This window comes from Bacillus sp. BPN334, assembly GCF_008368885.1.
Lineage (GTDB): Bacteria > Bacillota > Bacilli > Bacillales > Bacillaceae_G > Bacillus_A > Bacillus_A wiedmannii.
Genome location: NZ_QOZW01000018.1, coordinates 1 through 213,267, shown reverse-complemented (window position 1 = coordinate 213,267; position 213,267 = coordinate 1). Strand labels below are relative to the sequence as shown.

General features: G+C 35.2%; 179 protein-coding genes, 16 tRNA genes, 2 rRNA genes and 3 pseudogenes. 54 read left to right on the top strand and 146 right to left on the bottom strand.

Annotated features, from left to right (window positions below; translation table 11 throughout):
• A 16S ribosomal RNA gene (locus tag DN393_RS25655) occupies window positions 1-112 on the bottom strand; the annotation flags it as partial.
• A gap of 737 nt (window positions 113-849) precedes the next feature.
• Between DN393_RS25655 and DN393_RS25650 the strand changes: the two genes are divergently transcribed.
• Window positions 850-3,894 (top strand): efflux RND transporter permease subunit, encoded by a 3,045-nt coding sequence (locus DN393_RS25650; protein ID WP_149174071.1) that lies wholly within the window; start codon window positions 850-852, stop codon window positions 3,892-3,894.
• A 44-nt stretch (window positions 3,895-3,938) separates the two neighbouring features.
• Here DN393_RS25650 and DN393_RS25645 read toward each other — a convergent pair whose 3' ends face one another.
• The 4 genes from DN393_RS25645 to DN393_RS25630 form a co-directional block, all read right to left on the bottom strand.
• On the bottom strand, window positions 3,939-4,463 hold the full coding sequence (locus DN393_RS25645) for a P-loop nucleotide/nucleoside kinase family protein (protein WP_000465765.1): 525 nt from the start codon (window positions 4,461-4,463) through the stop codon (window positions 3,939-3,941).
• 135 nt (window positions 4,464-4,598) lie between these two features.
• Window positions 4,599-5,519 (bottom strand): phosphate ABC transporter permease PstA, encoded by a 921-nt coding sequence (gene pstA, locus DN393_RS25640; protein ID WP_149174070.1) that lies wholly within the window; start codon window positions 5,517-5,519, stop codon window positions 4,599-4,601.
• Between the two features lie 2 nt (window positions 5,520-5,521).
• A complete protein-coding gene (gene pstC / locus DN393_RS25635) occupies window positions 5,522-6,412 on the bottom strand; it encodes a phosphate ABC transporter permease subunit PstC (RefSeq protein ID WP_000676675.1) in 891 nt (296 codons plus the stop codon).
• Between the two features lie 71 nt (window positions 6,413-6,483).
• Window positions 6,484-7,386, bottom strand: a complete 903-nt coding sequence (locus DN393_RS25630; protein ID WP_149174069.1) for a phosphate ABC transporter substrate-binding protein PstS family protein — start codon at window positions 7,384-7,386, stop codon at window positions 6,484-6,486.
• A 509-nt stretch (window positions 7,387-7,895) separates the two neighbouring features.
• Between DN393_RS25630 and DN393_RS25625 the strand changes: the two genes are divergently transcribed.
• Genes DN393_RS25625 through DN393_RS25615 form a run of 3 tightly spaced genes read left to right on the top strand, consistent with a single transcriptional unit; the run spans window position 7,896 to window position 10,250 of the window.
• Window positions 7,896-8,153 carry a FeoA family protein gene (locus tag DN393_RS25625; protein WP_000252989.1) on the top strand — a complete coding sequence of 86 codons (258 nt, stop codon included), beginning with the start codon at window positions 7,896-7,898 and terminating at the stop codon, window positions 8,151-8,153.
• Window positions 8,150-8,872 (top strand): FeoB small GTPase domain-containing protein, encoded by a 723-nt coding sequence (locus DN393_RS25620; protein ID WP_064477051.1) that lies wholly within the window; start codon window positions 8,150-8,152, stop codon window positions 8,870-8,872. Before DN393_RS25625 ends, DN393_RS25620 begins: the two co-directional genes overlap by 4 nt.
• Complete coding sequence (locus tag DN393_RS25615; protein WP_064477052.1) at window positions 8,850-10,250, top strand: nucleoside recognition domain-containing protein; 1,401 nt, start codon at window positions 8,850-8,852, stop codon at window positions 10,248-10,250. Before DN393_RS25620 ends, DN393_RS25615 begins: the two co-directional genes overlap by 23 nt.
• Window positions 10,251-10,461: 211 nt before the next feature.
• Here the strand turns inward: DN393_RS25615 and DN393_RS25610 are convergent, their stop codons facing one another.
• From DN393_RS25610 to DN393_RS25580, 7 genes are all read right to left on the bottom strand, one after another.
• Entirely contained in the window at window positions 10,462-11,628 is a 1,167-nt protein-coding gene (locus tag DN393_RS25610) for a Ger(x)C family spore germination protein (RefSeq protein WP_064477053.1), read from the bottom strand.
• Window positions 11,612-12,736 carry a spore germination protein GerLB gene (gene gerLB / locus DN393_RS25605; protein ID WP_064477054.1) on the bottom strand — a complete coding sequence of 375 codons (1,125 nt, stop codon included), beginning with the start codon at window positions 12,734-12,736 and terminating at the stop codon, window positions 11,612-11,614. The genes DN393_RS25610 and gerLB overlap by 17 nt, the downstream gene beginning before the upstream one ends.
• Window positions 12,737-14,215 carry a spore germination protein GerLA gene (gene gerLA, locus DN393_RS25600; protein ID WP_095205680.1) on the bottom strand — a complete coding sequence of 493 codons (1,479 nt, stop codon included), beginning with the start codon at window positions 14,213-14,215 and terminating at the stop codon, window positions 12,737-12,739.
• Between the two features lie 101 nt (window positions 14,216-14,316).
• The gene (locus tag DN393_RS25595) at window positions 14,317-15,789 is read right to left on the bottom strand and encodes a sodium:solute symporter family protein (protein WP_149174068.1); all 1,473 of its coding nucleotides are present in this window, start codon (window positions 15,787-15,789) and stop codon (window positions 14,317-14,319) included.
• Window positions 15,786-15,983 (bottom strand): DUF3311 domain-containing protein, encoded by a 198-nt coding sequence (locus DN393_RS25590; protein ID WP_000719861.1) that lies wholly within the window; start codon window positions 15,981-15,983, stop codon window positions 15,786-15,788. The genes DN393_RS25595 and DN393_RS25590 overlap by 4 nt, the downstream gene beginning before the upstream one ends.
• 1 nt (window position 15,984) lies before the next feature.
• Window positions 15,985-17,160, bottom strand: a complete 1,176-nt coding sequence (locus tag DN393_RS25585) for an amidohydrolase (protein WP_149174067.1) — start codon at window positions 17,158-17,160, stop codon at window positions 15,985-15,987.
• 131 nt (window positions 17,161-17,291) lie between these two features.
• Window positions 17,292-18,002 carry a C39 family peptidase gene (locus DN393_RS25580; protein WP_064477056.1) on the bottom strand — a complete coding sequence of 237 codons (711 nt, stop codon included), beginning with the start codon at window positions 18,000-18,002 and terminating at the stop codon, window positions 17,292-17,294.
• Window positions 18,003-18,403: 401 nt separating this feature from the next.
• On the opposite strand from DN393_RS25580, the pseudogene DN393_RS25575 reads away from it, so the two are divergent.
• The 8 genes and pseudogenes from DN393_RS25575 to DN393_RS25540 form a co-directional block, all read left to right on the top strand.
• Window positions 18,404-18,624: pseudogene (locus DN393_RS25575) on the top strand (amino acid permease); the annotation flags it as partial.
• A gap of 282 nt (window positions 18,625-18,906) precedes the next feature.
• The gene (locus DN393_RS25570; protein WP_001176181.1) at window positions 18,907-19,782 is read left to right on the top strand and encodes a cytochrome aa3 quinol oxidase subunit II; all 876 of its coding nucleotides are present in this window, start codon (window positions 18,907-18,909) and stop codon (window positions 19,780-19,782) included.
• A 33-nt stretch (window positions 19,783-19,815) separates the two neighbouring features.
• Window positions 19,816-21,750, top strand: coding sequence for a cytochrome aa3 quinol oxidase subunit I (gene qoxB / locus DN393_RS25565; RefSeq protein ID WP_048562936.1), 1,935 nt, complete (start codon window positions 19,816-19,818; stop codon window positions 21,748-21,750).
• Window positions 21,751-21,763: 13 nt separating this feature from the next.
• Complete coding sequence (qoxC, locus tag DN393_RS25560; RefSeq protein WP_048562935.1) at window positions 21,764-22,366, top strand: cytochrome aa3 quinol oxidase subunit III; 603 nt, start codon at window positions 21,764-21,766, stop codon at window positions 22,364-22,366.
• Window positions 22,367-22,678 (top strand): cytochrome aa3 quinol oxidase subunit IV, encoded by a 312-nt coding sequence (gene qoxD, locus DN393_RS25555; RefSeq protein ID WP_063263756.1) that lies wholly within the window; start codon window positions 22,367-22,369, stop codon window positions 22,676-22,678.
• A gap of 221 nt (window positions 22,679-22,899) precedes the next feature.
• Window positions 22,900-24,729, top strand: a complete 1,830-nt coding sequence (locus DN393_RS25550) for a monovalent cation:proton antiporter family protein (protein WP_137051869.1) — start codon at window positions 22,900-22,902, stop codon at window positions 24,727-24,729.
• A 53-nt stretch (window positions 24,730-24,782) separates the two neighbouring features.
• Window positions 24,783-25,040, top strand: a complete 258-nt coding sequence (locus DN393_RS25545; protein WP_000926994.1) for a DUF4022 family protein — start codon at window positions 24,783-24,785, stop codon at window positions 25,038-25,040.
• Window positions 25,041-25,054: 14 nt separating this feature from the next.
• Window positions 25,055-25,492 carry a GNAT family N-acetyltransferase gene (locus DN393_RS25540; RefSeq protein ID WP_149174066.1) on the top strand — a complete coding sequence of 146 codons (438 nt, stop codon included), beginning with the start codon at window positions 25,055-25,057 and terminating at the stop codon, window positions 25,490-25,492.
• A gap of 40 nt (window positions 25,493-25,532) precedes the next feature.
• Here DN393_RS25540 and DN393_RS25535 read toward each other — a convergent pair whose 3' ends face one another.
• From DN393_RS25535 to DN393_RS25525, 3 genes are all read right to left on the bottom strand, one after another.
• On the bottom strand, window positions 25,533-25,961 hold the full coding sequence (locus DN393_RS25535; RefSeq protein WP_064477059.1) for a hypothetical protein: 429 nt from the start codon (window positions 25,959-25,961) through the stop codon (window positions 25,533-25,535).
• 4 nt (window positions 25,962-25,965) lie between these two features.
• Entirely contained in the window at window positions 25,966-26,166 is a 201-nt protein-coding gene (locus DN393_RS25530; protein WP_000301181.1) for a helix-turn-helix transcriptional regulator, read from the bottom strand.
• 136 nt (window positions 26,167-26,302) lie between these two features.
• Window positions 26,303-27,595 (bottom strand): NCS2 family permease, encoded by a 1,293-nt coding sequence (locus DN393_RS25525; protein ID WP_149174065.1) that lies wholly within the window; start codon window positions 27,593-27,595, stop codon window positions 26,303-26,305.
• 280 nt (window positions 27,596-27,875) lie between these two features.
• Between DN393_RS25525 and DN393_RS25520 the strand changes: the two genes are divergently transcribed.
• Both DN393_RS25520 and DN393_RS25515 read left to right on the top strand, forming a co-directional pair.
• Entirely contained in the window at window positions 27,876-29,267 is a 1,392-nt protein-coding gene (locus DN393_RS25520) for an amino acid permease (RefSeq protein ID WP_149174064.1), read from the top strand.
• 181 nt (window positions 29,268-29,448) lie between these two features.
• Window positions 29,449-30,996, top strand: coding sequence for a DNA-binding protein (locus DN393_RS25515; protein ID WP_088046961.1), 1,548 nt, complete (start codon window positions 29,449-29,451; stop codon window positions 30,994-30,996).
• Between the two features lie 35 nt (window positions 30,997-31,031).
• Here DN393_RS25515 and DN393_RS25510 read toward each other — a convergent pair whose 3' ends face one another.
• On the bottom strand, window positions 31,032-32,753 hold the full coding sequence (locus DN393_RS25510) for a DUF2339 domain-containing protein (RefSeq protein WP_098110877.1): 1,722 nt from the start codon (window positions 32,751-32,753) through the stop codon (window positions 31,032-31,034).
• 132 nt (window positions 32,754-32,885) lie between these two features.
• Window positions 32,886-34,187 carry a branched-chain amino acid transport system II carrier protein BrnQ1 gene (gene brnQ1 / locus DN393_RS25505; protein WP_149174063.1) on the bottom strand — a complete coding sequence of 434 codons (1,302 nt, stop codon included), beginning with the start codon at window positions 34,185-34,187 and terminating at the stop codon, window positions 32,886-32,888.
• Between the two features lie 252 nt (window positions 34,188-34,439).
• On the opposite strand from brnQ1, the gene DN393_RS25500 reads away from it, so the two are divergent.
• The gene (locus DN393_RS25500; protein ID WP_088046963.1) at window positions 34,440-35,825 is read left to right on the top strand and encodes a peptide MFS transporter; all 1,386 of its coding nucleotides are present in this window, start codon (window positions 34,440-34,442) and stop codon (window positions 35,823-35,825) included.
• Between the two features lie 30 nt (window positions 35,826-35,855).
• Here DN393_RS25500 and DN393_RS25495 read toward each other — a convergent pair whose 3' ends face one another.
• The 4 genes from DN393_RS25495 to DN393_RS25480 form a co-directional block, all read right to left on the bottom strand.
• On the bottom strand, window positions 35,856-36,488 hold the full coding sequence (locus tag DN393_RS25495; protein WP_064477065.1) for a class A sortase: 633 nt from the start codon (window positions 36,486-36,488) through the stop codon (window positions 35,856-35,858).
• A 116-nt stretch (window positions 36,489-36,604) separates the two neighbouring features.
• Window positions 36,605-37,078 carry a hypothetical protein gene (locus tag DN393_RS25490; protein ID WP_061675087.1) on the bottom strand — a complete coding sequence of 158 codons (474 nt, stop codon included), beginning with the start codon at window positions 37,076-37,078 and terminating at the stop codon, window positions 36,605-36,607.
• The gene (locus DN393_RS25485; protein WP_000154014.1) at window positions 37,071-37,289 is read right to left on the bottom strand and encodes a helix-turn-helix transcriptional regulator; all 219 of its coding nucleotides are present in this window, start codon (window positions 37,287-37,289) and stop codon (window positions 37,071-37,073) included. The genes DN393_RS25490 and DN393_RS25485 overlap by 8 nt, the downstream gene beginning before the upstream one ends.
• A gap of 112 nt (window positions 37,290-37,401) precedes the next feature.
• Window positions 37,402-38,667 carry a 3D domain-containing protein gene (locus DN393_RS25480; RefSeq protein ID WP_064477067.1) on the bottom strand — a complete coding sequence of 422 codons (1,266 nt, stop codon included), beginning with the start codon at window positions 38,665-38,667 and terminating at the stop codon, window positions 37,402-37,404.
• 646 nt (window positions 38,668-39,313) lie between these two features.
• On the opposite strand from DN393_RS25480, the pseudogene DN393_RS32545 reads away from it, so the two are divergent.
• Together DN393_RS32545 and DN393_RS25470 are read left to right on the top strand one after the other, a co-directional pair.
• Window positions 39,314-39,832: pseudogene (locus DN393_RS32545) on the top strand (methyl-accepting chemotaxis protein); the annotation flags it as partial.
• A gap of 134 nt (window positions 39,833-39,966) precedes the next feature.
• On the top strand, window positions 39,967-40,779 hold the full coding sequence (locus DN393_RS25470; RefSeq protein ID WP_000434544.1) for an undecaprenyl-diphosphate phosphatase: 813 nt from the start codon (window positions 39,967-39,969) through the stop codon (window positions 40,777-40,779).
• 117 nt (window positions 40,780-40,896) lie between these two features.
• Here DN393_RS25470 and DN393_RS25465 read toward each other — a convergent pair whose 3' ends face one another.
• A complete protein-coding gene (locus DN393_RS25465) occupies window positions 40,897-41,100 on the bottom strand; it encodes a hypothetical protein (protein ID WP_001268332.1) in 204 nt (67 codons plus the stop codon).
• Between the two features lie 172 nt (window positions 41,101-41,272).
• On the opposite strand from DN393_RS25465, the gene DN393_RS25460 reads away from it, so the two are divergent.
• Window positions 41,273-42,424 carry a VanZ family protein gene (locus DN393_RS25460; RefSeq protein ID WP_149174061.1) on the top strand — a complete coding sequence of 384 codons (1,152 nt, stop codon included), beginning with the start codon at window positions 41,273-41,275 and terminating at the stop codon, window positions 42,422-42,424.
• 7 nt (window positions 42,425-42,431) lie between these two features.
• Here the strand turns inward: DN393_RS25460 and DN393_RS25455 are convergent, their stop codons facing one another.
• The 5 genes from DN393_RS25455 to DN393_RS25435 all read right to left on the bottom strand — a co-directional run bounded on the left by DN393_RS25455 (window position 42,432) and on the right by DN393_RS25435 (window position 47,553).
• Window positions 42,432-43,745, bottom strand: a complete 1,314-nt coding sequence (locus DN393_RS25455; RefSeq protein ID WP_064477070.1) for a D-arabinono-1,4-lactone oxidase — start codon at window positions 43,743-43,745, stop codon at window positions 42,432-42,434.
• A complete protein-coding gene (locus DN393_RS25450) occupies window positions 43,733-44,905 on the bottom strand; it encodes an amino acid deaminase/aldolase (RefSeq protein WP_064477071.1) in 1,173 nt (390 codons plus the stop codon). The genes DN393_RS25455 and DN393_RS25450 overlap by 13 nt, the downstream gene beginning before the upstream one ends.
• A gap of 111 nt (window positions 44,906-45,016) precedes the next feature.
• On the bottom strand, window positions 45,017-46,018 hold the full coding sequence (sph, locus tag DN393_RS25445) for a sphingomyelinase C (protein ID WP_064477072.1): 1,002 nt from the start codon (window positions 46,016-46,018) through the stop codon (window positions 45,017-45,019).
• Window positions 46,019-46,092: 74 nt separating this feature from the next.
• A complete protein-coding gene (gene cerA, locus DN393_RS25440) occupies window positions 46,093-46,944 on the bottom strand; it encodes a phospholipase CerA (protein WP_000731009.1) in 852 nt (283 codons plus the stop codon).
• Between the two features lie 264 nt (window positions 46,945-47,208).
• Window positions 47,209-47,553, bottom strand: a complete 345-nt coding sequence (locus tag DN393_RS25435) for a potassium channel family protein (protein WP_000948235.1) — start codon at window positions 47,551-47,553, stop codon at window positions 47,209-47,211.
• A gap of 269 nt (window positions 47,554-47,822) precedes the next feature.
• Between DN393_RS25435 and DN393_RS25430 the strand changes: the two genes are divergently transcribed.
• Window positions 47,823-48,701: a hypothetical protein gene (locus tag DN393_RS25430; protein WP_149174060.1), complete on the top strand. Its 879-nt coding sequence runs from the start codon at window positions 47,823-47,825 to the stop codon at window positions 48,699-48,701.
• Window positions 48,702-48,775: 74 nt separating this feature from the next.
• On the opposite strand, the gene DN393_RS25425 is transcribed toward DN393_RS25430, so the two are convergent.
• Together DN393_RS25425 and bdhA are read right to left on the bottom strand one after the other, a co-directional pair.
• Entirely contained in the window at window positions 48,776-49,120 is a 345-nt protein-coding gene (locus tag DN393_RS25425; RefSeq protein WP_000948235.1) for a potassium channel family protein, read from the bottom strand.
• A 118-nt stretch (window positions 49,121-49,238) separates the two neighbouring features.
• On the bottom strand, window positions 49,239-50,291 hold the full coding sequence (bdhA, locus tag DN393_RS25420; RefSeq protein ID WP_000645832.1) for a (R,R)-butanediol dehydrogenase: 1,053 nt from the start codon (window positions 50,289-50,291) through the stop codon (window positions 49,239-49,241).
• 226 nt (window positions 50,292-50,517) lie between these two features.
• On the opposite strand from bdhA, the gene DN393_RS25415 reads away from it, so the two are divergent.
• A complete protein-coding gene (locus DN393_RS25415) occupies window positions 50,518-51,696 on the top strand; it encodes an MFS transporter (RefSeq protein WP_064477073.1) in 1,179 nt (392 codons plus the stop codon).
• 283 nt (window positions 51,697-51,979) lie between these two features.
• Here DN393_RS25415 and inhA2 read toward each other — a convergent pair whose 3' ends face one another.
• The 10 genes from inhA2 to DN393_RS25365 form a co-directional block, all read right to left on the bottom strand.
• Window positions 51,980-54,379 carry a M6 family metalloprotease immune inhibitor InhA2 gene (gene inhA2 / locus DN393_RS25410; RefSeq protein WP_064477074.1) on the bottom strand — a complete coding sequence of 800 codons (2,400 nt, stop codon included), beginning with the start codon at window positions 54,377-54,379 and terminating at the stop codon, window positions 51,980-51,982.
• A gap of 317 nt (window positions 54,380-54,696) precedes the next feature.
• Window positions 54,697-55,344: a fructose-6-phosphate aldolase gene (fsa, locus tag DN393_RS25405; protein ID WP_000667669.1), complete on the bottom strand. Its 648-nt coding sequence runs from the start codon at window positions 55,342-55,344 to the stop codon at window positions 54,697-54,699.
• Between the two features lie 34 nt (window positions 55,345-55,378).
• Window positions 55,379-56,305, bottom strand: coding sequence for a ribose ABC transporter substrate-binding protein RbsB (gene rbsB / locus DN393_RS25400; RefSeq protein WP_064477075.1), 927 nt, complete (start codon window positions 56,303-56,305; stop codon window positions 55,379-55,381).
• Window positions 56,306-56,319: 14 nt separating this feature from the next.
• Window positions 56,320-57,255 (bottom strand): ABC transporter permease subunit, encoded by a 936-nt coding sequence (locus DN393_RS25395; RefSeq protein WP_001074641.1) that lies wholly within the window; start codon window positions 57,253-57,255, stop codon window positions 56,320-56,322.
• Window positions 57,256-57,257: 2 nt separating this feature from the next.
• Entirely contained in the window at window positions 57,258-58,742 is a 1,485-nt protein-coding gene (rbsA, locus tag DN393_RS25390) for a ribose ABC transporter ATP-binding protein RbsA (protein ID WP_064477164.1), read from the bottom strand.
• An 18-nt stretch (window positions 58,743-58,760) separates the two neighbouring features.
• Complete coding sequence (gene rbsD, locus DN393_RS25385) at window positions 58,761-59,156, bottom strand: D-ribose pyranase (RefSeq protein WP_098103201.1); 396 nt, start codon at window positions 59,154-59,156, stop codon at window positions 58,761-58,763.
• Complete coding sequence (gene rbsK, locus DN393_RS25380; RefSeq protein ID WP_064477077.1) at window positions 59,153-60,049, bottom strand: ribokinase; 897 nt, start codon at window positions 60,047-60,049, stop codon at window positions 59,153-59,155. The genes rbsD and rbsK overlap by 4 nt, the downstream gene beginning before the upstream one ends.
• 13 nt (window positions 60,050-60,062) lie before the next feature.
• Entirely contained in the window at window positions 60,063-61,034 is a 972-nt protein-coding gene (gene rbsR / locus DN393_RS25375; protein ID WP_000104028.1) for a ribose operon transcriptional repressor RbsR, read from the bottom strand.
• A gap of 137 nt (window positions 61,035-61,171) precedes the next feature.
• Complete coding sequence (locus DN393_RS25370; protein ID WP_064477078.1) at window positions 61,172-62,785, bottom strand: MDR family MFS transporter; 1,614 nt, start codon at window positions 62,783-62,785, stop codon at window positions 61,172-61,174.
• Window positions 62,786-62,804: 19 nt separating this feature from the next.
• Window positions 62,805-63,263 (bottom strand): MarR family winged helix-turn-helix transcriptional regulator, encoded by a 459-nt coding sequence (locus tag DN393_RS25365; protein ID WP_001132358.1) that lies wholly within the window; start codon window positions 63,261-63,263, stop codon window positions 62,805-62,807.
• Window positions 63,264-63,535: 272 nt separating this feature from the next.
• On the opposite strand from DN393_RS25365, the gene glpT reads away from it, so the two are divergent.
• The 6 genes from glpT to opp4A all read left to right on the top strand — a co-directional run bounded on the left by glpT (window position 63,536) and on the right by opp4A (window position 70,793).
• Entirely contained in the window at window positions 63,536-64,885 is a 1,350-nt protein-coding gene (gene glpT / locus DN393_RS25360; RefSeq protein ID WP_048562905.1) for a glycerol-3-phosphate transporter, read from the top strand.
• 284 nt (window positions 64,886-65,169) lie between these two features.
• Complete coding sequence (locus DN393_RS25355; protein ID WP_000795364.1) at window positions 65,170-66,189, top strand: ABC transporter ATP-binding protein; 1,020 nt, start codon at window positions 65,170-65,172, stop codon at window positions 66,187-66,189.
• Window positions 66,176-67,102, top strand: a complete 927-nt coding sequence (locus DN393_RS25350; RefSeq protein ID WP_001196372.1) for an ABC transporter ATP-binding protein — start codon at window positions 66,176-66,178, stop codon at window positions 67,100-67,102. Before DN393_RS25355 ends, DN393_RS25350 begins: the two co-directional genes overlap by 14 nt.
• A 14-nt stretch (window positions 67,103-67,116) precedes the next feature.
• A complete protein-coding gene (gene opp4B, locus DN393_RS25345; protein WP_033657692.1) occupies window positions 67,117-68,082 on the top strand; it encodes an oligopeptide ABC transporter permease in 966 nt (321 codons plus the stop codon).
• Window positions 68,083-68,099: 17 nt separating this feature from the next.
• Window positions 68,100-69,005 (top strand): ABC transporter permease, encoded by a 906-nt coding sequence (locus DN393_RS25340; protein WP_000880734.1) that lies wholly within the window; start codon window positions 68,100-68,102, stop codon window positions 69,003-69,005.
• A gap of 12 nt (window positions 69,006-69,017) precedes the next feature.
• Window positions 69,018-70,793, top strand: a complete 1,776-nt coding sequence (gene opp4A / locus DN393_RS25335) for an oligopeptide ABC transporter substrate-binding protein (protein ID WP_098275233.1) — start codon at window positions 69,018-69,020, stop codon at window positions 70,791-70,793.
• A 100-nt stretch (window positions 70,794-70,893) separates the two neighbouring features.
• Here the strand turns inward: opp4A and DN393_RS25330 are convergent, their stop codons facing one another.
• From DN393_RS25330 to DN393_RS25315, 4 genes are all read right to left on the bottom strand, one after another.
• Complete coding sequence (locus DN393_RS25330) at window positions 70,894-71,019, bottom strand: DUF4027 family protein (protein ID WP_000453509.1); 126 nt, start codon at window positions 71,017-71,019, stop codon at window positions 70,894-70,896.
• 208 nt (window positions 71,020-71,227) lie between these two features.
• Window positions 71,228-71,650 (bottom strand): universal stress protein, encoded by a 423-nt coding sequence (locus DN393_RS25325; protein ID WP_000277996.1) that lies wholly within the window; start codon window positions 71,648-71,650, stop codon window positions 71,228-71,230.
• A 65-nt stretch (window positions 71,651-71,715) separates the two neighbouring features.
• Window positions 71,716-73,167 (bottom strand): SulP family inorganic anion transporter, encoded by a 1,452-nt coding sequence (locus DN393_RS25320; protein WP_149174059.1) that lies wholly within the window; start codon window positions 73,165-73,167, stop codon window positions 71,716-71,718.
• A gap of 155 nt (window positions 73,168-73,322) precedes the next feature.
• Window positions 73,323-74,570 (bottom strand): cell wall-binding repeat-containing protein, encoded by a 1,248-nt coding sequence (locus DN393_RS25315; protein ID WP_098103199.1) that lies wholly within the window; start codon window positions 74,568-74,570, stop codon window positions 73,323-73,325.
• A 174-nt stretch (window positions 74,571-74,744) separates the two neighbouring features.
• On the opposite strand from DN393_RS25315, the gene DN393_RS25310 reads away from it, so the two are divergent.
• Together DN393_RS25310 and DN393_RS25305 are read left to right on the top strand one after the other, a co-directional pair.
• Entirely contained in the window at window positions 74,745-75,422 is a 678-nt protein-coding gene (locus tag DN393_RS25310; protein ID WP_064477080.1) for a response regulator transcription factor, read from the top strand.
• 11 nt (window positions 75,423-75,433) lie between these two features.
• A complete protein-coding gene (locus DN393_RS25305) occupies window positions 75,434-76,819 on the top strand; it encodes a sensor histidine kinase (protein ID WP_149174058.1) in 1,386 nt (461 codons plus the stop codon).
• A 19-nt stretch (window positions 76,820-76,838) separates the two neighbouring features.
• Here DN393_RS25305 and DN393_RS25300 read toward each other — a convergent pair whose 3' ends face one another.
• A complete protein-coding gene (locus tag DN393_RS25300) occupies window positions 76,839-77,360 on the bottom strand; it encodes a dihydrofolate reductase family protein (RefSeq protein ID WP_149174057.1) in 522 nt (173 codons plus the stop codon).
• Window positions 77,361-77,455: 95 nt separating this feature from the next.
• On the opposite strand from DN393_RS25300, the gene DN393_RS25295 reads away from it, so the two are divergent.
• Window positions 77,456-78,418 (top strand): helix-turn-helix transcriptional regulator, encoded by a 963-nt coding sequence (locus DN393_RS25295; protein ID WP_370458108.1) that lies wholly within the window; start codon window positions 77,456-77,458, stop codon window positions 78,416-78,418.
• Between the two features lie 41 nt (window positions 78,419-78,459).
• Here DN393_RS25295 and DN393_RS25290 read toward each other — a convergent pair whose 3' ends face one another.
• From DN393_RS25290 to DN393_RS25215, 16 genes are all read right to left on the bottom strand, one after another.
• Entirely contained in the window at window positions 78,460-79,878 is a 1,419-nt protein-coding gene (locus tag DN393_RS25290; protein ID WP_064477083.1) for a hypothetical protein, read from the bottom strand.
• A complete protein-coding gene (locus DN393_RS25285; protein ID WP_064477084.1) occupies window positions 79,844-80,401 on the bottom strand; it encodes an RNA polymerase sigma factor in 558 nt (185 codons plus the stop codon). The genes DN393_RS25290 and DN393_RS25285 overlap by 35 nt, the downstream gene beginning before the upstream one ends.
• 179 nt (window positions 80,402-80,580) lie before the next feature.
• The gene (locus DN393_RS25280; RefSeq protein ID WP_098110870.1) at window positions 80,581-81,066 is read right to left on the bottom strand and encodes an HIT family protein; all 486 of its coding nucleotides are present in this window, start codon (window positions 81,064-81,066) and stop codon (window positions 80,581-80,583) included.
• 11 nt (window positions 81,067-81,077) lie between these two features.
• Window positions 81,078-81,455: an OsmC family protein gene (locus DN393_RS25275; protein WP_064477086.1), complete on the bottom strand. Its 378-nt coding sequence runs from the start codon at window positions 81,453-81,455 to the stop codon at window positions 81,078-81,080.
• Complete coding sequence (locus tag DN393_RS25270; protein WP_064477087.1) at window positions 81,439-82,857, bottom strand: amino acid permease; 1,419 nt, start codon at window positions 82,855-82,857, stop codon at window positions 81,439-81,441. Before DN393_RS25270 ends, DN393_RS25275 begins: the two co-directional genes overlap by 17 nt.
• Before the next feature lie 204 nt (window positions 82,858-83,061).
• Window positions 83,062-83,706, bottom strand: coding sequence for an amino acid ABC transporter permease (locus tag DN393_RS25265; RefSeq protein ID WP_064477088.1), 645 nt, complete (start codon window positions 83,704-83,706; stop codon window positions 83,062-83,064).
• Window positions 83,707-84,363 carry an amino acid ABC transporter permease gene (locus DN393_RS25260; RefSeq protein ID WP_064477089.1) on the bottom strand — a complete coding sequence of 219 codons (657 nt, stop codon included), beginning with the start codon at window positions 84,361-84,363 and terminating at the stop codon, window positions 83,707-83,709.
• Between the two features lie 100 nt (window positions 84,364-84,463).
• Entirely contained in the window at window positions 84,464-85,291 is an 828-nt protein-coding gene (glnH, locus tag DN393_RS25255) for a glutamine ABC transporter substrate-binding protein GlnH (protein ID WP_064477090.1), read from the bottom strand.
• Window positions 85,292-85,303: 12 nt separating this feature from the next.
• Window positions 85,304-86,224: an amino acid ABC transporter ATP-binding protein gene (locus DN393_RS25250; RefSeq protein WP_142289314.1), complete on the bottom strand. Its 921-nt coding sequence runs from the start codon at window positions 86,222-86,224 to the stop codon at window positions 85,304-85,306.
• Entirely contained in the window at window positions 86,169-87,629 is a 1,461-nt protein-coding gene (locus DN393_RS25245; protein ID WP_098103386.1) for an alanine/glycine:cation symporter family protein, read from the bottom strand. Before DN393_RS25245 ends, DN393_RS25250 begins: the two co-directional genes overlap by 56 nt.
• A gap of 159 nt (window positions 87,630-87,788) precedes the next feature.
• On the bottom strand, window positions 87,789-88,760 hold the full coding sequence (locus DN393_RS25240; protein WP_088046975.1) for a phosphotransferase enzyme family protein: 972 nt from the start codon (window positions 88,758-88,760) through the stop codon (window positions 87,789-87,791).
• Between the two features lie 23 nt (window positions 88,761-88,783).
• On the bottom strand, window positions 88,784-89,470 hold the full coding sequence (locus DN393_RS25235; protein WP_088047004.1) for a CPBP family intramembrane glutamic endopeptidase: 687 nt from the start codon (window positions 89,468-89,470) through the stop codon (window positions 88,784-88,786).
• Window positions 89,471-89,672: 202 nt separating this feature from the next.
• On the bottom strand, window positions 89,673-90,272 hold the full coding sequence (locus DN393_RS25230) for a TasA family protein (RefSeq protein WP_088046976.1): 600 nt from the start codon (window positions 90,270-90,272) through the stop codon (window positions 89,673-89,675).
• Between the two features lie 258 nt (window positions 90,273-90,530).
• Window positions 90,531-94,772, bottom strand: a complete 4,242-nt coding sequence (locus DN393_RS25225) for a S8 family serine peptidase (RefSeq protein ID WP_149174056.1) — start codon at window positions 94,770-94,772, stop codon at window positions 90,531-90,533.
• 390 nt (window positions 94,773-95,162) lie between these two features.
• A complete protein-coding gene (locus tag DN393_RS25220; protein WP_000590680.1) occupies window positions 95,163-95,804 on the bottom strand; it encodes a response regulator in 642 nt (213 codons plus the stop codon).
• Window position 95,805: 1 nt separating this feature from the next.
• The gene (locus DN393_RS25215) at window positions 95,806-97,629 is read right to left on the bottom strand and encodes a GAF domain-containing sensor histidine kinase (protein ID WP_098110863.1); all 1,824 of its coding nucleotides are present in this window, start codon (window positions 97,627-97,629) and stop codon (window positions 95,806-95,808) included.
• A gap of 405 nt (window positions 97,630-98,034) precedes the next feature.
• Between DN393_RS25215 and gerKA the strand changes: the two genes are divergently transcribed.
• From gerKA to gerKC, 3 genes are read left to right on the top strand one after another with little or no spacing between them, the layout of a single operon-like run.
• Window positions 98,035-99,537, top strand: a complete 1,503-nt coding sequence (gerKA, locus tag DN393_RS25210) for a spore germination protein GerKA (protein WP_098110862.1) — start codon at window positions 98,035-98,037, stop codon at window positions 99,535-99,537.
• The gene (locus DN393_RS25205; protein WP_064477097.1) at window positions 99,518-100,624 is read left to right on the top strand and encodes a GerAB/ArcD/ProY family transporter; all 1,107 of its coding nucleotides are present in this window, start codon (window positions 99,518-99,520) and stop codon (window positions 100,622-100,624) included. Before gerKA ends, DN393_RS25205 begins: the two co-directional genes overlap by 20 nt.
• Window positions 100,605-101,729, top strand: a complete 1,125-nt coding sequence (gene gerKC, locus DN393_RS25200; RefSeq protein WP_064477098.1) for a spore germination protein GerKC — start codon at window positions 100,605-100,607, stop codon at window positions 101,727-101,729. Before DN393_RS25205 ends, gerKC begins: the two co-directional genes overlap by 20 nt.
• 32 nt (window positions 101,730-101,761) lie before the next feature.
• Here gerKC and treC read toward each other — a convergent pair whose 3' ends face one another.
• From treC to treR, 3 genes are all read right to left on the bottom strand, one after another.
• On the bottom strand, window positions 101,762-103,423 hold the full coding sequence (gene treC / locus DN393_RS25195; protein ID WP_098110860.1) for an alpha,alpha-phosphotrehalase: 1,662 nt from the start codon (window positions 103,421-103,423) through the stop codon (window positions 101,762-101,764).
• A 13-nt stretch (window positions 103,424-103,436) separates the two neighbouring features.
• Window positions 103,437-104,864: a PTS system trehalose-specific EIIBC component gene (gene treP, locus DN393_RS25190; protein WP_098110859.1), complete on the bottom strand. Its 1,428-nt coding sequence runs from the start codon at window positions 104,862-104,864 to the stop codon at window positions 103,437-103,439.
• A 245-nt stretch (window positions 104,865-105,109) separates the two neighbouring features.
• The gene (treR, locus tag DN393_RS25185) at window positions 105,110-105,820 is read right to left on the bottom strand and encodes a trehalose operon repressor (protein ID WP_088046983.1); all 711 of its coding nucleotides are present in this window, start codon (window positions 105,818-105,820) and stop codon (window positions 105,110-105,112) included.
• Window positions 105,821-106,269: 449 nt separating this feature from the next.
• On the opposite strand from treR, the gene DN393_RS25180 reads away from it, so the two are divergent.
• On the top strand, window positions 106,270-107,667 hold the full coding sequence (locus DN393_RS25180) for an amino acid permease (RefSeq protein WP_098110858.1): 1,398 nt from the start codon (window positions 106,270-106,272) through the stop codon (window positions 107,665-107,667).
• Window positions 107,668-107,695: 28 nt separating this feature from the next.
• Here the strand turns inward: DN393_RS25180 and DN393_RS25175 are convergent, their stop codons facing one another.
• Window positions 107,696-109,402, bottom strand: coding sequence for a putative bifunctional diguanylate cyclase/phosphodiesterase (locus DN393_RS25175; protein WP_064477103.1), 1,707 nt, complete (start codon window positions 109,400-109,402; stop codon window positions 107,696-107,698).
• A 493-nt stretch (window positions 109,403-109,895) separates the two neighbouring features.
• A complete protein-coding gene (locus tag DN393_RS25170; protein ID WP_064477104.1) occupies window positions 109,896-110,237 on the bottom strand; it encodes a hypothetical protein in 342 nt (113 codons plus the stop codon).
• 390 nt (window positions 110,238-110,627) lie between these two features.
• Here DN393_RS25170 and DN393_RS25165 point away from each other — a divergent pair, with 390 nt between their 5' ends.
• The 3 genes from DN393_RS25165 to DN393_RS25155 all read left to right on the top strand — a co-directional run bounded on the left by DN393_RS25165 (window position 110,628) and on the right by DN393_RS25155 (window position 115,065).
• On the top strand, window positions 110,628-112,157 hold the full coding sequence (locus DN393_RS25165) for a cardiolipin synthase (protein ID WP_149174055.1): 1,530 nt from the start codon (window positions 110,628-110,630) through the stop codon (window positions 112,155-112,157).
• 127 nt (window positions 112,158-112,284) lie between these two features.
• Window positions 112,285-113,178, top strand: a complete 894-nt coding sequence (locus tag DN393_RS25160) for an ATP-binding protein (protein WP_064477106.1) — start codon at window positions 112,285-112,287, stop codon at window positions 113,176-113,178.
• Between the two features lie 3 nt (window positions 113,179-113,181).
• Window positions 113,182-115,065 (top strand): vWA domain-containing protein, encoded by a 1,884-nt coding sequence (locus tag DN393_RS25155; RefSeq protein ID WP_149174054.1) that lies wholly within the window; start codon window positions 113,182-113,184, stop codon window positions 115,063-115,065.
• Between the two features lie 39 nt (window positions 115,066-115,104).
• Here the strand turns inward: DN393_RS25155 and DN393_RS25150 are convergent, their stop codons facing one another.
• The 4 genes from DN393_RS25150 to DN393_RS25135 all read right to left on the bottom strand — a co-directional run bounded on the left by DN393_RS25150 (window position 115,105) and on the right by DN393_RS25135 (window position 118,368).
• Complete coding sequence (locus DN393_RS25150) at window positions 115,105-115,527, bottom strand: NUDIX hydrolase (protein WP_149174053.1); 423 nt, start codon at window positions 115,525-115,527, stop codon at window positions 115,105-115,107.
• Window positions 115,514-116,056 carry an orotate phosphoribosyltransferase gene (gene pyrE / locus DN393_RS25145; RefSeq protein WP_142289315.1) on the bottom strand — a complete coding sequence of 181 codons (543 nt, stop codon included), beginning with the start codon at window positions 116,054-116,056 and terminating at the stop codon, window positions 115,514-115,516. Before pyrE ends, DN393_RS25150 begins: the two co-directional genes overlap by 14 nt.
• Before the next feature lie 111 nt (window positions 116,057-116,167).
• Complete coding sequence (locus DN393_RS25140; RefSeq protein WP_064477110.1) at window positions 116,168-117,133, bottom strand: L-threonine 3-dehydrogenase; 966 nt, start codon at window positions 117,131-117,133, stop codon at window positions 116,168-116,170.
• A gap of 44 nt (window positions 117,134-117,177) precedes the next feature.
• Window positions 117,178-118,368, bottom strand: a complete 1,191-nt coding sequence (locus DN393_RS25135) for a glycine C-acetyltransferase (RefSeq protein WP_000095903.1) — start codon at window positions 118,366-118,368, stop codon at window positions 117,178-117,180.
• Between the two features lie 212 nt (window positions 118,369-118,580).
• Here DN393_RS25135 and DN393_RS25130 point away from each other — a divergent pair, with 212 nt between their 5' ends.
• A complete protein-coding gene (locus DN393_RS25130; RefSeq protein ID WP_064477111.1) occupies window positions 118,581-119,312 on the top strand; it encodes a class I SAM-dependent methyltransferase in 732 nt (243 codons plus the stop codon).
• Between the two features lie 32 nt (window positions 119,313-119,344).
• Here DN393_RS25130 and DN393_RS25125 read toward each other — a convergent pair whose 3' ends face one another.
• From DN393_RS25125 to DN393_RS25115, 3 genes are read right to left on the bottom strand one after another with little or no spacing between them, the layout of a single operon-like run.
• Window positions 119,345-120,166: an ABC transporter ATP-binding protein gene (locus DN393_RS25125; protein ID WP_001167945.1), complete on the bottom strand. Its 822-nt coding sequence runs from the start codon at window positions 120,164-120,166 to the stop codon at window positions 119,345-119,347.
• Window positions 120,167-120,178: 12 nt separating this feature from the next.
• On the bottom strand, window positions 120,179-121,237 hold the full coding sequence (locus DN393_RS25120) for a FecCD family ABC transporter permease (RefSeq protein ID WP_000760065.1): 1,059 nt from the start codon (window positions 121,235-121,237) through the stop codon (window positions 120,179-120,181).
• A complete protein-coding gene (locus DN393_RS25115; RefSeq protein ID WP_149174052.1) occupies window positions 121,234-122,238 on the bottom strand; it encodes a FecCD family ABC transporter permease in 1,005 nt (334 codons plus the stop codon). The genes DN393_RS25120 and DN393_RS25115 overlap by 4 nt, the downstream gene beginning before the upstream one ends.
• 172 nt (window positions 122,239-122,410) lie before the next feature.
• On the opposite strand from DN393_RS25115, the gene DN393_RS25110 reads away from it, so the two are divergent.
• Entirely contained in the window at window positions 122,411-123,376 is a 966-nt protein-coding gene (locus DN393_RS25110; protein WP_000673897.1) for an ABC transporter substrate-binding protein, read from the top strand.
• 381 nt (window positions 123,377-123,757) lie between these two features.
• A complete protein-coding gene (locus DN393_RS25105) occupies window positions 123,758-125,107 on the top strand; it encodes a peptide MFS transporter (RefSeq protein WP_048562865.1) in 1,350 nt (449 codons plus the stop codon).
• Window positions 125,108-125,150: 43 nt separating this feature from the next.
• Here DN393_RS25105 and DN393_RS25100 read toward each other — a convergent pair whose 3' ends face one another.
• Together DN393_RS25100 and DN393_RS25095 are read right to left on the bottom strand one after the other, a co-directional pair.
• Window positions 125,151-125,330 (bottom strand): acid-soluble spore protein H, encoded by a 180-nt coding sequence (locus DN393_RS25100; RefSeq protein ID WP_000382688.1) that lies wholly within the window; start codon window positions 125,328-125,330, stop codon window positions 125,151-125,153.
• Window positions 125,331-125,521: 191 nt separating this feature from the next.
• Complete coding sequence (locus DN393_RS25095) at window positions 125,522-125,809, bottom strand: ArsR/SmtB family transcription factor (RefSeq protein WP_000081429.1); 288 nt, start codon at window positions 125,807-125,809, stop codon at window positions 125,522-125,524.
• 825 nt (window positions 125,810-126,634) lie between these two features.
• Here DN393_RS25095 and DN393_RS25090 point away from each other — a divergent pair.
• Window positions 126,635-128,254: an L-lactate permease gene (locus DN393_RS25090; RefSeq protein WP_000109124.1), complete on the top strand. Its 1,620-nt coding sequence runs from the start codon at window positions 126,635-126,637 to the stop codon at window positions 128,252-128,254.
• A 40-nt stretch (window positions 128,255-128,294) separates the two neighbouring features.
• Here the strand turns inward: DN393_RS25090 and aspA are convergent, their stop codons facing one another.
• The 3 genes from aspA to gloA2 all read right to left on the bottom strand — a co-directional run bounded on the left by aspA (window position 128,295) and on the right by gloA2 (window position 131,693).
• A complete protein-coding gene (gene aspA / locus DN393_RS25085) occupies window positions 128,295-129,728 on the bottom strand; it encodes an aspartate ammonia-lyase (RefSeq protein WP_064477112.1) in 1,434 nt (477 codons plus the stop codon).
• A gap of 172 nt (window positions 129,729-129,900) precedes the next feature.
• The gene (locus DN393_RS25080; RefSeq protein ID WP_064477113.1) at window positions 129,901-131,199 is read right to left on the bottom strand and encodes a hemolysin family protein; all 1,299 of its coding nucleotides are present in this window, start codon (window positions 131,197-131,199) and stop codon (window positions 129,901-129,903) included.
• Window positions 131,200-131,306: 107 nt separating this feature from the next.
• Window positions 131,307-131,693, bottom strand: coding sequence for an SMU1112c/YaeR family gloxylase I-like metalloprotein (gene gloA2, locus DN393_RS25075; protein WP_064477114.1), 387 nt, complete (start codon window positions 131,691-131,693; stop codon window positions 131,307-131,309).
• Window positions 131,694-131,784: 91 nt separating this feature from the next.
• Between gloA2 and DN393_RS25070 the strand changes: the two genes are divergently transcribed.
• From DN393_RS25070 to DN393_RS25060, 3 genes are all read left to right on the top strand, one after another.
• On the top strand, window positions 131,785-132,963 hold the full coding sequence (locus tag DN393_RS25070; protein WP_064477115.1) for a NupC/NupG family nucleoside CNT transporter: 1,179 nt from the start codon (window positions 131,785-131,787) through the stop codon (window positions 132,961-132,963).
• 185 nt (window positions 132,964-133,148) lie between these two features.
• Window positions 133,149-134,165 carry an LCP family protein gene (locus DN393_RS25065; RefSeq protein WP_304362739.1) on the top strand — a complete coding sequence of 339 codons (1,017 nt, stop codon included), beginning with the start codon at window positions 133,149-133,151 and terminating at the stop codon, window positions 134,163-134,165.
• A gap of 234 nt (window positions 134,166-134,399) precedes the next feature.
• Window positions 134,400-135,662 (top strand): VanW family protein, encoded by a 1,263-nt coding sequence (locus tag DN393_RS25060; RefSeq protein ID WP_098103379.1) that lies wholly within the window; start codon window positions 134,400-134,402, stop codon window positions 135,660-135,662.
• A 39-nt stretch (window positions 135,663-135,701) separates the two neighbouring features.
• Here DN393_RS25060 and DN393_RS25055 read toward each other — a convergent pair whose 3' ends face one another.
• The gene (locus tag DN393_RS25055; protein ID WP_000288799.1) at window positions 135,702-135,974 is read right to left on the bottom strand and encodes a hypothetical protein; all 273 of its coding nucleotides are present in this window, start codon (window positions 135,972-135,974) and stop codon (window positions 135,702-135,704) included.
• Between the two features lie 15 nt (window positions 135,975-135,989).
• On the bottom strand, window positions 135,990-136,508 hold the full coding sequence (locus tag DN393_RS25050) for an RNase A-like domain-containing lipoprotein (protein WP_064477118.1): 519 nt from the start codon (window positions 136,506-136,508) through the stop codon (window positions 135,990-135,992).
• Between the two features lie 399 nt (window positions 136,509-136,907).
• On the opposite strand from DN393_RS25050, the gene DN393_RS25045 reads away from it, so the two are divergent.
• Window positions 136,908-137,456, top strand: coding sequence for a TVP38/TMEM64 family protein (locus DN393_RS25045; RefSeq protein WP_088046990.1), 549 nt, complete (start codon window positions 136,908-136,910; stop codon window positions 137,454-137,456).
• Between the two features lie 63 nt (window positions 137,457-137,519).
• Here DN393_RS25045 and DN393_RS25040 read toward each other — a convergent pair whose 3' ends face one another.
• The 3 genes from DN393_RS25040 to DN393_RS25030 form a co-directional block, all read right to left on the bottom strand.
• Window positions 137,520-139,220: a M4 family metallopeptidase gene (locus DN393_RS25040; protein ID WP_064477120.1), complete on the bottom strand. Its 1,701-nt coding sequence runs from the start codon at window positions 139,218-139,220 to the stop codon at window positions 137,520-137,522.
• A 176-nt stretch (window positions 139,221-139,396) separates the two neighbouring features.
• Window positions 139,397-139,651, bottom strand: a complete 255-nt coding sequence (locus DN393_RS25035; protein ID WP_064477121.1) for a Phr family secreted Rap phosphatase inhibitor — start codon at window positions 139,649-139,651, stop codon at window positions 139,397-139,399.
• Complete coding sequence (locus tag DN393_RS25030) at window positions 139,648-140,922, bottom strand: helix-turn-helix domain-containing protein (protein WP_064477122.1); 1,275 nt, start codon at window positions 140,920-140,922, stop codon at window positions 139,648-139,650. The genes DN393_RS25035 and DN393_RS25030 overlap by 4 nt, the downstream gene beginning before the upstream one ends.
• A 198-nt stretch (window positions 140,923-141,120) precedes the next feature.
• On the opposite strand from DN393_RS25030, the gene DN393_RS25025 reads away from it, so the two are divergent.
• On the top strand, window positions 141,121-142,584 hold the full coding sequence (locus DN393_RS25025) for a nicotinate phosphoribosyltransferase (RefSeq protein WP_064477123.1): 1,464 nt from the start codon (window positions 141,121-141,123) through the stop codon (window positions 142,582-142,584).
• Between the two features lie 202 nt (window positions 142,585-142,786).
• Here the strand turns inward: DN393_RS25025 and DN393_RS25020 are convergent, their stop codons facing one another.
• The 8 genes from DN393_RS25020 to fdhF all read right to left on the bottom strand — a co-directional run bounded on the left by DN393_RS25020 (window position 142,787) and on the right by fdhF (window position 154,289).
• Window positions 142,787-145,153, bottom strand: a complete 2,367-nt coding sequence (locus DN393_RS25020) for a heavy metal translocating P-type ATPase (protein ID WP_088046992.1) — start codon at window positions 145,151-145,153, stop codon at window positions 142,787-142,789.
• A 23-nt stretch (window positions 145,154-145,176) separates the two neighbouring features.
• A complete protein-coding gene (locus DN393_RS25015) occupies window positions 145,177-145,554 on the bottom strand; it encodes an ArsR/SmtB family transcription factor (RefSeq protein ID WP_000918377.1) in 378 nt (125 codons plus the stop codon).
• A gap of 254 nt (window positions 145,555-145,808) precedes the next feature.
• Window positions 145,809-147,224 (bottom strand): amino acid permease, encoded by a 1,416-nt coding sequence (locus DN393_RS25010; RefSeq protein ID WP_064477125.1) that lies wholly within the window; start codon window positions 147,222-147,224, stop codon window positions 145,809-145,811.
• A 103-nt stretch (window positions 147,225-147,327) separates the two neighbouring features.
• The gene (gene ald / locus DN393_RS25005; protein WP_001219749.1) at window positions 147,328-148,461 is read right to left on the bottom strand and encodes an alanine dehydrogenase; all 1,134 of its coding nucleotides are present in this window, start codon (window positions 148,459-148,461) and stop codon (window positions 147,328-147,330) included.
• Window positions 148,462-148,830: 369 nt separating this feature from the next.
• Window positions 148,831-150,702 carry a glycerophosphoryl diester phosphodiesterase membrane domain-containing protein gene (locus DN393_RS25000; protein WP_078183469.1) on the bottom strand — a complete coding sequence of 624 codons (1,872 nt, stop codon included), beginning with the start codon at window positions 150,700-150,702 and terminating at the stop codon, window positions 148,831-148,833.
• A complete protein-coding gene (locus DN393_RS32220; protein ID WP_002029708.1) occupies window positions 150,689-150,811 on the bottom strand; it encodes a hypothetical protein in 123 nt (40 codons plus the stop codon). Before DN393_RS32220 ends, DN393_RS25000 begins: the two co-directional genes overlap by 14 nt.
• Before the next feature lie 46 nt (window positions 150,812-150,857).
• The gene (locus tag DN393_RS24995) at window positions 150,858-151,340 is read right to left on the bottom strand and encodes a helical membrane plugin domain-containing protein (RefSeq protein ID WP_001040525.1); all 483 of its coding nucleotides are present in this window, start codon (window positions 151,338-151,340) and stop codon (window positions 150,858-150,860) included.
• 12 nt (window positions 151,341-151,352) lie between these two features.
• A complete protein-coding gene (gene fdhF, locus DN393_RS24990) occupies window positions 151,353-154,289 on the bottom strand; it encodes a formate dehydrogenase subunit alpha (RefSeq protein ID WP_064477127.1) in 2,937 nt (978 codons plus the stop codon).
• Window positions 154,290-154,589: 300 nt separating this feature from the next.
• Here fdhF and fdhD point away from each other — a divergent pair, with 300 nt between their 5' ends.
• The gene (gene fdhD / locus DN393_RS24985) at window positions 154,590-155,396 is read left to right on the top strand and encodes a formate dehydrogenase accessory sulfurtransferase FdhD (RefSeq protein ID WP_064477128.1); all 807 of its coding nucleotides are present in this window, start codon (window positions 154,590-154,592) and stop codon (window positions 155,394-155,396) included.
• Window positions 155,397-155,626: 230 nt separating this feature from the next.
• The gene (locus tag DN393_RS24980) at window positions 155,627-156,133 is read left to right on the top strand and encodes a GNAT family N-acetyltransferase (RefSeq protein ID WP_000405878.1); all 507 of its coding nucleotides are present in this window, start codon (window positions 155,627-155,629) and stop codon (window positions 156,131-156,133) included.
• 355 nt (window positions 156,134-156,488) lie between these two features.
• Here the strand turns inward: DN393_RS24980 and DN393_RS32215 are convergent, their stop codons facing one another.
• Entirely contained in the window at window positions 156,489-156,611 is a 123-nt protein-coding gene (locus DN393_RS32215; RefSeq protein WP_001068388.1) for a hypothetical protein, read from the bottom strand.
• Window positions 156,612-156,940: 329 nt separating this feature from the next.
• On the opposite strand from DN393_RS32215, the gene DN393_RS24975 reads away from it, so the two are divergent.
• The 3 genes from DN393_RS24975 (at window position 156,941) to DN393_RS24965 (ending at window position 159,798) form a co-directional block, all read left to right on the top strand.
• On the top strand, window positions 156,941-157,612 hold the full coding sequence (locus DN393_RS24975) for a response regulator transcription factor (protein WP_064477129.1): 672 nt from the start codon (window positions 156,941-156,943) through the stop codon (window positions 157,610-157,612).
• 64 nt (window positions 157,613-157,676) lie between these two features.
• Window positions 157,677-159,140 carry a sensor histidine kinase gene (locus tag DN393_RS24970; protein WP_064477130.1) on the top strand — a complete coding sequence of 488 codons (1,464 nt, stop codon included), beginning with the start codon at window positions 157,677-157,679 and terminating at the stop codon, window positions 159,138-159,140.
• A 145-nt stretch (window positions 159,141-159,285) separates the two neighbouring features.
• Window positions 159,286-159,798, top strand: a complete 513-nt coding sequence (locus DN393_RS24965) for a GNAT family N-acetyltransferase (RefSeq protein ID WP_000351216.1) — start codon at window positions 159,286-159,288, stop codon at window positions 159,796-159,798.
• Between the two features lie 33 nt (window positions 159,799-159,831).
• On the opposite strand, the gene pdxR is transcribed toward DN393_RS24965, so the two are convergent.
• Window positions 159,832-161,232, bottom strand: a complete 1,401-nt coding sequence (gene pdxR / locus DN393_RS24960) for a MocR-like pyridoxine biosynthesis transcription factor PdxR (RefSeq protein WP_064477131.1) — start codon at window positions 161,230-161,232, stop codon at window positions 159,832-159,834.
• A 120-nt stretch (window positions 161,233-161,352) separates the two neighbouring features.
• Here pdxR and DN393_RS24955 point away from each other — a divergent pair, with 120 nt between their 5' ends.
• Window positions 161,353-162,279, top strand: coding sequence for a DMT family transporter (locus DN393_RS24955; protein ID WP_149174051.1), 927 nt, complete (start codon window positions 161,353-161,355; stop codon window positions 162,277-162,279).
• Between the two features lie 115 nt (window positions 162,280-162,394).
• Window positions 162,395-162,919 carry a DUF4871 domain-containing protein gene (locus tag DN393_RS24950; RefSeq protein ID WP_078183466.1) on the top strand — a complete coding sequence of 175 codons (525 nt, stop codon included), beginning with the start codon at window positions 162,395-162,397 and terminating at the stop codon, window positions 162,917-162,919.
• Window positions 162,920-163,209: 290 nt separating this feature from the next.
• On the opposite strand, the gene DN393_RS24945 is transcribed toward DN393_RS24950, so the two are convergent.
• The 19 genes from DN393_RS24945 to DN393_RS24855 form a co-directional block, all read right to left on the bottom strand.
• Window positions 163,210-164,409 carry an NAD(P)-dependent malic enzyme gene (locus DN393_RS24945; protein ID WP_098102959.1) on the bottom strand — a complete coding sequence of 400 codons (1,200 nt, stop codon included), beginning with the start codon at window positions 164,407-164,409 and terminating at the stop codon, window positions 163,210-163,212.
• Window positions 164,410-164,468: 59 nt separating this feature from the next.
• Window positions 164,469-165,815 carry a 2-hydroxycarboxylate transporter family protein gene (locus tag DN393_RS24940; protein ID WP_000512725.1) on the bottom strand — a complete coding sequence of 449 codons (1,347 nt, stop codon included), beginning with the start codon at window positions 165,813-165,815 and terminating at the stop codon, window positions 164,469-164,471.
• 122 nt (window positions 165,816-165,937) lie between these two features.
• On the bottom strand, window positions 165,938-166,645 hold the full coding sequence (locus DN393_RS24935) for a response regulator (protein WP_048541629.1): 708 nt from the start codon (window positions 166,643-166,645) through the stop codon (window positions 165,938-165,940).
• Between the two features lie 2 nt (window positions 166,646-166,647).
• Window positions 166,648-168,246: a sensor histidine kinase gene (locus tag DN393_RS24930; RefSeq protein ID WP_064477137.1), complete on the bottom strand. Its 1,599-nt coding sequence runs from the start codon at window positions 168,244-168,246 to the stop codon at window positions 166,648-166,650.
• A gap of 78 nt (window positions 168,247-168,324) precedes the next feature.
• A complete protein-coding gene (locus DN393_RS24925) occupies window positions 168,325-170,307 on the bottom strand; it encodes a methyl-accepting chemotaxis protein (protein ID WP_064477138.1) in 1,983 nt (660 codons plus the stop codon).
• A gap of 181 nt (window positions 170,308-170,488) precedes the next feature.
• Window positions 170,489-171,238 (bottom strand): C39 family peptidase, encoded by a 750-nt coding sequence (locus DN393_RS24920; RefSeq protein ID WP_142289316.1) that lies wholly within the window; start codon window positions 171,236-171,238, stop codon window positions 170,489-170,491.
• 13 nt (window positions 171,239-171,251) lie between these two features.
• Complete coding sequence (locus DN393_RS24915; RefSeq protein ID WP_078183464.1) at window positions 171,252-172,073, bottom strand: transporter; 822 nt, start codon at window positions 172,071-172,073, stop codon at window positions 171,252-171,254.
• Between the two features lie 206 nt (window positions 172,074-172,279).
• Window positions 172,280-173,530: a sensor histidine kinase gene (locus DN393_RS24910; RefSeq protein ID WP_078183463.1), complete on the bottom strand. Its 1,251-nt coding sequence runs from the start codon at window positions 173,528-173,530 to the stop codon at window positions 172,280-172,282.
• The gene (locus DN393_RS24905; RefSeq protein WP_001238626.1) at window positions 173,527-174,198 is read right to left on the bottom strand and encodes a response regulator transcription factor; all 672 of its coding nucleotides are present in this window, start codon (window positions 174,196-174,198) and stop codon (window positions 173,527-173,529) included. The genes DN393_RS24910 and DN393_RS24905 overlap by 4 nt, the downstream gene beginning before the upstream one ends.
• 150 nt (window positions 174,199-174,348) lie before the next feature.
• Window positions 174,349-175,053, bottom strand: a complete 705-nt coding sequence (locus tag DN393_RS24900) for a metallophosphoesterase family protein (RefSeq protein ID WP_078183462.1) — start codon at window positions 175,051-175,053, stop codon at window positions 174,349-174,351.
• 416 nt (window positions 175,054-175,469) lie between these two features.
• Window positions 175,470-176,846: an ABC transporter substrate-binding protein gene (locus DN393_RS24895; RefSeq protein WP_064477143.1), complete on the bottom strand. Its 1,377-nt coding sequence runs from the start codon at window positions 176,844-176,846 to the stop codon at window positions 175,470-175,472.
• A 21-nt stretch (window positions 176,847-176,867) separates the two neighbouring features.
• On the bottom strand, window positions 176,868-177,689 hold the full coding sequence (locus tag DN393_RS24890) for a carbohydrate ABC transporter permease (RefSeq protein ID WP_064477144.1): 822 nt from the start codon (window positions 177,687-177,689) through the stop codon (window positions 176,868-176,870).
• The gene (locus tag DN393_RS24885) at window positions 177,686-178,618 is read right to left on the bottom strand and encodes a carbohydrate ABC transporter permease (protein WP_064477145.1); all 933 of its coding nucleotides are present in this window, start codon (window positions 178,616-178,618) and stop codon (window positions 177,686-177,688) included. The genes DN393_RS24890 and DN393_RS24885 overlap by 4 nt, the downstream gene beginning before the upstream one ends.
• Window positions 178,618-179,715 carry an ABC transporter ATP-binding protein gene (locus DN393_RS24880; RefSeq protein WP_064477146.1) on the bottom strand — a complete coding sequence of 366 codons (1,098 nt, stop codon included), beginning with the start codon at window positions 179,713-179,715 and terminating at the stop codon, window positions 178,618-178,620. The genes DN393_RS24885 and DN393_RS24880 overlap by 1 nt, the downstream gene beginning before the upstream one ends.
• Entirely contained in the window at window positions 179,712-180,278 is a 567-nt protein-coding gene (locus DN393_RS24875; RefSeq protein ID WP_149174050.1) for a glycerol-3-phosphate responsive antiterminator, read from the bottom strand. The genes DN393_RS24880 and DN393_RS24875 overlap by 4 nt, the downstream gene beginning before the upstream one ends.
• Window positions 180,279-180,585: 307 nt before the next feature.
• The gene (locus tag DN393_RS24870) at window positions 180,586-181,266 is read right to left on the bottom strand and encodes a GNAT family N-acetyltransferase (protein ID WP_064477148.1); all 681 of its coding nucleotides are present in this window, start codon (window positions 181,264-181,266) and stop codon (window positions 180,586-180,588) included.
• Window positions 181,267-181,429: 163 nt separating this feature from the next.
• Window positions 181,430-182,302: an ankyrin repeat domain-containing protein gene (locus DN393_RS24865; protein WP_000287346.1), complete on the bottom strand. Its 873-nt coding sequence runs from the start codon at window positions 182,300-182,302 to the stop codon at window positions 181,430-181,432.
• A 291-nt stretch (window positions 182,303-182,593) separates the two neighbouring features.
• A complete protein-coding gene (locus DN393_RS24860; RefSeq protein WP_064477149.1) occupies window positions 182,594-183,097 on the bottom strand; it encodes a nitrous oxide reductase accessory protein NosL in 504 nt (167 codons plus the stop codon).
• A gap of 131 nt (window positions 183,098-183,228) precedes the next feature.
• On the bottom strand, window positions 183,229-183,483 hold the full coding sequence (locus tag DN393_RS24855; RefSeq protein ID WP_064477150.1) for a hypothetical protein: 255 nt from the start codon (window positions 183,481-183,483) through the stop codon (window positions 183,229-183,231).
• Window positions 183,484-183,736: 253 nt separating this feature from the next.
• Here DN393_RS24855 and DN393_RS24850 point away from each other — a divergent pair, with 253 nt between their 5' ends.
• Window positions 183,737-185,041, top strand: coding sequence for a CitMHS family transporter (locus DN393_RS24850; RefSeq protein ID WP_064477151.1), 1,305 nt, complete (start codon window positions 183,737-183,739; stop codon window positions 185,039-185,041).
• A gap of 47 nt (window positions 185,042-185,088) precedes the next feature.
• On the opposite strand, the gene DN393_RS24845 is transcribed toward DN393_RS24850, so the two are convergent.
• From DN393_RS24845 to DN393_RS24760, 19 genes and pseudogenes are all read right to left on the bottom strand, one after another.
• Window positions 185,089-185,781: a response regulator gene (locus DN393_RS24845; protein ID WP_048562839.1), complete on the bottom strand. Its 693-nt coding sequence runs from the start codon at window positions 185,779-185,781 to the stop codon at window positions 185,089-185,091.
• Window positions 185,781-187,391 carry an ATP-binding protein gene (locus tag DN393_RS24840; RefSeq protein ID WP_472926290.1) on the bottom strand — a complete coding sequence of 537 codons (1,611 nt, stop codon included), beginning with the start codon at window positions 187,389-187,391 and terminating at the stop codon, window positions 185,781-185,783. The genes DN393_RS24845 and DN393_RS24840 overlap by 1 nt, the downstream gene beginning before the upstream one ends.
• Before the next feature lie 153 nt (window positions 187,392-187,544).
• Entirely contained in the window at window positions 187,545-188,405 is an 861-nt protein-coding gene (locus tag DN393_RS32540; RefSeq protein WP_392388213.1) for a methyl-accepting chemotaxis protein, read from the bottom strand.
• A gap of 81 nt (window positions 188,406-188,486) precedes the next feature.
• Window positions 188,487-189,461 (bottom strand): annotated as a pseudogene (locus DN393_RS32535) (HAMP domain-containing protein); the annotation flags it as partial.
• Between the two features lie 307 nt (window positions 189,462-189,768).
• Complete coding sequence (locus tag DN393_RS24830) at window positions 189,769-191,343, bottom strand: flotillin family protein (protein ID WP_064477154.1); 1,575 nt, start codon at window positions 191,341-191,343, stop codon at window positions 189,769-189,771.
• Between the two features lie 12 nt (window positions 191,344-191,355).
• Complete coding sequence (locus DN393_RS24825) at window positions 191,356-191,904, bottom strand: NfeD family protein (RefSeq protein ID WP_001173143.1); 549 nt, start codon at window positions 191,902-191,904, stop codon at window positions 191,356-191,358.
• A 246-nt stretch (window positions 191,905-192,150) separates the two neighbouring features.
• A complete protein-coding gene (gene colA, locus DN393_RS24820) occupies window positions 192,151-195,048 on the bottom strand; it encodes a collagenase ColA (RefSeq protein ID WP_078183458.1) in 2,898 nt (965 codons plus the stop codon).
• Window positions 195,049-195,352: 304 nt separating this feature from the next.
• Window positions 195,353-198,178 carry a leucine-rich repeat domain-containing protein gene (locus DN393_RS24815; RefSeq protein ID WP_149174048.1) on the bottom strand — a complete coding sequence of 942 codons (2,826 nt, stop codon included), beginning with the start codon at window positions 198,176-198,178 and terminating at the stop codon, window positions 195,353-195,355.
• A 129-nt stretch (window positions 198,179-198,307) separates the two neighbouring features.
• The gene (gene yhbH / locus DN393_RS24810) at window positions 198,308-199,483 is read right to left on the bottom strand and encodes a sporulation protein YhbH (protein ID WP_064477157.1); all 1,176 of its coding nucleotides are present in this window, start codon (window positions 199,481-199,483) and stop codon (window positions 198,308-198,310) included.
• 446 nt (window positions 199,484-199,929) lie between these two features.
• Window positions 199,930-201,825 carry a PrkA family serine protein kinase gene (locus tag DN393_RS24805; protein ID WP_000353275.1) on the bottom strand — a complete coding sequence of 632 codons (1,896 nt, stop codon included), beginning with the start codon at window positions 201,823-201,825 and terminating at the stop codon, window positions 199,930-199,932.
• 392 nt (window positions 201,826-202,217) lie between these two features.
• Window positions 202,218-204,287 (bottom strand): sensor domain-containing protein, encoded by a 2,070-nt coding sequence (locus DN393_RS24800; protein WP_088047001.1) that lies wholly within the window; start codon window positions 204,285-204,287, stop codon window positions 202,218-202,220.
• Between the two features lie 127 nt (window positions 204,288-204,414).
• Window positions 204,415-204,903 carry a tRNA (uridine(34)/cytosine(34)/5-carboxymethylaminomethyluridine(34)-2'-O)-methyltransferase TrmL gene (gene trmL / locus DN393_RS24795; protein WP_000538149.1) on the bottom strand — a complete coding sequence of 163 codons (489 nt, stop codon included), beginning with the start codon at window positions 204,901-204,903 and terminating at the stop codon, window positions 204,415-204,417.
• 58 nt (window positions 204,904-204,961) lie between these two features.
• Window positions 204,962-205,849: an amidase domain-containing protein gene (locus DN393_RS24790; RefSeq protein ID WP_000260555.1), complete on the bottom strand. Its 888-nt coding sequence runs from the start codon at window positions 205,847-205,849 to the stop codon at window positions 204,962-204,964.
• A 44-nt stretch (window positions 205,850-205,893) separates the two neighbouring features.
• The gene (gene queG, locus DN393_RS24785) at window positions 205,894-207,036 is read right to left on the bottom strand and encodes a tRNA epoxyqueuosine(34) reductase QueG (RefSeq protein ID WP_064477160.1); all 1,143 of its coding nucleotides are present in this window, start codon (window positions 207,034-207,036) and stop codon (window positions 205,894-205,896) included.
• A gap of 199 nt (window positions 207,037-207,235) precedes the next feature.
• A tRNA-Gly gene (locus DN393_RS24780) sits at window positions 207,236-207,309 on the bottom strand.
• Window positions 207,310-207,423: 114 nt separating this feature from the next.
• The gene (locus tag DN393_RS24775) at window positions 207,424-208,074 is read right to left on the bottom strand and encodes a DsbA family protein (RefSeq protein WP_064477161.1); all 651 of its coding nucleotides are present in this window, start codon (window positions 208,072-208,074) and stop codon (window positions 207,424-207,426) included.
• Between the two features lie 188 nt (window positions 208,075-208,262).
• A complete protein-coding gene (locus DN393_RS24770; protein ID WP_000664702.1) occupies window positions 208,263-209,039 on the bottom strand; it encodes a transglycosylase domain-containing protein in 777 nt (258 codons plus the stop codon).
• A gap of 427 nt (window positions 209,040-209,466) precedes the next feature.
• Window positions 209,467-209,928, bottom strand: coding sequence for an NUDIX hydrolase (locus DN393_RS24765; protein ID WP_064477162.1), 462 nt, complete (start codon window positions 209,926-209,928; stop codon window positions 209,467-209,469).
• Window positions 209,929-210,074: 146 nt separating this feature from the next.
• Window positions 210,075-210,794 (bottom strand): YebC/PmpR family DNA-binding transcriptional regulator, encoded by a 720-nt coding sequence (locus DN393_RS24760; RefSeq protein ID WP_000532975.1) that lies wholly within the window; start codon window positions 210,792-210,794, stop codon window positions 210,075-210,077.
• A 348-nt stretch (window positions 210,795-211,142) separates the two neighbouring features.
• Here DN393_RS24760 and DN393_RS24755 point away from each other — a divergent pair, with 348 nt between their 5' ends.
• The gene (locus tag DN393_RS24755) at window positions 211,143-211,463 is read left to right on the top strand and encodes a DUF3884 family protein (protein ID WP_064477163.1); all 321 of its coding nucleotides are present in this window, start codon (window positions 211,143-211,145) and stop codon (window positions 211,461-211,463) included.
• A 212-nt stretch (window positions 211,464-211,675) separates the two neighbouring features.
• On the opposite strand, the gene DN393_RS24750 is transcribed toward DN393_RS24755, so the two are convergent.
• The 16 genes from DN393_RS24750 to rrf form a co-directional block, all read right to left on the bottom strand.
• A tRNA-Leu gene (locus DN393_RS24750) sits at window positions 211,676-211,757 on the bottom strand.
• A 9-nt stretch (window positions 211,758-211,766) separates the two neighbouring features.
• Window positions 211,767-211,837 (bottom strand) — tRNA-Cys (locus DN393_RS24745).
• A gap of 14 nt (window positions 211,838-211,851) precedes the next feature.
• Window positions 211,852-211,926 (bottom strand) — tRNA-Gly (locus DN393_RS24740).
• 5 nt (window positions 211,927-211,931) lie between these two features.
• Window positions 211,932-212,006 (bottom strand) — tRNA-Gln (locus DN393_RS24735).
• A gap of 63 nt (window positions 212,007-212,069) precedes the next feature.
• Window positions 212,070-212,145: transfer RNA gene (locus DN393_RS24730), tRNA-His, on the bottom strand.
• 19 nt (window positions 212,146-212,164) lie between these two features.
• A tRNA-Trp gene (locus DN393_RS24725) sits at window positions 212,165-212,238 on the bottom strand.
• A gap of 7 nt (window positions 212,239-212,245) precedes the next feature.
• Window positions 212,246-212,329 (bottom strand) — tRNA-Tyr (locus DN393_RS24720).
• Between the two features lie 10 nt (window positions 212,330-212,339).
• Window positions 212,340-212,415, bottom strand: a tRNA-Thr gene (locus tag DN393_RS24715).
• Window positions 212,416-212,433: 18 nt separating this feature from the next.
• Window positions 212,434-212,509 (bottom strand) — tRNA-Phe (locus DN393_RS24710).
• Window positions 212,510-212,518: 9 nt separating this feature from the next.
• Window positions 212,519-212,594, bottom strand: a tRNA-Asp gene (locus DN393_RS24705).
• A 3-nt stretch (window positions 212,595-212,597) separates the two neighbouring features.
• Window positions 212,598-212,674: transfer RNA gene (locus tag DN393_RS24700), tRNA-Met, on the bottom strand.
• Between the two features lie 24 nt (window positions 212,675-212,698).
• Window positions 212,699-212,774: transfer RNA gene (locus DN393_RS24695), tRNA-Val, on the bottom strand.
• Between the two features lie 5 nt (window positions 212,775-212,779).
• Window positions 212,780-212,854: transfer RNA gene (locus DN393_RS24690), tRNA-Glu, on the bottom strand.
• A 17-nt stretch (window positions 212,855-212,871) separates the two neighbouring features.
• Window positions 212,872-212,963: transfer RNA gene (locus DN393_RS24685), tRNA-Ser, on the bottom strand.
• 2 nt (window positions 212,964-212,965) lie between these two features.
• Window positions 212,966-213,040, bottom strand: a tRNA-Asn gene (locus DN393_RS24680).
• An 8-nt stretch (window positions 213,041-213,048) separates the two neighbouring features.
• Window positions 213,049-213,164 (bottom strand): 5S ribosomal RNA (rrf, locus tag DN393_RS24675).
• Between the last annotated feature and the right edge of the window lie 103 nt (window positions 213,165-213,267).

Here is a 213,267-nt window from a genome sequence, read left to right as displayed (position 1 = left end):
ACCCGTCCGCCGCTAACTTCTCGAGAGCAAGCTCTCAATCAATTCGCTCGACTTGCATGTATTAGGCACGCCGCCAGCGTTCATCCTGAGCCAGGATCAAACTCTCCAATAAAGTTAGTTTGTCTAGCATCTAAAAATAAAAATTGACGTTTCACGTTGTTTGTTTCGTTCAGTTTTCAAAGAACTTGTCCGTCGCTCCAGAAGCGACTTCATCATATTAACATCTTCGTTTTTTGATGTCAACTAAGTTTTAAAATTTCTTTTTTGTCGTTTTCTGCGTTTCCGCATCAGCGACGTTTATTAATATACCATCATGATTTTTAAATAACAAGTGTTTTTTTTAAAAAAACAAAAAAATATCCATCCTACTTTCTTCTATATAGAGACACCTCATCCCATCTATGGAAAACAGCTATTTAAATTGCATACCAATACACTCTAGTTAACCAAACTGTATTTCATAACCCCTTCCTAGCTTTTCATTCTCTTCTATATTAAAGCCTTGATCATTTACTTCTCTATAGACTAACAATATACAAAACAAATCAATCCAACCTTTTAAAAAATAGATTCACCACTTCCTACATAAAGCAAACATGCCGATTTTTAGTTTTGTTCCTCCACACAAACTATTAATTGAACGAATCGGTTGTTTACAGACAGCTCGATTAGGTAATAATCTTATCGCTCGGCGAATAGCGGAATAAATAACGAAATTCCAACAAAAACATTAACTTAAGATTATTGTTAGAATTTTTTTACATTTAATTAATGAAAGATATCCATTTTTTGTTATATAGTAAGAAAGGACGTACTCAACTATAAATAAACCAATGGAGGAATTACTTTATGGATAGGTTAACAAAGTTTTCATTAAAAAACCGCGCCGCTGTTATCATCATGGTTTTTCTCATTTCCGTACTTGGCGTTTATTCCGGATCTAAATTACCTATGGAATTTTTACCAAGCATCGATAATCCAGCAGTCACTGTCACAACCTTATCTCAAGGGCTCGATGCTGAAGCGATGACAAAAGAAGTAACTGATCCCCTCGAAAAACAATTTCGCAATTTAGAACACATCGACAGCATCACCTCTTCTACGCACGAGGGATTATCACGTATCGATATCGCGTATACATCCAAAGCAAACATGAAAGACGCGGCACGCGAGGTTGAAAAGGCCATTAACACAATTAAATTACCTAAAGATGCAACGAAACCCATAGTTAGCCAATTAAATACTTCTATGATTCCACTCGCTCAAATTGCTATCCAGAAGCAAAACGGATTTTCAAAAGCAGATGAAAAACAAATCGAAAAAGAAATCGTACCACAACTCGAAAACATTGATGGTGTTGCCAACGTTATGTTTTTCGGAAAATCAGCCTCTGAATTATCTATCATACTAGACCCAAACCAATTAAAAGATAAAAACGTAACAACAGAACAAATATTAAAAGTTTTACAAGGAAAAGAAACTTCCACTCCAGCTGGAGCAATTACCGTTAATAAAGAAGAATATAACCTTCGTGTCATTGGGGATATAAAAAATGTAGATGATATTAAAAACATAACCGTTGCACCTCAAGTAAAATTGCAAGATGTGGCTCAAATCGAACTTAAACAACACTACGATACAATCTCGCATATAAACGGAGAAGAAGGAACCGGATTGATCATCATGAAAGAGCCAAGTAAAAATGCAGTTACAATCGGAAAGGAAATCGATAAGAAAATCAAAGATATAAGTAAACAATATAAAGATCAGTTTTCTATTAAACTTTTAGCCTCAACTCATGAGCAAGTTGAAAATGCTGTTACTAGCATGGGCAAAGAAGTAATTCTTGGAGCAATTGCTGCAACTCTAATTATCTTAATCTTTTTGCGTAACTTCCGAACGACACTCATCGCCGTTGTCAGTATTCCATTATCTATTTTATTAACACTCTTTTTACTACACCAATCTAACATCACACTTAACACCTTAACGCTTGGTGGTTTAGCAGTTGCAGTTGGACGTCTCGTTGATGATAGTATCGTTGTCATCGAGAATATTTTCCGTCGTTTACAAAAAGAATCTTTCTCTAAAGATATTATTCTTGATGCAACGAAAGAGGTCGCCGTCGCAATTACTTCTTCTACTTTAACAACAGTCGCTGTTTTCTTACCTATTGGCCTCGTATCAGGAGTAATCGGAAAATTAATGTTACCTATGGTATTAGCAGTTGTATATTCTATACTATCATCCTTAATCGTTGCACTAACAGTTGTTCCACTTATGGCTTTTTTACTACTCAAAAAAACAAAGCACAAAAAGCCAAGTTCTTCACCACGATATGTCGCTACATTAAAGTGGGCTCTTTCGCATAAATTCATTATTCTACTTACTGCTTTTTTATTATTCGCAGGATCGATTGCAGCCTATGTATTACTACCGAAAGCGAACATAAAATCTGAAGACGACACAATGTTATCTATTAATATGACTTTCCCAGCTGATTACGCTCCTGAAACGCAAAAACAAAAAGCCTTCGATTTCGAAAAGAAATTACTTTCTAATTCGGATGTAACGGATGTTATTTTACGAATGGGATCTAGCGCAGAAGATGCACAATGGGGGCAAACGACAAAAAATAATCTTGCCAGTATATTTGTAGTCTTCAAGAAAGGCTCTGATATTGATCAATATATTAAAGAGTTAAAGAAAGAACATAAAGCTTTTGAGCCTGCTGAACTAGATTATATAAAAACGAGTTATTCAAGCTCTGGTGGTGGCAACAATTTGCAATTCAACGTAACAGCTACTAACGAAACGAATTTAAAAGAGGCTGCTACTATCGTCGAAACAAAACTAAAAGATATGACTGCTCTCTCTAAAGTAAAAACAAATTTAGAAGACTCTAAGAAAGAATGGCAAATCCATGTTGATCAAACAAAGGCCGAACAACTAGGCTTAACACCAGAATTAGCAGCACAACAAGTAGCACTCCTTATGAAGAAATCACCTATTGGTGAAGTTTCAATCAATAATGAAAAAACAACTATTATAATAGAACACAAAAAAGAAAACATTACTAAACAAGAAGACATTTTAAACACAAGCATACTATCACCTATCAATGGACCAATTCCTTTAAAAGACATTGCAACTATTTCAGAAAAGCAACTTCAAACAGAAGTCTTCCATAAAGACGGAAAAGAAACGATTCAAATTACTGCCGAGGCCTCAAATGAAGATTTAAGTAAAGTAAGTGCAGAAGTAAATGAAACGATAGCTAACTTAGATTTACCTAGCGGCGCAAAAGTAACTATTGCAGGTGCAACTGAATCTATGCAAGAGAACTTCACAGATTTATTCAAAATTATGGGGATTGCAATCGGGATTGTATATTTAATTATGGTTATCACCTTCGGACAGGCGCGCGCTCCTTTTGCAATTTTGTTCTCCTTGCCATTAGCTGTTGTTGGCGGTATTTTAGGGTTAATCATTTCAGGAACACCTGTTGATGTAAATTCCTTAATCGGCGCATTAATGTTAATCGGGATTGTCGTTACAAACGCTATTGTATTAATAGAAAGAGTGCAACAAAATCGGGAACACGGCATGGAAACAAGAGAAGCCTTACTAGAAGCGGGTTCCACTAGATTACGTCCAATTATTATGACAGCTATAACGACAATCGTCGCTATGCTTCCTCTCCTATTTGGTCAATCGCAAGCAGGAAGCATGGTATCAAAAAGTCTTGCCGTCGTTGTCATCGGTGGTTTAGCAGTCTCAACCGTTCTTACATTAGTAGTCGTTCCAGTTATGTATGAACTATTAGATAAAATCGGGAGAAAAAGACGCTCTCGTAGAAAAATAAGCACTTCTACAGAAACACCTGATATTTAAAGAAAAAGGCGTTATCTTCAAGAACGAAGATAACGCCTTTTTCTCTACTTACTGATATAATCCATCATTTTTTGAGCATATCGCTCTAGAGGTTTACCAGAATCTACAATAAGACATTCACTATTTAAAGGTCTTTTACTACCATCTAACCATTTTTTAAAAGCTACTTCCGAATCCACTTTTCCAATCTGACTAACCATACGTTTACGTGTTTGTAACCTATTATTAATCTCCTCCATATCATTAAGATAGCATTCAATATATTTATATTTCACACCATGTTTATTAGACAGTTTCATTCCTTTTTCAACCATCCCTTCATATAAACATGGACTATCCAATATAACACTATGCCCTTGTTCTAAATAAGAATCAATCAATGCCCATTCAACATCGTATGATACTCCTCCAACAATTGTCGATTCAACCCCTTTCATTTCTAATGATTGTAACAATGCCGATTTCAAAACGTCATGATTTACAATTACAGCACCTGTTAACTTCGCTATATACTTAGAAACTGTCGATTTTCCCGATCCAGGAAAACCTGACATTTGTAGAAAAAACAAATTAACTTCTCCTCTCATCTGTACCTATTCATCTATATAATCAATTACAAATTCAACAATCATTACATCCATTCCTTCTATATTAAAATACAAAAAGAACTCCCTACTTATAAATAGAGAGTTCCTCTTTATAATTTATGCCGCTTTTACTTTTTTCGTCGTTTTACTTTTTCTTTTCGTCCCTGTAAAACGTTTGTGCAATATAGATGCTACCAAACGTGAAATAACGTTGAATAGTAACACCATAATAATTAATACAGCTGCAGATTTTGTCGCGATCAACTTCGCATCCGGAATAACTCCTTCAGAATTTAACTTCCAAATGTGAACCGCTAACGTTTCAGCTGGTCTAAATGGATTTAAAGGATGCGCAGGACTTGAGAAGTCCGCTGCTGAATTTAAAATCGGGGATGTTAAACCCGCTGTGTAAATTAACGCTGCCGCTTCACCAAATATACGACCCGCCGCTAAAATAATACCTGTAATAATTTGCGGTAATGACGATGGAATAATAATACGAGCAATTGTTTGCCATTTCGTTGCACCTAATCCAAGACTCGCCTCTTTTACATTATGAGGCACTTCTGAAATCGCATTTTCACAAACACGTGTTAAACCTGGTAAGTTTAAAATTGTTAAAGCAAGAGCACCGCCCATTACTGTGTATCCCCAACCTGTCATGGTAACGAACACTAACAAACCGAATAAACCAACAACAATCGAAGGTAAAGACGCCATTGTCTCAATACATAAACGAACAAAATTTAAAAAGCGCCCTTGTTTTGCGTACTCTGCTAAATATATTCCAGCACCTAACCCAAGAGGAATAGATATAACAAGCGTTATAACAAGCATGTAGAAGGAATTGAATAACTGTGGACCAATCCCACCACCAGCTCTTGTATTACTTGGTTCTCCAAACAAGAAATTAGGATCCCAAAATCCCCATCCCTTTTGCAGAATTTCAAACACTAAGAATACTAGCAGAGCTACAACTAAAGCTGCAACTACATAAAAGATACCTGTCCAAACTTTATTTACCGTTCTTGCATTCATTATTATCGCTCACCTCTTTGCCCAATCGCTCGAATTACTAAAATAAACAGGAATGAAATAACAAGTAAAATCATCGCTAAAGTCCATAGCGCATTGTTCCAAGCAGTTCCGTTTAATGTATTTGTCATGTCCATTGTCAAAATACCAGTTAACGTCGCTGTCGGACTATATATTCCTTCTGGTAATTTAATTGTGTTCCCGATTACCATTTGAACTGCTAATGCTTCACCAAAAGCACGCGCTAAACCTAAAACAACACCTGTTAAAATCCCTTTTTTCGCAGCAGGAACAATCACTCGGCTAACCGCTTGCCATTTCGTTGATCCTAGACCATAAGAAGCTTCTAAATAATCAAATGGAACGGAGCGTATTGCATCAGAAGCGATACTAGCAATAGTAGGTAAAATCATAATACTTAATACAACAATACCCGCAATTAGACTAAAGCCCACTCCCCCGAACGAATCACGTAATAGCGGCACTAAAATCGTAACCCCTAATAATCCGTATACAACCGAAGGAATACCAACTAATAATTCTAAAACGGGCTTCAATACTTTATTTCCAAACTTCGGCGAAATTAAATTCATGAATATAGCAAGAGCTATAGCAATTGGCGCACTAATAATAACCGCACCTAACGAAACCACCGTTGAACCTACAATAAAAATCAAAGCCCCGAAGGTTCCTTCGTCAGCATTTGGATTCCATTTTGTCGATGTTAACATCTCAGTAAATGAGATACCGCTTTGTGTAAAAGATTGAATACCTTTACCGCAAATAAACGCAATAATAGCTAATGTAATTAAAACAATAAAAATACCACAAAACGTAACAAGCGATCTTCCTATATATTCACTTTTTACGTAATTAATTTGTTTTTTCCCCTTCATCACAGGTCAGACCCCACTTCATAGATTGAAATGAACAGGACTGGCCTTGCAGCCAGCCCCATAAAAATTTATTACTTATTTAATTTAGACATTGGGATGTAACCCATATCTTCTACTTGCTTTTCAAAGTCTTTGCCTTTTACATAATCAATGTAAGCTTTCGTTGCTTCTTTCGCTTCACCTTTTGTTACCATGTACTCGTAAGACCAGAATGGATATTTACCAGACGAAATGTTTTCAACTTTTGGTTCAGAACCATCAATTTTCACTGTTTGTAGCGCACCTTTTTTATCGCCAACCATGTAAGACATTGCTAAATAACTTACTGAACCTGGAGTAGAATTGATTGCTTGCTCTACTGCACCGTTAGAATCTTGTGTTGTACCAGTTCCATCATTAATTTTCGCTTCTTTCATAACTGTCTTTTCAAATGTAGCACGTGTACCAGATGAAGCTGGACGGTTAATTACGTTGATTTTTTCATCTTTCCCGCCTACCTCTTTCCAGTTTGTTACTTTCCCAGTGAAGATATCTTGTACTTGTTGCACTGTTAAGTTATCAACTTTTACATCTTTATTTACGACAAGCGCGAATGCAATACCCGCAACCTTGTTATCTACTAATTCTTTCTCTTTTTCAGCATCTTTTATTTTATCCCCTGATGGAACATCTGAATTACCAATTTGTACTGCACCCGATGCTACTTGGTTAATCCCAGTTCCACTACCGCCACCTTGCACTTGAATAGAAACTTTTGAATTTTTCTCCATGAATTTCTTTCCAGCTTCCTCCGCAAGAGGTAGAAGAGCTGTAGAACCAGCTGCTGCAATCGTACCTGATAATTCTTGTTTTGTATTATCGCTTCCTTTAGCAGTTTCTTTACTAGCTGTATCATCTGCTTTCCCACATCCAACTAACGCTCCTGCCACCACTAAAGCCGCTAAAGAAAATTTAATACCTTTTTTCATAACCATGTCTTGTACCCCCATTTGGATTATCACTTTTCGAATTCATTTTCTTTCGAACACAAATTCATTGTAGGACAACAATATTATGTGAGTGTTAAGCAATTTTTAATTTTAAGTAAATGACGATAATAACCCTTAAAAGCTAGGAATCCCAACATTTATAGTTAAAGAACCCAACAAAATCCACACGAATTAAGCTGTAATGTAAATTTATTCTTAACAATGTAAATTCAATGTAAATGTTTTTCACTCTTTTCCCCTTTTAATTAAAAATACATTTACAAATCCATTGTATTTTTTAATTTTTACACTCTTACTTTATTTACATTAAACAAAATTCCAGTAATATTTTTTAGTACAACTAAATAAATTGGAACAATTCTAAAAATAAATGAATATTTTTAAAGTACCAATTGACAGCATCATCCAATGTAGTCTACTATATTATTAGCAAAAAGTTTACCTAAGGAAACTTTTTAAACTTAAACAAACAATATAGAGATGAGGTAACTTTTATGGTATCGGCTAATACAAAACCACTTTCCGAATTTAAGACAGGAGAGTTTGTACAAATTGAGAAGATACAATTAGAAGGAACTATGAAACGACGTTTATTAGACTTAGGATTTATCCCTGGGGCAACAATTAAAGTATTACAGCGCAGTCCACTTGGAGATCCGGTCGCTTATCAAGTAAGCAATACAACTATCGCACTACGTAAGGAAGAAAGTTCCCTTATTTTCGGGGTATTAATAGGAGATGATTTCAGATGAGCAAACATCGTATTGCTTTAGCTGGCAACCCGAACACCGGGAAAAGTACATTATTTAATACTTTAACAGGCTTAAAACAACACACTGGAAACTGGACGGGAAAAACTGTTTTAAAAGCTGAAGGAGAATATGAACATAACGGAAGTAAATATACATTAATAGATTTACCTGGAACTTACTCACTATATTCAAATTCTACGGATGAAGAAGTAGCAAGAGATTATATTATATTTGAAAAACCAGAAGTAACTGTAGTTGTTATAGATGCAACTGCAATGGAAAGAAATTTAAATTTAGCCCTCCAAGTGATGGAAATGACAAGCAATGTAGTCATTTGTATTAATTTAATTGATGAAGCGGAGAAAAAAGGCATCGTTATTGATGAAAAGAAATTAGCAAAATCGCTCGGTGTACCTGTAGTTAAGATTTCTGCTCGTAACCGAGTAGGTATTGGGCATTTGCTAAGTGTTATCGCTAAAGTAGCAAATAAAAAATTAATTCCAACACCAATTAAAATTTCTTACAGTGAAAAAATCGAAAATATGATTCAGGAATTAGAACCACAAATTTATAAAGTGTTCGGTGATACGTATCCAGCACGTTGGATTGCGTTACGTATATTAGATGGAGATAAAAATTTCTTAACTACACTTCAAAAACACCATAATGAACCGCTTGTAAGGGAGGTCGTAATGAATGGAATCTCACTCAGCCAGTAAAGCTCTTCCATTAGACTATATTATTCAACATGCACAAACACTCTCAAAAGAAGATATACGAGATGATATTGTCGGAGATATTTATCGAACATCTGCAAGCATATGTAAAGAGTCTGTTCAATATACAAATACTGATAAATTGTATCGTTCTGAAAAACTAGATAAAATTTTCACATCTCCAATCTGGGGATTTCCAATTATGCTCGGTATTTTATCTATTATTTTTTATCTTACAATTGCAGGTGCTAACGTACCATCTGATATGATTGCTGAGTGTTTCGGATGGGCCGAAGGATATTTAACATCTTGGTTTCAGGCAGCACATGCACCCGAATGGCTACATGGCATTTTAATACTTGGTTTATTCCGTGGTATCGGTGCTGTTATTAGCGTTATGTTACCACCTATGGCAATCTTTTTCCCTATGTTCGCACTATTAGAAAACTACGGATATTTACCACGTGTCGCTTTTAATATGGATCGCTTATTCAAACGCTCCGGTGCACATGGTAAACAATCTTTAACAATGGCAATGGGCTTTGGTTGTAACGCAGCCGCTATTATGTCAACACGTATTATTGAATCACCACGTGAACGTATGCTTGCAATCTTAACAAACAACTTCGTTCCTTGTAACGGTCGCTGGCCTATGTTAATTTTAATGTCTTCATTATTTATGGCTGCTGGTTATACAGGTAGTATGCAAACATTAGTTACTGCTGGCGTTGTAGTTGGGATGGTTGTAATTGGTGTTATTATGACATTAACTGTTTCTTGGGTACTATCAAAAACAGCTTTAAAAGGTGTGCCAACTCACTACACACTTGAGTTACCGCCGTACCGTAAGCCAAAGGTTTGGAATACAATTGTGCGTGCGACACTCGACAAATCAGTCTATGTTTTAAAACGAGCTGTTGTTGTAGCTGCCCCTGCTGCTGCATTAACTTGGTTACTAGCTAATATTTTCATCGGTGACACAAGCTTACTTATGTATTTTGTAAACTTCCTAGATCCGTTCGCTAAAATGTTAGGACTTGATGGATTTATTTTAGCTGCATTCATTCTTGGACTACCAGCGAATGAAATTGTTATCCCTATTTTATTAATGTCTTATTTATCAACTGGAGCTTTAACTGAAATAGACGATTTTAATCAAATTAAAAATCTATTCTTAGAAAATGGTTGGACTTGGTTAACAGCGTTAAACACAATGTTGTTCTCACTTCTTCATTTCCCATGTGGAACAACACTGGTTAACATATATAAAGAAACAAAAAGTGCAAAATGGACATTCTTATCGTTTGCAATCCCTACCGTTATCGCCATTGTTGTGACATTCCTCTCTACACAGTTGGTACATTGGTTAGGGCTTGTATAAAAGCAAAGCATACATAGAAGGTATCCCCCTTCACATATGCTTTGTGCGAAAGAAACCTGAAATCATTCAGGTTTCTTTTTTTGTGCATCAGTATTCCAAGGCTGTGCCCCATACATTGTGAGTTTCTTATGAATAAAGTATATGGTCCCCGGAAGAATTGCCATTAATATTGTGCAACTAATTCCTAATCCAGTAAACACCTTCCATCACCTTATTTCACTCTTTTTGGTAAAGCTGAACCTGAATGCTCAATTGTCGGATGAACATGAACAGTAATCTCAGCATTACTAAAGTAATTTTCACCTTGATCCCAATTCTTATCTATCTTCTTCCATTCTTTATAATTATGCCGCTTATATACGTCCCCTAACTCTAATACATCTACCTTATATTTTTTTTGAACAAGCTTAATCGATTTTTGAATGCGCTTCTCCATTTCCTCCGTGATGTTTTTCTTTAATCGCTTTTCGTTCATAATTTGTTTATGATCACTAAAATGCAACTCAGCCAATGTTCCTTCCAAAAATAAGTGAATATCGAACTTCGGTTTTGTAGCATTTTCTGTAGATACTTTAATCTTTCGACGCATTTTATGAATTTCATATGTAATAAGCTGGTCTTTTTTACGAATGGTAAAGAATCCTCCAATTTTCTTACCTATTATATAATTTATTCCAAATGTTTCTTCTCCATTCAAACTACCTACACACTTATTATCCTTCCCGCGAAACAACGCTGCCCCGTTCATTTGTACCCCTTGCCTTGTTAATTCAAGAATAGGTAATACGAAGCTTCGGTTGGAAATCATCTTTTCCTGAACTTCACCAATTCTTGCAGCCTCAATCATTTGAGCATTTTTCGGAGGATGTTCAGCTAACATATCAATATACTGCGCCGGTAAATTTTCAGGCTTAGCGCTCTGCTTCAAAATAGCTTCTGCATTTTTCTTAGAAACGAACAAACGTATATTTCTTCTCATCTCATGATCACGAATATATACATCTAACGTATTTTGTAAAACATATGGATTCGATAATAAATCTTTAGAAAAAATTATCACTTGTATGTGCGGAAAGAATAGTGAGCGACTAATTTTTTTGGCAATAATTCGTATTTGCTCAAAGACACTATCTGCCTTCGCACTCACATTAATATAATTTTCGCTATCTCCACCACCTTGCCCACCTTGTTGCGACAATTTACTGGGGAGTACCATCTGATACGTCCCTTTCATAATTGGATTCGCTTTCTTTTTTTTCACAATATCATAGGCTGCACCTACTACAAATCCTCTTTCTTCTATTTCTTCTAACTCAGAGCACCCACTTATAGATCCAACTAAAACTATAAGCATTATGATTTTAAGAAGGTGTTTCATTTCTACCATTCCTTCTTTTTATTTTATATACAATAAAAACTAACAAAGGTGCTAACACAACAAAGCCCATATCTATCCAAGCTAAATAAGTTCCGTAATTTGACAAGTCATTCAAACTACTAGGTATCATATTCACCATAAAAATAATCGGGGCACTTACGAAAATAAAAATATGTTTCTTCACTTTCGGAAACATAGCACAAAACAATAAAGATGCGACGTCATAATACATTGCTGTAGTGTTATAAATAGTAATAATCCAAGTAGTAAAAAAAATCGCATCAAACCTTTCTAAAAACCCCCCACCAATTTCAATTTCTTTCCCTAGTTCAATTGTTGGATATGTCAATCCACGTGTTGTCATATATGTAAAAACACTAATACAAGTTACATAAATTAAAATGTATGACAACACGTTTACCATCACCGCTTTTGCAACTGCCATCGGTGCCTTTTTCACTGACTTATCGTTCAACATCACAGCATAAAACAGAGCTACCTCAAATCCGATAAATGTGAAAATAGAGTTTTTAACTCCTACAGCATATTGACTGACATCCGTTTGAAAAGCTGGTAGTAAATTATTTATTTCCATTAAATTTATATTCAATAAAGAAAGCAGCACTATCGCAATTAAAACTATAGGTAAAAACAAAACGTTTAGCCTTAATAAAGCCGCTCTCGATCCTGCTATTCCATAAATAACAACTAATAGGAAAAAGAAAGACAATAGTTGCACTGGTGTATCACTAAATAAATAGGTTTGTGAAATAATTGCAATCATTCGCGATTCATATGCTGTCAAAGCAGCAAACGTTAATACTAAAATGCTACTAATTGTGTATGCAACAGGCTTCGTCAAATGTGCACTCGTATATTGAACAAAGTTTTGTTTTGGGAATAAAATAGCTACCCTCGTTACAAACCACCCTAAAACCGCACAGACTAATCCACCCAAAAGCAAAATAATCCAACCGTCCGAAAATAAGGTTTGCGTAGCAATATCTCGCGGCATAGATAATGCACCTATACCGATAATTGTTGACGATACCGCAAAACCAAGTTCCCGAGATCCAATCTCTTCATCCCCATATTCAAATGGTTTCAATTACTCTCGCTCCTTTGGACGTATTGTAGAATCTTTCGTTTGTAAGTACTCTGGTCTTTCTTTCAACATTGATTTTGGCAAGCGGATCATTTCTTCTTCCCAATCTTTATAAAATGCAGGAGCAATAGGCGTTGTATATGGCACCCCAACACTCTTTAAATTCGTAATATGAATCGCAAGTGCAATAAGAGCTAAAATAATTCCATATAGTCCAAAAGCAGTCGCCGCTAAAACAAAGACAAAAAGTAAAATCCGAAACGTAATCGTAATGCTATATACAGGCAGTGAAAATGTAGCAATTGCAGTAACTGCAATAATAATTACTAAAAACGGATTTACAATCCCTGCGTTCACCGCAGCTTCTCCAATTACAAGACCACCTACAATCCCAATTGTTTGCCCCATCGGTTTTGGCAACCTAATTCCCGCTTCTCGTATTAACTCCATCGTTAATGCCATCATTAACGTTTCTATATATGCCGGAAATGGTACCCCTTCTCTCGCTCCCGCAATAGAATAAGCTAATTTAGAGGGAATAAGCCCTTGATGATACGAAACAAGCGCTACGTACGTGGCAGGTAGTAAAACAGCAGCAATACCTGATCCCATACGTAAAATTCTTAATAACGTACCAATTACCCAGCGCTCATAATGATCTTCTACAGATTGAAAAATATCAACAAACACTAGTGGAGCGATAAGAGCAAATGGTGATCCGTCCACTAAAATGGCCGCTTTTCCTTTCGCTAGCGCAGCCACTATATTATCAGGTCTTTCTGTATTCAAAAATTGCGGGAATGGTGATAAATTATTATCTTGAATTAATTGCTCAATCGTTCCTGTCTCAAGAATAACGTCTGCCACTATTGATTGAAGCCGTCGATCTAATTCGTCTACAATATAAGGGTTAATAATATCCTCTATATAGACTAAAGTTACTTCTTTTTGCGATCGCTTCCCCATAATATAGGATCGAAACCGTAACTTCGGATCACGTAAGCTGCGGCGAATTAACATCTTATTTACGTTAATATCTTCATTCAATCCAATTCTTGGTCCACGTATTAAATCTTCTGTTACTGGAGATTCTAGACTTCTTTTTTCCCATGCTCGGCTATTAATGACAATAGCGGTTTGAATATTATCAATTAATATAACTGTGTCTCCTGCTAAAATTGCATTTATAATGTCTGGAAACGTTGTCTTCATACCGACTTCTGCAATAGAAATAAAACGATCCAATAATGTTTGAACAACAGCTTCTTCTTTTTGTACTTCTTCATATTGAAGTGTACGAACTACATATTTATAAACATTATCCTTATCTGTTAACCCACATAAAAAAATAACCGCACAGCGTGTAAAACTACCCGCAAGGGCAACTTCCCTAATTGTTAAATCATTAGGCGAACCTAATTCATCCCTAATTTCTTTCATAACTTCAAATAAGTTACCTTTTAACTCTAACAATTCCCCCACCTAACTTCCTTTTCAACAAGTTTTTAGTTAGATTCCGCTAATAGAAGAAAATATATACAAAAAAGAGCTATCTCTTTTCAAAGATAGCTCTAGCACACGGATTACTTTTCTACTATTATACTGTCTGTCTTTATAGACACATTTCTCGTGAACCCGCTAACGATAAACATCACAATCATATTCATTAACAATGCGACTATACCTACATTTAAATCTTTTATATATTGAGGGAAACCTGGAAACATTGTAGCTATAGTTGAACCAGATAAAGTAATATATGCGACCACTAACAATCCAATCCCCATTCCTGCAATTGCCCCTTTCTTCGTAATAACTTGACGTGGAAACAAACTACATACAAGCGCAGGGAAAAGTTGTGTCACTATACTATATCCCATTAAAAGAAGAGCCCCTATCGTTTCTCCACCTTTAAAAGTGAACAAAACAGCTACAAGCGTTACTACAGGAACAAATAATTTTGCCGCTTTAGCAACTTGTCTATCTGAAGCAGATGGGACCATTGTTCGGTAAATATTTTTTGCTAATAAAGTAGATGCCGCCATAACAAGCATGGAACCCGGAACTAATGCTGTTAATACTCCTGCACTACCAATAATACCAATAAACCATGGATCAAATGTTTGAAGAGCGAGACGGAATAACGAAAGGTCTACATCCCCTCCCTTTAACCCTGGAACTTGCAGTATAGCTGCAAACCCTGCAAAGAACACGAAAAGTAAAACTAAAGAATACAATGGCATAATTGCCGCATTTTTACGAAATACTTTTTCATTTTTTGCAGAGAAAGCAGAAGCGAATGTATGGGGCCACATATAGAAACCGAGAGCTGTTAATACAATAGTAGAAACAAACCAAGAAATGCTCATTCCTTCATCAGGTAAAGATAGAAATCCTGGTTTTGCTGCTTCTACAGCTTCAAACATCGGCTGAAAACCTCCGTAATAATGATATGGTAAATATATACCTAAAAACATAACGATAAACAGTATCATAATATCCTTCAAAGCGGCTGTCCAAGCAGAGCCGTGTATGCCTGAAACCATTACATATATCGTTATAACAATCGCACCAATCCACACTGCAATAACTGGTGATACCCTGCCGTAAGATGCTTCCGAAACGATAATACCTAATCCTTTTAACTGTAAAACAAGGTATGGGATAATTGAAATAACCCCAATGACAGAAACGATAATGCCAAGCGTCTGACTCTTATATTTCTTCACAAAAAAATCTGGCTGCGAGACAAGATTATGCTCTTTCGCATACTTCCAAACTGGCGGCAATAAAAAGTAAGATAAAATATAAGCTAGTGCACCATAACCTAAAATATAGAAAGTAGGTGCTCCTTTACTATACGCCCATCCACTTCCGCCTAAAAATGTGAACGTCGTATAAATTTCACCTGCCATAAGAAGAAAAACAAAAATAGTGCCAAAGCCTCTTCCTCCAACTGACCATTGCTCTAAATTCATATCTTTTCCATGTTGTGCCCGAATTCCTAAAAATAGTGCGAGAAACAAAAATAAAATAATGATAAGTAAGGCGATCATTTTACATCCCCCTTATTAGCAGGATCAAATACGTACACAAGCCCCATACAAAGAGACGTAATGAGCACCGATAATAATACCCAAAATAATAAAAATGGCATCCCTAATACGTAAGGAGTAACTGAATTAGCAAATACAGGTCCAACAACTAAACAAAAAACTGGAATAAGCGCTAATACGTGTATTTTCTTCATCTCATTCTCCTTTACTTATAAAATTCATAATAGACGATACAAAGACTTCCACTCCAATCGGTAATGCATCTTCATCAATCGTAAAACGAGGATGATGGTGAGGATATATAATTCCTTTCTCTTTATTTCCTGCACCGATAAAAAAGAATGTCCCTGGCGCCTTTTGTAAAAACGCTGAAAAATCTTCCCCAGCCATCGTCGGTTGTAAACGAGTAACTCGTTCCCTTCCATAAAGCTGTAATGCAGTTTGCTCAATAATCTCTGTAACTTCATAATCATTTACTACTGGTCGATATCCATATTCATAAGAAAATGTATATTTCGCTCCGTAAGATTCCGTCACATGCTTCACAATCCGTTCAATCCTTTTCTCTGTTTCTTCTCGCAACTCATGTCTTAAACTCCGCACTGTCCCTTCAATCTCCGCTTGTTCTGGAATCACATTATGGGTTGTCCCAGCATGAAATTGCGTAACAGATACTACAAGAGAAACTAACGGATTCGTGAGGCGAGATACAATTTGCTGAAGTTGCGAAACAACTTGTGTACCGATTGCGATACTATCAACCGTTTCATGAGGGATTCCAGCATGTCCACCTTTTCCTTCTATCGTAATTTTAAAAACATCCGGGGCAGCCATTGCAGCACCATAAATTACACCTATTTTACCAACCTGTAACGATGCCCAAAGGTGAGCACCAATAATATAATCCACACCTTCCATTACACCCGCTGCAACCATTTCCTCTGCACCGCCAGGAAAGTTTTCTTCTGCATGTTGGAAGAGAAAGCGAATCTCTCCTTTAATCTTCTCTCTTTTTTCTACTAATTTATGTACGACCCCAAGTAATATCGCTATATGTCCATCATGGCCACATGCATGCATCACACCTGGATATGTAGAAATAAAATCAAACTCATTTTCTTCATGAATAGGAAGAGCATCCATGTCAGCACGAACCGCGATAGTTTTACCAGGTTGCTTACCAATTAACCTTGCCATTACACTATATTTAGTAGGTCTGGAAACTTCTAAATATGGGATTTTTCGAAGTATATCAAATACAAACTGTGACGTTTTTTCTTCTTGAAAAGATAGCTCTGGATACTTATGAAAATGCCTTCTCCACTCAATTAATTGATTTTTCGATAAAACCAGTTCCTTTGCAACATCCATTTTCCTTCGCCCCTTCTTCACCAAGTTAAATGTTATTATAACGTGAATTGTTTATTTTTGAAAGAATCTTCTGAATTTTCTATTATAGTAAATTAAAAATAAAAAGCCATCAAAAAGATGACTTTTCATTATTATAAAATAGTAATCGCTTGTTTCCCCATTTGCTCCCAAGCTTTCTCAAACTCTGCACGCGGAACAGCAAAACGTGGATTATTTTTAAGTGGATCATTTACATATATAAAGTTTTGATCATAGCCAACTATTACTACACTATGTTCATAATATGTAATTTTCACTTCGCCAGAGCTTGTATTCCATGTTTCAAAACTACTCTCGGCTAGTGGCTGAAACGTTGTATTAATAATGACCCATACTGGCGAACCGGAACTAACTACTTTATACATATCTTGCACGTCTCTACCTGTTAAATTAACTACTTTTTCAGGAGCATATTTTTCTGCTAAATTAAAAATGGGTTGATTATATACACCATATCCTGGCTTTGCCTTCGTATAAATATTTCCAACGAACCCCTCATAAGGATTTCCACGTAAACCATTTTGTTCAAATGGAACACGATGAATTTCGCTAGCAAGTTGCATCTTATCTACTTGTATACCTTTGTATTGTAGCAACATAGCCAAACTTGTAACTTCACATCCACGAGGTAATTCTGGTAACTGCTTTATAAATGGAACATTTTCAATCATAGTCGCTTCTTTCATTTCAGATAGAAACTCTAAACGGAACACTTGCGCCTTTTGTATAATTTTATCTTTCCCTATAAAAAACGCGGCAGCAAATATAATTCCAAAAACAAAAAGATATTTTAACTTTTTCATTTTAAACAAAACTCCATTAATTATTATTTTACAGACATACCTCTTATCATTGTACCTTTCTTCTTACTAGTTTGCTAGAAAGATTCTGTGAATTATTGTTCACACTTTAATTGTTATAAAAATCTAATTATTTTTAATAAAAAGAAAAAACAACATGATTTTCTGAATCGTTTTGCTGAAACCAAAATAATTAACATAATTAATATATCATACCATTAACAAAAAGCACACTTAGAGCATTTAGTCATAGTTCGCATTTTTACATACTCCATTCATTTCATAATAAATAAGCCGAATATGTGTCACATCCCCCACTAATGTTTAAAAACTCGGAATAAACATCAGTTCATACATACAAGAAAATAACGGGGGAGGGACATATGAATCAACAAGTAGAACAAAATGATTTAAATTATCGCCACCATTTTATCCAATAGTTCCAATCTTAGCATTTTCACTCAATTTCATTACATTTGTTAGTTTAGCTTTCATTCCAGATTAGAGAATTGCTCTTTATTGCGGTATTCCATTTATGATCATTTGTTGCATTTTATACCAATTAAAATATAAAAAAGTTGTCACATTTGAACAACAAATAAATCTAAAAAAAGAAGTAAAATGAATATACAAAATATTCAGCTACCTTTCTTATGATAGGATAGTTTTTTTCTATTTCTTGGATATCTTGGTATAACTTTATTTATCTTAAAATTTCCACAATCACGTTTTTTACTGGAAAATGGTTTACAATGTTATCAAGTTACAAATGATATTCACCTTAAAAAGTGTGCATTTGTGTCTATTTTTTAACAATATCACAAAAACTATTGCCATCTATAAATTAATAGGTTTATATTGTTTTATTGGCATAGTTTCAATCCAAGGAGAAAGGAGATTTTCAATCGTGCAACTAAAGAAAACGTTTTGGAAGCTGGCTTCGCTTCTTCCGTTATCATTACTTCTGTTCCTCGGTGGCTGTGATAAGAAACTCGCAGTATTAAATCCGCAAGGACCTGTTGCAAAAGCACAGTATGATTTAATTGTTTGGTCATTCTTGCTTATGTCATTAATTATCGCAATTGTATTCATCTTGTTTACAGTCATCTTGATTCGTTATCGTGAAAAACCAGAGAATATGGACTACGAGCCACCTGAACAACACGGTAACACATTATTAGAAATTATTTGGACGCTTGTTCCTGTTATTATCGTTATCGCATTATCGATTCCAACAGTAAAAGCAACTTATGCTTCGGAAGAGGTTCCGGAAGAATCCAAACATATTAAACCAGTTGAGATTTATGTTACATCTGCAAACTGGAAATGGTTATTCAGTTACCCAGAGGAAAAAATTGAAACCGTTAACTATTTAAACATCCCAGCTGGTGTACCAATTCAATTCAAACTGACTTCTGTCGGTCCAATGAATGCTTTCTGGGTACCAGAACTTGGTGGTATGAAGTACACTATGGATGGCATGATTATGGATCTTTATTTACAAGCTGATAAGCCTGGTTCTTACCTAGGCCGTAGTGCGAACTTCTCTGGTGAAGGATTCACACATATGGAGTTCGAAGTTGAAGCAAAAACTAAAGAGAAATATGACAAGTGGGTTAAAGAAGTACAACAAACTGCTCCTAAACTAACAGAAGATAAGTACAACGAAATTGTTAAACCTGGTGTAGTTGGTCGTATGACATTCTCTAGTCACCACTTAAGTTATGTAGATCCAAAATCACTTGAATATTGTGATTACAACTACTACAAAAACAAAAAATAATAGCTATTATTCCAACAGATTGGAGTGAACACAGTGAAGCTTGATGAATTCTTTGTCACAGGTGACCCGATTATTTACGGTGCAGACGCTTCTATCGTTCTTGTGACATTAGCAATCATTTTCGTACTAACAAAGTATAAAAAATGGAAATGGCTTTGGGACGAATGGTTAACAACTGTTGACCATAAAAAGATTGGGGCCATGTATATTATTTCTGCGGTTATCATGTTATTCCGTGGTGGTATGGACGGTTTAATGATCCGTGCACAGTTAACATTCCCAGAAACAACTTATTTAAATGCTGAACACTATAACGGAATCTTCACAACACATGGTACAGTTATGATTCTTTTCATGGCGATGCCATTCGTTATGGGATTAATGAACCTTGTAGTACCATTACAAATTGGTGCTCGTGACGTTGCATATCCGTTCTTAAATGCTTTAAGTTTCTGGTTATTCTTTGTCGGAGCAATGTTATTCAACATCGCTTTCGTAATCGGTGGTTCTCCAGACGCTGGGTGGACTTCTTACTTCCCAATGGCAGGTACAGAGTTTACTTCTGGTGTAGGAAATAACTACTACGCAATTGCATTACAGATTTCAGGTCTCGGTACGCTAATGACCGGTATTAACTTCCTTGTTACTATCTTAAAAATGCGTACACCTGGTATGACTTTAATGAGAATGCCCATGTTTACTTGGTCAATCTTAATTACAACAGTTATCATTATTTTCGCTTTCCCAGTATTAACAGTTGCTCTTGCATTAATGACATTTGACCGTCTATTCGATGCTCACTTCTTTACGATGGCGAGCGGCGGTATGCCAATGTTATGGGCCAACCTATTCTGGGTATGGGGTCACCCTGAAGTATATATCGTTATTTTACCGGCATTCGGTATTTTCTCTGAAATCATTAGTACATTCTCACGTAAACGTCTATTCGGTTACAGTGCGATGGTCTACTCAATGGTTGCAATTTCTTTACTAAGTTTCGTCGTATGGCTTCATCACTTCTTCACGATGGGTGCAGGTCCAGCGGTTAACTCATTCTTCTCGATTTCGACAATGGCGATTTCGATTCCAACCGGGGTTAAGATCTTTAACTGGTTGTTTACACTGTATAAAGGACGTATTCGTTTTACAGTTCCAATGCTTTGGTCATTGGCATTTATTCCAAACTTCGTAGTCGGTGGGGTTACAGGGGTTATGCTTGGTATGGCAGCAGCTGATTATCAGTACCATAACAGCTACTTCTTAATTGCTCATTTCCACTACGTATTAATCGCAGGTACAGTATTCGCTATGCTTGCTGGATTCACATTCTGGTATCCAAAAATGACTGGTCATATGTTAAACGAACGCCTAGGTAAATGGACATTCTGGATCTTTATGAGCGGATTCAACATCTGTTTCTTCCCAATGTACTTCTTAGGTTTAGACGGTATGACTCGTCGTATGTACACTTACTCTGAGAGTCTTGGATGGGGATGGCTAAACCAAATCGCATCTGTTGGTGCGGTAATGATGGGTATTGGTTTCCTAATTCTTTGTTACAACGTAATTTGGAGTGCTCGTCACGGTGAACGTGACACAACTGGAGATCCATGGGATGGCCGTACACTTGAATGGGCAACTCAATCTCCTGTACAACATTACAACTTCGCGAAACTTCCTGAAATCAAAGAAGCTGATGCTTTCTGGTACATGAAAAAACGCGGAGAAACAGTTACACCAGCAGCAGAAGATTTAAAACCAATTCACATGCCAAGTAACTCTGGCGTGCCTATTATTGCGTCTTTATTCTTCGGTCTTGCAGGTTTCGCATTAGTATTTAGCTGGTTCTGGCTTGCAGCAATCGGCGGCGTTGGTATTTTAGCTTGCTTAATCTATCGTTCATTCGATTATGATGATGGCTACTACGTAAGCGTTGATGAAATTAAAGAAACAGAACATATAGCATGAGAGGTGAAATGATATGGCGGCTTTAGATAAAAGCTTACCTTTGGAATATCAATCCGAGCAAAGTAGATTGAATATCCTAGGATTCTGGATTTTTCTTGGGGCTGAAATTATGCTGTTCGCAACACTTTTCGCCTCTTATCTAGTACTTGCTGGTCGTACGGCAGATGGCCCAACTCCAGCGCAACTGTTTGAACTTAAAACGCTTTTAATTCAAACATTACTACTTTTAACAAGTAGTTTCACATGTGGTATCGTAATTCACGAAATGCGTAAGAACAACCAAAAAGCAATGCTTGGATGGTTCATCCTTACATTACTTTTAGGTGCAGGTTTCCTATTCTTTGAAATTGAAGAATTCATTATGTACATTGGTGAAGGCGCAACGCTTCAAACAAGTGCTTTCCTATCTGCATTTTTCGTTCTTCTTGGAACACATGGTGCCCACGTAACAGGTGGTATCATTTGGGCAATTTGTGTTATTATCCAAATTTTAAAACGAGGTTTAACACCAGTTACAGCTCGTAAAGTATTTATTATCAGCTTATACTGGCATTTCCTCGATCTTGTTTGGGTCTTTATTTACACACTAGTTTACTTGAACGGGATGGTGGCGTAAATGAGTCAAAATAACAATCAAGCAAATGGGCATGCGCATAGCGGATTCCCATGGTCACACGTTTTCGGATTTATTTTATCGCTTGCACTAACGTTCCTAGCTTTATACGTGGCACTTTATACAAACTTGCCACTTTCAACGATATTAACGTCCATTATCGCCATGGCTGTTGCGCAAGCGTTGTTACAATTAATTATGTTCATGCATTTAAAAGAAGGAGAAGGAAGAGTTCAAGTCCTTACAATGATATACAGTTTCTTCGTTGCAACTGCAACAGTTGGTTTAACTGTATGGATCTTCTTCTCAATGTAATGTACATGAAAAAGACTGCTGAGATTCCTCGGCAGTCTTTTTTTTATCCCCTCCCCTATTACATCCACATTACGGAATTAACAACAGAATCATGAAAAATATACTTATTATGACAAATCTTAAGAAAACTCTTTCTTTATGAAATCGAATCCATATGCGTTGCTTTTCTACCTATTATATGGCTAAATAGGTACTATATTTATTTGAAGGGAGAGAACGCAATGGAACATCATACTTCTGTTCTATCACTTATGGTTGTCGTTGCAATCGCGTTTTTCGTTCCCCTTTTGTTACAACGCTTTAAATTAAAAGCACTTCCTGTCGTTGTTGCAGAAATCATCGCAGGAATCTTTGTAGGTAAAAGTGGGTTTAATATTATTGAGCCAGATATGTGGCTTCAAGTCTTATCGACACTAGGATTTATCTTCTTAATGTTCTTAAGCGGTTTAGAAATTGATTTTTCTATCTTTAAACAAAAAGGGAAAAAGAATACGACAAACGAACCAAACACATTCCAAGCAGCGAGCATTATCTTCTTATTTATTTTCATCTTATCTTATGCCCTATCATTACTGTTCGTATGGCTAGGATTCGTGGATAATGCAATGTTTATGACTTTAATTATTTCAACTATTTCTTTAGGTGTTGTCGTACCAACATTAAAAGAGAATAACTTAGGAAAAACGGCAATTGGACAAATCATTTTATTAGTCGCTGTTATTGCAGATTTAGTTACAATGATTTTACTCGCTGTATTCGTCGGATTAAATTCCGAAAGCGGCCAAAGCATGTGGCTCCTTCTTCTTCTATTCGGCGCTGGTATTGTTATTTACTTCGTTGCAAAACGCTTTAAAAACATTCCATACTTAGATAGCTTAAAAGCTGGTAGTGTACAAATTGATACACGAGCTGTTTTTGCACTCATCTTAATATTAGTTGGGTTATCTGAATCTGTTGGAGCTGAAAATATTTTAGGTGCCTTCTTAGCGGGTGTACTTGTATCGTTATTATCACCAAATGAAGATATGGTTGAAAAACTGGATTCCATCGGCTACGGTTTCTTCATCCCTATTTTCTTCGTAATGGTTGGTGTGAATCTAGAAGTTTGGTCTATTTTTAAAGAACCTTCTAGCATGCTAATGATCCCAATTTTAATTGTGGGACTCTTTATTTCAAAGCTGTTACCATCACTCGTCTTACGAAAATGGTATCCACGTAATATCGTACTAGGAAGTGCCATCTTATTAACATCGACACTTTCTTTAGTTATTGCAGCTGCACAAATTGGTGAAAAACTAGGAATCATCAGTCCAAGTTTATCTGCTTCCCTTATTTTAAGCGCAGTTATTACTTGTATTTTTGCACCTATATTATTTAAAAAAATGTTCCCAAAAGTAGAAACACCAAAACCAAAAGTTTCTATTATTGGCGCAAGCAGAATTACCCTTCCGTTATCACTTGATTTAAAACGAGAAGATTATGACGTAACACTTTATATGATGCGTCAAAATAAAATAAATGATGAGGAAGCAAAATCACATGACTTCCCTATCGTAAAATTAGATGACATCACGATCGCATCATTAACTGAACAAACAGCATTTAACGCAGATCGCGTTGTTGTTGCAACAAGCGATGATGAACAAAACTTATTATTAGCAGAACATGCAAAAGAACTAGGTGTTGAACATGTTATTGCAAGTGTAGAAGATCCACTTCTACAAGAAAAAGCAACGCAAGAACATATCGCCGTATTCTCAACAATTAACTCTACACGCATTCTATTACGTGCACTAATTGATAAACCGAGTCTCGTTCGCTTAATTACAACAGCAAACGAAACAGTCCGTGAAGTGGAACTACGGAGTAATAAATATAACGGCGTTGCACTTCGTCGCCTTCCATTTTTAGGCGATGTACTCGTCATTCAAATTTACCGCGGTAATAAAGCATTAATCCCACATGGTGATACAAGCCTACAACACGGCGATACATTACTTGTAACTGGCTCAAAAGAACATATCGATACACTAAAAAGCATATTAGAATAGAAAAATGCCCCTCACATAATTGAGGGGCATTTTTTTCCATTTTATATGGTAAAATGTTACTATCACATATTATGAGGATGGATCACATTATGTCTATTGTAACTTTAGCTCTTTTATTATTAGCAGAAATACTCGTTGCCATTATTCTCATCGGTGTTAGCATTGAAATTTGTAGCTACGGATGGAAAAAATCGAATGGAATAAAATACTCCTGCCTCTTACTTTCACTCCTTCTCGGAACTGCTAGCATACTCGGACTTTTCGCCGCACCTGCCTATTTCTTTATACAACTAACAGAAAACGCCTTATAAGAAAGGATGTTAATATGATTACCGTGAAAAATATTGAGGGATCTGAAACTTACGTATTACGTCAAAAAATTTTACGCCCGAATCAAACATTAGCAGATTGTAAATACTCTTCCGACTATGAAACGGACACCTTTCACTTAGGCGCATTTATAAACGATGAACTAATTAGTATCGCTTCCTTCTCAAAAGAGATATACCCTGACTTACTAGCAGGTATTCATTATCGTCTACGAGGAATGGCCACATTACCTGAATTTCGAAACAAACGTGCTGGAAGCTCCTTAATTCAGAAAGCGGAGCAAGTCTTGCAAGAACGCCAAGCAAATATATTATGGTGCAATGGCCGAATTACTGTAGCTGACTATTACAAGCACTTAGGCTTCCAGGAACATGGTGAAATCTTTGAAATTGAACCGATTGGTCTTCATAAATTACTGTATAAAAAAATATAAGAAAAGCTTTCCCCAATATGGGGAAAGCTTTTCTTATATTTCAATCTTCACTTTTTATTTTTTTCATATATATGTATATAAATAAACTAGGAACTAAAAAACAAGCAAACATAATAAGTCCTGTTATACTAATTTCTTTTATCGAAATACCCGGTGTTACAACGATACAAATAGCTAAAATCCCAATAACAATACCTACTGGAATGAATAATAGCTTCCTAAAATAACTACGAGATACTCCCCCTGTATGCTCATACACTTCCACCGAGTTTTTTAAGTTTAAAAAGTTAATAACTATTATCCCGACCATAAATACCATTAATAAATCTGAAACACTTTCATATCCTGCATCTTGCAAAACGTACCGATAAAAAACAACACCTAGTATGACGATATTTTGTAAGATGAAAACGAGTCTAATATGTTTGAGTCCCTCAATCATTAAACGTTCATCTTTCACGATCCTCATCCCCTCACTCCTCTTCCTCCCAAAATAAATCATTCAATGTTTTGTCTACCGCATAACAAATTTTCAAACATAAATCTAAAGACGGGTTGTATTTCCCCTTCTCAATTAAACTAATCGTTTGCCTTGTAACGCCTACTTTTTCTGCTAATTGTTGCTGCGTTAAATCTAACTGAACACGCGCGACTTTTATTTTACTTACAGCCATTCATGTTCCTCCTTCACCTATATTGCAACATATATATTCCATTAAGTAATTTATATTTTACTCCATTAATTTGATTTTCACCTTATTATACACAAAAAAGGAGCCTCTCATAAGAAGCCCCTTTCCTATATCTATATTATAAGAATAAATGGCATCCAAATAAAATTGTAAATAAGTATAGTAACGGATGTACTTCCATCGCTTTCCCTTTCACAATTTTTAAGACTGGATACACTAAAAATCCAATTGCAATTCCATTCGCAATGCTAGACGTTAACGGAATACCAACGAAAATTAAAAATGCTGGTAATGCATCTTCAAATTCATTCCAATTAATATCACGAAGACTTTGCGCCATTAAACTACCTACAATAATTAATGAAGGAGCTGTAATAGCGGCTACACTTGATAAAGAAGCAATCACAGGGCTGAAGAATGCCGTTATAATCGTTAGACAGACAACTACAATACCTGTTAATCCTGTTTTACCACCTGCAGCAATACCAGCTGATGATTCAATCGTCGCTGCTGTTGGGCTTGTTCCAAAAATAGAACCTGTAGTCCCACCAATTGCATCTGCAATAAACGCTTTACCAAAACGTTTCTCTGTATTATCTGTAATTAAACCCGCTTGTTTAATTAAACCGAGTAATGCACCTGTTGTATCAAATAACAGTACAAGTAAAAATGAAAATACAACACCATATAATCCGTATTCAATTACATCTGAAAAGGCATTGATTGGGTTTGAAACGATAATTCCCTCTGGTAAATGAGGCATCGCAACAATTTTATCCGTAAACTTCAGTTGCCCTGTAAAGAAGGCGATAACTCCTGTCACAATCATACTAATAAATAATGCACCGCTCACACGTAATACCATTAATACCGCCGCTAATATTAAACCAATTAAAGTTAAAATAACGGCTGGAGAATGAAAATCACCAATCGTAACTAAATTAGATGGATGATCAACAATAATTCCAGAAAGGCGTAATCCAATAAAAGCAATAAATAGTCCAATTCCCCCTGCAATTGCATGTTTTAAACTATCAGGAATTGCGACAATTAGCTTTTGCCTAAATGAAGTGAAAGATAATAAAAGAAAAATGATACCTGTTACAAATACTGCTGAAAACGCAATGACATATGTAATCCCCTCTGCCTGTTGAACAACAGAATAAGCAAAATACGCATTCATTCCCATAGCTGGAGCAATAACAATTGGATAGTTAGCTAAAAACGCCATACATAGCGTCCCTATAACAGTCGCAATAATAGTTGCTGTAAAAGCTTGATCAAATGGTACACCTGCATCAGATAATATTTTCGGATTGATGACAAGAATATACGCAAATGTAAAAAAAGTTGTGATGCCAGCTAAAAGCTCTTGCTTCACAGAAGTGTTATATTTTTGTAATTGAAACATGGTTATGTACCCTTCCTACATCTGAATTATTATCACATATTCTTTTCTTACTAGTATGTGAGAAAATATAATACTTAATCTTAACAATCAATAAAAAGAAGAGTCAATATATTCACTAATAGTTCGAATTTTAAGTTTAAGTCTGACAAGTACAGATGTAGTACAGTTAATCATGTTTATTTTTGTAGCATAACAGATAGAAATGTTTTATAATTTGAAATAGTTAAATATTTAGTAAACGCATTCAAATATCGTTCACTCTACAAGGGGGATTCTTCTTATGCAGCACACAAACAAATCTGAAAATTTAAACCGTGGTTTAAAAGAACGACATATTACTTTAATGTCGCTCGGCTCCGCTATTGGCGTTGGACTATTTTTAGGATCCGCTTCTGCTATTAAGCTAGCTGGCCCTTCTATTCTACTAGGTTATATGATCGCCGGACTCGTTATTTTTTTCATTATGCGAGCACTCGGAGAAATGGCAATTGAACAACCTGTTGCCGGTTCTTTTAGTAAATATGCTTCTGATTATCTTGGACCACTAGCTGGCTATATTACTGGCTGGAACTACTGGTTTTTATGGGTTGTTACTTGCATGGCTGAAATTACAGCGGCTGGCATTTACATGCAATACTGGTTCCCAGATATCCCGCGCTGGACTTGGGCGTTACTCGCTCTATTATTAATGAGTGCTTTCAACTTCTTATCCGTAAAAGTATTTGGAGAACTTGAATTTTGGTTTGCTCTCATCAAAATTGTCACAATTATCTGTATGATAATTATTGGAGCTGGTATTATTTTATTCGGATTCGGAAACGGTGGTATCGCTACTGGTATTTCAAACCTTTGGTCACATGGTGGCTGGTTCCCAAATGGTTTTTCTGGGTTACTACTCTCTTTACAAATGGTGTTATTCGCTTATTTAGGCGTTGAATTAATCGGTGTTACAGCGGGTGAAGCTCAAAATCCGAAAAAAACACTCGCAAAAGCAATCGATAACGTATTTTGGAGAATATTACTGTTCTACGTTGGGGCTCTATTCGTTATGATGGCAATTTATCCATGGAATGAACTTGGTGAGAAAGGAAGTCCATTCGTATTAACATTCCAGCAAATCGGTATCGCAAAAGCAGCAGGTATTATTAACTTTGTCGTATTAACAGCAGCTCTTTCTTCCTGTAATGGTGGTTTATTTAGTACAGGCCGTATGCTATATACACTAGCTCAGCAGAAGAAAGCTCCTGAAAGATTCGGTCGTTTAAATAAAAATGGCATTCCGAGTCAAGGAATTGTAGCAACAGCTATCGTTTTACTCGTTGGTGTTATATTAAACTATCTTGTGCCCGCAAAAGTATTTACATGGCTCACTAGTATTTCAACTTTCGGGGCAATTTGGACTTGGGGCATCATTTTAATCGCTCAAATTAAATTCCGTAAAGGATTGCAAACTGATAAAAAGGACAAGCTAACATATAAAATGCCTTTACATCCATTCAGTTCATATTTCTCACTCGCTTTCCTTGCACTAGTATTAGGTATAATGGCGTATTCAGAAGATACAAGAATTGCATTAATTGTTGGTCCTATTTGGCTTATTGGTTTAGCTATCGTATATTACATGAAAGGGTTCCATAAAATTGACGAAACACCTAATTCAAAAATTAGTTAAACAAAACATCCCTTCCTTATTAATTGGAAGGGATGTTTTTATATCTATATAAATATTTCTCAACAAAATTCACGGTATTTTTACAATTTTTTAATATTTTTTACGTTTTCTGTCTTTATTTTTTCAGAAAAATAAATTACATTATTAAAGCACATATATTTATTATTAGGGGGATTCTTCTATGAAGAATAAAAAATGGATTACATTTTCTTTAGCAACAGCAATTACACTAAGTATAGGGGCTTCGTTCATACCGTCTACTTATGCAGAAAGCTCTGTAGACCCAGCTCCTGAAATTGCTGCAAAAGTTGTAAATCAAAACAATGGGAAGAAAGTATTATTCGATAATACACACGGTCAAACTGCTGGGACGGCTGACTGGGTTATTGATGGTGGCTTTTCTGATTTCGGAAACGGCATTGCCCAAAACGGATATCATGTAAAAGAACTACGTAAATCAACACCGATTACATACGAAGATTTAAAAGACTACAATGTGTTTATCGTTCCAGAAGCAAATATTCCTTACAAAAAATCTGAACAAGATGCTATGTTACAATACGTGAAAAGTGGCGGCAGTATCTTCTTCATTGCCGATCATTATAATGCAGATCGTAATAAAAATCGCTGGGACTCTTCTGAAGTATTTAATGGATATAGACGCGGTGCATGGGATAATCCTGCAAAAGGAATGTCTAGTGAGGAAGTAAATTCACAAGCTATGCAAGGAATAGAAAGCTCTGATTGGCTATCTAACAACTTCGGTATTCGCTTCCGCTACAATGCAATCGGTGATGTTGCAGCTAAAAATATTGTGTCACCTGAACAATCATTCGGAATTACAAAAGGTGTTTCATCTGTAGCAATGCATGCTGGCTCTACTCTAGCCATTACAAACCCAAAACTAGCAAAAGGACTTGTTTATCTTCCAGAAAACCCGTCAAAATGGAATAATGCTGTTGATAGCGGTGTTTATAACGGCGGTGGTGTTGCAGAAGGCCCTTATGCTGCTATCGCAAAAGTAGGACTTGGAAAAGCTGCCTTTATCGGTGACTCTTCTCCGGTAGAAGATGCGACGCCAAAATACGTTCGTGAAGATTCTGGCCAAACAAAGAAAACTTACGATGGTTATAAAGAAGAAAACGATGCTATCTTACTAGAAAATATCGTAAATTGGCTATCGAATAAAGAAACATTTACAAGTTTAGATCAAGTAAATGGTTTACAACTTGATTTACCTACCACTTTACAAACATTTGAACAACCAAGCTTATCAACTGAGCCACAACCTGAACCTTGGAGTGCACCAAATGCAGGTTATCAATGGTTTAATACAAATACTTTCAAACCAGGTTCATACGGTTATAACGGTGCTATAACAGCAAACGACTACGTAGTTACACACCCTAGCACTCTACCAAACAATGAAGTGTTCCAAATCAAAATTCAAGTAAATAACTTATTACCAAACACAACATACACTAATTACTCTTTAGGTATATTCACTACTGGCGGTACACAAGTAGCAAAAGTTCAAAATACAAATGGTACTTGGCCATCTACTTTCGGATACAGTAGTGCGTTCTCTTTCACAACAAACAGCTTAGGTTCTGCTGAGAGAATTGTGAACGTACAAATCGATTCAAATACAGCTGGACAAGCAACGCTTCGTCTACGCCAAAATACAACAGCGAAATACAATGAAGCTGTAATAATTGATAAGAAATAATGAAAAAGGCAATCCGCATACGGATTGTCTTCTTTTTACTTCTCTTCTTTTGAGAAAAACATCCTTGAAATAACGATACCTATACTACCTACAATTAAGAATAACACTGCCCTGATCATCATCGATACTTCTGGTAAGTCCAGAAGGAATAGCTTCCCTATCGTTACGACTAACACGACTAAGCCGGCATACAATATTTCATTCATATTTTTATTCCGTCCAAGCCAAACTGCAAATAATGCATATACCATCCATAATAACGATACAGATACGCTTATTATACTTCCATCTGTAGAAAGCACTTCACCGACTCTAGTAATTGCAATAAATACGATAACCATAAACCAATAGAGTGCTATAGAATAAACATATTTTCCAAAGCTCATTAACACATCTTTCGCTTGTTTCATGCAGTAATAAAATGTACCTATTAAAATAATATGAGCAACAAACCCAGCTGAAATGAAATGATCAAACGGACTAAAAATAGTTTGTATCATTCCAATCGCGTAAATCGTCGCACTAACATACAATTTCACCTGTTGTTTTACTTTAATAGCAGTCATCATACCGAGGAAACCTTGTAATAATAATACAATCGCTGCATTCACTAAACTATACTCATATAAAATCGCTAAACTAAATGCACCCATTGCGAAACCAAATAAAAGATTTGTAAATGTAGAATGTCTATTCTTCCTATATTCAAACACGAACATAGTAGCGTGCACGAGTGCACTAATCATTAATCCCCATGTTGTAAATTCAGGTATTTTTGAAATGGCTAATATAAAGAGAACTGCATTCGCACTAAATATCGCCAAGCGTGGCTCTAATATAAAGCTTCTCTCCGTAAACATATGCCAAAATAATAGTAAGTGAATCAAACCATAAACAACCGTTAACTGTATTTGCAAATCCTCCACTAACATTGACATAATAGCAAAGAAAACAAAAAGGACAATAGCAGCAACAGCATAAGAAATCATATATAAATACTGATAACGATTTTTCAACGCATACCATAATAAGCTAAGTGTTAGTATCGTCTCATATCCAAAGAAAATATATGGATTAGGAGTCGTACTATTTAATAAGAATGGCACGAAGAAAGCTCCTACGGCTACGAATATAGTAAGATATTCCGATTGATACCTCTTCGCTACATAAATACCTAAAATGACCCATGCAATGTTACATACAAACGCAACACTTGCTGGAATAAATCCATATAAATAATGCGCCGCAAATGTCGTTAAAACTATACCCGTAATACTTCCTCCTGCTAATACTAAACCCAACGCTTGCCGCTCTCGTTTAATTTGAATATCACCTATATAATAAAAACCGATTGATAGGACAATACCAAACACAATTCGTATTACAGGTGTTAATAATCCAGCATCTACCCCTGCTTTAAATAACCAGATTACTCCAAGTAACATAATGCCGACAAATATACGTGGCAACCAAGTTTGGCAAAAATTAATAATATTAAATGGTTCTGGTTTAAATGCAGATATATCTACTTGTTTTACCTCACGTTCTTGCACGGGCTCCTTTATTGTAACTACTTCTTCTTTTTGCTTTTCCTCCATTACCGTTTCAATATATTCTTTCTTTTCTTTACTAACATGTTGCTGAGCATTTTCTACTTCTATTTCTCTTTGTTTTGCTTTCAATTCAAAAAGCGCTTCTTGAATCGTTTCAATTGCCGTTTCGAGCGCTTCTATTTTCTTATTTAAATCCTCCTTCATACGCTCCCCCCTCATCATCTATTCAAAATCTATATATTACCAATTACCTTTATCATACTCTTAGTCTATTCATTTTCAATACTATTTTTCCAAAAAAAAGGTGTTTTCCGAAATAGGAAAACACCTTTTTACTCATTTATTCTTATTTAGAACAACACTAACGATGACACCAATACAAGCACCTACAATAGCTGGAACAATCCACCCAACACCTTCTGTATAAAACGGAATGTATTTCAATATTGACGTCCACTGATTCATCATTACATTTTTATTAAAAATATCGATTGCACTAAATACCGCTACAATCCCAACAGTTACTGCATATACGTATGCATACTTTCCAATATATTTATGGAATAACCCTAGAATAATGAGTGTTAATGCAACTGGATAAATAAATCCAAGAATCGGTACTGATACTTTTAAAATTTGTGTTAATCCTAAATTAGCTAAAATCATACTAACAAAACTTAATATAAATGCCCAAACTTTATAAGTTACTTTCGGAAATGCACTTGCGAAAAATTGACTACAAGATGTAACAAGTCCAATTGAAACACATAAGCACGCGATTGTAAAAATAAGACCTAATAAAACGACTCCACCTTGTCCAAATAACGTCGTCATCACTTGTGCTAATACGTTCGCCCCATTATCAAATGTACCTAACGAACCGCTAATTGAACCAACATATCCAAGTATGACATAAATAATAGATAATAATAGTCCTGCTCCAATTCCAGCAATACTCATATATTTCGCTAAACCTTTATCATCTTCAATACCTTTTGTACGAAGAGCATTTGCAATAACAATCCCAAAAATTAAAGCTGCTAATGCATCCATCGTTAAATACCCATCTAAAAACCCTTGGAACATAGGAGCTTGTCCATAGTTTCCAGCAGCCTCTTTCACACTACCTACTGATGTAAACTTGCTCTTTATAAAGATAAGGGCAATCATGCCTAATAATAACGGTGTTAAAACCTTTCCGAACAACCCCATTAATTTAGAAGGTGATAAACTTAACCAGTACACAATACTAAAGAAAATAACCGTGTAACATAATAAAACTATGCTTCCCGCTTCTGAGAAGAACTGACCTGGCCCCATTTCAAAAGCTAAACTTCCTGCACGTGGTATACCAAGTCCTGGTCCAATAAATAAATACACGATACACGGAAAAATAATGGCGAATGAAGAATGAATCCTACCCGCTAACGTTTGAAAGCTTCCTGCTTTTGCAATCGCAATAACTCCCAATATAGGAAGACCTGTTGCTGATATAATAAACCCTACTAATGAAATCCACACATGTTCTCCTGCTTCATACCCAAGGAAAGGTGGGAATATAAGATTCCCCGCTCCAAAGAACATCGAGAATAACATAAGACTAATCAGTAAAATTTCTTTTTTCTGTAACAATTTCATTTCTTTCTCCTTCTTTAATTTCATCTTTTATGAAATCAATTTCACATATAAAAAAGTGCAATAACCCGCTTCCTTACAAAGAAAACATAGTCCATAGTCTAACATAAAAGAAACACCCATTCTATAGCTATATCTCTTTTCCAATTTCTTCTGAAAAATCAACCTTTATTGACTTATAATAGTTAATAAGGTAAAATATTAAATGTACAAAATTATTAACTTTGTTTTTGTTTGTGTCAGGAGGAAAATAACATGGAATCAGCGATACAACTAGAAAGAGAACAACAAAGAAAAAAGAAACATCCTCCAGGTTTATACTTACTCTTCTTTACAGAAATGTGGGAAAGATTTAGTTACTATGGATTACGAGGATTATTAACATTATATTTAACGACAGCTTTAGTAAGCGGTGGTCTTGGGTTTAGTCCCGCATGGGCACTCTCCATTTACGGATTTTATACTGGAGCCTGTTATTTCACACCAATGATTGGTGGATACTTAACAGACCGGTTCCTAGGTAGACGAAAAGCCATCACAATTGGTGGTATAACAATGGCAATCGGTAACCTTACACTATTCGCCATGCAAAACCAAGTCGGCCTATACCTCGGATTAGCGCTTATTATTATCGGTAATGGATTCTTCAAACCGAATATCTCTACACTTGTTGGCGAATTATACGAAGAGAATGATCCAAAACGTGACAGTGCATTTACCATTTTCTATATGGGTATTAACGTCGGATCATTTTTAGCTCCACTCGTTTGCGGATTTTTATCAGAAAATTTATTCAAAACAACGGTTGATGGCGTTGTACATTACGGATTCCGTTACGGTTTCTTAGCCGCTTCAATCGGAATGATCATTGGACAAATTTTATTTACAACACTATCAAATCGCTTCCTTGGTGATCTCGGTAAAAAACCAACTCGCGATTTACAAACAACAGATGGACAACCATCAGTAGGAGATACACCGTTAACAAAAAAAGAAAAACAACGTACCGCAGTTATCGTCATTTTAACATGCTTCGTTGTCTTCTTCTGGGCTGGCTTTGAACAGGCTGGTAGCTCATTAACATTATATACAAACAAATTTGTAGACCGCTCTGTGTTCGGATGGGAAGTTCCAACATCTTGGTTCCAATCGGTCAATCCATTATTTATTATTTTACTTGCTCCAGTCATTTCAGCATTATGGGCAAAACTTGCAACTCGCAAGCGCGGGGATTTAAAAATCCCAACCAAAATGGGACTTGGTATGATCTTGCTTGGTATCGGTTATATCATTCTCGTTATCGCTACATTAAAAACAGGTAGTGATGAACATAACATTACAGAAAAAGCAAACTTACTATTTATCGTCTTTACGTATCTTTTCCATACGTTAGGTGAGCTATTCTTATCACCTGTTGGACTATCAATGGTTAGTGCACTTGCACCAGTAAAACTTGCTTCTTTATTAATGGGAGTATGGTTAGCAAGCTCAGGAATCGCTAACATTTTAGGCGGACAACTTGCAAGCTTCACAACTTCACTTGGATATGCTGAAGTATTTACCGTAATCGGAGCTGTAGCAATTGTATTAGGTTGTGTTTTATTACTAATTTCTAAGAAATTAGTGAAATGGATGGATTAAAAAAAGATGAGGGAAATCCCTCATCTTTTTTTATTTCTTCGCCTTCGTTCCTACTAAATCACCAGCAACAACGTAACGCTTAGAGTTATCCTTAACAGATACACATGTAATAAGCGTTATTTCATCTTTCCCATGATCCTCAACAACTTCCCACTTATCAGGAGTTACTTCAGATACACCAGTAACCGCATATTCATATTCGTTTTCATTATCATACAAATACATTTTGTCGCCTTTTTTTAAAGAGGCTACATCACTAAATAAAACACCTTTTTTAGACATGTTATGTCCTGCTAATGCATAATTCCCTTTTCCCATTACTTGATTTTCTTTTACTGTTGCTGCACCTGATAATAGGTTTTTCTCAGTAGAAGATTTTAAAACAGGGAGTTCTAATGAAACACTCGGGATTGAAATACGACCAATTACTTGTTTCTTATCTAATGATGCATTCGCTACTTCTGCCAAGTCTGGTTGATCAATTTTCGAAGCATCTACAAATGTCGTCTCATGTTTTTCATAATCCATTTTTTGAACAGCCTGTACATTTTCAGTCTGTTTCTTTTCAGCCTGATATCCATCATAAAATGGCTTTCCGATTAACACACCACCTACAACAAATAGAAGGATTGCTACTATACTATAAATTCTTTGCTTATTCATATACAATTCCTTTCCCTTACAAAATCTTACTCTATATAAAATGATAAGATAATATTGCTATATGTACAAGTGTAAGCTAAAAAGAAACCTTCTTGCTAATGCAAGAAGGTTTCTTTTTAAGCGATTTTATTTCGATATAAGGATACGTGAAAAATTGTCATTTGAATAAAGAAAATACTAAATGCAATATATATTGGATATGCAGGAACATATAGATTAGCAATTGGAGAAAGAGTTAAAAAACCAACCGCACAAGGCAACACGTACCATAGTGACATAAATGTAGTACGACAAGCCTTTTCTGTAATTGCCTTTTCCCTCTCATCCTCTTGAGGAAATAATAGTGGAAACATCCAATACGAGAGCTCTTTATATTTTTTCTTTTGAATTTTATAAAGAACAGTCGATACAATACCAAATATTAAAAGTAATCCTAGCGGCATTAAACTCAGTGAAATTTCAGATGGTACTCTCTCCGTTTGAATAAAATTAGCGACTTCAATAGTAAAATAATACAACTCAATAAACGCCCAACCTGCTAATACCATTAAAAGTACATTTAGCATATAAGAAAATACGAGTCTATTCATCCTCTTTCCCCTCCTTATTCAAAACAAACACATCTTCCATCTTTAACTGAAATACATCGCAAATCGTAAGTGCTAATAACAGTGAAGGGACATAATCCCCTTTTTCAATTGCCGCGATTGTTTGTCTTGTCACTCCAACCTTTTCTGCTAATACACTTTGCGAAAAATTAAACCGAGCTCTTAATTCCTTCACTCTATTTAAAATGGTCAATTTTACCACCTATCACCGTCATTGTATGCTATCCTTAACAAAATGTAAACTCAACTTAACATTATAATTACAAAAAAATCCAACTTTACATATTGTAAAGTTGGATTACATGTTAATTTAAAATTGTAAGCTTAACATTTTTTCTGCCCCATTTACTAGATGAAGCTTTATCTGGCATTAAAACATCAATTTTGTGACCTTTAATCGCGCCACCAGTATCTGCTGCAATTGCTTCTCCGTATCCTTCAACATATACGCGAGAACCTAATGGGATAACAGATGGGTCCACTGCAATTAATTTCATTCCTGGGTTTGCAGTTAGGTTATAGCCTCCCCATGCAGAATATACTTGTTGACCTGGTGCATAGCCATTTTCACCTGGATCTGCTGTATAAGCTGTTGCATGTACATAGATTTCTCTTCCACCAGCAGCTGGTTTAGATGGTTGTGCAGGTTCTACACTTGAATTATTATTTTTAGTTTGAGCTGGCTTACTAGCTTGCTCTTGCTTTTGCTTTTGTTTTTCAGCAACATCTGCCTGTGCCTTAGCTAAAGCTTCTTGCTCAGCCTTTGCAGCTGCTTCTGCTTTTGCACGCTCTTCTGCAGCAATTCTTGCTGCTTCTTGCTCACGAGCAATTGTTTCTTGAACTGCTTTCATATTTGATTCGATTTTAGCTTTTTCTTCTGCTGCTAAATTAAGTTGGCTTGCAACCTGATTATATTTAGCTTGAACTGTTTGTAAGTTAGCTTGACGCTTTTTCAAGTTATCTTGCAACTCAGCTTGTGCTTTGGCTAATTTTTGTTTGTCTACTACTAAAGATTCTTCTTTTTCATCAATTGTTTTCTTATCTTCTTCAATTTGACGAAGATCTTGTTCTTGTAGACGTAAAATTTCTTTATCTGCTTCTAGAATAGTAGAAACTGCGTTCATACGTTGTAAGAAATCTGCAAAGTTTTTTGACTCTACTACAACTTCTACTACTAAACTTGTATTTGAACTGTTTTGAACAGAAACCATACGTTTTCTCATAATATCCTTACGAGCAAGGACTTTATCCTCTAAAACGACAATTTCATTCTTTTTTTGCTCAATCTGCTTATGTGTTTCATCGATTTTACGTTGAATAGCAGCTTGATCCTCTTTATTTTTTGCAATTGTATTATTTAAATTATGTAGTTCGTTTTCGATACCTTGAATTTCTTTATTAACAGCTTGCTTCTCTTGCTCTTTCTTTTGCATCTCTGCATCGTTTTGCTGCAATTGCTGTTGCATGTTGTTAAGTTTCTCGTCGTTTGACTCTGCTTTTACAGCGACTGTACTAGAAAGACTGATAATGCCTGCTAATACTAGACTACTGATTCGCTTAAAATAGTTCATAATCCGACTCCCTTCTTATACAGTTATACATGATTTATTTTACAGTTTGTTTACAATACCATTAAATACAGTTTATTTTTCATGACGAAAAAAAGGGAATTATGCATAAAATGTAATAGATTCTTAAATATTTAACAATTCCTATATTTAAAAATTATAAAAGATGCTAAAATCCAAATATAGAGAAAATATAACTTCTAAAGGCGGTTGAAATAAATATATGTTTACTCAAAAGAAATCACTCCAACATAAAATTGATCAATTAGAAAGTCGTATACAAGAACTAGAAGCAGAATTAAAACAAAAAGATATTGAAAAACAAGAGATCATTTCTTCTATTCACGACCGTGTGCAAAACGTCGTTCAAGAGCATCAACTCGTAAATAATCAACACCATACACTTCAAAATTTAGTTCAACAATTAAATTCATGTTTCGAAAATGTTTCAACGCGTACAACACATTCCAATGAATTGAATAATGAAATGTTACAAAAAGAACAAAGCTTAATTCAGTCAATTGAAGAAATCATTGACTGTTCTAATGAAGGAAAAGAATCTGTTCATCGTTTACTTATTGTAATTAATAAATTAGGTGAACAATCTCAGCGCACGTCTAATAGTATGAATCATTTAAGTGAGCGCTCAAAAGAAATCGAGCAAATTGTAGAAGTCATCCAAAACATTGCAGCACAAACAAATTTACTTGCTTTAAATGCGAGTATTGAAGCTGCACGTGCTGGAGAGCACGGTAAAGGATTCGCTGTCGTTGCCAATGAAGTAAGAAAACTAGCGGAAAGTACAGCCGAAAGTACAAAAAACATTGGTAACTTAACGAAAAAAATTCAAGAAGAAATTGAAAAAGCATACGATAACACAAAAGATAATTTGCATTTAGTCGATGAAGGTGTAGAAATGAGTGCCGATACAAACGCTAGAATTGAAAACATTTTAATTATGATTCAAACGTTACAAAGCGGTGCTACAAATGTTATTAAAGCTATCGAAAACCAAAAATCTTGTAATGATGATATATTACGTGAATTCGCTAATACACAACAAATGTTCCAAAAATTAAATACTACTATTATGAACCACATTCATGATGCCGAAAAAGTCGATGTTCAATTGACTAAAGGTCTTCAAGAAACAGCGGCTTCTCATTAATAATAAAAACCCCTTATAGCGCGCTATAAGGGGTTTTTATTATATTTCGAATATTTATTTCTTCTCAATATTCATCCGTATCTTTGTTATAATGAACAAGTTGTTTCTTTCGACTAATAAACAAGGAGGTTTTTATGGAACAATTTCATTACATTTTAAAATATTTAATTCTTGGTCTGTTCCAAGGACTAACAGAACCAATTCCGATTTCTTCAAGCGGTCACCTCGTTTTAGCACAACATTTGCTAGGACTAAAAATAGAAGGGTTTAGCTTCGAACTACTTGTTAATTCAGCTTCATTATTAGCTGTATTACTTATTTATAGAAATGATTTAATTCGTCTAACGAAGAATGGTCTATCTTATATATTTACAAGAGCAGAAGATGCAAAATCAGATTTCTTCTTTATTATTTACCTTGTTATTGCGACCATTCCAGCAGGCGTTATTGGTGTTTTATTTAAAGACTATATCGACCAGTACTTAAAAGGCGTGAAAATGGTTGGGATTTCCCTTCTTATTACTGCTGTCGGCCTTTGGATTATTAGAAACTTGCGTGGACGTAAAAATGATGGCGATCTTTCTATGAAAGATGCAATTATCGTCGGATTAGCACAAGCTTGCGCACTAATTCCTGGAATAAGCCGATCAGGTGCAACAATCGTCGCAGCGATGTTACTTGGTATGAAGCAAGAAACAGCTCTTCGTTTCTCATTCTTACTGTATATCCCTGTTAGCTTAGGTGGTTTATTACTAAGTATTACAGACATTGCAAAAGATCCAAACCTAGATACATTATTCGTACCATATGTCGTTGCATTTATCGCAACATTTATCATGACGTATATTTCTTTAAAATGGTTTATGAACATTATGGCAAAAGGAAATTTAAAATATTTCTCTTTCTATTGCATTATCGTAGGTGTACTTACTCTTATTTTCTTATAAAGTGAAACTTACAAATCGAAAAGAGAGTCATTCTATTAAACTAGGATGACTCTCTTTTTTATATTTTTATAATGATAAAGCCCCTCTTACCTTTCTGTACAGTAAGAGGGGCCCCTTTTATGCGTATACTTTCTTTTCTTGACAATACAAACGAATAACATGTTTATTTTGTTGAAATACATCATGCGTTAGGCGGATAATAATAAAATTTCGTTTTGTTTGATCATCATGAACAAAAATCTGTTCTCCCTCCTGAAAACGCCATGCACTTTCAAAAGTTGTAATATGATCCCCACTTACAGAAAAAAGCTCATACCGCATATCTTGTACCCTCTCTCAACTTATAATAATCACAATATCCTTATATTAAATTTAGTATAACTTAATCCCGTTTAAATTTGAAATTTTTTCTATTTAGAAATATTTTAATTTTGTTTTAAAGTTCTTTTAACGTTATAATGATAAACGAATTTTCATTGAAAGGAGCTTCATTTTGACTGCATATTTATTTCCAGTAAAAACAGCATTTATTTTATTTCCTATTTTAGCAATGTTTCTGTTAATCCCATTTTTAATATTTAATTATCGAAAATACGGTTATTTAAATAAATGGCGCTCATTTATTTTGTATTCATTACTACTCTATTTATTAAATGCCTATTTTCTTATTATTTTGCCGTTACCACAAACGTATGATACTTGTAGCCTACAACCGGCTAATACACAGCACATGCAACTCTCACCATTTTATTTCATACAAGAGATTAGTAATCATACATCGGCAATTTTAGCGAAACCAACTACTTATTTCTATTTATTAAAAGAATCTGCGTTTTTACAAGTAGCATTTAACGTTCTATTAACCGTTCCATTCGGTGTTTATCTACGTTATTATTTCCGACGTAGTTTCTTACAAACAGTTTGTATTTCTTTTTGTCTTTCACTATTTTTCGAACTGACACAGGTGACTGGACTATACGGTATATACAATTGTGCATATCGCTTATTCGATATCGATGATCTATTTTTAAACACATTAGGCGGCGTAATTGGTTTTATCATTGCACCAATATTTACGTACTTCCTTCCGAAAACAAGCGAATTGGATAGTCATATTGATTTGGAAACAAAACCAGTCGGATTCGTTCGTCGTCTTATCGCTATGCAAATTGATTGGCTGTTCTTATCTATCGTTGTGCCTGTCATTAAAAATAAAGGAAATTCTCTATTTATTTCTAATGTCCAATCTTACACAAATGTATACGAACTCTTTTTCATTACATGTTCAATCTTTATTTACTTTATTATCATTCCATACTTTACGAATGGAAGAACAATAGGAAAAGCGTTGCTTCGGATTTACATTAAAGGACAAGCAGAGCGTATTACACTAAAAGAATTATTCATTCGTTACGGGATATTCTATTTCATTTTAGGCGGAATCAATTATATTCTTTCGAGTAGCTCTATCTTAAATCATACAGAGCCTTTAGTATTACTAGTTATACTATTATTCCAATTTGTAATTAACGGTCTATTTATTATTCATGTTTTATTACATGTATTTAGTCGTGATAAATTACTATTTTACGAGCGTATTAGTCAAACAAGAAATGCGATCATACTAAAAAAAGCTGACAAGTAATACTTTGTCAGCTTTTTTTCATAATCGTAAATAATTTTTCTGTGTAAGGATTTGAAAATATTTCTGCTTCATCTAGTAACTTCCTCGCCTTTAGAAACGAATGCATTTCTGGATATATATTTTGTAATTTTTCGTACGTTAACGTATGCATTTTCCCCCAATGCGGGCGTCCTTCATACTTTAGAAAAATTTTCTCTACCTCACCAAAATAAGCAGCATACTTCATACCTTTATACATATGAACAGCAATATACGCTGAATCCCTTCCATACGCTGGACTGAGCCATATATCATCCCTTTTCACATAACGGCATTCAATTGGGAAGTGCACTTTATATTTTTTCTTTTCAATAAGGTTTGAAATCTCTTCTACAACGGCCCGCATATATTTTGAAGGAACACTATACTCCATTTCATAAAATGGAACCGCACGCGATGTAGCAAATACTTCATAACTCGGACCAACTATCTTTGTATTCGGTACAGCTTTAGCCGATAATCGACTTACTCCTTTACTTATAGAAGGAAACCATTTACATCCTTTAGATAACAAAGAGAACATCTTATTTTCAAGCAACTCTACCTTTAGTTTATGCCATTTCAAGTCACTTTTTTTACCCGTTGTTTCGTTTGTAAATTTTACTTGCACTTCATCTGAATAAGGAAAAACGAAAAATTCAAAATGGCGATTCTTCTTATATTCTTCTAGCTTGTTCATTACCGTAGATAATGACTGTTTTTCACTTTTATAAACGAGTGAATAGGCTGGAATAACCTTCAATTTTATTTTTACAATGATACCTAACATTCCAAGCGACAACTGAAAGGCTCTCCAATATTCCACATTCTCAGTTTCCGAACAAACTATACTCTCACCTGTAGATAAAACTGCGGTAATCTCTATAACTTGTGTTGATAAACTTCCAAAGGTAATCCCCGTTCCATGAGTCCCTGTACTAATCGCTCCTGCAATAGATTGTGAATCAATATCCCCTAAATTTTCTTGTGCATAACCTTTTTCTTCAAGTAACTTCCCTAAATCATGTAACTTTGTTCCTGCCCATACTTCGGCAACCATCTTCTCTGCATCAATATCCAAAATACCTTTCAATTTATCTAAAGAAACTAAAATTTCTTCCGTTTGCACAAGAGGTGTAAATGAGTGTCCTGAACCGACAACACGAATTTTCTTCCCTTTTTTTCGAGCAAGCCCTACAACTTCTACTACATCTTGTATACTTTCTGGATACATCGTATAATGCGGCGTTCCTTCTACATTCCCTGTCCAATTTCTCCATTTTTGTCCCTTTATAGAAAGCATTGACCATCCCCCCGATATGTTGAATACTCCCCAACAATCTCTCCTTCTTTCACACGGTATAAAAAAGGAAAACGCTCACATAACTCACCAGCTTTACTATGGCGAAACAAGATAGAATCTCCTATCTCTACTCGTTCCTCACCGTTATAAAAAATCGGTGTTTGCACTTCGCCAGCGCCTTCTAAAGCTAATAGTTTGGCACCATTTGGTCTCCAAATCTCAGGTTCTTTATCTTTACCAATTGCACCTGAGGCAATATATCCACCACCTAGACAAGTGTAAATAGATGGGGCTGGTTTACGCACAACTGGTAAAGCAAATCCGACAGCTGGATGAAATTGCACCTCTTTATAATAATCAAACAGCTTCGGGGCATAAAAAGCAGAACCTATTGTAATCTCCGAAACCGCATTATCTTTCTCGGTTGTTTTTATACTTCCTGTGCCTCCCCCATTTATAAACCTTAGTTCAATACCTAGGTTTTGTATTTCTTTTACGATATGTCCTCTTCTGTCTTTAATTTCTAAAACCGATTTCTTCTTTAAATACGAAATTACTTTACTTTTCACTCGCTGATTCGGTATGTGATCTCCTACCCCAGCAATTTGGGCTTCATATCCCATTACACCATCTAGTATTAAACATGATGATTCTTTCACCCTTTTTACTATTTTCAAAGCACCTTGCACATCTTTTACTGGTGATCTTTTGACCCCAAAATGAAATTGAAAAAAATAACTACTCATATCAATATCCAAACAAACACGAAAACACCCTTTAGATTTCTCAGCAATTTTTTCTAAATAAACAATATGGTCTTCACAATCCACCATACAAGTTATAATGAGCCCTTGCTTTGTTAGCAAACTTATTTCATGTAAAGCTCTTTCATCATAAGCAGGATATCCGAGCAATAAATCATTGAATCCTTGTTCAATTAAAAACAAAGCCTCCCTAGGTGAAAAACACATAATACCTTGAAATCGATCATTTGCAGCTAAAACCTTTCGCATAACCGGAACAGAACGTAACGATTTACTCGCTATACGAATCTTCTTATTTCCACTTAATTCTATAATCGATTGAATATTTCTATCTAAAGACACCTCATCCAAAAATGCACACGGTAATGGAACTTCTTTAAAAATTCCTCTATCCACATTTTTTCTCTCCTCTTCTCTATATGTCTTATACATATTGGAAAGAAAGTTTAAATTTCCTCTTACAAAATAAAAAAGTTTCTTCCTATTTAAGAAGAAACTTTTTTAGGACTACTTCATAGAAATAGTCGCCTCTACTGGATAATGATCAGAATAATCATCATACGTATATTTTTTGAGCCATGATGTAACAGTCCACTGTGGAGATTTCGGTTGTAATACTTTATTCTCTATAAATGATGGATTCGCATGATCTTTACTTGCAATAATATAATCTAAATGTTCAGCAGGGCTATCAGGGAAATTATATTTCGCAATACTGTTTGTCGTCGCATCCCAAGTTGCTGTATGTCCTGTATAAGATGGAATAGAAGCGTGCAATGTTTTGAACATGGATGCGTACTCTGAATCACTATTGTTCTCTGCATTTATTTTGTTCACGTTCATATCACCACCAAATAGAACGTACTCGTTATTTGGTATATTCTTATTTTTTATAAAATCTTGAATTTCTTTTAACTGATTTGTACGTACAGATGCAGGTGAAGTTTTTCCGCACATACTATCTTCAGCCTGCAAATGCGTCCCAATTACATGAACGAAACGATCATTTTTCTTAATTTTCGTGTATACAAATCCTTTATTCGATAAATTATCTGGCCCGCATCCTTTTGCAAATACATATTGAACCTTTTCAACGATCGGCCATTTGCTCACGATTGCAACTCCCCCATCTTCAGGAGTTGAAGATGAATAGCTACCTAACGTTTTATCCCATTCGTTTCCGTTACTACGGCCTAATACCGCTGTTTGATTTGGATATTCTTTCTTCAAATTCCCTAACAAACGATCTGATGCGCTATTATCAAACACTTCATTTAATATAACTACATCCTGATTCTTAATATAATCCGCTGCCCCAATTAAATCAGCACGCTCGCTTTGTCCCCAGTTCGGATATAAGTTTGTTGATAGCATGTACACGTTATGCGTCATCACTTTCAAATTGTTATTTTGATCTGTAGACATCTCTGCCTGAGCTGAAGATCCTCCGTATAAAACTCCTAAACCAATTCCAAAGCTAAGTACACCTTTTAGCAAATTACCTTTCACGTTTCATACCTCCATGTGTATAGTGATAAAAAGGCCAAATACTCTATTATGAGATTTGACCTTTTTTTAAATACTTAACGATCTCCGTACGTATCAAACCAAAGCTGAATGTATCCGGCAGTAACACGTTGTGCATCCATTAATCGCTTACCTGTCATTGGTGTAACTTCAGCGCGCCATTTATCTGCATATTCTTGTGATACAGCTGCTTTTACGAACCAATCTTTCGTATTATCATTTACAATTCCAGAGTAATCTTGTTTCGCTGCTACTGCCGCTCCATGAATCCACTCTTCTGGATTTGTACCTTTCCAGTTCCAATATCCATTTCCATCCGTTACTTTATAATTATCTTTTATCGTATCTACAAAGTTTTCATATTTAGAATGGAATCCTTGTGGGTATGAAAGATTTGTAAAGTTTGCCGCATGCATCGGTTGGTTTACATCTCCTAAATAATGAAGAGATAATCCTAAATAGAAGAATGCTTGTTTCATATCTTTATTTTTGTATGACTCACCAGCTAATTTAAAATATTTAGCCCCAGTTTCTTTTGCCTGCTTTGCAAATGGAATATATGTTTTTCCATTGTCTGGATCATAGAAATGTGAAGCAAATGTGCTATTATCATAATAAGGATTTTCATAGTCAGCAGCGTAAATACCGTTCTCTAACTCTGTACGCCATTCATTTAATTGTGCAACTCGATCTTGTTTTACAAGTGTTGTATTGCGAGACATAATATCAATGGCACGGTTTACAATCCATAAATGAGAGTTTACGCCTTCTTTATGCTTATCTTCAGCAGACCAGCGGTGAACTATTTTTATTTTACTTCCCCCATCATTTTCATGTGCAAATGCAACACTTTGTAATGGCGCTACTAATGTAATAGCTGCTGCTAAAGCAAGTACTTTCTTTTTCATCTGAAATCCTCCATTTTATAATTGAATTATTGTAAACTTTTTGTTAGGATCCTAAGATGTCGTCCGGTTAACCTATGACTAGAATATCCCACCTTTCATGAAATTTCTATCAATAAATTAAAATATGCAAATTTTCATATCATTATAACTTTATACATAGTGAATATAATGAATGAATGCACTTATATTGTAATAAAGTATTGTTAAGCTACTACGAATGATTGTCAAAACTAATGTAAAAAAAGAGTAAAGCATTCACATGCTTTACTCTTTTTTTCTATTCGATAATATACTTGGCAGTTGTACATTAACTGCCAACTTATGAATAAATCCAAACACTAATCCAATCCCAATAAATATGTATAAGATTGTAAATATCTTTCCGAAATCAGTTTGCGGACTAAAATCCCCATCACCGACAGTCGTCAACGTGACCACACTAAAATATAAAGCGTCAAGAGGACGTAATCCTTCAACTGTACTATAAAAAATTGTACCAGATGTTAATGTTAAAAATGTTAATACGAATAATACTTGAAATTCTTTATCTTTCCATGCTCGTAAACAAGCTTTTAGCATTCGTTTCAATGTCAACATAAATGAAAGCATTAGACTTCTCCTTCCAAACAAAATACCTGTAGTTAAAGGAAAGTCTATCACTTTTCTGTATTGAAGAATCTTCACTTTTCCTATGATTCATTTTTTATCAAGAAGTAAGTATTGCTTCATTTTTAGCATAGATATATATAATTCAAAAAACACATATTAGGATATTGAAATAAAACTATTTATATTTTAATATTAATATACATAGTTTTATTTTAGCAGTTTTTTACTATTAGAGACAGAAGTACTATTTTAGGAGAGAGTGAATTAATATGGAGAAAAGTTTTTCAAATTTAATTGCTTCAGATGATAAAGAAATAGTCACTGAGACGATTATGATTAAGGATAATATTTTGAAGTTTAATGATATTACTTTACATTTAAGTAATATAGCAGTTGTATACGCGGGTAAAAAGAAATTAAGAATCCCTTATCTTGCAATAGTTATCTTTTTAATATCTTGCTTCTTTATGTTCCAAATTCCATCGGTTGGATTTATTGGAGGGATTGGATCAGGGCTATATATTTGGTCGGTTTATAAATCATATTTAAGTAATAATTTATATTTGAATTTTCAAATGAACTCAGGTCAGTACTATCGAATTTACTTTTCAGATAAGTCTTTTCTAGAAAAAGCTAAGTCTATTGTAGAAAATTCTTTTAATAATAAAAATATGGAATATATAGTAAAGATAGAAGAGCAGAAAATAGTTTATGGAAATGATTACAAAGTAAATGGAGACAACAATGTTATTGATACTACTATTCAAGAGGGAGCCAATGTGAACTCTCATAATAAAGATAGTTTTAATAAGAGAAATGAAGATAATTCCGTGAAGATTCGAGATATTAAAGATTCTTCAATAAATGGAGCAAATTTTGGTAATAATAATAACCTTAAAACTAATAAAGTAGATAACTATGACTGGAAAGAACTTGGTTCAGAGTTGGAAAAAGTAATAGAAGCTATTAAAATTGATTCTGATGTAAAAGAAGCCAGTATTGAAGCTCTTCATGCTAGCAAGGCGGAAGATAGAGATCTTTTTGAATCAACTATTAAAAAAAGATGTAAAGAATTTTCAACAGAGCTTTTTCGAAATACCGCAGATAAAGTGCTCCAACAGATAGTAAATAAAATCTTGGAGCTATGATAACTATTAATAATTGAAAGTTTTAATAATAAAATTAGTTGTATACGTTTAAAAGAGTAAAGCATCCACATGCTTTACTCTTTTTTTCTATTCGATAATATACTTGGCAGTTGTACATTAACTGCCAACTTATGAATAAATCCAAACACTAATCCAATCCCAATAAATATGTATAAGATTGTAAATATCTTTCCGAAATCAGTTTGCGGACTAAAATCCCCATCACCGACAGTCGTCAACGTGACCACACTAAAATATAAAGCGTCAAGAGGACGTAATCCTTCAACTGTACTATAAAAAATTGTACCAGATGTTAATGTTAAAAATGTTAATACGAATAATACTTGAAATTCTTTATCTTTCCATGCTCGTAAACAAGCTTTTAGCATTCGTTTCAATGTCAACATAAATGAAAGCATTAGACTACCCCTTCCAAACAAAATACCTGTAGTTAAAGGAAAGTCTATCACCTTTCTGTATAGAAAAAAAGTAGCCCTCTTCTATTTCTAGAAAAGGGCTACTTTTTACTATTCTCTATTATTTAGGTGAAACAAGAATTTTCACTTGTGTTTTATCTTTTACAAGTGCTTCAAATCCTTCTTCAACAACTTGATCTACTGTGATTTTTTTCGTAATTAATTTCTCTGCTTGAATTTGGCCAGAGCTAATTAATTTAATAACAGCTGGGAAGATATGACGGTATCCAAGAATACCGATAACTTCTTTTTCTTTTAGTACAAGGTTGTTTGGCGTAATTGTCGCATCTTTTTCCCACACACTAACAATTACAGTTTGTCCTTCAAAGCTTGTACTTTCAATCGCTTGACGAAGTACTACTTCGACACCTGTTACTTCAAAGCTCACATTTACACCTAAACCATTTGTTAAGTTACGAATTTCTGCTAGTACATCTTGAGTAGCTGGATTTAATACATAATCCGCACCTGCTAATTTTGCTAACTCTTGACGTTCTTTAGAAAGTTCTACTGCAATAACAGGAGTTGCTCCTGCTGCTTTAGCTGCTTGAATGACAAGAAGTCCAATTGGACCACAACCAAATACTGCTACAGCTTCCCCTTCTTTTAATTTACTTTGACGTACTGCATGAACTGCTACCGCTGCTGGTTCTACAAGTGCACCTTGTTCATATGTCATTTCATCAGGAATATGGTGGACCATATCTTCTGGTACTACTGTATATTCAGAGAAACCGCCGCCGTCTCCGCCAAGACCGTGGAAAACAAGTTGTTCACAAACATTGTAATGTCCATGTTTACAAGCTTCACATTTACCACAAGAATAAATTGGTTCTACAACGACGCGATCTCCCACTTTATGAGAAGTAACGCCTTCACCGATTTCAACTACCTCACCACTAAACTCATGACCTAAAATAACCGGTGCTTTTACGTGTGTTAATGGGTGCTCTTCTGTTGGAATAAAAATAGGTCCTGCTAAATATTCATGCAAGTCTGTTCCGCAGATACCACACCATTTCACTTTAATCTTAACTGCTCCTGGTCTTACAGTTGGTTCTGGTACTTCTTCTACTCGTACATCGCGTTGATTATGCCAAAGTAATGCTTTCATTTTATACATCCCTCTCTACGTATATACTTAACCTGGTGAAGTTTACAAATCTATTATAATACTTCTATCCATATATTTCAAAAAAACAATATCATTTCCACTAAATTTTAACAAATAACGTTCAATATTTTGTCACTTTGTACTTTTTTCCACATCTGTTAATGCTAATTTCATTGCGGTTGAAATTAGCATTATGCCATAATAGCAGAGGAGAGGTGAATATCGCTTGAAATATTTTATTTACTTTATTGTTATCGTAGCGTTTCTAGATACATTTTCACAATTACCTATTATGAGTACGTTCGCTCAAAGTCTTGGAGGATCTCCTCTTATTATTGGGCTAGTTGTCGGTATGTACTCATTCGCTAATATGATCGGTAATATTATTGCTGGCGCTGCTGTCGATAAATTTGGTGCAAAAAAAATACTTTATATAAGCATGGGACTTACGAGTTTCATAGTCTTGTTATACACCGTTGTTCAAAGTGGTGAACAACTATTAGTTGTGCGCTTTATGCACGGCTTTAGTGACGGATTTTTAATTCCTGCTGCCTTTACGTTTTTATCAAAACAAACAAGTTCAGCAAGACAAGGTAAGGCAATGGCTCTATCTGGTGCTGCTGTTGGAACAGCGGCAATTGTAGGACCTGCTTTCAGTGGAATTATGAAAGCAACTGCTGGTATAGAGTGGGTGTTCATTACCATTTCTATTTTAATGGTCCTTGGTACAATCGTATCTCTATTCTTCTTACCAAATAACGTATCAAGAAAAGATACTTCAAGAACACAAATGATGAACAAAGAAGATATGATTGAACTATTGAAATCAGAACCGTTATTGCAAGCATATATTGGTGCTTTCACGCTAATGTTTTCACAAGGAATTGTCACGTATATGCTACCAGTGAAAGTTGAGGCATTAGCACTTAAAGCATCTACAACAGGCATGATGTTAAGTGTATTCGGCATTACCGCTATCCTCTTCTTCTTGCTGCCAACAAACCGTATTTATGATCGATTTAATCGTTCAAAACTCATGCTAATTGGTATTGCAGTAATGGCATTTGCGTTATCATTACTTGGATTATTCGCAACAAAAGGTATGCTCTTTATCGTTATGATGATTTATGGCATTGGATTTGCTATCCTTTTCCCATCGATAAATGCATTACTTGTTGAAAATACGACAGATAATAAGCGCGGAAAAGCATTCGGATTGTTTTATGCTTTCTTCTCATTAGGAGTTGTTGCTGGATCCTTTACAGTTGGTGTAATCGGGGCATCCCCTAGCGTCAGCTTCGTTATCGGAACTGCATTCTTATTAACATTCGCTGGAATGATTTATGTAAGAAGCAAAATAAAAAGTAAAGCAAAAAGCAAAGTAAAAAAGACAATGATGGGATAACTCCATCATTGTCTTTTTTCGCCTAATCTATATTACTTTTGTATATAAACAAGTAATACTGTAAATAAACTTATGTATAAAGACAATACTACATTTCTCCTTTTACAAAAAAAGTGTATAAATACCGATGATACTTCGACAATTTCCTCGGAAATATTTCCTATCCCCACATAATTTGATACACTACATATGAACAGAAACTTGTATTACATAGGCTAAAATAATAACTTACTGTACAAATTAAAAAGCACATTCTCCATAGGAAGAATGTGCTTTTATATTATTAACGTTTAATCCAAACAGCGCCTGCCGATTTATCGTCTGCCTGTCCAACAACTTGGAATTTAAGTCCAAGGTTTGGAACTTTTCTTCCTGCGTCTGCAATTTGTTTGTTACTATATACTTTTGAATCATCAAAAGTTGTAACACCTTGTAATCCAGAATAGTTAAACTGTCCACGTGTTAATGAGTTTACACTCCATGCTGGTGTTTGATCAAATGAAAATGCAGCGTCTGCAATTTGCATGCCTGTATTACCATACGCTGGTTTCCCGTTTAAATTACCAACAAGTGCTTCTGGATGAGAGTCTACAACACCAAGGAAGCCTTCACCTGGATGCACCCCAACCCAGTTATCTTTAAAGCTATCATCTGCATACCAAACGACAAGACCTGTATTATACACTGGACCTTTTCCTGCTTTTAATCCGTTATCTGACCCCGCATAGTTTCTCCACTCTAGGTAGTAATAATGAGCTTTCTTCTCTGTTCCATCAGAAACAACAAAACCATTTACATTCATTTTAGCCTGTCCTTCTGTATCATCAGAAAATACAACTTGTCCATCAACAGTTACATTTACATTATCCATCGCAAAACCTTTATATGTTACAGCAGGATCTGTAATATAATCGAATTGCAGTTTCACCTTTTTCCCTTTAAATTGACTTAAATCATATGATTTATCCATCCATTTCCCATCTGTTGTATCTTTATCTTCTTGGACTACTTTTTCTCCAAGTCTCTCAATTAATGTTTTCGTTCCATCTTCTGTTACTGCATGTACTTCAACAAAATCACACTCTGCTTCTAACTCATAATTTGCTTTATAATCGAATTTCGCATTTGTTCCTTTTGTTAAATCAATGAATGGTGTTTCTAATGTTGTATGCATATCATCGCCTCTTGTACTATAATATGCATGCTTTCCAAACTCCGGTTTAATCGTTTCAACACTTTTACCTGGTAAGTTAACACGTACAACGCCTGGACGATTGGATTTTGTAACACTTTGATCAATATATGTAGGAACTCCTACTCCACGCTTAATTTTATCGTAATCTACTTCTAAAATTTTTGCCCAGTTGCCACCCATATTCTTTTGTAAGAAGTCTTTATTTTGTGGTGAGAAACTAGTTGGCTCTGTTCCTGCAATTTTCCCTGTCCAACTACCTCCACTCATTAATGACCACGCTTCGACAGGTGAACCAGTTCCAGTATATTTCGTGTCATATTCATCAGGTAAGCCAAGATCATGTCCAAATTCATGCGCAAATACACCTACTGCTCCATCCTCTGGTTCAATTGTATAATCATGCGCCGCTACTTTTCCACCAAAGTAATCTACCTTTGATTTTGTACCTTCAACCGCTACTGGATCTATTGCTAATTTTGAACGATGTGACCAAATTGCATCATCACCTAATTTACCGCCACCAGCTTCTTGACCAACGCCAGCATGGATTACCATTAAATGATCAATTACACCATCAGGTTCATTTTGATTTCCATCACCATTTGTATCATATCTATCAAATTGATCAAATTGAGATAAATCTAGCCCTTTCTCAGCAGCTGCATGTAAAGCTTCTTTCACTAAATCACGTGCGCCTTTTGGCCCTTTATTATCGTGACCACTACTACCATCAGCACCGTAGTCAGACGCTTTTCCTGGAACAGTTAGCCATTCCGTTACATATCCATCCGTCTTATAACTTCCGCCTGATTGCTCTTCATAATATTGTTTAAATGTTTTTACTTTCGAACCATCAAATAATGTGTACGGTTCATTACCAAATAACATTTTTTGATAATGCTCTCTACTAAAGTCATTCGAATACATATACCCTGGTGTTTGATCAATATTATTATGTTTATAATCACTAAATTCAACGAGTAATACTAATACTTTATCAGTTCGAACTGACCCTTTATATGGCGCTTGCTTTGCTTTAGAAGTTGGGACTTGCCCATTCAATTGTTTTTTATTTGGTTCTGGCTTTTGCTCAGGGCTAACATTTTTTTCAGGTTTTTTTACCTTTTCCTTTTCTTCCATTTTTTTCTCTTTTACTTTTTTCACAAAATCAGATGCCTCTTTAGCAGTATCCGCTGGTAGGATTTCTTTATTTGCCTGATCGCCTTGTTTCTTTTCAATATACTTTTCTACAGCCTTTTTCGTCTCTTCTTTAGAAGATGCTGGATTAATTGTTCCTCTTTCTTTCAACGCTTCCGCTAAACGATCTTCTTGAATTAAATTGTAATCAATTGGTGTTGTAGATACATTATCTTTCTCTTTTGCTGGCGTTTCTGCGTATGCTAGCGGAGTACTCATTACAGATGTGCATCCGATAATTGCCGCAATTGCTAAAGATGATAGCACTTTAAATGGCGCTTTTCTTCTCATTCTATTTCTCTCCTTTTATAAAACTTAAAATTCAGATAAATTAGTGCATTTAAATCGAAATCCCTACTTTCTGCCCTCCCTATATAAAAAGGCATAATTCTATAAACGTTAAGCTTTCTGTTATAGAATCATGCCCCTCCAGTTTTCTGGTCAGAACCTCTACCTTTTTATGTCGAAATATGAAAAATAAAAAGTGATTTGATATATATTAAATAGCTTATATAACAAATTTAAAAGACAATATGCAAAATTGCATGAAAATTCTTTTAAATAAAAAAAGAACCCTAGTCAATTAAACTAGGATTCTCGATTTTCTATTATTTCTCTTGTGTTTTTTCCCAATCAGCTAAGAATTTCTCAATTCCTTGATCTGTTAATGGATGTTTCACTAATGAAGCAATTACGTTTGCTGGGATTGTTGCAATATGTGAACCGTTTAATGCTGCTTCTGTTACGTGAACACTGTGACGTACAGATGCTGCAATGATTTCTGTTTCAATGCCGTGAATTGCAAAGATTTCTGCGATTTGGCGAATTAAGTCCATACCGTTATGACCGATATCGTCTAAGCGACCTAAGAATGGTGAAACGTATGTTGCACCAGCACGAGCTGCAAGTAATGCTTGAACTGCTGAGAATACTAATGTAACGTTTGTACGAATTCCTAAGTCAGAGAATGCTTTTACTGCTTTTAAACCTTCTGTTGTCATTGGAACTTTTACAACAACGTTTGGAGCAATTTTCGCTAATTCTTTTCCTTCTTCAATCATTTTATCAGCTTCTAAGCTAATTACTTCTGCGCTTACAGGTCCTTCTATAAAGCTGCAAATTTCACGAATACGCTCGTGGAAATCTACGCCTTCTTTTGCTACAAGTGATGGGTTTGTCGTTACTCCAGCTACTACGCCTAATGCATTTGCCTCTTTAATTTCATTAATGTTTGCTGTATCAATAAAGAATTTCATTTATTATTCTTCCTTCCTAATTTTCATTTTATATTTATTTATTTTTCTTAATAAGCTCTAATTCAATCGGAATAGATTTGTCCACTTTTTTACCTTGCGTGATCTCTTTTGCTGTTTGCATCGCCTTCTCTCCGATTAATTCCGGTTTTTGAGCAACTGTTGCAGCCATACGCCCATCTTTAACCGCTTTTACAGCATCTTCTGTCGCATCAAACCCAACAACGACTACATCCGTTTTTCCAGCAGATTTCAATGCTTCAAGTGCACCTAATGCCATCTCGTCGTTATGCGCAAACACAGCTTTAATATCACCATTTGCTTGTAAAATGTTTTCCATAACAGATAATCCTTTTGCTCTATCAAAATCAGCCGCTTGTTTGGCAACTACTTTTAAAGATTTATCAGCTACGTTATGGAATCCTTTCCCACGTTCACGAGCAGCAGAAGACCCAGGGATTCCTTCTAACTCAGCAACGTTTGCTCCCCCGCCAACTAATTCACGAATGTAATCACTGGCCATTTGACCACCTTCGATATTATTAGAGGCAATGTGAGAAACAACCTTACCTGAATTCGCAACGCGGTCTACTGTAATAACAGGAACATTTGCTGCATTTGCCGCACTTACTGCTGAAGCAACAGCATCTGAATCGGTCGGATTAATAACAACTACATCGACACCTTTTTGAATTAAATCCTCAACATCGTTCGTTTGCTTTGCTGCATCATTTTGTGCATCAACAGCAATCAATTCAATACCGCTTGCTTTCGCTTGCTTTTCTGCACCCTTTTTCAAAGTTACAAAAAATGGATTATTTAAAGTTGAAACAGAGAATCCAACTTTAATAGTTTTATTTCGACCTTTATCGCTAGAATCCTTTGCCCATTCTGGTGGTTCCATTGAACAACCAGCAGTAATGACCATAATACATGCAACGAGTATAAGTAACCATTTCTTCATGAACTTTCCCTCCATTACGCTTCTTTTCGACGATCAATTAATACAGCTAGTAAGATTACAAGCCCTTTTACAACTTGTTGGAAGAAAGAAGATACACCTAATAAATTTAAACCATTATTTAGTACACCGATAATTAGTACACCGATGAATGTACCAACAATCCATCCTCTTCCCCCAGAAAGACTTGTTCCACCTAATACAACTGCTGCAATTGCATCTAATTCGTAAGAAGTACCTGCAGTTGGCTGTGCAGAATCTAGTCGTGATGTTAAGACAATACCTGCAAGCGCTGCCAAAATTCCGGAAAGACCGTAAATCATTACTTTAATTCTCGTAACATTAATACCTGATAGTGCTGCTGCTTCTTCATTTCCACCAATTGCAAATGTACGGCGACCAAATGTCGTTTTCTTCAAAATGAAGTACAGTACTGCGAAAGCGATCATCATTGTAACAGCTGGTACCGGAATACCAAGAAAATAACCGCGGCCAAACATTTGGAACATTAAATGATCACCAAGACCAGTGATCGGACGTCCGTCCATATAAACAAGCGTCAACCCACGAAAAATAGTCATTGTTGCTAAAGTTGCAATAAATGGAGCTACTTTTCCCTTCGCTATGATGATACCGTTTACAATTCCCATTACAAGACCAGCTAATAATCCAACTGCCATCGCAAGAAACGGGTCCATGCCACTTGCCATCATTCCAGCAACAAGTGCACTTGATAATGCTAAAATAGAACCTACCGATAAGTCAATACCCCCTGTTAAAATTACAAAGGTCATTCCGAATGCAATAAGCGCATTAATCGATACTTGACGCAGTATATTAAATAAATTTGGAATTTCAATAAATGCTGGATTTAAAGCTGTAATTACTACAATAATTAATACTAGTCCAATTAAAGACCCAAGTTGTTGTAATACATTCCCCTTCTTAGCCATCCTTACTCTCCCCCTGTAGCTAGTGCCATAATAGACTCTTGTGATGCCTCATCTTTCTCTAAAATGCCGCCGACTTTTCCTTCATGAATAACAAGAACACGATCACTCATCCCTAAAACTTCTGGAAGCTCAGATGATACCATAATAACGGCATCTCCTTGCTCAGTAAGCTTATTCATGATAGAGTAAATTTCTTTTTTCGCTCCAACATCAACACCTCTTGTTGGCTCATCTAAAATAAGTAACTGCGGGTGGATACCTAGCCATTTCGCGATTACAATCTTTTGCTGATTTCCACCAGAAAGAGATTTCACCGCTTGCTCTCCACTAGATGCTTTCACATTAAGTAGCTTCATCATATCCGCTGTAAACTGTTGTTCTAGTTCGTTACTAAGGACACTTCCCTTTGAAAGACTTTCTAAATTCGGTAAAGCTAAATTTTCTCGGATTGAGAAATCTAAAACTAACCCTTCAGATTTTCTATCCTCTGTAATGAAAGCTATTCTTTGTCTAATCGCATCTATCGGACTATCAATCTTTACTTCTTGTCCATTAATAAAAATTTGGCCAGAATCTAAAGGTTCGTATCCAAATATCGCTTTCATAATATCTGTACGGCCAGCTCCCATCAAGCCAGCAACACCAAGGATTTCACCTTTTCTAATTTGAAACGAAACATTTTCAAACTTCCCTTTTTTCGTTCCGTTACGCATTTCAAAAATAACATCACCAATTTGACTATTTCGCTCCGGGTAACGTTCACCAATGCTGCGCCCCACCATCATACTCACTACTTCATCAAACGATGTTTCCGGAATTAATCTCTTTCCTACGTATTCCCCATCACGTAAAATCGTAATGGCATCACATATTGAAAAGATTTCTTCCATTCGGTGTGAGATATAAACGAACGAAACGCCTTCTTTACGTAATTTATTAATGACAGTAAACAACGTTTCAATTTCACGATCTGTTAATGCAGCTGTCGGTTCATCCATAATAATAACGCTCGCGTTTGTCATTAACGCTTTCGCAATTTCGATAATTTGCTGTTGTCCAACCGATAACTCTCCTGCCAACATAGCACCTTTTACATGTAACCCTAACTCCGCTAGTTGCTGCTGCGCAATCGCGTTCATTTGACGCGTACGTAAAATACCTGTCTTCCCATACATTAACTCTTTACCGAGAAACATATTTTCAGCTACTGTTAAATTCGATAATATGTTCAATTCTTGATGTATAAATGCAATACCGTACTCTTCAGCTTCTTTCGCATTTTTAAAAGTTCGTTCTTGTCCATCAATCGTGATGGTTCCACCATCTTTTTTGTATACACCTGTTAAAATTTTCATAAGCGTTGATTTGCCCGCTCCATTTTCCCCCATCAATGCATGGACTTCCCCTGTTTCAATCATAAACTGTGCATTCTTCAAAACAGGATTACCATTGAACGCCTTTGAAATATTTTTCATTTCAATACGCATTCCCATCACTTCCCTTTATTAAAAAATCACGCCTGCATGTAAAATTACATTGGCATAAGGCGTAGCCTCTCCTGTACGAATAATCGCCTTCGCTTTCTTCGTGTGCTCTTTAAATTGTTCATGCGATACATATTCAAATGCTGGTCCTATTAATTTCAGCTCGATTTCTTTATTTACTTCCGCATTATTGTTAATGATTTCTTCTGCTAACGTTACTTTTTCAATTGCCATATCATCAGCTACCACTTGCAATACGTCTAAAAAGCTAGGTTTTCCAATCTCAACTGCTAAATCAATTCGTTTTACTCCGTGAGGAATTGGTAACCCGCAGTCTGCGATTACAATTGTATCTGTATGCCCAAGTGAAGCAAGGACTGATGCAATCTCACTGTTTAATACACCGTGCTTTTTCATCCGACAATCACCTGCACTTCACGTACTCTATCTCTCGTTGGCATACCGCCCTGTGCTCCAAGTTTCGTTACAGAAAGGCCACCAGCAATATTCGCAAAACGAATTGCTTTTTGAAGTGTTTCTCCTTCAGAAAGCGCAACTGCTAATGCACCATTGAATGTATCACCAGCTCCAGTCGTATCTACTACATCAACAGCGATGCTAGGAACATGCACAATCTCCGTACCATTATGGAAACGAACACCTTTAGAACCTTCTGTCATCAATAGTTTATTTGGATATTTAGCCAGTAAATCTTCAATTGGTGATGTGAAATCATCTAATACGATGCGGCACTCATGTTCATTTGGCGTAATATAAGTTGCCTTTTTTAAAATATCTTCTGATAACACTTGTGCTGGCGCTGGATTTAACATAACTGGAATATTATGCTCCTCACAAATAGCCAATACATATTTTACTGTTTCAAGTGGAATCTCTAGTTGAAGAACAACCATATCTGCTTTTATAAGAAGATCTTTTGAACGATCTACAACCGACTCATTTACATGAGCATTCGCCCCTTGCACGACAACAATACTGTTATCCTCTTCTGCTAAAACGATATGAGCAATTCCTGTCGCCGCATCTGTAACCGGTACCACATAGTCGATAAAAACGCGTTCGTTCTCTAAATTGCTCCTAACTACAGTTCCATAATTATCGTTTCCAACTGCTCCAACCATTGCTACATTTGCGCCTAATCTAGCTGCAGCAACCGCTTGGTTTGCCCCTTTCCCTCCCGGGATTGTATGAAATGCTTCACCAATTACTGTTTCTCCTGCTTTCGGACGTTTTTTTGAAACAGCCACTAAGTCCATTGAAATACTACCTACTACTGCAATATTTGGCATCTGTTTCATCTCCTTACTTCGTTGTATTTCGTTCTATAATTTCAATCGGTAAACGATAGTGTTTCTCTTCTAATACGTTTCCTTCCATCTGCTCTAACAACAGCTCTGTTGCAATTTTCCCCATTTCATAAATTGGCTGTGCAACAGTTGTAATAGATGGATACATCATTTCTGTTAAAGAAATTCCATCGAATCCGATAATTTGTAAATTATCCGGAATAGAAATCCCCTTTTGAAGTGCAGCCTTTACAATACCTATTGCAATTAAATCATTTCCAGCAACAATTCCATCAATATGTGGGTATTCTTCTAATAATTCCACCGCTACACGCTCACTATTAGCTGGATCAAATGTACTCTCTGCAATCATATAAGAAAGATTATTTTGCGTAATAACGTCTACAAAACCTTCAAAACGCTCATTAGCCGTGCTTACGTCACGCGGTCCGCGAATATGAGCAATATGTTTACAGCCTTTATCTATTAATAACTTTGTCGCTGCCTGACTCCCTGCATAGTTATCTGCATATACAGTAGGAATACGCTCATTAAACATACGGTCAATTGCAACAACTGGAACAGACAACTTCATGTAATTAACACTATTTTGTGGATTTGTTGCTACAATAAATCCATCCACATTATTTTGCCTAAGTACATCAATATATTGCTTTTCTTTCTCTAAGCTCTCATCAGAGTTACAAAGGACAACTGTGTATCCTTGCTTATGCGCTACATCTTCTACGGCACGTGCAACTTCTGGAAAGAACGGATTCACGATATTTGGAACAACTAAGCCAATTAAACGAGATTTTTTGTTATACAGTGAACGCGCTACTGTACTAGGTTTATAATCTAGCATCTCAATTGCTCGCTCTACTTTCTTTAATGTATCTTCATGAACATATCCATTTTTATTTAACACTCTGGAAACGGTCGCAACAGATACTCCCGCTAATTTTGCAACGTCTTTAATCGTACTCATTCTCTTCCCTCTCCATTTCATGTAACCGTTTACAGAAAATAATATAACGTATTTCTAGAAATACGTCAATCATTTCTCACGAAAAAGCTTTTAAGGTTATACTCAAAAAAGCACCGCCATAAGGCGATGCTTTTTCATTACGAATACGATACAGTTTGTTCTTTGTCCTCTGCAGCTGGCTCTTCAGCGTCTTTTTTACGATCTGACAGTTTAATCTTCTGTAAGAAAATCGTAAAGATAGCACCTACTACGATAAATACTAATCCTGTTAGGAATACAGTATGAAGTGAGTCTACTAAAGAGTTTTTCAAAATCGGTACAATGCTGTTAGCGAATGCTTCTGGCATTTGTTTTAATGCCTCTGGACTAAATAGCATCGAATATAAACCTTGCGGGTCTGTATGAATCATATCTTTAAATTTCGTTACCATTTGTCCCGCTTCTTTCGGGAACGTATCTAATACAGGTACTAATTTATTTGTTAATGTTGTACCTGAAGTGTTGTTCATAATTGACCCTAAAATTGTAATACCAAATGTTCCACCGATTTGACGGAAGAACTGACTTGATGATGTTACGACTCCAAGATCTTTTTTCGGGAAACTTTCTTGTAACGCTAATGTTAATGTCGGCATAACAAGACCCATTCCTAAACCGATAATACTCATATAAAAAGTAGCAGTAAGTTTAGTCGTGTGCATATCCATCGTTGTTAATAACCAGAAACCACCAGCCATAATAAGCATCCCTGTAATAATTTGTGGTTTCACACCAACTTTTAATACAAGTTGACCACCGATAATACTCATAACAATCATTGTAATCATCATTGGTGTCATAATTGTTCCTGATTCAGCAGCACTTACTCCTACAATTCCTTGCATGAAGAATGGTACAAACATAATCGCACCGAACATTCCGATACTCATAAAGAAACCAATCGCATTCAGTATTGTAAACGTGCGATTTTTAAAGAAATGCATCGGTAAAATTGGTTCTTCTGCTTTCGTTTCAACGATAACAAAGCTAACAATACCAATTAGAGCTAATGCAAATAAACCGATAATTTGCCAAGAATCCCACGGATAATCTTTTCCGCCAAACGTTAATGCAAGTAATAAACTTACAACACCGAGAATCATCGTAAAGATTCCAGCGATATCAATTTTGATCGGTCCTGTTTGTTTATGTGACTTTAATCCCATTGCAATAAAGATTGTTGCTAAAATACCAACTGGTAAGTTAATGTAGAATACCCATCTCCAGTTCACTGCGTCTACAATCCAGCCACCCACTTGTGGTCCAATTACAGAAGCAAGACCGTATAACGCACCAAAAATACCTTGCCATTTCGCACGTTCTTTTCCCGTAAACATATCTCCGATAATAATCATAGCCATTGGCATCATAATACCGCCACCAAGACCTTGAATACCACGGAAAATAATTAATTCTGTCATACCATTTGCCATACCACATAACGCCGAACCAACCATAAAGATAACTAGTCCCGTAATATATACGTTACGACGGCCAAGTAAATCCGCTAATTTACCTGCAATTGGTACAACTGTCGTTGATGTTAACATATAAGCTGTTGTTAACCACGTCATTAAGCTTAATCCGCCTAGTTCACCGACGATACGCGGCATTGCTGTACCAACGATTGTTCCATCTAATGCAGCAAATAGCATCGCGATTATTAAACCGATTAACAGCAACTTTCTATTTATGTTTTCTTGTTGCTCCATGTAATCTCCTCAATTCCTCTTAGTTATTCTCTTTTTTCTCTTGTGTCCCGCAAATAATTGTTTCTAACTTCTCAAAGAGGCGTAACAAATCTTCTCTTTCTTGTAATTCTAAATGTGAGAAATATTTTGCAATATGCTCATTACGAGCGGTCATTGCCTCTTCTACTCTAGCTTTCCCCTTTTTTGTTAACTCAATGATGACAACACGACGGTCATCTTTGTCGTGATAGCGTTCTACAAGCTCTTGGTCAATTAGGCGATCAATCATCACTGTAATTGCACTAGGCTTTACATACATCTTTTTTGCTAATTTTGTCGCTCTTGAAGCACCGTAATGATCCAAAATCTTTAAAATATAAAACTGCGGTGGTGTAAGTCCTGTTGCTTGCATTTGTTCTAATAACTCCGTCTGCATTTTCTTTCCAATCGAAAAGGCAAGAGCTTGAATTTTATCGATATGCGTCATATCATTTGGCATGTTATCCACCTCTTATTTAAGCAATAAAATATTTAACGTATTTAAATATTAATCCCACAAACAAAATCCGTCAACACTTTTTATTTATAAAAACGTTTACATTTTTGTCACAAAGTTGTATAATTTTCGACGAAGTTAATATTGACAGTCACGGAGAATCGGAGTATACGGCTATGAATCATAAAAAAGGAAACTTTTTTATATTTCATGGCCTTTTTATATTCTCTCTGACTTACAACATTTCGAATTCATTAGGGGAGGATTTTCATTTTATGTTTTTTACACAATTATTTAAACCTGCGCCCCACGCGGAACGCTTACCAGCTGATCGCGTTGATAGCGAATACCGTAAATTACGTTTACAAGTATTCTTAGGTATCTTCATCGGCTATGCAGGTTACTACTTTGTTCGAAAAAACTTTTCACTAGCAATGCCATACTTAATTGAACAAGGCTTTAGTAAAGGGGAACTTGGGGTTATCCTTTCAGCAGTATCTATCGCTTACGGATTAAGTAAATTTCTTATGGGTATCGTATCCGACCGTTGTAATCCTCGCTATTTTTTAGCAGCTGGGCTATTTTTATCAGGTATCATTAATATTATTTTCGGCTCATTTTCTTTCATTACAACGAGCATTATACTTATGTTTGTCCTTCAGTTTTTAAATGGATGGGTACAAGGTATGGGCTGGCCTCCTTGTGGTCGTACGATGGTTCACTGGTTCTCTATTAGTGAACGTGGTACAAAAATGTCTATTTGGAACGTCGCTCATAATGTCGGTGGCGCACTTATGCCTTCTCTTGTAACATTAGGGTTATATTTCTTTGCAAATGACTGGCATAGTATTTTTTACTTCCCAGGTATTCTTTCAATTTTAGTTGGTATTTATGTATTAATTACGATGAGAGATACACCTCAATCTTGTGGATTACCTTCTATTGAAGAACATACTGGAGAATATCCAGCAGATGAAAAAGTAAAAGATCGAGAACGCGAACTTTCAGTAAAAGAAATTTTATTTACATACGTACTAAACAATAAATTTTTATGGTACATCGCTATTGCGAACGTTTTCGTTTATTTCGTACGTTACGGCGTTGTAGACTGGGCTCCTACTTATTTAGTAGAAGAAAAAAGTTTTACTCATAGTAGCTCTCGCACAGCTTATGCTCTATACGAATGGGCTGGTATTCCAGGTACACTTCTTTGCGGATGGATGAGTGATAAACTGTTTAAAGGGCGCCGCGCACCTGCTGGTATTTTATTTATGGTTGGTGTATTTATCGCCGTTCTTGTTTACTGGCTAAATCCTCCTGGTAATCCAATGGTTGATAGTATTGCACTTGTCGCAATTGGATTTTTAATTTATGGACCTGTTATGTTAATCGGCCTACACGCACTAGACTTAGCACCAAAAAAAGCTGCTGGAACTGCAGCTGGTTTAACTGGGTTCTTCGGTTACCTAGGTGGAGCTACTTTTGCTAGCGCAGCTATGGGCTTTATCGTCGATGCATTCGGATGGGATGGCGGATTCATCTTGTTACTTGTATCTTGTGTACTTGCAATGTTCTTCCTTGCTCTTACTTTAAAAACAGGATCTGCAAAACCAAAACAAGCTTAAGTACTAATATTATTCTTATCAAAAAAAGAGAGACTGTTCTTTCCAGAACACCTCTCTTTTTTCTACATATAAATCTTTTTTCTTACAAAAGATTTATTTTCCTCTCACATATATGTTAGCGTTTTCAAAACACTTCAACTACTAATACAACTGCATTCAATTTTTGTATAAAAAGATTTTTGAATATTTTCTCAACTTATGCTTGTCAAACATTGTCAATTTATATTAAAATAACAACAACATACAAAATATTTAGTCTTTTCTGAAAAGATGGAGGGATAGCCATGAAGAATCCACTTCTTCGCATTGAAAACTTACAGACTTCCTTTCGCATACAAGATCACTATCATGCAGCAGTAGATGATGTTTCGTTAACTGTCCATGAAAATGAAATTGTCGCGATAGTTGGTGAATCAGGTTGCGGAAAAAGTGCACTTGCCCTTTCTATTATGCGATTGCATAATGAAGCAAATACAAAATTACAAGGGCAGCTTAACTATAGAGATAAGGATTTACTAACTATGTCAGCCGCAGAGATGAATAAAGTACGCGGATCAAACATCGGTATGATTTTCCAAGAACCTCTTACAGCACTCGATCCTCTCATGACAGTTGGAAAACAAATCGAAGAAAACTTAGACTACCACACAAGCCTTTCAAAAGTTGAAAAAAAAGAACGCACCTTAGAACTACTTCATCAAGTTGGTATTCCAAAACCAGAACTTACATATAAACAATACCCACACGAATTATCTGGCGGAATGAGACAAAGAATTGTTATCGCAATTGCAATTGCTTGTAACCCAGCACTCATTATTGCGGATGAGCCAACAACGGCTCTTGACGTAACCATCCAAGCACAAATTTTAGACTTACTAAAATCTATTCAAGAACAAACGAAAATGGGCATCATTTTAATTACTCATGATTTAAGTGTTGTCGCAGAAACAGCCGATCGTATCGTCGTTATGTACGCTGGACAAGTTGTAGAGACAGGAAAAGTTGAAGAGATTTTTAACAATCCTCTTCACCCATATACTCGTTCTCTATTAAACTCCATTCCATCTGCGTATGGTGAAAAAGAAAAATTGCATGTAATTCAAGGGGTGGTTCCTTCGTTAGCGAAGCTTCCTCGCACAGGTTGTCGCTTCCAAGCTCGAATTCCATGGATTAGACCTGATCAACACGAGGAAAATCCAATTTTACATGAAGTAAAACCAGACCATTGGGTACGTTGTACTTGCTACAAGCATTTCAACTTCCAAGATAAGAAAGGAGATGACGTAACTCATGGCACTGCTTAAAGTAGAAGATTTAAAAGTACATTTTCCAATTAAAGGTGGCTTCTTCGGCCGCACATTAGATTACGTGCGTGCTGTCGATGGTGTAAGTTTTGAATTACAACCGGGTGAAACATATGGGATCGTTGGTGAATCAGGAAGTGGCAAATCAACAACGGGTAAAGCAATTATGCATTTAACGAAAGCAACAGAGGGTAGCATTCATTTTAATAATAGAGATTTAACAAAATTAAGTCGCTCTGAACTACGTGAACAACGAAAAGATATTCAAATGATTTTCCAAGATCCTTATTCATCATTAAATCCGAAGAAACGTGTTCTCGACATTATTGCTGAGCCTCTTCGAAATTTTGAGAAGCTCTCACCTGATGAAGAACGTAGAGCGGTTCAAGAATATCTTGATAAAGTTGGTCTAAATCCAGAGTCAATTTATAAATATCCACATGAATTTTCCGGCGGGCAAAGGCAGCGGATTGGTATTGCACGCGCTCTTACATTAAAACCTAAGCTTATTATTGCTGATGAGCCAGTATCTGCGCTTGATGTCTCTGTACAAGCACAAGTATTAAACTTCTTGCAAGATTTACAAGCTGAGCTCGGACTAACATACTTATTCATTAGTCATGATTTAGGTGTAATTCGTCATATGTGTGACCGTATCGGTGTTATGTATCGCGGACGCATCGTCGAAGAAGCAACTAGTGCAGAAATTTATAGTAATCCGCAACATATTTATACGAAGCGCCTAATATCAGCAATTCCTGATATTCGTCCTGAAAACAGAGAGAGACAGCGTAAGCTCCGTCAACAAGTAAGCTCTGAATACGAGAAATCATACGAAAATTATTTCAATGAAAACGGTCGTGCTTATGACTTAAAAGCAATCTCGCCAACGCACCGGGTGGCATTACCATAAGGGAGTGATAAAACATGTGGAAGTTTATATTACGGAGATTTTTAGTGATGATCCCGCAATTATTCGTGTTAAGTGTACTTGTCTTTCTACTAGCTAAGGCAATGCCAGGCGATGCCTTAACTGGCAAAGCAATGAATCCAAAAGCGGATCCAAAAGTGATTGAAGAACAACGTGAAAAGCTTGGATTAAATGACCCAGTTCCAACACAATATGTTCGCTGGATTAAAAATGCAGCCCAAGGTGACTTTGGTATTTCCTATGCACATAAAATGAAAGTAACCGATTTAATTGGAGAACGACTTGGAAATACAGTATCTTTAGCACTTGTCATTCTTATTCTTACTTATTTAATTGCCATACCACTGGGAGTTATAAGTGGGCGTTGGAATGATACATGGGCTGATCGACTCATTACCCTTTACAACTATCTAGGTTTTGCTACACCACTATTTATATTTGCACTAGTTATGCTCTTCCTATTCGGATTTAAGTTTGCAATATTCCCAACCGGCGGTAGCGTAGATCCTCAAGTTGCAACAGGTACATTTGCTTACTATTTAAGCAAATTGAATCACATGCTACTACCAGCTTTATCCGGGGCATTAATCGCAACAGTTGGTACTGTTCAATATTTACGAAGCGAAATTATTGATACGAAACATAAAGATTTTGTTCGTACAGTAAGAGCAAAAGGTGTTCCAGAATCAAAAATCTATTCTAGACATATTTTACGAAATTCATTCTTACCAATTGCAGCCTTCTTAGGCTATGAAATTACAGGATTAGTTGGCGGTGCCATCTTTTTAGAAAGTATTTTTAGCTATCCAGGAATTGGACAACTATTTATACAATCTATCTCTCAACGTGATTTTAGTGTAATAACTGCACTCGTTATGTTTACTGGATTTGCAACGTTACTTGGAACTCTCCTTTCAGATATTATTCTAAGCATCGTCGATCCACGTATTCGTATTGATTAAAGAAAGGAGATGACGTTATGTTAGCAAACCCTGAAAAACAAACTGAAGTTATTCATTACGAAAAAAGCCCTTCTGGTTTCTCTATTATGTGGCGAGAACTTCGTAAAGATAAATTAGCAATGTTTTCACTTATTTTCCTAGCAATCTTATTACTAGCAGTCTACGCAACATCTTTTATTATGAAACAAGAAGATATTGTACGAGTTGATTTATTCGCTATTTATGCTCCCCCCTCTGCTGAACATTGGTTAGGAACAGATTATGGAGGACGCGATATTTTCGGCCAACTTATTATTGGTACACGGAACTCTTTTACAATTGGATTAGCAATTACTATTCTTTCTTGTTTAATTGGTCTTTCAATTGGATTAATTGCCGGGTATTTTGGAGGAGCTATTGATAATATCATTATGCGCATTATCGACTTTGTTATGGTTTTACCATTTTTAATGCTTGTAATTGTATTTATTACACTTGTCCCTACATTCAATATTTTTACTTTCATTTTAATTATGAGCGTGTTCTTATGGACAGGAAAGGCCAGATTAATTCGCTCAAAAGTATTAACTGAAAAAGAACTAGATTATGTCTCTGCATCTAAAACTTTAGGAACACCAAACTGGAAAATCATTCTTTTCCAAGTACTACCTAACTTAAGTTCAATTATCATTGTTAGCGTTACATTAAATCTTGCTGGAAACATCGGTATTGAATCTGGTCTAACTTTCTTAGGATTTGGTCTACCAGAAAGTACACCAAGCCTTGGTACACTTGTTAGTTATGCTAGAAATCCAGATGTATTACAAGAAAAATGGTGGATTTGGTTACCCGCATCAGTCATGATTTTAACATTGATGCTGTGTATAAATTTTATTGGTCAAGCGCTACGCCGCTCGGCCGACGCAAGACAAAGAAAAGGATAAGGGGTGGAAGAAATGACAAATAAGCCAAAATTTTTCAAAGTATTAAGTACACTTGCCGTTTCAACATTGCTACTTTCAGCATGTGGGGGCAGTGGTGGTAGTGAAAAAACGAGCAGCACAAAAAAAGTAGATACAAATAAATTTAGTGCATCTGTTAAAAATGATAAAAAGGAAATTAAAGATGGTTCATTAACATATGGTCTTGTTTCTAACACACCATTTGAAGGACTTTTGAACTTCGCTGTATATGAAGGAGATCCTGATAACCAAGTCATTACAATTTTCGATGAATCTTTATTATCAAATGACGAAAACTGGGAATACACGAATGATGGCGCTGCTACATATGAAATTTCTAAAGATAAAAAGACAATTACATTAAAAATCAAAGATAATGTAAAATGGCATGATGGAAACCCTGTTACCGCTGAGGATTTAGAATACTCTTATCTAGTAATTGGTAGCAAACAATATGCTGGTTCTCGCTATGACACTCAAATGCAAATGATTGAAGGTATGGAAGATTACCATAATGGAAAAGCCGAAAAAATTTCGGGTATAAAGGTAACGGATCCAAAAACAATTTCGATTACATTTAAAGAACCGAATCCTTCAGTGAAAACTGGACTTTGGACATATCCTCTTCATAAGAAATACTTAGGAGATGTACCAATCGATAAATTAGCAGAATCTGATAAAATTCGTAAAAACCCAATTGGTTTCGGGCCTTTTAAAGTGAAGAAAATTACGCCAGGTGAAGCCGTTGAATTTGAACGTTTTGATGATTATTATGGCGGAAAACCAAAACTAAAAAGTATGGTTTTAAAAGTTGTTAACCCTTCCGTTGTTAACGCGTCCTTAAAAAATGGTGATATTGACATTGCTGAAGTAAGTGCAGATCAGTATCCAAATGTAAGTAAATTAAAAAATGCACAATTAGTCGGTAAAACTGATTTATACTATAGCTATATCGGTTTTAAATTAGGCCATATGGATAAAGAAAAAGAAGAAGTAGTGATGGATAAGGAGAAATTTAAAGATGTTCGTGTACGTCAAGCAATGGCGTATGCTATCGATCGAAAAGAAATTGGTGAAAAATTATATCACGGCCTACGTTATCCGGCTAACTCACCAATTCCACCATCTCTACCAAAATATCATAACAATAAAGCTGGTGCCTATGATAAAGATATAGAGAAAGCTAAAAAATTATTAGATGAAGCTGGCTATAAAGATACGAACGGAGATGGATTCCGTGAAGATCCGAATGGTAAAGAATTTAAAGCTAATTTCTTATCAATGAGTGGTAGCGATGTAAGTGAACCACTTGCAAAATTCTTTATTCAATCTTGGAAAGACATCGGCCTAAAAGTAGAGCTTCTTGATGGTCGCTTACATGAATTTAACTCATTCTACGATATGATTAAAAAAGATGATCCAAAAGTTGATCTTTTCGCGGCAGCTTGGGGAACTGGATCTGACCCAGATCCTTCTGGTATTTGGGCTAAAGATGCAGCGTTCAATTACCCACGTTGGGCTACTGACAAAAACACAGAATTATTAAAACAAGGTATTTCTCCAGAAGCTGCTGATGAAAAGTACCGTAAAGATGTCTACGATAAATGGCAAAAATTAGTTCATGACGAAGTACCATTAATTCCACTTCATTATAAATTTGACTTAAAAGGTGTAAATAATCGCGTAAAAGATTATAAATATACACCAGAAGATCAATACAAGTGGGGTAAAGTTAGCGTAACAAGCGATAAAGCAGAAACAGAGAAATAAGAAAATAGCTCCTAGCACTAAGATACATGCTAGGAGCTATTTTCTATTTATAATACTTCTCTTGCTATTAATAACAACCAATTCCTTCCCTACTCTAAAATTAAAAGATTTGATGAACCATCTTTATTAAAATAGCTAACGTAACAGATGCAGCAAATCCGCCTAAACAAATTAAGCTTACCCCTTGACTATATGATAAATTTTGCAATGATTTCATTACTTCCATCCTCCCTATCTCCCCTTTGATACTCTTATTTTACCAATGGGAAAAATTTCATAACATCGATTTTTCTGACAACAAACTTACAAATTTGTAAGTTAACATTTTCTAAAACTTATGTATCTAGTATGTCCATACCTTCCCCTTTTATACGCCAAAAAGGACCTTGAATTATATCAAAGTCCTGCTTACACTACAGAGTATCTCACTCAATTTATTTAATAATCATCACCGGGCATTTCACTCGTTTTGCTATTTTATGACTTACACTACCAAGCACCATCTCTTGCAGTGTATTTAATCCTCTACTTCCAGCGATAACAAGATCTATGTCTCCTGTATTTACATATTGAACAATCGTATCTCCTGGATCGCCATGTAATATCGTAATTTTATAAGAAATGTTCTCTTTCTTTAATAAACCTTCAATCTCTTTTAATTTATCTTTTCGACTAGCCGATATTGTTTCTAGATCTGTTTGACCTTGTATAATATCTGATTTTGCCGTTCTATTATCTACTACGTACACAACTTCAACATTTGTTTCTTCGCTACATTTCGCAATATATGTTGCATGTTCCGCTGCTCGAAGTGCATGTTCAGAACCGTCACATGCTAATATAATTTGTTTGTACATATGCTGAATCCCCTTTTCGTTATCCTACCCGTATTATATAATAAAGCCCCCTAAAAAGGAGGCTTCTAACTAGCAATTCTTTTATTATAAGTAGCTAAATTTGAAATAATCTTCGAGCTTCGTTCATTTAATCCCGTTATACTTACTTTCACGCCACTTTGTTCATACTTCATGATAACTTTATCAATTGCAGCTACTGCTGAATCATCCCATATATGCGCATAAGTAAAGTTCAACTCAATTTCTTCCACATCTTCATTGAATGAAAAATTATTTATAAAGTCTGCTGTAGATGCAAAGAAAAGTTGACCATGAATTTCGTATATTTTCTTATTTTCAATATATAAATGTTTCACGTGAATCTTTGCCATATTGAATGCAAATAAAACCGCACTAATTACTGTTCCAATAATTACACCTAATGCTAAATTATGTGTAATTAAGACAATCAAAACTGTTACGATCATAACAAACGCATTTCCTTTTGGTACTTTATGAATCGTTGTTACAGAGTTCCAATCAAATGTTCCGATTGAAACCATAATCATTACTGCAACTAAAGCTGCCATTGGAATATGAACGACATAGTCACCTAAAACAAATAGTAATACGATTAAAAATCCGCCCGCTACAAATGTGGATAAACGACCTCGTCCACCTGATTTAATATTAATAACAGATTGTCCAATCATTGCACACCCTGCCATTCCTCCGAAGAAACCAGCCACAATATTTGCAATACCTTGCCCACGTGCTTCTTTATGTTTATTACTTTCCGTATGCGTCATATCATCTAAAACTGAAGCTGTTAATAATGACTCTAGTAAACCGATAATTGCAAGCATAACTGCGTACGGTAAAATAATCCCTAACGTCTCAAGTGTAAAAGGTACGTCAGGAATGCTAAAGAACGGTAATTCTTTCGGCAAGCTTCCCATATCTCCTACTGTTTTTAACTGCAATCCGCTCATAAGTGCAATACTTGTCACAATAATAATAGAAATAAGTGTAGACGGTACAGCCGTCGTAATACGTGGAAATACATATATAATTACAAGTCCTAATGCGACAAGTGCATACATTTGCCAAGTTGCATGTTTAAAATGTGGTAATTGCGCTGTAAAAACTAAAATTCCAAGTGAATTTAAAAAACCACTCATAACAGATTTAGGTACAAACTTCATAAATGAGCTCAGTTTGAACACGCCAAAAATAATTTGGACAATACCGGTTAATATTGTTGTAGCAAATAAGTATTGCAAACCGTGATCTTTCACGAGCGTGACCATTAATAATGCCATTGCACCTGTTGCAGCTGAAATCATCCCAGTTCGTCCGCCAACAAATGAAATGGTAACTGCAATACAAAAGGCTGCGTATAACCCAACGGTCGGATCCACGCCTGCAATAACTGAGAAAGCAATCGCTTCAGGAATTAACGCTAAAGCAACAACAATTCCTGACAGCACATCCCCTTTCACATTGGAGAACCAGTCATTTTTTATCGTTTGAAACAAAATACCACTCCTCTACTCTTTTATCATTTGATTTTCTCCATAAGAAAACCTAGGCCGACTGCACGAAGGCTATTATATAACGAGTAGAGGATTTTGCGCTATGTAAAAGTTTCCTAAAAAAAGACGCTACCTTCATAGCGTCTTTTCTCATTTCATTAATGTCCACCGTGCCCTTGACCACTTTCCTGAACAATCTCTAACCTTTCATCCAGTATACCTTGTGTTTCAAATGAAATATCACTCGTACTTCCTAATAAGAAGCCGTGGTTATACGGTCCAAGTGTTGGGTCATCTTTAAACTTCGGCTGAATACTAGCAAGGAATTCATACACTGGCTGTGAAGCTTTCCCTTCTTCTAACAATACAACAGGTGCGTGTTTACCCATATGTGAAAATGGTGCCCCTGCAACTGCTAAGTCTGGTGTTTTGCTTGAAACAAATGATAAACCGTGACCTGGTTTTGTAAACCCCCATCCAAATTTCGTTTTTTCATCTTTAAACTTCGCAAATGCAACCGAATTTTCTGTTGGAGTCTCTCCACTAATACGCGTTATTTTTCCGTATTTACTTAACTCTTTTTCTACTGCTTTTGAAATGATTTTTTCTGGTCCTAATACATATATATTCGCTTTATCTTTTCTCATCTTTAATGCCTCTATCGTCGCTTCTGGCACTTTATCTTTTTCTGTATATAAAAGCGGTTCTGGCATATGAGAAATCCAATTTACAGCTGGTGTTGTATATAAACGCCCTTCTTCTTCAGACGAACCGATAATAACACTATTTGGATAGCTACCTGTTATATCGGCATATTCTTTATCCACATCTTTAGCAAATGTAGCTGGATCCGTTGCTTTTATTTGCTTTACTTTATAATCTTTTAATTGCTCAAGGATAAATGCACCTACATCCCCCATCACCATAATTTGTGTTCCATCTTTCGTTCCGAGCGGATTTAATCGTTTTATTTCTTTTAACGTCATTTCGGGTACCTTTTCTTTTTCTATAAATAAAATCGGCCCGTTATTCGGATGATGAATAAGATCCGCACTCGCAATACCTAATTGCCACTCGTTTACTGGTACTAAAATAATAGCGCCTGGCTGATTCTCTTTATGCGTTGCTGGCCATATCGTTTGCGAAGTTACTACTGCCATTTGCAGTGGATCGTTTGTGTTTAATCTCGTTACATTTTTTAAACTTGTCGTTAATAAATCATTCGATGCACCTTCGTTCATTTCTTTCGGCGCAGTTACCTCCTGATTCATTTTCATTTCCTTTTGCTCTGTTTTCTTCTCTTTTGTAGATTCATGATTTTTATGATCTGTGTTCGTCTGCCCACACGCCGCAAGACCAGCCGCCGCAATTATTGTTATCCCAAAGATTCGGGTCATCTTTTTCACTATACCGCCTCCGTATGAATCGTTTTCGAGCCAATATGATTACCTAAAATGAAATTTCAACTTTACAATAACAAGCAATTCTGAAGAAATTATGCAGATGCATGATAATCTGCACCATTTCTTCATGATTTTGACTTACAATTTAATTAATAACTACAAATGCGGAGGTACTCTATGGTCGATATACTACTCGTAGATGATGAGCCGAGAATGCTTGAATTATTAACGCTTTATCTTACTCCAATCGGATACAACTGCGTATGTGCAGTATCCGGGGAAGAAGCTATTTCACATATAGAAAATCGAAACTTCAAATTTGTTTTACTCGATATTATGATGCCAAAGATGGATGGGTGGGAAACGTGCAAAAGAATTCGATCCTTTAGTAACGTTCCCATCATTATGGTAACGGCTCGTGATCAAACGGTAGATGTCATCCAAGGGTTAAAACTTGGAGCGGATGATTATGTAACGAAACCTTTCCATGAAGAAGAGCTTTTCGCAAGAATTGAAGCTGTTTTAAGGCGAACGAATCAACACGCTCAAATCCAATATCACGGCATTTTATGGGATGAGGCAAAGCATTTCGTTTCTGTCTATAATGAAGAACTTCTTCTCACTCCAATCGAATTCTCTTTACTCGGATTATTTTTACGTCATGTGAACTACGTGTTAAGCCGCGATCAGCTCATTGAACGAATTTGGGGATTAAATACAAATACAGAAGATAGAACAGTCGATTCACATATTCGTAATTTGCGTGATAAATTACGAAAAGTAAATTTCCCTATTGATCACCATTTAAAAACTGTTTACGGAGTCGGCTATCGATGGATTGATACTGTAGATTAAGGAGCAAAACGATGAAGCGAATCTCTATTCAACTCGGATTTTATTTTTTAATTGTTACACTTTTAATCGAAAGTGTTCTATTTGTCTTGCTTTATTATAGCCTTGTCAACAATAGAGTAAATGAAGAAATGACAGCTTTATTAAAGCGTGGAAATAGTCACCGAGATGTCCTTGAAAAGTATTTTGATAAGCAAACAATCTCCCATGTTGCACTAATGGAATCTGAAGCCGAAACCACTGTCGTTATTACAAATGCCAATAAGGATGTGCTAGCTAAATCTAATGAAATAAATACTACTATAAAAAAGCATATTGAAAAGATGCAAACACGGACAGATCATGACGGAGCAATTATAGAGAATCATTGGAAAACAGCTAATTATATATGTACAATTAGCCCCATTATAGTGGCGGGAAAAACGGAAGGCTATGTATATATGTTTCTCGGAACAGAATCAATCGAGGAACTGGTTAACGGGCTAACAAGACAATTCATTATTGCCGGAGTCATTACGTTTCTATTAACAGCCATCACCATCTTTCTCTTATCACGGTTGTTAACAAAACCATTGTTACACATGAAACATGCCACTGAAAAAATGAGTAAAGGCGACTTATCTGTTTCATTAACAACTACTCGAAATGATGAAATTGGTGAGCTAGCATCATCTATTCAAACGCTTGCTAATGATTTACATTATATGAAAACAGAGCGAAGTGAATTTCTAGCAAGTGTTGCTCACGAATTACGAACACCGTTAACATACGTAAGAGGTTATGCTGACATTGCTTTAAAAGAAACCACATCTCCTGAGCAACGTTTGCGATATTTATCTATTATAAAAGATGAGTCTGATTACATTACAAACTTAGTTCAAGATTTATTTTCACTTGCACAAATAGAACAACATAACTTCTCTATTCAAGTAAAAGAAGTACATTTACACACCTTCCTTACTCGCATAGCCGAAAAAGTAAACGCCATGTATAAAGAAAGACATATTAAAGTTTCCTTCTTTTGTCCTCCTACACTGGTAGTAAGCTTAGATGAACAGCGATTTGAACAAGTTATAGTGAACATTTTAAATAACGCTTATAGACATTCAAACGAACATTCTCATATAAACATTTCTGTTACAGAAGAAAATAAACGTATTTCCATTACAATTGAAGATGAAGGTGAAGGTATTCCGCCTGAAGACCTCCCTCACATTTTCGACCGCTTTTATCGAGTTGATAAAGCTAGATCACGCGCTACAGGCGGAACTGGTTTAGGACTATCTATCGTGAAAGAAATTGTAGAACTACACAGCGGGAATATTACTGTAACGAGCGAAGTCGATCATGGGTCTTGTTTTATCATTTCATTGCCATCTATACAAAAACACGACTACTGATGGTAGTCGTGTTTCTTTATCATTTTACTTTATAATATAAATTTACAAATTGCCCAAAACGTTTCGTATCCGTTAGAGTTAAATTAATTTCTGGATTCTTGTCTTGAAATAACAGAACTCCAGAACCTAATATATGCGGTGTAATCGTAACAACATATTCATCAATTAGATTATTCTTAAAGAATTCTCTCAGTAGCTCTCCTCCACCAACCATCCATATTTTAGATCCTTCTTGTGCTTTTAACCTTTTTGTAAACTCCACTACATCTTCATTTACAAACTCTACGTTTCCGTCTGAACCTTTTTCTGAACGAGAAAAAACATAACATGTTTTATCTAAGTACGGGAATGTTTCCGTATGCTCTACTACATAATCGTACGTTTTCTTTCCCATAATTATTGTATCAATCGTTTCGTACATTTCTGTATAACCGTTATCTCCCTCTCCTTCCGTTTCCATTAACCACTCTAAATCATCATTTTCTTTCGCAATATATCCATCTAAGCTCGCCGCAATAAATAAAACTATTTCACGTGACATATTTTTCCTCCTTATATCTCATCTTGATAACATATGATGTAAACAATATACTAACAATAAAACATGACACTTTATGTCATGTTAAAAAGAAAAAGGTGATACATTTGTCAAAAGCTAAACGCTTATTAGATATTCTTATATTTGCTTCTGCCAAAAAGACATTTACAGCTCAGGAAATAGCTGATGAATTTAATATTTCCGTTCGTACTGTCCACAGATACATTTTAGATTTAAGTGATATGGGATTACCTATTTATGCAGAACAAGGTCGTAATGGAGGATATAAAGTATTAACGAATAAAGTCATTCCCCCTATTTTATTTACTGAAGAAGAAGCGGTATCCATCTTTTTTGCTTTTCAATCTTTAAGTTACTATCGAGACTTACCTTTTAACACAGAAATCAATTCCGTTACGCATAAACTGTATAGCTCTCTACAACATGATGCGAAAGCGAAAGTTGATAAAATACGCTCTTATATTGCTTTTTGGAATCCAAAGAGAACAATTGATACACCTCTTTTAAACGAAGTGCTAACCGCGGCTATTGAAAATAAAAATTTACACTTTCAATACGAATCTAAATCGGGGATAAAAACAAAACATGTTCATCCTATCGGTGTATATGCTCATGATGGGCTATGGTACTTACCATCCTATGACTTCAGCAGAAAAAAAGTATTACTGTATCGCGTTGATCGTATTCTTTCTATATTATCAACAGAAGAAACTGAAGATACATTCATGAATTTAGAAGAATGGTTCGACTCGAGCTCTAACGTAGTACACATTCCTACCCAGTTACATGTCTCATTAACAGCAGAAGGCGTGCGCCAATGTAAAAGTGCTCCTTACCTTGAAGAATTCGTGGTAGGAAACGAAGACAGGACAGGATATATACATTCAACAATTGATAAAGGTGAAATTAACTTTATTACCCCTTTATTTTATAGACTTGGAAAAGATGCACGAGTTTTAGAGCCGAAAGAATTGATAGATGGTTTACGTATGCGCGCGAAAGAAGTTTTACATATGTATGAAGACGAAAAAAGCTGCTAAATATAAGCAGCTTTTTTCGTCCCGTTGTTCCTATTGTTTTATTATTGACGAATGTCAAACCACCAACGATTTTTCGAATTCATATTCTCAGTTCCACTAAAACCACTGTAACGGAAAGCATCAAGGAAAATTGAATCTAGTTTATCCTCATCCACAAAATAACCTAAATTAACTTTCATCGTTTGGCCAGGTAGGATACTACCAATATTGTAAAAGCTTTTTCCATCTCCGTGAGGTTCTAAATAATCGACTTCGCCCGTCATAATATTTTTTTCCGCAATTCCATCTCTTTCAGCGTAATTCCATACATTACCTTTACCTTTAAGCACTTGTATGGATGGAGTCATATAGATTTCTTCTGTCGCCTGTTTACCAATATTTTTCACTGTTGTTGTCAGGTAGACAAATTTAGGATGAATTAATTTTGACTCTACTAATGTATCAATTGAATCTTTACCATTTCCAACTTTATATTCATCCCGTCTATATGGTATCAATTGTCCCGCTTGATCCAAAGCTTGATTCTCGCTTAGTCTTCCTAATCCCATTTCATTAAAGTTTTCTTGCTTAAAATCTTTGATTGAATCAAAAGTTTCAACTTTTTCTATCACATATTCAATTTGGCTCTGATCCATAGATATCGTTACTGGAACCTTTTGCCCTATATGAAATAGTCGTTTGCTATCTTTTTTCAAAGGAATCACCTTAGTTGTTTTACCTTCTTGGCTAAAATACTTTTTATCATAATCGCTTATATGTGATGACTTTTCTTTTGACGTGGGCTCAAGTGAAATGCTCCCTAACACATCTATCATTTGCTCTTCGTTTATATCGTTTCCAATATAACTTTGTAACATAATTCCCTCTTCCTCAAAATAGAGAAAAATCACTCTATTAAACATTAAATCTTTATTACCAGTTTCTCTATGGACAATTACTGCCTTCTTACCATTTATCTCTTTTTCTTCATAACTTTTCGAGTACAGAGTTGGAAAATCTGAATTCTCCCCTACTCTCCAAAGTGCGAATGAAAATCCACCCATTGCGTAGTTATCTTTAAACGAATATTTCATAGCAGAGTCATCAATTGCCTCCATATTTTCTGGTAATTTATCGATTTTCAATTTATACCACTTACCAGCCTTTTTCGAATCCTTGTTTGTTACCGAAACATTTACTTCATAATTTTGTTTTTGAACAATCATATTATAGACTTTCACTGCTCCAAAAACGGTTGTCGGCATGCCGATTAATAAGCAAGCAGCAGCGATTAACATACGATGTCTTTTACGCTTTTTCTGCGGTTGTCCATCTTTCAGCTTCATTTCCTCCATAAACAATTTCCTTTTGCGCGTATATGTATGTGAAAATTCATGTCTTTCTTCGAGTTTATCAAAATCATCTAAAGCAATTTTTTCAGCAAGTTCATATATTTCTTTGGAGTTCTTTGAATTCGTCATGTTGTATACCTCCTATCATATTTTGGATTCGTTTTCGAGCGCGTTCAAACTGCTTGCGGACATTAACCTCGGTTATTCCCATAACACTTGAAATCTCTTGATACGTTAAGTTATAGAAGACTTTATACTTAAACACCTGTCTGTTAGATTCACTTAATTCTGTTAGCAATGTATCAATTTGAACCTCAGACATTTTACGTTTTTCCCACTCTTCAATATTTTCATCTACCGCTTCTATTGATTCTCTTTCATATTCTTCTAAAAATGTTTCATGTCGTTTATTTTTCCGGTAACTATCAATCGCCTTGTTTTTCACGACCCTCAAAATGTAACGTTTAAGCTCTTCAGTGCTCAAGCTATGGAGCTTTTCCAAGTTCTTATAAAGTGTAATAAACGTCTCTTGAACCGCATCTTCAGCCTGCTGAATATTATTTAAAATAGAATACGCTACATAATAAATTTTTTGTTCGTACAACTCATATAGCCCTTCCATCTTTTCATAATCGTTGTTTGTGACTTTCATATAATTCCTCCTCTCACTCTATATAACGAATGGGCGATATACTTTGTGACACTGCATAATCTTTTTATATATAAAATTTAATAATAGAATAAACAAAAGCCCAATTTCTCTATTTTAACTGAGAAATTGAGCTTTTGTTTATTAGAATTTTCCTGACTGTTCCCTTAAGAACATTCCTCTTACGCCTTTTTAGTAAGCAGTATTTGCTCTATCGCTTCTTTTAACAAATTCTTTGTCTCTTCAAAATTATAATTCTTCTTTTCTCCCGATTGTACCGTATAAAACTCAGCAAATGAGCGCCCTTTATATCTTGGTACGACATGCATATGGTAGTGTGTTAGCTCGTTAAATACTCCACCATTTTGACAAATCGTAATTCCGTCTGGTTTATATAATGATTTAATCGCTTTTGCAATCAACTTAGAAGCATCCATAATTGCTTTCGCTATAACATCATCTAATTCGTCCACTTCTACAACATGCTGCTTTGGCACAATTAAAGTATGTCCTGGATAGAAAGGTTCATGATCTAAAAAGCATGTTACATACTCATCTTCATATACTTTATATATTTTTTCCTCTCCGCTTGCTAATTTACACCCTAAACATTCCATCATATTTCCCCCTTTATTAAAAACATAAAAACGTGAGAGCCGTATTCTCACGTTTTTATGTTTCACTTTATTAGTTCAATTGTTTCCGTAACCTTTATACTATCTTTTACAGATTGAACAATCGTGCAATTTTTCACTGCAAGTTGCAGTGCTTTGTCCAACTGCTCTTCTGTAATGTTTTGCGCTTTAATTTTATAGTGCAAATGAACACTTTCAACTGGTTTTGATAAAGCTTCACTTCTACCAATTTCCGTTTCGATTGTAAACGTATCGTATATAATACGTTTCTTTTCTAAAATTGTTTGAAAGACAATTGCACTACATCCTGCGATAGAAGAAACGAGTAATTGTAACGGAGAATACCCATTTTCTTTTCCAATCGCTAATGGACCATACGATAAATCTGCCTCTATATCATCATGCTTAATTTTTATTTTCATACTTGGCTTCCATCTCCACTTTCATCGGCTTCTTCCGTTTCTTACTCATATAATAATATATATAGCAGAAAATGATAAATGGAATACCACAGTATAACGCCATTCTTTGTTCTGGAATAAACGCTAAACTAATAACAACGATACTATTTGTAATTAAAGCTAAAATAGGAACAATTGGATATAACGGTGTTCTATACTTTAAGTCCTCTAACTTTCCTCCACCTTTTATATACTGACTTCTAAAGCGAAGTTGAGATAGAGCAATAATGATCCAACTTGAAACAGCGGATAAACCAGCTATAGATAATAAGTACATGTATACTGTATCTTCTGCAAGGAAACTTGTGAATAAAGAAAGACCAGCTACCGCAATCGTTACAACTAGTGCTGTAATTGGAATGCCACGTTTATTTACTTTCTTGAAAGAAGTTGGTGCCATTCCTTCATTTGCAAGTGACCATAATATACGAGTTGCCGCATATAATCCTGAATTCGCTACAGATAGTAACGCTGTAATAATAACGAAGTTCATAATATCAGCTGCATATGGAATACCGATTTTATCAAATACCACTACGAATGGACTTTCAATTACCCCTGCTTCTTTCCAAGAAATCAATCCTACTAAAATCGTCATTGTTAAAATGAAGAATAACATAATGCGCCATACTGTATTACGGATCGCACGTGGAATTGTTTTTTCTGGATTTTCACTTTCTCCCGCTGCAATCCCGATTAACTCTGTTCCTTGGAACGAGAAGTTAACTGTAATCATTGTAAGTAATACGGCAGCTAGTCCATTCGGGAATAATCCGCCATCGCTTACAAAGTTAGAGAAAAGAGGTGCTGCTTCTTTTCCGTCATATGATATAAATCCTAATAATGCACTACCACCAAGAACAACAAATGCAAGAATTGTAACTACTTTAATACTAGAGAACCAAAACTCTAATTCAGCATAACTCTTCGCTGATATTGCATTTGAAGCATATAAAATAACTCCGAATACGAGACACCATACCCAAACATCAACATTCGGAAACCATCTTTTCATCATTAAACCAATTGACGTTAATTCTAAACCTACCGTTACTGCCCAGCCAAGCCAATATAGCCAGCCGATCATAAAGCCCGTTCCTGGTCCAATAAACTTCGTCGCATACTTTTGGAAAGAACCTGAAACCGGCATTGCTACCGTTAGCTCTCCAAGACAAAGCATTGTTAAATACATAATAAATCCGCCCACTAAATAGGAAAGGATGGCTCCCCCTGGTCCAGCCTGATTAATGGTGTAACCTGAACCTAAGAAAAAACCAGTCCCGATTACACCACCTAGTGCGATCATAAATAAATGTCTACTCTTCATCGTACGATGTAATTTCTCATTCGTTGGTTGCTGCATCTAAATCCTCCCCCTACCGATACCCCTATATCTTGTTAAAATTTTCTGATAATAAAAATATACACGAAAGCGATTACAATTTCTATATAAAATTAAAACTTTTCTGATAAAATAATATAAAAAATCGAATTATCGCGAGTTTTAGATTCTAATTAGAGGAAAATAAGGTTAAACAAGGAAAAACCTTTACATATATTGTAAAGGTTAACGAAGTTCTAATCTTCTCGATAAAATTGATAAACTATAGTTTACGATAAAGTACATACAAGCTACTACTATAAACGTTGGAATCATATAATTTACATTCTGTCCGCTAATAATTTGAGCATTATGCATAAGCTCTGGCAGTGATATAGCAACTGCTAATGATGTATCTTTCAGCAATGAAATAAACTGACTAACAAGCGGCGGGACCATTCTTCTTAATGCTTGTGGTAAAATAATATGCCAAAGCGCTTGAACATACGTTAATCCTGAAGATCTTGCAGCCTCAATCTGCCCTTTTTCAATAGATAATAAACCACTTCGAACAATTTCAGATATCATTGCTGCTTCAAATATTGTTAAGGCAACAATTACAGCTGTTATAATTTCTAATTTTAAGCCTGCTTCTGGAAGTGCAAAATACGTGAAAAATATAATTAAAAGTAGTGGTAAATTTCGAATTACTTCAACAATAATTCCTAATATTTGTGAGACGACAGGTATTTTCATGTAGCGCAATATTCCTATTACACTACCAATAATAAAGCTAAGTACAATTGCTACGAGCGCTACCTCTAACGTTATAAGTAATCCTTTTAATAAAAACAGAATATGATCTCCTGTAATTGCTCCCTTAAAATCCATTTACACCGCCTCCTTTGCTAAGCGTTTTTCTAAATAACGCACTAGCATACTGAGCGGAATTGTTAATATTAAATAAAACATCCCGACAAATATATACACATCGAACGTAACAAAAGTCTTCGTTGAAATTAAATCTCCTTGATACATTAAATCAGTACCCGCGATAATTCCGAGTATGGAAGAGTTTTTTACTAAATTGAGAAATTGATTTCCTAGAGGAGGGATTACGATTTTCATCGCTTGAGGTAAGACTACATAATACATTCCCTGTACATACGTTAATCCTGAAGACCGTGCTGCTTCCATTTGCCCTTTTGCAACGGATAAAATACCAGCGCGAATGACTTCCGCAATAAACGCTGCCGTATATACAGTAAGCGTAACTGTTCCTGCTACAAAACCATTTAAAGTAATTCCTATTACAGGTAAAGCGAAATAAAATATAAATGCAATTAATACGAGTGGAATATTTCTTACAAACTCCACAAAAGCTGACCCTATCCAATTTAAAATACGAATAGGTGAAATACGCATTACAGCCAAAATTACTCCTAAAATAAAGCTTCCTATTAATGCAATTACACTAGACATCACTGTATATTTAAAGCCTTCTAAATACATATCAATGTTATTCGTTAATATAGAAAAATCAGGCACATATTCTCCCCTCTTTCTTTACAAGAAGAGGATGAGCGTCCCTCATCCTCTTACTATTTATCAATGGGAATACAGCTCCGCTCATTAAAATATCACTTTACTACTCTTGCTTTTGCCCAATCCATTTCTCATACAATTTGTCGTACTCCCCGTTCGCCTTCATATCTTTTAGCAAGCTATTAATCTCTTTCGTTAAATCACCTGCACCTTTTTGCACTGCAATTCCGTACGGTTCATCCGTAAAAATTTTCCCTACAACTTCATAATTTGAATCTTGTTTTGCCATGCCGTAAAGAATTGCATTATCTGTCGTTAAAACATCGCCTTTCCCTGCTTTTAACGCCGTAAATGCCTCACTATAATTTTCAAATTCTAATACAGTCGCTTCTGGTGACTTTTGACGAATATTATTTGTAGACGTTGAACCTTTTACAGCTAACACTTTCACACCCTTTTTCACATCATCAATACTTTTAATATCGCTTCCTTTTTTCACAAGTAATGATTGCCCTGCTTTAAAATATACATCTGAAAAATCTACTTCTTTTTTACGCTCCTCCGTAATTGTCATTGTTGCGATAATTGCATCAATATCACCATTTTTCAGTAGTGGAATACGCGTTTTAGACGTTACTTCTTTTAATTCTAGTTTCTTTTCATCTCCAAGAATTTTTTTCGCAAGCGCCTTTGCGATATCAACATCAAATCCTTCTACCTCCCCTGTCGAAGGATTTTTCAAGCCAAATAAGTTCGTATCATTCTTCACTCCAACTACTAGTTTCCCGCGCTTTTTAATTTGCTCAACAGCCCCGCCTTGCTTCGTATTCGTTTCTTTCGCCTCATCTTTTTTACTTCCGCACCCGGCCACGACAAGTACGAATAAACATAAGAATACGATTAACGTAAACAACTTTTTCATTTTAAGCATAAAATTCCTCCTTTAATGATTTAACACTCTTCTTAAAAATAGACGCGCTCTTTCTTGTTCAGGACTTGCAAAAAATTGCGCCGGTGTTGTATCCTCAATGATTTTGCCATCATCCATAAATAAAATCCGATCTGCTACTTCTCGCGCGAACCCCATTTCATGCGTGACAACGACCATCGTCATCCCTTCTTTAGCTAGCGTCTTCATAACATCAAGTACTTCCCCGATCATCTCTGGATCAAGAGCAGACGTAGGCTCATCGAATAGCATAATTTTCGGCTGCATTGCGAGCCCCCTAGCGATCGCTACCCTTTGCTGTTGTCCTCCGGATAATTGATGCGGGTATACACTAGCCTTCTCCGGAATTCCTACTTTCTCTAAATAAAACATCGCTGTTTGCTCAGCTTCCTCTTTTGAAACTTTATTTACTTTAATAGGTGCTAGTGTAATATTTTGAAGAACCGTTTTATGTGGATATAAATAAAAATGTTGAAAGACCATCCCGATATTTCGGCGTAATTCATTCATATCTGTTTTGACATTGTGTACCTCTGTATTTTGTACAATTAACTCTCCATCTGTAATTGTCTCTAGCTGATTTATACACCGAAGCAACGTGCTTTTTCCTGATCCTGAAGGCCCAACAACTACTACCACCTCACCTTTTTTCACTTGCACATTAATATCTTTTAAAACTTGAAAATTTCCATAATATTTATTTACATTACGAAACTCTATCAACATACTCCCCCCTTCCACTAACAAAGCATGTACATTCTTTTTATATTCAAAAATAGAAAAAAAAATAACTTCCATCCTCATTTTGTCCATAAAAAAAGCAAAGGGATTTTCCCTTTGCTTTTTCACTTCTATTCTATTAAGATACTTCTTCTTTCTTATCTTTTCCGTATTCATGCTCCCAGAAATCAGCATTTTTAATTCCTAATGGCCCTGGATCGAATACTGGATCTTTTCCTTCTTTTTTCTGCTTTTCATAATCCTTTAATGCGACTAATGCAGGTTTTTGTAATAATAAAATCGCAATGATATTTACCCATGCCATAATTCCTACACCGATGTCACCTAACGCCCACGCCGTTGCTGCTGTTTTTATACAGCCGTAGAATACAGCTCCTAAAAATACAAATTTTAATATCATAGACAGCCAAGGGCGGTCTTTATCACGATTTAAGTACGCAATATTCGTTTCTGCAATGTAGTAATATGCCATAATTGTTGTAAATGCAAAGAATAGTAACGAAATTGCAACGAAACCGTTTCCAAATCCAGGGAAAACAGATTCTACCGCTGCCTGTGTATATCCCGGTCCTGGCTGAGCACCATTTAATTTATTTACGATAAAGTTTTTTCCGCTTGCATCAAATACGTTATACATGCCTGTAATAATCATCATAAATGCTGTTGCTGAACAAACAAATAATGTATCAATGTAAACGGAAAATGCTTGCACTAAACCTTGCTTAGCTGGATGTGATACTTCCGCAGCAGCTGCTGCATGTGGTCCAGTTCCTTGCCCTGCTTCATTGGAATAAATACCTCGTTTTACTCCCCAAGAAATTGCTAAACCGATAATACCACCGAAAGCCGCTTCTAATGCAAAAGCACTTCTTATAATTAGCATAAATGCTTCTGGCAACTTTTCAATATTCATAGCAACAATAACGCAAGCTACTAAAATATAACCAACTGCCATAAACGGTACGACAACTTGTGCAACGTTAACAATTCGCTTTACACCACCGAAGATGATAATAGCTAGTACAACAACTAATAAAGCCCCTGATACGGTAGTGTTAATTCCAAAAGCTGTTTCTAAACTTACAGCAATACTATTTGCCTGCACACCTGGCAGTAAAAGCCCCGTTGCAAGAATTGTCGCTGCAACGAATACTAATGCATACCATTTCACACCTAAACCTTTTTCAATGTAATAAGCAGGTCCACCACGAAACTGTCCTTGATGTTTCGTCTTATATATTTGCGCTAATGTAGATTCTATATAAGCTGATCCTGCTCCTAAAAAGGCCACTGCCCACATCCAAAATACAGCTCCTGGTCCACCGAAGGCAACCGCTGTTGCTACCCCAGCTATATTCCCCGTCCCAACGCGTCCTGATAACGAAAGCGCTAACGCTTGAAATGAAGAAACACCAGCCTCTGATTTTTCACCTTGAAATGTCAGCTTCACCATTTCTCCTACATGCCTTACTTGTAAAAACCTCGTTCGAATGGAAAAATATAAACCTACTCCTAAACATAAATAAACAAGTGCTGGACTCCAAACAATATTATTTAACCAATTCACGAAAGCTTCCAACATTCCCCCTCCTTCTTTATAAAGAATATTCAGAATATATATAAAATTATAAGTGTATACTGAATCTAGGACAATATTATTTTAATAAAGTAAACATATTTTTGTATAAAAAAACAAAGTATATATTTGTTTTATATACTTTGTTTCGAATTAAATGTATTATATATTCACAATTGCTTCTCTTTTTATAATTCTTTCATATAGCTCTTCTGATAATTCTCGGAAGTTATCTGGCATATCTTTCCCCTTAAACTTCTTTTGAAGTGTACCGTATAAACCAACATCACGTAGACGTAAAAACAACGGTAACGATTCATACCAACTATCCGCCAGTCTGTGCTCATGCTCATAGCCTTTTCGTAACACTTGTAGCTGTTTACGAGCAAAGTCTGTCTTCTCTTCCGCTGTCCATGGTATAAATAGAACAGAGTAATAGAGAACCATCGCTAAATCATGTATAAAGTAATTATAAGCCGCATCATCAAAATCAAAGATTGTTAGCTCTTTACCATCATAATGAAAATTACCGGGATGGATATCACCGTGCATAAGGCCGAACGTTTCTCTTTCAATTGGAAGAACCTTTATTTCATCCATTAATACCGCTGCAATCTTTTTCACTTGATCATCTTCTAATTCATTAACAATCCCACTTTCGTCTTCTTCCCACGTATCACGATAGTCTGTTTTAGGATAGCTCATTGTTAGGCGATGCAGTTGTCCAATCGCTTTTCCCCATGCTTCAAAATAATCATCTCCCCAATAAGGCGATCCTTCCCCTTTTACTTGCTCACCTTTTGCATATGTAAATAAAGAAGCAAAAAAGAAAGTGCTATCTTCCGCTCCAATTTCTTCTACAAGATTTTGAGAAGTTGAGTTAAGAGGTCCTGCTACCTTTGCCCCATGCTCCGCAACATATCGTAAAAAATCTAGTTCAGCTTCAACTTCTTTTTTAGAACGATGCGAAGAATGCGTTAAACGTAATACATAGTCCTCATCATTATCTCCCTTCGCCTTAAAAATATAATTTTCAAAATCTCCAAGCGGCTTCTCTTCCACTGTTACATGAAATGCCTTTGCCGCTCTTCTTAAGATCTCTTTCGTAAAAACACGTTCTACAGCTATTTCCATATGTATCCCTCCTATATATCTTCTTAATTCGACATAAATGTGAGAAATACTGCTATAAAATTGAATAATGCGTGGGCAATCATAGCTGATAAAATAGAATTTGTTTTCTCATATAACCACGCAAATACTACTCCACTAAAAAAATTCACTGGTAATGTGTTATATGTTGGAATATGAACAACGGTAAATATTATGGAACTTATAAGCACTCCGCCCCATATACCATATTTATCACGAAAAAACGTATAAAAAACCCCTCGATACAAAATCTCTTCATAGATTGGTGATATAACTGCTGCTCCAATTACCGCGATACAGAATGAATATATTGATTTATCATTTTGGACCGTTTCCGTTTTACTATTTTCAAAAGAAATACCCATTTTCTCCATTATCATTAATACAGCAATACTAACTACAATTAAGAAAATAACCGCTCCAAATGTCCATAAGAAATCTTTCCATGAAAGCTTCCGAATTCCAATATCTCTCCACGAGAGCTTATATCTTTTTATACAAAAAAGATAAACTACAGTAGTAAATATCACTGCCATTATAAATCCCATTAATACTCCAGCATATAATGAGTTCCCTATTATTTTTAAAGCATAGTCATAAAAAAGAGATTCAACAGTTACTGGAACAATAATAAATACAAACACAAATAAATATAAAATTTCTTTCCATCCCCACATACTTTTCAAAATTATATACACCATCCCTCTACTCCTTGTTTCCTTAAGTATAAAAGATGACGTAACGTAACTTTCAAGCTTATTTTTTTTCAAATAATCCAAGCATAATGTTCTCTCAAAACACAAAAAAGGTTGATTCACTAAATCAACCCTTACACTATTAAAAATTTTATTTCTCAATTCTTCATCAATTTATTCTTATATATAACATTTATCTTTATCTCTCTTCACCTTTTGTCTGCATTGAATTGAAAGTCCAATTTAATTTTAATGAATCTCCTTGAAATACATTTTGCTCTTCATTGCTATCTACAAATGTGAACATTACATAGAAAGTATCATCATTACCAGGAGCAAGTCCATTTCCTTCTCGGTCTACAACACCTTTTTGTACAAGATCAGGAATACTTCCGTTTTGCGTAGCTACCTTTAATTCAGATAATGTAGTAGACCAAATTGGAACCTCATTTTTATCCAAATTCCATAAGAAATCGACACGGATATGATCACCCAAATCAGCACTTCCATTATCTCCTTTAGCATCGATTACACTATAATCTGTAAGAAGTTTCACGTCTCCTATCGCTAAAGTTCCTTTGTTAACTAATTGAAAACCGCGTTCCATTTCATCACCTGGTTTAATATTGTCGACATTAATAACAACTTCAGGATTAACACTCAAATCTAAAGTACCCGCTGCAAACGTGTTTTGTGATACTTCCTTATCACTAAAATACGCATATGTCCCCCCGCCAATTAAAGATAAACCAAGCCCTGCAGTTACAACACCCATACCAAGTTTTTTCTTAATACTCATTTCACAAGTCCCCCTATTTTTAAAGTTCAAACTCCAAACCTTATTTCCATCCCACAAACAATACTAATTAAACAAATAATATTCCCCATAACGAAACCTAACCAACGTTAAACTATTTACTTCATGTATACAAATAACTATCACTTTAAGAATAGCCGGTAATGTTACATCGAATCATTACCGGTCCATTGTTAGTAAATCCTATTTAATTCTATACTCATTGTTTTATCACTTAGTTTACTCTAGAATTGTGCCCACTTATTTTTTTGGCTCTAATCCAATGGAACGTAAGATTTTATCTAACGTCACTGGCCCTACATTTTCTTTCGGTTTCTGATTTTCTTTGGCATCTGGACCCTTTTTCAAGAAATTCTTCTCAATAAAACGAATATCTGTTTCATTTACAACACCATCTTGATTGACATCTCCATCTTTTACAGCCACTTTTCCTTTTTCATATGAAAGAGCTGCTATTCTAGCATCTTGAATATCTACCATTTTATCGCCGTTTACATCACCTGCAAGGCTGTCATCCATATCAGCTCTAAAGTTTTGTCCCACTAATTCTCCATCCTGCATTTTCCCTATTTTTGTAGTTAATTTACTATTTAAATGACCTGGCATTTCTACGAAAATATTATATTCTGTATCACTTACGGGAACACTATGAATTTCAAATTGCCCATTATCATCAACCGTTCCTGTATATTTCTTTCCATCCTTACCAACTGCATACACTTTTGCTCCTAGTTTTGTGTAGTCATTCTTACCTAAATACCCCTCTTCAGTTAAGAAAGCTTCTGGTCCAATATATCCTGTAACCATTGCATGTTTCGAAATAATAGAAAAGGATTTATCTTTAAACACAGGAATCTCAACGCCTTCTGATGCACCTGTTTTTGTATAAGAGAATTTATCTACTCCAAATGCTGTTAAATTATTAAAATACTCGTCACTCGTCATCTCAAATGTAACATCTACAAATGGTGCGTCTCCATCTAGACCTTTAAATTCTGTTCCTTCTAAAGATGCACCAACTTTCACCTTGTTTTCCCAGTTTCCTTCTTCATTTATCACTGGATCTTCTAATTTAATATTTAATCCATGTTGTTTTGCATATTCTGCAAGTGCTGGGTTTGGTTTAACATCTACAAATTTAAACAACTGTTTACTATAAGGAATCTCAAATGTACCTGACATAAGTTGTTTCACATTATTAAGATTTAAAGTTAATGTAATTTTTTCTCCTAGTTTAACTTTATCCTTGTCATAGCTTGGGACAGCGTATTCCGTTCCCTCTTTAACAAAGACATAATCTTTAAATCCATTTGCCATATTTGATGCAGTTGCAAGATCATATCCAAATAACCTTAAATTAAGCGGTTCATTGATTTCCTCTGGAAGTACACCAAATTTAAAATCACCATTGGCTTGAATTGTATTCAACCAACCTGACGGAAAAGCAGAGTTTTGGTAATATACAATTTCATTAGTTTTTTGGTCATACTGAAGGCCTTTTGCCTTTAATACATCTATCGTAGAATCATAAATGTTACCATGTACCCATAATGCACGCTGACCATCTTCTTCTTTGAACATAGATTCATTTACCTCATGAACGCCAGGTTTTACATCGGTAAATTTCATTTCAGGTTTGATATTATCAATAATTACGCTATCTCCTTTTGTATAAGGTTTCCCTTCTTTGTCATATCCAATGAAATCAAGTTGGTAATCTCCATCAGGCAACGTAACTCGCTTGTCTCCAATTGGATGATTTGGATCTCCTGTAAACGGGAATACATAGCCACCCATACCATCGAACATGATATATTCAATATTTGGTGTTAGACTGCTAGCATTAATTGTCCCCACAATTCCTAATGCCTTTCCTGTTTTTCGATCCTTCACCACTGCATCGATAGTTTCAAGTGGACTGTTCAATTTAAATGTCAGCGGTGAACTCGGCCTTTCCATAAATGGATGGAAGTTAGATGTATCTGTTGCCATTGCATCTCTCAGCAAATCTACAGATTCAATTCCTTTTTCTGTGAATTTAACTGCAAATGGCACTTGATATACTTCTTTTTCATTTTTTTTATTTGAAATATGAATATATCCCTCATATCTACCAAATTCAGCGTTTTCTGGAATGATAATTTCAGGGCTAATTTCCCCTGATGTACTAGGAGCTACTTTAATAGAATCTTGTACGTTCAGCTTCACACCATTCTTCGCTGCCTCTTGCACACCTACACTTGTTGGTGAAAACTCTACTTCTAATTTAAACTCTTTCTCGTCTGTTTTATTGCTGTTCTTAATTAAGACTTTTCGACTATCTTTAATAGGTCCATTTCCCAATTGGTTTTTATACCCGAATGCAATAGACCCTGTTTTTTCTTCAATTTCTACTTCTTCATCATTTACAACGTTTGATGTTTTATCGATAACCTCGATAGCTGTATCTGCATGAACTGCACGATACGCATCAATTCGGCCTGATCCTACCTCAAATACAGAGCGTGCCTCTTTTAAGTCAACTGCAGTATTCATAAGCGCTTCTTTTACTTCAAACGGACTATAGTTTGGATGTTCTTGTAAAATGAGTGCCGCCACCCCCGCTGTATGAGGAGTTGCCATAGATGTACCTGACATACGTCCATACGCTACCGGATAATTTTCTCCATCCTTTGGATCATTAATATATTCAGGAACAGTTGAGAAAATAGAAACACCTGGCGCTACAATATCCGGCTTAATATCATCTGTTTTACTTGCAGGACCGCGAGAGCTGAAATCAGCTAAGTGATCTCCTTCTGTTTTTGTGTTACTCAGTTCTCCAAATGTTAAAGAGACATCTCCTTGGACAGCTTTTGCTTGCAATTTCTCACCATCTGCCTTTGTTAAGCGGAACGATGGAATAGATGAAGTACTTTCCCCAAGGTAACTTGTAATTTCACCATCTACATTGTTATATACAATTACCGCCTTTGCACCTGCTTCCTTAGCATTTTTAATTTTTTCATCGAATGTAATCTCACCGCGCTGGATGAGCGCTAACTTTCCTTGTACATCTTTCCCTTTAAAATCATCTATTTTCCCAAGACCTGTATATACAACAGATAATGATTGACCTTTCAAATCTTCAATCTTATCAGTAAAGCTTTTTCCAAGTAGCATCATTTTATTCACATGTAAATCAGCTGCATCGGCGGAAAATGTCGGGATAGTCATCGCAGCGTCACTTGCTCCAACTGTAATTGGAAGTGCTGCTGCACTAGGTGATCCAAGGGTACCTTCTTCTGGACCACTATTACCTGCCGCTACTACTGTAACAACACCAGCTAACGTCGCATTGTTTACTGCAATAGAAGTAGGATATAAAGGATCATTAATAGACGCACCTAATGATAAATTGATAACGTCCATATCGTCTTTCACTGCTTTATCAATCGCAGCAAGAATACCGCTTGTTTGTCCACTTCCATATGGACCTAATACACGATATGAATATAAATCTACATCCGGAGCGACTCCCGTAACTGCATAATCCACACTATTCTTTTTGTCTGCAGCAATTGTCCCAGCTACATGAGTACCGTGGGATGTATAGTATGCACTTCCATCATAAATTTCAGGATATCCTCCAGAATTTTGCCAATCCTTATACGTTGTCTCCATTGGATCAGCATCATTATTAACAAAATCCCATCCTTTTATTGAGTTCGGATCTATTTTGTTTGCATCTTCACCTTGCTTTGCACGATACCCTTTATAAGCATCTTTTAAATCAGGGTGGTTATAATCAATACCTGTGTCCAGTACACCTACCTTAATTCCTTTTCCTGTTATTTTTTCATCATGCAGCTTGTCCACACCAATTTGTGGTACACTATCTGCCATTTTGGGTTCGGCAGCCGTCTTAGCTGTTTCTTTCGGTAAATCAATTTTGACCTCACGATCTTCCCATACACGCTTAACAATACCAGTGCGAACTAAATCTTCGATCATATTCGCAGGTAACGACATTGCCACACCATTAAAAGCATTCTTATATTCTCTTGTTATTTTGGCAGTTTTAAAATCCGGCCCCTTATCTTTCTTTTTTTGAAGCTGTTCAAGCTCAGTTTTAAATCCTTTATGCGATGCTTCCACCTTTTGTTCTGCAGTTGAAAGAGCTATTTTTTTCCCTTTAGCTGCTTGTTTTAACATCTCGATTTTGCTAGGTGCTTGCTTAAATTCTACAATCACATTCACATTATCAGGACTTGCTGTATTAATGCCTGGTGAAATAACAAAACCAGGTTTTGTATCTAGTGTTTTTAAAGCATTACGTTGTTCCTTTGTAAGTCCTTTCAATATAGAACTTGCATCATCAATTCCAGTTAAAGTAGATGTATTTACTTCTTCTGCCAATACGTTATATGGAATTCCTTGAGACATTAACATACCAACAGTTAGCGTTCCGATAAGTATTCTTCCGAATTTCCCCTTCTTCATAGCGCATCTCCTTATTATTAAAATTATTTTTTCTAAAATAAATCTTCTGAGCTCCTATGTAGCATTGGCAATTCTATCAACCTTGGATCTATTTAAAAGGATCCAAAATCTCCAACACTACTACCGCCATCCCCACACTTCTAATCTTCTTTCTATAAAAGCCCCCATAAATTGTTTCCAACTACAATGATTTACAACATGAATTATTAGTAGCTTTAAGCAATAATTCTATTTTTATTATTCCACATTCTAACTTTTCTGAAAATTAAACGAAAGGCGTATCTTTTTTCTAATGATTCTATGTCTACATAGTACAAAAGAACTATCTTGCTCTTTATTCTTTGTAATATAGAATAAAGAAACACGATAGTTCTTTTAAACATCTCTTATTTAATCCAACGGAACCAATTGATTTCGAACAGCATAAATCACCGCTTGCGACCGACTTTTCACATTTAGTTTTTTAAAAATTTTATTGATGTGAATTTTAACTGTTTTATCACTAATATACAGAGCTTCAGCAATTTCTTTATTACTAAGTCCTTTTACTAATTCAAAGAGAATTTCCTTTTCACGTTCCGTCAGTTCATTTTCATTTGATTCTACTTTCATTTTTTGCTGATGATATGTAATTAATTTTTTAGTCATACGCGGATGAATAACTGAATCGCCTCGATATAACATCCGAATTGCTGCTACTACCTGCTCCGATGATGAATCTTTCAATAAATACCCATCAGCACCAGCTTGGAGTGCATCCATTAAATACTCATCATGCTCATACATTGTAAACACAAGTACTCGGCAATTCGGATAATTTTTTTTCACCAACTCTGTAGCTTCAATACCATTTTTCCCAGGAAGATTAATATCCATCAAAATACAATCTGGTCTGCATTCTTCTACTTTTTCCAATACTCCGTCCCCAGAGCTAGCTTCTCCAACCACGTTCATATCAGATTCATCCTCTAGTATGCTCCGAATTGCGTCTCGTAAAAAAGCATGATCATCCACTACTAATATTTTAATCATTTTACGCACCCCTTGTTTGTGAATCTGGAATTAATAGTGTAATTTCTGTCCCTTTCCCTACAGAACTATCAATCTGTAAAGTAGCCCCTAATTGTTCAGCTTGTTCATTCATATGTAATATACCATAATGTGGCTCATTCTTCGTTTTAACCATAGACTCAAATAGTGAAAAACCAACCCCATTATCCTTAACCCTTAAAAGCACGTGCTCACTTTGATAGCTAAGTAAAACATCAGTCTTGTCTGCTTGTGCATGTTTTACAATGTTTTGCAAACTCTCTTGTAATGTATCAAAAATAGCTCTTTCTTTTGAAAAGCTAAGCGCACGTGCATGACCTCTTTCATGATATGTAATATCTAGTTCATATTCTTGTTTTAAAGACTTTATTTTACTTGCTATCGCCTGCTTTAGCCCTAATTGTTGTGTCGGATATGGTTTTAAAGCATAAATAGAATAGCGAACTTCTCCTAAGCTTCCTCTTAAATCTTTTATACTTTTCTCTACTATTTGTTGCATATCTATTGGTTTATCACGATATTTTTTCTGCGCGGATTCTAGTTGATATATCACCCCTGCCAATGTTTGCGCAATACCATCGTGAATTTCGCGTGCGATTCTATTTCTTTCTTCTAAAATCATTCTTTTTTCCTGTTCAGAAATCAATATCCTTGTTTTAACTACGTTAGCTAATTGATTAGAAAACGTAGCTAAAGACTGTACATCTTCCGGGAAAAAACCCGCAGTTCTACTTTTCCCTGCAACAAACATTCCGACTAGTTCATCATTTACAATAAGAGGAAAATATACAAGGGAGCGTATGACACTATCAAATATTTCATCTCCAGGAGCCGTACCAGTTTTCCAATCATTAAACACAAGATTTTTAGAGATTCCCTCAAACTTTTCCGAATGATCAGAAATATCAAGACGGACTTTCCCATCTTTTAATAGAAGATTCCAGTTTCCATCATCTTTTGTCCATATTCCATATGCTTGTATGCCAAAAAAACCTTTAAGTGCTTGTTTAATATGTTTCAGGTTCCCTCCGGTTAGTCCACGACTAATTTCTGTCGTAATAAGAAACAGCTCATATAATCGTTCCTTCTCCATCCTTATCCGTACAGAAAAAGAGCTAATAACTGAAATTGCTACAAGTGGAAAAAAGAAAAAAAGTACTGTAATCTCATTTACTTCCACACTATATTTACTAATTAATACATGCATCAAGGCCGCATAAGAGAAACCAAAAGTTTCGCAAAGGAATACCGTTACAGTTTTTTTATACCACTGATAGATTGAATATGGCTGTGGAAGGAGTATCATTAACAAATCGTAAAAGCGGTTGTTGAAAAAACAAAAAAACACGCAAAATAATAACAAAGGTATTAAATTTTCATACAGAACTGACATATCTATATTGTTAATTAATAAGTGCATACATTTATTTGAAAACCATTCGGCCAAGATCAAGCTAAGCGCATGCTGAGTACTATTAAATAACATTCTTTGTATTGGTGAACGACGATGCAGGTGAATAATTAACGTTACGAGTACAATAGCAATAATAGTTATATGGATTCCAAACTGCCAACTCATAGCGTAAATTATGGGAAAGGTAAGCGAGCTCGTTCCTCTCCAAAATCGTACAGGAAAATACTCTGAAATCCCCATAAATATTAATAACAATATTAGTATTGTTGAATGAGAAGGGATTTTAATTTCAAGTAAAGATATAGTTATAGTAATCAAACCAAGAAAAGAAATAAAATAAAGATAAGAACTAGCAATCTTTTCTCTTATAAAAATAAAATTTACATCCTTCAAAACAACCCCTTCTTTCTTTATAAAACTTCATTTTCTCTATTATCCAATAAAAAACCGGCACTGGCAAAATGGAAGAACCTCCACTAGCCAATCACCGGCTGTGTACTGCACCTAAAAAGGCAAGACACAATACTATTATTATAAATCGCTTTTCTTAAATTTCCTATTCATCGAATGATGTAATTATATGTGCCGCTAGGTTTACCCTCCTATAGTACAAAAGATATATATTAATATCGCCAATCTAATATACGCTTCCTTCCCATTCTCCTAATTTTCATTTTCTTTAAGTATAGAAGATAAAAAACAGAATTTTCAATCTCCCCCCCGAATAATCCAAGCATAAATTTCTCACAAACAACAAAAATTAACTGAAGTGACTTTATTCTAAAAGAGGTGGAAATTATGACAGAGCCTAAAGAACAACAAGAGAGTAAAAATCAAAAGCATATGTTTCCATCACTTCCGGAGAACATTAATTACATTGAAAACAAACTTTCCCATTCGGACGATATAAAAAAATTAGATATCCCTTTTCAAAATGGAAAAGGAACAATTATATATATCGAATCTTTAGCAGACCCAAATTTAATTCATCAATTAGCTCTTGAACCATTATTAACTCGATCGGATCTGTCTTTAGATAAAGCTTTTTCCACATTAAATATGAAAAAAGAAACAAATTTAAATTATGGTGTGCAGCTTTTATTACAAGGTAAATCTTTATATTTTCATGAACACGTCGACAGTTTTTGTATTTTCGAAACAGCTCTATCTTTAAAGAGAGATATAACAGAACCTGATAATGAAGGGATTGTCCGTGGACCGCATACTGGTTTCGTAGAAGATTTAGCAACCAATTTAGCTTCTATTCGTAAACTCATAAAAAGTCCACATGTCGTCGTTAAATATTTCACACTCGGTGAAGAAATGCATACGAAAGTGGCAATTGCTTATATGCAAAACATAGCTAATGACGATCTAGTTACAGAAGTAAAAAGAAGGTTAGAAACGATTAAGACAGATGCACTTATGCCTCCAGGATATATACAAGAATTTATAGAGGATACGTCTTTCTCACCCTTTCCGCAACAATTAAATACAGAGCGTCCAGATAGAGTCGCAGCAAATTTAATGGAAGGACGAGTTGCTATTTTATCTGATGGAGATCCAACTGCACTTATCGTTCCTGTTACGTTATTTGCTTTCTATCAATCACCAGATGATTATAATAACCGCTGGATTGTCGGTTCTTTCATCCGAATGATTCGCTTAGTCAGTTTCTTGATTGCCTTTCTCTTGCCCGCTATATATATCGCAACAGTTGCTTTTCATCCTGATGTGTTGCCGCTCGAACTTGTTTATACGATTAAAGCTTCATTAGAAAAAGTGCCACTTCCTCCTATTTTTGAAGCTCTCTTAATGGAATTAATCTTTGAATTATTACGGGAAGCTGGTATTCGCTTGCCGAGCCGAGTTGGACAAACAATCGGTATTGTAGGTGGTTTAGTAATTGGTGATGCAATTGTAAAAGCCGGTCTCGTTTCTTATACAATGATTATCGTTGTAGCTTTAACTGCAATCTCATCTTTTCTTGTTCCATCAAATGATATGAGTTCCGCAGTTCGGATTCTTCGTTTTCCGTTAATGCTCCTTGCTGCCATATTCGGCTATGTAGGAATATCATTCGGTCTCATTATAACTTTCGTTCATTTATGCCAGTTACATTCATTTCATACCCCATATCTTTCTCCTGTTGCTCCGATGCGGATAAAAGATATGAAAGACTCTTTTGTACGACTACCAATTTGGTCGTTTTGGGAACGACCACATGATTCAAAACCGAAAAAAATGCAACGACAACATGTAACGAGAGAGGATGAGAACGGTGACAAACACGCAAAGTAAAATTTCACTGGTTCAATTTACCTTTTTCGTTATTCAATGCCAAATCGGAGTTGGTATACTTTCTCTACCAAACCGTCTTCACCCAATAGCGAAAGGTGGCGGATTGATTTCTGCTCTCATCGCTGGTCTTGCAATTCAACTTATTATTTTACTTATGTGGCTTTTCTTAAAACGATTTCCTGATGCAGATATGTATGAAAGTGTTTGTATGCTATTTGGGAATAATTTTGGAAAACTATTAGGTTTTGCTTATGTTTTTTATTTTACCCTTATCGGTATGACGGTTATGTTAAATGCTTGTAATGTCATTAAAGTTTGGATATTACAAGCAACTCCTTGGTATGCCACCCTCATGCTATTTACAATAGCTTGTTGTTACATAGCTTATAATACGTTCAAAGTCATCGTACGGTTTTACGTCATGGCTTCTATTCTCATTTTACCAATGGCTCTTTTAATTGCCCTAGGGCTTACACGAGCTGATTTTTCTTACATTTTTCCAATTACAGAAGCCGGATGGTGGAATATTATTCAAGCATCAAAAGAAACCATTACAGCTATGTATGGTTTTGAGATTATTCTTATCGCTTTCCCAAAAGTAAACGGGAGTTCTGTGGCAAAACTGAAAGCAATTTCTATCGCTAATGGATTTGTAACTCTTTTTTATACTTTTACTGTTTGGATTTGCTTTATCGTATTTAGTCCAAAACAAGTTGAACTTATTCCAGAGCCAGTTGCTTACTTATTGCGTTCTCTACATATTGGGATTATAGACCGAACCGATTTACTATTCATCCCAATATGGATGATAACTGTTGTAGCTTCTATTGCTAGTTATTACTGTGCTGCTTCTATAGGAATTGGACATATCTTCAATCTGGCTAATCATAAAAAGGCTGTTCCAATCGTTGGTATTATTGCTTTTAGTGTAGCCCTATTTATAGATACACCTGAAGAATTAAAAGTAATTGCAACTTTTACTGATAAGTTCACGTATATTTTCATAGTTGTCCTCCCTCTTTTATTTCTACTTTATTCAGTAATAAGGAATAAGAAAGGAGAACAGTATGTTCCAAAAAAGAGTTAAATTACTTTTTATATTATGTACTAGTGCATTCCTTTCTGGCTGTTGGGATCAAGAACCATTAAGAGAAGCGAGATTAGCTTATAGCATTGGATATGATATTACGGAAGAAAATAAACTTCAGCAAACGCTTGAACTCGTAAAAAGTTCAAGCGGAGAGCAATCTTCATTCGAGAATGAAATACATTCAGCAAACGGGCATAACATAAGGGATACAAGCGATGCCCTAAAAAAAAATGTGACTGGGAATATTCGCTATTTTAAATATGGTGTTCAATTACTAGGAACCAAAATTCTAAAAAAAGGTATACTCCCCTATTTAGATGTCAGCTTTCGGGACCCAACAAACCCAACTGCTTTAGTAAAACTTATTGCAGTAGATGGTGAAACATCCGAGATACTAGAAAAAAAGAAGGTAGGAAATTTACTAATTGGAGATTTTCTAAAGAAAAAAGTGAAAAGCTTAGAAGATATGAGTGTATTTCCAAAAGAAACTTTAGAAACAGCTGCTACAAAAATGTTAGATCCCGGTAAAGACTTTACCCTCCCTTCTATAAAAATAAAAGGAAAAGAAGTAATTACAAACGGGTTAGCTTTATTTAACAATGATAAATTAACTGGGCATTTACCTTTGAAACAATCTATTTTATTCGTATTATTAACCGGAAAAATGGGAACAAGTGCCCGTATAACCCAAAAACTTACTAGCGATGAATCAGAGAAGACATCTGATTATTTAACAATGGAAGTTAGTAATCGAAAGTTAAAGCGAGACTTAAAAATAACAACAGATAGAAAAGGAAATGTATATGCTCACATTAAGCTTCAACTAAAAGTTATAGCCCTTGAGGCTCCAAGAGATAATATTTACAAAATGGAAGAAAGAAAAAAATTAAATGAAAAATTATCTAAACAACTTACAAAAGAAGCAAAACAAATAACGAACAGGTTACAAAAAGCAAATTGTGATGCTTTCGGTATCGGAAGACATCTTATCGCATATCATCCTGACTTATGGAAGAAAAAAAATTGGAATAAAGATTATGCAAAAGTAAAATTTAAACCGGAAGTAGAAGTAAAGATTTTATATAGCGGCGTTTTAAAATAAAAAGGTTGGATGCCCGCCGGCATCCAACCTTTTTATTTCATATAACGATATACAATTGACTCATACGGTCTTAAGTTAAGATTGGTAATCTCTTTACTTGAATCTTTGTAATTTGATAATAATATTTCTTGTTTCATTCCATCCAATTGAACATCCACTGGTGCAGAATACGTTATTTCTTCTCCATAGAAGTTGTTGATAACAAGTAATACCTCTTCATTTACAGTACGTGTATATGCCCAAACCTTAAGATGATTTTCATCTAAAATAGCATATTCTCCTTCTGTAATTACATCATACGTTTTTCTAAGTTCTATTAACTTTTTATAATGATAAAATACAGACTCTTTATCTTCTAATGCCTTCTCTACGTTTATTTCTGTAAAGTTTTCAGCCACTGAAATCCAAGGTGTACTTGTTGTAAAACCACTGTTCATCTCTTCATTCCACTGCATCGGAGTACGAGAGTTGTCACGAGATTTTTGTTTTAAAATCCCGATAATCTCTTCTTTTGATAATCCTTCTTCTCGCTTTATATCGTGTATATTTAACGATTCCACATCGCGATATTGCTCGATGGACTCGAATTTAGGATTCGTCATACCGATTTCTTCGCCTTGATAAATGTAAGGTGTTCCTTGCAACATATGCATAGCTGTCGCTAACATTTTCGCCGATTCATTTCGGTACTTTCTATCATCACCGAAGCGTGACACTATGCGAGGTTGGTCATGATTACACCAGAACAACGCATTCCAGCCTCCGCCCTTTTGCATTTCAATTTGCCAATTAGACATAATCTCTTTTAATTTAATGAAATCAAAATCAGCTTGCGTCCACTTATCTCCATTCGGATAATCTACTTTTAAATGATGGAAACTAAACGTCATACTTAATTCATTACGCTCAGGGTTTGAATATTTAATACAATTATCAATTGTCGTAGATGACATTTCTCCAACTGTAATTACATCTTTCCCTTCAAAAACATTTCGGCTCATCTCTTGTAAATATTCATGAACGCGCGGGCCATCTGTATAATATTTACGCCCATCGCTTGTCGCCGTACTTCCATCATCATTTAAGAACTGTTGATCTTTTGAAATTAAATTAATAACATCTAATCGGAATCCAGTTACCCCTTTATCAAGCCAAAAACGCATCATATCATATACTTCTTCACGAAGTTTTTCATTTTCCCAATTTAAATCCGCTTGCGTCTCATCAAATAGATGTAAAAAATATTGCTCTGTCTTCTCATCATATTTCCAAGCAGACCCGCCAAACTTAGATTGCCAATTATTTTTTTCATCACGCCAAATATAGTAATTACGATATGGACTATTTTTATCTTCCTTCGCTTCCTTAAACCACTTATGCTCCGTGGAACTATGATTTACCACGATATCCAGCATAATTTCAATATTACGTGCCCTTGCTTCTTCTAAAAGCTCTTCAAACTCTTCCATCGTTCCGTAAGATGGATCAATACTGTAGTAATCACTTACATCGTATCCATTATCATTTTGTGGTGATTGGTATATCGGTGTTAACCAAATATAATCTACTCCGAGTTCTTTTAAATAATCTAGTTTCTCTGTAACCCCTTTTATATCACCGGTTTCTTTATTGTAATAGCTATTAAAGCTCTTCGGATAAATTTGATAAACTACACTTTTATGCCAATCCTTCATGTTTAACTTCCTCCTACTTCTGTTTTACTCGTTTTGCAAATAACCATGTTAACGTAAATGGGATTACAACAGCGATAATCATTCCTACAATAAATATTGGAATCGATTTCGGAATGATAGAAATAAATGCTGGTAATCCGCCAATTCCGATAGCAGGTGCTAATACACCATTTAACGTAATGAATATCGCTGCCACAGCCGATCCTATAATCGCTGCATAGAACGGGAATTTATTTCGTAAGTTTACACCAAACATAGCTGGCTCTGTAATACCGAAATATGCTGAAATTGCTGATGTAGATGCCATACTTTTATCATTTTGATTTTTAGAAATCCAGAACATCGCAAGTGCCGCACTACCTTGCGCAATGTTAGAAAGAGCAATCATTGGCCAAATGAATGTACCACCGTGCTGTGCAATTAATTGTAAGTCGATAGCAATAAACATATGATGCATACCTGTAATTACAAGCGGTGCATATAATGCTCCAAACAATACTGCTCCAACTACTGGTACTGTTTCATATACACCTACTAATCCAACTGTTAATAAATCTCCAATATGACGTGTAACTGGACCAATAATTCCTAATGCTAACACACCTGTTACGACAATCGTTGTAATTGGTACAACTAATAATTGAATTGCATTTGGTACATGTTTCTTTAAGAAGATTTCCACTTTACTTAGTACGAATGCTGCTACTAAAACGGGTAGAATTTGACCTTGATACCCTACCTTTTCAATTTGAAATAATCCTAAAATATCGAAGTACTCAATCTTTTGTCCATCTAAACCAGTTGCTGCTTTACCATAATCCCACGCGTTTAATAAGGCTGGATGCACAAGCATTAATCCCATAACGATCCCTAATATCGGACTACCACCAAAACGCTTCGTTGCTGACCAACCGACAAGTGCTGGTAAGAATACGAATGCTGTATTCGCCATCATATTAATTAAATCCCAAAGCCCACTTAAGTTTGGATATACATCTAATAAATTTTTACCTTCAAAAAATAAGTCCTTCGCCCCTAATAGATTGTTAATTCCCATTAGTAAACCAGCTGTTACGATCGCTGGTAATATCGGCATAAATACATCTGAAAATACTTTTACAAACTTTTGAACTGGGTTTAACTTTTGGTTTCCAGAGTCTTTCACGTCAGCTACTGTCGCTTCCTTCATACCTGCAAGCGTTATCAATTCAGCATATACTCGATCAACATCTCCTGGACCGATTACAATTTGAAATACCCCAGCGTTATGAAACGCTCCCTTCACTAATGAAACAGACTGCAATTTATCGTTATCTATTTTACTTTCATCTTTTAAAGCGATACGGAGCCTCGTTACACAGTGCGCAGCTTGTTCAATATTGTCTCTCCCACCAATATACTGCAACACTTCCTCTGCTGTTTTACGATAGTCTTTCCCCATATTCCCGTCCCTCTTTTCTATTTTTGATACCGTTTACAATTACATATTAACTCGTATATATAAGTTAGTCAACACTCGTATATACGAGTTTGTAATTTTTTTATAAAGTGAAACTTTAATCAGTGGGGTTTTGTTCATCCCGCACTGATTATCAGCCCTCACCAATCGGGCGTTTACGGACCGTCCGACTTCCACAAATAGCGGGATAAAAAAAAAGAGATGAAACGTTATTTCGTTCCATCTCCTTATTTTCTCCGCGCCACATCCGAAAAATGAAAAATATCTAAACGATGACGTGATTCTGTATATTCGAACTGACTTCCATCATAAAAATGCGTAAAGTTTTTCACAACGACAACATAGTCTGTTCCATTTAAATCTAAATACTTTCTATCGTCCTCTGTACATGGCTGCACTTCAATTACCCTCTGTGAGTAACTAATATGAAGACCTAATTCTTTCTCAATGTATTTATAAATGGACTTTGCTGCAATTTCACTCGTTAGCCCAGGAATATATTCCGATACAAAATGATTAATATCCAAAATCACTTTTTCTCCATCAATATTTCGTACGCGTTTAATATGATCTATTTCTGTTTTCTCTTTCACATTCAATAGCTTTGCAACCTCTTTTGTCGCTTTTACTTTCTCTATTTCCACGACTTCTGTAATACAATGGCGTCCTAAACGTTCATTTTCTTCCTGGAAGCTTACAATACCACCAAAGTTGAATTCAATGTTTTTTCGCTTTAAAACAAAGACACCTTTTCCATGTATTTTTTGAACATATCCACGCTCTTGTAATAAATCTACAGCTTTTCTTACCGTACCTCGGCTCGCTTCATATTGCTTCATTAATTCAGTTTCTGATGGGATTTTGCATCCCTCTTTTAATTGTTTATTATCAATAGACTTGCTGATTGCTGTATAAATTTGTTCATACTTACTCATCATCTACAATAGCCCCTTGTCACCTTCTAATTCTATATGTATTATACCATGCTACACTCTTCTGCCAATCTCTCACTTATTTTCCAGTATAGGAAAAATACAGGTAAATATTTAATCTCTAAAACTTATTTTTATAAAAATTTTTATATTTTTCTTTTCATTCAAAAAAACATGTAGTATACTAACTTCAAAATCAGAGGAGAAAGGGAGCAAAGAACTATGCTTACTTATACAACAATTGTAGTTACATTTGCACAAAAACATCATCATCATACGTAACCCTTGAAACCTAGCGGAAAAATTACGCGTAGGTACAAGGGTTATTCCCGTTGTACCTACGTCAGGCGAAGAGCCATGTAGGTATTTTTTATCTACATGGCTCTTTTTTTATTGCCAAAAAGCTAGTAAAAAATGATGTTTAAGCAAAACTTACTACAAAGGAGTTAACAAAAATGGAAACGAAAAAATGGGGATTATGGATTTTAACAGCTTTTGTGATTGGAAATATGGTTGGCGGTGGCGTATTTATGCTCCCAGCAAATTTAGCACACGTATCAGGTCCAATGGGTTCTACACTTGCATGGAGTATTACAGGACTTGGCGTATTTATGATTGCACTCGTATTTGGAAATTTAGCAGTTCGCAAACCAGAATTAAAGGCAGGACCACAAAGTTACGCTCAAGCAATGTTCCCTTCAAAAAAAGCGGGCAAAGTTGCAGGATATAGTATGGCATGGGGCTATTGGGCTGCGAACTGGGCTGCAACCGCATCTGTTATTATTTCCTTTGCTGGATACCTATCAACATTCTTTCCAGTTTTACAAAGTAAGCAAATTCTCTTTTCTACGAACGGATTTTCACTAGAACTCGGAAAAGGATTAACTTTCATCGTATGTAGCCTTATGTTATGGGGAATTCAATATATTCTTTCTCAAAATATTGACCAGGCTGGAAATATGAATCTTCTTGCTACCATTGCAAAAATTATCGGATTTACAATGTTTATTGTAATCACATTATTCATTTTCAATGCCTCTAATTTTGGAGACGGTCAAACATTTATGAATGAAGCAGGACAATCCATTTCGTTAGGTGGACAAATCAATTCAGCTGCTATCGCAACACTTTGGGCGTTTATCGGTATTGAATCTGCTGTAATGCTTTCTAACCGTGCTAAATCTCAGCGCGATGTAAAAAAAGCTACCATTTTCGGATTAATTATCGCTCTTCTTATTTACATGTCAATTACTTTACTTACAATGGGAGCTCTCTCGCAAGATGCTTTAAAAGAGTCTCAAAAACCATTAGTAGACGCATTAAATTTAGCAATTGGCAATAAAGGAGCCTATATTATGGCTTTACTTGCACTTGTATCTTTATTTGGCTCTACAGTTGGCTGGATCGTTGTTAGTTCAGAAGTACCTTATCAGGCAGCCAAGAATGGACTTTTCCCTAAGTTTTTCGCGAAAACAAATAAAAAAGGTAGTCCTTCAAAATCATTATTTATTACAAATGTGATGACGCAAATTTTCTTGTTCTCAACGATTTCTGGTACCGTATCAGAAGCTTATAATTTCGCTATCGTTGTAGCAACATTAGCTTATTTAATTCCATACCTTGTTTCTACGCTGTACCAATTCAAATTGGTTATTACAGGAGAAACGTATGATATAATGCCTGGTTCTCGAATAAAGGATGGGGTCATTACTACATTAGCATTTGTATACTCTATTTGGGTTATCAAAACGGGAACTGCTGATTTAAAAACGTTCTTCTTAGGAATCGGATTGTTCGTACTAGGTCTTATTCTTTACCCAGTATTAATGAAAGACTCACAAAAAACGAATTAAAAAAAGAGAAGCTACCGGCTTCTCTTTTTTATTCAAAATCTGTAATTAACTTTTCTTTTAACTCTCCTACAGATAAAGGTTTCGCATAATAAAATCCTTGTACATAATCACAACCCATAGATTGTAATAAACTTTCTTGCTCTACTGTTTCTACCCCTTCAGCAACTACTGCTAAATTTAAGCTATGGGCAATTTCAATAACAGATTTTACAATCGTTCGCTCTGGCTGTGCATGATCATAATGAAATTCACGAATAAAATTACGATCAATTTTCACTATATCCAGTGGTAGTTGTTTTAAATAATATAAGGAAGAATAGCCCGTTCCGAAGTCATCTAAAGCAATTAAAATACCCATATTTCTTAATTCTTGTAATGTAGCAATAATATAATCAAAATGGCGAACAGCGATACTTTCCGTTATTTCTAAAATTAAACGATTCGGTGGAAAGCCCGTTCTCCTTAAAATGCTACGTACAGATAAAATAAAACGCTTTTGCATTAATTGTTGTATGGATAAATTCACAGATAACCTTAATCCTTCTTCGTAATCTGGCAATGTTTTAAACAAGCGACATGACTTTTCTAATACCCAGTCTCCTAATTTTATAATAAGTCCAGATTCTTCAGCTACTGGAATAAATTCGCCTGGTGAAATAGGCCCTTCTTCTATCGAACAACGTGCTAAAGCCTCAATACCAGTATATTTCTTCGTTTTTAAATCAATAATAGGCTGCAGTGCCACGTCTAACTCTTCATCACGAATTGCCTTTTGCAAAGCGAATTCAATTTTCATTCTACGATTTATTTTCGCACGTAACTCATCTGTAAAGAAACACGCGGCATTTCTGCCTTGTTCTTTCGCGCTATACATAGCTAAATCCGAATTCTTTAATAGAGTTTCTACATCTTGACCATCTTGCGGATATGCGCACAGTCCTAGACTAGCTGAAATGTATACTTCATGACCTTCAAGCATAAATGGTGCCTGAAAACATGACAACACAGATGTCGCTAGCTGCCTCATCGCATCTTGTGTATGACTTTTTGTTAACAGCACAAATTCGTCGCCACCCAGCCTAGCCAGAACGTCTTTCTCTCCTAGCACATAATGCAACCGTGAAGCAACTTCGCTTAAAAGTAAATCCCCTATCATATGACCTAGCGTATCGTTTACTAATTTAAAACGATCCAAATCAAAGTAAATCATACCAAATTCTTTTTTTCCTGCAATCATCTCGTTTACAGTCGTTATTAGCTGCAATCGGTTCGGTAAACTCGTTAAAGCATCATGATACGCAAGCTCCCTATAACGACTTTCACTTAACCGCAACCTCTGTTCTGCTTCTTTCCTACTACTAATATCATTTCGGATCGCGATAAATTGATATGGCTCTCCTTTTTCATTTAAAAACGGAACAATTGTTGTTTTAACCCAATAATACGTCCCATCTTTTGCTTGATTTCGAATCTCACCTCTCCATACTTTTCCGTTCAAAATACGCTTCCATAGAATTTGAAAAAATGTTTTCGGGTGATATCCTGAATTTAAAATACGATGATCTTTTCCTATTAACTCTTCTCGTGTATATTTGGAGATTTCACAAAACTTATCATTTACATATGTAATAAGACCATTTCGGTCTGTAATTGCAACAATTGAAGACTCATCTAATGCTAACTTTAAATCTCGCAATGAAGAGTCATATAATGCATGACCTCTTTGTTCTAGCATGCGCATCTCTCCTTGCTTCCTATCTGACTAAAACACAACTTGTTTCTCTTCATAGAAATAGAGATATTTCATTTCTTAATAATGGCTATTTGCATTCATCACATTTTGAAATATGCCGATTAAAATAACATAATATTATTTGTAATAAAAAGCAATATAATACCGTTTCAATTATAAATAGTGGTTTCTTATCGCTATAATTAGCTTACTTTATTATACATTATTCATTCTCTTACATTCCTTTATAGCTAGCTCTATACAATGCCTATTCCCTATTAATCCCGCTCATATCTAACCTCTTTACTTTACTAGCGAAATAGAAGTTCGAGCACACTATACAACTATTCACGGATAATAATATAAAAGTTAAAATTAGTATATATGTTTTTGAATTACAATAATAAAATATTAACATATTTTCACCTTTATTTTGGAAATATTTTATAAATAATTACTTTATTAAACTAAAAAAGAGGAAAGCCTCTTTTTTAGTTTAATACGGATATGGTATTTGCTGATACCCCGGATATGGAGTTGGATATGGTGCTGGGTATGGCGCTGGATAAGTTACTGGGTACGGTGCTGGATAGTAGCCTCCACTTGCTGCACCCGTTAATGCGCCAGCTGTAAGTCCACCTAACACGCCTCCAGCAAAACTTCCTGGGAAAAATCCACCGCCCCATGAGCCGCCACCCCAGCCCCATCCACCTCCGTGATGGTGGTGATGATCATGGTGATTGTGCCCTCCATGGTGGTGATGTCCGCCGTTATGGTTGTGCCCTCCATGAGGATGATGATTACGATAATACAATCCGTTATTTTCTATATAATTCATTATTCCCCTCTCCTTTTCCATTTTCTCATCTTAATAGGTATTGTATGAATAGTACGGACCTTGTTAGTAACCTATATAATAAGAAAGAATCCGTATAATACGAATAACCATATCCTCGGCTTCATCATGTACCTGTTACAAATCCATGATATGGTTATCCCCGTTCCTATATAAAGGACAAATGTTTTGTCCCCCCCTACACTGTTTATTAACCAGCAAATAGCAGGATAATAACGTAACAATATACTGTATGTAGGACAAATGCGGAAAGCATGGGGAAAATGTCTATATTTTGTAAAAAAAACAAAACACTTTATAATAAGAATGTCGGATTATACCTTTTTATATAAGAAGTCTATATTTAAGAAAGATTAGAGGAATTTTATAAAAATGAAGAAGCCTATCGTTCAATTATTATTGGTATTTACAATTATATCTATCGTACTCTTACTTTTAGATACGTCTATCCTCTCACTATATACCTTTGTCGGTGCATTATGGTCTCTTACAATCATAGGGATATCTTTCGTTATTTTTATTGAAAATAGATCCCCACAAAGCACTTTAGCATGGTTTTTAGTACTAGCACTTCTCCCTGTTGTTGGTGTGCTTTTATATGCGCTTTTCGGACGTAGCCGTTGGAGAAGAAAAAAACATCTACATCGTTCAGAAGAGCAAAGAAAATTATTCCGTGAAATATTAGAAGGAAGACGAGTAGAATTGTCACTCACAGTCCCCTTACATGAACGTTCTATGCATTTAACAAAAGTCGTACAAAAATTTGGAGGCGGACCTGCCGCAGATAAAACAACTACAAAACTTTTAACAAATGGCGATCAAACCTTTTCAGAAATTTTGCAAGCTATCGAGCAAGCAAAACATCACATACATATTCAATACTATATTTATAAATCTGATGAGATTGGTACGAAAGTTCGAGATGCTTTAATAAAAAAAGCAAAATCTGGTGTTATTGTACGCTTTCTTTATGATGGACTCGGAAGTAACACTTTAAGAAGACGCTTTTTAAAACCTATGAAAGAAGCTGGTATTGAAATTGTAGAATTTGACCCTATTTTTTCAGCTTGGTTACTTGAAACTGTCAATTATCGTAACCATCGAAAAATCGTTATTGTAGATGGAGAAATCGGTTTTACTGGTGGACTCAACGTCGGTGATGAATATCTTGGCCGTTCAAAAAAATTTCCCATTTGGCGTGATAGTCATTTAAAAATAGAAGGAAAAGCGTTATATAAATTACAAGCAATTTTTCTAGAAGATTGGCTCTATGCCTCTAGTGGATTGAATACTTATTCTTGGGATCAATTTATGAATAGACAATACTTCCCAGGTAAAGAAATTTCAAGTGCAGAAGGTGCTGTGCAAATTGTAGCCAGCGGGCCTAGCTCAGATGATAAAAGCATTCGCAATACATTATTAGCTGTTATGGGATCTGCAAAAAAATCGATTTGGATCGCTACACCTTACTTTATTCCAGATCAAGAAACTTTAACATTATTACGTTTAAGTGCAATATCTGGCATAGATGTACGCATTTTATATCCTGGTAAAAGTGATAGTATTATTAGTGATCAAGCATCTCAGTCCTACTTCACTCCGCTTTTAAAAGCTGGTGCTTCCATTTATAGTTATAAAGATGGTTTTATGCATGCAAAAATTGTACTCGTTGATGATAAGATCGCGACAATTGGAACGGCAAATATGGACGTACGCAGCTTTGAATTAAATTATGAACTTATTAGCGTACTATATGAATCAGAAACCGTTCGTGATATTAAACATGATTTTGAAGACGACTTTAAGCATTCCACTGAAATTAAATGGAACGCATTCCAAAAAAGAAGTATCAAAAAACGAATATTAGAGTCTTTCATGCGACTCATTTCTCCTTTACTGTAAGCAATCAATGTAATATTGATTGCTTTTTCTTTTCCATTTCCCCTCTCTCCTTTTCTTTGCATACCATATTAAAACAAGTTATCATAAGATGTATTACTTTATGAAAATAATGTTAGGTGGGAAATACATGTTAGAACAATTTCATATACATGCTGATTTAAAACAACAGCTCTCAACCATTCACGAAAAAAATAAACAAGAAGCTGGTGAAAATGCACATTTAATTGGAAAGAAAATATATAAAGCATCTGATAACAGCATTATTGAAGATGCTATTACAGCGCTTCTTCTTGGCAAAAACATTCTATTAAAAGGGCCGACTGGTAGTGGTAAAACAGTACTAGCTGAAACTCTTTCTTCTTTATTCCAAAAACCAATGCATAGCATTAACTGTTCTGTTGACCTAGATGTAGAAGGTATTTTAGGATACAACACACTACAAACGAAAGATGGTGCATCTGAAGTTACATTCGTTAACGGCCCTCTTATGAAAGCAATGAAGAACGGTCATTTCCTATATATTGATGAAATCAATATGGCAAAACCTGAAACGTTACCACTTCTTCACGGTGCATTAGATTACCGTAAAATGATTACAAATCCGTTTACACAAGAAGTTGTATATGGCGATGAGGAGTATCGTGTAATTGCAGCAATTAATGAAGGTTACGTTGGAACAAGTGAACTAAACGAAGCATTAAAAAACCGTTTCGTTATTATTGAAGTTCCATACATTCAAGGTGACACATTAAAAGAACTATTACTATCTGAATCAAAATTAAATGATGTTGCAACAATTGAAAAGTTCGTTGCATTTGCAAGCGACCTTATGCCTTTAGCTCGTGATGGGCGTGTAAGTGAAGAAGCAGCAAGTATTCGTGGCATTATCGACGCATGTGATTTAGGTGTATATATTCCTGTTATGCGTGCAATTGAACGTAGTATTATCGCAAAATTAAACGATGAAACAGAACAAATGACTGTCCGTGAATTAGCAGAAAGTTATTTCTTTGAGGGATAATTCATGAGACAAATTTTTAGTGACAAAAAAATTGATGCGTCGCTGTTTCTACAAATGGAAAACTTAATGTATGCTCTTCTAAAAGAAGACGATGCCTACCTTGAGTATGGCTATAAAGCATACTACGACGAAATTGAAAAAAAGGTTGTCATTAGTCACTTTTGGGATGATCGAAAAGAAGAGGATACAGTAATCGGATTAAAAAGCGAAGTGTTTTTAAAAGCACTTGGTAATAAACATTACTCGGACATGACTTTAATTCGTTCTTATGCGATTGAATTACAAGAATCACCCTTAAAAAAGTTTTTAACACAATTATTTGTTCTATTAGAAGATTTACGTGTTGAGGAAATCGTAAAAAACTTACGCCCTGGCACAAAGCATGTTTTTAAAAGAAGAAAAGAAATGTATCGCAATTACTTTGGTTCACAAAATGAAATCAATCGTGTTCGTAACTATCACGGTGATCGTCTATTTTGTCTCTGCTATCTTTCATTAACGAGCGATAAATATGAAATGTTTAATAATGAATATTTCGAGCAAATTGAAGCAATTTTGCATGAAACATTCCAAGCTCGTAATACAGAAGACATTATGTATATCGTTGAAAAAATTCGCTATCGTTTAGAAGGACTTCTTGAAAGTGATATGCTTAATAATTATTTCGGACATGCACCGCTTTATTTATCTGTTATTACAGATGAGAAAGACAGTCGCGCTGAAAAATTAGCAAATGATGATACGCAGCTCATAGATGACGATGATAGCAAAAATAAAATGGATGAAAGTTTCTCCACATGGCACCGTGAAAATAAAAACAATGAAAACGAGAACTTTTTACGCTTTGATTTAGAAAGCGGAACGAAAACAAATATGATGGGTGATTCTGCTCGTGAATCAGAAAATGGCGACCAAGCACTTGGTTCTGTACAAGGTACTTCTCAAAAAAGTACACAATCCAACTTTGATGGCGCTGATACAGAAGAAGCAAGAGCTTCACACGCTTCTAGCCAAAACGAGGGTGCATACGGTAAGTATAACGTTGGTGCTTCTCATATATTTAAAGAAGCTCGCAAATCAAATCCTGATGAAAAAAAGGATTACCAAGCTATCAAATCAGTTGTTAATAAAGATGTAAAAGAATTAAAGAAAATTATCGAAAAAACGATTGAAAATAAAACGAATGCAAATAGTGATAAATATTACGGAAGACTTCGTAAGAAATTCCTTCGTATTTATACTGAAAAGCAGCCGCGCATGTTTTATAAAAAAGGCCAGGAATCACAAGAACTTGACGTTGCATTCCAATTACTAGTGGACTGCTCTGGTTCTATGTATAACAAAATGGAAGAAACGAAAAAGAGTGTGGTCCTATTCCATGAAGCGTTGAAATCTTTAAAAATCCCGCACGCTATTAGCGGATTTTGGGAAGATGCTTCTAGTGCTAAGCCTGAAGATAAGCCAAACGTTATCCATGAAGTTGTAACGTATAAAAACTCAACGTTACCAAACGTTGGTCCAGAAATTATGCAGCTTCGCGAAGAAGAAGATAACCGCGACGGATATATTATTCGTATCGTTTCTGAAAAACTTGCAAAAAGACCAGAAAAGCATAAATTCTTACTTGTCTTTACAGACGGTGAGCCTTCTGCGCTAGACTATCAACAAGACGGTATTTTAGATACGCATGAAGCTGTCAAACTTGCTCGTAAAAGTGGTATGGAAGTAATCGGAATCTTCATCGAAGAAGGCGAAGCAAAAGAAGCAACTTATCAATTAATGAAGAATATTTATAACCATCACTTCTTAGTTGCAAATCATGCTGAAGATTTACGTCTGAAGATTAAACCACTATTGAAAAAGTTATTACTGAAGACGATTGAATAGAAAAACAGGAGCGTTGTCGCTCCTGTTTTTTCCTTTCAATCACTTTGTTTCTGGTTGAAACTTGTATGGAATAGCTACTTCTAATAATGCCTCGAATCCGCCATCATAGAATGGGAATCGTTCATTTGCGATCGTTCGATCCACCCACTCTATTGCGGAAATTTCTTCGTCATCTTCCGCAATCAATTCACCCTTTACTACATTTGCTCGGAATGTAAAAAATAGCGCATGATTCCCTAATTCTTCAAAGAATTTTTCATTAATCGCAACAAGTCCACCTGCCACAGCAGTTAAACCTGTCTCTTCTTTTACTTCTCTTATTAGTGCTTCCTCTAATATTTCACCTTTTTCCACAGCCCCGCCTGGCAATGACCAAACATTTTGTTCTACATTATGTACCATTAATATTTTATCTGTTTCTTCATCATGTATTAGTGCATATACGACGTCAACTCTTTGCATGTTGCTTTTCTCCTTCAATTAACTCATCCATTGTAAATAAAGAATGTAGCTGTAAGCCATCTTCTAATAAGTTATCTCTTCCCTCTTTCGTTCGTTCAATGACGCCTAGAACATGATGTACTTTCGCACCTAGTTCTCTTAAATCTTTCGTACTTAATAATATTTGACCACCTGTCGTAATAACATCCTCAACGACACAAACATTTTTCCCAGCAATATTAACGCCTTCTGCTAACTTACATGTACCATACTTCTTCGCTTCTTTTCTTACAAATACAACAGGTATACCTGTTTGTAAAGATAATGCTGTCGCTACTGGAATTCCTCCCATCTCTAAACCCGCGAGTACTTCTGTCTCAGGAGGAATGAGCTCTTTCAATTGTTTAGCAATTTCTAATAACAGTACTGGATTAGATTCAAATAAGTACTTATCAAAGTATTGATTTGATACTTGTCCTGATCGAAGCTTAAATGTTCCCGTTAAACGTGACGTATTATAAATTTCCTTTGCTAACTCCCATTTCTCCATTGTATCTCTCCCCTTTATGCACAAATTAACTCATTCTATCACATTTGCAATTATTTCTATATTCCCAAATTACAAATAAAAGGGTCAATTCCTAAGAATCGACCCTTCCTATTAATTCATCACTAACTCAGCTGTGAGCTTTTTTTTTAACTTAGCCAACATGTCCGTTGTCATTTTGTCTAAATCATATTCTGCTTTAAAGTCCCACTCTTTCATTGCTGCTGTTGCATCAATAGAGTTTGGCCAGCTATCAGCGATTGTTTGACGAGCAGGATCTACAGCGTAATCCATTGTAAACGTCGGGATGTGTTTACGAATTGATGCTGCGATTTGCTCTGGCTCAAAGCTCATCGCTGTAATATTGAACGCGTTTCTATGCACAAGTTTACTTGGATCAGCTTCCATTAATGAAATGATCGCTTGTAAAGCATCCGGCATGTACATCATATCCATGTATGTTCCTTCTGCAATGTATGAGGTGTATGTGCCTTTTTTAATCGCCTCATAATAAATTTCAACCGCATAATCAGTTGTTCCGCCTCCTGGAGGAGCTACGTAAGAAATTAAACCTGGGAAACGTACACCGCGCGTATCAACGCCAAACTTTTGATGATAATAATCACATAGTAATTCTCCTGCTACTTTGTTTACCCCATACATCGTAGTAGGACGCTGAATTGTATCTTGTGGCGTATTATCTTTCGGTGTTGATGGACCGAATGCACCGATAGAACTGGGCGTGAAAAACTTACAGTTTAATTCACGAGCTGCTTCTAATGCATTTACAAGTCCACCCATATTTAAATTCCAAGCAAATAACGGATTTTTTTCTGCTGTTGCTGAAAGTAAAGCTGCTAAATGAATAATTGTATCTACTTCATTACGCTTTGCAATATCATGTAGTTTTTGTCCATCTGTTACATCTAACGTTTCAAATGGACCAGACGTTACTACTTCACTATCTGTTTCACGAATATCTGTTGCAATAACATTTGATGCACCGTATACATCACGAAGTTTCATTACTAGTTCAGAACCAATTTGCCCTAAAGAACCGGTTACTAGAATTTTTTTCATTTTCCCCACTCCTCATTTGCAAGCTATTCAAAAGATGTCGTTACTTAAATGATGCCCATTTCTTTCCCTACTTTTTCATACTTACGAATTGCTTCATCTAACATTTCTTTCGTATGAGCTGCTGTAGGCATATTACGAACGCGTCCTTTTCCTTTAGCTACAGTTGGGAACACGATAGATTTTGCATATACGCCTTCTTCATTTAAACGTTTACTAAATTCTTGTGTTAATACTTCGTCACCAATAATACAAGGTGTAATTGGCGTTTCACTTTCTCCAATGTTAAAGCCAAGTTCTTTTAACCCTTGTTTTAAATAGCGGCCATTTTCCCATAAACGATCATGTAACTCTGTGCTTTCCATTAAAATTTCAATTGATCGCATACATGCAGCTGCATCAGCCGGTGTTAATGCTGTAGAGAATAAGAATGGACGTGAACGAACTTTTAACCAGTCAATTAAGTTTTGTTTCCCTGCTACATATCCACCAATTACCCCAATTGCTTTTGATAATGTTCCAATTTGGAAATCAACTTTATCAGATAGACCGAAATGCTTTACAGTTCCTGCACCTTTTCCAAGTACACCTGAACCGTGTGCATCGTCTACATATGTCATTAAATCTAATTCTTCTGCAATCTCAACAATTTCTGGTAATTTTGCAACATCTCCATCCATTGAGAAGACACCGTCTGTAATTACCATTAATTTATTGTAAAGACCTGATTCTTTCGCCGCGATTGCTTTTTGGCGTAAATCTTCCATATCAGAATGTTTATAAACAATAATTTTTGCTTTTGATAGACGACTACCATCAATAATAGAAGCATGGTTTAATTCGTCTGAAAGAATCGCATCATTTTTATCCATAACGGCTGAAATCGCTGCCATATTACAGTTAAATCCTGATTGGTAAGCAATTGCTGCTTCTGTATGTTTAAACTTTGCAATTGTCTCTTCTAATTTAATATGCAAATCTAAAGTACCGTTAATTGTACGAACAGCTCCTGCTCCAACGCCGTACTTATGAATTGCACCAATTGCTGCTTCTTGCAAACGACTATCTGTTGCTAATCCAAGATAGTTGTTTGAAGATAAGTTAATATATTCTTTTCCGCCAATTGTAATGATCGGTCCATTTGAACTCTCAAGCGGATCAATTACGTTATAAAGCCCCTTTGATTTTAAATCCTCTAAATTTTCTTCTAAAAATTTCGCAAGTGTTTTACTAGACATTGTGAAGCCTCCCATCGTTCATGTAAGCGAATTATTGTCTTAATAGTTCTAATAATCCCTCTACTAGCTTAACACGTTTTCAGGATTTATTATAGAAAAATAGTTTAAAGTAACCGCTTACAATTCTAGATTATATATGATTCATTACAAGAAATCTATCATTTACTTTTCATATTTGGTAGAATAAAAAAATATTTAAGGGGGCTTCAATCATGGCATTTACTGAATCTGATGTATATAATAACGAAGCATTTTTTGAACAATATATGAAACGAAGATACCGAGAAAATAGCCCAAATGAATCACTTGAAAAACCAGCCTTCTTTCAACTCATTGGTGATGTGAAAGGAAAGAAAATCCTCGATTTAGGCTGCGGTGACGCCAAGTTTGGCGAGGAATTATTAGAGAATGGCTGCCACTCTTACACTGGTATTGAGGGCTCCGAACTTATGTATGAAAAAGCTAAAAAACAACTAGAAAATAAAAATGGAACCGTCCATTGTTTAAACCTCAAAGACTACACATACCCTCCTTCTACTTTTGATTTAGTAACGTCTAGACTCGCCTTACATTATATTGAACATCTTCCTATCATTTTTCAAAATGTGTACGAAGCTTTAAAAACAAATGGAACCTTTACTTTTAGTGTTCAACACCCTGTTATTACCTCTTCATTTGAAAGCTTGCAAACGAGCGGGAAAAGAACGAGCTGGCTCGTCGATGATTATTTTAAAATTGGCGAACGGGTTGAGCCATGGATTGACCAAGAAGTTATTAAATACCATCGTACAACAGAAGAGTATTTTACATTGTTACAACAAGCCGGGTTTACGATTACAAACATAAAAGAAGCCACACCAAATCAAACTTATTTTCAGAGTGAAGAAGAATATGAACGACGTTTACGAATTCCCCTCTTCCTTTTATTTTCTTGCCGCAAATAAAAAAGACGATGAATCCTCATCGCCTTTTTTATTTAACTCATTACTTGAGCAACCTCTTTACGTACACGTCTTCCTTTTCCATGCGGGATGCAAAGTGGTGTCCCAAATAACGGATCCGTACTGATTTGACATTCCATTCGGAATACATCACGTACTAGCTTCTCATCTACTACTTCTTCCGGCTTACCTTGTGCATATATTTGTTTATCTTGAATGGCTACAATATTATCTGCATAACGGCATGCTAAATTTAAATCGTGTAATACCATAACAATTGTTCTTTGTTCTGTTTCATTTAATTCGAATAATAAATCTAGCACTTCAATTTGGTGAGTCATATCTAAATATGTAGTAGGCTCATCCAGTAAAATAATATCTGTATCTTGTGCAAGCGTCATTGCAATCCAAGCACGTTGTCGTTGTCCACCTGAAAGAGCATGCACATCACGCTCAGCAAATTCTGTCATACCTGTTGCTGCGAGTGCTTTTTGTACCATTTCCTCATCTTTTTCTGACCATTGCTTCAGCCACGTTTGATATGGATAACGCCCTTGCTTTACAAGTTGCAATACTGTAAGCCCTTCTGGAGCTTGCGGTCCTTGCGGTAAAATTGCCATTTGACGAGCGATTTGCTTCGTTTGCATACTTTGAATGGCTTGATTATCTAGCAAAATGTCACCAGTTGTTGGCTTTAATAATCTAGCTAGTGAACGTAATAAAGTTGATTTTCCACAACCGTTAGAACCGATAAAGATTGTAATTTCGCCTTTTGGAATTTCTAAATTCAACTCATCAATAATAATTGCTTCACCATAAGACAGCGTCAAACGTTTCGTCTCCAATGCTTTTTGCATATTCATCTCCCTTTATGAATTCCGACTTTTATAAAGTAAATAAATAAAATAAGGTGCACCAATTGCTGATGTAAATACCCCTGCTGGAATTTCAAGTGGTGTGAAAACTGTACGCCCGATTAAATCTGCAGCAAGTACTAAAATTGCACCAACAATAGCCGCAACTGGGAGTAATGCACCGTATAAAGAACCAACTAGTCTTCGTGAAATATGAGGTGCCATTAAACCGACAAACCCAATTCCTCCGGCGAAGGCAACTGCGCCACCAATTAAAGCTGTACTCAGTAATAACATGAATACGCGTGACTTCGTTAAAGGAACACCAAGTCCTACCGCAATATCATCCCCTAGCTCTTGCGCATTTAAATGCCTAGCAGCTATAAATGATATTACCGTTAAAATGAGAACCCACGGCGCAAGCACCATAACGTTTTGCCATGAAGAACCGTAAACAGTACCTGTAATCCATACATTCGCTTGACTCGCTTGATAAATTGGCGCTAACAACATAAACAAAGTCGTTGCCGCTTTCGTTAATGCCCAAAAACCAACACCAATTAAAACAAGACTAATCGGTGATAATCCGTCATTTCTCCATGCAAATAAATATACAAAAAGCGCTACAATCGTTGCCCCAGCGAAGGCTGCTAACGGCATATAATGAATGCTTACGGTTAGCGCATTATTTTTATCACTAAATATAGCTAAAAATAATACAACTGCAACACTTGCACCACCTGTAATCCCAATGATATCAGGAGAAGCCAGTGGATTTCGAACGAGACCCTGTAAAATACATCCTGCTACTGCAAGTGCGATTCCTACAAGGATGGCAATTAAAATACGCGGCATACGAAACTTATTTACAACCATATTAGACATCGCATCGCCATTTCCAGTGATTGCTTGCCATACATCATAAGGAGCAATTTTCATGTCTCCCATACCTGCACTCGCAAAAAATAATCCTATTAAAACAACTAGTAAACTGAATAAGACGAGACAAGCTCGTTTATACATTAAAAACGAGAGCCCGCCTTTTCCTATACGAAACGGAATATACTTCTTCATTTGCTAAGCCCTCTCTTACGTGCAATATAAATAAAGAATGGTGCCCCGATAAATGCTGTCATAACCCCTACCGGTACTTCTTGTGGCATAATGACATATCTTGCTGCTATATCAGCTAAGATTAATAGTATTGCACCTAACAACCCGCTATACGGTACTCTCCACCTGTGATCTACTCCAACAAGAAATCTGGCAAAATGCGGAGTAATAATACCAATAAATCCAATCGGACCAGCGACTGCAACTGAACCACCAGACAACAGGACAATAATAAGTAACACGAATGATTTCATTAAAATTGTTCGTTGTCCAAGCCCCTTCGCGACGTCTTCCCCCATCATCAATGTATTTACTTTCCCTGCCATCATAATAGATGCGATCCAGCCTATTAATAAATATGGGAATACAGATTGTAAAATTTCTAACTTTCTTCCTTGCACAGATCCGGCAAGCCAAAATAATACTTCTTCAAGCGCCTTTTCATTTAACACAAGTAATCCTTGTGTTAATGATGAAAATAACGCACTAATTGCGACCCCTGCTAATGTTAACTTAAGAGGCGTTGTCCCTTCTTTTCCTAAAGAACTAGAAGCGAATACAAGGATTGCAGCAACTGCTGCCCCTAAAAAGGCAATCCAAGTAAAAGCTGACAATGATGTAACAGAAAAAACCACAATTGCTACAACTATGAAAAACGCAGCGCCTGAATTTAATCCAATAAAATCTGGAGAAGCAAGTGGATTCTTCGTTAAAGTTTGCATAAGACAACCAGCAATGGCTAAACTAGCACCAACACTAGCTGCAATTAGTGCCCTTGGTAGACGCACATTTTGAATAATAATATGTTCATTGGAACCATTAAAATGGAAAAAAGTATCTAACGCTAATTTCCAACTCGTATTTGTATATCCGAAAATAATACTTCCCCAAATACAAATAATGACTGCAATGATTCCAACAAATAACCCAATCCATTTTGCTTGATATGTTTTTAATAACATGCAGCGTTTCCCCTTCAATGTATAATGATACGTTGTAAGTGTATTTCAACTTAATTCTCATTGTCAACGATAATGAGAACTATTTTCATTGATATGTATTGACAATCAAAAGATAAAAGCTTAATATCATGCTTGCTATTGAAAAAACTTCTCAGTATGTAGGGGGTACATAATGAAATTCGTGCAAAAGAAATCGTTTACAGTATTTGTATTTTTACTAGCCTTTTCACTACTTTTAAGTGCTTGTGGAAAATCAAATACGAAAGAAGAATCAAAAGAAGATACGAAAAAAGAAATGATTACTGTGGAACATGCAATGGGTAAAACAGAAGTTCCCGCTAGTCCAAAACGTGTAGTTATTCTAACAAATGAAGGCACTGAAGCTTTACTCGAGTTAGGTGTAAAACCAGTTGGGGCTGTGAAATCTTGGACTGGTGATCCATGGTATCCACATATTAAAGATAAAATGAAAGATGTAAAGGTTGTTGGTGATGAAGGGCAAGTGAACGTGGAAACAATCGCTTCCTTAAAACCAGACTTAATTATCGGTAACAAAATGCGTCACGAAAAAGTGTACGAGCAACTAAAGGCAATTGCACCTACTGTGTTCTCTGAAACGCTACGTGGTGAATGGAAAGATAACTTCAAATTTTATGCAAAAGCATTAAATAAAGAAAAAGAAGGTCAAAAGGTTTTAGCTGATTACGATAAACGTATGAAAGATTTAAAAACTAAACTAGGCGATAAAGTAAATCAAGAAATCTCTATGGTTCGCTTTATGCCTGGTGATGTTCGTATTTATCACGGTGATACATTCTCTGGTGTTATTTTAAAAGAACTTGGATTTAAACGTCCTGGAGATCAAAATAAAGATGACTTTGCAGAGCGTAACGTATCTAAAGAACGTATTTCAGCAATGGACGGCGATGTATTATTCTACTTCACATTCGATAAAGGAAACGAGAAAAAAGGTTCTGAATTAGAAAAAGAATATATCAATGATCCTCTATTTAAAAATTTAAATGCAGTGAAAAACGGTAAAGCATACAAAGTTGACGACGTTATTTGGAATACAGCCGGTGGTGTAATGGCTGCTAACCTACTATTAGATGATATCGAAAAACGCTTTGTTAAATAATATTTCCTTAACCAGCTCCTCTTCTATGGAGCTGGTTATTTTTCAATTCACTTAAATGTCACATTATTTCATTTTGTATTTTTATTCCCAATATGTTATATTATAAAAGTAAATAGAATATATTTTCTCTATATCAGAATAAATATTTTAATCTAAATTTTCTGATTAATCACTATTTTATTTTCTTTTAGAATTCAATTATTACATTTGAAAACGCTTATCATCTCGTTTTCAGGGCAAAATACAGTAACGGTCGAAGAAAAATAGAACTTTTTCAGAAATTTTCTTTCTATTTCCATATAATTCTATTGACTTCTAAATATTTTGTGAATTAAAATAATTACATAAATATCCGTTATACAGAATTAGGGGGAAACAAACATGGATGCAGCTTTAAAATTAGACAAAGCTGGAGAGCAACAATCACCAAAAAAACATCCACCAGGATTATATTTGTTGTTCTTTACAGAGGCATGGGAAAGATTTAGTTATTACGGAATGCGTGGCTTATTAGTTCTTTATTTAACAACGAGCTTAGTAAGCGGCGGTTTAGGATTTGATAAAGCAGTTGCTGTACAAATATACGGTATTTTCACAATGTTAGTATACTTCACACCAATTATCGGTGGTTGGTTAACTGACCACTTCATTACGAAACGCCATGCCATTACTATTGGTGGTATCATTATGGCAATTGGTAACTTTGTACTATTTTCAATGAACACTAAAACTGGACTATTTTTAGGATTAGGATTATTAGTTATTGGTAACGGATTCTTCAAACCAAATATTTCGACTTTATTAGGTCAATTATATAGCGAAAACGATTCTCGTCGTGATAGTGCCTTCACTATCTTCTACATGGGAATTAACTTAGGGGCTCTTATCGCTCCATTCATTTGCGGTTACTTCGCAGATTATAGATACGGTTTCTTAACAGCTTGTATCGGTATGATCATTGGACAGCTTGCTTTTAATTTCTTAGCACCTCGTTACTTAGGATCTATCGGAACAACTGTTGTCGGTAAACAATCTAAAGAAAAAAATGCAAAAGCAATTGAGAAAAAACCTTTAACAACACAAGAGAAAAAGCGTACAACTGCGATTTTAATTTTAACTTGTTTCGTTGTATTCTTCTGGGCAGGATTTGAACAAGCTGGTAGTTCTTTAACACTTTACACAGATAAGTTCGTGGATCGTACAATTGGTGGATTTACAATTCCAACACCTTGGTTCCAATCTGTAAACCCACTATTCATTATCTTACTAGCATTACCGGTTTCTGCATTATGGATTAAACTTTCAAAAACGAAAAATGGTGACTTAAAAATCCCAACAAAAATGGCATTTGGTATGATCTTACTAGGGATTGGATATTTAGTACTAACTTTAGCTGTATTAAAAACTGGTAGCGATGAAGGTAACATTGCAATGAAAGCAAACTTACTATTCATTGTATTCACTTACATGTTCCATACAATCGGTGAATTATTCTTATCACCAATCGGACTTTCTATGGTAAGTGCAATCGCTCCTGTTAAATTAGCATCATTATTAATGGGTGTATGGTTAGCTGGTACTGGCTTCGCAAACTTATTAGCAGGACAATTAGCTGCTTTCACTCAATCTTTAGGATATTTAGAAGTATTCGCAAGCATCGGTGTTATCGTAATCGTGCTAGGATTAGTACTTCTTATGTTCTCTAAGAAAATTGCACATATGATGGAATAAGAAATAAAAAGACGCTTCTAAACCTTTAGAAGCGTCTTTTCTATTACTTCTCCTCTAAAGCCGTCACGTTCACGTGAACGCTTTCTCCAGGATTAGATACATCATATACTTGAGCAACTCCACTCTGCTCGTCACAGCTCTCAATCCATACTGGTACGCCCTCATATGTAACGTCAATGCTACTTGAAGAAGATAAGATTTGTTTCACACGTTTTACATCCATACTACTATTCCTCCTTTTCCTTACTACACTCCCTTCTATCTTTTCTTTTCCCTTTAGAATATATTCCATATAACAACATGTAAATTGATAGCCTTTTCTTCCTTACATGCTAACATTTACTCTCATATCACCTTTCTGACAAATAAAAAAAGACGTAGATCCCATACGTCTTTTTCCATAATATTCAAATTTTAAGAAAATAATGTTTTTACAACTTCACTTACTTTATCATTATGAATTTGATAATACACTTCTAGTCCTCGTCTTTCAAAGCGCACTACTTTATTTTGTTTTAATTTCGTTAAATGTTGCGAAACCGTTGATTGTGGAATTTCTAACACTTCCTGTAATTGTGTTACGTTACAAGTTCCACGTTGCATTAGTTCCATTACTAGGCGTAAACGTAACGGATGCGCTAACGCTCTTAACATTTGTACATCTTCTTCTGAAATACGACATTCGAATTGATTTTGGCTCATAAAGTTCCCCTCATTTTCGTTTTTATTTTCTTTTTATTTATTTATATATCTGTTCTTATATTTCCTGTTACGACATAACTTTATCAACCTATAAAGCTGAAAATTTTTTCCACCTTTATCAGGAAAGAATTCAGGAAAAATTCCTTGCTGATTTTGAATATTATACTATATGATATAATGAAAAAGCAAAAGTAAGGGCTATGAATACTTTGCTTACAAACGTTGTTTTATCAGGCTTTTTGTTATATTTTCACCTCACTGCAACGTACAGTAATGATATTGTAAAATATCGTCTATAATTGATAACCTTTCGTAACGTATTTGGGTTATATTTAACCTCTTTGTTATGCTAAAAGGAATTTTCAGTAAAAAGAGATACTGTAACATTAAAAATTAACTTATTTCTTTTTAAATTCGTATTCAATAGCTTGAACTGTGATGAAATACTTCCTAATTAAATGCATTTGCTTTCTCTACCTTACTAGATCAACTCGGGCGAGCATGTTACCACCTATCAAAGCTTAAGTATTCCAACACCCTATATACTTGATGTAAAGACGTCATCTAACATATAAAATTAATGATATACGAACAAATAAAACAATATAGAAATAACTTCAAAAAGCAAACTCAAATCTATTGGAGTTTGCTTTTTGTCTACTTTATGAACAAAGCATTTCTTTTAATACTATTATGGAATAATTATACTTTTTTACGTTGACAATAGTGTTGAAGGAGAATATACTAAGCATGTAAGTTGATTGTGAATTGTTTCACAAATAATGTGAATTTCTTCACATAAAATAGATAGGAGTTGTCATTATTATGAGTACTTGGACACAAATTTATGACCCATTAAACAATATTTGGTTATCTGCACTAATCGCAGCACTTCCAATTTTTTGCTTCATCATTTGTTTAATGGGACTGAAAATGAAAAGTTACATGGCTGGTCTTTACAGTGTGATTGTCGCTATTATTCTTGCTATATTCGTTTATAAAATGCCAGCAACTGTAGCTGTAGCATCTGCCGGATTCGGCGTTTTATCTGGATTTTATCCAATTTGTACTATCGTTATCGCAGCAATTTTCCTTTACAAATTAACTGTTAAAACAGAGCAATTCAACATTATTCGTGATAGTATTTCAAGCATTACAAATGATCAACGTTTACAAGTATTATTAATCGCTTATTCTTTCGGTGCTTTCTTAGAAGGCGCAGCTGGTCTAGGGGTTCCAGTTGCTATTACAGCTGCATTACTTGTAGGTATGGGCTTTAATCCATTAAAAGCAGCAGGTATTTGTTTAGTAGCTAACATCGCTGGTGGTGCTATGGGTGCTATGGGTATCCCAGTTACAGTGCCAGCACAATTAACTGAGCTAGACGCATTAACTATCGGTCGTCAAACTGTTCTTATTTTACCATTCATTAGTATTGTTTTACCTTTCTTACTTGTTTCAATGGTTGATGGAATTAAAGGTATTAAAGAAACTTGGCAAGGTATTCTTGTAAGTGGTTTTTCTTTCGCTATTACTCAGTTCCTTGTGACTTACTTCTTAGGTGCAGAACTTACTAATATTTTCGCAGCCGTTGTAAGTATGGTTTCTCTAGCATTATTCTTACGTGTTTGGCAACCAAAATCTTCTTCTACAGAAGAAAAACAAGAAAAACAAGAATCTCATACATTCAATCAAATTTTATATGCTTGGTCTCCATTCGTATTCTTAACTGCATTCGTAACAATCTTTAATTTAAAACCAATTAAAGCTTTATTTGCTCCGGATGGTGCACTAGCAAACTTAGTATTTAACATTCAGTTCCCTGGTCTTCATAATGCTGTTATGAAAACTACACCAATTACAAAAGCTGATACACCTTTCGCAGCTGTTTTCAAGTTTGATGTATTCTCATCTACAACTACTGCAATCGTATTAGCAATTATTGTTTCACTTATCGTTTACCGCGTAAAAGGTAAAATGGTTAAAGAATTAATAGTAGAAACAATGAAAGAACTAAAAGCTCCAGTATATACAATCTGTAGCGTTATCGCTTTAGCTTACGTAGAGAACTACTCTGGTATGTCATCTACACTTGGACTTGCATTCTCTTCTACTGGTAATGCATTCCCAGTTCTTTCTCCAATCTTAGGATGGATTGGCGTATTCATTACAGGATCAGTAGTATCAAGTGGTTCATTATTCGCACCGCTTCAAGCAGTAACTGCAGATCAATTAAACATCGTTCCTTCTACACTTGTTGCATTAAACGTAGTAGGTGGTACAATGGCAAAAATGGTTTCACCACAATCTGTGGCAGTTGCTTGTGCAGCAGTTGGACTAGTTGGTAAAGAATCTGCCCTATTTAAAACAGCGATGAAATACAGTTTAATTTTCTTAGCTATCATTAGCTTACTTCAATTAAACGCTGTATTTAATATCTTTTAAAAATAAAACACCGATCCAAATGGATCGGTGTTTTTTCACATTACATCTTCTTATTCTTTAATAAAGAAGCTCCAGCAATTTCAGGATGCGTCATTTCGAATGGATCTAAAATAATATCCAATTCTTCTTCTGTCAGTACACCATGTTCTAAACATAACTCCCTAACAGATTTTCCTGTTTCAATTGCTTCACGTGCAATACGAGATGCTGCTTCATAACCAATATGAGGATTAACTGCTGTAATAATTCCAACACTTTTCTCAACATATTGCTTCAGCAATTCTTCATTTGCTGTAATTCCTTTAATACAATATTCAAGGAATACACGGAATCCGTTATTCATAATACTAATAGATTGAATTAAATTAAATACGAGTACAGGCTCCATTACGTTTAACTCTAATTGGCCTGCTTCTGATGCTAAGCAAATTGTATGATCATTACCAATTACTTGGAAAGCAACTTGATTAATTACTTCTGCCATAACAGGATTTACTTTACCTGGCATAATAGATGAACCTGGTTGACGAGCTGGTAATTGAATTTCTGCCAATCCAACACGTGGACCAGATGCCATAATACGAAGGTCATTCGCAATTTTAGACATATTCATCATACATACTTTTAATGCCGCAGATACTTCTGTATATGCATCTGTGTTTTGCGTTGCATCAACTAAATGCTCTGCACCAACAAGTGGGAATCCGCTAAATGTTCGTAAATGTTTAACTACTTGTTCAATGTACGTAGGGTTTGCATTTAATCCCGTACCAACAGCTGTCGCCCCCATGTTCACTTCATATAAATGTTGGCGAGACTGTTTAATTCTTTTTATATCACGTTCAAGCACTCGGCTATACGCTTCAAATTCTTGTCCAAGACGAATCGGAACAGCATCTTGTAAATGTGTACGCCCCATTTTAATGACGTGGTCGAACTCTTTTGCTTTTGCACGGAAAGCAGCATGAAGTTCTTCCATTGTAATAAGAAGTTCTTCTAACATCATAAGAGTTGCAATATGAATTCCCGTTGGAAACGCATCATTCGTTGATTGAGCCATGTTTACATGCGTGTTTGGGCTAATTTTCGCATACTCGCCTTTTTCATATCCCATACGTTCTAACGCTCGATTAGCAATTACTTCATTTGTATTCATATTAATAGAAGTTCCAGCACCGCCTTGGATTGGATCCACGATAAATTGATCATGGAATTTTCCATCAACAATTTCTTGCGCTGCTTCTGCAATTTCATGTCCAATGTCTTTAGCTAAGTAACCAGTATCCATATTTGCAAGTGCCGCCGCTTTTTTCACAATTGCCATTGCCGTAATGAGTGACGGATGAATACGATATCCTGTAATCGGGAAGTTTTCTACAGCACGTAATGTTTGTACCCCATAATAAGCTATACTCGGTACTTCCTTTTCGCCTAAAAAATCTTTTTCTATACGTATATCCTTCGTTGCTATCATTTTCATCACCTATACTTTTCATTCTAAATCCTTATCTAAAAAATCCGCCCTCTAAAAATACGAGTATCATTTAGAAGAATTTTTCAGTATCCACCTTCACTATATAGCACCTTTTTTGAAAGCGCAAACATTTATTTTTATATATATATCTTTTATAAAAATTTATAGAAAATCATTCTTCTACCTTCTTTATTTCCACTCGTTTAATTTGATGCATATCCTTTTCAAGAACTTTAAAAGAAAAGCCGTGTTTTTCAATATTATCTCCTTCAGCAACGATTTGCTTTTGTACCATAATCCAGCCACCGATTGTATCTACATCATCAGCGATTAAGTGTATGCCAAATAAATCATTCACTTCACTAATAAGCACTTTTCCCTCTACGATTTTACACCCTTCACTTATATGCTCTATAGGCGGGTGTTCATCTTCATCGTATTCATCTCGGATTTCTCCAACAATTTCTTCTAAAATATCTTCTAGTGTAACGATTCCCGCTGTACCACCATATTCATCATATAATACAGCTAATGGAATTCGTTTTCTTTGCATTTGTAATAGCAAATCATGAATAGGGATATTTTCTAACACTTCAATAACTGGCCTTGTATATGGCGTAATCGAGCACCCCTCGGCTCGATTACCATCCATATAACGAATAAATAAATCCTTTACATTCACCATCCCGATAATTTCATCTTTATCTTCACCAAATACGGGATATCTCGTGTACTTTTCTTGTGCGATTATTTTAATATGTGTTTCAAATGGTTCGTCCTCATATAAACCTACAACTTCCGTACGAGGTACCATAATTTCCTTTGCTACTCTATTATCAAATTCAAAAATATTATTTACATATTTAAATTCCCTTTGATTAATCTCTCCGCTCTCATAACTCTCGGATAAGATTAATCGTAATTCTTCCTCCGAATGAGCAACTTCATGTTCAGAAGCCGGATGTAATCCGAATAACCCTGTCACAAGCCTTGCAGAACCATTTAAAGCCCAAATAAACGGATACATTACTCGGTAAAAGTAAATAATTGGCTTCGATAATAATAAGCTAACTTGCTCTGCCCTTTGTATAGCGAGCGTCTTCGGAGCAAGTTCACCAATGACAACATGTAAAAACGTAATAACTGCAAAGGCAATAATAAATGAAACTGTACTTGCAATTGCAGGAGATAGGTGTAGTTTTAAAAACAACGGCTCGAGTAAATGTTTTATAGTCGGCTCGCCTAACCACCCAAGCCCTAAAGCAGTAATTGTAATACCTAACTGACATGCTGATAAATACTCATCTAAATTCGAAGTTACTTTTTTTGCTGCTAATGCTCCTCGTCGTTTCTCACTAACGAGTTGATCAATACGACTGCTACGCACCTTAATAATTGCAAACTCAACAGCCACAAAAAATGCTGTTAACGCAATAAGGATGGCTACCATCAATAATTTTAAAATATCCACATATGTCCTTTAGCTTTCTTAGCTAAAGTTACACCTCCTTTAAAAAAGAAGTTTCACTTTAGTTTCTTCATTTATTTGAAAGCAACCCTATATAAAATTCACCAATTTCAAGCCTCATACAATTCTAAAGGCAAGCCATCAGGATCTTGGAAAAAGACAAATTTTTTATCCGTAATTTCATCCATACGTATCGCTTCAGTCTCCACACCGCATTGTTTTAAATGGTTTACAGCTTCTTCTATATTTGTAACAGCAAATGCTAAATGTCTAAGTCCAGCTGCTTCTGGAAAACTTGGGCGCTCAGGTGGACTAGGAAATGAAAATAATTCAATTTGATACTCTTCCCCTACACATAAATCTAACTTATAAGAATCTCGTTCTTTTCTATATACTTCATTTATCGCTTTAAAACCTAATATCCGAGTATAAAAATCCTTTGACAGTTCATAATTCGAACAAATAATTGCAACGTGGTGCACTCTACATATTTTCATGCTCTCTCTATTCCTTTCTTTACCAAAGATGCATATTCTCCCTTGAAATGAAAAACATATATAGCAGAATATCTCTTTTAGGGGGCTTACTATGAAATTTATTACTTTTTTCGTGGGACTTATCGTTGTTTTCTTCCTTGCTTATATTGCTAGCAACAATAAGAAACATATTAAATTTAAACCAATTTTCATCATGCTTATTATACAGTTGATTTTAACCTATTTATTATTAAATACAGAAATCGGCCTCATACTTATTCGGGTCATTTCCAGTCTGTTTACAAAGCTACTCGAGTATGCTGCTAATGGTATAAACTTTGTATTTGGCGGTCTTGCAAATAAAGGTGAAATGTCATTTTTCCTTACTGTATTATTACCAATTGTCTTCATTTCCGTCTTAATTGGTATACTACAACATTTCAAAATACTACCATTTTTTATTCATTGGATCGGTTACTTCCTTAGCAAAATAAATGGTCTTGGGAAATTAGAATCTTACAACGCTATCGCCTCTGCCATTGTCGGCCAATCAGAAGTTTTTATTACAGTTAAAAAGCAATTAGCTCAAATTCCAAAACACCGTCTTTATACACTTTGTGCTTCTGCCATGTCAACCGTATCTATGTCTATCGTAGGTGCCTATATGACAATGATCGAGCCTAAATATGTAGTAACCGCACTCGTTCTCAATTTATTTAGTGGTTTTATTATCGTACTCATCATCAATCCTTACGACGTTAAAGATGACGAAGATATTTTAGAAATTAAAGGCGAAAAGCAAAGCTTTTTTGAAATGCTTGGAGAATACATTCTAGATGGCTTTCGCGTAGCCATCGTTGTCGGCGCTATGCTCATCGGATTCGTCGCATTAATTAGCTGCATTAATGACCTATTCCTCATTATATTCGGTATTACTTTCCAGCAATTAATCGGCTACGTATTTGCACCTGTTGCATTCCTTATCGGTGTACCAAGTTCTGAAATTGTCACAGCTGGTAGCATTATGGCAACGAAGCTTGTAACGAATGAATTTGTAGCAATGATGGACCTTAGTAAAATTTCTAATAGCCTTTCTCCCCGTACAGTGGGAATCATTTCTGTTTTTCTCGTTTCTTTTGCCAACTTTTCTTCTATCGGCATTATTTCAGGTGCAGTAAAAGGATTAAACGAAGAACAAGGAAACGTCGTTGCCAGATTTGGCCTTAAATTACTATATGGAGCTACCCTCGTTAGCATTTTATCTGCAATTATCGTAAGCATTATGTTGTAATTAGGTAAAATTTTATCATTTTCTTATCCCTATCTTTTGTATACAATAACGAATAGATGTCTTATAAATAATCAAGACATCTATTTTTTATACATGTACAATCGCTTTTTTTTAGCGTACAATATTTTTTATGTGTTTGAATGTGCTTCTAGATGTATACACTTTGATAGCTTTAAAGGAGAAAAATGATGAAATCCGATATGAACAAAGACACCCGAGCCAAAAAAGGACACTCAAAGAAAAAACGCCTACTCTGGTTCCTTCTTATTCCATTACTGATTATAGCACTTGGAACAGGAGGTTACTCCTTCCATATATACAGTAAAGCAAAGTCTGTATTAAGTAATGCCTATTCCGAACTGGGCCGCGGGGATAAATCCAGCAAACGTGAAAAAGCCGTGAAACCTATGACTGACAACATTTCCGTACTTATTATGGGTGTTGATGAAAGTGATATTAGGGACAAGAATTACGGAAAAGCAACTCGTACGGATGCGCTATTACTTGCAACAATTAATAAAAACGATAAATCTGTTAAACTTGTCAGCATTCCACGTGACTCACGTGTCTACATTAAATCACGTGATAAATACGATAAAATTACACATGCGCACGTATTCGGTGGTGTGGATAGCACAATTGATACCGTGGAGAAATTTTTAGATGTTCCAGTTGATTACTATGTAAAATTCAACTTTAAATCATTTATCAAAATTGTCGATTCTCTTGGTGGTATTACTGTCGATGTTCCGGTTGAGTTTACAGAACAAAATAGTAAAGACGAAGCAGATGCTATTCATCTGAAAAAAGGACGTCAACATTTAAATGGAGAAGAGGCATTAGCATTAGCTAGAACTCGTCATATCGACAGTGATTATATGCGCGGTCAACGACAACAGCTTGTTTTAGAAGCTATTGCTGCAAAAGCACTTTCTCTTAATTCTATTAATAAAATCGGTGGCCTATTAGACGCTGTCGATAAAGACCTAAAAACAAATTTAACTTTTGATGACATGATGACAATTGCCAAAAATTCAATGGATTCCAATTTAAAAATGGACAAACTGCAAGTAGAAGGTACTGATAAATATATAGGTGGTATTTATTATTACGTTCCAAATGAAACAAGCGTCAATAATATTTCGACAACACTACAAGAACACCTCGGTGTTACGAATAAAAATGAACATAAAAAATTATAATAAAAAGGCTGCTAGATCTTTCTAGTCAGCCTTTTTATTATAATTTTCAACATATTTCTCGTGCATATTGTGACAAAAAGAGACAATTATTACAACAGTGTAACGTTTTTTATAAAAACATTACACACATAGTGGAAATAATAGTATACTAGTACGTACATAATGTTATTTTCATCATTTTTATACAAAAAATGTAATACATATATTTATACAAAAATTTCTGGGGGGAAATACATGAAGCTAAGTAAAATACTGATCGGTTCTGCAATTACTGGAGGCATATTACTTTGTGTAGGCGGTGTTGGTGGATATCAATATGTATCCAAACTAAATAATCAATTAGATACTACTGCATTACCAAATACTACATTTGAAGGTATTTCTCTCGATGGAAAAAATAAAAAAGATATTCAAGCAATTATTAATCAAAAGGTAACTGAATTAGACCAAAAATCTCTTACCTACATATTCCAAAATGATAAACAAACGTACACATGGAAAGATTTAGGGATAAATTATAAGGAAAAAGATATTATTGACAAAATCTTTAAAGAACAAGAAGGAAACGCAATGAATCGTTACCAAATGCGGAAGCAGGCCGAAAACGGTGAATTAAAACGTGACTATAAATTAACAGCTCAATTAAATACAACTGCTTATGAAAGCTTTATGAAGGATAAATATAATGACACATTAAAAAATCCTGTTAATGCAGAATTAAGTGTTGAAGGCTCTACAGTACATATTAGCCAAAGTCAAAATGGAGAAAAAATTGATAAAGGAAAATTAACTGATTTAACGCAGCAGGCCATTACTTCTGGCTCATCGGACGTTACATTACCAGTTACACTCTTAAAACCTGAGCGTTCTACAGAAGATATACAAAAAATGGGGATTAAAGAAGTAATTGCTGAATATTCAACTCCAATGGCTGGTCGGAATGGAAACCAGTCCTATAACGTAAATAAGTCAGCTAATACTTTAAGTGGAGTTATTGTCGCACCTGATGAAACGTTTAGTTTTAATGGCCGCGTTGGCGTAACGGATGCTGCCCATGGTTATAAATCCGCAGCAGTATTTTCACAAGGTAAAGTTATACAAAGTGCAGGCGGAGGCGTTTGCCAAGTTAGTAGCACTTTATATAGCGCTGCTTTAAGAGCAGATTTAGGAATTGTTTCTCGAAGCAATCATTCTATGCCCGTAAATTATTTACCACTTGGGCAAGATGCAGCAGTGGCAGATTATGGTCCGGATTTAAAATTTAAAAACAATACAGGCAATCATATTTATATTCAAGCATTTTCAAATGGCGGTAGTATTACTACTCGCATTTTTGGTACAAATACTGGTAAAAATGTTGAAGTTTCTTCTCAAGTAGTTAGTAGAACTGGTGATAAAATAACAGCGGTTACGTATAAAAAGGTAACACAAAACGGTGAAGTAGTATCAAATGGACAAATTTCAAAAAGCGTATATAAAAGTGCCCCAACACAATGAGACACCATCAAATTGGCAAACAAAAAAGGCGTGATCTATTCACGCCTTTTTCTTTTGCAATAATAGTAAAAAAGCTTCAAGATGGTCTTTCGTTTCTTCTAAAGACCACATGCGATTTCCTTGCTTCGCAGCTAATACGCACGCCTCTTCCCAAGCGTTCTTTTTCTTCATATATAATAATTCATCGCGTAATTTCAAAACAATTTCTTCATCTTCTTGCTCTATAAACTCTTCCATCACGCCTACTATTTCATCCTCATGGATACTTAACGTACAATACGATTTGAGAAAATATTGTAATGTCGTATACATATTTACTCCCCCTTCTTATTTATCAGATGGATAAGAAGTAATGATCTTATATCCTAAATCTCCTGACTTATCTCTCGCCAAAACAGTAACAGTTTTTACTAACTTGTCTTTTACATTCATATTTTTCTTTATTACCGTTTTTCCAACTGGGAATGAATGAGTTGTATTTAATACGAGACGAGCCTCTTTAGAATTTTTTAACCAATCTTGAATTTCCTTATCATGCTGCTTCAAACTATCTTTTACAGCTTTCGTCGCTGTTTCCTTATCATAGTATGTACTTGCCGCTGATACTTTATCTGTCTTCAAGCGATTCTTCAAATCCTCTTCTGATTTTCCTACATGTCTTTCAATCGTATGACCATTTTTAGGTGGCCCTTCCATTTCATCTAAAATATTATCACTAATTTTTTCTACTGATGTCGATTGATTCCCTGTTTGTTTCTCTGTTTTTTGTTCTTTTCCTGCACATCCACTTAAGATCAGCATTAATGCCAATAAACTACTCAAGAGAAGACTACTTATTCGTTTCATCATATCACCTCTTCCATGATTATTATCGCAACTTCACTAAAAGTCAATTTCACAACGAAAAAACATATACATTTTTAAAATTCCTCATCAATTTTGCCATATTACCACCCTAATTTCATCAAACCACTATTTTGGAACTTCTCCGAAATATACCCCTATATTTTACCGATTATTTCCCGACTTAAAACACCACTTAAAAAACCGAGAAAACCCTGTAAATACAGGGTTTGTTTAGTGTTTTCCAAACCAGAAAAATATACCCCTCATTTTATATACCCAATACCTATATAAGGTATATAAACAGTGTTTTATCAACAGTTTCCTACATTATGTAAATTTGCACTTGCCTACACAATAGAAATATGGTGTAATGCAAAAAAAGATAAAGGATTTTAAACAATGGCTGAAACAATTCAAAACTTCTTAACAGACTATTATTCAATCGCAATTCCACTTAGTATCTTAATTAACATCATCATCAGTCTTTTAGGTTTTATCCCTAGTATTTTTTTGACCGCTATTAACATACAGCTCTTTGGTGTAACAAACGGAACTATTATTTCGATCGCAGGTGAGGCATTAGGGGCTATTATCTCGTTTTATATTTATCGTATAGGCCTTCAGAAATTCACTCACAACAAAGTAAATAAGTATCCAAAGGTAGAACGCCTACTTTATGTAGAAGGTAGAGAGGCCTTTCTACTCGTTCTATCGTTTCGATTCATACCTTTCATCCCATCAAGTATCGTTACCTTATTTGCCGCTCTAGGCAAAATGTCACTACTCTCTTTCAGTATTGCCAGCACAATAGGGAAAATACCGGCCTTATTGATTGAAGTATATTCTGCCTACCACGTCATAAATGGAACGAATGAAGCAAAGTGGATTGTAACAATCGCAGGGTGTGTTGGATTGTTTTATTTGTGGAAAAAATGGAGAAAAAAATAAAGAAGGAGCATAGGCTCCTTCTTTATTTTTGAAGTATTTTATTAATAATACTCTCTTAAACCCTTAGTTTACACCAACAGCACTAAATGATTGCTTCACTGCTGCTACTTCCGCAGAAGTCGCACCATATAAATCAGCTGCAGCTTGTACTGCACCAGCACGAGCTTGGCTAAATGTAGTAGATTGCGTGAAATATTGTGTGTTTGCACGGTAATAAATTGCACCTAACTTATCTTTACCAATACCAGTTACAGTTACACCAGAATGCGTACCGCCATTTGCTAATAAATAAGCTTGTTTGTTAATGATACCACTGTTCGTATGAACTCCACCGTTATCACTTGAACCAGTGTAACGCTTAGAATAATGGTCTGGGTCACCATATTTCGCCGGATCACTCATAGAACGAAGCGAATCTCCTGCTTTACCAGGCGTATAAATATCTTCACCAATCTCCCAATCTGGGTTTCGGTTATCATAGAATTCTACTAAAGTACCAAAAATATCAGAAATTGCTTCATTTAGCGCTCCTGATTCATTTTGATAAATTAAATCTGAGCTGTTTTCCGTAACAGCATGCGTTAATTCGTGACCAATTACATCAATTCCACCAGATAATGAAGTAAACGTTACACCATCTCCATCTCCGTATACCATTTGTGAGCCATTCCAGAACGCATTATTATACTTACTTCCGTAATGAACTGTCGATTTTAACGGAGCTCCTGCATCATTAATAGAGTTTCTATTAAATGTAGCTTTATAATAATCATATGTTCTACCTGCATAGTAATGAGCATCTACTGCCGCTGCATCATACGCTGCATTGAAAACATTATCTGCATCTGCCCATAATGTTCCTGGTAATGTTGAACGATTTTTCGCATCATATGTAAAAATCGTTGCTCCGCGCGTATTATCTTGCAAGTAGTAAGATGATCCAGATAACGTTGTATTAAGCGACTTTGTATCTCCTAATACCCCTTTACCAGTTCCCACTTTATTTGTCCCTGTTACAGGCTTTACAACCGCCTTCGCTTCTTGTTTAGGAGCTTCTTGCTTAACTGGTGACTTATCTTCATTTGCTACATGATCAAGTTTATTATATTTATTTAACACTTTACCGCTGTCTGCTTCAATGAAATAATAGTAGTTTCCTGGATTTGGATCTAAGAAGTTTAGATTTACAACGTATGCATATGTTGTTTCTTCACCATTTTGATATACATATAAGTCCGCTTTTGGTTCTACCTCATATTTCGGTGTTACACCTAAATCTTGCTGCGCGATTTCAATTGCTTTTGCGCCTTCAATCTTATTTTTATTTTTCAGCTTTTCCTTTTTGTCTAAATCAGGCGCAACTGTTCCAGACAATACTTTTAAAGAACCATCTTTACTTACGTGAGCTACTTGCGTAGATCCCCATACAGGTACTCCTTCGTATACTTGTTGCATACGTACTACTGTTGAATCAGTTACAGCATCTTTCTTCACTTGTTTCACTTTGAAAGAATCTTGCGCACTCTTTTCCCCTAACTTGTAATCACCTTTTGCCGCGTTTAAGTAATCAAACACAACAGATTCTGCTTTCTTACCAGTTGCTCCAGTTAAATCACCAGAAATAAACTCCGGTGACTGTACTGTCTCATTGTACTTCTTCGTAGAGAGCACATTTTTAGAATCTGCAAACGCAGAGCCTGTCCCTCCAAACGTTGTAACTGCCATTCCTGCCGCTAACACTAACGCTAAACTTTTCTTTTTCATGAACCTTCCCCCTAATAAAAATTTTTTTTGAAAAAGAGTAGTTTTATCGTAGCACTATGTTTCCACTATTAATATACTAAAAATTCAAATAATTTTTTTCTCAAGTTTTGTAGGATTTTGGAGAACAAATATTGAAAAACCCCTTTCCGATTGGAAAGGGGTTTTTCAATATTTTCTTAACCATAAATATCTGGATTAGAATAATTTATGAAACTTTTTTCTGAAAAATTAAAGCCATAAATATCCGGATTAGAATATTGTATATTCTCCTCTTTTACAGACTTCAATCCATAAATATCTGGATTAGAGTAATTTACTGATCCTTCTTTTAAGGATTTTACTCCATATATGTCTGGATTAGAATAATTAACTCCTAAAGAAAGAATCGCTACTATTCCCAATCCTACTACACCATATATACGTTTTTTCAATTCAATTCCTCCCTTTCTTCCAAAACTTTAATAACTTCTTTATAATATTTATTGCTTTCCTCGTACTTAAATTCATTCTCTAAGTACATTGCTAATTCTAAATAGGCATTTTTTAATTCTTTCATACTACCCACACTCTTAAAGAATGGAATAGCCTCATTCTCTAAAAATCTCTTAAACTCTTGGGATTCCCCAAAATATTTATACTTAAATATACAGAATGAATAAATCATTTTATTATATTTTTCATCACTACGTGAACACTCAATCCCTTTTTCTATCCATTTCTGTGCTTCTTCATAACATTTAAGATGAATAGATTGTTTAGCCAAACCATAAATTGTTTCAATATAATTCATATTGACAGTCTGCTGTAATTGGAAACTTTGAAGAAAATAGTTTTTTGATTTATCATGCTCATTCTTATAATGGTATAATTCTCCCATATTATTTAAAGTCATAGCTTTAATCATGTCTTTTTCCGCAAAAGAATCCACTTCTCTTAATATACTTTCATAAATCTTTAGAGCTTCTTCATACTGTGCTTTTTCCACATAACTTAAAGCAATAATCGTTTGACAATTTATTACATAACGGAATTTGTATTCGTTACGGAACCCTTCCATGGCAATGTTAGCAAAGTGCATGGCTAAATGTGGTATATTTAGGTGACTATACGCAAGGCTCAAGTTATAATATATACCAGTTTCATAATACCCTTGCTCTTTAGCCATTTCTTCCGTTTCAATTAAATACTTCAAACTTTCCTTATGCTTATATTGCAGACTAAGTAACAATGCCTTACTGTACGTATACAACATCTTCTGAAAAGGTGAATATTTCTTGTAAACTTTTTTCAATCTTTCCAACTCTTCTTCAACAGCAAGAAAATCTCGTTTCATAATTAAATAACGCGTATAAAGCAGTTTATAATAATTTATAATTTCAAAATCCAAAACATGCTTCATTTCACCTTGCAACTCTTCATATATGCGCTCTACTTGTGGCTTGTCCAAATGAACTAGTGCATTCAACCATTCATCTAGCTTCCCCTTCACATCTTCTTCTACATCTCTCAAATCCGTCACGGCAATTTCTAACCTTGTGCAGAGCAATTGTAGAATTTCTTCTGATGCCTCGATCTTTCCATTTTCGATTTTACTTAAGTATGAGACAGAACAAATGCCCTGACATAATTCTTCTTGTGTCATTTTTTGCTGTAGCCGTTTATAAAAGACTTGTTTGCCTATTTTTTCTAATGTTTGTTGCATTGTCCTCCTCCATTCTCATTACCCCATTACTCTAATAATACATAAAATCTTGAGAAATATAAATTGATAAATGTTAATTTTCTAAAAAATATGCATTATTTCATTTTTTTCCCTCTTGACTATACTTTCATATCCATTCTTTGCTACGAGCGGTGAAAAATTGATATACTATAACCAAATTATGGAGGTGTTTTCGCGATGACTTATTATAAAGACGATAGCTATGCCTTACATACAGATTTATATCAAATTAATATGGCTTATACATATTGGAAAGATGGTATTCATAATCGCCGCTCGGTGTTTGATTTATATTTTCGAAAACTTCCATTCGAGAACGGTTATGCTGTTTTTGCTGGCCTTGAAAAGATTGTAGAGTACATAGAAAACTTCAGCTTTACCGAAAGCGATATCGCTTATTTAGCAGAATTACAATTTGAAGAAGAATTCCTTCATTATTTACAAAATATGAAATTCACTGGGACGGTTCGAAGTATGCAAGAAGGTGAAGTTGTATTTAATAACGAGCCTTTATTACGTGTTGATGCACCGCTCGGTGAAGCACAAATTATTGAAACTGCCCTGTTAAACATTGTGAATTACCAAACATTAATTGCAACAAAAGCTGCTCGTATGAAGCATGCTGCAAATAATGATGAACTTTTAGAATTTGGTACAAGACGAGCCCACGAGTTTGATGCAGCTCTTTGGGGCACACGTGCTGCCTTTATTGGTGGATTTTCGTCTACGAGTAACGTTCGTGCTGGAAAACGCTTCGGGATACCTGTAGCCGGCACACACGCTCACTCTTTCGTTCAAGCGTATCGCGATGAATATGTCGCGTTTAAGAAATACGCTGAAACCCATAAAAAATGTGTCTTTCTCGTTGATACATACGATACTTTAAAATCAGGTGTTCCAAATGCAATTCGCGTCGCGAAAGAGTTTGGAGATCGTATCGATTTTTACGGCATTCGCCTTGATAGTGGTGATATGGCCTATTTATCTAAAAAGGCCAGAAAACTACTAGACGAAGCTGGGTTTACACATACAAAAATTATTGCTTCTAGCGATTTAGATGAATACACAATTATGCATTTGAAATCTCAAGGAGCAAAAATTGATGTATGGGGTGTTGGAACAAAATTAATTACATCCTTTGAGCAACCGGCATTAGGGGCTGTTTATAAACTAGTGGCGATTGAAGATACGGATGGAAAGTTAAATGATACAATTAAAATTTCATCTAACCCTGAAAAAATTACGACTCCAGGACTGAAACGAATTTATCGCATTATCAATCGAGTTAATGATCATGCAGAAGGCGATTATATTGCATTAGATTCTGAAGAACCTGGAAAAGAAGAACGTTTAAAAATGTTTCATCCTGTTCACACGTATATAAGTAAATTTGTAACAAACTTTGAAGCTCGCGAACTGCATAAAGACATTTTCGTTAACGGCGAAAGAACATATGAACTACCAGGTATATTAGATATTCAAAAATATAATGAACAGAGTCTCGCACTATTTTGGGAAGAGTATATGCGAACTTTAAATCCCGAAGAGTACCCTGTCGATTTAAGTCAAGAATGTTGGGATCATAAAATGAATTACATTCAAACTGTTCGAGAACAAGTTGAAAAAAATATACAAAAATAAAACAGAGAAGCTTCTCCTTCTCTGTTTTTTCAATACGATATGTATCTTTGTGAAAAATATATTAAAATAGTACGATAAATATTTTTTATTTTTAAATTTTAATATTACGTTATTTATTTATAAAATAATATTTGTTATTATTTTATTGAGTCAATTTCAACAAAATAACCTAAAAAAGAGGACGCAAGTTGCGTCCTCTTTTTTATAAATCTTTCACTCGTAGTACACGCATTGCATTTAACACTGCAAGTAGTGTCACACCGACATCTGAGAAGACAGCTTCCCACATTGTTGCAATACCAAAAGCACCCAGTAATAAAACTAATCCTTTTACCCCTAATGCAAAGATGATATTTTGCCATACAATGCGTCGTGTACGTTTTGCGATGTTTAAGGCTGTTGCAATTTTTGAAGGCTCATCAGTCATAATAACGATGTCTGCTGCCTCAATCGCTGCATCTGATCCTAAACCACCCATCGCAATACCAACATCTGCTCTTGCTAATACCGGTGTATCATTAATACCATCACCAACGAAAGCAACTTTTTCTTTTCCGCTCTTCGCCGCATCAATTTTTTCAATCTCTTCTACTTTTTGTTGCGGTAATAGTTCTGCGTGGACTTCATCTAAACCTAATTCCCTACCGACAGCTTCACCAACTGCTTTTGCATCACCAGTTAACATCACTGTCTTCTTAATACCTAGTTCTTTTAATTTTTGAATTGCTTGTTTTGAATCTTCTTTTACCTCATCAGAGATAACGATATAACCTGCATATTCCCCATCTACGGCAACGTGAACTAATGTACCTACCGTTTCTGGTTGCTTAAATGTAATGTTTTCTTTTCTCATTAATTTAGCATTACCTGCAAAAATTTCTTTTCCTTGTACTTTTACGACTGTACCATGACCAGAAATTTCGTTATACTCATCGATTATTTTTTCATCAATTGATTTTCCATATGCTTTTCGAATCGATTGTGCAATTGGATGATTAGAATACACTTCAGCAAATGCTGCATACTCTAATAATTCTTCATTTTTAATGCCTTCGCTTGGTTCCATTTTTGTAACTTTGAAGACACCTTTTGTTAATGTTCCCGTTTTATCAAAAACAATATATTTCACATCATTTAAAGCTTCTAAATAGTTACTTCCTTTTATTAACACACCACTTTTAGATGCACCACCAATTCCTCCAAAGAATCCAAGAGGAATTGATACAACTAACGCACATGGACAAGAGATTACTAAGAACACTAAAGCTCTATAAATCCATTCTGAGAATGTAGCTCCTTCTAAAATAAGTGGTGGAATAAACGCCATAATCGCTGCTGTAATAACTACAACTGGAGTATAGTAACGCGCGAACTTCGTAATAAAGTTTTCTGTTGGCGCTTTTTTACTGCTTGCATTTTGAACTAAATCTAAAATTTTTGATACAGTTGATTCACCAAATTCTTTTGTAACTTCAATTGTTAATACACCATTTTGGTTCACAAAACCACTTAATACATCATTTCCAACTTCGACTTCACGTGGTACAGATTCACCAGTCAATGCTGAAGTATCTACCATTGATGTTCCTTCAACTACTTTTCCGTCTAATGGTACTTTCTCACCAGGCTTCACGATAATATAATCGCCGATTTGTACATCTTCTGGTGATACTTGTTTCGTTTCATTTCCAACCTTCACATTCGCATAATCAGGACGGATATCCATTAATGAAGTAATTGACTTTCGGGAGCGATTGACCGCAATACTTTGGAATAGTTCCCCTACTTGATAGAATAACATTACCGCAACAGCTTCTGAATATTGTTGAATCGCAAAAGCTCCTAGTGTTGCAATTGCCATTAAGAAGTTCTCATCGAACACTTGGCCGCGAGTTATGTTTCTTACCGCTCTCCAAACGATATCTCCGCCTATTAATAAATACGCAAGGACGAATAACGGAATTGTTATCATTTGTGGTAAGCCAGCTAATGCAGCAATTGCTGTCAAAATTCCGCCGACCACTAATCGTCCTACCATCTTTTTCACATTTGCTTCACCATGGTCGTGACTATGTCCGTGGTCATGACCACCTTTTTCTTCACGAACAACTTTCACATCTGGTTCTAACTTTTGCACGACATTCGTTATATTCGCTACAGTCGCTTCTAATTCTCTTTTATTCGCTACTTCAACTCTTAATTTCTTCGATACGAAATCAACAGTTGCTGCTGAAACAGCCGGCATTTCCTTCACTTTATTTTCAATCTTCATCGCACAATTCGCGCAATCTAAACCTTCTAATATAAATACTTCTTTTGCAACTTTATTTTTTTGTTCTTCTTGTACTTTAATATGCGGTTCTAATTTTGTAACGAGTTGTTTTGCTTCTGTAACAACTTCACTTTCTTTATTTTGTGCTGTTTCTAAAACCATTGTTTTTGTGGCGAAATTTACAGAGCAAAAATTTACTCCTTCTATATTCCCAACGCCTTTTTCAATTTTCATTGCACAGTTCGCACAATCTAAACCTTCTAACACCAGTTTCTTTTTCACTAATGCTTCAGCCATCGTTCTCCCTCCTCGCGTTCTTTTTATTCTTCCTCGTTTACGTGTTCAAACGCTTGCTCGAAGATATGAATTACGTGCTGGTCAGCTAATGAATAATAAACGACCTTTCCTTCTTTACGATTCTTTACAAGTTTCGCTTGCTTTAACACACGAAGCTGATGCGAAATAGATGATTGTGTCATTCCTAATAAATAAGCTAAATCACAAACACACATTTCAGCTTCAAATAATGCATGTAATATTCTCGTCCGTGTACGATCGCCTAATACTTTAAATAATTCTGCTACTTTACTTAAACTTTCATCAGTTGGAATTGTTTGTTTTACTTGATCAACAACTTCTTCATGAATTATCGTTTGAGAACATGTCTCTTGTGGTGTTTCTACTTTATTTCCAGCCATTATAGCTCACCTCTTTATTTGAACATATGAACAATCATTCATATATCTTATACTCTTATTATATGAGCGTCTGTTCATATGTGTCAATGAAATCCCATACATTTTTCCGAACATTTTGTTCACATTTTAATAAGGCGTACACATATTTTCTGCATCCATTACATTCTCATACGAAAAATGGATGTACATTTTGCACAAAAGAAAAAAGCCTTGCGCGCTCCCTAGACGCACAAGGCTTACTATCTTATATCCCTTTAATTAGCTTTTTCTAAATTATCTTGCGAACTTCCATCTTCTTTTAGATGACTGTGCTTTTTCGAATATACAAAGTATACAACTACTCCAATTGCTAACCAAACACCGAAGTATATCCATGTTTTTAACGGTAAATTTACCATTAAGAATAGACAACATGCAACTGAAATAATCGGTAAGATTGGTACAAGTGGTACCATAAATCCGCGTTGTAATTTCGGATGTGTTTTACGAAGAATGATGACAGTTACACCCACCATCGCAAATGTTAATAACGCTCCAATATTCGCTAAATTTGACAATTCTTTTAAATCGATAAATCCAGCAATTAATGCACTACCAATTCCTGTTAACCAAACTGAAAATGTTGGTGCTTCTGTCTTTTTATTAATTTTTGCAAATGATTTTGGCAATAAACCGTCACGGCTCATCGCGAAGAATACACGTGTTGTTGCATAAATGTAAGCAAAAATTACAGCCATAATACCAATTACAGCTCCAATTGCGATTATACCTGCTACTTTGTCTTGTCCTACAACTTCTAACACATATGCCATAGCTTCTGGTACATCTAATTCTTTATAAGAAACCATACCTGTCATAACGAGACAAACTACAACATAAATGATTGTACAAATGACTAATGAAGCAATAATACCAATCGGCAGATCACGTTGCGGATTTTTTACTTCTTCAGCAGAAGTTGCTAATGCATCAAATCCTAAGAAAGCGAAGAATACTGCTGCTCCTCCGGCGAAAACTCCACTTATGCCGTACGGTGCAAATGGTATCCAGTTTTCTGGTTTCACGTAGAATACACCAACTGCAATGAATAAAACAACAATACCAATTTTAATTAATACCATTATGTTATTCACACGCTTACTTTCTTTTGTACCTCGTGATAATAACCAAGTTATCACCAACGTAACGATAATTGCGGGTAAGTTCACCATACCACCTTGCGATGGAATCGTTAACAAGGCTTTAGGAATTTCAAGTCCTAATCCACTAACTAAGTTATTGAAATAACCCGTCCATCCGCCAGCTACTGCGGCAGTTGTTACGACATATACGGATAACAATGTCCATCCCATTAAATGGGCAACAAACTCACCAATTGTTGCATATGAATATGTGTACACACTACCTGAAACAGGAAGTGTAGATGCAACCTCTGCATAACATAAAGCTGCAAATCCACAAACAATTGCTGCAATCATGAATGAAAAAATAACTGCTGGACCAGCATCTCTTGCTGCTACTAATCCTGTTAATACTAGAACTCCTGTACCGATTATCGCACCAATCCCTAGCATTGTTAGGTCGAATGCCCCTAGCGTTTTCGTTAAAGTTTTACTTTTACTTTCCCCTAACAATTGCGTAACGGATTTCTTTTTAAATAGGTTGGCCACGATGTATGCCCCCTTTTGCCAAGAAGAGCTAAGAGATCTTCACTCTTAGCTCTTATCATGTTGGTTTATATATTGTTCGATTTTTTTTTGTATAATGCTTCTATTAGCAAGATACTGTTTCTGCTTCTAATAATTCTTTAGCACCTTTGTACTCTACACCGTGAGCTTCTGCAACTGCTTCGAATGTTACATAGCCGTCTAATGTGTTAATACCTTTTAGTAATGCAGAGTTGCCTAGGCAAGCTTCTTTGTAGCCTTTGTTAGCAATTTGCACTGCATATGGTACTGTTACGTTTGTTAATGCAAGAGTTGATGTACGTGGAACCGCACCTGGCATGTTTGCAACTGCATAATGAACAACGCCGTGTTTTTCGTAAGTTGGGTTATCATGAGTTGTAATACGGTCAGTTGTTTCGAAAATACCACCTTGGTCAATCGCGATATCTACAACAACAGAACCTGGTTCCATTGATTGAATCATTTCTTCTGTTACAAGTTTTGGCGCTTTTGCACCTGGAATTAATACTGCACCGATTACAAGATCAGACTCTTTTACAGCTTCTGCAATATTGTAAGGATTAGACATTAAAGTTTTTACTTGGTTTCCGAAAATGTCATCTAATTGACGAAGACGTTCTGCACTTAAATCGATGATTGTTACATCCGCACCTAGTCCAACTGCAATTTTAGCAGCATTTGTACCAGCTTGTCCACCACCGATGATTGTTACTTTACCACGTTTAACCCCTGGAACACCTGCAAGTAAGATACCTTTACCGCCTTTGTTTTTCTCAAGGAATTGTGCACCAATTTGTGCAGCCATACGACCAGCTACTTCACTCATAGGTGCAAGTAATGGTAGAGAACGGTTTTCTAATTGTACTGTTTCGTATGCAATCGCAACAACTTTCTTCTCAATTAACGCTTTTGTTAATTCTGGTTCTGGAGCTAAGTGTAAGTATGTGAATAAGATTAAACCTTCGCTGAAGTGTTTGTATTCGCTTTCAACTGGTTCCTTAACTTTCATAACCATTTCCATGTTCCAAGCTTCTTCAGCCGTATCAACAATTTTCGCTCCTGCTTCAACATACTGAGCATCTGTGAAACCAGATCCTAGACCTGCACCCTTTTGAATGAATACTTCGTGATTGTTACGAATTAAATGTACAACACCTGCTGGTGTCATTGCCACACGGTTTTCGTTGTTTTTAATTTCTGCTGGTACCCCAATACGCATAATGAAATGCCCCCTTATAATTAACAGAAAAAAGAAAGTCTTTTTTCTTTTTGTAATAATTAATAACTTATGTCCTTATTCTAGCATAACTTAAAAATTATGAAAACGCTAACATATCATTTTTTTAAAGTTTATATATTTAGAATAGTGTAAATATATGGAACATTGATTCTATTAGCATCTTCGTTACATTGCATTATCTATCACTCTATTTTTATTATACACATTAAAAATAAGCAATAATCATTTATTATTCGACAATAATGTAACAATGTAAGAAACCCGAGTGATTCCGTATACATATACAGTTCTTAATTTGTACAATACTTTAGAGATATATTCTTTTCCTAAAAAAACAGCTGCGGGCATCTAGCCAACAGCTGGGTAACTTATAAATAACTTGGAAAATAAATCATCTGTTGTTTCACTAATTTTATCAAACAGATCACTTTCTTCCGCTTCTTGTTCTTTTAACATCTTAATTGTTTCACGTGCATCTTCAGGATAATCGGTAATGATACCATCTACGTTTAATTTATAATATCCCTTTAAACTTTCCATATCATTTACCGTCCATACGTAAATCGGCTTGTTTAACTTTCTTGCCTCTTTTACTAATTTCTTATTTAACATGTATTCTTCTGCTACATAAAAATCAGCCTTCACATTCTTTAAGTTGGCTCTACTTGCATACAGTATATATCCTACTTTTATATTTGGATTTGCACGTTTAAACTCTTTAATAAGCGGATAGTGTAACGTTTGAATGACACATTGTTTCTCAAATTCATTATCTTTAATCACTTTTAATACTTTGTTTACGAAATCTTTTTCGCCACCATGAAGCTTCACTTCAATATTAAGTTTGATTTTGTTCTTTGATAGCTTAATGATCTCATCAAGTGTACTGATTTGTCCTGAAAACCCATCTTGACTAAGGGTAAGCTGTCTTAACTCGTCCATCGTTAATTCTGACACATGAACATTAGCATTTGCAAGACGTTTTAGCTTCAAATCATGTATAACTGCTAGTTCACCGTCTTTCGTTTGCAGTACATCAATTTCAGCATAGTCTGCTTTCGCATCAATAGCCCCCTGCACAGCTTCTTTCGTATTCTCTACACCTTTTGAAATATAACCACGATGAGCCATAATAATTGGTTCTTTATATGTGTTTGTAATAAAGGTAACAATGAAGGCAACAACCATTCCAGCAGTAATAATTCCTACAATATATACGCCAATAAATTTCCAACGATGTTTTTGGAAGAAACATTTATCTGCTTTTGTTTTCGAATAATCTAATCCTTCTTCTAATAAAACATCTTCAACCGGAACCTTTTGTAAATATAATCGTGTTATTGCCATAATATAAAATGGCGTCACGATAAAACTAAATAAATACAATGTACTCGTTAAAAATACAGACATTGTTGATTCCGCTAATAATGCAAATGTTCCCTGTGGATTTGTAAATTCGTACATGCCCCATAGACACAATAAATACATTCCAAAAAATACGCCGTACACAATCCCTATTGAAATAAAAAATCCTACTAAAAAGAATAGTACTTTAAAAAAACTTTCTTTTACTAACGTTGCACTTTTACGTGCTGCTGCGCGAAACGGCTTTTGCTCTAAAACAACAATAGGTAGAACAAAAATCCAGCGAAGGTTCAAATATGTAACTACAGCAAAAAATGTGTAATAACCAACTTGTCCCATCGTTGTCTTAAACAGTTCTCCTGTAATAAAGTTAGGAATTTGAATTTGCGGAATTAACGCCGTTTCATATCCGATATTTAAAAGAGGTAACAATACGACAGCATATAAAATAAATCCTGGTAAGCAATATGTGAACAGAGTAGGTAAATACGTTACAGTTTTATATAAAATCGGACGTAATTTCACCTTTTGTCTTTTATGAGCGAAGTACGAAATAATAATAAGTACCGCAAATTCCGTAAAGATAAGAAACAGGGCTAACAATGATAAAATTACGATTGCCAAAATGCCGTATGGTGTCTTTAAAAACGCTAATAATTCATCATTCGTCGCATTTGCATAACCACCAAAATACAATAACTTATTAAAAATAATCCCAAATAGCGGAACAAATACAATCGCTGCTAATAATTTATAAGCAAGTTGAAAGGTTAATACATTCCAAAAAGCAAACCTAACTGTTTGAAAGGAATGTCCCATTACCCCTGGTATAGATAGTCTTTTACGGTGTTGCATATATTCCTCCACATTCTAAAACGATATTTGAGATGGATTCCATATTTCCATTTCCAATCCATCTTTTTAATAATAATATATTCCGCTTAACATGAACACTCTTATACATGCAATGAAAAAAGTGATGGCTACTTCCCATCACTTTTTCATTTACTCTATTTTTTCTCTAATCCTTGCCCAAATGCTTTCAAGAAGCTAAAACCGAATGTAATGGCTCTATTGATATCTGGATCTTTTAACACTTTAAAGAAATCCATCACTTTTGTTTTTTTACCACTATTTAATTCATCTGTAGCAAATTGCAATCCAGTGACTAAACTCGATGTGATTTGCTTCGTTACTTCTGGGTCAACTGCGGATAGCGCTTCCCCCGCCCCCATCATATTGTTGAGTGCATTTTTAACGGGTTCACGATTTAATTGCTCCACAGCGATTTTTGAAACATCTTCCTTCGCAGCAAGTAAACTAATCGCCGCATCTAATATACCAGCCTTCTGCAACTGTGCTAAAAGCTGCATCGTTTCTTCTACTGCTTCACGATTATTAGATAACTCATTTAGAAGTTCATCTGCTACTTGCTGTTTCTGCTCTTCCTCTGTTACAACTTTCTTTTTTATTAACGTAATTTCTTTCGCCACTATCTCCGCCCCCTAGTCCACAAGTGATACGTATTGTTTTCTTTGCCATTTTTGCTCGATTTCAACACCATTTTGCGGATTACGCTTTTTATCTCGCGGGTTTGAAGATGGTAACGGACGATTTCCTTTTTCACGTAACACACGCATTTTCACCATCGTTTGTTTATATGCTGGTGTACACGTATAAAGGTCTGTTGCCGTCCCCGTTAAAATATTAATCGCTTCTTCATTTATCGTTGCATGCATCGGTAAATATAGCTCTTTCCCCGTTACACGGTCAGTAATAAGCGCTTGTACTTTAATTTTTCCAAATGGTGATGCTAATTCTACAAGACCACCATCTTTCACATTGCGCTCTATAGCGAGTTCAGGTGAAATTTCAACGAATACTTCAGATACTTTAGATAAAATACCAGCTGATTTATTCGTCATATTCCCTTCATGGAAATGTTCTAGCATGCGTCCATTATTTAACAGTAAATCATACTCATCTGGCGCTACAACCGGTGGTACCCATTCATCTAATGATAAACGAGCAAGTTTATCTGGGAAGTTAAATCCGTCTACATATAATAGCGGTGTATCGCTACCATCATGACTACCCCAACATAAACTATTCCACCCTTCTAGACGGTCATACGTCGCTTGAGAGTATAACGGTGCAAGTGATGCGATTTCGTCCATAATTTCACTTGGACTTTCGTAATTCCAATCCCCGCCCAGTGCACGAGCAACTTTTTGCAAAATCCACCAGTCTGGTTTGGAATCACCTAGTGGTTTCAATACTTCATATAATCTTTGAATACGGCGCTCTGTATTCGTAAACGTTCCTTCTTTTTCTAAACTTGGTGCTGCCGGTAAAATAACATCAGCAAAACGAGCTGTTTTTGATAAGAACATATCTTGAACAACGAGGAAATCTAAATTCGATAAAATATGTTGCACATGGTTCGCATTTGAATCGACTAAAGCCATTTCTTCACCCATGACATACATACCGCGTAGTTTTCCTTCTTCCGCTGCAAGTAACATTGCAATATTATTTAATCCTGGTGCTTTCGGAATAGTTGTACCGTATGCTTTTTCAAATTTCGCACGCAGCGTATCATCTGATACTGCTTGATAACCAGGAAGCCAGTTTGGTAATGTTGCCATATCACAAGCACCTTGTACGTTATTATGTCCTCGTAATGGGTATGCACCTGCACCAGGACGACGATAGTTACCCGTAACAAGTAGTAAATTTGAAATTGCTGCTGATGTCGTACTTCCTCCTGTATTTTGCGTTACACCCATTCCCCAAAGTATACAAGTACCATCTGCTTCATATACCATACGGGCCATTTCTTTTAACTGAGTTTTAGAAATCCCCGTAATTTCTTCTGTATAATCGAGCGTATACTTTTCTAACATTTTGCTATATTCATCAAAGTTCTTCACATTTTCAGCTAAAAACTTTTTATCGTGCCAATCTTGATCAATAATATATTTCGTAATACCAGCAAGCCATACGTAATCCGTACCTTGGCGCGGATGAATAAATAAATCCGCACGCTCTGCCATTTCATGTTTACGAAGGTCTGCTACAATCAGTTTTTGCTCGTGTAATTTATGAGCACGTTTTACTCTCGTCGCAAGTACAGGGTGTCCTTCTGTTGGATTCGCACCAACGATAATAACAAGGCCTGCTTCAGCTATATCTTTCACTGTTCCAGCATCCCCGCCCATACCGACAGTTTTAAATAAACCGTCTGTCGCTGGAGATTGACAATAACGAGAACAGTTGTCCACATTATTCGTTCCATATATTTGTCGGGCTAGTTTTTGCATAAGGTAATTTTCTTCATTCGTTACTTTCGATGAAGAAATGAACCCAAATGCATCGCTGCCATATTCAGATTTAATATGCTGCATGTTAGAAGCAACAACTTCTAATGCTTCTTCCCATGAAGCTTCAACAAACATATCCCCTTGGCGAATTAATGGCTTCGTAATTCGATCTTCACTATTTACAAAGTCCCATCCAAATTTACCTTTTACACATGTGGAAATACCATTAACAGGTGCATCTGAAACAGGTTGCACTTTTAATATATGGCGATCTTTTGTCCATACTTCAAAGGAACAACCGACACCACAAAATGTACAAACTGTTTTTGTTTTATTAACTTTCGTCTTACGCATCGCAGCCTCTACTTCTGAAACCGCTAAAATACTACTATATCCAGGCTCTACATCCTTTACAAAATCAATCATTGGATCTAACACATCTGATTTTAATCCAGTCATAAACCCAGCTTCACCTAGCATTGTTTTTTCCATTAACGCATTACATGGACATACTGTTACACACTGCCCACAACTTACACAAGATGAGTCATTTATGCTTACACCATGATCCCATATAACACGTGGACGATCTAAGTTCCAGTCTATCGATATAGTTTCATTAACCTGTAAGTTTTGACATACTTCTACACACTGTCCACAAGCAATACATTGATTTGGATCATACCGATAAAACGGATGTGACATATCCACTTCACAAGCACTTACTTTGGGCTCATACGGATATTTCTGTTCTTCAATTTCCATCATATGTACCGTGTTATGGACTTTACAGTTACCATTATTGTTATCACAAACGGTACAATACAATAAATGATTCTCTAATATTCGATCCATTGCCTCAGTCTGTGCCTCTTTCGCACGCTGGGACTGTCTTTCGATATGCATACCGCTCTCTAATTTCGTTGAACAAGCACGTAATAACTTCCCATTTACTTCTACAATACACGTATCACAAGTTTGAATTGGATCTACTTCTGGTACATGACAAATTTGAGGATGTTCCAAATTACTCTCGTTAAATAATTGTAGTATCGTCTTTTCACCCGATGTGGAAAATTCTTTACCATCCACGGTTACACGGACTGTCTGTTCTGCCATAGTTTCCCCTCTCCTTACAACCAACTGTACAACACAATTATGAATCCGTTTTCAAAATCGCATTACTGTACATATTTTTGAAACGCTCTGCCCGAATACTTTTCTTATGAAGCCGATTCTAGATGTTATAAGGTATAACTACGAAAGCTTGAAAATATCACTATTCTACGGTTCTATTATATCGTACATATACAATAATAACCAAAATAATCTGTGATTTCCTTGCTAATAGGTGTTTTTATTTCCCCATTGTTTTATGATAAATATGGGAGAGAAATACATATAAAAGGGGAATTAAATATGGGGCCTACGCAAGAGACTTTTACAATTGTACGCTATCAATCTGGTACATTTTCAAAACAACTGGATGAGATTGTTACAGAATCTCCTATTACCATTAAATTAAATGGTGAAGAATATGTAACAGTTGTATGCACACCAAATTATATTGAAGATATGGTAATTGGTTTTTTAATTTCTGAAGGAATTATTGCTTACTATAAAGATGTTGAAGAACTATGGGTGCAAAAAGATAACGGAATTGTCCATGTAACATCATCAAAAATAAATCCACTCTATCAAACTTTATATAATAAACGATACATCACTTCTTGCTGCGGAAAAGGTAGACAAGGATTTATTTTCGTTAACGATGCAGCAAAAGCAAAAGATTTACATGATATACATGTAAAAATTACTCCTGAAGAATGCTTTTACTTAATGAATACTTTACAACAATCTTCCACTACCTTTCGCCAAACCGGCGGGGTTCACAATACCGCGCTATGTGATCGAAACAATATCCTCCTATCAAGAATGGATATTGGAAGACATAATGCATTAGATAAAATATATGGTCATTGTTTACGCAACGATATATCCGTTAAAGGAAAAATCATCGCATTTAGCGGGCGTATTTCATCCGAAATTTTACTAAAAGTTTCAAAAATCGGATGTGAAATGGTTCTATCTAAATCCGCTCCAACAAAATTAGCATTACAACTCGCTCATGATTTAGGCATTACAGTCGTAGGATTTATTAGAAATGAATCTTGCAATATTTACACACATCCACATCGAATTGATGGTTATCAATCGAATAACTAAAATAACTCCTCGGTTGAGGAGTTATTTTAGTTATAAAAATGTAATATATTAAAGACTTGAATAGTTAATGAAGTTAATATATAATTTCATTACATATTAAAAATAAAACATTGTAGCATATATCTTTTCATTCTTTTACAAATTAAAAGAGACTGCTAACAAAACGCATACACAATCTTATAGAAGTAATGGATTTATTTTATTTGAAATCGACCAAGGAGGTTATAACTATGGAAATTCGCTTATTAACGACAGAGGACGCAGAAATATATTTAAAAGTTTGTATGGAAGGTTTAACGAAGAACCCAGAAGCTTTTAGCTCTTCTTATGAAGATGTTCTTAAACACGAGGATCCTGTAGCTGCTATGGCAAAACGATTAAGCAATCCGGATAAGTATACTCTAGGGGTCTTCAAAGATAACGATTTAATCGGCATTTCTACTTTAGAAACAAAGCCTTTCATTAAACAAGAACATAAAGCAAAAATCGGTTCCGTTTTTGTTTCCCCAAAAGCGCGTGGCCTTGGCGCAGGACGAGCTCTAATTAAAGCAATTATTGAAAATGCCGATAAACTACATGTAGAACAACTTATGCTCGATGTTGTAGTTGGTAACGATGCGGCAAAAAAATTATATGAGTCATTAGGTTTCCAAACTTACGGCGTACAAGAACGTTCATTAAAACATAACGGTCAATATTGGGACGAGGAACATATGGTTCTATTCTTAAATGATTAATACTCCAATATAGTTAAAAGCACCTTTTGATTAAGAAAGGTGCTTTTTTCATTACAACAATGTAATCTTCATGTCACCTTTATCGATCGTACCAAACCTTTCCATTCATTATACTAAAAGTATAAAGTGAAACTTTAATTAGTAAGGCATCAATTATGAAATGAACGTATAGCATTCAATTGATAGGTAGAGGAGAATGTGACATGAAACAAAACAAACGAGCTATGCTTTTAATATTTACTACAGCAATTGTAACTTCTGGGTTAGCAATTTTACCTTGGTTTATTATATAGAACTATTTCCCTAATAATGAAAAAAGCTTATTGCTTCTTAAGAAGCAATAAGCTTTTTTATATTATAAAATCCCCAAAATTTTATTTACACAACTTATAATAATAACCATAGATACGGCAATGCACATGACAACCGTATTACGATCTTGCTTTTCTTTTTTTGAAATTTCTTCTTTTGGATTCATGTGTATGATCTCCTTTTAAAAAAAGTGTGAGATAGGAAATTTTTCTTATCCGATGCGAGGTGAATACGAAAACCCTCTCTATCTCACATACACAATAGAATGGAATTGTCATTTTATAAATAAAATGACATGACGTTATGTCGCAACATAGGGTATTTTGTGTCGCTACGTTTTCTATTATAAAAAATAGTTGTGCAAAACTAGTGCATTTTTTATGTCAATTACTCTGAGCGAAAAATAACTCTTCCACTCAATCACATAAAAAGAGTTTTTTATTATTTTCATGTAAACTATACAAGTAGAATGAACAGTTTGGGGTGCACAAGATTATGGTAAAAATTTTATTAGTAGACGATGAAGAACGCATGTTACGATTATTAGATCTGTTCTTAAGTCCTCGTGGCTATTTCTGTATGAAAGCTACCTCTGGCCTTGAAGCACTAAAGTTAATAGAACAAAAAGACTTCGATATTATTTTGTTAGATGTTATGATGCCGAATATGGATGGATGGGATACTTGCTATCAAATCCGTCAAATTTCCAACGTTCCAATTATTATGCTAACAGCTCGTAATCAAAATTACGATATGGTGAAAGGCCTCACTATGGGCGCGGACGACTATATTACAAAACCATTTGATGAGCATGTATTAGTCGCAAGAATCGAGGCTATATTACGTCGTACAAAGAAAGACGGCTTCGTTAGCTTCAATGGTATCGAGTGGGATAAAACGAAACATACTGTCACAGTTTATGACGAAAAAATCTCACTAACTCCTATTGAATTTTCGTTACTTGGACTATTTTTACAAAATACAAACCGTGCTTATAGCCGAGATGATTTAATCGAGAAAATTTGGGGCTATGAAACAGACATCGAATATAGAACAATCGATTCACATATTCGCAATATCCGTGATAAATTACGTAAAAAAGGATTTCCAATTGAAAATTACTTAGAAACCGTCTATAAAGTCGGATATAAATGGAAATGTGAATAATTACTTCGGTCAGTGGAAATACCATACCACTGACCGTTTATTATGAATAAGGTATGGTGAGAAAATGAGTAAACTTTCCCTTAAAATTGGGACATACTTTTTAATATTAGCTTTATGTATTGAAACAATTGCTTTCGTATCTTTTTACAAAAGCATTTCAACAATGCGGATTGAGGAAGAAACACTTGCTCTTTTAGAAAAAGGTAATCGCTATAGTAAAAAAATTACAAGCCGCACAAAGTGGAATGCAATTGCTAAAGAAAAGCAACACCCCGAACGCGCTGAATACAATAAAAACCCTAACCGTCCTATGTATCCAGATTTCGATATCGCGGATGCAGCTGCACACTTAGTAGAATCAGAATTAATTGCTAACTCTGATATAGCTATCATACTAACAGACAATAATGGCAAAATTATTTCCACTTCAGAACCCGTAACAAAGGCAATGCAGAAACAACTTACTTGTAAAACAGAACCTATTCCAAAAGGCGGATTAATCGTCGAAAAGAACTGGAAAAAATCAAAATTCATCACAACGGTAAGCCCACTTAACACAGAAGAGTTTCAAGGAAAGTTATATATGTTATTAAAAACATCTTTCTTAGAAAATATGTTACTTAAACTCATGAATCAATTTCTTATCATTAGTGTTGTGACAATTATTTTAACGACTATTTCTGTCTTTGTTTTTTCTCGTGTTATTACAGAACCACTTATAAAAATGAAGAGGGCAACAGAAAAAATGTCAAAATTAAATACACCAATTCAATTAGGTATTAAACGGAATGATGAGCTTGGCAGCTTAGCAAAAACGATCGAAGATTTATCCAGTGAACTGACTTATATGAAAAAAGAAAGAAATGAATTTCTCGCTAGTGTTGCCCATGAACTATTAACTCCATTGACCTATATGAAAGGTTATGCGAAGGTAGCAAAGAGGGATTCTTTAACGAAAGAAGAGCGTGAAGAATACTTACAGATCATTGAGGATGAAACAGATAGTGTAACCGATCTCGTCCAAGATTTATTTATGCTAGTGCAATTAGAACAACATCAGTTTGTTATAAAAAAACAAAAAGTGATCCTTAAACCATTTTTAGAACGAATGGTTGAAAAAACAAAAACAACATTAACTAACAAACAAATGCAACTCCATGTATATTGCAAAGATGATTTAGAAGTTTGCATAGACGAAAGACGTATGGAACAAGTTATGTTAAATTTATTACACAATGCTTATCAACATTCACCAGAAAACACATCTATTACGATACGTGTACTCACGGAAACAGATTCTTTTACAATAAATGTAGACGATGAAGGAGAAGGTATTCCTGAAGAAGATATCTCACATATTTTTGATCGTTTTTATCGTGTTGATAAATCCAGAACGAGAGCTACTGGAGGAAAAGGTATCGGGCTAGCTGTTGCAAAAGAAATTGTAGAATTGCATAACGGTTCCATTCTAGTAACAAGCCAATTAGGAGTAGGGACAAACTTTAGAATCAAGCTACCATTTGAATAAGATGCGTGTGAAAACACCAGTAGTAGTAAACACTACTGGTGTTATTTTGTTCATAAAATCAGCTCATATAAGCTAACCTTTTGAAATTATTCTTATTTCAATATAAAATAAAGTTACATTTGCAAAGATTTGGAGGGTGATATAATTGGATATCCATGTATTAACAAAAGACGAAGCAGAAATTTACTTAGAACTTCGTGTAGAAGGATTAAAGCAAAACCCTGAAGCTTTCAGCTCTTCTTATGAAGATATTATTAATAAAGAGTGTGCGATTGAATATAAAGCACAAAAATTAGCACAAGATGAAAACTATACGCTAGGTGCATTTAAAGATGGACAATTAATCGGAGTTGCAACGCTGGAAACGAAACCATATGTAAAACAAGAACATAAAGCTAAAATTGGTTCTGTATATGTGTCTCCAAAAGCACGCGGACTTGGAGCAGGAAAAGCACTTATTAAAGAATGTCTTGAACTTGCTAAATCTTTAGAAGTAGAACAAGTTATGCTTGATGTTGTTGTTGGCAACGATGGTGCGAAGAAACTTTATGAATCATTAGGATTTAAAACATTCGGTGTGCAAGAACGTTCATTAAAATATAACGGACAATATTGGGACGAAGAGCATATGGTCTTATTCTTAGATGAAAATAAATAATAAAAAACATCCTCATGCTTGGAGGATGTTTTTTTACTTTCTTGTATACCATGCCTTATGTAATAATTGAATCGCTTTCGCAATTTCTTCTTCTGATAAAATCGCAAACCCAAGTAAAACTACATTTTCAGGCGCAGTACCGTCTTTATAGTACGTAGAAACAGGATATATTTTAATACTATATTTCGCAGCTTCTTGAATTAGTTCTTCTTCTCGCATTCCATTATGCACTTGTAATAAAATGTGTAATCCAGAATCTTCTCCTATCACTTCAACACGATTAGAGAAATACTTCTCTATTTCAAAAACAAGTCGATCCCTCTTTTTTCGGTAAACGACACGCATTTTATGAATATGTTTTTCCCAATAGCCTTCATTGAAAAACCTTCTTATCACTTCTTGGTCCATTCTTGAAACACTTTGCGTATAAAATAAATATTCCTTTTGATACTTTTCAATTACATTCTTCGGTAATACGATATAACTCATCCGTAATGAGGGTAACAACGCTTTTGATAGCGTCCCCATATAAATAACTTTCCCATCTGTATCTAATCCTTGCAGTGCCGGAATTGGCTTTCCTGAATAACGAAATTCACTATCGTAATCATCTTCAATAATATACCTGCCTTCTTCTTTCTTCGCCCATTGTAAAAGCTGCGTCCTTCTCGTAATAGGCATAATCATTCCATATGGGAATTGATGAGAAGGTGTAACAAATACAACATTTGCATCGCTATTTTCTAAATCTGCCATACAAATTCCGTCCCTATCTAAAGACAACATTTGAACCTTCTTTTCTCCCTGTTCAAAAACGACCATTTTCCTATGATAACCTGGGTTTTCAACCGCATAGTTACTTCCCTTCAACAACTGAAAAAGTAACTTCACTAATATTTGTGTTCCCGCCCCTAATACAATTTGACTAGCTGAACAACGCACACCTCTAGATTCATACAAATAGCTCGCAATTTCCTCCCTTAAGCTCAATTCCCCTTGAGGGTGTCCAAGAAAAAGCAACTCATTATTATGCGGCTGCCATACATCATTTATAAGCTTACGGTACATAGTGAACGGAAAAGTATTCGTATCAACTCCTGTTTGGGTGAAATCAAATTTATAGTTCTCCTCCCGAAACGGTACTTCTTCTACTTTCGCTTCGCTTCCTTCTACATAAATCATTTGTTCAATTTTACATACAAAATAACCTTTTCTCGATGCCGATTCAATATAACCTTCTGCAAGTAATTGCTCGTAAGCTGCTTCTACTGTATTCTTACTCACTTGTAAATAGCTCGCCAGCTTTCTTTTAGCAGGTAATTTTGTAAAAGCCGGAATCGTTCCATCTTTAATCTCTTTTTTTATATACTCATACAATTGCACATACAATGCTATTTTACTTTTCGTATTTAAATTAGGCGTTAATTCTAACATAATATCTGACCCCTTAATAAAACTAAAATCTGATACTTTTTACAGTACCAGAAGTTATATATAATTCCTTGTATCATGTCACACATAAAAAATCAAATACTCGAGAGGGGATGCATGATCATGAACAACAATAGACGGATTGGACTCATTATGATTATTACAGGAGCTACCTTATGGGGATTATCTGGCCCGATGATTCAGTGGCTATTTCAACATACTAACGTATCATCAATTGATTTTTTAACAATTCGCTTGTTGCTTGCGGGAATATTTATTTTATCTTTCTTACTTATAAAGAAACAAAACATATTTCAAATTTGGAAACATCCGAGATATGCTATACAACTTATTATTTTCTCTATTCTCGGTATGCTCGGTGCACAATATGCCTTTATCGAAACAGTTCATATTAGTAATGCGGTCACAGCGACATTATTTCAATTTCTAGGTCCTGTTCTTATTACCATTTATGTCGCATTTGGACAAAGAAAATTCCCTGCTTCTATGCCACTACTCGCAATTATAACTGCCCTAACAGGAACGTACTTTATTATTACAAACGGTTCAATTGAAAATATTGTTTTATCGAAAGAAGCCATTATTTTCGGCCTATTAACAGCAATTGGCTTTGCATTTTATACCCTTCATCCAGCTTCTCTTATTAAAGAATGCGGAACAACTGTAGTAATTGGCTGGGGGATGTTAATCGGTGGCATTGCCCTACTTATTTGTAATCGCTCGTTTGAATGGAATCAGCTTTCACAAACTTTTACACCAAAAACTTTTTCTATGCTTATTCTTATCATCATAAGTGGCACTCTTTCTTTCCTCCTTTATATCGGTAGTCTGAAATATTTAGCAGCAACAGAAACGAGCATTTTATCTAGCATTGAACCACTTGTAGCTGCCATCGTGTCAATCGCTTGGCTAAATGAATCCTTTGGAGCATATCAATTATTAGGCGGCGTATGTATCGTTCTTTCTGTTATTTTCTTAACGATGCCGCAAAAAGAGAATGAACCGACTTTTACAACTGAACAAATATAGAAAATGTCAAAAGAGGTCGTACAAAACTTACGACCTCTTTTTATACTTTAAAGGAATTGTCCCGCTTTCTAGCAAATACAATTACACTAACAATAAAAATTAGGAGTGTGACACCATGAAAAAAATCGGAACTATGCTACTTTTCTCTTTTCTCATCGCTGGATGCACACAAGCGCAACCTGATTCAGAAGCACCTAAAAAAGAAGCCATCGCAACGTCATCCACTCAAGTTAATGCACCTTCCTTCTTTCATCTTAGCGTTTTAAAAGATGTAAATTGGGAAGAAACACCCTCCTTCATACAAGAAAAAATACCTTTAAAAGGCATCGAAGAAAAAATCGCAATGGCTGATAGTCCTATTATCGCAAATGAAAAAAATGAAATGATGTGGTACTTTTTAGATACTGAAATGCCAACTGGAAAACTATCTATTATTGCACTAAAACAAGGATCAATAACTCCAACACCCGTACTCTTTCAACAAGAAACTTCCAAACCAACTTGGACCACTTCAAATACAATTGATTCTACTACAAACGAACTCCCTCTCACTATGTCACTACCTTCATCTGGATTATGGGTATTAAATATATATGTGAATGAAGAATATTATGATCAGTTTGTAATTACTGCTGAGTAAAGTTACAAAACTAAAACACTTTCTTACAACAATGTAATTTCTACGTCATATACTTCGATAGTGTAAGTATCTCTCTTCTCTTATACTTAAAGTAAGAAATGGCACAAGGAGAGATGAAAAAAATGATAGAAGTGATCGTAGCAGTAACTGAGGTTTTAGTAAATGGTAAACAAGTTGCAATGGAATTAAATAAATAGTGAAGACACACAAATAAATAATTTTACACTTCTTCATTATTTTGATTTCTTATCTCAAAAAAGCAGTGCCTTTTTAGGCACTGCTTTTAGCTATTAATAGCTTGGTATTTTCATAATTTGCGCCACACCTGAATCAATAGCTGCTTTCGCTACAGCTTCCGCAACACTTGGAACAATTCTTTTATCTAACGGATTCGGGATTACATAATTCGCATTACGTTCTTCGTCCGTAATGATGTTAGCGATCCCATATGCTGCCGCTAATTTCATCTCTTCTGTAATATCAGTCGCGCGCACATCTAACGCACCACGGAATATCCCTGGGAACGCCAATACATTATTTACTTGATTCGCATAATCCGAGCGCCCGGTTCCTACTACAGCTGCCCCAGCCTCTAATGCATCCTCTGGGAAGATTTCTGGAATTGGATTCGCCATAGCAAACACAATTGCTTTCTCATTCATCGTTTGTACAAGTTCTTTCGTTAATACGTTAGGAGCAGATACGCCAATAAAAATATCAGCTTGATGAATCGCTTCTTTTAACGTTCCACGCACATATTCTCGATTTGTCTTTTTTGAAACTTCAATTTGCGCTTCGTTCATCCATGATTCACCTTCACAAACAATACCTTCTAAGCTAACTAACGTAATGTGCTTTGCACCAGCCTTTAATAATAATTTTCCAATTGCAATCCCTGCCGAACCCGCACCGTTAATAACAATTTTCACATTATCCATTTGTTTACTAACAACTTTTAATGCATTAATAACAGCTGCTAAGACGACAATAGCGGTTCCATGTTGATCATCATGGAATACAGGAATATTCGTTTCTGCTTTTAATCGCTTTTCAATTTCAAAACAACGTGGTGCCGCAATATCTTCTAAGTTAATTCCTGCAAACGTAGGCTCTAAATTTTTCACAAGGGTAACGATTTCATCCACATCAGTCGTACCTAAACATAACGGGAAAGCATCTACATTCGCAAAGTTCTTAAATAAAATACTCTTCCCTTCCATAACAGGCATAGCTGCTTTCGGTCCAATATTCCCTAAACCAAGTACCGCTGTTCCATCCGAGACAACTGCCACCATATTACCACGTGCCGTATAGTCATACACTGCTTCTTCATCCGCCGCAATTGCTTTGCAAGACTCCGCTACACCTGGTGTATATGTCAGGCTTAAATCATCCGCTGAATTTACTTCTACTTTACTTGTAATTTCAATTTTCCCTACTAATTCTTTATGCAGTAACAATGATCTTTCATTAATTTGATTTTCTAACATACTTATAATCTCCCCTTAATTTGACAAGCTAGCTATATGAATATAGCTAGCTTGTTTGATCATGAAAACATTTTTAATAAAATTGTCGCTGTTACAACCATTGCTGCCCCGCCTAAACGTGTTGAAATTTGCGCAAACGGCATTAATTCCATACGATTTGAAGCTGATAAAATAGCAACATCTCCAGTTCCACCTAAACCACTATGACATCCAGTTACAATTGCTGATTCAACTGGATACATTTTCATCACTTTCCCTACAAGAAAACCTGATGCTACCATTGTAAGAACAACTGATGCGCACACAACAACATATCCTACTGAAAGAACTGCTGCTACGTCTTTTAACGGAATATATAGCAATCCTAGTCCAACCATTAACGGCCAAGTTAAATTCTTCGAAATGAATTTATATAAATGGAATGCTCCTTGCTCCATTTTTGCTGGCATTAATTTAAAGTATTTCACAAGTGCTGCTGAGAAAATCATAATGATTGCCCCAGGAATACCGATGAACTTAGAAGCAAATCCTCCGAAGATAAAGAACGTACACGCAATTAATAAACCTGCTCCCATTAATGAGAAGTCAATTGGCTTCTCTGTATTTTGTTCTTTTAATAACTCTGCCTGATTGTCTGTTTTCACTAATACACCGTTACCACTAAGCTCCGGTTTCTTCTCACCTAAACGCTTCATATACCCTGCACTCACGATTGCGAACATATTTCCAATAATAGCCGCTGGAATAAGCTGTGATACAAACGTTGCTGATGATTCATTTAAAATATCACTATAAGCTAGCGACAATGGTAAAATCCCTTCCCCTATACCACCACTCACAATTGGTACGATGATAAAGAAGAATGTTTGCTTCATTTCAAATCCAAATAGTGAACCGACCAATAATCCTACCGCTACCGAAGCTAACGTCCCTACTACTAAAGGTATAAACATACGAACGAAACCTTGTACTAACACTTTACGATTCATTCCTAAAATACTTCCGACTACTAAACAAGAAATATATAAATATAAAAAGTTCGATTTTTTCATTAACATAGTCGCAGCTTCCATTGAAGCTGGATTCATCCAGTTAAAAAATACAAGTAATGATGGAATAAATAACGAAAGTATTGCCGGACCGCCGATATTTTTTAAAATTGGAATTCTCATTCCAATGTCGCCTAAGAAAATACCCATGATCATAATAACTGCAAATCCACCAATCATATCTGCTGGCAATTTATTATATACAGATGCCCCATAAATAATAGCAGCCAATACTACATATAACGGTAAAGGTATAACACCGATTTTTACATTCATAATTTTAGAAGCGAAAGATTCTCTTTGTACTTCATTTCCTTCAGAAAATGATACCGCTTCCACATTCTTTTGAATTCCCATATGGCACCCCCTTGTTTTCTTAATAACAATATTAAAACGCTTTCAATAGTAAAAATAGTTTTTGTAAGTTTTGTAATTGATTTTGTAATTAAAAAAAGTATAAGCGACTTATAATAAGTCGCTTATACGTAAAACTCTATTTTATTTTTGTCAATACATCTTAATTTACTCACTGGTCTTCCTACGTGTTGATACACCATTTCGTTTTCTAATACTCCAATTTCAGTCAAAAACATTACATACTTTCGAATAGAAACTCTTGAAACTCCAACTAATTGCGCCATTTCATCTGTTGTAAACGCTCGTCCATTCAGCGACTCGATCTTCTGCCAAATTAATTGCATCGTTTGCTTCGTTAATCCTTTCGGAAGCTCTTTAGTGACCGTAGGCTCTCTTTTTTCTTTTTGCAAAATTAACGAATCTAATTCCGATTGACTAATTTTTTGTTGTTCTTTCATGAAAGTAAGTTTTTCTCGATATATAGTTAATGCCTTTTTAAATCGTTCAAATGTAAATGGTTTAATTAAATAATCTACTACACCATATTGTAATGCTTTTTTAATACTCCCCATATCATGTACAGCTGAAATCATCATAATATCGATTTCTTTTTCTTGGTTCCGAATATACATTAAAAGCTCAAATCCAGTTTCTTCAGGCATAAAAATATCAAGTAATACTAAATCTACTCGTGATTCCTCTAATACTTCTATCGCTTCTTTAACGGAGTTAACTGCTTGAACAAGTTCAAACCCTCCTACTTGCTCTAAATAATGCGTATTTAACATTGCTACCATCGGGTCATCTTCTACAATTAAAACTTTAATCATATTTACCTCTCATCCCTACCTTTAGGTATTTCAATTGTTATCGTTGTTCCCTTTCCTACTAATGAATGCATATGAATTTCCCCATTTATTCGCTGTATACTTTCTTTTACAAGATACAAACCATAACCACGGTTATCTCCCTTTGTGGAATAACCTTTCGTAAATAATGCCCCTATTTCTTCTTCTGGTATACCTTTCCCCGTATCTTGTACTGTAATGATTAATGCATCCCCATATTGTATCTCAAGTTCAACTTGCTTCTTCTCACAATTCGTCACTGCCTCTAATGCATTATCAATTAAATTTCCGACAATCGTAATCAGTTCATGAGTAATACTTTCATCATCCATTTCTGGCATGTAAGAATCTTCACTTATGATTAATTTTATGTTTTTCTCTCTAGCATAGCTAAATTTTCCAAGTAAAAAGCCAGCAAATACTGGACTTTTTATTCTTTTCATAACCCCACCAATTTCATATTGATGCTCTGATACCATACCGCTTATATACTTTTGTAATTCTTCATACTGCTTCATATGTGTAAGCCCTAATACGACATGCATTTTATTCATAAATTCATGCGATTGTGCCCGTAATGCTTCCGCATATAGCCTAATACCAGTTAATTCTTCTGCTAATTTTCTAATCTCTGTTTTATCACGAAATGTTGCAATTGCACCAACTATTTCTCCTTTTACATATAAAGGAACACGATTCGTCACAATCGTAATTCCATAAATATTTTGTTCTTCGTTTAATTGTACCTCTCCCGTTTGTAATATTTCTTTTATACGTGAATTAGGCATATACAACTCAACATCTTTACCGATAAAATCTTCTTCAAGTCCACTTTTCTTAAACAATCGTTTTGCCTCATTATTTATTAAAGTTACATTGGCTTCCTTATCTACAGCAATAATACCTTCCTTTACAGATTGTAGCATCGTATTTCTTTCTTCAAGAATCTTCGCTATCCTGTGAGGTTCAAGACCGAATAAACTTTTCTTTATATGTCTAGCTAGCAATATTGCTCCTATAATTCCGACTAGTACTCCAACTCCGACACCAATGTAAATGATATGTCTACTTTCCTTAACTCTCTCTTTTACATTATCTGCTGAAATACCAACGGCCACCGCTCCAAGTTGTTCACCTGTTTCAGAAAATACAGGTACAAACACTCGCATTGAAATACCTAAAGTTCCTTCTGCCAGCGATACATGTTCCTTTCCTTTCAATGCAGGCCCTTCATCTCCCCCAATAAAATGATGGCCTATTTTTTGAGGATTTGGATGTGATTTTCTTATTCCATTCATGTCCATAACTACAATAAATTGAACACCTGTGTTTTTTAATATTCTATTTGTATACGTTTGGATTGCAGAAGTATCTGCCTTCCCAATCAAACCATCGATTACAATTGAATCATTCGCCACAATGTGTGCAATTGTTTTTGCTTTCTCTGCTTGGCTATCCTCCGTCGTCCGTTCTACATTATGACTAATTAATATATCTGTCACAAGTAAAGAAAAAATTACAACTGTACAAACTAACAATGTAATCGTTTTCCATAAATTCCATAGTCTTTTTCTTTTTTTCATCCCGTTAATGACTCCCCTAATTGCTGAATAGAAAAATAAGTAAGGTGAAAATAATATCACCTTACTTATCTGCTGTTATTATACTTTAAATTTACTAGTCATCGCTTGTAGTTCTTCGGCCATCCCAGCTAAGTTTTGCGAAGCTGAACTAATTTCTTCCATTGAATTCACTTGTTCTTCTGTTGAAGCAGCAACACTTTGCATACTAGCTGTATTTTCTTCTGCAGCCGCTGCAATTTCATCAATAGCATTTGTCACTTCATTTGCATCTCCAGCAATTCTCTTCGTTGTTTCTACCATTTGATTAACTTGAGAAACAATATGTGTAGTAGAACTTAAAATTTCCGTAAAACTTGCTTTCGTTTTCGTTACAACATCAAGGCCTTGTTGAACTTCTCCATTCACATTATCCATTGCCTTAACAGTATGTTCAATATCCGCCTTAATTTCTGCAATTAAATTTGCAATCTCTCCAGATGATGCTCCTGATTGCTCCGCTAATTTTCTAACCTCATCAGCTACAATAGCAAACCCTCGGCCCTGTTCACCTGCTCTTGCTGCTTCAATAGCTGCATTTAAAGCTAATAAGTTCGTTTGAGTAGCGATGTTTTGAATCGCTTCAGAAATAGCTCCTACCTGCTTTGATTTCTCATCAAGAAGTTTAATAATAGCATCTGAATCGGATACCGATCTAGAAATAGACTGCATTTGTTTTGCTGTTTGTTCAACCAATTCTTCCCCTTCTTCAGCTCTTTCTCTCGCATGTAATGAGGAGATAGAAATTGATTCCGCGCTTCCAGTTACATCTTGAATTGCTGTATTTACTTGTTGTAATGTAGCCGCACCTTCTTCAACACCTTGACTTTGTGATTCAGCCCCACCTGATACTTGTTCCATTGCAATTGTAATTTGATCTGTCGCATCATTTGCTTGCTGTACGCTCGCTGTTAACTCTTCAGCCGATGCAGCGACATGTTCTGCTGAAAAACTAATTTGAGTAATCACATCTTGTAAAGAGGCAGACATTTCATTAAATGAATTCCCTAATTTCCCTATATCATCCTTGGAATGGATTGTAATTTTCTCTGTCAAATCTCCCTTACTAATTTTATGGGCTGAGTCAGCTATTTTTCTTAATGGTCTTGTAATAGACTTTGTAATAAAATAAATTAATACACTACCAAATACAATAGCGATAGCAATGACAATCAAAGTCTTATAAAATACTGGATTCGCAGCTTGGGTAATTTCTTCGTCGAACATAACCCCAACTACTTTCCATCCTGTTTTCTCATTTGTTGCAAAGATTAAATTCTTTTTATCACCTTGTTCTGTATAAGACACATTTCCTTGTTTTTCTTCATAAATTGGTTTAATCCACGGATCAGTAACTTTTGCACCTGGTTTTCTAGATGGATGACTAACAATTTGCTTATTTTGATCTAGAATAACTGCATAACCTTTTTCACCAATGTTAATCATTTTGGAAATTTTTAAGATGTTATCTAAATTTAAGTTAATTCCTATAACACCTTTACCATCTTTTACTTCTTTAGCAATTGTCACTACCATATTTTTAGTAGATGCTGATTGATATGGTGCAGTAACAATTACTTTTCCTTTATTTTCATGTGCTTCTTTATACCAAGATCTATCTGTTGGATTATACCCATCAGCCATTTTGATAAATGGTTCTCTTATAAACTTTCCCGTCTGTGTTCCAATATAAATACCTTCTACTTCTGGATGAAGTTTTATATATTGCGCTAACTTCGTTCTTACTATTTCTTCTTGTCCGTTTGGATATGTATCCTCTGTTAAGACGTCTGCAAAATACGCCGCATCAACAAATTTCTCTTCTATATTTTGAGAAATAACAGTATTTAAAACAGAAATATTTTCCTTTGCTTTACCTGTAATTTGTTGTTCAAAATTTGTTTTGGCAGTTTGATATGAAACACCACCGATAATAAGTCCTGGTATAGTTAAAATAAGAAAAAATGAAATGATTAATTTTTTCTTGATACTCATACATTTAACCCAGTTAAATATTTTTTGCATAATAAGCCTCCTTTATGTAATGTGAATACTTGTGTAATTTTATACAATTAACATATATAAAACAATATATAATGATAACATGTAATTTTTTTGTCAATTATGCATTTTTTCATATTCACTACTTCTAAAGATTTAATCATAAAAAATAAGAGAACTTCAGCTTACATATTTCCTTACTAATTCATTTAGAGCTTTTCACATAACTAATCGCCTGACTCCCCATTTGCATCCATGCCTTTTCAAATTTTCCTCTCGGCACTTTTACATCTAGGCTATCCTCGAGAGGATCCCGAATATATACAAATTCTTCATCGTATCCAATCAGTACTACACAATGTTCATTATACGTAATAGAAACATCTCCGCTATTTGTTTCCCATGTAGTAAATTCATCTTCATCTAATGGCGCAAATTTTGCATTCGTAATCATAACTACCGGTTGTCCTGATTTTACACTCTTATAAAGTTCTTCTATACTCTTCCCTGTTAAGTCCACAGCTTTATTAGGTAAATACTTTTTCGCTAATTGAAAAAGTGGTCCGTGATATACACCATATCCAGATTCAGAAAAGGTATAAATATTTCCTACAAATCCTTCATTCGGATTCCCACGTACACCATCGTTCATAAAATCAACTTTCTTTATTTCATTTGCTAATTTCATCTTATCCACTGTAATGCCTGCATATTGTAACATCATCGCTAAGCTAGTCACTTCACAGCCTCTATCTAGCTCTGGTAATTGCTGAATTAAAGGTACATTTGATAAGATGACCTTTTCATCATTATTACTAAAATCTGCTTCTTTTCCGCTTTGTATATTGAAGAATGTTAACTTCTCCACATACTTTGTAATGCCATTTGTATATACATTCCATACTGCTATAGCTAGTAAAGCCATACATATATACCACTTCCATCTCCGTATCACTCTCACGCCCTTTTTAGTTCGTTAAATAAGAATAAAACGCGTCAGCATCCGTGCGAATCACCGGTACAAAATTTAGTTCTTTTCCTTTTTCAGGCTGATTTTTTTTAATTTTTTCTGCTAGTTCTTGAACGTTCATATTCATTTTATCCATATTAAGCTCATCTGCCATTTGTAACACTTTTTGTTCATTAATTTCGCTTAATACTTGATATATATCTTTACCATACAAATCAATATGATATTTTTTTGCTTCTTCCTGCACTTTTTGTTCGTACACTTCTTGCGCTAACGTTTCTATCTCTTTTCCTTTTTGTGAAATACCTAACTTCCCTGCTTCCTCTCTTACTTTCGTTCCATAGATTTCTTCCGCAATGTCTTCTATTTCTTTTCCATTTGTCGAAATGCCTAATTTATCCGCTTCATCATTAATTTTAATCGTATTAATTTGATTAATTAAATTTACAATCGTTGTATTCTCTATAGATATGCCTAGCTTTAACGCTTCTTGCTTCACTTTTGTTTCATAGATTTCTTCTGAAAGAGTTCCAACGTCTTTTCCTTCAATCGAAATTCCTAACTGTTCAGCTTCTCTTCCTACTTCCGTCTCATGAATTTCTTTTTCTAGCGTAATTTGTTCTTTCCCTTCCGTTTCAATACCTAGATTCTCCGCCTTTTCTTCTGTATGCACCGCATGTATCTTCCCATTATTTAATTGTTCTTTACTGCGCTGCGTGTAATTTGTCTTTCCTTGTGATGTTTCAGAAGGAGAGGCACCCCCTAATATGCTTAAGCTCATTACTCCAATAGTGAATACCGTCATCATTTTCTTTTTCAAAATTAATTCCTCCCTCTTACACTTTCTTTTCCATCATTCCCTATACATAATCGAAATAACATTATGATCGATATAATCTGCTCAAATACCTTTTTATAATCGCTTCTTCATAGGGCTAACTTTCTGTATATCATACATGTTATAAATAGTTTCTTAACTTTCCCTTAAAAAAAGACGACCTTGTAAAAACAAGATCGTCTTCTCACTTATATTCTTTGGTTTTTAGGGAAATTCACTTCAAAACAAGTACCCTCTCCCCATTTGCTCTCTACTAATATTTTCCCATAATGCTTTTCTACAATCCAATTTGCGATTGAAAGGCCTAATCCCGCTCCTTCTGACGCACTTCTCGCTTTATCACCTTGATAAAAACGATCAAATAATTTTGGGATGTCCTCATCTTTAACCCCTATCCCGTCATCTTTCACCCGTATACGAATTGAGCTGCTCGTTTGCGTACAATCGATTTGAATATGCCCGCCCCCATTTGTATACTTCATCGCATTATCTAACAATATGACCATCATTTGATGAATTCTCTCTCTATCACCCATAAATGATATGTCATGTTCTACTTTTAATATCATCTCTTTTTCTTGATATGAAGCAATTTCCTTATATGGATCTACTATTTCTTCTAACAATTTATCCATTTCAAATGTTTTCTTATCCATCTCAATTTGATTAGAATCCGAACGTGCTAACAATAATAAATTAGTTACAAGCTTAGATAACCGTCTACACTCCTTTGAAATCGTAGAAATATCCATCGCTTTTTCTTCTATTGTCGCAGATGGTGACTGAAATAACACATCCGTTTTTGATTGAATAACTGCAAGTGGTGTCCTTAATTCATGTGATGCATCCGAAACGAATTGCTGCTGTTTTTCCCATGAATTTTGAATGGGTATGAGTGCCCTGCCAGCTAAGAAAAAGCCAATTCCTATTGCACATAAACTTCCTACGCTACAACCTATAACAAGAATTAAAAATAAAGTATTTAGCATCTCTTCTTCAGCTGTTGTATCGCGTACAATTTGAACTATTTTCCCATCTTCTTTAAACGCAAAGGTTCTAAAATATCGTCCTTGCACTTCAATATCTTGCAAATCCCCTAACTTCTTTGGGAAAAACTGATCCAAATTCCCTTCAAAGCTAGAACGAAATTTATGGTTATCTCCCTCTATCTCTACTACTTTCCCATTCCAAGTTATTTTAGTTATCCGGGGATCTCCAATTTTAATGTTCTCCATACGTTTTCTTGGTAATATTTTAGCATCAAATTTTTTTCCAAACTGAGCCTTCATTTTTATAGATTGATCCACTTCATTATAAATACGATTATATGTGTATGAATAAATGATACTGCCTAATACACCTATCAAGATAATAAATACTAATGAATTCAATATAGTCAATCGAATGCGTGTTTTCTGAAACATGCTTCCCTTTTTCATTGTTCTTTTAATATATATCCAATACCTCGAACAGTTTGAATATCTTTCTGATAACCGAATGGCTCTAATTTTTTACGTAAATGATGTACATACACTTCTACAATTGCTACTGTCGTATCTGAATCAAATCCCCAAACACGATCAAAAATTTGTTCACGCATTAAAATCTTTCCGCTATTTTGAACAAGGTACTCTAGAAGCTCATATTGTTTTAATGTTAACTTCATGCTTTGTCCATCTACTTGAACGTCTTTATCTTTTCCGAACAGTTCAATCCCTTTATAACGAATAGTCTGCTTTGTTGTTAAACTACCGCTTCGTCGTAATAAAGCACGAATTCTCGCTTTTAACTCTGGAGCCTGAAATGGCTTAACGATATAGTCATCCCCACCAAAGTCCAAGCCTTTCACGCGATCTTCTAAAGAATCTCTCGCTGTCAAAAATAGGACTGGTGTTTCAATCTTTTCATCACGTATTTTTTGAATTACTTCAAAACCGTCCATTTCTGGCATCATCACATCAAGCAAAATGGCGTCATATATATTTTGTAATGCTAGAAATAATCCATCTTCTCCATTCAATGCTGTATCTACTTCAAATTCATCGCGTAATATTTGGACAATAGACTCTAATAAAGAAGCATTATCTTCTACTACGAGTAAGCGCATATTCTCACCTTCCACCATATCGTTCAATCCTATTTATAATTATATTTTAACGTTTTTCTCAATATAAAATTTGAAAGATTTATTATAAAAATTCTTCCTTAAATTTTTCTTAATAAAAAATTGAAAGAAATAAGATTCCCCTTATCTCTTTCAACTTTTTACTACGTACACCTTTTTACTCGGCAATTCTAAACAATTTAACTGGCCACCATATACAGCACCGCCATCAATCCCTATAATACGATTACTCCCAAAATACACGCCACAATTCTCACTACCATGAAACGTTTTTGTTTCCGTATGACCAAATACAACAACCTTTTCACCACTATACCCACTATGAAACTCATTACGTATCCACATTAACGTATATGGTTCACATTCCGAAACTCGCTTCAATGGCTCAACACCGGCATGTACAAATATATACTCTTCTGTTTCAATGTAATGATCTAATTCTTGAATAAATTTTACATGTTCCTCTAAAACATGCGATTGTAAAATTGGTTTTTGGAAGGCTTCTTCATTAACTACAATATCTTCATCTACAAAGCCATAGCTGTATAAAGTCTTATCTCCACCATTCCTTTTTACCCAATGGTTCCATGAACGTTCTTCATCAGTCGTTAACGCTTTAATCATCATATCTTCATGATTACCCTTTAGAACGAGGGCTCCCTCTTCTTTTAACGCTTTTACCTTTTCAATTACAGCACGCGCATTGGGACCACGATCTACATAATCCCCTAATAAAATCAATTGATCCTGTCTTGCATCATATTGAGCTTCTTCTAATAACTGTTCGAACTTTTCTATTTCTCCATGAATATCACTAATAACAAGAATTCTTTTCATATTATCCCCCTTCTTTCTAAACCACTCTCTTTCTAATTATAGTTCAAAACAACAGAAATTTCTGAATCCATATTCAAAATCACATTTATTACAAATAAAACGATTGTCCTTACAACAATGTAAGTCTCTTGTCATCCAATTCGATAGTTGCAAGTGCTATATTTCCTTATACTAAAAGTAAGAAATGAAACAAAAAACAAGGAGAGATGAGACATGAAAAAAGTGATGGAAGTTGTAGTAGCGGTGGCAGAGGTTTTCGTAAATGGCAAACAAGTTGCAATGGAGTTAAACAAATAATGAAAAGGACAAGATTCATTCTAGACCCTTTACTCATATAAAAGAGATAAGACTTCTTCATTTTTTTGATCCCTTATCTCCTTGAAAAAGCCGTATCCTTTTTCGGATACGGCTTTTTCTTATTTTTGACTCGTACGAGCTGAAATACTAATTGCTCTATCAGTTGCTTTGGCAGCTTCATCTAACGCTTCTTTACTATTCTTCCCGTCATACATTGCTTCTAATGCTTTTACAACTGCATCTCGTGATTCTGGGAATACACTAATTAAAGCCCCTTGAGTTGCTGGAGATTGCTTCGTCGCTTGTAATTGTTCCACTGTTACTTTTAGCTGTGGATATTTTTCATATTGCTCTTTTACTAATGGTTCATTGTATGCATCTGGATTAATAGAGAAATAGCCTGTTGCAGTATGCCATTTTGCTTGTACGTCTGGCTTCGTTAAATATTTCATAAAGTCCCAAGCACCTTGTTGTGTTTCTTCTGAAACCATATTCGTCATCCATAATGATGCTCCGCCAATAACAACACCATTTTGTTTCGAATCCTCTGGATATGGAATATATGACACGCCTACATTAAACTTAGATGCATCAATTAAGTCGCGAACACCAGCTGAAGAATCTAAATACATAGCAACTTGTCCAGACTGGAACGCGGCACGAATATCATCCCAACTTGCTCCATATTTTCCAAGTGCGCCAGCTTTATTTAAATCATCTAACATTCCAAATACTTTCTGTCCTTCTTTATCGTTAAATACCGCCTTCTTTGCAGCATCTTTGCGACCGTTTTCGTTATCTACATATAAAGCACCTTGTGTCGCTAACAATTCTTCAAAGAACCAACCATAATTCAGCATGGAGAATCCATATTGTTTTACATTTCCGCCTTCTTTAATCGTTAACTTTTTCGCTGCTTCTTGTAATTCCGCATACGTTTTCGGAGCTTTTTCTGGATCTAAGCCCGCCTTTGCGAAAGCATCTTTATTATAAATTAGTACTGGTGTAGATGAATTAAATGGCATAGAATACATTTTTCCATCAACTGAATAATAATTTGTAATTGCTTTTTCCAACTTTGAGGTGTCGTACTTATCTTTTTTTATCCAACTATCAATTGGCGTAATCTTTTTGCTATCAATCATATATTTTGTTGTAATTTCACTCGACTGAACAAGAGCTGGCGCTTCTTTCGTAGCAGACATCGTTCTAAATTTCGTTAAAGACTCTTCATATGTCCCTTGGAACTCTGCCTTTATCTCGTATTTATTCTGTGACTTATTATAGTCTGCAACAAGCCCATCTAGTACGCCTTGTGTTTTTCCACCCATCGCATGCCAAAAACGAATTACAGTCTTATCACCATTTTTTTCAACTGGTGCTACTTTTGCCTGCGCTTCAGATTTCCCCTCCGTTTTACTACTTGAACAAGCGGCACTAGATAATGCCATTGTTGCTGCCATTAATAGAGCAGCACCTTTTTTAACTAAACTCATTTTAATCTCACCTTCTCTTGGTTATTTAATTGCACCTTTTGTTAATCCTTGTTGTAATTGCTTTTGCCCTACAAATAGTAAAATCAGTGTTGGAATGACAATAACCGTAACACCGGCCATTACGCTTCCCCAATCAGTTGCAACTTCTTGAGACTGAAGCTGCTTTACACCAATTTGAACTGTTCTTACTTTTTCATCAGTGGTCACTAAGAGTGGCCATAAGTACATATTCCATGTTGTTAAAAAACTATATACTCCAAGCGTAATAAAACTCGTTTTACAATACGGAATTACGACGCTAAATAAAAACCTTACATTTCCAATCCCTTCAATAAAGGCTGCTTCTTTCAGTTCATTCGGAAGCGTCATAAAATGTTGACGTAACAAGAAAATACCGAAAGCTGTTGCAAAAAACGGCACTGTCATCCCAGCAAAGCTATTGATCCAACCGAAGTTTTGAATCGTTAAAAAGTTCGGTACCATCGTTGCTTCCCACGGAATAAGCATCGTTGAAATAAACAGGAAGAAAATAAGGTTTCTTCCTTTAAACTGTAGAAAGACAAAAGCATAAGCCGCTAAGCTTGATACGATAAGTTGTCCAATCATAACGACTGTCGATACAACTAAACTGTTATACAAGTATGTCAAAAGCGGTACTTTTTGAAAAATATTAATAAAATTATCAAAAGTAAATTGGGTCGGAAATAGCCTTCTCATTTGAATATCATCTGGTGTCATAAAGCTTATTAAAAACGCATACAGTACAGGAAAAAACACCATTACTGCACTAATAATGAGCAGCATATATAATAGGAAATTTTGTTTCCACTGTTTAACGATCATTTATAATGCACCTTTCTCTCAGCAAACTTAAATTGAAGTAATGTAGTAATGAAAATGAAAACAAATAATATCATCGCTTGTGCACTTGCTGTTCCAAATTGATGATTCACAAACGCCTCTTTATAAATCGAGTACACAATTAAATTTGTTGCATCATTTGGTCCACCGTGCGTTAAAATATCAATTTGTCCAAAGCTTTGGAACGCACTAATTAACGTTACTGTCACGATAAAGAATAAAGTTGGTGATAGCATCGGTAATGTAACACGGCGAAGCTTATATAAATAGCTAGCGCCATCTATAGATGCACTCTCATATAAAGACGTATCAATATTTTGTAAACCACCTAATATAACTAAAAATGCAAATCCTGTATTCACCCAAACCGTTGTAACCGATACAGAGAACAATGCCCAATCTGGACTCGTTAACCATGCGATTGCAGGTAGATTCATAGAGGCTAATATATTATTAAATAACCCGACACTTGGATGAAATAAAAATAGCCAAATCACCGCACTAGCAGCTACTGATATTCCCATAGTGGAAGAAAATAACACACGGAATAACCCAATACCTCTTACTTTTCCATTTGCAATCAATGCAAGAAATAAAGCGAATATAATACTCGTAGGCACTGTATATACAACAAATAATAAAGTTGACTTTATGCTTTTGTAGAAAGCAGGATCAGAAAATAAGTATTGATAATTTTCTAAGCCAACGAAAAGATTAGCTTCTCCGTGTATATCTGTTAAATAAAAGCTATAGTAAATCGTCCTAAATAATGGATAAAAAAGAAAAATCGAAAATAGTAAAATAGATGGCGCCAAAAATAATAATCCTATTCTTAAATCTTTCGTTTTACTCCATAAACTCTTCTTTTTTGACACTTTTGCTTGTGCTGGTAACTTGCCTACCTCAATCATTATTTCGCCACCACTTTCAACTCTTCTTCAGCTACCACTTTTAATCGTTCATTCGTATTTTGGTGAAAGAAGCATAACTTATCTTGCGAGAATAATAATTTTACTTTGTCACCTTTGTTCAGGAGTAGCTGTCCAATGACTTTTGCACTCCAAGTTATTCCATTTACCGCGAAATTTAATATAGATTCGTTCCCTAATACTTCTACAGATTGTAACGTGAATTCTTGCCCTTCCTCAGACAGTTCAATATGTTCAGGACGCATGCCTATTCGAATTGTTCCTTCTGGTAATTGCTTTAACAGTCCATTAGATAATGGAATTTGCAATTCCCCTATATGTAATACACCTTTTTCTTTGTCCATTTCTCCATCATTTATATTCATCGAAGGAGACCCTATAAAGCTTGCAACAAATTCATTCGCTGGTTCGTTATATATATCAAGCGGTGTTCCAACTTGCTGTATGCTCCCTTTATTTAAGACCATGATACGATCTCCCATAGTCATCGCTTCTATTTGATCGTGAGTAACGTAAATCATTGTAATTCCTAACCGTTGCTGAATTTCTCTAATTTCAATCCTCATTTGCGCACGTAATTTCGCATCTAAATTCGAAAGTGGTTCATCCATTAAACAAATTGGTGCTTGACTCACGATCGCCCTAGCAAGCGCAACACGCTGTCTTTGTCCCCCTGATAATTGTCCTGGCTTCATTTTTACATACTCTTTCAGTCCTACCATTTCAATTGCTTCCATTAATCGCTTTTGTCGCTCTTCTTTTTGTACTTTTCTTACCTTAAGTCCGAATAAAATGTTTTCTTCTACAGATAAGTGTGGATATAGCGCATAATTTTGAAATACCATTGATAGATTACGGTCTTTCGGCTCTAAATCATTTGCAACATGTTCATTAATAATTAAATCCCCCGAAGAAATCTCTTCTAAGCCAGCAATCATTCGTAATAGTGTACTTTTCCCGCATCCTGAAGGTCCAACTAAAACAAAAAACTCGCCCTTTTTAATGTGAACCGATACACCTTTAACCGCTGTCTCTTCCGCATTTTTATACACCTTTGAAACATTTTTCAATTCAATCACAAGATTGCACTCCTTTTTTCTTCTTGTATCCATACTTCATAATGACTCGTTGAAATTGCACTTGCTCCTGCACGAATAGCAATTTCCGCATCTTCTCGTGTTTGAATCAGTCCGCCTGCAATAATAGGAAATTCTATTTCCTCTGCTAACCGCTTAATAATGGAAGGCATAATCCCAGGCATAATCTCTACCGCATTCGGTTTAGTCGTTTTACAATTCTCAATTGATTTTGTAAGAGATAAAGTATCAACAATAAAAATGCGTTGAATCGTTTTTAATCCAATTTTATTAGCATTTCGAATTGTCGAACCTTTTGTTGAAATAATACCCTGCGCCCCGATAACATCTTGAATATACAAAAGAGCTTCCTCTGTATTTGTATTTAAACCTTGTATAAAATCACAATGAAGAAATACATCATGTCCATGCTTCTGTAATTCATATACACGCTCTGGTAACTCCAGCATTGAACCAGTCATAAGAAAAACTGTTTTCGGTAATTTTTTGTATGTTTTGTACCCTTTCCGATATTTTATCATCGCAATATAAGGTTCTTTGAACATTTATTCCACCTAGCTTTTCTATTTTTATCCAAACTAAAAACACCTACTTACATAGAACACCTTTCTCCTTATTTGAACTCTAGGAAATAGAGCACACCTAAGAAAGTGGCACGTTATATGTAAGCGGGTGTTCTCAAATGTTCTCTACCCTAGTTATTCTGTTACCTTTACTATATTACTCATTTATTAAGTCAGTTTTGATAGATTGTTAATTAGGTGTTAATCGAATGTTAATATTCACCATATTTTTTTAACAATAATCTAAATATACGAATGAACCCCAACAGCAAACAACTACTTTTAAAATTTAAGTGATATGCAAATTCATTCCATAGTTAATCAATTTTAGTTTTCTCGCAACTGCTTGTGAAGCATAATTATCCCAAGAAGTACTATAAAGTGGAATGCGTTTTTCTTCTTGTATTGATATCGCCCAGGCTGTAACAACATCAGTACCATATCCATTCCCTTGAAACTCCGCTAAAGTTTCCACACTCGCCTCAGCAGCTACAGGCGTACTCCTAGCACTGCAACATATAGAAACTACCTTTTCATTTTTTACAATTGCAAAGTAAGGTTGCCTCCATTCCATCTGTTCTATTAGATTAGGAAAATTTTCTCGCAAAAGCTCTTTATTCTTCCCTGTTATCTGTATTGTTCTAGTTGGCTTATGTAAATTATTAGAGAACATGAAAGCAGGGCCCATCCAAATATTTTTCACTGTTCTTTCTTCATTTAATACATCAATGATCTTTGCTATCTCTATATGATTTGAAGGTTCTCGAATTAATTTCTCAATCTTACCTACCGTTCCATCATCCAGATCACAATGATATCTCGTTATACTCCCTTCACGAGTTCTGCCAAGAAAAAAGCGTGGTGCTTTCGGATTCCCTTGTTCATTTACATATTTCATTTTTCCTACTTGATTATGAACAAATAAAACCTCTACCTGAATTGCTATTAAATCAAGTTCTGAAAGCCTCATTTATATCCTCCTTAGTTACTCCATATACCATTCATAATCTATTTTTCATGCCCAAAACAAAAATCCCATTCAAATACACATTACTGAATCCATCATACTAAATGACTTCTTCATTCTGTCTATCTAAATGAGATTATTTCGTACTTTTTATTTCTTTATCTTGTTATTCCACTGGTTGTGGTTGTGGCTGTACGACTTCATTCGCTCCAGCTAACCTCAACATATTTGCAATATCTTTAAAACCTCTTTTTTCAGCATATTGCAGTGGCGTAATATTTTCCTTATTGGCCATATTTACATCTGCCCCGTGGTCAATAAGCATTTGAATTACTTTCTTATGATTTTCACTACCGTTTCCTAATACGATTGCTTCTACTAAAGCCGTTCCACCACGAGCATTTCTATAATTCACATCAATATCTGTATGCTCTAACAATTCTTTTACAACCTCTATATGGCCACGTTCAGATGCAGAAATGAGTGCTGTTCCACCTGATTTAGTAATTTCTTTCGTATTAACCCCTGCATTAATTAGTAGCTTTACAATGTCTGTATATCCTTCTCTACTTGCATAAAGAAATGGATTACTTTGTTTCTCATCTTTACTTTCAATATTAGCACCTGCACCAATTAATGCTTTAACTGTCTCTACATGATTTTGATACGTTGCTGCAAGGATAGGAGTTTCTCCGTTGTCACCTTCTACGTTTATATTAGCTCCATCTTGAATCAACTTCATAGCTGTTTCCGTGTCACCAAGAGTCGCAGAAAGTAGCAACTGTTTGTCCATTAAATTTATACTTTTTTCTTCTTTAGGTTCTTCCTGTTCTTTATGCTTTTCTTTTTTCTTTTCGTTTTTCACATGAACCGGTTTCGATTCTGGCTCCTCTTGCTTATCGCAAGCCACTACCGTCATTAAAAGTCCTAATAACATACATAATAAAATTTTTTGTTTTCTCACAACTACAGCTCCTATGAAAGATAATGTTTTCTTAACCATTCCTCCATCACATACAATAACTCTTCTTGAGTACATTTATCCATAAGCCCTTTATATTCCTTCTTTAATCGGATTATCTTAAAACCTATACTATGTTTCTCAACCTATTGGAATGATGTGCCTGATGGCCTCATCATTAACATTATGAAGCAATTAGTTTAGCACGATTTTACCGCATTTGTATACATTTCTAAAAAGTACATAAATAATTGCTTTAGGTTACTATATTCCATTGTAACCGTTCTTCTAAAAATTTTACACCTTTTCTATATTTGCACCTGAGTAATACTAAAAAAAGACAACTTATGTAGTTGTCTTTTTTTAGTATTAATGATGACCACCGTGATTTCCCTTTTTCGGGTTCCCCATCATCTCTTTATTCATTTCCCATTTATGCTCTGCTAGCTCTTTATATGAAAGAACTTTCCCTTTATAGTTAGACACAAAACTCTCTGCATCCTTTTTATTTTCAAATGAAATGACATTATAAGCCATCGGTGTCGTTATTGTTTTATCATATACGTAAGTCGCATCTTCTAATGAAATCCACTCTTTCGAATCATAATCTCGAACAAATTTTTCTTTCGTCTTTTCTCCTGGATTAATCTCCATCCATTTATACATACAACCGATATCATCAAACTTTAACGCTTTTCCATTTTCTAAAATGACTTCTGTTGCAAATTGATTATCCATTACCCCAATTTGGCAAATATCACACTTATCATGTTTCTCATCAATTGCTACAGCCTCTACTTGTTTCTTACCACATCCTACTATTGTAAAGACAAAGAATAAGCATATAGCAAGTGTCACATACTTTGTTCTCATTTTACTTCCTCCCTAACCGTATCTTCCACAAGGAGCATATCAAAAAGTTGTGTGAGATTTGTGAAAAAATAATGTACTTTTTGTAATATAAAGACCAAAAAAGATGTGTAGCCATTTCTACACATCTCTCATCATTCACAACCTGTAATTAATAAATCATCTTCTAACTTAACTAATAATGTATCTGTATTAATTTGCTGCCCAGCAACTACATTTACTAATCTTATATTTCCACTAATACCGACCGCAACTTTTTCAAGCTCACCGTTATTTTTTCGAATCATCATTAAATTTTCCCACTCATATACGTAAGAAGATTCATTAACAAAAATCTCTTCTACTTTTCCTTCATAAGAACTATAAATCTTTTCAATTCTCGTTTTCATATAAAATCTACTCCCTATTTCACACTTCAATATTTTCATCTTATTCTACCATTCTTACGGAGAGCAGCTTACTTTTTAAAAATTCAAATTAACTACCGTGAACAAAATGACCAAAATAAAAATTATGCTTCTAATGATGTTATTTTTCAAATTATTTACCATTTGAATGAATACTTTTATGATAAATAAAAAACACTTTTTCTGAATTTTCATTACATTTTGAAAGCGCAATCATTTTTGAGGGGGAGATTACATGTTAGCACTACTTGGATTTGCGATGGTATGTGTCTTTATGTTTTTAATTATGACGAAACGTATGTCAGCACTAGTAGCATTAATATTAATTCCAATTACTTTCGCATTAATCGGCGGTTTTTATGCAGATATGGGACCTATGATGTTAGAAGGAATTCAAAAACTAGCACCTACTGGTATTATGCTTATGTTTGCTATTTTGTATTTTGGAATTATGATTGATAGCGGTTTATTCGATCCCGTCATTAGTAGGATTTTGAAATTTGTAAAAGGAGATCCTTTAAAAATAGTTGTTGGTACAGCGATTCTTACGATTATCGTTTCATTAGATGGGGATGGAACAACAACGTATATGATTACTGTTTCCGCAATGTACCCACTATATAAACGCCTTGGAATGAATCCACTTATATTAGCTGGGGTTGTTATGTTAGGAGCAGGAGTGACAAATCTTACACCTTGGGGCGGACCGACAGCTCGGGTTATGAGTGCTCTTGGACTAGACGCATCAGAGCTCTTTACACCACTTATACCAGGGATGATCGCTGGTGCAATTTGGGTCGTTTTCGTTGCTTACTATCTTGGCAAAAAAGAAAGAAAACGATTAGGAATTATGGATGTACAATATTTAAAACAAATGCAAACGATGGATGAGCAAGCTGCCACAGTAGAAGCTGCCGTTCATAAACGCCCTAAACTTCTATGGATTAACTTTTTATTAACTGTTACCTTACTTGTCTGTCTCATACTAGAAGTTATGCCGTTACCTGTTTTATTTACAATCGCTTTCGCCATTGCTGTTATGCTTAACTATCCGAACTTAGAACAACAGAAAGAACGTATTGCTTCTCACGCTGGAAACGTATTAGCGGTTGTTTCTCTCGTATTCGCCGCTGGAATTTTCACTGGTATTTTATCAGGAACAAAAATGGTAGATGCAATGGCTCAAAGTGTAGTTACTCTTATACCTGACGCTCTTGGACCACAACTACCGATTATTACAGCTCTTCTTAGTATGCCGTTCACATTTTTCATGTCCAATGATGCATTTTACTTCGGGGTACTACCTATTTTAACGAAAGCTGCCGCTGCTTACGGAATTAGTGCAGCTGAAATGGGACGCGCTTCATTACTCGGGCAACCTGTTCACTTATTAAGTCCTCTTGTCGCTTCCACTTATTTATTAGTCGGAATGGCCAAAGTTGATTTTGGTGAACATCAACGCTTTACGTTACTTTGGGCTGTTGGAACGACAATGGTGATGTTAATTACGGGAATTGTAATCGGAATTATTCCAATATAAGACGTGAAAAAACAGTAGAAGAAATGTAATTCTCTACTGTTTTTTTGTTATGAAGAAACAAGAAAATACCTTCTTTCTGGTCTCCCTACACTCCCATATATAAGCTCCGCATGAACTTTCTTTCCAGATATTAAATACTCTAAATAGCGCCTCGCTGTTGATCGGCTTACCCCAACCATTGAGCTTAACACTTCTGCCGTAATACCTTCTTCATCAACTGTTAACATATGCTTTTTTATTTTTGCTAAAGTTAAAGGATCTATCCCTTTCGGGGCATATTCTATTTCATTTCCCTTTACGCCTCTTTGAGACCATAAATGTTCAATTTGCTCTATAGATAATTGATTAGTTTTCTTTAACTGCAAAATCTTTTTTTGGTAACTTTCCAAACTCGCCCTAAATCGATCAAACATAAGTGGCTTTACGATATAATCTGTTACTCCGCCTCGTAGAGCGTGCCTCACTACATCTGTTTCCGATGCAGCTGTAATCATAATAATATCTGTATCATGCAAATTATGCCTAATATATGTGACAAGTTCCGTTCCTTGCATATCAGGTAAGTACACGTCTAATAAAACGAGCTGTGGCTTCACAAGCTCTAGCCATTCTTTCGCTTGTTCTCCAGTCGTTGCTGTTCCAATTACTTTAAATCCCTCAATCTTTTCAGTAAAACGACGATGAATGTCCGCAATTCGAATATCATCTTCTACAATCAATACTTCAATCTCCTCACCCATTACAATTCGCCTCTCTCTTTTGGTAATGCAATAATAAATAATGCACCACCTAAATCCCCTTTTTCGATTGCAATACTTCCATTTAACTCTTCTACTAACTCTTTCACTTTTGCTAATCCATATCCTCGTTTCCCGCCTTCTTTCGTCGAGAAGCCTTTATAAAATATGCTAGTAATGACTTCATCATGAATCCCTTGTCCTGAATCTTCCACTTCAATTACTATCTCTTCTCCAATATCAGTTACAAACATCCTTACCTTCTTATCATTCTCTTCATTTCTTTCAATTGCTTCAAATGCATTTGTAATTAAATTTCCTAAAATAGAAACGACGTAATTACTCTCAATGTGCAGGCTTAATTTATCTAAGCTACTTTCTCGATCTAGCATAAAATCAATCTTTAACTCTCGTGCTCTATTATAGAATCCAATTAAAATTCCACCTAACCATGGATTTTGAATTCGCTTCATAATAAATTGAACAAAATCTTGATATACCGCTGTTTCCTTATGAATAAGCTCTAAAGCATCTTCATATGATTCTAACTGGATAAGACCTGAAAGCGTATACAACAAATTATTATATTCATGCGTTTGCGCTCGTAATGCCTCTGTATATTGCTTCGTCTGAGATAACTCTGCCGTTAACTGATCCATTTCAGATTTCAAACGTAAACTCGATACAACGCCAGTTACTTTATTCTTTACTTTAATAGGTAGACGGTTCGCAATAACAGCCTGCCCTTTTATATTTAATTGACGATCAAACTGTTCTTCACCAGTTTGAAGTACATCTAGTATCGTTGAATTAGGAATTACATTTAAAATAAATTCTCCAATAATATTACGCTGTTCATCTAACGAAAGAATATCATAAGCCGCTTGATTGACTAAACTAATCATGCCATTGTGATCAATGACAATAATCCCTTCACGTACAGATTGAATCACTGTACTATGCTCTTCATATAAAGATGAAATTTCTTCTGGCTCCATCCCAAACATCATTCTTTTTATACTTCCGGCTAAATATATAGAACCAATTATCCCGATTAAAAGACCTATTACTGTAATCCAAAATACACGCTTTCCATATACTTCTACCGCTCCATGAATATCATTCATTGAAAATCCAACAGACACCACGCCAATAATTTCATTTTCCTGATTACGGATTGGAACTTTGCCACGTAATGAAGGGCCTAATGATCCAGTTGCTTTCGAAACATAAGACTTCCCTTCTAATAGAACGCCTTTATTATCTCCACCAACCATTGCTTCTCCTATTTTATCTCGCTCAGGATGCGCATACCGAATCCCCTCTTTATTTCCAACTACAATAAAGTCAGCATCTGTATCAATTCGAATTTTTTCTGCAATTGGCTGAATAATAGAAGCTGGGTTTTCTTTTTGAAAAGCTTCCTGGATTTCAGGTATAGCGGCAACTGTTTTCGCAACATGCAAAGCCCGTTTCCCAATTTGCTCTTCTACCGTTTCAGACAATATGTAATAAAATAAATAACTTGTTAATAGAAGTACGACTAGAATAAGTGTACTAATTGTTATTGTAATTCTCGGTTGCAGTTTTAACTTTTTAAATTTCAAAACCATTCCCCTAACATAATTAAAGATAGAATTTAACGAATTTACAGTCTTTTATAATTACACCTAATCATAACACGGTTACTCTATATTTCTTTATTTTTATCTTCACAAAAAAAAGAAACGAGATACAATTACTACCTCGTTTCTTAACATTTTTTATTACACTTTAAATTTCCCAATCATCTCTTGTAATTCTTCTGCCATTTGCGATAAATGAACTGCTGCTGCATTGATTTCATCTACTGAAGCTAATTGTTCCTCTGAAGAACCAGCAATATTTTGAACGCTTGCTGCATTTTCTTCAATCGTAGCTGCAATTTCATTAATAGATGCACTAACTTGTTTTGCATCTACTGTCATTTGTTTCGCTACTTCTACCATACTATCAATTTGTACAACTGTATCATCTGTAGACTTCAATATTTCAGTAAAGCTTTGCTTCGTTTCATTTGCAACTACAAGTCCTGATTGTACTTCTGTTCCAACTTGCTTCATAGAGCTTACTGTTTCTTTTATGTCAAATTGTATCTCTTTTACTAATTTTCCAATTTCCGTAGAAGACTGTCCTGATTGTTCTGCTAACTTTCGCACTTCATCTGCTACAATTGCAAATCCTCTTCCTTGTTCTCCAGCTCTCGCAGCCTCAATTGCAGCATTTAATGCTAATAAATTTGTCTGCTCTGCAATATGTTGAATTACCTCAAGGATTGCTCCAATTTGCTTCGATTTATCATCTAACAACACAATCACTTTATCTGATTGTGAAACAGACTCATGGATTAATTGCATTTGATTCACCGTTTGTTCAACTAACTTCCCACCATCTTCAGCCTTTTTCTTCGTATACATAGATGCTGTGGATACTAATGAAGAACTGTCTGCCACACGTTGAATTCCTTCTGTAACTTCTTCTAATAATGTCGCGCCTTCTTCGACTTCTTTCGTTTGTATTTCCGCTCCACTCGACACTTGCTCTATCGCTTGTGTAATTTGTTCCGTCGCTTCACTCGTCTGCTTCATACTAGCTGTTAATTCTTCTGAAGATGCCGCTACATGACCTGCTGAAGTATTTATATTGGAAATGACATTCTGTAATGATGCTGCCATCTCGTTAAAGCTTTCTCCTAGCTGTCCAATTTCATCTTTAGAATGAACTGCAATAGATTCTGTTAAATCGCCTTCACTAATCTTTTTCGATGATATAACAAGTTGTTTTAACGGATTAATAATAGAAGCAATTATGAAGTAAATTAAAATCCCGCCAATTATTAATGAAATACCAATAACAGTTATCGTTTTATAGAAAATAGGTTCAGCTGCTTCAATAATTTCTTTTGAAGGCATAATTCCTGCTATTTTCCATCCAGTTTTCTTATTCGTTTTAAAAGTAATATTACGGTCTTCACCCTCTAATGAATAATGAAAATCACCAGATTCCTGTTTATAAAATTCCTTACTAAGTTTCTCTTCTAATTTCTCTCCCGGCTTCATTTTCGGGTGTGCTACTACATTTTTATCTTGATCAAATATTGCTACATACCCTTCCTTACCGATATTAACCATCTTGGAAGTAGTAACAATATCATTAATTATTAAGTCAATCCCAAGAACGCCACTTTTATCCTCATTTTGTTTCGCTAGTGTAATAACAATATTCCCTGTCGTTTGTGACTTATATGGAGCAGTTACAATTACCTCTCCGCTTTTCTTCACTGCCTCTTTATACCAATCTCTTTCTGTAGGATTATATCCGTCTGGCATCTGAATAGCTGGTGATTGAATAAACTGTCCATTACTAGATCCTGTATAGATTGCTTCCATTTCTGGATGTAATTTGTTGTATTCTTCTAGTTTATTTTGGATGTTTTGAATTTGGTCTGCTTGGTAACTTGAGTGTGTGAATAATTTCGTAAAATAAGTTGCATCTACTTTTTTACTATCTAATTCCTTGTTAATTACATTATCCAAAATTTTTATATTATCTTTCGCCGAGTTTACAATCGTTTCATTAAAATTCGTCTTGGCCTGCTGATAAGACGTCCAACCAATTACAATACTTGGAAGAATTAAAATCATAACAAATGATACAAGTAACTTTGCTTTTAAACTACTACTCCTTAATTTCCCTTGAAACATATTTCTACCCCTCCATACCGTTTTAAATGTAATTGTTTTACATTTAATTTCTTTATATAAATCATACGATTCAAATGTATCAATGCGACTCTCTATCTCTTTCTCTATTGAAGAGTTGATACATACCTTTTTCATTCTATATAAATTAAATAATTAAAACAATATATAAAAATGTATATTATTCGAAATATTATAATTCACTGAAGAACCTCTAGTATCTCACTTACTAGAGGTTCCTCCCGCTTTACTATTCTTTATCTTTTTCTACTTCTTTTTTCGCATCTTCTACTACAGATACAACAGGTTTATCGTTTGATAATTGTTGTACTGCTCCTTTTCCAGCAAATCCTTCTAATAACTCTTTTAAATCAATGCCAGAAGAAGCTTTTAATGTTTCTTGCATCGTTGCCATTAAATCAGTCGCATAACCTGCAACTTTTCCGGCGCCGCTATTTTTACCACCACCGCCTGTATCGACAACTGTAATTTTATCAATGTTGCTAAGCGGGCTTGCAATTTCCTTCGCATAACTTGGAAGCATGTTAAGAACCATATCCATAATTGCCGCTTGACCATATAACTCAAATGCCTCTGCAATTTTTTGTTTCGCTTCCGCTTCTGCTAAACCTTTTAATCTGATAACATCTGCTTCCGCTGTACCTTGTGCTTTTTGTACTTCTGCTTTTGCTTGACCTTGCGCTTTTTCGATTTCCGCCTTCGCTAAACCTTCTACACGAACTTCTTCTGCACGTGCTCTTGCTTCCGCTTCAATTTTATATTGATCTGCATCTGCTTTTTTCATTTGTTTTACTTTTTCCGCTTCTGCTGATTGTTCAACAGCATAGCGATCTGCATCTGCCTTTTTCTTTACTTCTGCATCATATTGCTTTTCACGACGCGCAATCTCTTTTTCTTCTAATTCAATTTGCTTTTCACGCTCAATGATTTTAACGCGCATTTGCTCTTCTGTAACACCTTGTTGCGCTTTTGCTTGTTGTAATTCATAGGAAAGATCTGCATCTGCGCGAGCTTGTTCTTGGTCTCTCTTATAAGATTGTACTTTTAACTCTTTATGTTTTTCAGCTTCAGCGATTTGTGCATCACGTTGATACTCAGCTTCTTTCGCTTCTTTCTCAGCACGAGCTTTTTCAATTCGTGCCTCTTTTTCACGCTCTGCATTTGCAACTGTTGCATCACGCTTAACCATCGCAATTTGTGGCTGACCAAGTGCATCTAAGTAACCGTTCTTATCCATGATTTCTTTAATTGTAAAGGAAACGATGCGAAGTCCCATCTTCTTTAAATCTGTAGAAGCTACTTCATGTACCTTTTGAGCGAATTGCTCTCTATTACTATAGGCATCTTCTACTGTCATAGAAGATAAAATAGCACGTAGATGACCTTCTAAAACTTCTTTTGCTTCTATTTTCAACTCTTCTGTTTCTTTTCCTAAATATTGTTCAGCTGCTGTAGAAACTTCTTCAATAGTAGATCCTACTTTAATAATAGAAACACCATTTACTGTAATCGGTACACCTTGTTTCGTATACGTATCACGTGTTCCCACTTCTAATTTGTAGTTTAATAGACTTAAAGGCTCTGCTCTTTGCATAATCGGAACTACGAAAGTACCGCCACCACGAATAATCTTAATCTTCTTTCCATCATCAGTGGTAACTACATTTTTCCCGCCACCAAGCCAGTTTCCAGTAACAATTAATGCTTCATCTGGTCCAACTGTTCGATACTTTGTAATGAATACTAAAATGAGTAGAATTAAAATTGCGAGTAATACTCCACCGATAATTAATGGAATCGTCATGTAAATTCCCCCTTATAATTTTGGTTTCTTTAAAGAATAAGCGATGTTCTGTACAAGTAAAACACCATCTTGGACTCCCTCGATAATAACTTCCGTTCCTTGTGAAATATCTTTCTTTCCAACTGTTTTAGCTAGGATTGCATTGTTTCCAAATTGGGAGGAAATTAATACTTCACCAAACCCTTCTGTAGGAATAGTCGTAATGACCTCTCCCTTACAACCAATGAATTCATCCATACGCTGCACAGTGTTTTGTTCTGCTTCTGCAATCGGCTTTAAAATTAATATTTTCATTATGAAGACACCAATAAAGGATATAGCAAATGCAGCCCCAAAAATAAGAATGCTATTAAAGGAAAATAAATATTCTCCTATATAACTAAGTCCACATAACATGGCGAAAAAACTAAGTAATAAAGTAACAACGGATACCGATCCGCCTCCAAAACTAAATATGGATTCAAATATATCTCCAAAAAAGATATAAATAACAGTAAGTATAGTAGCAATAATAAATCCGTATAAATAAATTGTTTCAAGTGGATAACCAAACAAAGCCATTTCTTATCCCCCTTTCTTAAACAATCCCTTTTTTGTTATGTGTATGCCCCACCTCTTTCAAAGATTATAGTTCTTAATTTTCAGTTATTTACCCTTTAAAGAAAAGCCTGTAAGACAGGCCCCTAAAAAAGAACAGGAGAAACCTATTGTGACAGGCTCCTCCTAGTAAATAACCGATATATTATATATCTATATAATATACTATTTTCCACAAAAAGTAAAGTTAAACATACATTGGAAAAGCGTTTATTTTAGTGATAATGAGTACGTTCCATCGCCATTATCATATTTATATACATACAAATAATACTTACCTGGTTTTGCATTAAATTTTGCCTCTATATGATTTCCATTAGCTTGACCGTAAGCGGCATAATTTTGCATATCTGATTCATGGTGAAGCACCCATGTCATCCCAATTCCATACTCATTTAAAACGGAAATATCGATATTTTTCGTTGATGCTACATTAAATGTATAAACATCGGTGTGATCTCCGCCGATAAGGCTACCTTTTATAGTAGTGTTTAGCCCAATACGATTCGCTTCCTCTGGACGATTATTTGGTTCTAATTCTGTTAAACTTCCATCTTTAATCGTAACAGTGGTTTCGTTTCTGCTCTCTTTACCTTTATCATCTTTTACTCTTAACGCTACTTTATAAATTCCTTCTCTTTCATATGCATGTATTGGATTAACTTCTGCACTTGTGCTGCCATCTCCAAATTCCCATAAATAAGAAACAATTTTTCCATCTTCATCATTTGAGCCATCACTTTTAAATTGAATTCCTTCTTTTACAAGCCCATTATAAGGTCCATTTATATTAACCGTTGGAGCTTTATTTTCTCCATCATCTTTTGCGATACCGTGGAAGACTACATCATATTCAAATTCATTTGAACTATTCACACGATAATTGACGAAGTATGCTGTAACAGTTTTGTAGCCACTCCATTCTTTTTGCGCCAGTTGTTCTAGTGCTTCATTTACTCGTTTACTCATTTCGTTCCAGTCTTCTGATTCACCTTTTGTTACACTACCTGTAAATGTGCCTTCTAATGTAAATGTATTAAAGAATTGGGAGCTATGTTTTGTCATTTTTGCCTCTTTCATCGGCAACGTATCACTAATTTCTTTCTCTACTGCTGTTAACGATTTTGGTGCATGTTCAGCTAAATAATCATCTGCTACTTCCGGTACATTATATTTATCTTGATTATCAATTAGCTGTTGCATATACTCTTGATACTCTTTATTTAGTTTAGAATCTTTACTTAAATTCTCACGATAGGCATCATAATTTTTCACGTCATTTGCACGAATTAAATCTTGAATTTTATCAAATGTTTCAAATTGATGTGTATATAAATAAGATTGCAATGCGAACGAGTAATTATAGAAATCCCAAGAACCATATTTAGCAAATAATGTGCGCTCTGCTGTATAACGGCTTGCAGGATCAGATGATAATCCACTAATGATGCTCTTTCTCGGTACTACATTATTTGTACGAGTAGATCCTGCGAAAAATTCTGCATTTCCTTCTTGGAACCAAGTTAATCTCTCATTTTGATACATATCTCCTCTTCCAAATAAACCTGGCACTTCAAATCTACCTTGAAGATAATGAGTAAACTCATGACGGAATAACTCTTCTAAACTATAAATACTTTGTTCTGGCGTACGCTCATATGTAAAGAATGTACCTGTTTCTTCTATATAAATGCCACCGTTGTTTGTTTCATATCCATACAGTTGTCTGTTTAACTGATATTCGTCTGGAGTATTATAGATTACTATCGTTAATACGTCGTCTGCATTACCTGGCTCTAATGCTTTGTCATTCCCAATTACACGATGATACTGTGCTTTTACTTCCTTTGCAGCCCAGTATAGTCTCTTAATTTTTTCTTCTGATACTTTATCTCCTGTTTTAAATACGATAGATCCATCGTCGAATGTATACGTTTTTGGTAAGTACTGTTCTTTTCCTTCTTTACGTATCGTCTCTAAATCTACCGTATTACCGCTATAATCTTTTCCGTTATAATTTGTTGTAATTTGTTCTACTGCAACAAAATACGGCTCACTTAAACGCGGATACATATGCATTGCTTGTGTAACAACCTCTAAACCTTTATTTGGATTACTATGAAACTTCCCTAAACGACTAGCAAAATAAATTCCATTATTAACGAGCCACTTATTTTCTGGTGTTACTTCATTTAAAAGAGCAATACGATTTATTTCACTAATAAATCCATCTATTTTCCCGTACCACATTGTATCTTTTGCCTCTTTACGAGTTTCAAATAAATAAGATTGCATATCATAATCAATACCTTGCATCATATCGTATACAGCTTGTCCTTTCATACGATCGTCTGCATAAGTATGAAGATTATCATTGTATTGTTTTAAAATATTCGATGCGTATTGAACCGTTTCCACATCACTTGAAGCATTACTAATTAATTTACCGTATGCAGATACGACTGCATCTTGCTCATATGTACCAAGCTTAAAGTTTGGATTGGTTGCAATTGCTTTTAAAGCAGGTAAACATTTATCCTGGAAGCTTCTCTCATTTAAATCGCTTAATTCATTATTGTAAAATGCGAGGTAAAAAGCTGAACGTAACACTTCCGTAAACGTTTGAATTCCTTTTGAATCATCTTTCGTAAATGTACTACCTCTATGAGCTAATTCATCTATAACTGCTTGCATTTTCCCTTTGTCTTTATAAAAGGCCTTTGCATCTTCATTGAACTGGAATAAGTCTGTAATTTGATTCCATTTAATACTTCCTATCGTTTCAACTAATTCTTGATTATTCATTTTGTTTAAATCAGCCATTGAATAGCTTTCTTTCATTTGCTTTACTTCTGAGCTCTTCATACTAGACGCTGGTCGCTGTGAAAAGTCTCCTACTTTTAAACGTTCTTGAAACGATAATGTTTCCTCTGCTTTAGAAACATGTCCAATCTCATCTACTGGTTTTTCTATTCCAACTGGTTTCGAATGCAATACATTATATGGTACCTTTTCTTCTGCTGATACATTCGTTTGAATTGCTCCTAATGATAGCGCCATTGTACTAATACTAAGCATCACTTTATTAATCTTTGATTTCTTGTTCATATCATTGCCCCCTATTTATATATTCCCTTGAAGAATTTAACATAAAATCTAGATACAACAATATAAAATGCAATATTTCATATTATTTCTTCCTACAATTTGTATATATCGTGAACAAATCAACCTTTATCTCCCGCCAATAATCTGCTTTCTTCCATTTCTAATACACTTAGAAATGCCCAGCAATATCCTTCTCTCATAAAAAAAGACATCATCATATGCATGTTTCTAATGAAACTGCCATGATAATGTCCTCTCGAAAAAGCAAAAATTAGTTATATCTAATAATAAGATTAAACGTTATTTATTTCTTAAATAATCTCTTTCTAAATACGAACATACTTAGGGTGGAAAGAACAAGTGTTATTCCAGAAAGTAAAGTCGATGTGCTAGCTTCACCGCCTGTTGATGGTAAAGATTTCTTGCCTTCCTCTGACTTATTAGTATGTTGTTTATTTAATGTGTCTGCTTTTCTTCCCTCTTTTTCAACAACTTGATTATTCTCTTTTGGCTCTTGATCCAATCCTGTTGCTGATTCTTTTACTTCTTCAACTTCTTTCGTTGGCTCTTTTACTTCTTCTTTTGTTTCTTCAACTTCTTTTACCGGCTCTTTCACTTCTTCTTTTGTTTCTTCAACTTCTTCTTTTGTTTCTTCAACTTCTTTTACCGGTTCTTTCACTTCTTCTTTTGTTTCTTCAACTTCTTTTGTTGGTTCTTTTACTTCTTCTTTCGCTTCTTCAACTTCTTTCGTTGGTTCTTTTACTTCTTCTTTCGCTTCTTCAACTTCTTTCGTTGGTTCTTTTACTTCTTCTTTCGGTATTAATTTTTCTACTATATTCTGCATGACAATGCCACTATATAATATGCCAGTCTCATAATGATCTGCATCTAAATCAAATTCATATATTTTTTCTCCTAAAGTATTCCAAATGATTCCCTCATCAGTAAGCGTTCCACCTTCACTCTTTAGTGTAATCTTTTCAATTGGCTCTCCTTCTAAATTATATACAGGAATTGTCACTTCTTTATTTATTTCTGCAGCATCCAAAATGACCTTTTGCCTTCTAACATCAATTGTTCCCCACTGACCTAATTGTATTAACGGCCTTACATCACGAATCTCATTTTCAGCTAATTTTAAACTAAGTAAGTCTAACATTGAGCCAAGAACCGTTACATCTTTAATACGATTATCTGTAAGATTTAACCATTGTAAATTTTTCAATGAAGATAACGGTGTTACATCTTCAATTTGATTATGAGATACATTTACATCGTTCAATTGTTTCAAGTTTGAGATGAACTCAATATTTTTCAGGCCTACTCCTTCTAAAGTGAGGTTTTCTAAGTTCGTCATGTACTCTAAACCGGTTATATCTTTTATCTCTTTTCCTTTTTCTTTTTCTTTAAGTATCTCTAATTTTTTAATCTGTAATAAATCTTCTTTTGTGATAGGAGTGTTTAAATTCTCTCTACCTAAATTCTCTTTATTAATATGTTGTTGTAAAGTTTTATCAAGAATCAAACTTTCACTTTCTTTTTGTTTTTCAACTATATTCTGTACGACCATCCCATTAAACCTTATTTTACTTTCAGCAGGATTCGTATCTAGTTTAAATTCATATATTTTTTCTCCAGGACTATTCCATTTTATAAATCCGTTACTCAGCGTAGCCCCTTCATTTTTCAATTTAATATTTTGAAGTGGCTCTCCTTTAAAATTGTATACTGGAATTTTTATTTCTTCATCTACGCTTGCTTCATCTAAAAAGATTTTTTGTCTTTGAATATCTATTGAAGTTCGCTTACCCAATTCCTCAACAGACTTTATGTCAGAAATTTCATTCGCTCCAAGATTTACCTCATGTAAATTTGTTAAATTACTCAGTGGCGATATATCAGAGATATAATTCTCTTCTAAATTCAATACTTGTATTTTTACTAATTTAGATAATGATGATATATCTTTTATTTCACTATCAGCAATTTCTAGTTCAATAAGATTACTCATTTTACTAATAGGCTCAACATCACTAATTTTATTATTTCCTATCCATAGTAGTTTCACATTCTTTAACTTCTCAATACCCGAAAGATTACTAATTTGATTATTTGCTAAGTATACTTCTTCTAACGATAACACTGTAAATAATGGTGTAAGATCCTTTATATTATTACCAATTAAATCTAATATTTTAATCTTTTTCATTTGACTTAACGGTGTAAGATCTGCAATTTTGTTATCTCTTAAAAAGAGCATGTCAAGATTCTCTAGCTTAGAAACGGGTTGAATACTTTCAATTGGATTAGAGGATAAATCTAAATATTTCAAATGTCTCAATCCCGAGATAACAGATATGTCTGTTACATTTGACTCTCTTAATGTCAACTTCTCTAAGTTTGTCATATATTCTAAACCAGCTATTTCATTTATCCCCTCACCTGAGTATATGGATAATATTTTAATTTGTAATAAATCTTCCTTCGTTATAGGTTCATTTATATTTTTTCTCTCTAAATTATATTTATTAATATGCTGTTGTAATTTCTTATCAACTATTACATTTGCATTTTCATCTTGTTGATCCACTTTATCCTCTTTATTTTCTTTTTGCTTTTCTGGAACGTTATTTTCTAAATTTAAAGCATTTACTTCAAACTGCACTTGATATTTATTATCATAGGCCATTGTCGGAATATAAATATGCATTTGCATATTATATCTTTTTCCTAATTCTCCTACTTCAAACTGAATCACTTTCGTTCCATTTTTCTTTTTATCTTCTGATATTACTTTTACATCATGAAACACACCAGGAGTATGAATATCTTCTGTTTTCAAGTATTTGAAGAAATCACTATCACTTAACGTTGCCGTTACAATTTTCTTTCCATTCTCAATCGTTAATTTAGGATTCTTTATATAAACAGTTGCCATAGACTCCTCATTCGTTTTATCTTTATATGCTTTCATAACAGCATCATATGTACCATCTTCTAAAGCATATCCCTTTTTATTAGCCTCAATTGCTACCGCTGCTAAAGCAGGTGTTGAATACGCAGCAAACGGTAGCGCTAAAGCTGCCGCCACTAACATCGCATTTATATGTTTTCTTTTATTTTTTTTCAACTTTACATCTCCTCCGAAATATATAAATCTAAATGTAATCATATCTCGAATAAATGATAATGATTTTCATTATCATTGTCAACTAAAAAAATAAAAAGTTAACAAAAAAATAACCCCTTTTTAAGGGGGTTATGCCATTTTTTCTCCGGATTCTTCTTTAAAAAAGCTCTTCATCGCATGGAATACGTCTGCTTTTTGCTTTAAAATATAATATCTAAAATTCTCATCTTTAATATTTTTATAGGCTGACATGAGGGTACTATGGCGGTTGTACTGGTTCACTTCCCCATATCCAAACATATTACACTTCTTCATTAACTCTTCAACAAGTTTTACACATCTAGCATTATCTGATGTTAAATTATCACCGTCTGAAAAATGGAATGGATAAATATTATAGCGGTCTGGTGAGTATTTATTATCAATTAGCTCGAGTGCTTTTTTGTATACAGAAGAACAGATCGTTCCGCCACTTTCTCCTTTTGAGAAAAACTCTTCCTCTGTAACGACTTTCGCCTCCGTATGATGAGCAATAAACTCAATATCTACCGTTTCATACTTCGTTCGTAGAAATCTTGTCATCCAGAAAAAGAAGCTACGTGCCATATATTTCTCCCATATTCCCATCGATCCACTCGTATCCATCATCGCTAATACAACAGCTTTTGAATCTGGCTTTAATACTTCATTCCAAGTACGGAACTTTAAATCTTCTTGGTGAATCGGATGAAAAGAGGCTTTACCACGCATCGCATTTCGTTTATATGCGGATATCATCGTTCGTTTCTTATCGATATTTCCCCATAATCCAGTCTTTCTAATGTCATTAAATTCAACATGTTCAATCCGGTTTTCATCTATTTCTTTTCTCTTTAAATTAGGCAGCTCTAATTCTTTGAAAAACGCTTGCTCTAATTCTAGAATAGAGACTTCAGCTTCATAATAATCTTCTCCAGCCGTATCCCCTGCTCCTTGCCCTTTTCCTGGTCCTTTTTGCTTTTGACCACCTGATCCATCTCTCGCAACGACATCACCAACTTTGCTGTCACCATTTCCTTGCCCAACGTGTTTGTTTTTATCATAATTGTACCTAATCTTATATTCATCTAAAGAACGAATCGGTATTTTTACAACATCCTTACCATTAGACATAACTATGCTTTCTTCTGTTACAAGATCGGGTAAATTATTCTTAATTGCCTCTTGTACTTTTTCTTGATGGCGTTGTTGGTCGTCATATCCTTTGCGATGGAGGGACCAGTTTTCCTGTGAAATCGTATAATTTGGTTGGTTTTCTTCACCCATTTCTTTCCCTCCTTACTGTAATTGTCTTCCCCTATGAACAGTAAGCTAGAAATTTTGTTTTATACTGTGCAAGCTAGAATGAAAGATAACTGCCCATCGAAATTCATCCCATAAACATATATAACGTTTTTCATATAATACTCCGAGCATCCTAAACAAAATTTTGCCACTCACATACTAGAAAGAAATATTCAGCCGTTGATAAGAAAGAAACACAATGCATAGTTGCACACATTTACACTTTGCAACATATTGTATTGTGTTGGCTTTTTTCGTATGAATGGTTGGTTACTCTATCATATGCATATTGTAAAAATAATTGACAATAAATTCATGAAATTGCATCTTAATTTATTACATTTGGACAAGGTATGACACTTTACACATATAAATGGATAATAAAACGCTGTCCCGCAAAATACAAGAGACAGCGTTTTGTTATCAAACTATCGGTTTAGCAGACTACCTACATAGCGTAATAATTCATTCGCAGATGAGGAATTATAGCCGTGCTCATCAATTAAGCGTGCAACAACATCATTGATTTTCTTAAGCTGATTTTCGTCTGGCGTTTTCGTTGATGTTGTAATTTTCACTATATCTTTTAAATCAGCAAATAGTTTTTTCTGAATCGCTTCACGAAGACGCTCATGTGAATTATAATCAAAGCGTTTTCCTTTACGCGCATAAGCAGAAATGCGAATTAAAATTTCTTCACGGAATGCTTTCTTAGCATTTTCTGAAATTCCAATTTGCTCTTCAATTGAGCGCATTAGCTTTTCATCTGGACTCATTTCTTCACCTGTTAATGGATCACGTAATTTCGATTTATTGCAATATGCTTCAACGTTATCTAAGTAATTATCCATAAGTGTCTTCGCTGATTCTTCATATGAATACACGAATGCTTTTTGTACTTCTTTCTTCGCAATTTCATCATATTCTTTTCTCGCTAATGAGATGAAATTCATATAACGCTCTCGATCTTCATTACTAATTGACGGATGCTGATCCAACCCGTCTTTGAGCGATCTAAGTACATCTAATGCGTTAATAGATGGTACCTCTTTTCGAATAATTGTAGAGGAAATTCGATTAATAACATAACGAGGATCAATACCTCTCATACCTTCATCTTGATATTCACGTTGCAGCTCCTCTACATCAATCGCATTATAACCTTCTACCGTTTCTCCATCATATAAACGCATCTTTTTAATTAAATCAATATCCGGACGCTTCGGATCTTTTAAACGCGTTAAAATCGTAAACATTGCTGCAACGCGAAGTGTGTGCGGTGCAATATGCACATTGGATACATCACTTTCACGAATCATTTTTTCATAAATATGTTCTTCTTCACTCACTCGTAAATTGTATGGAACTGGCATTACAATAATTCTTGAGTGCAATGCTTCATTTTTCTTGTTTGCTATGAAGGAACGATACTCCGTTTCATTCGTATGCGCTACAATTAATTCATCTGCTGAAATAAGCGCAAATCTTCCCGCTTTGAAATTCCCTTCTTGCGTAAGCGATAATAAATGCCATAAAAACTTCTCGTCGCATTTTAGCATCTCTTGGAATTCCATCATCCCACGGTTTGCCTTATTCAATTCTCCATCGAAGCGATACGCTCGTGGATCTGATTCTGAACCATATTCTGCGATTGTTGAAAAGTCCAGACTACCTGTTAAATCGGCGATATCTTGTGATTTAGGATCAGACGGGCTAAATGTACCAATCCCTGTACGGCGATCTTCCGAGAAGAAAATACGCTCTACAACTACATCCTCAATTCTTGAACCATATTCTTGCTCTAGACGCATTACGTTTAGTGGCGATAAATTCCCTTCAATTCTAACTCCATACTCACCAAAGAAATCATCCCGTAAATGATGCGGAATTAAATGAAGTGGATCTTCATGCATTGGGCAGCCTTTAATTGCAAAAATTGCTCCTCGATCTGTTCGTGAATATGTTTCTAATCCTCGTTTCAACATCGTAACTAATGTTGATTTCCCTCCACTAACAGGACCCATTAATAATAAAATACGTTTTCTAACATCTAATCGTTTTGCAGATGGATGAAAATATTCCTCCACAAGACGTTCTAAAGCATCCTCTAATCCAAATAGCTGATTACTAAAGAAGTTATACTTTCTTCTACCATCTACTTCTTCGATTCCAGCATCTTTTATCATATTGTAAATGCGAGAGTGTGCTGTTTGAGCCACCCATGGTCTTTCCTTCACAAGCTCCAAATACTCCGCAAACGTACCTTCCCATTGTAACCGTTCTTCTGCTGCTCGATGCTGTTCAATCTTTTTTAGAATATCCATTATAGCTCCTCCCCCATCTCCTTGTTCAATCGGATTATTATAAAAGGTATGCTAGGATGTCCTTAAACATTCTTTAAATCAAAATGAAATATACAGTATTGCTATAAAATTCTCTCCAAAATTCAAAGAAAATTCTGTATAATATAGGTATTAAAGTTTTTACACCTCTATTCATTTTAAATAAATTCTTTTCTTCCAAGAACCTTACATACATTTTGATTCATATTTAAGATTCGTAAACTGAAAAATAGGAGGGATATTAGTATGAAATTATTATTAATTTTAGGTGTATCACTCACATTTCTTACAGCTATTTTCACATCTGGTTACAATGATAAACCCGGTACACATAAAAAGTGATGTGCTTCTTAGCACATCACTTTTTTTATCAATCATTTATAATACACATTTTCCACATCATATTTTGATAAAGGTCGGCTATAATAATAACCTTGCACAAACTTCACATTCTTTTCCTTCAAAAATTGTATTTGTTCCGCTTTTTCTACACCTTCTGCAATTACATTCAATTCCAAAGTATGAGCCAAATGAATAATTGCAGCTGTAATATTCGTATCACGTTCATCCACATGTATACCTTCCATAAAAGAACGATCGATTTTCAACGTATCAATTGGATACGTTTTTAAATAACTTAAAGATGAATATCCCGTCCCAAAATCATCTAAATGAATCTTTAAATTTTGTTCTTTTAATTGTAGCAATACTCTTTTTGATATGTCTTTATGCATAAGGGCCCCTTCTGTAACCTCTATCGCTAATAGATGAGCTGGTACATTGTACTTATGTAAAGCCCGTGTAATCATCTCTATTAATGTAATCGAGCGAAAGTGCCTGGCTGAAATATTAACTGCAATCGGGACAACTTCATATCCTTTATTTAACCATTCACTTATTTGCCGACACACTTCATTTACTACCCATTCATCAAGCTTAATAATAAATCCTGTTCTTTCTGCTAGCGGAATAAATTGATTGGGAGAGACAAATCCCAATTCTTTATTCTCCCACCTTATTAAAGCTTCCATACTCGCTATTTTTTTCGTTTCAATATTCATTTGTGGCTGATAATACAAGCAGAATTCATTTTTTTCTATAGCCCGATGCAATTGGTTTTCTATTATAAATCTTTGTTCACGCTCACAATCTAATCCACTGCAATAAAACTGATAATGCCCTTTTCCTTTTTCTTTTGCTTTTTCCAAAGCAGCATCAACTCTTTGGAATAATATTTTTTCATCCTCTCCATCTGTTGGAGCCATTACAATTCCGATTGACGCACTTAAATAGACGTCCTCTTCTTCGATTACAAAATGTTCACTAATCTTTTTTAGTATTCTTTTTGCAACTATCTCTACACGTTCTTTCGTTATATTTTCTATTAACATAACAAATTGATCATCGTGTTCTCTAAATAAGTGCATACCGTCTATTTGAAAACTGCTTAAACATTCTGTAACTTTTTGTAATACTTTATCTCCTTCTTTATGACCAAAAGTATCATTAATAAGGTGAAATTCATCTAAATCTATAAAAACAAGCGCAAACTCTGTATTATCATTAAAAAAAACATTTAACTTATTTGCACATGAAATTCTATTCATTAATCCCGTTAATTGGTCATAATAAGCTAAATATTCTGTTCGCATTTCATTCAATACTTGTCTTGTAACATCCCTCGTAACAATATATACCCCAACAATTTCGGCGTTCACAATAATCGGAATAGTTCTCAAAGAAATATAGAGCTCGTACCCTTCTTTATGAACATATTTCTTTGAAACAATTTGTTTTGCCCTTCCTTGCAGGGCTCCTTTAAATATAATTTGAAAATCTTTTTCATATTCTTTATTAATAAATTCAAAAATAAATTTATTATGTAATTCTTCATATCGATATCCAAATATTTCATACGTTGCTGGATTTGCATATGTAATTCTACCTATAGAATCCATAGATATAATGGAGTCATTATTATATTCTAATAACGACTTAAACAACATTTGTTTTTCCTCTATCTCTGCCTTTTCCTCAATCTGAGCTGTGATATCCCTCGTAATACAAATAATAAACTGACATACTCCTTCTTCGTCGAATACAGGATTAAGTGAAGATTCATAATGTAACTCACCCTTTGGTAAACTAACTACATCACAAAAGGTATGTGCTTTCGCTTCGCTCGCTACTTTTGCATATTGCACTTGTAATATTTCCGCCGTATCTTCTGATAATACTTCAGCAAACGTTTTTCCATAACATTCTTCGCTTAGCTTCGCATAATTCATACCTATCTTATTTACATAAATATATTTAAAGGTTTCCTCATCCATAACTTTCACAATAAATACTAAATCTTGAATAGCATGTAATAGTCCTCTTCTTATTAAATCCATATCTATCATACTTAAAAAGGTATTTTGATTATTATATTGTTCCTTCATATTTATCTCAACCCGTCTAATCTATTTTTATTCATATATCCCATTCTATATGAATATGTACCCTTTTTTAAATGTATGATTACATATTATTTTTATTTTTAGAAAAAAAGTCGCCATATGGCGACTTTTAATAAACAATTTCTAAATCTAATCCCGGATAATTTTGTTGACGGAATGCTTCATAAATTAAAATAGCTGCTGTATTAGATAAATTTAATGAGCGCACTTTATCAGTCATTGGAATACGTAAACAATGATCGAAATTTTCTTCGATTACATTAGCTGGTAAGCCGTTTGTTTCTCTTCCAAATACAAAATAGTAATCCTTCTCACGTTTGCTATAATCAAACGCTGTATGAGCTTTCTCGCCATACTTTGTTAAATAGAAGAATTCACCGTCTTTATTTTTCTCATAAAATTCTTCAATTGAATCATAATACGTAACTTTCACGTGCTGCCAATAATCTAATCCTGCACGCTTTAACATTTTATCATCCGTTGAAAATCCAAGCGGTCTAATCAAATGTAATTCTGTTCCAGTTGCTGCACAAGTACGAGCAATATTCCCTGTATTTGCTGGAATTTCTGGTTGATATAAAACAACATGTACTCCCACGCGATATTCACCTCTGTTTTTTGTCTACTACGTATTATACCACTTGAGCGAAAAATCTCTACCCATTAATAATGTGAAAGAATTTATATTTCATTTGTGGTGTATATTTACTAGAATCTTCATAGTTCCAATAACGCCGACGGCTATTTGCTGAATGTGCATTCACAAGTGGCATACCATCTGCGTCTTTGGCTACTACAATCGTCGTATGATTCCACCTACCATCATCCTCGAAATCATAAGCAATGACATCACCAAGAATAAGGTCCTCTGGTCTTTCTACTGCTTCTGCTCGAAGCCCAGTTGTAGCACCTGACAAATACCAATAAAAAGAGTGTGCGACAGCCCAGCTCCAACTCCACTGATTCTCCCTTTGCCACCATCCTTTACGAATATTAGGATATCCATTCATTGGTACTTCTCCAGTATGAAGACATTGAGAAATAAAATTCGTACAATTATCAGGGAAATTACGATATACAGGATTTCGATCATCCCACCAACGCTCTGCATATTTAACTGCCTCTAAACGGTTGTACTGATAGGAACCGTACTTCTCTTTTGTAACTTCCCTTTCTAACGTCTCACTCATTCCAACTGCTTCTGGCACTTCAATAGCATAATCACCTATTACCCGGCTATTATTTAAACAAACTCTTCGTTTTAGTTGTTCCTCTTCGATATAAAATAATTCTTTATGCTTAATTAAATATTTAAAATGTATTTGATAATCAATTTCTTGATGATTGCTATTATTTAATTGTCTCATGAAAGAAACATCCGCAGTTGCTTTCACTATCTCTGCATTACGCTTTTGAAACAATTGTTTCTTTCTCTGTGCTATTTGTAATAAATCTTCAGCAATACCATCTACATTTGTTCGTTTCTCTGTTACATATGCTAAAAATTGTTGTACTTGCTTTTCAATATTTATTTTTACAACCATTTCGTCTCCCTCCCATATTACAATATGAAAAAGGGAGATATTATCTACTCTTTTTTCTGAGCTAACAATTCAAGGCCGCGATTCATTTCATGAAGAACCTCTTCATCTTTCTCACGTTGCATCGCTTTTTCAATAGCTTCGCCCACGCCATCTCCACCAATTTTCCCAAGTGCCCATGCTGCTGTTCCGCGAAGTACCGGTCTTGGATCGTCTTTCATAACACCAATTAAATCAGGAATTGCTGATGCCTCTTTAAAATGCGCAAGTGCCAAAATTGCATTTCGTTGCAACGGCTTTTTACCTCTCCATGAACCAGACATAATTCCATATTTCTCTTTAAAATCACGATTACTAATTGTTAAAAGTGGTGTTAATAAGGGCTTAACTAACTCAGGATCTGGTTCCATCTCAGGGTGGTTATGAAAATCCATTCCTTTATTTTTCGGACAAACAGTCTGACACGTATCACATCCATAAATACGATTACCTATTTTTTCGCGATATTCTTCCGGTAGGAACCCTTTCGTCTGTGTTAAAAATGCAATACATTTCTTCGAGTCTAACTGTCCTCCTTGTATTAAAGCACCTGTAGGACAAATATCAATACATTTTGTACAACTTCCACATTGATCTTCTATTGGCTGGTCTGGTGGGAACGGAACGTTTGTAATGATTTCTCCTAAATATACATACGAACCGAATTCAGGTGTAATAATAGCGCAATTCTTACCGCTCCATCCAATGCCGGCACGCTCCGAAACAGCTCGATCACTTAATTCACCCGTATCAACCATTGACTTAACTTCTATCTCGGGAAGTTTTTCGATTAAGTATGCTTCTAATTTTTGCAAACGATCTCGTAAAACAAGATGATAATCTTGTCCCCAAGAGGCACGACAAAAAATCCCCCGGCGTTCTCCACGCTTACTTAATGGTGCATTTTTTAATTTTGAAGGATACGCTAATGCAATCGCAATAATTGATTTTGCACCAGGTAGTAGAAGCTGTGGGTTCGTTCTTTTTTCTATATCAGACTCTTCAAATCCCGATTGATAATTTAATTGTTGTTGCTGGATTAACCTCTGCTTTAATTCCTCAAATGGTGAAGCACTAGCAAAGCCTATTTTATCTATACCAATTGTTTTACTATACGCAATGACATCTTGCTTTAATTGTTCAAAATCCATTCTTAATCGCCTCCTCAGATGAATCCATCTCTTATGTAACGACTATATTGGTTAGCAATTCACTTTTGGAATACTATTCTTTACTTTTATTTTCGCATACAATTATGCTTTTCAAACATTAAAAAACGCAATGCCTCGTTTATCTTAGAAACGAAACACTGCGTTGATAACAATTTATAGAAAAACATTTAATAAAATTTGGAGCGGGTGAAGAGAATCGAACTCTCGACCAGAGCTTGGAAGGCTCTTGTTTTACCACTAAACTACACCCGCAAATATGAAATAAATATAAGATATTAGAATAACTTATGTAAGGTAGTATAGCATGTAAAAAAAACGGAAGCAAGAATTTTATCGAAAAAAGTCGAAAAAGTGATGAGTAGCTCATCACTTTTTCAATTCTTTATCAATCGCCTTCTTCATACTATCGAAATCAGGGTTTGCAAGATTTCCGTTTATGTATACTGAAGGAGCACCTTGAACTTTTAATTTTTGAGCACGATCTGAATCTTTACGTACTTTTTCTTTTATTTCTTTACTGTGTAAATCTTTCTTAAATTGTTCTACATCAACTTTCGGAAGCTTCTCTTTCACAATGTTAAGAAGTAATTCTTCTGTAATCCATTCTTCCGTATCTTTCTTTTGACTTTGATAAATCTCATCATAGAAAGTCCAGAATGAATCTTGATCTTGTTTATAAATTGCCTCACCAGCTGCTGCGCCTAAATCAGAGTCTTTTCCGATGAACGGGAAGTTAATAAAATATAACTGCACTTTACCTTTATCAATATACTCTTCTTTTAATCGTGGTAATACTGTTACATCCCAAGTACGACACGCAGGACATTTGAAGTCTCCAAATTCAACTACCTTAACTGGTGCATCATCTTTCCCTAAAGATTGTTGTGTGGAATAAGCAAACATCTCATTCCCTTTATCTTTTTTGTCATTTATGATGCTATACGCAATTGTTCCGATTACAATCAATACTGCGATAGAAAAAACTACACCAAGAGCCATGAGTTTATTTGATTTCATATACATTCCTCTTTAAATTCATATTCTGTATACAGCATTGTACACACTACACATAATATCAACACTTATATACGTCACGCAATGAACACGCTCACATAAATTACAAAAATACAATAATTGTGACGATATTGTGTCACAATTTGTCACAATTTATTCAAAAAAAAGAAGCTCCTATGTAGGAACTTCACTTAGCTTACTGCTTTTTCACGTGCATTATTTAACATCGACTGCTCTGTTTTTATATCATGACGAATTACTAATTTCTCACTAACTGCTTGCACATACTCATCATGATTGATATAGCCTTCCTTCTCCATCAATCTCAAAACGACATTTCGTCTCTCTACGGCCTTATCATAATTTTGTGCAGGTGAGTAATAAGCAGGTGCTTTTACTACAGCAGCCATCATTGCACTTTCAGCCAGCGTTAATTGGTCCACCTTTTTACCGAAGTAAAGGTTTGCCGCTTTTTCAATTCCCCATGCTCCTTCTCCGTAATAAATATTACTTACATACAATTTTAAAATTTCATCCTTCGTAAATGTACGTTCAATTTTTTTCGTATAGAAAATCTCTTTCCACTTACGAGAAAATGTACGTTCATTCGTTAAAAAAGCATTTTTGGATAACTGCTGTGTAATTGTGCTTCCGCCTTGCACAACACCACCAGCCTTTATATTCTCAACAGACGCTCTGACAATCGCTATATAATCTAAACCGTTATGATGATAAAACCTTTTATCTTCTGTCGCAATAAATGCATGTGTTAATGATTCGGGCACCTCTAACTTAGCCGGTACATGTAATTTACTAATATCACTTTGCTCGATCATTACATTTCCAACGAATAATAATGTACAACTTAACAATAATAATAAAATAATGGCTTTATAAAAGAATTTAGTCATTGGATTTAATGCAACTTTTTGATGATAGTTCACCCTAGATAATACTCGTTCTTTCATCTTGAACACCTCTTTTCCACACAGCATATAACTCTTACTTTAAGAATACCTTGTTGTAAAAAAACATCCCATCGATTTCTCTTACACATACCTTACATCATTGTAAGGTATAAAAAAGTATTGTATCACAGTCTTTTTTTATCTACTATTCATCTGAAATATTGAATATAGATTATGCTAAACCAATAGCAGAGTATACCTTAAGCCTATACTCCCCTATTAAAACACCCTATTTTCATTATATCATCTACAAATATATATATTTGTAAGTATCTAGTAATCTAAATGTATACAATATATCATACATTATACAGAACAAACGTTCTAAAAATCAACACTAGCACTATTATTATTTTGACCTTTTTCTTAAACAGTATACAAAAAAGAGTAGTGATTTGATTGTATCTCAAACCGGCTACTCTTTTCTTTACAATCTACCTATTAAATTATACGGCTGCACTTCCCACGTTTCGTACGGAATACAATGTGTTGCTCTCATCGCATCAAGCGTTCTGGATTTCATATGAGGACGCGTTATATACTCATCTATGTTCTCTTCATTTAAAGCAACAAATTTAGCCTCTTGTATTTCTTCAGGTTGAATTTTTATTTCACCGCTCACATATGCCACTTTAAAAACAACAGCCAAAATATGCATAGAGGCATTATAATAAACCCCTGTAATTCCAATAGGCTTCACCGTTAAACCCGTTTCCTCAAACATTTCCCTACAAACTGCTTGATCGAGCGCTTCTCCTTCTTCCACCTGTCCTCCTGGCAACTCCCACGTATCCGATCGCCAATGTACTTTAGCTAATAACACTTCATCTTTTTCATTTGTTAAATAACCTGCTACAGCAACAATATGCTTTGGTGTTTTATGTTCCATATTAAACCTCCTAGAAATAATGATTATTTCATATATCCCTATAAGCATATTCCCTGTCTACAACAAAATACCTTTACTAATTCATCAACTTAATTAACTTCATAAAAAAAGCCCCTATCCGTTAAACGGGCAGGGCTTCTATCGTATTATTCTCCTAAGTCTACGTTGTGGTAAACTTGTTGCACATCTTCTAAATCTTCTAATGCATCAACCATTTTTTCAAATTGTACTTGAGCATCTTCAGGAAGTTCTACATCACTTTGTGCAAGCATTGTTAATTCTGCAACTGTGAATTCTTCAACACCAGCATCTTTAAGTGCAGATTGTACGGAATGGAATTGATCAGGTTCAGCATACACGATAACAGAATCTTCTTCTTCTAGAATGTCACGTGCATCAACATCTGCTTCCATTAAAATTTCAAGAACTTCATCTGATGTTTTACCTTCAAGACCGATAACAGCTGTCGCATCAAACATGTAAGCTACAGAACCGTTTACACCCATGTTACCACTGTTTTTGCTGAATGCAGCTCGTACATCTGCTGCAGTACGGTTTACGTTATTTGTAAGTGTATCTACAATTACCATAGATCCGTTTGGTCCGAATCCTTCATAACGAAGCTCGTCATAATTTTCTTCTGAACCGCCTTTTGCCTTTTCAACTGCACGATCAATAATTGTTCTTGGTACGTTGTATGTTTTCGCACGTTCTAATACAACTCTAAGCGCTTGGTTTGATTCTGGATCTGGCTCGCCTTGTTTTGCTGCCACATAAATCTCACGTCCAAATTTCGCGTATATACGGCTTGTATTTGCATCTTTTGATGCTTTTTTTTCTTTAATATTATTCCATTTACGACCCATACTTTCCACTCTCTTTCCCGTTTTAAATCTACATAAAAATATTAATATAAAATATAACGTGTATTCAACACATTTTTAAAAGAAATATAAAAAGTTCATTTTTGATTCATATTACAGACATAATATAAATTACTATCATTTTGTTCTATCCGCAAGTTATATTATACATGAATTCCTACGTTTATTACGAATTTTAGAATCAGGTAACATAATTTAACAAAAAAGACTCTAACATTTCTGTTAGAGTCTTTTTACATCACCGATTCCCATAATATTTCCTTAATTACTTTCTATTGCTGTATAATTAAAATAGGAAAAAATTTGAAGAAAACATAGGGGAGAGTAATTATGACACATTCAAATGAGAAAAAAGCACATGGTCTTAAAGGGATAGGAGAAAAGCTAAACCCAACTATCTATCAAGTGAGATTCATGAAATTAGATGAACCAATTCAATTTGAATCATTTCCTGAATTAAAGGAATTAGGAGATTGGTTGAGTACTTCAACGCACATGTGGGCGTGCCACTCAACTATGTACAAGTACAACAAAGAAGAGTTTAAAAAGAGGTTTTTAGAAATTACAAACTTAACCGTTGATAATGTACTAATATCTACTGGTGCTGTCGGATTTAACTTCATGTCACCCGGGTGGAGAAATTCTCTCTAGAGTGCTCGAAGGGAATATTGTATATACAATATTTTGCTGGAATTTTATAGAATATCACAATTAAAAGGATAAAAATGAATGTTTGTTTTTATCCTTTTAATGTTTCGCAGTCTACTCACCGTACACTTTTTGTACTTATTTTGTCATATAATGAAAAGAAAATACAAAAAAACTCTATACTAATTGTATAGAGTTTTTTTCGCCGTTCATGATACCGATGGTCGGGGTCGAACCGACACTCCCGAAGGAACACGATTTTGAGTCGTGCGCGTCTGCCAATTCCGCCACATCGGCACAAAAGAAAGGCGGCAACCGGATTTGAACCGGTGGTAAAGGTTTTGCAGACCTCTGCCTTACCACTTGGCTATGCCGCCATGTTAAATTTTATTGGAGCGGAAGACGGGATTCGAACCCGCGACCCCAACCTTGGCAAGGTTGTATTCTACCACTGAACTACTTCCGCAAAAATGGCTGGGCTAGCTGGATTCGAACCAGCGCATGACGGAGTCAAAGTCCGTTGCCTTACCGCTTGGCTATAGCCCATCGAATTCTTACTTAATTATATGTAAGTATCAATTAAATTATTTGTAATTTTAAAAATAAAAATGGGGCGACTGATGGGAATCGAACCCACGAATGCCGGAGCCACAATCCGGTGCGTTAACCACTTCGCCACAACCGCCATGTTGTGTAAATATATTTGGCAGGGGCAGTAGGAATCGAACCCACACTGGAGGTTTTGGAGACCTCAGTTCTACCTTTAAACTATGCCCCTATGTAAATGGTGGAGGGGGGCAGATTCGAACTGCCGAACCCGAAGGAGCGGATTTACAGTCCGCCGCGTTTAGCCACTTCGCTACCCCTCCGAAACTTACATGGTGCCGGCTAGAGGACTTGAACCCCCAACCTACTGATTACAAGTCAGTTGCTCTACCAATTGAGCTAAGCCGGCGTATATTATTAAGATAAATGGTGGCTCGGGACGGAATCGAACCGCCGACACGAGGATTTTCAGTCCTCTGCTCTACCGACTGAGCTACCGAGCCTTATTAAAATGGCGGTCCCGACCGGGGTCGAACCGGCGATCTCCTGCGTGACAGGCAGGCATGTTAACCACTACACCACGGGACCATTTGGTTGCGGGGACAGGATTTGAACCTGCGACCTTCGGGTTATGAGCCCGACGAGCTACCGTGCTGCTCCACCCCGCGATAATACTATTCATATAATTTATATGGTGGAGGATGACGGGATCGAACCGCCGACCCCCTGCTTGTAAGGCAGGTGCTCTCCCAGCTGAGCTAATCCTCCAAAAGTGGTGACCCGTACGGGATTCGAACCCGTGTTACCGCCGTGAAAGGGCGGTGTCTTAACCACTTGACCAACGGGCCAAATATTATAAATCCTATGGCGGAGAGCAAGGGATTCGAACCCTTGATACGCTTGTGACGTATACACGATTTCCAATCGTGCTCCTTCGGCCAACTCGGACAGCTCTCCAATGGCTCCGCAGGTAGGAATCGAACCTACGACCGATCGGTTAACAGCCAAAAGCACTACCGCTGAGCTACTGCGGTTTAATATTGCTTGGCGACGTCCTACTCTCACAGGGACAAGGTCCCAACTACCATCGGCGCTAGAGAGCTTAACTTCCGTGTTCGGTATGGGAACGGGTGTGACCTCTCTGCCATCATCACCAAACTATGAAGGCATATTCCTTCAAAACTAGATAACATTTGCTTCATATTAATATGGTTATTATGTCCTCGATCTATTAGTATTCGTCAGCTCCACATGTCACCAT

What these genes read in the sequence shown, in the direction of transcription:
- DN393_RS25025 (WP_064477123.1), top strand. Translation starts at nt 141,121, where the DNA reads ATGACTTATTATAAAGACGATAGCTATGCCTTACATACAGATTTATAT.
- rbsK (WP_064477077.1), bottom strand. Translation starts at nt 60,049, where the DNA reads ATGCCAAATATTGCAGTAGTAGGTAGTATTTCAATGGACTTAGTGGCT.
- DN393_RS25455 (WP_064477070.1), bottom strand. Translation starts at nt 43,745, where the DNA reads ATGCTTTCTATAAAGGGACAAAAATGGAGAAATTGGACAGGGAATGTA.
- DN393_RS24830 (WP_064477154.1), bottom strand. Translation starts at nt 191,343, where the DNA reads ATGACGATTCCATTAATTATCGGTGGAGTATTACTCGCAATTTTAATT.
- fdhF (WP_064477127.1), bottom strand. Translation starts at nt 154,289, where the DNA reads ATGGCAGAACAGACAGTCCGTGTAACCGTGGATGGTAAAGAATTTTCC.
- DN393_RS25175 (WP_064477103.1), bottom strand. Translation starts at nt 109,402, where the DNA reads ATGCTAGAACAAAGAGGTCATGCATTATATGACTCTTCATTGCGAGAT.
- DN393_RS24860 (WP_064477149.1), bottom strand. Translation starts at nt 183,097, where the DNA reads ATGAGAACAAAGTATGTGACACTTGCTATATGCTTATTCTTTGTCTTT.
- DN393_RS25140 (WP_064477110.1), bottom strand. Translation starts at nt 117,133, where the DNA reads ATGAAAAAAATTCTAGTAACCGGTTCTTTAGGGCAAATTGGTTCTGAA.
- yhbH (WP_064477157.1), bottom strand. Translation starts at nt 199,483, where the DNA reads ATGGGTGAAGAAAACCAACCAAATTATACGATTTCACAGGAAAACTGG.
- fdhD (WP_064477128.1), top strand. Translation starts at nt 154,590, where the DNA reads ATGGGGCCTACGCAAGAGACTTTTACAATTGTACGCTATCAATCTGGT.
- DN393_RS25015 (WP_000918377.1), bottom strand. Translation starts at nt 145,554, where the DNA reads ATGGCTGGAAATAAAGTAGAAACACCACAAGAGACATGTTCTCAAACG.
- DN393_RS24790 (WP_000260555.1), bottom strand. Translation starts at nt 205,849, where the DNA reads ATGGTTGTAAAAATAAATATTGAAAAGCAAGTACAACAATTTTTAGCA.
- gloA2 (WP_064477114.1), bottom strand. Translation starts at nt 131,693, where the DNA reads ATGAAAATATGTAGAGTGCACCACGTTGCAATTATTTGTTCGAATTAT.
- DN393_RS32220 (WP_002029708.1), bottom strand. Translation starts at nt 150,811, where the DNA reads ATGTATAAGAGTGTTCATGTTAAGCGGAATATATTATTATTAAAAAGA.
- DN393_RS25275 (WP_064477086.1), bottom strand. Translation starts at nt 81,455, where the DNA reads ATGAAAATAAAAATTAAGCATGATGATATAGAGGCAGATTTATCGTAT.
- DN393_RS24865 (WP_000287346.1), bottom strand. Translation starts at nt 182,302, where the DNA reads ATGTACTCAAGAAGAGTTATTGTATGTGATGGAGGAATGGTTAAGAAA.
- glnH (WP_064477090.1), bottom strand. Translation starts at nt 85,291, where the DNA reads ATGCTTAAAATGAAAAAGTTGTTTACGTTAATCGTATTCTTATGTTTA.
- DN393_RS25065 (WP_304362739.1), top strand. Translation starts at nt 133,149, where the DNA reads ATGATGAAATCCGATATGAACAAAGACACCCGAGCCAAAAAAGGACAC.
- DN393_RS24765 (WP_064477162.1), bottom strand. Translation starts at nt 209,928, where the DNA reads ATGGAACATAAAACACCAAAGCATATTGTTGCTGTAGCAGGTTATTTA.
- DN393_RS24890 (WP_064477144.1), bottom strand. Translation starts at nt 177,689, where the DNA reads ATGATCGTTAAACAGTGGAAACAAAATTTCCTATTATATATGCTGCTC.
- treC (WP_098110860.1), bottom strand. Translation starts at nt 103,423, where the DNA reads ATGAAGGATTGGCATAAAAGTGTAGTTTATCAAATTTATCCGAAGAGC.
- DN393_RS25500 (WP_088046963.1), top strand. Translation starts at nt 34,440, where the DNA reads ATGGAATCAGCGATACAACTAGAAAGAGAACAACAAAGAAAAAAGAAA.
- DN393_RS25370 (WP_064477078.1), bottom strand. Translation starts at nt 62,785, where the DNA reads ATGGAGCAACAAGAAAACATAAATAGAAAGTTGCTGTTAATCGGTTTA.
- colA (WP_078183458.1), bottom strand. Translation starts at nt 195,048, where the DNA reads ATGAACAAGAAATCAAAGATTAATAAAGTGATGCTTAGTATTAGTACA.
- DN393_RS25055 (WP_000288799.1), bottom strand. Translation starts at nt 135,974, where the DNA reads ATGTATACGACATTACAATATTTTCTCAAATCGTATTGTACGTTAAGT.
- DN393_RS25130 (WP_064477111.1), top strand. Translation starts at nt 118,581, where the DNA reads ATGGCATTTACTGAATCTGATGTATATAATAACGAAGCATTTTTTGAA.
- DN393_RS24935 (WP_048541629.1), bottom strand. Translation starts at nt 166,645, where the DNA reads ATGATTAAAGTTTTAATTGTAGAAGATGACCCGATGGTAGCAATGTTA.
- DN393_RS24850 (WP_064477151.1), top strand. Translation starts at nt 183,737, where the DNA reads ATGTTAGCACTACTTGGATTTGCGATGGTATGTGTCTTTATGTTTTTA.
- rbsR (WP_000104028.1), bottom strand. Translation starts at nt 61,034, where the DNA reads ATGAGTACGATTAAAGACGTTGCAAAATTAGCGGGAGTATCTGTTGCG.
- rbsA (WP_064477164.1), bottom strand. Translation starts at nt 58,742, where the DNA reads ATGCGTATTGAAATGAAAAATATTTCAAAGGCGTTCAATGGTAATCCT.
- DN393_RS25090 (WP_000109124.1), top strand. Translation starts at nt 126,635, where the DNA reads ATGAGTACTTGGACACAAATTTATGACCCATTAAACAATATTTGGTTA.
- DN393_RS25480 (WP_064477067.1), bottom strand. Translation starts at nt 38,667, where the DNA reads ATGAACTATTTTAAGCGAATCAGTAGTCTAGTATTAGCAGGCATTATC.
- DN393_RS25265 (WP_064477088.1), bottom strand. Translation starts at nt 83,706, where the DNA reads ATGGATTTTAAGGGAGCAATTACAGGAGATCATATTCTGTTTTTATTA.
- gerKC (WP_064477098.1), top strand. Translation starts at nt 100,605, where the DNA reads ATGTTCCAAAAAAGAGTTAAATTACTTTTTATATTATGTACTAGTGCA.
- DN393_RS25580 (WP_064477056.1), bottom strand. Translation starts at nt 18,002, where the DNA reads ATGAAAAAGTTAAAATATCTTTTTGTTTTTGGAATTATATTTGCTGCC.
- DN393_RS25630 (WP_149174069.1), bottom strand. Translation starts at nt 7,386, where the DNA reads ATGGTTATGAAAAAAGGTATTAAATTTTCTTTAGCGGCTTTAGTGGTG.
- fsa (WP_000667669.1), bottom strand. Translation starts at nt 55,344, where the DNA reads ATGAAATTCTTTATTGATACAGCAAACATTAATGAAATTAAAGAGGCA.
- DN393_RS25070 (WP_064477115.1), top strand. Translation starts at nt 131,785, where the DNA reads ATGAAATTTATTACTTTTTTCGTGGGACTTATCGTTGTTTTCTTCCTT.
- DN393_RS25160 (WP_064477106.1), top strand. Translation starts at nt 112,285, where the DNA reads ATGTTAGAACAATTTCATATACATGCTGATTTAAAACAACAGCTCTCA.
- DN393_RS25350 (WP_001196372.1), top strand. Translation starts at nt 66,176, where the DNA reads ATGGCACTGCTTAAAGTAGAAGATTTAAAAGTACATTTTCCAATTAAA.
- DN393_RS25030 (WP_064477122.1), bottom strand. Translation starts at nt 140,922, where the DNA reads ATGCAACAAACATTAGAAAAAATAGGCAAACAAGTCTTTTATAAACGG.
- DN393_RS25355 (WP_000795364.1), top strand. Translation starts at nt 65,170, where the DNA reads ATGAAGAATCCACTTCTTCGCATTGAAAACTTACAGACTTCCTTTCGC.
- aspA (WP_064477112.1), bottom strand. Translation starts at nt 129,728, where the DNA reads ATGATAGCAACGAAGGATATACGTATAGAAAAAGATTTTTTAGGCGAA.
- DN393_RS25060 (WP_098103379.1), top strand. Translation starts at nt 134,400, where the DNA reads ATGAAGCTAAGTAAAATACTGATCGGTTCTGCAATTACTGGAGGCATA.
- DN393_RS24885 (WP_064477145.1), bottom strand. Translation starts at nt 178,618, where the DNA reads ATGATTGAGGTAGGCAAGTTACCAGCACAAGCAAAAGTGTCAAAAAAG.
- DN393_RS25120 (WP_000760065.1), bottom strand. Translation starts at nt 121,237, where the DNA reads ATGAAGAAGTATATTCCGTTTCGTATAGGAAAAGGCGGGCTCTCGTTT.
- DN393_RS25325 (WP_000277996.1), bottom strand. Translation starts at nt 71,650, where the DNA reads ATGTACAAACAAATTATATTAGCATGTGACGGTTCTGAACATGCACTT.
- DN393_RS25300 (WP_149174057.1), bottom strand. Translation starts at nt 77,360, where the DNA reads ATGTCACGTGAAATAGTTTTATTTATTGCGGCGAGCTTAGATGGATAT.
- DN393_RS24755 (WP_064477163.1), top strand. Translation starts at nt 211,143, where the DNA reads ATGACACATTCAAATGAGAAAAAAGCACATGGTCTTAAAGGGATAGGA.
- pstC (WP_000676675.1), bottom strand. Translation starts at nt 6,412, where the DNA reads ATGAAGGGGAAAAAACAAATTAATTACGTAAAAAGTGAATATATAGGA.
- DN393_RS25155 (WP_149174054.1), top strand. Translation starts at nt 113,182, where the DNA reads ATGAGACAAATTTTTAGTGACAAAAAAATTGATGCGTCGCTGTTTCTA.
- DN393_RS25510 (WP_098110877.1), bottom strand. Translation starts at nt 32,753, where the DNA reads ATGAAGGAGGATTTAAATAAGAAAATAGAAGCGCTCGAAACGGCAATT.
- DN393_RS32215 (WP_001068388.1), bottom strand. Translation starts at nt 156,611, where the DNA reads ATGAATCCAAAAGAAGAAATTTCAAAAAAAGAAAAGCAAGATCGTAAT.
- DN393_RS25470 (WP_000434544.1), top strand. Translation starts at nt 39,967, where the DNA reads ATGGAACAATTTCATTACATTTTAAAATATTTAATTCTTGGTCTGTTC.
- DN393_RS25040 (WP_064477120.1), bottom strand. Translation starts at nt 139,220, where the DNA reads ATGAAAAAGAAAAGTTTAGCGTTAGTGTTAGCGGCAGGAATGGCAGTT.
- DN393_RS25625 (WP_000252989.1), top strand. Translation starts at nt 7,896, where the DNA reads ATGGTATCGGCTAATACAAAACCACTTTCCGAATTTAAGACAGGAGAG.
- DN393_RS25050 (WP_064477118.1), bottom strand. Translation starts at nt 136,508, where the DNA reads ATGAAACGAATAAGTAGTCTTCTCTTGAGTAGTTTATTGGCATTAATG.
- DN393_RS24945 (WP_098102959.1), bottom strand. Translation starts at nt 164,409, where the DNA reads ATGTTAGAAAATCAAATTAATGAAAGATCATTGTTACTGCATAAAGAA.
- DN393_RS24875 (WP_149174050.1), bottom strand. Translation starts at nt 180,278, where the DNA reads ATGTTCAAAGAACCTTATATTGCGATGATAAAATATCGGAAAGGGTAC.
- DN393_RS25610 (WP_064477053.1), bottom strand. Translation starts at nt 11,628, where the DNA reads ATGAAACACCTTCTTAAAATCATAATGCTTATAGTTTTAGTTGGATCT.
- DN393_RS24760 (WP_000532975.1), bottom strand. Translation starts at nt 210,794, where the DNA reads ATGGGTCGTAAATGGAATAATATTAAAGAAAAAAAAGCATCAAAAGAT.
- DN393_RS25525 (WP_149174065.1), bottom strand. Translation starts at nt 27,595, where the DNA reads ATGTTTCAATTACAAAAATATAACACTTCTGTGAAGCAAGAGCTTTTA.
- DN393_RS25020 (WP_088046992.1), bottom strand. Translation starts at nt 145,153, where the DNA reads ATGGCTGAAGCATTAGTGAAAAAGAAACTGGTGTTAGAAGGTTTAGAT.
- DN393_RS32540 (WP_392388213.1), bottom strand. Translation starts at nt 188,405, where the DNA reads ATGAAGCAGACGAGTGAAGCGACGGAACAAATTACACAAGCGATAGAG.
- opp4B (WP_033657692.1), top strand. Translation starts at nt 67,117, where the DNA reads ATGTGGAAGTTTATATTACGGAGATTTTTAGTGATGATCCCGCAATTA.
- treP (WP_098110859.1), bottom strand. Translation starts at nt 104,864, where the DNA reads ATGGGGAAAGACTATCGTAAAACAGCAGAGGAAGTGTTGCAGTATATT.
- DN393_RS25225 (WP_149174056.1), bottom strand. Translation starts at nt 94,772, where the DNA reads ATGAAGAAGGGGAAATTCGGAAGAATACTTATCGGAACGCTAACTGTT.
- DN393_RS25550 (WP_137051869.1), top strand. Translation starts at nt 22,900, where the DNA reads ATGGAACATCATACTTCTGTTCTATCACTTATGGTTGTCGTTGCAATC.
- DN393_RS25150 (WP_149174053.1), bottom strand. Translation starts at nt 115,527, where the DNA reads ATGCAAAGAGTTGACGTCGTATATGCACTAATACATGATGAAGAAACA.
- DN393_RS24855 (WP_064477150.1), bottom strand. Translation starts at nt 183,483, where the DNA reads ATGAAAACGAGAATTGAAAAGATTTATAGTTCTTATGAAGGAAAAGTA.
- DN393_RS25535 (WP_064477059.1), bottom strand. Translation starts at nt 25,961, where the DNA reads ATGAGGATCGTGAAAGATGAACGTTTAATGATTGAGGGACTCAAACAT.
- DN393_RS25125 (WP_001167945.1), bottom strand. Translation starts at nt 120,166, where the DNA reads ATGCAAAAAGCATTGGAGACGAAACGTTTGACGCTGTCTTATGGTGAA.
- DN393_RS25650 (WP_149174071.1), top strand. Translation starts at nt 850, where the DNA reads ATGGATAGGTTAACAAAGTTTTCATTAAAAAACCGCGCCGCTGTTATC.
- DN393_RS25095 (WP_000081429.1), bottom strand. Translation starts at nt 125,809, where the DNA reads ATGAGCCAAAATCAATTCGAATGTCGTATTTCAGAAGAAGATGTACAA.
- DN393_RS24925 (WP_064477138.1), bottom strand. Translation starts at nt 170,307, where the DNA reads ATGCAAAAAATATTTAACTGGGTTAAATGTATGAGTATCAAGAAAAAA.
- cerA (WP_000731009.1), bottom strand. Translation starts at nt 46,944, where the DNA reads ATGAAAAAGAAAGTACTTGCTTTAGCAGCAGCTATTACATTAGTAGCG.
- pdxR (WP_064477131.1), bottom strand. Translation starts at nt 161,232, where the DNA reads ATGTTAGAATTAACGCCTAATTTAAATACGAAAAGTAAAATAGCATTG.
- bdhA (WP_000645832.1), bottom strand. Translation starts at nt 50,291, where the DNA reads ATGAAAGCATTACTTTGGCATAATCAACGCGATGTACGAGTAGAAGAA.
- DN393_RS25110 (WP_000673897.1), top strand. Translation starts at nt 122,411, where the DNA reads ATGAAATTCGTGCAAAAGAAATCGTTTACAGTATTTGTATTTTTACTA.
- DN393_RS25495 (WP_064477065.1), bottom strand. Translation starts at nt 36,488, where the DNA reads ATGAATAAGCAAAGAATTTATAGTATAGTAGCAATCCTTCTATTTGTT.
- DN393_RS24975 (WP_064477129.1), top strand. Translation starts at nt 156,941, where the DNA reads ATGGTAAAAATTTTATTAGTAGACGATGAAGAACGCATGTTACGATTA.
- DN393_RS25590 (WP_000719861.1), bottom strand. Translation starts at nt 15,983, where the DNA reads ATGAAGAAAATACACGTATTAGCGCTTATTCCAGTTTTTTGTTTAGTT.
- DN393_RS25540 (WP_149174066.1), top strand. Translation starts at nt 25,055, where the DNA reads ATGATTACCGTGAAAAATATTGAGGGATCTGAAACTTACGTATTACGT.
- DN393_RS25105 (WP_048562865.1), top strand. Translation starts at nt 123,758, where the DNA reads ATGGATGCAGCTTTAAAATTAGACAAAGCTGGAGAGCAACAATCACCA.
- DN393_RS24775 (WP_064477161.1), bottom strand. Translation starts at nt 208,074, where the DNA reads ATGAAATCAAATAAACTCATGGCTCTTGGTGTAGTTTTTTCTATCGCA.
- DN393_RS24970 (WP_064477130.1), top strand. Translation starts at nt 157,677, where the DNA reads ATGAGTAAACTTTCCCTTAAAATTGGGACATACTTTTTAATATTAGCT.
- DN393_RS24805 (WP_000353275.1), bottom strand. Translation starts at nt 201,825, where the DNA reads ATGGATATTCTAAAAAAGATTGAACAGCATCGAGCAGCAGAAGAACGG.
- opp4A (WP_098275233.1), top strand. Translation starts at nt 69,018, where the DNA reads ATGACAAATAAGCCAAAATTTTTCAAAGTATTAAGTACACTTGCCGTT.
- glpT (WP_048562905.1), top strand. Translation starts at nt 63,536, where the DNA reads ATGTTTTTTACACAATTATTTAAACCTGCGCCCCACGCGGAACGCTTA.
- inhA2 (WP_064477074.1), bottom strand. Translation starts at nt 54,379, where the DNA reads ATGAGAAGAAAAGCGCCATTTAAAGTGCTATCATCTTTAGCAATTGCG.
- DN393_RS25585 (WP_149174067.1), bottom strand. Translation starts at nt 17,160, where the DNA reads ATGGATGTTGCAAAGGAACTGGTTTTATCGAAAAATCAATTAATTGAG.
- DN393_RS24940 (WP_000512725.1), bottom strand. Translation starts at nt 165,815, where the DNA reads ATGGGAATTCAAAAGAATGTGGAAGCGGTATCATTTTCTGAAGGAAAT.
- DN393_RS25115 (WP_149174052.1), bottom strand. Translation starts at nt 122,238, where the DNA reads ATGTTATTAAAAACATATCAAGCAAAATGGATTGGGTTATTTGTTGGA.
- DN393_RS25240 (WP_088046975.1), bottom strand. Translation starts at nt 88,760, where the DNA reads ATGGAAATAGCTGTAGAACGTGTTTTTACGAAAGAGATCTTAAGAAGA.
- brnQ1 (WP_149174063.1), bottom strand. Translation starts at nt 34,187, where the DNA reads ATGAAATTGTTACAGAAAAAAGAAATTTTACTGATTAGTCTTATGTTA.
- DN393_RS24800 (WP_088047001.1), bottom strand. Translation starts at nt 204,287, where the DNA reads ATGAAGGAACAATATAATAATCAAAATACCTTTTTAAGTATGATAGAT.
- DN393_RS24840 (WP_472926290.1), bottom strand. Translation starts at nt 187,391, where the DNA reads ATGGTTTTGAAATTTAAAAAGTTAAAACTGCAACCGAGAATTACAATA.
- DN393_RS24980 (WP_000405878.1), top strand. Translation starts at nt 155,627, where the DNA reads ATGGAAATTCGCTTATTAACGACAGAGGACGCAGAAATATATTTAAAA.
- DN393_RS25165 (WP_149174055.1), top strand. Translation starts at nt 110,628, where the DNA reads ATGAAGAAGCCTATCGTTCAATTATTATTGGTATTTACAATTATATCT.
- DN393_RS25285 (WP_064477084.1), bottom strand. Translation starts at nt 80,401, where the DNA reads ATGAAAGTCACAAACAACGATTATGAAAAGATGGAAGGGCTATATGAG.
- DN393_RS25340 (WP_000880734.1), top strand. Translation starts at nt 68,100, where the DNA reads ATGTTAGCAAACCCTGAAAAACAAACTGAAGTTATTCATTACGAAAAA.
- DN393_RS24910 (WP_078183463.1), bottom strand. Translation starts at nt 173,530, where the DNA reads ATGAAAAAGGGAAGCATGTTTCAGAAAACACGCATTCGATTGACTATA.
- queG (WP_064477160.1), bottom strand. Translation starts at nt 207,036, where the DNA reads ATGGATTTTGAACAATTAAAGCAAGATGTCATTGCGTATAGTAAAACA.
- qoxD (WP_063263756.1), top strand. Translation starts at nt 22,367, where the DNA reads ATGAGTCAAAATAACAATCAAGCAAATGGGCATGCGCATAGCGGATTC.
- treR (WP_088046983.1), bottom strand. Translation starts at nt 105,820, where the DNA reads ATGATGAGTAAGTATGAACAAATTTATACAGCAATCAGCAAGTCTATT.
- DN393_RS24930 (WP_064477137.1), bottom strand. Translation starts at nt 168,246, where the DNA reads ATGAAAAAAAGAAAAAGACTATGGAATTTATGGAAAACGATTACATTG.
- DN393_RS25220 (WP_000590680.1), bottom strand. Translation starts at nt 95,804, where the DNA reads ATGATTAAAATATTAGTAGTGGATGATCATGCTTTTTTACGAGACGCA.
- pyrE (WP_142289315.1), bottom strand. Translation starts at nt 116,056, where the DNA reads ATGGAGAAATGGGAGTTAGCAAAGGAAATTTATAATACGTCACGTTTA.
- DN393_RS25330 (WP_000453509.1), bottom strand. Translation starts at nt 71,019, where the DNA reads ATGGAAGTAATGAAATCATTGCAAAATTTATCATATAGTCAAGGGGTA.
- DN393_RS25230 (WP_088046976.1), bottom strand. Translation starts at nt 90,272, where the DNA reads ATGAGTATTAAGAAAAAACTTGGTATGGGTGTTGTAACTGCAGGGCTT.
- DN393_RS25250 (WP_142289314.1), bottom strand. Translation starts at nt 86,224, where the DNA reads ATGCTGATTTCTGGGAGCATGAATACGGAAAAGATAAGAAAGAAGAAG.
- DN393_RS24770 (WP_000664702.1), bottom strand. Translation starts at nt 209,039, where the DNA reads ATGAAAGAACGAGTATTATCTAGGGTGAACTATCATCAAAAAGTTGCA.
- DN393_RS25490 (WP_061675087.1), bottom strand. Translation starts at nt 37,078, where the DNA reads ATGAATAGACTCGTATTTTCTTATATGCTAAATGTACTTTTAATGGTA.
- DN393_RS25395 (WP_001074641.1), bottom strand. Translation starts at nt 57,255, where the DNA reads ATGGCTAAGAAGGGGAATGTATTACAACAACTTGGGTCTTTAATTGGA.
- DN393_RS25270 (WP_064477087.1), bottom strand. Translation starts at nt 82,857, where the DNA reads ATGCAGCAACCAACGAATGAGAAATTACATCGTACGATGAAGAGTAGA.
- qoxC (WP_048562935.1), top strand. Translation starts at nt 21,764, where the DNA reads ATGGCGGCTTTAGATAAAAGCTTACCTTTGGAATATCAATCCGAGCAA.
- DN393_RS25305 (WP_149174058.1), top strand. Translation starts at nt 75,434, where the DNA reads ATGAAGCGAATCTCTATTCAACTCGGATTTTATTTTTTAATTGTTACA.
- DN393_RS25425 (WP_000948235.1), bottom strand. Translation starts at nt 49,120, where the DNA reads ATGCTTTCATTTATGTTGACATTGAAACGAATGCTAAAAGCTTGTTTA.
- gerKA (WP_098110862.1), top strand. Translation starts at nt 98,035, where the DNA reads ATGACAGAGCCTAAAGAACAACAAGAGAGTAAAAATCAAAAGCATATG.
- DN393_RS25045 (WP_088046990.1), top strand. Translation starts at nt 136,908, where the DNA reads ATGGCTGAAACAATTCAAAACTTCTTAACAGACTATTATTCAATCGCA.
- DN393_RS25520 (WP_149174064.1), top strand. Translation starts at nt 27,876, where the DNA reads ATGCAGCACACAAACAAATCTGAAAATTTAAACCGTGGTTTAAAAGAA.
- pstA (WP_149174070.1), bottom strand. Translation starts at nt 5,519, where the DNA reads ATGAATGCAAGAACGGTAAATAAAGTTTGGACAGGTATCTTTTATGTA.
- DN393_RS25465 (WP_001268332.1), bottom strand. Translation starts at nt 41,100, where the DNA reads ATGCGGTATGAGCTTTTTTCTGTAAGTGGGGATCATATTACAACTTTT.
- DN393_RS24955 (WP_149174051.1), top strand. Translation starts at nt 161,353, where the DNA reads ATGAACAACAATAGACGGATTGGACTCATTATGATTATTACAGGAGCT.
- DN393_RS25435 (WP_000948235.1), bottom strand. Translation starts at nt 47,553, where the DNA reads ATGCTTTCATTTATGTTGACATTGAAACGAATGCTAAAAGCTTGTTTA.
- rbsB (WP_064477075.1), bottom strand. Translation starts at nt 56,305, where the DNA reads ATGAAGAAATGGTTACTTATACTCGTTGCATGTATTATGGTCATTACT.
- DN393_RS25000 (WP_078183469.1), bottom strand. Translation starts at nt 150,702, where the DNA reads ATGCAACACCGTAAAAGACTATCTATACCAGGGGTAATGGGACATTCC.
- DN393_RS25545 (WP_000926994.1), top strand. Translation starts at nt 24,783, where the DNA reads ATGTTACTATCACATATTATGAGGATGGATCACATTATGTCTATTGTA.
- DN393_RS25290 (WP_064477083.1), bottom strand. Translation starts at nt 79,878, where the DNA reads ATGACGAATTCAAAGAACTCCAAAGAAATATATGAACTTGCTGAAAAA.
- DN393_RS24905 (WP_001238626.1), bottom strand. Translation starts at nt 174,198, where the DNA reads ATGCGCTTACTCGTAGTAGAAGATAATGCTTCTTTATTAGAGTCTATT.
- DN393_RS25135 (WP_000095903.1), bottom strand. Translation starts at nt 118,368, where the DNA reads ATGTCTAGTAAAACACTTGCGAAATTTTTAGAAGAAAATTTAGAGGAT.
- DN393_RS25310 (WP_064477080.1), top strand. Translation starts at nt 74,745, where the DNA reads ATGGTCGATATACTACTCGTAGATGATGAGCCGAGAATGCTTGAATTA.
- DN393_RS24950 (WP_078183466.1), top strand. Translation starts at nt 162,395, where the DNA reads ATGAAAAAAATCGGAACTATGCTACTTTTCTCTTTTCTCATCGCTGGA.
- DN393_RS25615 (WP_064477052.1), top strand. Translation starts at nt 8,850, where the DNA reads ATGGAATCTCACTCAGCCAGTAAAGCTCTTCCATTAGACTATATTATT.
- DN393_RS25620 (WP_064477051.1), top strand. Translation starts at nt 8,150, where the DNA reads ATGAGCAAACATCGTATTGCTTTAGCTGGCAACCCGAACACCGGGAAA.
- ald (WP_001219749.1), bottom strand. Translation starts at nt 148,461, where the DNA reads ATGCGTATTGGGGTACCAGCAGAAATTAAAAACAACGAAAACCGTGTG.
- DN393_RS25365 (WP_001132358.1), bottom strand. Translation starts at nt 63,263, where the DNA reads ATGCCAAATGATATGACGCATATCGATAAAATTCAAGCTCTTGCCTTT.
- DN393_RS24845 (WP_048562839.1), bottom strand. Translation starts at nt 185,781, where the DNA reads ATGGGTGAGGAGATTGAAGTATTGATTGTAGAAGATGATATTCGAATT.
- rbsD (WP_098103201.1), bottom strand. Translation starts at nt 59,156, where the DNA reads ATGAAAAAGCACGGTGTATTAAACAGTGAGATTGCATCAGTCCTTGCT.
- DN393_RS25170 (WP_064477104.1), bottom strand. Translation starts at nt 110,237, where the DNA reads ATGAATTATATAGAAAATAACGGATTGTATTATCGTAATCATCATCCT.
- DN393_RS24870 (WP_064477148.1), bottom strand. Translation starts at nt 181,266, where the DNA reads ATGAGGCTTTCAGAACTTGATTTAATAGCAATTCAGGTAGAGGTTTTA.
- DN393_RS24825 (WP_001173143.1), bottom strand. Translation starts at nt 191,904, where the DNA reads ATGGCTTTGTTTGGTTATCCACTTGAAACAATTTATTTATACGGATTT.
- DN393_RS25180 (WP_098110858.1), top strand. Translation starts at nt 106,270, where the DNA reads ATGGAAACGAAAAAATGGGGATTATGGATTTTAACAGCTTTTGTGATT.
- DN393_RS25515 (WP_088046961.1), top strand. Translation starts at nt 29,449, where the DNA reads ATGAAGAATAAAAAATGGATTACATTTTCTTTAGCAACAGCAATTACA.
- DN393_RS25430 (WP_149174060.1), top strand. Translation starts at nt 47,823, where the DNA reads ATGGAGAAAAGTTTTTCAAATTTAATTGCTTCAGATGATAAAGAAATA.
- DN393_RS25100 (WP_000382688.1), bottom strand. Translation starts at nt 125,330, where the DNA reads ATGGATGTAAAACGTGTGAAACAAATCTTATCTTCTTCAAGTAGCATT.
- DN393_RS24895 (WP_064477143.1), bottom strand. Translation starts at nt 176,846, where the DNA reads ATGAGTTTAGTTAAAAAAGGTGCTGCTCTATTAATGGCAGCAACAATG.
- DN393_RS25595 (WP_149174068.1), bottom strand. Translation starts at nt 15,789, where the DNA reads ATGATCGCCTTACTTATCATTATTTTATTTTTGTTTCTCGCACTATTT.
- DN393_RS25530 (WP_000301181.1), bottom strand. Translation starts at nt 26,166, where the DNA reads ATGGCTGTAAGTAAAATAAAAGTCGCGCGTGTTCAGTTAGATTTAACG.
- DN393_RS24900 (WP_078183462.1), bottom strand. Translation starts at nt 175,053, where the DNA reads ATGAAAAGAATTCTTGTTATTAGTGATATTCATGGAGAAATAGAAAAG.